The 229822-nt window shown below is 69.8% G+C and carries 213 protein-coding genes and 1 pseudogene (2 of these 214 cut by a window edge); 121 read left to right on the top strand and 93 right to left on the bottom strand.

Annotation, left to right across the window (positions count from 1 at the left end; translation table 11 throughout):
* Positions 1–1228, top strand: the 3' portion of a protein-coding gene (locus ATM97_RS23745) for a sugar porter family MFS transporter (RefSeq protein ID WP_218720288.1). Its footprint begins 251 nt before the window's first position; only the last 1228 of its 1479 coding nucleotides appear in the window; its start codon lies beyond the left edge, outside the window; the stop codon is at positions 1226–1228.
* Positions 1229–1231: 3 nt separating this feature from the next.
* Here ATM97_RS23745 and ATM97_RS23740 read toward each other — a convergent pair whose 3' ends face one another.
* Positions 1232–2176, bottom strand: a complete 945-nt coding sequence (locus ATM97_RS23740; RefSeq protein ID WP_218720286.1) for an AraC family transcriptional regulator — start codon at positions 2174–2176, stop codon at positions 1232–1234.
* Positions 2177–2508: 332 nt separating this feature from the next.
* Between ATM97_RS23740 and ATM97_RS23735 the strand changes: the two genes are divergently transcribed.
* Positions 2509–3735: a hypothetical protein gene (locus ATM97_RS23735; protein WP_255588266.1), complete on the top strand. Its 1227-nt coding sequence runs from the start codon at positions 2509–2511 to the stop codon at positions 3733–3735.
* A gap of 37 nt (positions 3736–3772) precedes the next feature.
* Positions 3773–4864 carry a metallophosphoesterase gene (locus ATM97_RS23730; protein ID WP_218720285.1) on the top strand — a complete coding sequence of 364 codons (1092 nt, stop codon included), beginning with the start codon at positions 3773–3775 and terminating at the stop codon, positions 4862–4864.
* Positions 4865–4874: 10 nt separating this feature from the next.
* Here the strand turns inward: ATM97_RS23730 and ATM97_RS23725 are convergent, their stop codons facing one another.
* A complete protein-coding gene (locus ATM97_RS23725) occupies positions 4875–5879 on the bottom strand; it encodes an AraC family transcriptional regulator (RefSeq protein WP_218720283.1) in 1005 nt (334 codons plus the stop codon).
* A gap of 108 nt (positions 5880–5987) precedes the next feature.
* On the opposite strand from ATM97_RS23725, the gene ATM97_RS23720 reads away from it, so the two are divergent.
* The 11 genes from ATM97_RS23720 to ATM97_RS23670 all read left to right on the top strand — a co-directional run bounded on the left by ATM97_RS23720 (position 5988) and on the right by ATM97_RS23670 (position 15089).
* Positions 5988–6962, top strand: coding sequence for a quinone oxidoreductase (locus tag ATM97_RS23720; RefSeq protein WP_218720282.1), 975 nt, complete (start codon positions 5988–5990; stop codon positions 6960–6962).
* Between the two features lie 25 nt (positions 6963–6987).
* Positions 6988–7854, top strand: coding sequence for a TauD/TfdA family dioxygenase (locus tag ATM97_RS23715; protein WP_218720280.1), 867 nt, complete (start codon positions 6988–6990; stop codon positions 7852–7854).
* Positions 7855–7906: 52 nt separating this feature from the next.
* Entirely contained in the window at positions 7907–8959 is a 1053-nt protein-coding gene (locus ATM97_RS23710) for a 3-keto-5-aminohexanoate cleavage protein (protein ID WP_218720279.1), read from the top strand.
* 83 nt (positions 8960–9042) lie between these two features.
* On the top strand, positions 9043–10335 hold the full coding sequence (locus ATM97_RS23705; protein WP_218720277.1) for an MFS transporter: 1293 nt from the start codon (positions 9043–9045) through the stop codon (positions 10333–10335).
* Between the two features lie 27 nt (positions 10336–10362).
* Positions 10363–10953, top strand: coding sequence for an RBBP9/YdeN family alpha/beta hydrolase (locus ATM97_RS23700; protein WP_374104896.1), 591 nt, complete (start codon positions 10363–10365; stop codon positions 10951–10953).
* Positions 10950–11693 carry a CoA transferase subunit A gene (locus ATM97_RS23695; RefSeq protein WP_218720275.1) on the top strand — a complete coding sequence of 248 codons (744 nt, stop codon included), beginning with the start codon at positions 10950–10952 and terminating at the stop codon, positions 11691–11693. The genes ATM97_RS23700 and ATM97_RS23695 overlap by 4 nt, the downstream gene beginning before the upstream one ends.
* Complete coding sequence (locus ATM97_RS23690; protein WP_308248597.1) at positions 11690–12334, top strand: 3-oxoacid CoA-transferase subunit B; 645 nt, start codon at positions 11690–11692, stop codon at positions 12332–12334. Before ATM97_RS23695 ends, ATM97_RS23690 begins: the two co-directional genes overlap by 4 nt.
* 18 nt (positions 12335–12352) lie before the next feature.
* On the top strand, positions 12353–13036 hold the full coding sequence (locus ATM97_RS23685) for a hypothetical protein (protein WP_374104895.1): 684 nt from the start codon (positions 12353–12355) through the stop codon (positions 13034–13036).
* Positions 13037–13113: 77 nt separating this feature from the next.
* The gene (locus ATM97_RS23680) at positions 13114–13725 is read left to right on the top strand and encodes a class I SAM-dependent methyltransferase (RefSeq protein WP_218720272.1); all 612 of its coding nucleotides are present in this window, start codon (positions 13114–13116) and stop codon (positions 13723–13725) included.
* A 43-nt stretch (positions 13726–13768) separates the two neighbouring features.
* Complete coding sequence (locus tag ATM97_RS23675; RefSeq protein WP_218720271.1) at positions 13769–14521, top strand: hypothetical protein; 753 nt, start codon at positions 13769–13771, stop codon at positions 14519–14521.
* 55 nt (positions 14522–14576) lie between these two features.
* Entirely contained in the window at positions 14577–15089 is a 513-nt protein-coding gene (locus ATM97_RS23670) for an OsmC family protein (RefSeq protein WP_218720269.1), read from the top strand.
* Here the strand turns inward: ATM97_RS23670 and ATM97_RS23665 are convergent.
* Genes ATM97_RS23665 through ATM97_RS23645 form a run of 5 tightly spaced genes read right to left on the bottom strand, consistent with a single transcriptional unit; the run spans position 14993 to position 20146 of the window.
* A complete protein-coding gene (locus ATM97_RS23665; protein ID WP_218720268.1) occupies positions 14993–15925 on the bottom strand; it encodes an STM4011 family radical SAM protein in 933 nt (310 codons plus the stop codon). The two genes, ATM97_RS23670 and ATM97_RS23665, sit on opposite strands and share 97 nt — an antisense overlap.
* A 2-nt stretch (positions 15926–15927) precedes the next feature.
* A complete protein-coding gene (locus ATM97_RS23660; RefSeq protein WP_218720266.1) occupies positions 15928–17265 on the bottom strand; it encodes an STM4012 family radical SAM protein in 1338 nt (445 codons plus the stop codon).
* Positions 17262–18098 (bottom strand): STM4013/SEN3800 family hydrolase, encoded by an 837-nt coding sequence (locus ATM97_RS23655; protein ID WP_255588264.1) that lies wholly within the window; start codon positions 18096–18098, stop codon positions 17262–17264. The genes ATM97_RS23660 and ATM97_RS23655 overlap by 4 nt, the downstream gene beginning before the upstream one ends.
* Entirely contained in the window at positions 18095–19159 is a 1065-nt protein-coding gene (locus ATM97_RS23650; protein ID WP_218720264.1) for an STM4014 family protein, read from the bottom strand. The genes ATM97_RS23655 and ATM97_RS23650 overlap by 4 nt, the downstream gene beginning before the upstream one ends.
* Positions 19160–19165: 6 nt before the next feature.
* Complete coding sequence (locus ATM97_RS23645) at positions 19166–20146, bottom strand: STM4015 family protein (RefSeq protein WP_218720262.1); 981 nt, start codon at positions 20144–20146, stop codon at positions 19166–19168.
* A 155-nt stretch (positions 20147–20301) separates the two neighbouring features.
* Here ATM97_RS23645 and ATM97_RS23640 point away from each other — a divergent pair, with 155 nt between their 5' ends.
* The gene (locus tag ATM97_RS23640) at positions 20302–20628 is read left to right on the top strand and encodes a hypothetical protein (protein ID WP_218720261.1); all 327 of its coding nucleotides are present in this window, start codon (positions 20302–20304) and stop codon (positions 20626–20628) included.
* Complete coding sequence (locus ATM97_RS23635) at positions 20628–21647, top strand: DUF6745 domain-containing protein (protein WP_218720259.1); 1020 nt, start codon at positions 20628–20630, stop codon at positions 21645–21647. Before ATM97_RS23640 ends, ATM97_RS23635 begins: the two co-directional genes overlap by 1 nt.
* Positions 21648–21653: 6 nt before the next feature.
* Here ATM97_RS23635 and ATM97_RS23630 read toward each other — a convergent pair whose 3' ends face one another.
* Entirely contained in the window at positions 21654–22508 is an 855-nt protein-coding gene (locus ATM97_RS23630; protein ID WP_218720257.1) for an alpha/beta fold hydrolase, read from the bottom strand.
* 55 nt (positions 22509–22563) lie between these two features.
* On the opposite strand from ATM97_RS23630, the gene ATM97_RS23625 reads away from it, so the two are divergent.
* Positions 22564–23169 carry a TetR/AcrR family transcriptional regulator gene (locus ATM97_RS23625; RefSeq protein ID WP_218720255.1) on the top strand — a complete coding sequence of 202 codons (606 nt, stop codon included), beginning with the start codon at positions 22564–22566 and terminating at the stop codon, positions 23167–23169.
* 9 nt (positions 23170–23178) lie between these two features.
* Here the strand turns inward: ATM97_RS23625 and ATM97_RS23620 are convergent, their stop codons facing one another.
* Positions 23179–24129: an endonuclease/exonuclease/phosphatase family protein gene (locus ATM97_RS23620; protein WP_218720254.1), complete on the bottom strand. Its 951-nt coding sequence runs from the start codon at positions 24127–24129 to the stop codon at positions 23179–23181.
* A 145-nt stretch (positions 24130–24274) separates the two neighbouring features.
* Here ATM97_RS23620 and ATM97_RS23615 point away from each other — a divergent pair, with 145 nt between their 5' ends.
* Both ATM97_RS23615 and ATM97_RS23610 read left to right on the top strand, forming a co-directional pair.
* A complete protein-coding gene (locus tag ATM97_RS23615) occupies positions 24275–25636 on the top strand; it encodes a M20/M25/M40 family metallo-hydrolase (RefSeq protein WP_218720252.1) in 1362 nt (453 codons plus the stop codon).
* Between the two features lie 27 nt (positions 25637–25663).
* On the top strand, positions 25664–26191 hold the full coding sequence (locus tag ATM97_RS23610; RefSeq protein ID WP_218720251.1) for a YbhB/YbcL family Raf kinase inhibitor-like protein: 528 nt from the start codon (positions 25664–25666) through the stop codon (positions 26189–26191).
* A 57-nt stretch (positions 26192–26248) separates the two neighbouring features.
* On the opposite strand, the gene ATM97_RS23605 is transcribed toward ATM97_RS23610, so the two are convergent.
* The 3 genes from ATM97_RS23605 to ATM97_RS23595 form a co-directional block, all read right to left on the bottom strand.
* On the bottom strand, positions 26249–28075 hold the full coding sequence (locus tag ATM97_RS23605; RefSeq protein ID WP_218720249.1) for a long-chain fatty acid--CoA ligase: 1827 nt from the start codon (positions 28073–28075) through the stop codon (positions 26249–26251).
* 132 nt (positions 28076–28207) lie between these two features.
* Positions 28208–28894 carry a GTP cyclohydrolase II RibA gene (ribA, locus tag ATM97_RS23600; protein WP_218720248.1) on the bottom strand — a complete coding sequence of 229 codons (687 nt, stop codon included), beginning with the start codon at positions 28892–28894 and terminating at the stop codon, positions 28208–28210.
* Positions 28895–28967: 73 nt separating this feature from the next.
* Positions 28968–30461: a PfkB family carbohydrate kinase gene (locus ATM97_RS23595; protein ID WP_218720246.1), complete on the bottom strand. Its 1494-nt coding sequence runs from the start codon at positions 30459–30461 to the stop codon at positions 28968–28970.
* A 225-nt stretch (positions 30462–30686) separates the two neighbouring features.
* Here ATM97_RS23595 and ATM97_RS23590 point away from each other — a divergent pair, with 225 nt between their 5' ends.
* Positions 30687–31082 (top strand): hypothetical protein, encoded by a 396-nt coding sequence (locus tag ATM97_RS23590; protein ID WP_218720244.1) that lies wholly within the window; start codon positions 30687–30689, stop codon positions 31080–31082.
* 4 nt (positions 31083–31086) lie between these two features.
* Here the strand turns inward: ATM97_RS23590 and ATM97_RS23585 are convergent, their stop codons facing one another.
* From ATM97_RS23585 to ATM97_RS23575, 3 genes are read right to left on the bottom strand one after another with little or no spacing between them, the layout of a single operon-like run.
* The gene (locus tag ATM97_RS23585) at positions 31087–32166 is read right to left on the bottom strand and encodes a quinone-dependent dihydroorotate dehydrogenase (RefSeq protein ID WP_218720242.1); all 1080 of its coding nucleotides are present in this window, start codon (positions 32164–32166) and stop codon (positions 31087–31089) included.
* A gap of 8 nt (positions 32167–32174) precedes the next feature.
* Positions 32175–32429, bottom strand: coding sequence for a DUF5703 family protein (locus tag ATM97_RS23580; RefSeq protein ID WP_218720240.1), 255 nt, complete (start codon positions 32427–32429; stop codon positions 32175–32177).
* Complete coding sequence (locus tag ATM97_RS23575; RefSeq protein ID WP_218720238.1) at positions 32429–33439, bottom strand: YncE family protein; 1011 nt, start codon at positions 33437–33439, stop codon at positions 32429–32431. The genes ATM97_RS23580 and ATM97_RS23575 overlap by 1 nt, the downstream gene beginning before the upstream one ends.
* A 162-nt stretch (positions 33440–33601) precedes the next feature.
* On the opposite strand from ATM97_RS23575, the gene ATM97_RS23570 reads away from it, so the two are divergent.
* The 3 genes from ATM97_RS23570 to ATM97_RS23560 are packed head-to-tail and all read left to right on the top strand — an operon-like array spanning position 33602 to position 36597.
* Entirely contained in the window at positions 33602–33958 is a 357-nt protein-coding gene (locus tag ATM97_RS23570; RefSeq protein WP_218720236.1) for a hypothetical protein, read from the top strand.
* Positions 33959–33964: 6 nt separating this feature from the next.
* Complete coding sequence (locus tag ATM97_RS23565; RefSeq protein ID WP_255588263.1) at positions 33965–34498, top strand: hypothetical protein; 534 nt, start codon at positions 33965–33967, stop codon at positions 34496–34498.
* Positions 34499–34500: 2 nt separating this feature from the next.
* Positions 34501–36597 carry an MMPL family transporter gene (locus ATM97_RS23560; RefSeq protein ID WP_218720233.1) on the top strand — a complete coding sequence of 699 codons (2097 nt, stop codon included), beginning with the start codon at positions 34501–34503 and terminating at the stop codon, positions 36595–36597.
* 209 nt (positions 36598–36806) lie between these two features.
* On the opposite strand, the gene ATM97_RS23555 is transcribed toward ATM97_RS23560, so the two are convergent.
* Complete coding sequence (locus ATM97_RS23555; RefSeq protein ID WP_218720232.1) at positions 36807–37385, bottom strand: hypothetical protein; 579 nt, start codon at positions 37383–37385, stop codon at positions 36807–36809.
* 182 nt (positions 37386–37567) lie between these two features.
* Between ATM97_RS23555 and ATM97_RS23550 the strand changes: the two genes are divergently transcribed.
* A complete protein-coding gene (locus ATM97_RS23550) occupies positions 37568–38188 on the top strand; it encodes an alpha/beta hydrolase (RefSeq protein ID WP_218720231.1) in 621 nt (206 codons plus the stop codon).
* 52 nt (positions 38189–38240) lie between these two features.
* Here the strand turns inward: ATM97_RS23550 and ATM97_RS23545 are convergent, their stop codons facing one another.
* The 6 genes from ATM97_RS23545 to ATM97_RS23520 form a co-directional block, all read right to left on the bottom strand.
* On the bottom strand, positions 38241–39029 hold the full coding sequence (locus ATM97_RS23545) for an oxidoreductase (protein ID WP_218720230.1): 789 nt from the start codon (positions 39027–39029) through the stop codon (positions 38241–38243).
* Between the two features lie 71 nt (positions 39030–39100).
* Positions 39101–39676: a TetR/AcrR family transcriptional regulator gene (locus ATM97_RS23540; protein ID WP_218720228.1), complete on the bottom strand. Its 576-nt coding sequence runs from the start codon at positions 39674–39676 to the stop codon at positions 39101–39103.
* Between the two features lie 56 nt (positions 39677–39732).
* Complete coding sequence (locus ATM97_RS23535; RefSeq protein ID WP_218720227.1) at positions 39733–40632, bottom strand: heme ABC transporter ATP-binding protein; 900 nt, start codon at positions 40630–40632, stop codon at positions 39733–39735.
* On the bottom strand, positions 40629–41750 hold the full coding sequence (locus ATM97_RS23530) for an iron ABC transporter permease (protein ID WP_218720225.1): 1122 nt from the start codon (positions 41748–41750) through the stop codon (positions 40629–40631). The genes ATM97_RS23535 and ATM97_RS23530 overlap by 4 nt, the downstream gene beginning before the upstream one ends.
* Positions 41747–42760, bottom strand: a complete 1014-nt coding sequence (locus ATM97_RS23525) for a hemin ABC transporter substrate-binding protein (RefSeq protein ID WP_218720224.1) — start codon at positions 42758–42760, stop codon at positions 41747–41749. Before ATM97_RS23525 ends, ATM97_RS23530 begins: the two co-directional genes overlap by 4 nt.
* Before the next feature lie 17 nt (positions 42761–42777).
* The gene (locus ATM97_RS23520) at positions 42778–43755 is read right to left on the bottom strand and encodes an aldo/keto reductase (RefSeq protein WP_218720222.1); all 978 of its coding nucleotides are present in this window, start codon (positions 43753–43755) and stop codon (positions 42778–42780) included.
* A 229-nt stretch (positions 43756–43984) separates the two neighbouring features.
* Here ATM97_RS23520 and ATM97_RS23515 point away from each other — a divergent pair, with 229 nt between their 5' ends.
* The 6 genes from ATM97_RS23515 to ATM97_RS23490 all read left to right on the top strand — a co-directional run bounded on the left by ATM97_RS23515 (position 43985) and on the right by ATM97_RS23490 (position 48508).
* The gene (locus ATM97_RS23515) at positions 43985–44926 is read left to right on the top strand and encodes an undecaprenyl-diphosphate phosphatase (RefSeq protein WP_218720221.1); all 942 of its coding nucleotides are present in this window, start codon (positions 43985–43987) and stop codon (positions 44924–44926) included.
* A gap of 31 nt (positions 44927–44957) precedes the next feature.
* On the top strand, positions 44958–45668 hold the full coding sequence (locus ATM97_RS23510; RefSeq protein ID WP_218720219.1) for a histidine phosphatase family protein: 711 nt from the start codon (positions 44958–44960) through the stop codon (positions 45666–45668).
* A gap of 50 nt (positions 45669–45718) precedes the next feature.
* Positions 45719–46306: a DUF3090 domain-containing protein gene (locus ATM97_RS23505; protein WP_218720218.1), complete on the top strand. Its 588-nt coding sequence runs from the start codon at positions 45719–45721 to the stop codon at positions 46304–46306.
* Between the two features lie 4 nt (positions 46307–46310).
* The gene (locus ATM97_RS23500) at positions 46311–47108 is read left to right on the top strand and encodes an SCO1664 family protein (protein ID WP_218720216.1); all 798 of its coding nucleotides are present in this window, start codon (positions 46311–46313) and stop codon (positions 47106–47108) included.
* 59 nt (positions 47109–47167) lie between these two features.
* The gene (locus ATM97_RS23495; RefSeq protein ID WP_218720214.1) at positions 47168–48145 is read left to right on the top strand and encodes an aldo/keto reductase; all 978 of its coding nucleotides are present in this window, start codon (positions 47168–47170) and stop codon (positions 48143–48145) included.
* A gap of 93 nt (positions 48146–48238) precedes the next feature.
* Complete coding sequence (locus ATM97_RS23490; protein WP_218720212.1) at positions 48239–48508, top strand: hypothetical protein; 270 nt, start codon at positions 48239–48241, stop codon at positions 48506–48508.
* Here ATM97_RS23490 and ATM97_RS23485 read toward each other — a convergent pair.
* A complete protein-coding gene (locus tag ATM97_RS23485) occupies positions 48493–48750 on the bottom strand; it encodes a hypothetical protein (protein WP_218720211.1) in 258 nt (85 codons plus the stop codon). The genes ATM97_RS23490 and ATM97_RS23485 overlap by 16 nt on opposite strands.
* Positions 48751–49094: 344 nt before the next feature.
* Between ATM97_RS23485 and mshC the strand changes: the two genes are divergently transcribed.
* The 6 genes from mshC to ATM97_RS23455 all read left to right on the top strand — a co-directional run bounded on the left by mshC (position 49095) and on the right by ATM97_RS23455 (position 56823).
* The gene (gene mshC / locus ATM97_RS23480) at positions 49095–50333 is read left to right on the top strand and encodes a cysteine--1-D-myo-inosityl 2-amino-2-deoxy-alpha-D-glucopyranoside ligase (RefSeq protein ID WP_218720210.1); all 1239 of its coding nucleotides are present in this window, start codon (positions 49095–49097) and stop codon (positions 50331–50333) included.
* 117 nt (positions 50334–50450) lie between these two features.
* Positions 50451–52829: a cation-translocating P-type ATPase gene (locus ATM97_RS23475; protein ID WP_218720209.1), complete on the top strand. Its 2379-nt coding sequence runs from the start codon at positions 50451–50453 to the stop codon at positions 52827–52829.
* 47 nt (positions 52830–52876) lie between these two features.
* Positions 52877–53575: a dienelactone hydrolase family protein gene (locus ATM97_RS23470; protein ID WP_218720208.1), complete on the top strand. Its 699-nt coding sequence runs from the start codon at positions 52877–52879 to the stop codon at positions 53573–53575.
* 84 nt (positions 53576–53659) lie between these two features.
* Positions 53660–54445 (top strand): universal stress protein, encoded by a 786-nt coding sequence (locus ATM97_RS23465; protein WP_218720207.1) that lies wholly within the window; start codon positions 53660–53662, stop codon positions 54443–54445.
* A 115-nt stretch (positions 54446–54560) separates the two neighbouring features.
* Positions 54561–55979, top strand: coding sequence for a hypothetical protein (locus ATM97_RS23460; protein ID WP_218720206.1), 1419 nt, complete (start codon positions 54561–54563; stop codon positions 55977–55979).
* 1 nt (position 55980) lies between these two features.
* Positions 55981–56823: an Abi-alpha family protein gene (locus ATM97_RS23455; RefSeq protein WP_218720205.1), complete on the top strand. Its 843-nt coding sequence runs from the start codon at positions 55981–55983 to the stop codon at positions 56821–56823.
* A gap of 6 nt (positions 56824–56829) precedes the next feature.
* Here ATM97_RS23455 and ATM97_RS23450 read toward each other — a convergent pair whose 3' ends face one another.
* Together ATM97_RS23450 and ATM97_RS23445 are read right to left on the bottom strand one after the other, a co-directional pair.
* Positions 56830–57486, bottom strand: a complete 657-nt coding sequence (locus ATM97_RS23450) for an enoyl-CoA hydratase-related protein (protein WP_218720204.1) — start codon at positions 57484–57486, stop codon at positions 56830–56832.
* A gap of 14 nt (positions 57487–57500) precedes the next feature.
* Positions 57501–58109, bottom strand: a complete 609-nt coding sequence (locus tag ATM97_RS23445; protein ID WP_218720203.1) for a TetR family transcriptional regulator — start codon at positions 58107–58109, stop codon at positions 57501–57503.
* Between the two features lie 214 nt (positions 58110–58323).
* Between ATM97_RS23445 and ATM97_RS23440 the strand changes: the two genes are divergently transcribed.
* Positions 58324–58890 carry a TetR/AcrR family transcriptional regulator gene (locus tag ATM97_RS23440; RefSeq protein ID WP_218720202.1) on the top strand — a complete coding sequence of 189 codons (567 nt, stop codon included), beginning with the start codon at positions 58324–58326 and terminating at the stop codon, positions 58888–58890.
* Here the strand turns inward: ATM97_RS23440 and ATM97_RS23435 are convergent.
* Together ATM97_RS23435 and ATM97_RS23430 are read right to left on the bottom strand one after the other, a co-directional pair.
* Positions 58866–60731 carry a Na+/H+ antiporter gene (locus ATM97_RS23435; protein ID WP_218720201.1) on the bottom strand — a complete coding sequence of 622 codons (1866 nt, stop codon included), beginning with the start codon at positions 60729–60731 and terminating at the stop codon, positions 58866–58868. The two genes, ATM97_RS23440 and ATM97_RS23435, sit on opposite strands and share 25 nt — an antisense overlap.
* Positions 60732–60779: 48 nt before the next feature.
* Positions 60780–61508 (bottom strand): histidine phosphatase family protein, encoded by a 729-nt coding sequence (locus ATM97_RS23430; protein WP_218720200.1) that lies wholly within the window; start codon positions 61506–61508, stop codon positions 60780–60782.
* A gap of 173 nt (positions 61509–61681) precedes the next feature.
* On the opposite strand from ATM97_RS23430, the gene ATM97_RS23425 reads away from it, so the two are divergent.
* Positions 61682–62395: a DsbA family oxidoreductase gene (locus ATM97_RS23425; protein ID WP_218720199.1), complete on the top strand. Its 714-nt coding sequence runs from the start codon at positions 61682–61684 to the stop codon at positions 62393–62395.
* A gap of 4 nt (positions 62396–62399) precedes the next feature.
* Here ATM97_RS23425 and ATM97_RS23420 read toward each other — a convergent pair whose 3' ends face one another.
* A complete protein-coding gene (locus ATM97_RS23420; protein WP_218720198.1) occupies positions 62400–63449 on the bottom strand; it encodes a glucose 1-dehydrogenase in 1050 nt (349 codons plus the stop codon).
* Positions 63450–63662: 213 nt separating this feature from the next.
* Here ATM97_RS23420 and ATM97_RS23415 point away from each other — a divergent pair, with 213 nt between their 5' ends.
* From ATM97_RS23415 to ATM97_RS23375, 9 genes are all read left to right on the top strand, one after another.
* Positions 63663–64703, top strand: coding sequence for an NAD(P)-dependent alcohol dehydrogenase (locus ATM97_RS23415; RefSeq protein WP_218720197.1), 1041 nt, complete (start codon positions 63663–63665; stop codon positions 64701–64703).
* A 71-nt stretch (positions 64704–64774) separates the two neighbouring features.
* Entirely contained in the window at positions 64775–65560 is a 786-nt protein-coding gene (locus tag ATM97_RS23410; RefSeq protein ID WP_218720196.1) for an N-acetylmuramoyl-L-alanine amidase-like domain-containing protein, read from the top strand.
* A 28-nt stretch (positions 65561–65588) separates the two neighbouring features.
* Positions 65589–66146, top strand: a complete 558-nt coding sequence (locus ATM97_RS23405) for a cysteine hydrolase family protein (RefSeq protein WP_218720195.1) — start codon at positions 65589–65591, stop codon at positions 66144–66146.
* A gap of 17 nt (positions 66147–66163) precedes the next feature.
* Positions 66164–66706 carry a class I SAM-dependent methyltransferase gene (locus ATM97_RS23400; RefSeq protein ID WP_218720194.1) on the top strand — a complete coding sequence of 181 codons (543 nt, stop codon included), beginning with the start codon at positions 66164–66166 and terminating at the stop codon, positions 66704–66706.
* A gap of 9 nt (positions 66707–66715) precedes the next feature.
* Positions 66716–67156: a MerR family transcriptional regulator gene (locus ATM97_RS23395; protein ID WP_218720193.1), complete on the top strand. Its 441-nt coding sequence runs from the start codon at positions 66716–66718 to the stop codon at positions 67154–67156.
* Positions 67157–67169: 13 nt separating this feature from the next.
* The gene (locus ATM97_RS23390; protein WP_218720192.1) at positions 67170–67610 is read left to right on the top strand and encodes a helix-turn-helix transcriptional regulator; all 441 of its coding nucleotides are present in this window, start codon (positions 67170–67172) and stop codon (positions 67608–67610) included.
* A gap of 10 nt (positions 67611–67620) precedes the next feature.
* Positions 67621–68031, top strand: a complete 411-nt coding sequence (locus ATM97_RS23385) for a VOC family protein (RefSeq protein WP_218720191.1) — start codon at positions 67621–67623, stop codon at positions 68029–68031.
* A 57-nt stretch (positions 68032–68088) separates the two neighbouring features.
* Positions 68089–70473, top strand: coding sequence for an excinuclease ABC subunit UvrA (locus tag ATM97_RS23380; protein ID WP_218720190.1), 2385 nt, complete (start codon positions 68089–68091; stop codon positions 70471–70473).
* A gap of 303 nt (positions 70474–70776) precedes the next feature.
* Positions 70777–71559 (top strand): carbonic anhydrase, encoded by a 783-nt coding sequence (locus tag ATM97_RS23375; RefSeq protein WP_218720189.1) that lies wholly within the window; start codon positions 70777–70779, stop codon positions 71557–71559.
* A gap of 9 nt (positions 71560–71568) precedes the next feature.
* Here the strand turns inward: ATM97_RS23375 and ATM97_RS23370 are convergent, their stop codons facing one another.
* Positions 71569–72159: a TetR/AcrR family transcriptional regulator gene (locus tag ATM97_RS23370; protein ID WP_218720188.1), complete on the bottom strand. Its 591-nt coding sequence runs from the start codon at positions 72157–72159 to the stop codon at positions 71569–71571.
* Positions 72160–72237: 78 nt separating this feature from the next.
* Between ATM97_RS23370 and ATM97_RS23365 the strand changes: the two genes are divergently transcribed.
* Together ATM97_RS23365 and ATM97_RS23360 are read left to right on the top strand one after the other, a co-directional pair.
* Positions 72238–73545 (top strand): ABC transporter permease, encoded by a 1308-nt coding sequence (locus ATM97_RS23365; protein ID WP_255588262.1) that lies wholly within the window; start codon positions 72238–72240, stop codon positions 73543–73545.
* Positions 73546–73585: 40 nt separating this feature from the next.
* Positions 73586–75379 (top strand): long-chain fatty acid--CoA ligase, encoded by a 1794-nt coding sequence (locus ATM97_RS23360; RefSeq protein ID WP_218720187.1) that lies wholly within the window; start codon positions 73586–73588, stop codon positions 75377–75379.
* Positions 75380–75805: 426 nt separating this feature from the next.
* Here the strand turns inward: ATM97_RS23360 and ATM97_RS23355 are convergent, their stop codons facing one another.
* Together ATM97_RS23355 and ATM97_RS23350 are read right to left on the bottom strand one after the other, a co-directional pair.
* Positions 75806–76159 carry a hypothetical protein gene (locus tag ATM97_RS23355; protein ID WP_218720186.1) on the bottom strand — a complete coding sequence of 118 codons (354 nt, stop codon included), beginning with the start codon at positions 76157–76159 and terminating at the stop codon, positions 75806–75808.
* Between the two features lie 170 nt (positions 76160–76329).
* Positions 76330–77568, bottom strand: a complete 1239-nt coding sequence (locus tag ATM97_RS23350; protein WP_218720185.1) for a CdaR family transcriptional regulator — start codon at positions 77566–77568, stop codon at positions 76330–76332.
* A 268-nt stretch (positions 77569–77836) separates the two neighbouring features.
* On the opposite strand from ATM97_RS23350, the gene ATM97_RS23345 reads away from it, so the two are divergent.
* Positions 77837–94036: a non-ribosomal peptide synthetase gene (locus ATM97_RS23345; RefSeq protein ID WP_218720184.1), complete on the top strand. Its 16200-nt coding sequence runs from the start codon at positions 77837–77839 to the stop codon at positions 94034–94036.
* 190 nt (positions 94037–94226) lie between these two features.
* On the opposite strand, the gene ATM97_RS23340 is transcribed toward ATM97_RS23345, so the two are convergent.
* On the bottom strand, positions 94227–95117 hold the full coding sequence (locus ATM97_RS23340) for a ribonuclease Z (RefSeq protein ID WP_218720183.1): 891 nt from the start codon (positions 95115–95117) through the stop codon (positions 94227–94229).
* A gap of 188 nt (positions 95118–95305) precedes the next feature.
* Here ATM97_RS23340 and ATM97_RS23335 point away from each other — a divergent pair, with 188 nt between their 5' ends.
* Positions 95306–97501: a molybdopterin oxidoreductase family protein gene (locus tag ATM97_RS23335; protein WP_218720182.1), complete on the top strand. Its 2196-nt coding sequence runs from the start codon at positions 95306–95308 to the stop codon at positions 97499–97501.
* A 47-nt stretch (positions 97502–97548) separates the two neighbouring features.
* Here the strand turns inward: ATM97_RS23335 and ATM97_RS23330 are convergent, their stop codons facing one another.
* Entirely contained in the window at positions 97549–98589 is a 1041-nt protein-coding gene (locus tag ATM97_RS23330; RefSeq protein ID WP_218720181.1) for a fused (3R)-hydroxyacyl-ACP dehydratase subunits HadA/HadB, read from the bottom strand.
* Positions 98590–98734: 145 nt separating this feature from the next.
* Positions 98735–99208 (bottom strand): helix-turn-helix domain-containing protein, encoded by a 474-nt coding sequence (locus ATM97_RS23325; RefSeq protein WP_218720180.1) that lies wholly within the window; start codon positions 99206–99208, stop codon positions 98735–98737.
* Between the two features lie 53 nt (positions 99209–99261).
* Between ATM97_RS23325 and ATM97_RS23320 the strand changes: the two genes are divergently transcribed.
* From ATM97_RS23320 to ATM97_RS23310, 3 genes are all read left to right on the top strand, one after another.
* Entirely contained in the window at positions 99262–100065 is an 804-nt protein-coding gene (locus ATM97_RS23320; RefSeq protein WP_218720179.1) for an acyl-CoA thioesterase II, read from the top strand.
* A 14-nt stretch (positions 100066–100079) separates the two neighbouring features.
* On the top strand, positions 100080–101504 hold the full coding sequence (locus ATM97_RS23315) for an MFS transporter (RefSeq protein ID WP_218720178.1): 1425 nt from the start codon (positions 100080–100082) through the stop codon (positions 101502–101504).
* 75 nt (positions 101505–101579) lie between these two features.
* Positions 101580–101762, top strand: a complete 183-nt coding sequence (locus ATM97_RS23310; RefSeq protein WP_218720177.1) for a hypothetical protein — start codon at positions 101580–101582, stop codon at positions 101760–101762.
* Between the two features lie 6 nt (positions 101763–101768).
* Here the strand turns inward: ATM97_RS23310 and ATM97_RS23305 are convergent, their stop codons facing one another.
* Genes ATM97_RS23305 through ATM97_RS23280 form a run of 6 tightly spaced genes read right to left on the bottom strand, consistent with a single transcriptional unit; the run spans position 101769 to position 105763 of the window.
* Positions 101769–102257, bottom strand: coding sequence for a hypothetical protein (locus ATM97_RS23305; RefSeq protein ID WP_218720176.1), 489 nt, complete (start codon positions 102255–102257; stop codon positions 101769–101771).
* Positions 102254–102667 carry an NUDIX domain-containing protein gene (locus ATM97_RS23300; protein ID WP_218720175.1) on the bottom strand — a complete coding sequence of 138 codons (414 nt, stop codon included), beginning with the start codon at positions 102665–102667 and terminating at the stop codon, positions 102254–102256. Before ATM97_RS23300 ends, ATM97_RS23305 begins: the two co-directional genes overlap by 4 nt.
* A 24-nt stretch (positions 102668–102691) precedes the next feature.
* Positions 102692–103171: a carboxymuconolactone decarboxylase family protein gene (locus tag ATM97_RS23295; RefSeq protein WP_218720174.1), complete on the bottom strand. Its 480-nt coding sequence runs from the start codon at positions 103169–103171 to the stop codon at positions 102692–102694.
* Complete coding sequence (locus ATM97_RS23290) at positions 103168–104247, bottom strand: dihydrodipicolinate reductase (protein WP_218720173.1); 1080 nt, start codon at positions 104245–104247, stop codon at positions 103168–103170. The genes ATM97_RS23295 and ATM97_RS23290 overlap by 4 nt, the downstream gene beginning before the upstream one ends.
* 59 nt (positions 104248–104306) lie before the next feature.
* Positions 104307–105386, bottom strand: a complete 1080-nt coding sequence (locus ATM97_RS23285; RefSeq protein ID WP_218720172.1) for a winged helix DNA-binding domain-containing protein — start codon at positions 105384–105386, stop codon at positions 104307–104309.
* The gene (locus ATM97_RS23280) at positions 105386–105763 is read right to left on the bottom strand and encodes a BlaI/MecI/CopY family transcriptional regulator (RefSeq protein ID WP_308248596.1); all 378 of its coding nucleotides are present in this window, start codon (positions 105761–105763) and stop codon (positions 105386–105388) included. The genes ATM97_RS23285 and ATM97_RS23280 overlap by 1 nt, the downstream gene beginning before the upstream one ends.
* A 118-nt stretch (positions 105764–105881) precedes the next feature.
* Between ATM97_RS23280 and dinB the strand changes: the two genes are divergently transcribed.
* Positions 105882–107117, top strand: a complete 1236-nt coding sequence (gene dinB / locus ATM97_RS23275; RefSeq protein ID WP_218720171.1) for a DNA polymerase IV — start codon at positions 105882–105884, stop codon at positions 107115–107117.
* A gap of 6 nt (positions 107118–107123) precedes the next feature.
* Here the strand turns inward: dinB and ATM97_RS23270 are convergent, their stop codons facing one another.
* The gene (locus ATM97_RS23270) at positions 107124–107612 is read right to left on the bottom strand and encodes a TetR-like C-terminal domain-containing protein (RefSeq protein ID WP_255588261.1); all 489 of its coding nucleotides are present in this window, start codon (positions 107610–107612) and stop codon (positions 107124–107126) included.
* A 75-nt stretch (positions 107613–107687) separates the two neighbouring features.
* Here ATM97_RS23270 and ATM97_RS23265 point away from each other — a divergent pair, with 75 nt between their 5' ends.
* A complete protein-coding gene (locus ATM97_RS23265) occupies positions 107688–108578 on the top strand; it encodes a hypothetical protein (RefSeq protein WP_218720170.1) in 891 nt (296 codons plus the stop codon).
* Between the two features lie 12 nt (positions 108579–108590).
* On the opposite strand, the gene ATM97_RS23260 is transcribed toward ATM97_RS23265, so the two are convergent.
* Genes ATM97_RS23260 through ATM97_RS23240 form a run of 5 tightly spaced genes read right to left on the bottom strand, consistent with a single transcriptional unit; the run spans position 108591 to position 113434 of the window.
* Complete coding sequence (locus tag ATM97_RS23260) at positions 108591–109469, bottom strand: phosphoribulokinase (RefSeq protein WP_218720169.1); 879 nt, start codon at positions 109467–109469, stop codon at positions 108591–108593.
* A 9-nt stretch (positions 109470–109478) separates the two neighbouring features.
* On the bottom strand, positions 109479–110567 hold the full coding sequence (locus ATM97_RS23255; RefSeq protein WP_218720168.1) for a class 1 fructose-bisphosphatase: 1089 nt from the start codon (positions 110565–110567) through the stop codon (positions 109479–109481).
* A complete protein-coding gene (locus tag ATM97_RS23250) occupies positions 110552–111571 on the bottom strand; it encodes an AAA family ATPase (RefSeq protein ID WP_218720167.1) in 1020 nt (339 codons plus the stop codon). Before ATM97_RS23250 ends, ATM97_RS23255 begins: the two co-directional genes overlap by 16 nt.
* A complete protein-coding gene (locus tag ATM97_RS23245; RefSeq protein ID WP_218720166.1) occupies positions 111561–111983 on the bottom strand; it encodes a ribulose bisphosphate carboxylase small subunit in 423 nt (140 codons plus the stop codon). Before ATM97_RS23245 ends, ATM97_RS23250 begins: the two co-directional genes overlap by 11 nt.
* 8 nt (positions 111984–111991) lie before the next feature.
* Entirely contained in the window at positions 111992–113434 is a 1443-nt protein-coding gene (locus ATM97_RS23240; RefSeq protein ID WP_218720165.1) for a form I ribulose bisphosphate carboxylase large subunit, read from the bottom strand.
* Between the two features lie 124 nt (positions 113435–113558).
* Here ATM97_RS23240 and ATM97_RS23235 point away from each other — a divergent pair, with 124 nt between their 5' ends.
* On the top strand, positions 113559–114440 hold the full coding sequence (locus tag ATM97_RS23235; protein ID WP_255588260.1) for a LysR family transcriptional regulator: 882 nt from the start codon (positions 113559–113561) through the stop codon (positions 114438–114440).
* Positions 114441–114457: 17 nt separating this feature from the next.
* Here the strand turns inward: ATM97_RS23235 and ATM97_RS23230 are convergent, their stop codons facing one another.
* Together ATM97_RS23230 and ATM97_RS23225 are read right to left on the bottom strand one after the other, a co-directional pair.
* Positions 114458–114658, bottom strand: a complete 201-nt coding sequence (locus ATM97_RS23230; RefSeq protein WP_218720164.1) for a hypothetical protein — start codon at positions 114656–114658, stop codon at positions 114458–114460.
* Positions 114655–114906, bottom strand: a complete 252-nt coding sequence (locus tag ATM97_RS23225; RefSeq protein WP_218720163.1) for a TIGR02452 family protein — start codon at positions 114904–114906, stop codon at positions 114655–114657. The genes ATM97_RS23230 and ATM97_RS23225 overlap by 4 nt, the downstream gene beginning before the upstream one ends.
* Positions 114907–114956: 50 nt before the next feature.
* Between ATM97_RS23225 and ATM97_RS23220 the strand changes: the two genes are divergently transcribed.
* The 18 genes and pseudogenes from ATM97_RS23220 to ATM97_RS23135 all read left to right on the top strand — a co-directional run.
* Positions 114957–115154: a hypothetical protein gene (locus ATM97_RS23220; RefSeq protein WP_218720162.1), complete on the top strand. Its 198-nt coding sequence runs from the start codon at positions 114957–114959 to the stop codon at positions 115152–115154.
* A gap of 93 nt (positions 115155–115247) precedes the next feature.
* Complete coding sequence (locus ATM97_RS23215) at positions 115248–116333, top strand: hypothetical protein (RefSeq protein WP_218720161.1); 1086 nt, start codon at positions 115248–115250, stop codon at positions 116331–116333.
* Between the two features lie 88 nt (positions 116334–116421).
* Entirely contained in the window at positions 116422–116823 is a 402-nt protein-coding gene (locus tag ATM97_RS23210) for a hypothetical protein (protein WP_218720160.1), read from the top strand.
* A 370-nt stretch (positions 116824–117193) separates the two neighbouring features.
* Positions 117194–117574 (top strand): NADH-quinone oxidoreductase subunit A, encoded by a 381-nt coding sequence (locus ATM97_RS23205; RefSeq protein ID WP_218720159.1) that lies wholly within the window; start codon positions 117194–117196, stop codon positions 117572–117574.
* Between the two features lie 10 nt (positions 117575–117584).
* Positions 117585–118139, top strand: a complete 555-nt coding sequence (locus tag ATM97_RS23200; protein ID WP_218720158.1) for an NADH-quinone oxidoreductase subunit B family protein — start codon at positions 117585–117587, stop codon at positions 118137–118139.
* Positions 118136–118891 (top strand): NADH-quinone oxidoreductase subunit C, encoded by a 756-nt coding sequence (locus ATM97_RS23195; RefSeq protein ID WP_255588259.1) that lies wholly within the window; start codon positions 118136–118138, stop codon positions 118889–118891. The genes ATM97_RS23200 and ATM97_RS23195 overlap by 4 nt, the downstream gene beginning before the upstream one ends.
* Positions 118891–120204 (top strand): NADH dehydrogenase (quinone) subunit D, encoded by a 1314-nt coding sequence (gene nuoD, locus ATM97_RS23190; RefSeq protein ID WP_218720157.1) that lies wholly within the window; start codon positions 118891–118893, stop codon positions 120202–120204. Before ATM97_RS23195 ends, nuoD begins: the two co-directional genes overlap by 1 nt.
* Positions 120201–120902 (top strand): NADH-quinone oxidoreductase subunit NuoE, encoded by a 702-nt coding sequence (nuoE, locus tag ATM97_RS23185; RefSeq protein ID WP_218720156.1) that lies wholly within the window; start codon positions 120201–120203, stop codon positions 120900–120902. The genes nuoD and nuoE overlap by 4 nt, the downstream gene beginning before the upstream one ends.
* A 1-nt stretch (position 120903) precedes the next feature.
* Entirely contained in the window at positions 120904–122229 is a 1326-nt protein-coding gene (nuoF, locus tag ATM97_RS23180) for an NADH-quinone oxidoreductase subunit NuoF (protein ID WP_218720155.1), read from the top strand.
* Complete coding sequence (locus ATM97_RS23175; RefSeq protein ID WP_218720154.1) at positions 122226–124685, top strand: NADH-quinone oxidoreductase subunit G; 2460 nt, start codon at positions 122226–122228, stop codon at positions 124683–124685. The genes nuoF and ATM97_RS23175 overlap by 4 nt, the downstream gene beginning before the upstream one ends.
* The gene (gene nuoH, locus ATM97_RS23170; protein ID WP_218720153.1) at positions 124678–126462 is read left to right on the top strand and encodes an NADH-quinone oxidoreductase subunit NuoH; all 1785 of its coding nucleotides are present in this window, start codon (positions 124678–124680) and stop codon (positions 126460–126462) included. The genes ATM97_RS23175 and nuoH overlap by 8 nt, the downstream gene beginning before the upstream one ends.
* On the top strand, positions 126459–127277 hold the full coding sequence (locus ATM97_RS23165) for an NADH-quinone oxidoreductase subunit J (protein WP_218720152.1): 819 nt from the start codon (positions 126459–126461) through the stop codon (positions 127275–127277). Before nuoH ends, ATM97_RS23165 begins: the two co-directional genes overlap by 4 nt.
* Positions 127274–127573, top strand: coding sequence for an NADH-quinone oxidoreductase subunit NuoK (gene nuoK, locus ATM97_RS23160; protein WP_218720151.1), 300 nt, complete (start codon positions 127274–127276; stop codon positions 127571–127573). Before ATM97_RS23165 ends, nuoK begins: the two co-directional genes overlap by 4 nt.
* 1 nt (position 127574) lies before the next feature.
* Entirely contained in the window at positions 127575–129461 is a 1887-nt protein-coding gene (nuoL, locus tag ATM97_RS23155; protein ID WP_218720150.1) for an NADH-quinone oxidoreductase subunit L, read from the top strand.
* Positions 129458–131080: an NADH-quinone oxidoreductase subunit M gene (locus ATM97_RS23150; protein WP_218720149.1), complete on the top strand. Its 1623-nt coding sequence runs from the start codon at positions 129458–129460 to the stop codon at positions 131078–131080. The genes nuoL and ATM97_RS23150 overlap by 4 nt, the downstream gene beginning before the upstream one ends.
* Positions 131077–132699, top strand: coding sequence for an NADH-quinone oxidoreductase subunit NuoN (gene nuoN, locus ATM97_RS23145; protein WP_218720148.1), 1623 nt, complete (start codon positions 131077–131079; stop codon positions 132697–132699). Before ATM97_RS23150 ends, nuoN begins: the two co-directional genes overlap by 4 nt.
* A gap of 2 nt (positions 132700–132701) precedes the next feature.
* On the top strand, positions 132702–133340 hold the full coding sequence (locus ATM97_RS23140; protein WP_308248595.1) for a class I SAM-dependent methyltransferase: 639 nt from the start codon (positions 132702–132704) through the stop codon (positions 133338–133340).
* Positions 133341–133479: 139 nt separating this feature from the next.
* Positions 133480–133653: pseudogene (locus ATM97_RS23135) on the top strand (VWA domain-containing protein); the annotation flags it as partial.
* A 100-nt stretch (positions 133654–133753) separates the two neighbouring features.
* On the opposite strand, the gene ATM97_RS23130 reads toward ATM97_RS23135, so the two are convergent.
* Positions 133754–134113, bottom strand: coding sequence for an Rv2640c family ArsR-like transcriptional regulator (locus ATM97_RS23130; RefSeq protein WP_218720147.1), 360 nt, complete (start codon positions 134111–134113; stop codon positions 133754–133756).
* A 98-nt stretch (positions 134114–134211) separates the two neighbouring features.
* Here ATM97_RS23130 and ATM97_RS23125 point away from each other — a divergent pair, with 98 nt between their 5' ends.
* From ATM97_RS23125 to ATM97_RS23100, 6 genes are all read left to right on the top strand, one after another.
* Positions 134212–134730 (top strand): ArsI/CadI family heavy metal resistance metalloenzyme, encoded by a 519-nt coding sequence (locus tag ATM97_RS23125; RefSeq protein WP_218720146.1) that lies wholly within the window; start codon positions 134212–134214, stop codon positions 134728–134730.
* A gap of 78 nt (positions 134731–134808) precedes the next feature.
* Complete coding sequence (locus ATM97_RS23120; RefSeq protein ID WP_218720145.1) at positions 134809–135183, top strand: metalloregulator ArsR/SmtB family transcription factor; 375 nt, start codon at positions 134809–134811, stop codon at positions 135181–135183.
* A complete protein-coding gene (gene arsB, locus ATM97_RS23115; protein WP_308248594.1) occupies positions 135180–136268 on the top strand; it encodes an ACR3 family arsenite efflux transporter in 1089 nt (362 codons plus the stop codon). The genes ATM97_RS23120 and arsB overlap by 4 nt, the downstream gene beginning before the upstream one ends.
* Positions 136265–136699: a low molecular weight phosphatase family protein gene (locus ATM97_RS23110; protein ID WP_218720144.1), complete on the top strand. Its 435-nt coding sequence runs from the start codon at positions 136265–136267 to the stop codon at positions 136697–136699. The genes arsB and ATM97_RS23110 overlap by 4 nt, the downstream gene beginning before the upstream one ends.
* Positions 136696–137364: an arsenate reductase ArsC gene (locus tag ATM97_RS23105; RefSeq protein ID WP_218720143.1), complete on the top strand. Its 669-nt coding sequence runs from the start codon at positions 136696–136698 to the stop codon at positions 137362–137364. Before ATM97_RS23110 ends, ATM97_RS23105 begins: the two co-directional genes overlap by 4 nt.
* Before the next feature lie 15 nt (positions 137365–137379).
* On the top strand, positions 137380–137790 hold the full coding sequence (locus ATM97_RS23100; RefSeq protein ID WP_218720142.1) for an arsenate reductase ArsC: 411 nt from the start codon (positions 137380–137382) through the stop codon (positions 137788–137790).
* Positions 137791–138153: 363 nt separating this feature from the next.
* Here ATM97_RS23100 and ATM97_RS23095 read toward each other — a convergent pair whose 3' ends face one another.
* Positions 138154–138414 (bottom strand): hypothetical protein, encoded by a 261-nt coding sequence (locus tag ATM97_RS23095; protein WP_218720141.1) that lies wholly within the window; start codon positions 138412–138414, stop codon positions 138154–138156.
* 121 nt (positions 138415–138535) lie between these two features.
* Positions 138536–139129 (bottom strand): TetR/AcrR family transcriptional regulator, encoded by a 594-nt coding sequence (locus ATM97_RS23090; protein WP_255588258.1) that lies wholly within the window; start codon positions 139127–139129, stop codon positions 138536–138538.
* Between the two features lie 63 nt (positions 139130–139192).
* Between ATM97_RS23090 and ATM97_RS23085 the strand changes: the two genes are divergently transcribed.
* Complete coding sequence (locus ATM97_RS23085) at positions 139193–140194, top strand: saccharopine dehydrogenase (RefSeq protein ID WP_218720140.1); 1002 nt, start codon at positions 139193–139195, stop codon at positions 140192–140194.
* Between the two features lie 6 nt (positions 140195–140200).
* Here ATM97_RS23085 and ATM97_RS23080 read toward each other — a convergent pair whose 3' ends face one another.
* Both ATM97_RS23080 and ATM97_RS23075 read right to left on the bottom strand, forming a co-directional pair.
* Positions 140201–140401 carry a hypothetical protein gene (locus ATM97_RS23080; protein ID WP_255588257.1) on the bottom strand — a complete coding sequence of 67 codons (201 nt, stop codon included), beginning with the start codon at positions 140399–140401 and terminating at the stop codon, positions 140201–140203.
* A 23-nt stretch (positions 140402–140424) separates the two neighbouring features.
* The gene (locus ATM97_RS23075; RefSeq protein ID WP_218720139.1) at positions 140425–141561 is read right to left on the bottom strand and encodes an epoxide hydrolase family protein; all 1137 of its coding nucleotides are present in this window, start codon (positions 141559–141561) and stop codon (positions 140425–140427) included.
* Positions 141562–141623: 62 nt separating this feature from the next.
* Here ATM97_RS23075 and ATM97_RS23070 point away from each other — a divergent pair, with 62 nt between their 5' ends.
* On the top strand, positions 141624–142589 hold the full coding sequence (locus ATM97_RS23070) for a YafY family protein (protein ID WP_218720138.1): 966 nt from the start codon (positions 141624–141626) through the stop codon (positions 142587–142589).
* Between the two features lie 30 nt (positions 142590–142619).
* Here the strand turns inward: ATM97_RS23070 and ATM97_RS23065 are convergent, their stop codons facing one another.
* The 8 genes from ATM97_RS23065 to ATM97_RS23030 all read right to left on the bottom strand — a co-directional run bounded on the left by ATM97_RS23065 (position 142620) and on the right by ATM97_RS23030 (position 153311).
* Positions 142620–143447: an alpha/beta fold hydrolase gene (locus ATM97_RS23065; RefSeq protein ID WP_218720137.1), complete on the bottom strand. Its 828-nt coding sequence runs from the start codon at positions 143445–143447 to the stop codon at positions 142620–142622.
* A gap of 107 nt (positions 143448–143554) precedes the next feature.
* On the bottom strand, positions 143555–144922 hold the full coding sequence (locus ATM97_RS23060) for an MFS transporter (protein ID WP_218720136.1): 1368 nt from the start codon (positions 144920–144922) through the stop codon (positions 143555–143557).
* Between the two features lie 273 nt (positions 144923–145195).
* A complete protein-coding gene (locus tag ATM97_RS23055) occupies positions 145196–146632 on the bottom strand; it encodes a three-helix bundle dimerization domain-containing protein (RefSeq protein WP_308248593.1) in 1437 nt (478 codons plus the stop codon).
* A gap of 223 nt (positions 146633–146855) precedes the next feature.
* Positions 146856–147464 (bottom strand): DUF308 domain-containing protein, encoded by a 609-nt coding sequence (locus ATM97_RS23050; RefSeq protein ID WP_218720135.1) that lies wholly within the window; start codon positions 147462–147464, stop codon positions 146856–146858.
* A 73-nt stretch (positions 147465–147537) separates the two neighbouring features.
* Entirely contained in the window at positions 147538–149925 is a 2388-nt protein-coding gene (locus ATM97_RS23045) for an excinuclease ABC subunit UvrA (protein ID WP_308248592.1), read from the bottom strand.
* A gap of 43 nt (positions 149926–149968) precedes the next feature.
* Complete coding sequence (locus ATM97_RS23040) at positions 149969–151174, bottom strand: GNAT family N-acetyltransferase (protein WP_218720134.1); 1206 nt, start codon at positions 151172–151174, stop codon at positions 149969–149971.
* A gap of 50 nt (positions 151175–151224) precedes the next feature.
* Positions 151225–151851 (bottom strand): 1,4-alpha-glucan branching protein, encoded by a 627-nt coding sequence (locus ATM97_RS23035; protein ID WP_218720133.1) that lies wholly within the window; start codon positions 151849–151851, stop codon positions 151225–151227.
* Positions 151852–151859: 8 nt separating this feature from the next.
* Entirely contained in the window at positions 151860–153311 is a 1452-nt protein-coding gene (locus ATM97_RS23030) for a S8 family serine peptidase (protein ID WP_255588256.1), read from the bottom strand.
* A gap of 364 nt (positions 153312–153675) precedes the next feature.
* On the opposite strand from ATM97_RS23030, the gene ATM97_RS23025 reads away from it, so the two are divergent.
* Positions 153676–155385 carry a glycoside hydrolase domain-containing protein gene (locus ATM97_RS23025; RefSeq protein WP_218720132.1) on the top strand — a complete coding sequence of 570 codons (1710 nt, stop codon included), beginning with the start codon at positions 153676–153678 and terminating at the stop codon, positions 155383–155385.
* A 2-nt stretch (positions 155386–155387) separates the two neighbouring features.
* Here the strand turns inward: ATM97_RS23025 and ATM97_RS23020 are convergent, their stop codons facing one another.
* Positions 155388–155576, bottom strand: coding sequence for a hypothetical protein (locus tag ATM97_RS23020; protein WP_218720131.1), 189 nt, complete (start codon positions 155574–155576; stop codon positions 155388–155390).
* A 10-nt stretch (positions 155577–155586) separates the two neighbouring features.
* Positions 155587–156552, bottom strand: coding sequence for a hypothetical protein (locus tag ATM97_RS23015; RefSeq protein ID WP_308248591.1), 966 nt, complete (start codon positions 156550–156552; stop codon positions 155587–155589).
* Between the two features lie 835 nt (positions 156553–157387).
* Between ATM97_RS23015 and ATM97_RS23010 the strand changes: the two genes are divergently transcribed.
* From ATM97_RS23010 to ATM97_RS23000, 3 genes are all read left to right on the top strand, one after another.
* Positions 157388–158182, top strand: coding sequence for a type II CAAX prenyl endopeptidase Rce1 family protein (locus tag ATM97_RS23010; protein WP_218720129.1), 795 nt, complete (start codon positions 157388–157390; stop codon positions 158180–158182).
* 555 nt (positions 158183–158737) lie between these two features.
* Entirely contained in the window at positions 158738–159277 is a 540-nt protein-coding gene (locus ATM97_RS23005) for a TerD family protein (protein WP_218720128.1), read from the top strand.
* 194 nt (positions 159278–159471) lie between these two features.
* Positions 159472–160203, top strand: a complete 732-nt coding sequence (locus ATM97_RS23000) for an alpha/beta hydrolase (RefSeq protein WP_218720127.1) — start codon at positions 159472–159474, stop codon at positions 160201–160203.
* A 25-nt stretch (positions 160204–160228) separates the two neighbouring features.
* On the opposite strand, the gene ATM97_RS22995 is transcribed toward ATM97_RS23000, so the two are convergent.
* The 3 genes from ATM97_RS22995 to ATM97_RS22985 all read right to left on the bottom strand — a co-directional run bounded on the left by ATM97_RS22995 (position 160229) and on the right by ATM97_RS22985 (position 163400).
* Complete coding sequence (locus ATM97_RS22995) at positions 160229–160807, bottom strand: hypothetical protein (RefSeq protein WP_218720126.1); 579 nt, start codon at positions 160805–160807, stop codon at positions 160229–160231.
* Positions 160808–160869: 62 nt separating this feature from the next.
* On the bottom strand, positions 160870–162483 hold the full coding sequence (locus ATM97_RS22990; RefSeq protein WP_218720125.1) for an ABC transporter permease: 1614 nt from the start codon (positions 162481–162483) through the stop codon (positions 160870–160872).
* A complete protein-coding gene (locus tag ATM97_RS22985) occupies positions 162480–163400 on the bottom strand; it encodes an ABC transporter ATP-binding protein (protein WP_218720124.1) in 921 nt (306 codons plus the stop codon). The genes ATM97_RS22990 and ATM97_RS22985 overlap by 4 nt, the downstream gene beginning before the upstream one ends.
* A gap of 155 nt (positions 163401–163555) precedes the next feature.
* Between ATM97_RS22985 and ATM97_RS22980 the strand changes: the two genes are divergently transcribed.
* Together ATM97_RS22980 and ATM97_RS22975 are read left to right on the top strand one after the other, a co-directional pair.
* Positions 163556–164113: a flavodoxin domain-containing protein gene (locus ATM97_RS22980; protein ID WP_218720123.1), complete on the top strand. Its 558-nt coding sequence runs from the start codon at positions 163556–163558 to the stop codon at positions 164111–164113.
* A 251-nt stretch (positions 164114–164364) separates the two neighbouring features.
* Positions 164365–164637: a hypothetical protein gene (locus ATM97_RS22975; RefSeq protein ID WP_218720122.1), complete on the top strand. Its 273-nt coding sequence runs from the start codon at positions 164365–164367 to the stop codon at positions 164635–164637.
* Positions 164638–164667: 30 nt separating this feature from the next.
* Here ATM97_RS22975 and ATM97_RS22970 read toward each other — a convergent pair whose 3' ends face one another.
* Both ATM97_RS22970 and ATM97_RS22965 read right to left on the bottom strand, forming a co-directional pair.
* Positions 164668–165636, bottom strand: a complete 969-nt coding sequence (locus tag ATM97_RS22970) for a hypothetical protein (protein ID WP_218720121.1) — start codon at positions 165634–165636, stop codon at positions 164668–164670.
* Positions 165633–166613: an NAD(P)H nitroreductase gene (locus tag ATM97_RS22965; RefSeq protein WP_218720120.1), complete on the bottom strand. Its 981-nt coding sequence runs from the start codon at positions 166611–166613 to the stop codon at positions 165633–165635. Before ATM97_RS22965 ends, ATM97_RS22970 begins: the two co-directional genes overlap by 4 nt.
* A gap of 210 nt (positions 166614–166823) precedes the next feature.
* On the opposite strand from ATM97_RS22965, the gene ATM97_RS22960 reads away from it, so the two are divergent.
* The 7 genes from ATM97_RS22960 to ATM97_RS22930 all read left to right on the top strand — a co-directional run bounded on the left by ATM97_RS22960 (position 166824) and on the right by ATM97_RS22930 (position 179741).
* Positions 166824–170057, top strand: a complete 3234-nt coding sequence (locus ATM97_RS22960; RefSeq protein ID WP_218720539.1) for a beta-phosphoglucomutase family hydrolase — start codon at positions 166824–166826, stop codon at positions 170055–170057.
* A 210-nt stretch (positions 170058–170267) separates the two neighbouring features.
* Positions 170268–172814 carry a cation-transporting P-type ATPase gene (locus ATM97_RS22955; protein ID WP_218720119.1) on the top strand — a complete coding sequence of 849 codons (2547 nt, stop codon included), beginning with the start codon at positions 170268–170270 and terminating at the stop codon, positions 172812–172814.
* A gap of 357 nt (positions 172815–173171) precedes the next feature.
* Positions 173172–175448, top strand: a complete 2277-nt coding sequence (ppsA, locus tag ATM97_RS22950; protein ID WP_218720118.1) for a phosphoenolpyruvate synthase — start codon at positions 173172–173174, stop codon at positions 175446–175448.
* A 41-nt stretch (positions 175449–175489) separates the two neighbouring features.
* Entirely contained in the window at positions 175490–176233 is a 744-nt protein-coding gene (locus ATM97_RS22945; protein ID WP_218720117.1) for an SDR family NAD(P)-dependent oxidoreductase, read from the top strand.
* A gap of 9 nt (positions 176234–176242) precedes the next feature.
* Positions 176243–177733: an AAA family ATPase gene (locus tag ATM97_RS22940; RefSeq protein ID WP_218720116.1), complete on the top strand. Its 1491-nt coding sequence runs from the start codon at positions 176243–176245 to the stop codon at positions 177731–177733.
* A gap of 27 nt (positions 177734–177760) precedes the next feature.
* Positions 177761–178669, top strand: a complete 909-nt coding sequence (locus ATM97_RS22935) for a universal stress protein (RefSeq protein WP_218720115.1) — start codon at positions 177761–177763, stop codon at positions 178667–178669.
* 82 nt (positions 178670–178751) lie between these two features.
* Entirely contained in the window at positions 178752–179741 is a 990-nt protein-coding gene (locus ATM97_RS22930) for a hypothetical protein (protein WP_218720114.1), read from the top strand.
* A gap of 70 nt (positions 179742–179811) precedes the next feature.
* On the opposite strand, the gene ATM97_RS22925 is transcribed toward ATM97_RS22930, so the two are convergent.
* Positions 179812–180717: a universal stress protein gene (locus tag ATM97_RS22925; RefSeq protein WP_218720113.1), complete on the bottom strand. Its 906-nt coding sequence runs from the start codon at positions 180715–180717 to the stop codon at positions 179812–179814.
* A 236-nt stretch (positions 180718–180953) separates the two neighbouring features.
* Between ATM97_RS22925 and ATM97_RS22920 the strand changes: the two genes are divergently transcribed.
* From ATM97_RS22920 to ATM97_RS22910, 3 genes are all read left to right on the top strand, one after another.
* Positions 180954–181373 carry a hypothetical protein gene (locus ATM97_RS22920; protein ID WP_218720112.1) on the top strand — a complete coding sequence of 140 codons (420 nt, stop codon included), beginning with the start codon at positions 180954–180956 and terminating at the stop codon, positions 181371–181373.
* Between the two features lie 97 nt (positions 181374–181470).
* The gene (locus tag ATM97_RS22915) at positions 181471–182115 is read left to right on the top strand and encodes a response regulator transcription factor (RefSeq protein WP_218720111.1); all 645 of its coding nucleotides are present in this window, start codon (positions 181471–181473) and stop codon (positions 182113–182115) included.
* Positions 182116–182155: 40 nt separating this feature from the next.
* Positions 182156–183892, top strand: coding sequence for a GAF domain-containing sensor histidine kinase (locus ATM97_RS22910; RefSeq protein ID WP_218720110.1), 1737 nt, complete (start codon positions 182156–182158; stop codon positions 183890–183892).
* A 4-nt stretch (positions 183893–183896) separates the two neighbouring features.
* Here ATM97_RS22910 and ATM97_RS22905 read toward each other — a convergent pair whose 3' ends face one another.
* The gene (locus ATM97_RS22905; RefSeq protein WP_218720109.1) at positions 183897–184847 is read right to left on the bottom strand and encodes a CHAD domain-containing protein; all 951 of its coding nucleotides are present in this window, start codon (positions 184845–184847) and stop codon (positions 183897–183899) included.
* A gap of 203 nt (positions 184848–185050) precedes the next feature.
* On the opposite strand from ATM97_RS22905, the gene ATM97_RS22900 reads away from it, so the two are divergent.
* Entirely contained in the window at positions 185051–185926 is an 876-nt protein-coding gene (locus ATM97_RS22900; RefSeq protein ID WP_218720108.1) for a universal stress protein, read from the top strand.
* Positions 185927–185951: 25 nt separating this feature from the next.
* On the opposite strand, the gene ATM97_RS22895 is transcribed toward ATM97_RS22900, so the two are convergent.
* On the bottom strand, positions 185952–186950 hold the full coding sequence (locus ATM97_RS22895) for a zinc-binding alcohol dehydrogenase family protein (RefSeq protein WP_218720538.1): 999 nt from the start codon (positions 186948–186950) through the stop codon (positions 185952–185954).
* A 193-nt stretch (positions 186951–187143) separates the two neighbouring features.
* Between ATM97_RS22895 and ATM97_RS22890 the strand changes: the two genes are divergently transcribed.
* On the top strand, positions 187144–187998 hold the full coding sequence (locus ATM97_RS22890; RefSeq protein ID WP_218720107.1) for a universal stress protein: 855 nt from the start codon (positions 187144–187146) through the stop codon (positions 187996–187998).
* A 10-nt stretch (positions 187999–188008) separates the two neighbouring features.
* Here the strand turns inward: ATM97_RS22890 and ATM97_RS22885 are convergent, their stop codons facing one another.
* The 4 genes from ATM97_RS22885 to ATM97_RS22870 form a co-directional block, all read right to left on the bottom strand.
* Positions 188009–188968, bottom strand: a complete 960-nt coding sequence (locus tag ATM97_RS22885) for an acyl-ACP desaturase (RefSeq protein WP_218720106.1) — start codon at positions 188966–188968, stop codon at positions 188009–188011.
* Positions 188965–189420: a pyridoxamine 5'-phosphate oxidase family protein gene (locus ATM97_RS22880; RefSeq protein ID WP_308248590.1), complete on the bottom strand. Its 456-nt coding sequence runs from the start codon at positions 189418–189420 to the stop codon at positions 188965–188967. The genes ATM97_RS22885 and ATM97_RS22880 overlap by 4 nt, the downstream gene beginning before the upstream one ends.
* Positions 189417–190172, bottom strand: coding sequence for a sigma 54 modulation/S30EA ribosomal C-terminal domain-containing protein (locus ATM97_RS22875; RefSeq protein WP_218720105.1), 756 nt, complete (start codon positions 190170–190172; stop codon positions 189417–189419). The genes ATM97_RS22880 and ATM97_RS22875 overlap by 4 nt, the downstream gene beginning before the upstream one ends.
* Before the next feature lie 142 nt (positions 190173–190314).
* Positions 190315–190899 carry a QsdR family transcriptional regulator gene (locus ATM97_RS22870; protein WP_308248589.1) on the bottom strand — a complete coding sequence of 195 codons (585 nt, stop codon included), beginning with the start codon at positions 190897–190899 and terminating at the stop codon, positions 190315–190317.
* Between the two features lie 71 nt (positions 190900–190970).
* Here ATM97_RS22870 and ATM97_RS22865 point away from each other — a divergent pair, with 71 nt between their 5' ends.
* The gene (locus ATM97_RS22865) at positions 190971–192134 is read left to right on the top strand and encodes an acyl-CoA dehydrogenase family protein (RefSeq protein WP_218720103.1); all 1164 of its coding nucleotides are present in this window, start codon (positions 190971–190973) and stop codon (positions 192132–192134) included.
* A gap of 9 nt (positions 192135–192143) precedes the next feature.
* Positions 192144–193271: an acyl-CoA dehydrogenase family protein gene (locus ATM97_RS22860; protein WP_218720102.1), complete on the top strand. Its 1128-nt coding sequence runs from the start codon at positions 192144–192146 to the stop codon at positions 193269–193271.
* Positions 193272–193497: 226 nt separating this feature from the next.
* Here the strand turns inward: ATM97_RS22860 and ATM97_RS22855 are convergent, their stop codons facing one another.
* Positions 193498–194619, bottom strand: a complete 1122-nt coding sequence (locus ATM97_RS22855; protein WP_218720101.1) for an acyl-CoA dehydrogenase family protein — start codon at positions 194617–194619, stop codon at positions 193498–193500.
* A 90-nt stretch (positions 194620–194709) separates the two neighbouring features.
* Here ATM97_RS22855 and ATM97_RS22850 point away from each other — a divergent pair, with 90 nt between their 5' ends.
* Positions 194710–195411 (top strand): winged helix-turn-helix transcriptional regulator, encoded by a 702-nt coding sequence (locus tag ATM97_RS22850; RefSeq protein ID WP_218720100.1) that lies wholly within the window; start codon positions 194710–194712, stop codon positions 195409–195411.
* Positions 195412–195423: 12 nt separating this feature from the next.
* Here the strand turns inward: ATM97_RS22850 and ATM97_RS22845 are convergent, their stop codons facing one another.
* On the bottom strand, positions 195424–196062 hold the full coding sequence (locus ATM97_RS22845) for a pyridoxal 5'-phosphate synthase (RefSeq protein ID WP_218720099.1): 639 nt from the start codon (positions 196060–196062) through the stop codon (positions 195424–195426).
* 162 nt (positions 196063–196224) lie between these two features.
* Here ATM97_RS22845 and ATM97_RS22840 point away from each other — a divergent pair, with 162 nt between their 5' ends.
* The 3 genes from ATM97_RS22840 to ATM97_RS22830 all read left to right on the top strand — a co-directional run bounded on the left by ATM97_RS22840 (position 196225) and on the right by ATM97_RS22830 (position 198903).
* Positions 196225–197322 carry an FAD-dependent monooxygenase gene (locus ATM97_RS22840; RefSeq protein ID WP_218720098.1) on the top strand — a complete coding sequence of 366 codons (1098 nt, stop codon included), beginning with the start codon at positions 196225–196227 and terminating at the stop codon, positions 197320–197322.
* Between the two features lie 107 nt (positions 197323–197429).
* Positions 197430–197621: a hypothetical protein gene (locus ATM97_RS22835; protein WP_218720097.1), complete on the top strand. Its 192-nt coding sequence runs from the start codon at positions 197430–197432 to the stop codon at positions 197619–197621.
* Positions 197622–197694: 73 nt separating this feature from the next.
* Positions 197695–198903, top strand: a complete 1209-nt coding sequence (locus tag ATM97_RS22830) for a site-specific integrase (RefSeq protein WP_218720096.1) — start codon at positions 197695–197697, stop codon at positions 198901–198903.
* A gap of 30 nt (positions 198904–198933) precedes the next feature.
* Here the strand turns inward: ATM97_RS22830 and ATM97_RS22825 are convergent, their stop codons facing one another.
* Positions 198934–199419 (bottom strand): nitroreductase family deazaflavin-dependent oxidoreductase, encoded by a 486-nt coding sequence (locus ATM97_RS22825; RefSeq protein WP_218720095.1) that lies wholly within the window; start codon positions 199417–199419, stop codon positions 198934–198936.
* Between the two features lie 345 nt (positions 199420–199764).
* Between ATM97_RS22825 and ATM97_RS22820 the strand changes: the two genes are divergently transcribed.
* Both ATM97_RS22820 and ATM97_RS22815 read left to right on the top strand, forming a co-directional pair.
* Positions 199765–201087 carry a family 1 glycosylhydrolase gene (locus ATM97_RS22820; protein WP_218720094.1) on the top strand — a complete coding sequence of 441 codons (1323 nt, stop codon included), beginning with the start codon at positions 199765–199767 and terminating at the stop codon, positions 201085–201087.
* A gap of 38 nt (positions 201088–201125) precedes the next feature.
* The gene (locus ATM97_RS22815) at positions 201126–201845 is read left to right on the top strand and encodes a TetR/AcrR family transcriptional regulator (protein ID WP_308248588.1); all 720 of its coding nucleotides are present in this window, start codon (positions 201126–201128) and stop codon (positions 201843–201845) included.
* A gap of 7 nt (positions 201846–201852) precedes the next feature.
* Here the strand turns inward: ATM97_RS22815 and ATM97_RS22810 are convergent, their stop codons facing one another.
* The 4 genes from ATM97_RS22810 to ATM97_RS22795 form a co-directional block, all read right to left on the bottom strand.
* Entirely contained in the window at positions 201853–202851 is a 999-nt protein-coding gene (locus ATM97_RS22810; protein WP_218720093.1) for a diiron oxygenase, read from the bottom strand.
* 129 nt (positions 202852–202980) lie between these two features.
* The gene (locus tag ATM97_RS22805) at positions 202981–203574 is read right to left on the bottom strand and encodes a hypothetical protein (protein WP_218720092.1); all 594 of its coding nucleotides are present in this window, start codon (positions 203572–203574) and stop codon (positions 202981–202983) included.
* A 139-nt stretch (positions 203575–203713) separates the two neighbouring features.
* Entirely contained in the window at positions 203714–204433 is a 720-nt protein-coding gene (locus ATM97_RS22800; protein WP_218720091.1) for a TetR/AcrR family transcriptional regulator, read from the bottom strand.
* 7 nt (positions 204434–204440) lie between these two features.
* Positions 204441–205172 carry a MerR family transcriptional regulator gene (locus ATM97_RS22795; RefSeq protein WP_218720090.1) on the bottom strand — a complete coding sequence of 244 codons (732 nt, stop codon included), beginning with the start codon at positions 205170–205172 and terminating at the stop codon, positions 204441–204443.
* Between the two features lie 99 nt (positions 205173–205271).
* Here ATM97_RS22795 and ATM97_RS22790 point away from each other — a divergent pair, with 99 nt between their 5' ends.
* The 3 genes from ATM97_RS22790 (at position 205272) to ATM97_RS22780 (ending at position 208159) form a co-directional block, all read left to right on the top strand.
* Positions 205272–206999, top strand: a complete 1728-nt coding sequence (locus ATM97_RS22790) for a GMC oxidoreductase (protein WP_218720089.1) — start codon at positions 205272–205274, stop codon at positions 206997–206999.
* 175 nt (positions 207000–207174) lie between these two features.
* Positions 207175–207627, top strand: a complete 453-nt coding sequence (locus ATM97_RS22785) for a MarR family winged helix-turn-helix transcriptional regulator (protein ID WP_218720088.1) — start codon at positions 207175–207177, stop codon at positions 207625–207627.
* Positions 207617–208159, top strand: a complete 543-nt coding sequence (locus ATM97_RS22780; RefSeq protein WP_218720087.1) for a hypothetical protein — start codon at positions 207617–207619, stop codon at positions 208157–208159. Before ATM97_RS22785 ends, ATM97_RS22780 begins: the two co-directional genes overlap by 11 nt.
* Before the next feature lie 105 nt (positions 208160–208264).
* Here ATM97_RS22780 and ATM97_RS22775 read toward each other — a convergent pair whose 3' ends face one another.
* Both ATM97_RS22775 and ATM97_RS22770 read right to left on the bottom strand, forming a co-directional pair.
* Positions 208265–209176: a hypothetical protein gene (locus ATM97_RS22775; protein WP_218720086.1), complete on the bottom strand. Its 912-nt coding sequence runs from the start codon at positions 209174–209176 to the stop codon at positions 208265–208267.
* 13 nt (positions 209177–209189) lie between these two features.
* Positions 209190–210632, bottom strand: a complete 1443-nt coding sequence (locus ATM97_RS22770; RefSeq protein ID WP_255588255.1) for an MFS transporter — start codon at positions 210630–210632, stop codon at positions 209190–209192.
* Between the two features lie 78 nt (positions 210633–210710).
* Here ATM97_RS22770 and ATM97_RS22765 point away from each other — a divergent pair, with 78 nt between their 5' ends.
* Positions 210711–211388: a TetR/AcrR family transcriptional regulator gene (locus ATM97_RS22765; RefSeq protein ID WP_218720084.1), complete on the top strand. Its 678-nt coding sequence runs from the start codon at positions 210711–210713 to the stop codon at positions 211386–211388.
* Positions 211385–212308, top strand: coding sequence for an NAD-dependent epimerase/dehydratase family protein (locus ATM97_RS22760; protein WP_218720083.1), 924 nt, complete (start codon positions 211385–211387; stop codon positions 212306–212308). Before ATM97_RS22765 ends, ATM97_RS22760 begins: the two co-directional genes overlap by 4 nt.
* 90 nt (positions 212309–212398) lie before the next feature.
* Here ATM97_RS22760 and ATM97_RS22755 read toward each other — a convergent pair whose 3' ends face one another.
* Positions 212399–213289 carry a DUF5995 family protein gene (locus tag ATM97_RS22755; protein WP_218720082.1) on the bottom strand — a complete coding sequence of 297 codons (891 nt, stop codon included), beginning with the start codon at positions 213287–213289 and terminating at the stop codon, positions 212399–212401.
* Between the two features lie 96 nt (positions 213290–213385).
* On the opposite strand from ATM97_RS22755, the gene ATM97_RS22750 reads away from it, so the two are divergent.
* Positions 213386–214234, top strand: coding sequence for an NAD(P)H-binding protein (locus tag ATM97_RS22750; protein ID WP_218720081.1), 849 nt, complete (start codon positions 213386–213388; stop codon positions 214232–214234).
* Between the two features lie 16 nt (positions 214235–214250).
* On the opposite strand, the gene ATM97_RS22745 is transcribed toward ATM97_RS22750, so the two are convergent.
* On the bottom strand, positions 214251–216242 hold the full coding sequence (locus tag ATM97_RS22745; protein WP_255588296.1) for an MMPL family transporter: 1992 nt from the start codon (positions 216240–216242) through the stop codon (positions 214251–214253).
* Positions 216243–216440: 198 nt separating this feature from the next.
* Between ATM97_RS22745 and ATM97_RS22740 the strand changes: the two genes are divergently transcribed.
* Entirely contained in the window at positions 216441–216971 is a 531-nt protein-coding gene (locus ATM97_RS22740; RefSeq protein ID WP_308248587.1) for a MarR family winged helix-turn-helix transcriptional regulator, read from the top strand.
* Positions 216972–216978: 7 nt separating this feature from the next.
* On the opposite strand, the gene ATM97_RS22735 is transcribed toward ATM97_RS22740, so the two are convergent.
* The 6 genes from ATM97_RS22735 to ATM97_RS22710 all read right to left on the bottom strand — a co-directional run bounded on the left by ATM97_RS22735 (position 216979) and on the right by ATM97_RS22710 (position 223317).
* Positions 216979–218556: a regulator gene (locus ATM97_RS22735; protein WP_218720079.1), complete on the bottom strand. Its 1578-nt coding sequence runs from the start codon at positions 218554–218556 to the stop codon at positions 216979–216981.
* Positions 218557–218572: 16 nt separating this feature from the next.
* The gene (locus ATM97_RS22730; protein WP_218720078.1) at positions 218573–219262 is read right to left on the bottom strand and encodes a cysteine hydrolase family protein; all 690 of its coding nucleotides are present in this window, start codon (positions 219260–219262) and stop codon (positions 218573–218575) included.
* The gene (locus ATM97_RS22725) at positions 219259–220644 is read right to left on the bottom strand and encodes an allophanate hydrolase (protein WP_218720077.1); all 1386 of its coding nucleotides are present in this window, start codon (positions 220642–220644) and stop codon (positions 219259–219261) included. Before ATM97_RS22725 ends, ATM97_RS22730 begins: the two co-directional genes overlap by 4 nt.
* A 57-nt stretch (positions 220645–220701) precedes the next feature.
* A complete protein-coding gene (locus ATM97_RS22720; protein WP_218720076.1) occupies positions 220702–221373 on the bottom strand; it encodes a GntR family transcriptional regulator in 672 nt (223 codons plus the stop codon).
* 41 nt (positions 221374–221414) lie between these two features.
* Positions 221415–222350 (bottom strand): hypothetical protein, encoded by a 936-nt coding sequence (locus ATM97_RS22715; protein ID WP_218720075.1) that lies wholly within the window; start codon positions 222348–222350, stop codon positions 221415–221417.
* 100 nt (positions 222351–222450) lie between these two features.
* Positions 222451–223317, bottom strand: a complete 867-nt coding sequence (locus tag ATM97_RS22710; protein ID WP_218720074.1) for an IclR family transcriptional regulator — start codon at positions 223315–223317, stop codon at positions 222451–222453.
* A 153-nt stretch (positions 223318–223470) separates the two neighbouring features.
* On the opposite strand from ATM97_RS22710, the gene cysD reads away from it, so the two are divergent.
* The 5 genes from cysD to ATM97_RS22685 are packed head-to-tail and all read left to right on the top strand — an operon-like array spanning position 223471 to position 229376.
* Positions 223471–224376: a sulfate adenylyltransferase subunit CysD gene (cysD, locus tag ATM97_RS22705; RefSeq protein WP_218720073.1), complete on the top strand. Its 906-nt coding sequence runs from the start codon at positions 223471–223473 to the stop codon at positions 224374–224376.
* Positions 224376–226229 (top strand): adenylyl-sulfate kinase, encoded by a 1854-nt coding sequence (gene cysC, locus ATM97_RS22700; protein ID WP_218720072.1) that lies wholly within the window; start codon positions 224376–224378, stop codon positions 226227–226229. Before cysD ends, cysC begins: the two co-directional genes overlap by 1 nt.
* Positions 226226–227443 carry a hypothetical protein gene (locus tag ATM97_RS22695; RefSeq protein ID WP_218720071.1) on the top strand — a complete coding sequence of 406 codons (1218 nt, stop codon included), beginning with the start codon at positions 226226–226228 and terminating at the stop codon, positions 227441–227443. The genes cysC and ATM97_RS22695 overlap by 4 nt, the downstream gene beginning before the upstream one ends.
* Complete coding sequence (locus tag ATM97_RS22690) at positions 227440–228225, top strand: SDR family oxidoreductase (RefSeq protein WP_218720070.1); 786 nt, start codon at positions 227440–227442, stop codon at positions 228223–228225. The genes ATM97_RS22695 and ATM97_RS22690 overlap by 4 nt, the downstream gene beginning before the upstream one ends.
* A 17-nt stretch (positions 228226–228242) precedes the next feature.
* Entirely contained in the window at positions 228243–229376 is a 1134-nt protein-coding gene (locus ATM97_RS22685; RefSeq protein WP_218720069.1) for a sulfotransferase, read from the top strand.
* Between the two features lie 8 nt (positions 229377–229384).
* Here the strand turns inward: ATM97_RS22685 and ATM97_RS22680 are convergent, their stop codons facing one another.
* Positions 229385–229822 carry the 3' end of an exonuclease domain-containing protein gene (locus tag ATM97_RS22680; protein ID WP_218720068.1) on the bottom strand. It continues 1344 nt past the right edge of the window, so 438 of the gene's 1782 nt are visible here — the last part of the coding sequence; its start codon lies off the right edge, out of view; its stop codon occupies positions 229385–229387.

Below are 229822 nucleotides of genomic sequence, written 5' to 3'. Positions count from 1 at the left end.
CGCCGACCGGATCGGCCGGATCAAGGTCATGAAGATCGCGGCCGTGCTGTTCTTCCTCAGCGCGGTCCTCACCGCGCTCGCGCCCAGCGTGTGGCTCCTGGTGATCGGGCGCATCATCGGCGGCCTCGGGGTCGGCGTCGCCTCGGTCATCGCCCCCGCCTACATCGCCGAGACCTCACCGGCCCGCATCCGCGGCAGGCTCGGCTCACTGCAGCAGCTCGCGATCGTGCTCGGCATCTTCCTGGCCCTGCTCGTGGACTATGTGCTCGCCGAGATCGCCGGCGGCGCGAGTGAGACGCTGTGGCTGGGTCTCGAGGCCTGGCGGTGGATGTTCCTGTCGATGATGGTGCCCGCGGTCGTCTACGGCGTGCTGGCCTCGACGATTCCGGAGTCCCCGCGGTATCTGGTGGCCACCCATCGCATCCCCGAGGCGCGCAAGGTGCTGGCGTTGCTGTTCGGCGAGAAGAACCTCGAACTGACCATCGGCCGGATCGAGGACAGCCTCAAGGGCGATGTGAAGCCGTCCTGGAAGGACCTGCGCCGCCCGGCGGGCGGGATCTATCCGATCGTCTGGGTCGGTCTGCTGCTGTCGGTGTTCCAGCAGGCGGTCGGCATCAACGTGATCTTCTACTACTCCAACGTGCTGTGGGAGGCCGTGGGATTCGAAGAGTCCCAGTCGTTCCAGATCAGCGTGTTCACCTCGGTGGTCAACATCGCCACCACCATCGTCGCGATCATGCTCATCGACCGGATCGGGCGCAGGCCGCTGCTGCTGGTCGGTTCGATCGGCATGACGGTCACCCTGGCGACGATGGCGGTGTGCTTCGGCACCGCCGACCAGGTGCCCAACTCCGAGGGCACCCTGGAGCCGCAGCTGACCGGGGCAAGCGGGCCGATCGCGCTGGTCGCGGCGAACCTGTTCGTGGTGTTCTTCGGCATGAGCTGGGGCCCGGTGGTGTGGGTGCTGCTCGGGGAGATGTTCCCGAACCGGATCCGTGGCGCCGCACTGTCGCTGGCGGCGGCGGGGCAGTGGGCCGCGAACTGGGCGATCACCGTGTCCTTCCCGAGCCTGAAGAGTTTCTCGCTCGGCTTCGCCTACGGCATGTACGCGGCGTTCGCGCTGCTGTCGTTGGTGTTCGTGGCGCGGTTCGTGCCCGAGACCAAGGGGATGTCGCTCGAGGACATGGATGCCGCGACCGGTGTCGGACGGCCCGCGTCGGCGGGCTGATCGCTAGGGCCGCACCATCTGCCGGTAGTCGGCCGGTGTCGCGCCGACCGTCTCCCGGAACGCGCGATGGAATCCGGATTCGCTGCCGAATCCGCAGGCGGCGGCGATCGCGCCCATCGACTGGTACCGCTCGCGCTGCAGCAGTTTCTTGGCGCGATCGATGCGGATCAGCTTGATGTGGTGGGCGATCCCGCCGCCACCGACGAGGCGGTAGAGCGTGCGCCGTGAGACCCCGCACGCCGAGGCGACCGTGTCGGCGCTGAGTTCGGGATCGCAGGCGTTGGCGCGCAGGAAGTCGAAGACCTGCTGCCGCAGCACCGCGGTGATCTCCTCGGGCTCGCTCTTGCGGCGGGCCGCGGTCGCCACGGCGGCACCGAACAGTCCGAGCGCGTGCGGGACCAGCGGCGCCGCCTGCGCCGGATCGGCGGCGACGAGGTCGAACAGGGCGGTGAAGCAGGAGATGACAGTCGGGGCGACGGTGCCGGGCCCGTAGCCCCTGGCGGTGAGCGAGCGGGTGTCGGCGACCGAGATCCGCCGCGTCGGCACCTGCACGACCAGTTCCTCGAAGGTGGAGGTCCAGGTCGCGGAATAGGGGCGGGTGCTGTCGAGGAAAACCAGAGTGCCGGGCTCGGCTGCGACGGTGCGGCCGTCCTGTTCGAGCACGGCGCTCCCGTCGAGGGTGATCACGCCCAGCACACACTCCTCGGTGTCGGCGCTCAGGTCGACGTGGCGACGGCGCGCCCGCTGCGCGTCGGCGCGGACACGGGACAGGCCGACGGCGTTCTCCAAAGTGGCGTACTCGATGCGCGCGTGGTAATCGGCGGTGGTCATCGGGTCGACCTGCATACGGAAATACATCGCGCACACGCTGTCGCGCCAGAAGTCGAAAGCCTCCCTGGGGGAGACGCTCTCGGTGCTGAGCACCAGGGGGGACAACCGGTCGGGCATCGACCCAGTATCCATCGGGCAACCCAGGTTGTCCTCGGATGTCGACGACAGCCACGACCGCGAGCGTGCCGGTTCGGCGACCACCTCCGCGACGCTCGCCCATGCGCGGCGGCCACGCGGGCTCGCCCTCACGATGGCCTGCACTCGGGCCGCTACATCGTGGCGAACGCCCTTTTCGGTGAGTGCAGATTAACTGAACGTTCGTCCAAGTTGGCTGATTGTTCATGTAAACAGCACTGTTTCGGAAACTGTGCGGCCTAGGTTCGTGTCGCACCCTCACCCGATGCCCTCGGCGGTGCGCCGAGCGCCCGCCCAGCCGGAGATCACAGCGCATGCCTCTGTCCCTGTCCCGCGTCACCGCGCCCTGCGTCGGTTCCCTCACCGCGCTCACCGTGGCCGCCGGCATTCTGCTCGCGCCCGGCACCGCACGGGCGAGCACCGAGGACACCCTCGCGGCTACCCCGATCGGTGACGCGGCGGCGCTGTGCACCACGGGCGCGCCGACATTCGACGATGTAGTCACCGCGGCCGCGTCGGTCCTGCGCGGCATGGTCGGACCCGCGCAGCTGGCCGCCTACGACCAGCAGGTCGCCGGATTCCGTGCCGAAATCGCCGCTGTGCGAGTGCATCGGGACGGGCTGCCGATGCGGCCGGAGCGGGTGGGCACCCGACTCGCCGAGCTCGACGACCCGATCGTCACCTACCTGGTCAACGGACTCGACGCGGTGCGCACCGGCCGGATCGACCAGACGATGTCGGTCTCGCAGCTGACCGTAGACGACGCGATCGAAGTGTTCATCCTCGCGACCGGCATCGTGAAGATCCCGGCCAAGCTCGCCGCCGGGATGGTCCCCACAGTGGGGATCTTCCTGAAACCGATCGTCGGCGCCGCCTTCACCGGCACCAAGGCCCTGGCCCGGGCGGTACAGAATTCGATCGACGCGGGCTGCGTGGCCCCGAACGTCTACCCGCCGCTGGACCCGGCCTCGGTCGCGATCGAACCCGTCGACGTACCGCGACCGATCGAGGACCTGGCCGCCCTGGTCATGACCGCCGACGGCACCTGTACTCCGATCGCCGACCTGACCATCGCGGCTGTCGTCGAACGCTCGCGAACATTCCTGACCAGCGGCGCCGTACAGGTCGACAAGACCGCGGTCGACCAGGCCGCCGCGGACCTGCAGGTGTTCCTGGCGAGCAATCGGGTGGCCGAGGTGATGCTGATGCGCCGTTCCGACGAGCTCGGGCCGCTGGTGGAAGCCCTCGACCTGGGTCCGCTGACCTTCCTGGCCAACCTCGGCGCCGACGTCGCCGCGGGCACGGCCCTCGACACCGTGCCGCTGGCCCAGGTGCAGGTGGAGAACGCCTTCGACCTGGCCACCCTGACCCTCGACATCACCAGCCTGCTGTTCTCGGCCGGCACCTCCCTCGCCGGGTACGCGGGGGTCGCCGACGCGGTCCTCACGCCCCTGTCGATCGTGCAGAAGCTGGCCTTCGCGCCGACCGACTACGGCGCACCGATCGTGCGCGGCGTCATCCAGTCGATGTGCGCGGTGTAAGTTTCCAGCGATCCCAGACCAGAAGGTGAGCATCCACGTGTCGCACTCCATCCCGGGCTCCACCCCGGCCGGTATCGGCCGACGCGAAGTTCTGGCCGGCGCCGCGGGCGTCGTCGCCGGCATCACCCTCGTCGGGCTCACGCCCGCGGCGGCGGTCCCGGCCGAGGTGCCCAAGTTCGCGCCGGGCGCCGGGCGCACCGCCCGGATCCTGATCACCGGCGACGCGGGCACCGGCAGCCGCACCCAGTGGGCGGTCGCCGACGCAGCCCGCGCCTTTCACGCGCGCGAACCGTTCACGATGGCGGTCGGCCTCGGCGACAACATCTACGAGTCCGGTCCCGACGGACCCGACGACGTCCAATTCGCCACGAAGTTCGAGGATCCCAACGCGGGACTGGACTTTCCGTGGGCCATGGTCCTGGGCAACCACGACACCTCCGCGGTGTTCCCCGGCGACGGCGGCTGGCTGCTGCGCGGCAACCACGAGGTCGAATACCACGCGAGATCGCGTCGCTGGTGGATGCCGAGCCGCTATTACTCGGTGCGAGTGCCCGAGGAGAACCCGGTGGTGGAGTTCTTCGTGCTCGACCTCAACCCGCTCGCGGCCTACATCCCGCCACTGCTCGACCCGTACTGGTCGGTGGACGGTCAGTACATGAACGAGCAGCGCGCCTGGCTGGACCGGGCGCTCGCGGAATCGACCGCGCCGTGGAAGATCGCCTGCACCCACCACCCCTACCTCAGCAACGGACCACACGGCGACGCGGGCAACTACGAGGGTCTGCCGATCGAGCCGATCAACGGCGTGCACGCCAAGCGATTCTTCGAAGACCATGTGCTGGGCAAGGTCTCGTTCCTGCTGTCCGGGCACGACCACACCCTCCAGGTGCTCGAACCGACCGCCGCGTCGAAGGGCACCCGCCAGATCGTCTCGGGCGCGGCGGGCAAGACGGCCGCCGGTCGTCCGGCGACGCCCAAGGATTCCGCGCATCCCGCGCTCTACGAGACCCAGCACGAACTGGGCTTCATGGTGATGGACCTGAGCCCCGAGAAGGTGACGCTGCGCGTGGTCACCGTCGATGCCGCCTCCGGTGTCGGCACCCAGGTGTTCGACCGTCGCCTGGCCTGAGCGCGGCCGGTCAGTGGCGTGGGCGTTGCTCGCGCCACTGCCGGGGGCTGGTGCCGTAGTGGCCGCGGAACCAGCGCGAGAAGTTGCTCACCGAGGAGAAACCGAGCAGATCGGCGACTGCGGTGAGGGAGTGGCGGCGGGTGGTGACCAGGCGTTCGGCCAGCGCGGCGCGGGTCTGGTCGACGATCGCGGTGAACGTGGTGTCGTCCTGGGCGAGCCTGCGGTGCACGGTGCGCCGGTCGACACCCAGACTGCGGGCCACCTGATCGACGGTGCAGCGTCCCGTCGGTAGCAGCAGTTCCACGAGTTCGCGGACCCGGTCGGTGACGGTGGCCTCCCGCGTCGGGGTCAGCGTGCCCACCAGCTGCTGGGTGTAGGTGCGCAGCAGCGGATCGGCCATGGCGTTCGGGGCGTCGAGAACGGTGCTGTAGGTGAGGATTCCGTCGAAATCCTGATCGAACTCCACGTGCGGACCGAACATCTTGACGTAGGTGGCGCGATCGCGCGGCGCGGGGTGGGAGAAGCAGACCTGTATCGGCCGCCACGTGGGCCCGGCGAAGCCGCGCAGCAGTCCGTGCAACACCCCGGTCGTGAGCTCGACGGCTTGGCGCACGGGCACCTGCCTGCCTACATCGACCGAGACCCGCAGCGTGGCTACGCCGTTGGCCTCGATGATCTCGGTGTGCAGCGCCTCGTTGTACATGTGCTCGTGGCGCGAGAGCAGCCGCAGCGCGCTGCGCACATCGGGCTCCTCGCGGATGACCAGGCTCAGCGGGCCGAGGTTGGCGAAGCGCCGCAGCTGCGCCAACCGCAGGCCGAAGTCTTCCCGACCGGATTCGGCGGCCGAGCGTTCCAGCAGTTCGGCCACGGCCTCGGCCGGCACCCAGCGATCCTGCGTGCCGAAACCGGCCGGGTCGAGGCCGCAGTCGCGGATCAGCCGCGCGGGCTCCAGCCCGAGCGATCGCGCCAGTTCGACGTAGTCGTTCAACGACGCGTACCGGGACAACGGCTTCACCGGACCACCTCCTCCAAGTCCCGAGATGAATAGTTTTCTGTCCCGTCAGGATAAGCATTGCGAGCCGGGCGTCCCTACTGTTATGTCCATCACACCGAAGGAGATGCAGTGGCACACGCAATTCGTTTCGCCGAGATCGGCGGCCCCGACGTCATGCGGTGGGAGACCACCGAGGTCGGCGATCCGGGGCCCGGCGAGGTCCGGCTCCGCCACGAGGCCGTGGGACTCAACTTCGCCGACACCTACTTCCGCACCGGGCTGTACCCCGCCGCCCTGCCCGCCGGACTCGGGGTCGAGGCCGCCGGCGTCATCGAGGCGGTCGGCCCCGGAGTCGCCGGGTTCGCGCCGGGGGACCGGGTCACCTACACCGGCAGCCCGCTCGGCGCCTACAGCACCGCCCGGGTCATGCCCGCCGAGCACCTGATCGCGCTGCCCGACGGCATCGCCTTCGACACCGCGGCCGCCACCACCATGCGCGGGCTCACCACCGCCTACCTGCTGCGGCGGATCCATCCGTTGCGGGCGGGCGACACCGTCCTGCTGCACGCCGCGGCGGGCGGAGTCGGCCAGCTGTTCACCCAGTGGGCCACGCTGCTCGGCGTCCAGGTGATCGGCACCGTCTCCAGCGAGGAGAAGGCGGCCGTCGCCCGCGCCAACGGCTGCGCGCACGTGGTGATCTACACCAGGGAAGACGTCGCGACCCGAGTGCGCGAGATCACCGACGGCGCGGGCGTTCCCGTGGTCTACGACAGCATCGGCAAGACCACCTACCAGTCCTCGCTGGACTCGCTGGCCCGGCGTGGCCTGCTGGTGTGCTTCGGCACCGCGTCGGGCCCGGTGCCGCCGATCGAGGCGATGCAGCTCGCCGTGAAGGGCTCGCTGTTCGTCACCCGGCCCGCCCTGGCCGACTACATCGCCGACCCGGCCGAACGCGCCGAACTCGCCGGCGAACTCTTCGACCACCTCACCGCGGGCCGCCTGCGCGTCGAGATCAACCAGCGCTACGAGCTCGCCGACGCCGTGCGGGCCCACCGCGACCTCGAAGCCGGCCGCAGCGTCGGCGCGTCGGTGTTCACGCTCTGACGCGTCCACCGGAAAGGAACCAGCCATGACCGTCCGTACCGCCCTGCACGCGGTGCCGCTGACCGCGACCATCGGTGCCGAACTGCACGGGGTGAACCTCGCCGAGGTCGCCGCCGACGACGCCCTGTTCGCCGAACTGCGCACCCTGCTGCTGCGCCACAAGGTGCTGTTCGTCCGTGACCAGGACATCACCCGGGCCGAACACGTCGCGCTCGCCGAACGTTTCGGCCCGCTCGAGGATCACCCGGTCGCCGCGGGCGACCCCGACCATCCGGGCCTGGTCCGCATCTACAAGGACCTCGACAGCCGACCCGAGCACTACGAGAACGCCTACCACTGCGATGCCACCTGGCGGGTGAATCCGCCGATGGGTGCCGTACTGCGATGCGTGGAGACGCCGCCGGTCGGCGGCGACACCATCTGGGTGAACATGGTCGAGGCCTACCGGCGGCTGCCGCAGTCGGTGCGCTCGCGGATCGCGCATCTGCGGGCCCGGCACAGCATCGAGGCGAGTTTCGGTGCGGCCATGCTCGAGGAGGACCGGCTCGCACTGCACGACCGATTCCCCGACGCCGAACATCCGGTGGTGCGTATTCACCCGGAAACCGGTGAGGAGATCCTGTTCGTCAATTCCTTCACCACTCATCTGGTGAATTTCCATACGCCGGAAAATGTGCGATTCGGCGCCGATTACGCGCCCGGCGCAAGCGAATTGCTGAACTATCTGATGCGCCAGGCGAGCATTCCGGAATATCAGGTCCGCTGGCGCTGGACCGAGAACAGCTTCGCGATCTGGGACAACCGGTCCACCCAGCACTACGCCGTCCAGGACTACTGGCCCGCGGTCCGCAAGATGGAGCGGGCGGGCATCGTCGGCGACCGTCCCTTCTGACGCCTAACTCCCTTTTCCTATTCATCCGCGCAATTCCGATCGGAGTACCCCCATGCATTTTCACGACGACGCATTGTTCCCCGAGAACCAGGAGAAGCTGGTCATCACCGCCGCGCCGTACGGCCCGGAATGGGAACTCGATGATTTCCGCGAAGACCTTCCACTGACGATGGACGAACACGTCCAGCAGGCCGTCGACTGCTACGAGGCCGGCGCCACCGTGCTGCACATCCACGTGCGGGAACTCGACGGCAAGGGCTCCAAGCGCCTGTCGAAGTTCAACGAACTGCTCGGCCGCCTGCGCGAGGCCGTGCCGGACATGATCCTGCAGGTGGGCGGGTCGATCTCGTTCTCGCCCGAAGGTGAGGGCGCCGACGCGCTGTGGCTGCCCGACGACGCCCGGCACATGCTGGCCGAACTCGACCCCAAGCCCGACCAGGTCACCATCGCGATCAACACCAGCCAGATGAACATCGTCGAGCTGATGACCGAGGACGACATCGCGGGCACTTCCTTCGAACGGCCCGAGGTGTACGAGGCCTACCGGGAGATGTACGTGCCCGCGGGCCCGAGCTGGGTCGCCGAACATCTGAAGCGCTTGCAGGCCAACGGCATCCAACCGCACTTCCAGCTGTCGAGCATCCCGCAGCTGGAGACCGTCGAGCGGCTGATCCGGCGCGGCGTCTACACCGGCCCGCTCATGCTGACCTGGGTCGGCATCGGCGGCGGCTTCGACGGCCCCAACCCCTACAACATGATGGAGTTCATCCGCCGCACCCCCGACGGGGCCGTGCTCACCCTGGAGACGCTGATGCGCAGCGTCTTGCCGGTGAACACGATGGCCATCGCGATGGGCCTGCACGCCCGCTGCGGCAACGAGGACACCCTGTGGGGCCGCAAGGGCGAGAAGATGACCTCCGTCCAGCAGATCCGGCAGCTGGTCCGGATCGCCGGTGAACTCGGTCGCGAAGTCGCCACCGGCAAGGAAGCGCGCGAGATCTACAAGCTCGACGAGCGCTACGCCGACGCCGACGAGACGCTGGCCAAGATCGGGTTCGCCCCGAACCGCAAGCCGGGCCAGGTCGGGTTCACCCACCACGCCTGACCCCTTCCCGGGGAATCAGCCTCCCCGGTCTCGACAACCCGGTGGACGTCAGCGACGACGTCCACCGGTTCGCAGGAGCACCCATGGACCACACCACGACCGCCGTCGCGGCGCCGCATCGAACACCGTCCGTCTCCCGAACCTATCCGTGGCTGGTGTTCGCGCTGGCCTTCGGCCTGCTACTGGCCGACTACATGTCGCGCCAGGTGCTGAGCGCGGTCTTCCCGTTCCTGAAAGCCGAATGGGCGCTGTCGGATTCGCAGCTGGCGTCGTTGAGCAGCGTCGTCGCCCTGATGGTCGGACTGCTCACGCTCCCGCTGTCGGTGCTGGCCGACCGGTGGGGCCGGGTCAAGAGCCTGCTGCTGATGGCCCTGGTGTGGAGCGCGGCGACCCTGGTGTGCGCGCTCGCCGACAACTACCCGCAGATGCTGGCCGCCCGCTTCTTCGTCGGCGTCGGCGAGGCCGCCTACGGCAGCGTCGGTATCGCGCTGGTGCTCAGCGTGTTCGCCGCGCGCAGGCATGCGGCGCTGAGCGGGGCGTTCATGGCGGGCGGCTCGTTCGGCTCGGTGTTCGGGGTCGCCGCGGGCGGCGTCATCGCGGTGCACCTGGGCTGGCGGTGGTCGTTCGCCACCATGGCGATCTTCGGGCTGGTGCTGGCGGTGGCGTTCCGGTCGGTGGTCACCGAGGAGCGCACCGCCCGCCACACCACCGATCCCGCACCCGAGATCGCCTACCGCGCCCCCATTTCGACCCTGTTCACCAACCCGGCGGTGCTGTGCGCGTACGTCGGCAGCGGCCTGCAGATGTTCACCGCCGCCGTGCTGCTGTCGTGGATGCCGAGCTTCTTCAACCGCTACTACGGGCTGGCGCCCGATCAGGCGGCGGGACTGGCGGCGGTCATCGTGACCCTTGTCGGCACCGGCATGGTGGTGTGCGGGGTGATCACCGACCGGGTCGGTCGCGCCGATATGAGCCGCAAATGGCTCACCGCGATCGTGTTCTGCCTGATCTCGCTCGTCAGCCTCGGGCTCGGGTTCAGCCTGGACACCGGTGTGCCGCAACTGGTTCTGCTCGGCATCGGCGCGTTCTTCTCCGGCGGCTCGGCGGGCCCGACCGTGGCGATGGTCGCCAATCTCACCCATGCCTCCGTACGCGCCTCGGCGTTCGGCACCCTCACCCTGGCCAACAGTCTGCTCGGCCTGGCCCTCGGACCGTTCGTCGTCGGGGTGCTCGCCGACCACCTCGGCCTGTGGGACGCGCTGCGCGTGACACCGGTGGTGTCGGTACTCGCCGTCGCCGCCCTGCTCCTTGGCAGGCGCGTCTACCCCCTGGGGCTGCGCGCACTCGCCGCAGTGCACGCCGCGGCCCCGCACTGAATCTCGTCGAAAAGGATGACCGCACCGATGAATTCCCTTCCCACCCCGACCGTCGTGATCGTGCCCGGCCTGCGTGATCACGTCGCCGACCACTGGCAGAGCCTGCTGGCCGCGACCCTGGACAAGGTGGCCGTCGTGCCGCCGCTGGAACGCGACGGACTCAGCCTGCCCGCGCGGATCGCCGCCCTGGACGCCGTCCTCGCCGACATCGAGGGGCCCGTCGTGCTGGTCGCGCACAGCGCGGGCGTGATGATCACCGTGCACTGGGCCCAGCAGTCCACCCGGGCCGTGCGCGGCGCGCTGCTGGCGACACCGCCCGACTTCGAAACACCGCTGCCACCCGGGTATCCCAGCGCCGCCGACCTCGCCGCGCACGGCTGGACCCCGGTGCCGCGCCGCCGGCTGCCGTTCCCGACCATCGTCGCCGCGAGCAGCACCGACCCCCTGGCCACCAGCCGCCGGGTCGCCGGGATGGCCGAGGCGTGGGGCAGCAGCCTGGTCGACCTCGGCGACGTCGGGCACCTGAATCCGGCGGCGGGCTACGGTCCGTGGCCGCGCGCGCAGGAACTGCTCGACGACCTGCTCGCCATGACCGAGAGCGCGGAGCTCGCCCGATGACAACGGTGTTCGCCACTGCCGCCGAGGCGGTCGTCGATATCGGCTCCGGCGCCTCGCTGGCCGTCGGCGGATTCGGAGTGTGCGGCATCCCCGACGCACTGATCCACGCGCTGGCGGCGGGCAATGCCGCCGACCTGGAGATCTTCTCCAACAACTGCGGCACCGACGCGCACGGCCTGGGAATCCTGCTGGCGCAGAAGCGTATCCGCCGGGTCACCGCGTCCTATGTGGGCGAGAACGCCGAGTTCGCGCGCCAGTATCTGGCCGGCGAACTCGAAGTCGAACTGACGCCCCAGGGCACGCTGGCGGAGAAACTGCGGGCGGGCGGAACCGGGATTCCGGCCTTCTTCACCGCCGCGGGGGTAGGCACGCCCCTGTCGGAGGGTGGACTGCCGTGGCGGTATCACCCCGACGGCTCGGTGGCGGTCGCCTCGCCGCGCAAGGAGGTCCGGACCTTCGCCGGGCGCCGATTCGTGCTCGAGGAATCGATCACCGCCGACTACGCCCTGGTGCACGCCCTGGTCGGGGACACCGCGGGAAATCTGGTGTTCAACAAGGCGGCCCGCAACTTCAACCCGCTCGCCGCGATGGCGGGGAAGGTATGTATCGCCCAGGTCGAGAACCTCGTCCCCGCCGGCACGCTCGATCCGGCGCAGGTGCACCTGCCCGGGGTCTTCGTCGACCGCATCGTGCACACCGGCCCGCAGACCAAACCGATCGAAAGGCGGACCGTCTCGTGAACCCGACCGTGACCGCCGGGTGGACGCGGACCCAGATGGCCGCCCGCGCCGCCCGCGAACTGCGACCCGGCGAGTACGTCAACCTGGGTATCGGCCTGCCCACGCTGATCCCGAACCAGCTCCCCGCCGGTGTGGCGGTGACATTGCACTCGGAGAACGGCATCCTCGGCACCGGCCCCTACCCGCACGCCGACGATATCGACGCCGACCTGATCAACGCGGGCAAGGAGACGGTCACCGTCACCGACGGCGCCGCCTTCTTCGACTCCGCGCTGAGCTTCGGCATGATCCGCGGCGGCCACATCGACACCGCCGTCCTGGGCGGCATGCAGGTCTCGGCCACCGGCGACCTCGCCAACTGGATGGTGCCTGGACAGATGGTGAAGGGCATGGGTGGCGCGATGGACCTGGTCCACGGTGCCCGCCGGGTGATCGTGCTGATGACCCACACCGACAAGTCGGGCGCGTCGAAGCTCGTGCCGCGCTGCACCCTGCCGCTCACCGGCGTCGGCGTCGTGCACCGGGTGATCACCGAACTCGCTGTCGTCGACATCGAACCCTGCGGGCTGGTGCTGCGCGAATGCGCGCCCGGCGTCAGCGAAGACCACGTCCGCGCCGTCACCGCGGCACCCCTGCACTGAAGAACGAGGAACACCATGATGAGCAAGACCCTGGCCGCCGCCGCACTCACGGTGCTCGCCGCGAGCGGCACCGCGCACGCGGAGCGCGCCGACCCCGCACCGCTCGGATTCACCGCCCACGCCACCGATTCGGCCTCGATCATCGCGATCGATTCCGGCACCCTCACCGTCGAGAACGGCACGTTGACCGCCAGGACCGACACCGGCACCGTCGTCGCCGCGACCCCGCTGCACTTCGCCGTCGACGACTTCGTCTTCCCGATCGCCGCGCACATCGACGGCCGCACCGCGACCCTGACGCCGGAGCTGGCCATGGACAAGGCGGTCTACCGGCCCGTCGCGCTGCCGTTCGAGGACAAGGCACCGTGGAAGTCCGAATACGACCGCGAACAGGCCGCGTGGGCGCGCATGACCACGACCATCTCCACCGGCGCCGCGGTCGGCACCCTGATCGGTGGTCTCGGCGGTGCCGCCGTGGGCTGTGTCCTCGGCGGGGTCGTCGGCGCGACGGTGGCCGCGGCGACCATCATCGGGCTGTTCGGTCCGTTCCTGCCCGCGGCCGCCGTCGGCTGCCTCGGCGGCGTACTCGCGGTCGGTGCGCTCGGCACGGTGGCGGGTCAGTTGCTGGTGACCGCGCCCGTCGCGATCGGGGCCGCGATCCAGTACTTCACCACGATCACCGCGCCGTTTCCCGGCAAGTAGGGACCCCGCACGACCGCCGGGACCCGGCGGTCGTGCGTTCGGCGGCGCGCGGCCGGACAGCGGGGGATGATCGAGGCATGGGCTTCTACAGCGAGCGGATCCTGCCGCACATCGTCGACACGGTGTGCGGGGTGGCCAACAACGATCCTCTGCGCAGGCGCACCTGCGCGGGTCTGCACGGGACCGTGCTCGAAGTCGGGTTCGGGTCGGGGACCAATGTCGGGTTCTATCCGGCGGCGGTGGAGCGCGTCAGCGGGGTGGAACCCGCCGACACCGCGTGGAAGATCGCGGCGAAGCGGGTGGCGGCGAGCCGGGTGCCGATCGAGCGGGCCGGACTGGACGGACAGGCACTGCCGTTCCCGGACGCCACCTTCGATACCGCGCTCTCGACCTTCACGCTGTGCACGATTCCCGACGTCGGCGCCGCGCTGGCCGAGATCCGCCGGGTGCTCAAACCCGGCGGCACACTGCACTTCGTCGAGCACGGGCTCGCCCCCGATGCCTCGGTGCGGACCTGGCAGCACCGGCTCGACCCGATCCAGCAGCGGATCGCCGGCGGCTGCCACCTCGTGCGCGACATCCCCGCCTTGCTCACCGACGCCGGATTCGAGACCGTCGAACTCGATCGCTTCTACCAGCCGGGCGCCCCGAAAGCCTTCGCCGCCTTGTCGCTGGGTATCGCGCGCTGACCCCGCAAGACCTCGGCACGATGCGGCAGAAGGACGATCTCGCGTGAGCACACCGCGACGGTTCTGGATCGAATTCGACCGGCACGAGTCTGCGTACACACGACTCCGGGAGGGCGTCGGCGTGACCGGATTCGACGTCCCGGACTGTCTGTCGATGGTGGCGGAGCAGGTCGCGGACGGTCCGCTGCCCCCGATCCGCCGCATCACGGCCGACATCTCCCTGGCCGAGCCGATGCGGCTGAATCGCTGTCTCGGAGTCCCGGTGTGGCGCGGGGTGTGGTACCCGCCGATGAATCTCGGAATCGGGCCGACCCGCAGCATCGACCGCCGCGGCGCGCCCACCGACTATCCGGCACCCGTCACCGACTCACGCCGGGTGCGAGCGGGTGCGACCCCGCCCACGAAGGGCACCTGGTGGGACGAGATCCCGCACATCGACGGCCTGACGTGGCCGCTGCTGACGCTGCACAGCGCCGAGTACCGCCGCGGCATGCGTGGCAGCGTCCCCACACTGCGCGCCGCCTGCGTCAGGGACCCGACCTACGGCGAACTGCTGCGTCGATCTCTCGATTACATGATCGCCTGGCGCCCGACTCCCGACGAGTGGTTCGATCCGACCGGGACCAGGTTCGCCGATCAGCGCGATCTCGACGAATACCTGTGCGCCTTCCGCGACTACCTGCTCGGTGATCGCCCGGAGCCGATCTATCCGCCCGGTAGTGAGCCACTCGCACCCGAGGAAGCGCAGCGGCGAGCCGTCCAGATCCTGTTCGGCGGTCGCCCCGAGGCCGGTTGAAATCAGCCCGAATACATGGGTGGGCGGACCGCCGTCGCGGAGATAGCGTCCCGGCATGACCAGTCAGCTCACCACGCTCAACGAGATCTCCGACACGACCGCGCAGGCGGTGGCGGCCGATCCGGCCAACGCGCGCTTCGTCTTCCGGGCGGCAGGCACCACCGAGGGCACGGTGGGCAGTGTCGTCACCGCACGCTCGCACCGCGTGGCCGTCGACGAACCACCCGCCCTCGGTGGCGCCGATGCCGCCGCCAATCCGGTCGAGGTGTATCTCGCGGCCCTGATCTCCTGCCAGGTGGTCACCTACCGATTCTGGGCGCAACGGCTCGGCATCACCGTCGACGACCTCGCGATCACCGCCGAGGGCGATCTGGACGTGCGCGGCTTCTTCGGCATCGACGACACCGTCCGCCCCGGCTTCCAGGCGGTGCGGGTGAACGTGCGGATCACCGGACCCGAGTCCGCGCAGCGCTACGCGGAACTGCAGCAGGCCGTCGACGCGCACTGCCCGGTGCTCGACCTGTCGACCGGTGCCACCCCGGTGAGCACCACACTCGACGTCGGCTGAGCGGGAATCCGTTCCAGCACACCACCGGCGAACACGTCGTAGAGCGGCAGCGTCTCCAGGTGGACGTAGCCGATGTGGCAGTCGCACACCGACAGCGGGCACGGGCGCGGGGTCAGCGCCGCACGGTAGGAGCCGTCGTAGAGGTTGCCCAGCGGCGTGCGCACGAAGTGGCAGCGGCGGACCTCGCCGTCACCGTCGACCGAGATCACCGACGCCCCGGTGCGGCACGGTGCTCCGGCCGAGCGGTGCGGGTGCCTGCTGAAGGGGAACAGCGCGTCGATCGCGGTCCAGCCCGCGGCCTCGTCGTCGGTGTAGGTGTGGCCCTCGGCGGCGTTGATCCACAGGTACACGTGGTCGGGCAGGTCGGCGCGCAGCCTGCGGGCGTGGTCGAGATGGTCGGGCAGGCCGACGATGCCGACGCTGAACCGAATGCCTGCCTCGGCCAGCCGTTCAACCTTGTCGAGGAATCGGCGATACGGCGTCTGGCCGGGATGGTAGGTGCACCAGAGGGCGAGGGTGTCGCGGTCCGCGTCGGCGGTCCAGTCGATCCGGCCACTGAGGTTGGTCTGGATGGCGACCCGATCGATGTGCGGGCGGTGCGACAACTCGATCAGTGCCGTCCGGTACCACGACCGCACCAGGCCCTCGCCCCATGGCGTGAACAGCACCGACAGCCGGTCCTCGGTCTGGGCGTGCGCCCAGTCGGTGAAGCGGCGCAGCGCGGCTCGGTCGGTGCGCAACTGGTCGGTGGAGTCGCGGTGCTTGGCGAACGGGCAGTACGGGCAGTCGTAGTCGCAGGAGGCCAGCGGCCCCCGATACAGCAGGGTCAGGTCCATGGTCAGCGCAGCTCGTAGGCGGCCATGGCGGCGCGCACGGCGGGGGAGAAGAACTCGGGGCCGATCGCGTCGGAGTACGCCAGGCCCTGCGGCGACAGACGCAGCAGATCGGTGCCGGTGTCGGCCAGCCAGCCGCGTTCGGCCAAGGTGTGCAGTTCGGCGCCGAAGTCGTCCCAGGGATCGGTGCCGAAGCGGGCGCGGTAGTCGGTGAGGAGAAGTCCGTCGGCCTGCAACAGCGACTGGAGCAGGTGCCTGCGGGCGGCTTCGTCGGCGTCGATCACCCGGCCGTGCAGGGCCGACGTGAAATCTGTGGTCGCGATGTAGGTGTCGATGATGCCGCGTACCTCGCGCAGGTCGACGGCATAGTCGAACGAGTAGTGCAGCGTGCTCGTGTAGGAGCGGGCGCCGCAGCCGAGCCCGATCATGCCGTCGGTCTGGCAGGCGTAGTCGTCGGGGCCCTGGGGTGGGGCGTCGGCGCGGCGGAACATCCGCATCGACACCTGCTCGTAGCCGGCGGCGAGCAGATGGTCGCGCCCGTACGCGTACAGCGCGAGGCGATCGCGGTCCCAGTCCTGTTCGGCGACAGCGGGATCGGCGTGCCTGGCCAGACCGGTCAGCGGCCGCACATACAGCGGGTAGAGGTAGATCTCTTCTGGCCGCCAGGCCAGGGCCGCGTCCAGCGAGACGCGCCAGCTCGCGGCGGTCTGGCCGTCGATGCCGTAGATCAGGTCGATATTGAGCACGGGGATGCCCGCGTCCCGGATCCGGCCCAGGGCCGCTTCGACCTCGGCGCGACGTTGTGGCCGCACCGCCGCCTTGGCCTCCTCGTCGAGAAAGCTCTGCACGCCCAGACTCAATCGGGTCGCCCCGCGCTCGGCCAGCACCGACAGCCGGTCGGCGGTGGCGGTGGACGGCGAGGCCTCCACCGACAGCGGGATCGCGCGCAGGTCGGCGCCCATGATCGCCTCGGCGATATCGCAGAGTCTGGTCAGCTCGTCGGCGGTGAGGAAGGTCGGGGTGCCGCCGCCGAAGGCCGCGTTGGCGAAGCGCGGTCGTTCGGCATCGCCGAGACCGTCCCGGACCGCGCTCGCCTGGCGGGCGAGCGCGTCGAGATAGCGGCCGGTGAGACCCTCCGGTGCGCCGACCCGCGTGAACAGATTGCAGAAACCGCAGCGCACCTCACAGAACGGGATGTGCAGATACAGCGACAGCGCCGACCGGGCTTCACCGGCCCACACCCGCGCCAGCGGTGGCCGGTCCGGCAGCGGCCGATAGGCCGTCTTGTGCGGGTAGGCGTAGACGTAGTTCTGGTAGGGGCGCGGTAGCGCGGTATCGATCATGCGTCGGGCTCCAGGAAGAAGTGGCTGTAGGGGACCGTCCACACCGACTCGTGGCCGAGCCGGTGGCCGGTGTACCCGTCGTCGCCGTAGGCGGTGCCGTGATCGGAGCACACGATCGCGAAACACCGTCGGCGCGACCGCATCGCGTCGAACAGCCTGCCGACATGGGCGTCGATGTATTCCAGTGCCGCCGCGTGGGTGTCGCGGCTGTCTCCCGCCGCGCGGGTCGCGCCCGGCAGGTGGAACCAGTTGGGCTGGTGCAGGGCCGAGGCGTTGAGGAACAGGAACAGCCGCTGGTCGGCGGGCACGGCCGCGACGACACGTTCGGCGCAGGCCACCTGCGCCTCGAACGAGGTCGGCGACGCCACCGAGAACTCCGGCGCCCAATGGCTTTCGGTGAACAACCCGGGCAGCACGCTGCCCAGCGCCCCCTGCTTGTTGAAGAAGCCGACACCACCGATGCACACGGTGTGGTAGCCGCGCGCCGTCAGAGCCGTCACCAGATCGGGCTCCTCGAAAACGAAGGTGCCCTCGGCGGTGGTCTCGCTCCCCGCGAACCGAGCCGCGAACAGGCGCGGATGCGGACCCGGCGCTGCCGGGGTCGGCAGGAAGCCGGCGAACATCGCGTGGTGCGAGGCGTAGGTGAAACTGCCCGGCGCGTGGCGCTTTTCCCAGCGGCCCTGCGGCAGGTGGGCGGCCAGGGTGGGCAGTCTGCCCGCGGCCGCGAGTTCGGTCGCGACGTCGTAGCGCAGCGTGTCGAGCGTGAGCAGCAACAGGTCGTCGCGGCCGACGACCTCGGTCATATCGGGACGCGACCCGGTCGAGAAAGTCATCGAGACGCTCCGATCGCGGCCGCGGCGGTGAGCTGTGCGGTGTAAGTGTCCAATCCCTCGGCCGGTGTTCCCGGCAGGCCGGTCAGCCCGGGGAGCAGGTCACCGAAGGCGTTGACCTCGCCGACGGTGAACCGTCGCCAGTGCGCGCCGGGCAGGAGATCGACACCGACGCACAGGGTCGCCGGGAAGCAGGCGGCGGCGCGTTCACAGATGTCCATCGCCTCGGCCCACCGGTCACCCATCGCTGCACGGACGTGGGCCAGATCCCCGCGCGCACCGCCGAGGTGCAGGTTGGTCAGGGGGCCACGGCTGGTGCGGACGACGACGTGGGTCGCCCGGCCCGCGATCACCACGACCCGCAGGTCCGCGCAGCGGCCACCGGTGGTGGCCTTGGGGATCCAGCGTTCGACATGCAGGCCGTCGGGCGCGAGCCGGTCGACGATCGCGGCGATCTCGCGTTCGTCGCGGTACCGGCGCACCCGCAAGGAGTTGTGCAGGGCGCCTTCGGCGCTGATTTCGACCGAGGTTGTCGCCTGCCAGCGGCCCGACGCGGTGGATTCGATCGCCAGCACCCCCGACGCCGACGAACCGTGCGCGAGCTTCACGAACACCCGCGCCATGCCCGCCGCCCGCATCTGCGCTCGCACGTCGACCCAGCCGTGGAGCGGGCCCATGACCGGTGACGGCGGGACCGGCACCCCGGCCGCGGTGAGGTGGGCATGGCAGCGCCGTTTGTCGAACAACACCGCGAGATCGGCCGGATCGTCGAGCCGGTGCCCGCCGCGCAGCGACCCCACCGCCGCGAGGAAGCCCGCGTACCACCGGGCCGAACCCTCCACGCGGGTCGGATCATTCACCCCACGCAACAGTGCATCGACTGCAAGATTCTCACCGGGGGAATCCAGCCGGACGAGCTCGTCGGCGGCGAAATCATGGCCGCCCTCGGTCAGCACCGACAGCCATTCCACCACCCGCGGTGCCGGAAACCCGGCCGCGCGGGCCGCGTCGGTGCACAGCCGGACCCGCCGGTTCTCGGCGTTGCCGACCACCACCCAGCGCACGTCGGATCACTCGCCGACCGCGACGAACCGCCACACCGAACCGTCGTCGTCCTCGTCGGATTCGGCGTCGTCGGTGTCCAGATTCAGTGCCACGCCCGCCGGGGTGAGGGTGTCGGCGAGGCGGGCGCCGATCTCCTTGCTCACGTAGTTGTAGTGCAGGTCCAGTGAGGTCAGGTGGGTCAGCGGCTGACCGCCGAGCAGCGCGGCGGCGCCGTCGTCGGTGAGCACACCCATCGACAGGTCGAGCACCTCGAGCCGGGCGACCACCGGCGCCGAGGCCACCGCGGCGCACACCGCGTCCTGGATCTCGCTGTTGCGCAAGGCCAGCCGCTTGAGGTTCGGCAGCCGGTCGCCGGACAGGATCGGCGCGAGGTCGCTGACATCGGCGTCGCCGCCGTACTCGGACGTCCCCAGCCACAGTTCCAGGTCGTGCAGTGCGGGCAGGTCGCTGGCGGCGATGCCGCGGACGACGGCCACCGGCAGACCACCGGCCTGCACCTTCAGCTTGCGCAGGTGCTCGTGGCGGACCGCCGGGAATTCCAGCTGCTCGCCACCGCGCACGCCGAACTCCTCGAGCCGCGGGAACGCGTCGAGCAGCCGGGTGACCTCGCCCTGATTGATCCAGGAGATCTCGCACTCCTCGCCGATGATGTCGCCGATGAACAGCGCCCGCAGCATCGGTAGCCGCGCGCGGGCGGCGATGATCGCGTCGATCACATCATCGGGGCGATTGTCGTAGGCGTCGGCCCACGAGCCGACGACGATCGCGCGCACCCGCGCCGTATCGACCGTGTCGAGGAACCGGGCGAAAGCCTCCGGCCAGGTCTCCGCGGCCTCATAGGAATCGACACCGATCCGCCACGCCACGCCGTCCGCGGCGGGCAGCAGCCGCACCGCCGTCTCCCGCGCTTCGTCGTCCTTCTCCGGGTCCGGGAACGGATAGGCAGGCAGACCGCCCCACCCGCGCAGATGTTCTCCGATGGACATAGCTGTTCCCGCCCCTTCTGGCGTAGTGACCCCGTGGTGACTGCTGCGTTTCTACCAAGCGGCACCGACAATCCGCGCGGCGGGCCGAGTTGTCGGCACCTGCCGCTACCGTCCTCGCCACGGCTGCGGTCGCGGGCCGTGACGGGAGGAAATTCATGTATCGACAAGGCGATGTCCTGATCGTGCCGCTGGCCGAGACGGCGGTCCCCGCCGGTGCTCTGGCGGCGCGGGGCGAGCACCGCGACGGGCGGGGCAGGCTCGTGCTGGCGCTCGGGGAGGTGACCGGGCACGCGCATGCGATCGCCGCGCCCGGTCGGTTGATCAGGGAGGCAGGGGCTTTCGGCCCGATGCTGCTGCACCTGCCCGAAGGCGGACGGGTGGTGCACGAGGAGCACGCGCCCATCGGCCTGCCCAAGGGCTGGTACCGGGTGGTGCGCCAGCGTGAGTACCTCCCCGGCTCCGTGCGGGTGGTGGCCGACTGATGAGCGGGGAGCCCACGAGGACGGACGACCACTGGCGGGCGATCGCCGCCGCGACCGGACCCGGCGACCGGGCGGCCGCCGAAGCGGGCGTGCGCCTGGCCTATTCGCGTGCGGGCCTGCCCGAACCCGAGCAGATCCGCTGGGCGCGTTCGCCGCTGGAAGCCGTGCGCCTCCTCACCTCGGGGATCGATCCGGGCGCACCGGTACGGGAGGCCGTGCGCAGCGGACCGTGGGCGGCCGAACGCGCCCGGTTGCACGCCGAACTGGGCGCGCCCGGTTACAGCGCGCACTGGCGGGCCACCGGCGCCGACCTGTGGGAGGTCACCGCCATGGTGATCGACCGGATCCGCGCCGGCGTCGTCGAGGCGGCCGGCGGTGATCGCACGCAGGAGCGGCGGATTCGTGTGCTGCTGCTCGATGCCGTGCTCGGTCAGCACGAGGCGGCCTGGCTCAGCGCCTACGACACCGCGCCCGGGCACCCGCTCGACGGCGTGGCCGAGGTGGCGCGGCACGCGGGCTGGTGGTGGCCCTACGCGAAGATCGCGGTGATCTCCGAACGCCCGATCGCGCTGCATCGCGACGAGGCCGGGCGACTCGACCGCGCTGACGGACCCGCCCTGGCCTACGCCGACGGCTTCGCCTTGCACGCGTGGCGCGGCATGCCGGTGCCCGCCGAGTTCCTGGACAGCCTGAACTCGCTGACGCCGCAGCGCATCCGCGACGAAGAGAACGCCGAACTGCGCCGGGTCATGCTCGAGCACTACGGCTACGACCGGTACCTGACCGAATCCGACGCTCGGCCCGTGCACCGCGACGAGACCGGCGTTCTGTGGCGCATCGATCTCGTCGGCGACGAGGACGTGGTCATGGTCGAGGTGGTGAATTCGACGCCGGAGCCCGACGGCACGCATCGCGTGTACTGGCTGCGCGTCCCGCCGACCACCCGCACTGCCCGCGAAGGCGTCGCGTGGACGTTCGGGCTCGGCGCCGACGCCTACGACCCGGTGCAGCAGACCTGAGCGACCTCAGCGCTCGGTCGGCTGCGCCGAGGTGGTGGCGAGGAACTCCGTGACGGCGGCGGCGACCGCGGTGGGCTGGTCGAGCATCGACAGGACGTAGGCGTCGTCGATCTCGACCAGCCGGGCGCGCGGGATGAGGTCGGCCAGGCGACGGCCGTGCTCGCGCGGCATGACCTTGCCCGCCGACGACCACAAGATCAGGGCCTCGCCCCGGAAGCGGCGCAGCGCCTCGGTTGCGGTGACGAGGTCGGGCTTGCGCAAGCCCGACCGCATGTAGGCGAGCACGTCGGCGCGGATGCCCCGATCGCGCAGACCCGGTTCGGTCCAGCCGTGGACGAGATCGTCGGGCAGGGGGTATTTCGCCATCCAGCCGAACATCAGCGGACTGTCACGCAACCATCGGATGCGGAGCTGGCGCAGTGCCAGGGTGACACCGCCGGGCAGGTAGGCGGCCAGTGTCGCGGTCTTGCCGGGCAGGCCGGGCGGGAAGTTGTCGAACGCCTCGCTCGGAAAGACGATCAGCCGGCCGACGCGCTCGTCGAGATCGTAGGCGGTGAGAAACAGGGCGCCGCCCCAGTCGGAGTGCACGAGGGTCACCTCGCGCAGGTCGAGGGCGGCGAGGAAGTCGGCGACGAGCTGGTTGAGGCCGCGCAGGCTCAGGTCGGTGCCGGGCCGCAACGGTTCCGGATGCGCGCCCAGCGGCAGATCGGGCAGTACATAGCGGAAGCCGGTCGGGAGCAGGTCCAGGACGTGATCCCACACGGTGTGGTTCATCAGCAGACCGTGCAGCAGCACGACCGGTGGGCCCTCGCCGCGTTCGTGGAAGTGGATGCGGCCCGCGGGCAGATCGACGGTCGGCATGAGACCCTCCAGCGTTAGAGTGTTCGCTCTAGTGTGTTTGCTCTAGTCTGGTGTGGTGAGCGAGAAGATGTCAACGGCTACCCGGGATCGGCTGGTCGTCGCGGTCGCCGAGCTGATGCGCACGCACGGCTACAGCGCGATCACCGTCAAACAGATCACCGCCGCCGCACAGGCGCCGATGGGGTCGCTCTACCACCACTTTCCGCACGGCAAGGTGCAGATCGCGGCGGAGGCGCTGCGCAGCTCCGGCGCCGCCTACATCCAGCTGCTGCCCCTGCTGATGGACCCACACCCCGATCTGCGTGTCGCGGTGCCCGCGGCGTTCGACGATGCCGCGCGCACGATGGCCGAGTCGGGGTGGATCAACATGTGCCCGGTCGGCACGGTCGCCGGGGAGATCGCCGACAGCGAACCGGAGCTCCGGGCCGTCGCCGCTGAGGTCGTCGCGGACTGGATCGACCAGGGCACCGCCTATTTCGTGCGCCGTGGTCTGAACACCGCCGACGCCCGCGACCTCGTCCTCGGCCTGCTCAGCTCCCTGGAAGGCGCGTTCGTGCTGGCCAGAACCATGCGCTCGGCCGAACCGCTGCACGCGGCCGGCCGTGCGGTCGGAGCACGGATCGACGCACTCCTCGCGGCCCGCGACCATGCCGCGGGCTGAGCGATCCCGCTAGCGGACGAGCACGACGCGAGCCACCAGCGCTTTGTGATCGGCGCCGGGCAGCGCGACGGTCGCCACCGCGGTGGCGTGCGCCCCGGCGAGCAGCACGTGGTCGATGCCGATCAGTGGCGGCAGACGTTTATCCGTCGGGTAGGTGACCAGGTGCCCGGCACCGGCCTGCGCGGCGGCATCGGCGAACCGGCCCGATGCCAGCGCCCGGAATCGCGCGTGGTCGTAGGTGGCGTTGAAATCCCCGCCCACGATCACCGGGCGATCGGCCGGGGACCGGCGTAGGACCTCGCCGAGCCGGGACAATTCGTCGGCCCACACTCCGGTGTCGTAGACCGGCGGGACCGGATGCACCGCGTAGACCGAGACCGGCCCGACCTGCGGAATCATGGCGGTCGCCGAGATCTGATTGAGGACATACCCGTCGTATTCAACGGTGTCCGACAACGGGAATCGACTCCAGATCCCGGTCCCGCTCGCGGTCTGCCCCGGGGCGAGATAGTGGTACGGCAACACCTCGTCCAGGCCCGCGCGCCCCAGTTCGGTCACGGCGGTACGCGTGAGTTCGTTGACGGTGAGCACCGCGACATCGCGCGAGCGCACCTGTGCCACCAGCGCGCCCGGGTCGGCGCCGTCGAACAGCAGATTCGCCTGCATCACCGTGATCGCCGGCCCCTCGCCCCCGCCGTCGGCGAAGTACAACGGCGCCTGCGTCGCCACACCGAGTCCGGCGACCACGACCGCGGCGCCGGTCGCGACCCACTGCCGGGTCACCGCGAACCCCACCGCGCCCAGAATCGCCCCGCCCATCAGGTAGGGCGCGCCGGACGCGGCGAGCACCAGCGGTTCCGCCGACCAGTCGAGGTAACGCAACACCACACCCAGCGCACCCGCCGCCGTCGCGGCGCCCGCCAGCAGCAGCGTCCCGACCCGAACGACCTGCGATCTCATCGCCACAGCCAAACACGCCGGGCAGCGGACACGCGAATCCGGGGAATTCGGCTCAGCACGAGCAGTAGTCGCCAGCAGCGGCGGAATCCGCGTGAGCCAGGGGAGTCGGCGCGGGGGACACCGCCGGGGTGGTAGGAAAGGGGACGTGTCGGCATCTGGCGAGAGTTCTGGTTCGAACGAACGGTCCCGCGCGGTGGACGAGGTGGTGGAGCTGGTCAGTGCGCTGATCCGGTTCGACACCTCCAACACCGGTGAGCTGGCGACCACCAAAGGCGAACGCGAGTGCGCGGAGTGGGTGGCCGCGCAATTGCAGGAGGTCGGCTACGAGACCGAGTACGTCGAGTCGGGCGCGCCCGGTCGCGGCAACGTCTTCGCGCGATTGAAGGGCGCCGACTCCAGCCGGGGCGCGCTGATGATCCACGGACACCTCGACGTCGTGCCCGCCGAGGCCGCCGACTGGAGCGTGCACCCGTTCTCCGGCGCGGTCCGCGACGGCTACGTGTGGGGCCGCGGCGCGATCGACATGAAGGACATGGTCGGCATGACGCTGGCCCTGGCCCGTCAGTTCAAGGCCGAGGGCACCGTCCCGCCACGCGACCTGGTGTTCGCCTTCCTCGCCGACGAGGAGAACGGCGGCAAATGGGGGTCGCAGTGGCTGGTGGACAACCGGCCCGACCTGTTCGACGGGGTCACCGAGGCGGTCGGCGAGGTCGGCGGCTTCTCGCTGACCGTGCCGCGCCCCGACGGCACCGAACGCAGGCTCTATCTGGTGGAGACCGCCGAGAAGGGTCTGGGCTGGATGCGGTTGCGGGCCAAGGCCCGCGCCGGGCACGGTTCGTTCCTGCACGACGACAATGCCGTCACCATCCTCGCCGAGGCCGTCGCGCGGCTGGGCAGGCACACCTTCCCGGTGGTGCTGTCGGACTCGGTGGCCGAGTTCCTCGCCGCGGTCAGCGAGGAGAGCGGGTTGCAGTTCGACCCGGAGGGCCCCGATATCGAGGGTCAGCTCGCCAAGCTCGGCACCATCTCCCGCATCATCGGCGCCACCCTGCGCGATACCGCCAATCCGACGATGCTGCAGGCGGGCTACAAGGCCAATGTCATCCCGCAGACCGCGGAGGCCGTGGTGGACTGTCGCGTGGTGCCGGGGCGGCAGGCCGCGTTCGAACGCGAGGTCGACGAGCTCATCGGCCCGGACGTCGAACGCGAGTGGATCACCAAGCTCGACTCCTACGAGACCACCTTCGACGGCCACCTCGTCGACGCCATGAACGACGCGGTGCTGGCCCACGACGCCGACGGGCGCACCGTGCCCTACATGCTCTCCGGCGGCACCGACGCGAAAGCGTTCGCGCGGTTGGGTATTCGCTGCTTCGGCTTCGCGCCGCTGCAGCTGCCGCCGGAACTGGACTTCACCGCCCTGTTCCACGGGGTGGACGAGCGGGTCCCGGTGCGGTCACTGGAATTCGGCACCCGGGTCCTGGAACACTTCCTCCTGCACAGCTGAGCACCGACGCCACGAATCGGAGACCCCATGAGCTACAACCCGTATGACGCACTGCCGCAGGTTCCGTCGTTCACCGTCACCTCCGCCGACATCACCGATGGTCAGCCGCTGGCCAACGACCAGGTGTCCGGCGTGTTCGGCGCGGGCGGCAAAGACGTCTCGCCCCAGCTGAGCTGGTCCGGTTTCCCCGAGGGCACACAAAGCTTCGCGGTCACCGTCTACGACCCGGACGCGCCGACCGCCTCGGGCTTCTGGCATTGGGCGGTGGCCAACATCCCCGCCTCGGTCACCGAGCTCGACGCCGGCGCGGGCAGTGAAGGTGGCACCCTGCCCACGGGCGCGGTCACGCTGCGCAACGACGGCGGTTTCCCGGGCTTCGTCGGCGCCGCGCCGCCGCAGGGCCACGGCCCGCACCGGTACTTCGTGGTGGTGCACGCCGTCGACGTGCCCGAGCTGGAAGTCGGGCCGGACGCGACGCCGGCCTACCTCGGGTTCAACCTGTTCTTCCACACGCTCGGCCGGGCCACCCTGATCGGGACCTACGAGCAGAACTGAGCACATACGGCGGTGGCCCCGGGAGTCGGAATTCCCAGGGCCACCGCCGTTCTCGTGCTACTTCACATTGACGACGTGTTCGGCCGGCGTCGCGGCGTACAGCTGCTCGATGTGCTCGGCGTACTTGGCCGCGATCGGGGTGCGCTTGAGCGACATCTTCGGGGTCAGTTCGTCACCGCCCGGCTCCCACAGGGTTTCCACGATCACGAAGCGCTTGATCTGCTCCACCCGGGACAGCTTGCGGTTGCCCGCCGACACCGCGGCCTTGACCTCCTCGACGATCTCGCTGCGCCGGGCGAGCTCGGCGTGGGTCGCGTCGGTGGCACCGAACTCCTTGGCGCGCAATGCCGCGACATCGGGATCGAGCATGATCAGCGCGGTGATGTAGGGGCGGGCCTCGCCGATCGCGACGGCCTGACCGATCATCGAGGACGCGGCCTTCATCGCGTTCTCGATGTTGGAGGGGGCGATGTTCTTGCCCGCCTCGCTGATGATCAGTTCCTTCTTGCGGTCGACGATGCGCAGGTACCCGTCGGCGTCGAGGGTGCCGATGTCGCCGGTGTGCAGCCAGCCGGCGTCGTCGATCGCCTCGGCGGTCTTGTCGGGCATGTTGCGGTAGCCGGGGGTGACGATCGGTCCGCGGATCAGTACCTCACCGTCGGCGTCGAGCCGCAGCTCGACGCCGTCCATGACGCGACCGACCGAGCCGGGACGCGGCTTGTCCAGATCGGTGAAGGTACCGACACCGGTGGTCTCGGACATGCCCCACACCTCGCTGACCGCGAATCCGAGGCCTAGGAAGTACTCCAGGGTCTCCGCGGGCACCGGGGCGGCACCGGAAGCGGCGACCTTCAGCTCACCGAAACCGAGCGCCTCGCGCAGCTTGGACAGCACCAGGGCGTCGGCGGCCTTGTGCTGCACGCCGAGCAGCAGCGAGCCGCCCTCACCGGACAGCTTGGCCTTGGCCTGCGCGACGCCGACCCCGATCGCCCAGTTGGCCAGCGCCTTCTTCACCGGGCTCGGCTCGACCGCGAGCTTGTTCTCGATGCCCGCCTTGATCTTCTGCCACACCCGCGGCACACCGAAGAACACGGTGGGGCGGGCGTCGGGCAGCGCGGCGGCGATCTCGCGCGGGTCGGGCACGGTGGTGATCTGGATGCCGGTGAGCAGGCTCATCGCGTGCGCGGAGATGCGGTCGGCGACGTGCGCGGCGGGCAGGTACGACACCGCGCGGTCGTCGAAACCGACCGGCAGCGGACCGGACACCAGGCCGACGACCTGCGCGATCACATTGCTCTGGGTGAGCTCGACGCCCTTGGACGGGCCGGTCGTGCCGGAGGTGTAGATCAGGGTGGCCAGATCGCCCGGCTGCACGGCCTGCCACGCGGCGTCGAAGTCGAAGTCGGGCTCCGGATCGGATTCCAGCTGGGCCAGGCCGAGGGTGCCTTCGGCGGTGCCGTCGACCAGCACGGTGTGCTCGACCTCGGCGCCGGATTCCCGGATGACGTCGAGGAAGGCCTGCTCGGTGACCACCACCTTGTTGCCCGCGTTGGCGAACACGTGCGCGATCTGCTCGGGGGAGCTGGTGTTGTACACCGAGAACGGCGTCGCGCCCAGGTGCAGGGCCGCGGTGTCGATCAGATTGAACTCGGGGCGGTTGGTGAGCATGATGCCGACCGCGTCACCGTGGCGCACACCGAGTTTCGCCAGGCCGGCGGCCAGCGCCCGCACCCGTGTCGCGTACTCCGCCCAGGTGATCTGCTGGGTGCCGCCGACCGTGCGCAAGGCGATCTGGTCGGGCCGCAACGCGGCGGTCTGCTGGAAGGCGGCGGGCACGGTGTGCACCGTGACGCCCGAGGCGTGCGCGAAACCGATGTCTGTCATATCCCTGTTCCCGAATAGGCCGTTCCGGATGCCGAGCCAATGCGAGTGAATCCCTCTCATCATCTCGAGCGATGGGCATCACAGTGGCACAGCTCACTCATCGTAACCGGACATACGGGATTGTGGCGGCGGTTACCGCCGACGACGTGGCCACCACCGAGACGGGGACGCGGCGTTCGGTGCCGCCTCGGCGAGCGGATCGGCCGGGATGGTGTGGGCGCGATGTCGGCGCTTGGCCTGCAGGTATTGCCTGCCCCGGGCCGTATGCAAGGTGATGGTCAGGGCCACGGGGTCGACGGCGATGCCCGCGCGGTCCAGGGCACGACACTTGTCGGGGTTGTTGGTCAGCAGCCGGACTCGAGTGAGCCCGAGTTCGCGTACCGCGGTCGCGGCGGCGTCGTAGCGCCGGGTGTCGGGGTCGAGACCCAAGCGCTGATAGCTGTCGAAGGTGTCGGCGCCGGTGCGTTCGCTCTCGCGATATCCGCGGGCCTTCCACAGCAGGCCCGCGCCGCGACCCTCCTGCTCGAGATAGGCGAGGACACCGGCGCCCTCGGCCTGGATCCGGTCCATCGAGGTCGCCAGTTCCGCACCGCAATCGCAGTCGTCGGAGCCCAGGCCTTCGCCGTAGAGGCAGCGCGAATGCACCCGCACGAGGCAGCCGTCGCGTGGTTCGCCGAAGACGAGCAGATAGCCGCCGTCGGTGGGATCGGCGATCTCGATGACCCGGACCGGGAGGTCGCTGCCCCGGCGACTCAGTCGGTGCGCGGTGTCGGCACCGGCACGCCCGGTTCTGGCACTGCCGAACGACAGTATGGTCAACGATCCTCCGTGCGGGGACAGGGCGGCGCGACCGCCGTCGTCGGACTGGGCGTGCGAGATGAACGCCGCGACTTTACCCCTGGTCCGGTCCCGGGGCCGCGTACAGCCGGACGATGCGGTCGATCTCGTCGACACTGGGCATCGATACCGCCACCGCGCCCAGTTTCTGCGTCGGGATCATCGCCGCCGTCGTCCACACGTAATCGGCTGCGACCAGCGGGGTTCGGGCGTTGACGAGCCGGTAGGCGAGGGCGGCGGTGAACGCCGCCGCGGCACCCACCGAGGCTTTGAGCACCTGCGGAAAGTGGTCGACGACGGTCTCGACCGTGTCGGAGGAGACGGCGCAGCGGAAGTTCTCGACCGTGCACACGGTGCCGACGCCGAGGCCGCGCAGCAGCCGGGCGATGTCGTCGGCGGACTCGGCGGGAACGTCGGGCAGCATCGCCGCGAGCTGACCCGCGGTGCCGACCAGATAGTCGACCACGCCCAGGTACTGATAGAGGCTCTGCGGCACCGCCATCGACGGCGTCGGGCACACGATGACCGGCGGCTTGGGATGGATCTGCGCCACCACCGACAGCACCTGCTCGATGATCGCCGTCGGCGGCTCGAAGCTCAGGATCACCACGTCGGAGGCTTCCAGTGCGGACCGCAGTTCGGGCCGGTGTACGTCCTCGTCCTGGAGCTGGACCCGGCTGTCGCGGCAGCCGATCATGCGGGACTCGCCGTTGGGTGTCAGCACCACCGCGGTCACCAGCGACGGCGCGAACGGCACCACCTTGATCAGGTCCAGCCGGACCCGTTCGGCCTCGATGAACTCCAGGATCCGGCGCCCGTACTCGTCGCCGCCGACCGCGGCCACCAGATGCACGTCGATACCGAGGCGGGCGGCGGCGACGGCCCGGTTGAGGCCCTTGCCGCCGGGATGCCCGGTGAAACTGCCGTTGGCCGCGCCGTCGGCGGCGGGGAAGGCATCCACCCGGTAGAGGTGGTCGATGACCGCGTCGCCGAGCACGGTGACGACACCACGCGGCGCCGACACCGCCTCCGCGGGCTGACCGGTGACCGGTCCGGCCATCGGATAGCCGGAGTCGGTGGCCAGCAGGCCGGCCAGCGCGGTGAAGGCGCCGTGCTCGGACACCGTGCGCAGGCGTTTGACGGTCGGCGCCTCGGGAACCGGGTCCACGTCGAGCTGGGTGTGCAGGGCGACCCACTGCTCGGTCAAGGCCTCTCGACGTTCGCCGAGGTTGTCCGCATAGAGGCGTTCGACATCGATACCGACGCCGGGACGGTCACGGAACAGGCCGAGCGAGAGCGCGGCGTCCACGATCAGCCGGTCGGTCGGGGGCAGCCACTGCGCGACCTCACGCACCACCGGCAGGATCGACTCCTCGGGACCGGCCCCGGTTCGCCGCGCGTGTCGACGCACCGACAGCAGCTCGAGCAGGGGCGCGGCGTCGATCTCGGTGTGCCGCAGCCGTTCTGCGCTCAGGCCCGAGTACTTGCCCAGCCTGGTCAGGATGCTGCGAATGGCGGCGACGCGAGCATCCTGAGGGACCATCGGCATGCTGCCTCCCATGACCTGACGGCGGCCCCGCGCCCCGGTGAGGCGGCGGACGCCGTACTGCGATCGCCACAATGCCGGGTTTGCCGCGCCCGGTTTGCGGCAATTACCTCTCTACAATGGCAATTGACCGCAACAAAAGGCAAATGCCACACTGGGATACGGGGAGCGCATGCCCCGCCAGACTCTCGGAGGGTGTGACTCCCCGCCGGGGAAGGCAGGTCCGCGATGACTATTCACAGCACCGACGACACGCTGCGCAGCGACCGCACGCCGGAATTCGCACAACGCATCGGACCCGATACCTGGCGGTTGAGCTGGCTGCCCGAGTTCACCGTCACCCGAGAACAGGCGTGGGCGGGGATGGAACTCGACGAACTCGTCAGCGACCTCGCGGCCGCCCACGATCGCCTCGCGCACGCCGAGATCAGCGCCCGCGCGGACGTGCTCGGCATCATCTGGCAGCAGGCGCTGATCAAGCTCGCCAAACGTGTCGACGAGCGATCCCGAGCGGCCGGCGATTCCGTGCACGACCCACCGGCGCCCGCCCACTTCCCGAGCAGGCTGCGGCCGACGCGGCTGCTGGGAAGCGACGACCGGGCACCCCGGGCGTACTACGGATAGACCCTCAGGCCGAGGGGGCGCGGTGCTCGGCGCCGACCGCGTCGGCCAGCGAACGGAAACCACCCGCCCGCAGGTTGGCGGCGATGCCGCGGTGGATCCGGGTGGTCCAGAACGGGCCGCCGTAGATGAAGCCGGTGTAGCCCTGCAGCAGGGTGGCGCCGGCGAGGATACGGGCCCAGGCCTGCTCGGGGGTTTCGATGCCGCCGACCGAGATCAGGACCAGCCGGTCGCCGACACGGGCGTAGAGGCGGCGCAGGACTTCCAGGGAGCGCTCGGCGACCGGCGCACCGGACAGACCGCCCGCGCCCATCGCCTCCACCTCGGCGGCAGGTGTGGCCAGACCGTCGCGGCGGATGGTGGTGTTGGTGGCGACGATGCCGGCCAGACCCAGCTCGACGGCCAGGTCGGCGACCGCGTCGATGTCGTCGTCGGACAGGTCGGGGGCGATCTTCACCAACACCGGGACGCTGACGCTGTCCAGCACGGCCTGCAGGATCGGGCGCAGCGACTCGACCGCCTGCAGGTCACGCAGACCGGGCGTGTTCGGGGACGAGACGTTGACGACCACGAAATCGGCGAGCGGGCCGAGCAACCGGGCGCTGGTGGCGTAATCGCCGGCCGCGGCCTCGGGTTCGGTGACCTTCGTCTTGCCGATGTTCGCGCCGATCGGGACCGTGGGGTGCGCGCCGTGCAGGCGGGCGGCGGCGGCCGCGGCACCGTGGTTGTTGAAACCCATCCGGTTGATCAGACCGTGGTCGGCGGGCAGCCGGAACAGGCGCGGGGCCGGGTTACCCGGCTGCGCGTGCGCGGTGACGGTGCCGATCTCGGCGAAACCGAATCCGAGCGAGCCCCAGGTGTTCGCGCCGTCGGCGTTCTTGTCGAAACCGGCGGCCAGTCCCAGCGGGGCGGGGAAGTCGACACCGAAGGCCGTGGTGGCCAGGATCGGATCGTCGACGACGGTCAACTTGCGCGCGAGCCAGCGGGTCGGCGGGAACCAGGTGGCGAACCGCAGGGCGGAGAACACCAGGTGGTGCACCCGCTCCGGCGGGATCAGGAACATCAGGCGTAGTAGCAGGGCGTACATGGGTCGGCTCACATTCCGGGCTCGGGCACAGGCAGGACGGCATTCTTGCGGCGGCGCAACAACACCCGGCGGCTGCCGTCGGTGTAGGCGCGCACGCGCGACAACTCCCAGCCACCGAACTCGGCCTGAATGGCCAACCGCATCGAGGCGGTGACCCGGGTGACCTCCGGTGGCAGACGCAGGGGGACGTATTCGTAGTCGTCGTTGCTGGTTTCCCAGCTCGGCGGTACCGCCGAGCGCGAACCGTGAGATCTGGCGGCCATCACTGCCCTCTCTTCCGCTCGTCCGCGCCGATCCGCTGCAGACCGTCGCCCGTGGCCGAGGCCACGAACAGGTCGCCGGTGCGGGGGTCGACGGTCACCGCGTCGGGCTGTCGCAGAGTGGGGAACCGCCCCACCTCGACGCCGATCCCGGTCGACAGGTCGTATCCGACCACCTCGTTGCTCTGCGTGCAGGTCACCCACACCGTGCTGGACCGCGGATCGTAGGCGAGCGCGTAAGGCGATGATGCTACCGGGAAACGCTGCCGCAGGACGAGCGGACCGGCCGAGTAGACCAGCAGTTCGCCGCCCGCGGTGTCGGTGACGATGATCCGTCCCTCCGGGTCGGCGATCGCGTTGGCGGCGCCGTCGCCCGCGCGCAGCATCAGGCCGAGGGCGTCGTCGCGAACGCTGACGACGGCGGTCTGCTTGCGGTCGAGGACGGTGATGTGCTCGCCGGTCAGCGCGATCGCGTCGGCCGAGACGAGGCCGGTGACGGTGCGCGCGACGCTGCCGTCGGGGCGTAGTTCGACGATCGTGCCATCGGCCGTGCCGACCACGAGGTTGCCGTCGGTGCGTGTTTGCACGCTGTGCACGTCACCGTCGACGGCGACCTCGGTGACGGTGCCCGCGCTCGCGTCCACCCGCAGCACGCGGTTCGGCGCGGCGACGAGGACTTCGCCCGGCTTGCCCTGGGCGAGGGCGGCGCCCGCGGCGGGCAGGGTGACGGTCCGCGCGGCGGTGGGCGCGGCCGGGTCGATCAGCGACAGTGTGGTGCCCGCGGTGTCGAGCGCGGCAAGACGGCCGGTCTCGCGTTCGGCCAGCAGGGCTTTCGTGGCGGCGGCGGGGACGACCTGCCCCGCCGGGGCGGTAGCGGTGGCGGGGGAGACGGCCGCGGTGGCGGGTTCTCTGGTCGGTACGTCCGGGGCGCCGTCCTCACCGGCGCATCCGGTCAGCAATACCAGTGCCGCCGCGCCGACCAGCGCTGAGGCGACCGAGCCGCGAGGGCGCATGCACCGAACTCCTAATCTCACGAGGTGACCGCTGATCACCATCTGACCATGATGACTCACCGGTAGCTCCGACCGGGTGGCGCACGTCGGGCCTGTCGGTGACGGGGGTTACTGTTGACGTGTCGACAATCCGTTACCGGCGAACGGCAGGAGATCATCGCGATGACCGACCGGACAACCGCGGGGTTCGGCATCGATGACATCACCGTGGGCCCGTTCGCCCACGGCTTCGGCACCACCGACGACGGCCGCCTGTTCGCCTTCCGCACCCGCCGCGCCACCCTCACGCTGCAGATCTACCGCCCCGACCTGGGTGAAGCCGTGCCCGGCGCCGACGATGTGGTCGCCACCGCGCAGGCACCGGTCACCGATATCGACCTCGGGGACGAGCGCAGTGTCACCGCGTTCGTCCGCGATCTGATCCACGACGCGATCCCGGTCCCGAGGGCCGCGCCGCGGGACACCACGACCGTGCGGAGCATCCTGGGCCGGATCAGTGCCGTCATTGATGGTATGTAGATGGTGATGTCTTCCACATTTTTCGCCAGGGCCGCTGCGGCCACCGCCTGCCTCACGGCCCTCGTCGCTCTCACCGCATGCGGTGGAGGCACCGACGAGGCCTCGGTCGACGCCGCACGGTCTTCGGCCAACGCTTCCCTGTCCGCCTCCATCGCGGTGTCGTCGAGCAAGGCCAATGTGCCGCTGCCGTCCGCCGCGGAACTCGACGCGCAGATCAAGCGCGCGCTCGACCCGAACCTGCCCGATGTCGAACGCACCGACCTGATCGAGGACGGTGCCGCGTTCAAGGACGCCATCCCCGATATGTACAAAGCGCTGCGCGACAACCCGCACGCGGTGTACGGCGTCGTCGACCCGGTCTTCGACAATCGTGACGGCACCCTGACCGCCACCATGCGCCTGGACAAGGACGGTTCGGGCACCAATATCCGCACCACTATCGTGCATTTCGTGCTGCTCGACGGGAAGTGGAAGATCTCGCGCACCGATCTGTGCGGCATCCTGCGCTCGGCCGACTACCGCACCGCCGCCTGCGGCTGACGATGCGGGAATCGCGTGCGATGCGGTGGGGCCGATTCGTCCACCGCCACCGCTACCTCGTGCTCGGCGTGTTCGTCCTGACGGTGCTGATCTCGGGCTGGTTCGGCCGCGATATGGCCGGCCGCTACACCCAGGAGGGCTGGTTCGACGAGTCCAGCGAGTCGGTGGCGGCCTCGAAGCTGGCCGACGATATCTTCGGCCGCGACACCGACGGCGACCTGATCGTCATCTACACCGCGCCACCGGGCACCACCGTCGACGATCCCGGGGTGCGTGGCCCCGTCGTCGCCGCGCTGGCGGACCTGCGCGCACGCTACGGCGAGCGCATCCACAAGATCGACAGCTACTGGGACAGTCCCTTCTCGGCGAACGCTTCCGACCCCACCAAGCAGCACGCCTTCGCCAGTATCGGTCTGGCCGGTGGCGGCGGAACGGCGACGGTCAACAACTACCTGGCCCTCAAACCGCATCTGAACGCCGATGTTCCTGGAGCGGGACCGGGCGGCACGACCGTGCAGCTGGCCGGGCTGCAGCCGGTGGTCGAGGGCATCAATATCGGTATGCAGCACGACATCCGACGGGCGGAGATCATCGCGCTGCCGATCGTGGCGATCCTGCTGTACTTCGTGTTCGGCGGCGTCATCGGGGCGTTGCTGCCGGTGATGATCGGCGGGCTCACCGTCCTCGGCACCTCCGGCATCCTGCGGTTCCTCACCGCCCATATCGAGGTCAACGTGTTCGCCAGCGCGGTGATGACGCTGGTCAGCCTCGGCTTGGCGATCGACTACGGGCTCTTCACGGTCACCCGGTTCCGGGAGGAGCTGGCGGCGGGGCGCAGCGTGGAGGAGGCGACCGCGCGCACTGTCGCGACCGCGGGCCGCACGGTGTTGTTCTCCGCCGCGATCATCGCGATCAGTCTGGGCGCGTTGTTCATCTTCCCCAACGGCGTGCTGCGGTCGGTGCCCTACGGCGGCATCTCCGCGGTGATGCTGGCGGCGCTGCTGTCGGTGACCGCACTGCCCGCCGCGTTGAGCATCGCGGGCCGGCGCATCGACTGGCTGGGCTGGAAGCGGTTCTCCCGCAGCAAGACCGAGGCCGAGATCGATGCCGGGTTCTTCTCCCGGCTGGCGCAGTGGGCGATGCGGCGGCCGTGGGCGGTCGTCATCCCGATCGTGCTCGGCCTGCTGGCGTTGAGCATCCCGCTGCGCCATATCGAGTTCGGCGGGATCAGCGAGAAGTACCTGGCCGCGGACAATCCGGCGCGCGTCGCGCAGGAGGACTTCGACCATCTGTTTCCCGGGTTCCGCACCGAACCGCTGAAGCTGGTCGTGGTGAACGCGACGCCGCAGCAGCTCAGCGACATCCGGTACGAGGCCAATCAGGTGCCCGGGCTGACCGGGCGGTTCGAACCCGCGGCGCCGACGAAGGACGGGGTCAACGTGCTCTCGGCCGGGCTGGGCGACAAGCGCGACGCCGACCGGGTGATCGACACCCTGCGGGCCCTGCCCGAACCACCGGGCGTGCAGATCATGGTCGCCGGTATCCCGGCGCTGGAACGCGACAGTATCAACGGCCTCATCGACGGCTTGCCACTGCTGCTGGCGATTCTGATGGCGGCGGCGCTGGCGATGATGGTGATCGCGTTCCGGTCGGTGATCCTGGCCGTGAAGGCCGTCGCGATGAGCGCGCTGAGCCTGGTCTCGACGCTGGGCGTGCTCACCTGGATCTTCGTGGAAGGCCATGGCGCCGGGACCTTCCAGTTCACGCCCGGCCCGCTGATGTTCGCGGTGGTGGCGTTGATCGTCACCGTGATCTTCGGGTTGTCGACCGACTACGAGGTGTTCCTGCTGTCGCGGATCGCGGAGAAACGGGCATCGGGCGCCGACGCCACCGAATCCATCCGCTACGGCGTCGCCCACACCGGCGGCGTGATCACCTCGGCCGCGGCGATCCTCATCGTGGTGACCGGTGCGTTCGGCTTCTCCGATCTGGTCCTGATGAAGTACATCGCCTACGGCATGATCGTGGCCCTCATCATCGACGCGACCATCATCCGCATGGTCCTCACCCCGGCCCTGCTCAAGATCATCTGGCGCTGATCGCAGGCTCGCCGGCATCTTCCTGCCGGCGAGCCCGTGCCGGTTGAATGTCCCCGTGCCGAAACCGTCGCATGCCTACCGATTCCTCGGGCCGGAAAATCTTCGCCGATGCACCGACGGGTTTCGTGCCCACAAATCGCGCGGCTATCGCGACGAATCCCGCCGCTGCGGGTGCCGTTCCAGACAACATCGCGGCGTGCGGGTCGATGTCACCGCGGCACCACCCAGGCTGTCTGGAACGCCAAGGCAATCAGGCCGGCGTTGATGATGAACCCGAGTACGAGGGTGGGCGCGAAGAACAACACGAGCAACACTGTGGAACCGGCGACTCCGGCCGATGTGAGACCGGTCCACCAGGTGTCCGGGACCAGCCATCCGAGCACCGCCAGCGCGGCCGCGGCCAGTGCTACGAACGTGACCACGGCCAGCACCGGACCCACCGAGTACACGAGTCGGCTGTCGATTCCCCGACCGATCAACCACGAGTGATCCGTATCGAACGAGTTGTCCGCATCCGTGTCAGCGGACCCGCGCGGGGGTGCCCGAAACAGAAAGACCAGATGCACCCAGCCGTGTGCGAACAGGATCGCCGCGACCAACCACGCACCCATGGGACTGTCGCGGTCCAGCAACCACCAGACCAGGACGACCACCACCAAGAGAACGACCGCCAGCGGCAGGAGCCCTGTCACCGTCTTGATCGCACCCACCTCCCTCTGCATGACCGCAACGACGCGATGATCATGCGAACCGGCCCTGCCGACGCCGCCGCGAGTGTTTCTCTTCACCGTGGATGCCTCCAACTACACTCCCCGCGTCGCTGGCGAAGGCAGGGCCGTTTGTCACAGACCTCGGTGCCGAAAGAGCCTCCCCTCCACGGGCACACCCCAGCACGGTCCGCACCCGGCGTTGCTCGAGATCATCCGGCGCTGACCAGGGTCTCGCCGGCACCGAGGTGTTGGATGGTTCCGTGCCGAAACTGTCGCATGCCTACCGATTCCTCTCCGGTATCGACACCGCTCGTGCTCCGCTCGTTCTGCTACACGGCTCGGACGGCACCGAATCCGACCTGCTGCCGTGGGCCGAGGACATCGCGCCGGGAGCGGCGCGACTGGGTATCCGTGGAACCGTCGTCACGGATGGCGGGTACGCCTTCTTCCGTCGCTTTCCGGATCGCCGGGTGGACGAAACGGACCTGGACGCCCGGGTGCCGGTGCTGGCCGAGTTCATCGAAACGTCGTGCTCCCGACTCCATCTCACCCGCCTGCCGGTCGTGATCGGGTTCTCCAACGGTGCGATCATGGCCGCGGCGTTGCTGATGGCCCGCCCCGAGTTGCTGGCGGGGGCGATTCTGTTCCGGCCACTGTCGCCGTTCGCCGACGACGATCGCTACCGGTCGGATCGCACGCCGGTGCTGATCGTCGACGGCGCGAACGACGACCGCAGGTCAGCTGGCGACGGTCGGCGATTGGCCGGACGGCTGCGTCGTGCGGGTGCGCCGGTGACCCATCGTGTGCTATCCGTCGGTCACGCCGTGACCTCAGCGGACATCGCCATTGCGCACGAGTGGTGGCGCGCATGCGAGCTGTGAGGCTGAACCCGGGCGGCGGACGCGTGAGTACGGGCCAGCCGCCGGGTGGGGATCAGGTGGTCTTGATGATGCCGCCGTCGATGACGAAGTCGGCGCCGACGATGTTGGCGGCTCTGCCGGAGGCGAGGAACGTGATCAGGGCGGCGACCTCCTCGGGTTCGGTGATGCGGCGGGAGGCGATGTCGAACTGTGCGGGCAGCGCGTCGAGGAACTGCTCCTGCGATACGCCCTGGGCGGAGGCCAGTTTGGCGCCGATGCGATGCTCGTCGCGCCAGATCCGGGTCCCGACCGGGCCGGGGGAGACCGTGTTGACCCGCACCCCTCGCGGACCGAACTCCTCGCTGAGACGCTTGCCGAACGACGCCAGGGCGGCCTTGGCCTCGCTGTAGCCGACCGGACCGGAGCCGGGGACGTGGGCGTTGATCGAGGACACGTTGACGATGACGCCCCGCCGGTCGAGGAGGCTGGGCAGGGCGGCTCGGGTGGCCCAGATCGCGCTGAAGAGGTTGAGGTCGAGGTAGTGGCGCCATTGGTCGTCGGTGCTGTGGAGGAACCCGTCCAGGTCGAGCCATTCCGGGTCGCCGCCGCCGACGTTGTTGACCAGGATGTCGATGCCGCCGAGTTCCTCGAGCGCGGTGCCGATGACCGTGACCGCACCGTCCCGGGTGCTGAGGTCGGCGGAAACCGTAGCGGCCGAGACCTTCTCGAGTTCGGGGGTGATGGTGCGGGCCGCGCCGACGACGCGGACGCCTGCCTCGGCGAAGGCTTCGGCGACGGCCAAGCCGATGCCACGGGAGGCCCCGGTGACGACCGCGGTCTTGCCGGTGAGTGCGAGATCCATGGAACTACCTTTCTTGAACTAAAGGTCAAATATTTGGACAGGCGGAAGCCACTCGATGGCCGAGTGGGAGATCAGAGGACGGTCAGCGCGACATCGACGAGACGGTAGAGCTCGGGGGCGTCGTTGGTCTTGGCCATGATGCGCAAGCCGGCGCTGGTGGTGAACAGGAGGGCGGCGACCGCGCCCGGATCGACGGCGGCGTCGACATCGCCGTCGCGGCGACCTCGGTCGATCCGGGCGGCCAGTGTCGCGACGATGCGGCGCTCGATGCCACGCAGGGTCTCGGTGATCGCCGGGTCCTGGCCACCGAACTCGGCGGCGGTATTGACCGCCAGGCAGCCGCGCCGGACCGGTGTGGTGAAGTCGAGATCCACGGCGGCGCGCAGGTAGGCACGCAGACAGTCGCGGGTGGTGCCAGGGCGCGACATGTAGTCCTCGGCCATGGCGACGCCGTTGTGCCCGTAGCGTTCGAGCGCCTGATCGAACAGCGCGCGCTTGCTGCCGAAGGTGTTGTAGAGACTGCCTTTGCCGATGCCGGTGGCGTCGGCGAGTTGCGCGGGGGAGGTGTTGGCGTAGCCGTAGGACCAGAACTGGTCCATGGCGCGATCGATCACCGTGTCGGCGTCGAAGTTGCGTGGCCTGGCCATGTTGTCACCGTAGAGGTTCTATACCTCTGGGTCAATAACTCGACCCGAATTCGCGATCAGTGCTGACCACGCTCGGGCAGGACGAGTTGGGCGCCGGTGACCGGGTGATCGAAGACGTCGACGGGGTGACGGTAGACCTCGGTGAGGAGTGCGGGGGTCAGGACCGTGCGCGGTGGGCCGTCTGCGGCGACCCGTCCGGCATCCAGCACCGTGACCCGGTCGGCGTAAGCGGCGGCGACCCCGAGATCGTGGACGACGACCACCACGGCCGCGCCCTCGGTCGCGCGGGTCGCGGCCAAGCGCAGCACGGCCTCCTGGTGGCCGAGATCGAGAGCGGCGGTGGGTTCGTCGAGCAAGAGGGTGGCGGTGTCCTGGGCGAGAACTCGCGCCAGCGCGACCCTGGCGCGTTCGCCGCCGGACAGCGACGGGAAGATCCGCTCGGCCAGGTGGGTGACGTCGGTGGCGGCCAGCGCGGCGGCGATGAGCTCGTCGTCGTGGTCGGCGGCGGGGGTGTGCAGCCACGGTGCGCGGCCCATCGCGACGACTTCGCGTGCGGTGAACGGGAATCCGACCGCGTGCGACTGCGGCAGCACCGCGCGGCGGCGAGCCATGTCGGCAGGGGTCCAGTGGGACAGCGCGTGCCCTTCGAGCCGCACGGCGCCGGAATCGGGTTCGAGTTCCCCGGCCAGCGCGGCGAGCAGGCTCGACTTGCCTGCCCCGTTCGGGCCGACCAGGGCGACGATCTCGCCCGCCGCCACCTGGAAGTCGATGTTCTCGAGTACGGTCCGGCTACCCCGCCGAACGGTCAGTCCGGCCGCGCGCAGGGTCACCGTGCCGGGTGCGGGCCGGTGCGGCACATCGGGTGTCCGGGCGAACAGGCTGCGCCAGGACCGGGCGCGGCGCGGGGGCGTCACCGGTGTGGCCACCGCCGGATCGTGGGGTCGGATGTCGGTCATCCCCAGCCTCCCGCGCGGGCCCGGGTGCGGCGCAGCAGCCAGAAGAAGAACGGGCCGCCGATGAGCGAGGTCAACATGCCCAGGGGCAGGTCGGCATTGTCGACCAGGGTGCGCGCGAGGACGTCGGCCCCGAGCAGCACCACCGCGCCGACGATCGCGCTCAGCGGCACCAGCACTCGATGGCCCGGCCCGACCAGCATCCGGACCACGTGCGGCACGATGAGCCCGACGAACAGGATGATGCCGCTGAACGCCACACCCGCGGCGGTCAGCACGGCCACCACCACGATGACCTGCCTGCGCAACCGCTCGACATCGACACCGAGGTGCCGGGCGGCGGAGTCGCCGAGGGCGAGCAGATCCAGGCGTGGCGCGATCAGGACGGCGGCGAGCACCCCTGCCGCGGTGAGTACGGCCACGATCGCCACGGCCTGCCAGGTGGCGCCGTTGAGGCTGCCCAGCTGCCAGAACACGATCTGATCGCGCGCGGCGGGAGTGGCCACGAACAGCAGCAGGGCGATCAGACCGCCCGCGAACGCGTTGATCGCGACACCGGTCAGGATCAGCGTCACCACCTCGGTCCGCCCACCCGACCGGGACAGCAGGTACACGAGCACTGTGGTGAGCAGGCCCGCGACGAACGCCGCGGCGGCCACCGACCAGGCCGCGACGAACGCGCCACCGACCACGATGACCGTGCCCGCGCCGACCGCGGCGCCCGCCGACACACCGATCACGCCGGGTTCGGCGAGCGGGTTGGCGAACACGCCCTGCAGCAACGCTCCCGCCGTCGCCAGCGCGGCGCCGACCAGGATCGCGAGGGCCACCCGGGGGAATCGCACCTCCCACAGCGTCACCTCGCCCGCCGGATGGGCGGGCAGGGGGCCGAGATCGAGCCCGATCCGGTGGGCGACGCTGCCCAGCACCTCGGCCGCGGTGGTCGGCACCTGACCCAGCACCGACGACACCAGCGCCAGCGCGACCAGCGCGAGCAGCGCGACGGCGAAGACGACAGCGACCCGGGCGGTCCGGTGCCGAGGGTGCGGTAACGGGTCCGGCGTCGCGTCGTCGATCCGCGGGGCGTCCGCGGACTTCGTCAGGTCGGGGGCATCGCTCATGCCGGCTTGCCGTAGACGGCGTCGGCCAGGGCGGTGATGACGCGGCCGGTGTTGGGGCCGAAGCTGAGCACCACCGCGTCGGCCATGTCCACGACCCGATGATTGCGACCGGCGGGAGTCTGGGCGATGCCGGGCACCTTCACCAAGCCGTCGACCCCGCCGACGGACTTCAGCCCGTCCGACATCACCAGCAGCACATCGGGCGCCGCGGCGATCATCGCCTCGCTGGTGATCGCGGTGAACGGTTCGCCGACCCCGGACGCGGTGCCCGCGTCGACGGCGCCGATGGCGGTGATCAGCGAGTCCGCGCCCGAGCCGCGGCCCGCGATCATGGTGATCGCGCTGCTGCGCAAGTACAGGAAGGCGATGGTGGGCTGCGGGTCCTGCTTCGGCACGCGGGCTGTGGCGGCGGCGATCTCGTCGCGGGTGCGCTGGCCCAGCCGGGTTCCCGCCTCCGGCACACCGAGTGCGCCGGCGACGGCCTCGATCTGCGGGACGACGCCGTCCATGGTGCGCTGCGGGTCGAAGTAGACGACGGTGACGCCCGCCGCCCGCAGTTGTTCACGCACGGCGGGTGCGGCACTGGTGGTATCGGTGAGGAACACCGACGGGCGCAGCGCGAGCACCGCTTCGACGCTCAGGCTGCCGTTGCCGCCGGCCACGTTCGGCACGTTCGCGACGGCGGGGAAAGAGGCAGAGGTGCTGCGGCCGACGAGGTTCGCGCCGAGCCCGAGGGCGTACACGGTCTGGGCCAGGGTGCCGTAGCGGTCGACGGCGATGATCCGCGAGGTGTCGGTGACGGTCACCTCGGTGCCGTCGAAGGACCGTGCGGTCACGGGCAGCTGCGGAGTGGGCGCGGCACCGATCGGGACCGGGTCGAGGTCGGTCAGCTGTGCGGTCACCGGGCCGCCGGTGGTGGCAGTCGATGCGGGGTTGCTTCCCGTGCAGGCGACGGCGCCGGTCAGCACCGTCGCCGCGAGCATCGCCGTCAGCACACCACGCAGTCTCATGCAGGTAAGGCTAGCCATCATTCGGAACGGGCGCTCACATCGTCCAGGGCCGCCGCGATCGCGCGCGGCAACTCGAGGGTCTCGGCGGCCAGCACGCCGGTGAGCTGACCGATGTCACGGGCACCGACGATCATGCTCGCGATGCCGGGCCGGTCGCGGATCCAGGCCAGCGCGACCGCCAGCGGTGAGGTGCCGAGGCCATCAGCCGCGGTGACCAACGCGTCCACCACCCGCGTCGCCCGCTCGTCGTCGAGCCTGCGCCGGATCTCGGCGGCCGTCGCCTCGTCGGCACCCCGCGAGTCGGCGGGCACGCCGTCGCGGTACTTGCCGGTGAGAATGCCTCCGGCCAGCGGCGCCGAGGCGATGATGCCGACCCCGTGGTGCCGGGCGGCCGGGATCACATCGGACTCGGTGCCCCGCGCGAGCAGCGAATACGGCGTCTGCGCCACGGTGATCGGCGCGATCGCGGCCAGACTGGCCAGCTGCCAGGCCGCGAATCCGCGCACGCCCGCGTAGCGGGTCCGGCCGGTCCTGACCGCGGTCTCCAAGGTCGCGGCGACCTCGTCGAGCGGGGTGTAGGGATCCCAGGCGGCGATGCTCCAGATATCGAGATGGTCGGTGCCGAGCTCACGCAGCGTGCGGTCGAGCTGGGCGAGCAGCGTCCGTCGCGAGGCGTCGACCACCGGGCCCGTCGCCGCGGGGGCCGGCACCGAATCGCCGACACCGGCGCCGGGCGCGTGCAGCACGACACCCGCGCTGCCGCTGAGCACCAGCTCGTCGCGGGCGACCAGATCGCCGAGCAGATCGGCCAGGATCCGCTGCGCCGCGCCGTTGCCGTAGACGGGGGAGAGATCGACGAGAGTGCCACCGGCCTCGGTGAACGCCGCCAACTGCACCGACGCCTCGTCGGCGTCGGTATGGGTCCCCCAGGTATGGGTCGCCAACCCGATTCGCGACACCCGAAGGCCGCTGCGTCCCACCGTTCGCTGTTCCATCACCGCGCCCGCGTTTTCGTCACGTCGACCAGCCTAATGGGCCGCCCTCGGCCGCCTTCGCCGACGACCCGTGGCGTCGCGCACTCTCAGCAGATCCCAAGGTGGGCGGGCGGCACCGGCGCAGCCGGGCGGGTAGGGTCGCTGCGGGATCGCGGCCCCACCCGGCCGCACGTGAAGCAAAAGCCCAGGAGGACGCGGTCTTTCGGGCACGAGATAGCAGGAGGACGCGGTGGGCGAGTCGATGACCTGGATACAGGCATTGGTACTCGGGCTTGTGCAAGGACTTACCGAGTTCCTGCCGGTCTCCTCTTCGGCGCACCTGCGCATCGTCTCGGGCGTGTTCTTCGGCGACGACGCCGGCGCCTCGTTCACCGCCGTCACCCAGCTCGGTACCGAGGCCGCCGTCCTGGTGTACTTCGCCAAGGACATCTGGCGAATCATCGTCGCCTGGTTCACCACCCTCGGTATGCGGCTGCGCGAACGATCCCAGCGCGAAGTCGCGGTCGCCGACCGGGTCACCACCAAACTGCCGGTGATGGATCGCAGCGCTCGCGACGCCTACGAGCGTGACACCCAGCGCGAACTGGACTACCGCATCGGTTGGTACGTGATCATCGCCACCATCCCGATCGGCGTGCTCGGGTTCCTGTTCAAGGACGAGATCCGCACCGGCGCCCGGAACCTGTGGCTGGTGTCGTTCATGCTGGTCGCGTTCGCGCTGGTGATCGCCGCCGGTGAGCACTTCGGCAGCAAGACCCGTCCGATCGAGCAGCTGACCACCCGCGACGGCCTGATCATGGGCCTGGCGCAGTGTCTGGCGCTGGTTCCCGGCGTCTCGCGCTCCGGCGCCACCTCCACCGCGGGTCTGTTCCTCGGCCTGCAGCGCGAAGCGGCCGTCCGCTTCTCGTTCCTGCTCGCGATTCCCGCGGTCACCGCCTCGGGCCTGTTCAGCCTGCCGGACGCCTTCGAACCCGCCGGTGAAGGCCTCAACGCCAGCGGTCCGCAGCTGCTGGTCGCGACGATCATCGCCTTCGTCGTCGGCTACGCCTCGGTCGCCTGGCTGCTCAAGTTCGTCGGCAAGCATTCGTTCTACTGGTTCGTCGGTTACCGGATCATCCTCGGCCTGGTCGTGATGGGCCTGCTCGCCGCGGGCGTCGTCTCGGCGACCTGAGCCGCCGGGCACTGATGGTTAGGCTGGTCCCATGACGGTGATCCTGCTCCGGCACGGAGTGTCCACGTCGAACACCGCGCGGACCCTGGCCGGCCGCACTCCCGGTGTCGAACTCACCGACCGCGGTACCGAGCAGGCCGCCGCGGTCGCCGACCGGCTGGCGACGCTGCCGATCGAACACATCGCCAGCTCACCGTTGTTGCGTTGTCAGCGCACGGTCGCCCCGCTCGCCGAGAAACTCGGCCTCGAACCCGAGCACGACGAACGGCTCATCGAGGTCGACTACGGCGACTGGACCGGCCGCCCGCTGGCCGAACTGCTCACCGAACCGCTGTGGAAGGTCGTGCAGCGGCACGCCTCCGGTGCGGTGTTCCCCGGTGGGGAGGGCCTGGCTCAGGTCCAGCAGCGTGCGGTCGCCGCGGTCCGCGACACCGAACGCCGCTTGTCCGAGCAGGCGGGCCGTGACGTGCTGTGGGTCGCCTGCGCGCACGGCGACATCATCAAATCGATCCTGGCCGACGCACTCGGCCTGCATCTGGACAGTTTCCAGCGGATCGCGGTGGAACCCGCCTCGATCAGCGTCGTCCGGTACAGCCCGGTCGGGCCGTCGGTGTGGAAGTTCAACGACACCGGCGCCGACCTGTCCGCCCTCGCCGTCACCGCGTCGCCGACTCCCGGTGGAGAGGTGACGAATGCCGCGGGCGCGGATAATGGGAATGCGGGACACCGCGATTCTCCTTAGAGGGAGGGTGTTCGTGAGTGTCGAACAGGGTCACGTAGCAGGAGGTGCATGTGTCACGCGCAATCCATGTATTTCGCACCCCCGATCGTTTCGTCGCCGGTACCGTCGGTGAGCCGGGCGATCGTTCGTTCTACCTGCAGGCTGTGCAGGAACCGCGCGTGGTCAGCGTGCTGCTGGAGAAGCAGCAGGTGAAGGTGCTCGCCGACCGGATGGGACTGCTGCTCGACGAGGTGGCCCGTCGCTTCGGCGCCGAGGTGCCGCCGGAGGGCGAGGACGTCCGCGATGTCGCGCCGCTGGTGACCCCGATCGATACCGAGTTCCGGGTGGGCACCATGGGTCTGGGCTGGGACGCCGACGCGGGCGCCGTGGTGGTGGAACTGCTGGCGATCACCGAGACCGAGGTCGACGAATCGGTGGTGCTCGACGACACCGAGGAAGGCCCCGACGCCGTGCGGGTCTTCCTGACCCCTATCCAGGCCCGTGAATTCGCGTTGCGCTCGGCGCGGGTGATCGCGGCGGGTAGGCCGCCGTGTCCGCTGTGCGGTGAACCGCTGTCCGCGCGTGGTCACATGTGCGTGCGCACCAACGGCTACAAGCGCGGCGAGATCTTCGGCGCGGCCGAGATCGACGAGGAGTGATCCGGTGACCGCACTCACCGAAGGCGAGCTGGACATCGTCGGCCGTGTCGGCGTCGCCAGCAACCTGACGCTGGTGTGCGAGATCGCCGCGCCCGAGCCCGACGGCGCACCGCTGCGCGTGGTGTACAAGCCGGTGCGCGGGGAGCGTCCGCTGTGGGACTTCCCGGACGGCACCCTCGCCGGCCGGGAAGTCGCCTCCTACCTGATCTCCGAACAGCTGGGCTGGGGTGTCATCCCGGAGACAGTGTTGCGCGACGGGCCGTTCGGGCCCGGCATGGTGCAGCGGTGGGTGACCTCGGTCGACCACCACACCGAGACGAAGCCGCGCCTGGATCTGGTCGACCTGTGCCGACCGGGCACGGTGCCCGACGGTTTCTGCGAAGTCCTGCGTGCTCTCGACGGTGAGGGCAACGAGGTGTCACTGATTCACGCCGACGATCCACGCCTACAGCGGATGGCGGTGCTCGACCTGCTGCTCAACAACGCCGATCGCAAGGGCGGGCACGCGCTCGAAGGCGTCGACGGGCAGGTCTATGGCGTCGATCACGGCATCTGCCTGCACGCCGAGCCGAAACTGCGCACGGTGCTGTGGGGCTGGGCCGGGCGCCCAGTGCACGAATCACTGATCACCGACATCACCGCGTTCGCCGCGAATCTGCCCGGCGCCGTGGCCGATTCGCTGGCCGAGCACATCACCGACGCCGAGATCACCGCGCTGACCGAACGCACGAAGGCGCTGCTCGAGGATCCGGTGATGCCGCTGCCCAACTCGTCGCGCCCGATTCCCTGGCCCGCGTTCTGATCCCAGGGTGGCCCTGTCACGGTCTGCCTGCGTCGGCGATTCCCCGCCAGACTGACCGTATGCTCCGCTACCGCCTGCTCGGCCATACCGGCCTGCGCGTCTCCGAGTTCGCTCTGGGCACCATGCGTTTCGACGACCCCGTCGAGGCCGCCAGGATCATCGACACCTATGCCGAGGTGGGCGGCAACTTCCTCGACACCGCCTCCGCCTACGGCGAGAGCGAGGCGATCCTCGGCCGGGTGCTGCGCGCGCGGGACCGCTTCGTGCTCGGCACCAAGTACACCCTCAGCCGTGACGCCACCGACCCCAACGCGGCGGGCAACCACCGCAAGAACCTGGTGCTGTCACTGGAACAGAGCCTGCGCAGGCTGCGCACCGACTACGTCGACGTGTACTGGGTGCACGTGTGGGACCGGCACACGCCGATCGAGGAGACGATGCGCGCCCTCGACGACGTGGTGCGGGCTGGAAAAGCGCTGGCCATCGGCATCTCCGACGCACCCGCCTGGGTCATCGCCCGCGCCAACACGCTCGCGCAGTCCCGCGATCGGACCCCGTTCGCCGCCGTCCAGGTGCCCTACAACCTGCTCGAACGTGGCATCGAACGGGAACTGCTGCCGATGGCCGAAGCCTTCGGGCTCACCGTCACCGCGTGGTCACCGCTGGCCGGGGGCGCTCTCTCGCCAGGGGCGGGCCGGGCCACGACGCCCTCGGAACTGGCCGCGGTCGCGGCAGTGACACACGTGGCCTCGGGACTGGGCGTCGCGGCCGAGCAGGTGGCTTTGGCCTGGACACGGCAGCGCAGTCGCGCGGTGCTGCCGATCCTCGGGGTACGCACCGCCGAGCAACTCGCGGGCAATCTGGCGGCGGCGCGACTGCGCCTGCCCGCCGACGCGGTCCGAGTGCTCGACGACGCGGTGCCGTTCGACCGGGGCTTCCCGGCCGATTTCGTCGCCGAATGTGATGCGAGCCCGATGGTTTACGGCGCCGCGGTGGACCGCGTCGATGTCGACGATTCCGGCCCACGGATCCGCTGACGTCGGGTATCTTGAGGCTGCTTTTCCGGGTCGGGGCCGGTGCTAGTGTGCTCCAAGCACTTTCGTCATTCCACGCAAGATCAGAGGAAATCTATGTCGACCCGATCGATCGTCACCACCTCCGCCGCCGCGCTGCTACTCACCGGCGCCGTCGCCGCCGTGGCCGCGCCCGCGCAGGCCTTCCCCAGCGGCTGGTGGGCCGAGAAGACCTACGTGTGCAAGGCTACCGACCGCAACACCGGTGCTCCGCTGCCCGACGTCACCGTGCAGGCCGCCGATCAGGTCGGTGCCTCGTTCTACGCGCTGCCGCAGTTCGGCCCGGACGTCGACGGCGCGAACGTGCAGTGCTACCTGCAGGCGTGATCGAACGATGAGTTCGGTGTCGCCGCTCCCGACGCGCGGCGACACCGGGCCGTCGCCCAGCCCCCGGCCCAGCCGGAGTGCGCGCTGAGGAGTCGCTCGATGGCCGCGGACTGCCCCAGCACCGCGTGACCCACCTCGGGCAGCGCACGCACCTCGCCCCACGCGAAGCAAGCCCGCGCCCGCTCGGCACCGCGCGCCGAATCGACGAGCACGTCGCCGACGCCCAGCGCCGGCACGTCCATCGCGCGCAGGTCCACGTCGGCGGAGAACGGTAACCGGTCGGTGCACGGCGAGAAGCGCCGGAAAGGTCGACTCCACTTCGAGGACGTCCGGGATTCAGCAGCGTCCGACGTGTGAGAATGATCGCGGAGAATCCGCATCGGCAACCATCTGCCCAGGTGGGGTGGGTCCGGGCCGGTAGGTCGCCCGCCACCGCCGTGACCAGCGGATCTGCCTGAGCACAACCCTTGACGCAACCCCCGGAACACGTTTGTGTGCAGGTAGCGGGCCGCTCCGGCGACACCGCGGGCAACCGCGTGACCGGCCCGCGGGCCGGGCGCCACAACGGGGGCTCTACCCTCGAATCATGCAGTCCTGGTCCGATATCGCCCTACCGACCGTCCCCGGAGCAGGGCCGCCGTTGCGGTTGTTCGACACCGCCGACCGCCAGGTCCGCCCGGTCACCCCCGGCGCGACCGCGAAGATGTACGTCTGCGGCATCACTCCCTACGACGCCACCCACCTCGGCCACGCCGCCACCTACCTCACGTTCGACCTGATCAACCGGCTGTGGCGCGACGCGGGCCACGACGTGCACTACGTGCAGAACGTCACCGACGTCGATGATCCGCTGTTCGAGCGCGCCGCCCGCGACGGCGTCGACTGGCGTGACCTCGGCAGCTCGGAGATCGAGCTGTTCCGCGAGGACATGACCGCCCTGCAGGTGCTGCCCCCGAAGCACTACATCGGCGCGATCGAGTCCGTCGAGGAGGTGGTGGAGCTGGTGCAGAAGCTGCTCGCCGCAGGCGCCGCCTACATCGTCGACGACGCCGAGTTCCCGGACATCTACTTCCGTACCGACGCCACCGAGCAGTTCGGCTACGAGTCCGGCTACGACCGGGCCACCATGGAGCAGCTGTTCGCCGAGCGCGGCGGTGACCCCGACCGTCCCGGCAAGCGCGACGTCATCGACGCGCTGCTGTGGCGGGCCGAGCGCCCGGGCGAACCGTCCTGGCAGGCCCCGTTCGGCGCGGGCCGCCCCGGCTGGCACATCGAATGTGCGGCGATCGCGCTCAACCGCATCGGCACCGAGTTCGACGTCCAAGGCGGCGGCTCGGACCTGATCTACCCGCACCACGAATACTCCGCCGCGCACGCCGAGGCGATCACCGGCGCGCGCCGCTTCGCCCGCCACTACGTGCACGCCGGGCTGATCGGCCTCGACGGCGAGAAGATGTCGAAGTCCAAGGGCAACCTGGTGCTGGTGTCGAAGCTGCGCCGCTCCGGCGTCGACCCGGCCGCGATCCGCCTCGGCCTGCTCGCCGGGCACTACCGCGAGGACCGGATGTGGACCGACGACGTCCTCACCGCGGCCCAGGCCCGCCTGGCCCGCTGGCGCGAAGCCGCCGCCCTGGCCACCGGCCCGTCGGCCGCCGACACCGTCGCCCGGCTGCGCCAGCACCTGGCCGACGACCTGGACACCCCGAAGGCGCTCGACGCCGTCGACAACTGGGTCGAGCAGGCACTCACCTACGGTGGGGCCGATCCGGCCGCGCCCGCGCTGGTACGTGACGCCGTGGACGCGCTGCTGGGTATCACGCTCTGACGGTCGCGGGTCACCCGGCGACATTGGTCGTGTCGTGACCCGCACCGGGTACTGTCGCCGGCAAGTGAGGCGCGGCGCGCTGTCGCGTCGTGCGCTCGACCGGCGACAGGAGCGGCGATGCCTGACACGCACCACCCCGTCACCGCCTCGGCGACCACGGTCCTGCACGTCGGCGGCCTGTATCGCGCCGGCTCCCGGCAGACCCTGGCCGCCGCGCTGCGGCATCGGCCCGGAGTTCTCGCGGTCGAGGCCAACCCGCTCGCGCAGACCGCCACCGTCACCTACGACCCGGGTGTGACCTCGGTCACCGATCTGCGCACCTGGATCCGCGACTGCGGCTACCACTGCGCGGGCCGCTCGGTGCCCACCCACCTCTGCGATCCGGCGAGCGAACCCTCCGCCGTGGAGCACACCCCGGCGGCCACCACCCCACCCGACGGCCGTACCGCCGAGCACGACACGGCGATGGCAGGCCACCATCACGGCGGCGACGCGGCCATGTCCATGGACGACATGGCCCGCGACATGCGCAACCGCTTCCTGGTCGCGCTGGTCTTCTCCACCCTGGTCATGCTGTGGTCGCCGATGGCCACCCACATGCTGGGTCTGCACCTGGCGGTCCCGTTCGGCCTGCGCGTCGACGTGTGGATGCTGATCCTGAGCCTGCCGGTGATCTGTTACTCGTCGACGATCTTCTTCACGGGCGCGTGGCAGGCGCTGCGGGCGCACACCCTCGACATGATGGTGCTGGTCTCGGTCGGCATCGGCACCGGCTGGCTGTATTCGCTGTACGTGACGCTCACCGGCGGCGGCGAGGTGTTCTACGAGGCCTCGACCATGCTGGCGACATTCGTGTTGCTCGGGCACTGGTTCGAGATGCGAGCGCGCGGCGGCGCCAACGACGCGGTCTCCACGCTGCTGGACCTGTCGCCGCCGAAAGCGGTGGTGCTGCGCGACGGGAGCGAGGTCGAGATCCCCACCGCCGACGTCGCTGTCGGTGACGTGCTGCTGGTGCGCCCCGGTGCCAAGATCGCCGTCGACGGCACCGTGCTCGACGGATCCAGCGAGGTCGACGAATCCATGGTCACCGGCGAGAGCCTGCCGGTGCACAAGGAACCCGGTTCGCCGGTCATCGGCGCGACCATCAACACCACCGGCAGTCTGCGGGTGCGGGCCACCAAAGTCGGCTCCGACACCGCGCTCGCCCAGATCGTCGACCTCGTCCAGCAGGCGCAGAATTCGAAGGCGCCGGGTCAACGGCTCGCCGACCGGGCGGCGTTCTGGCTGACCCTGGTGGCGTTGATCGGCAGTGTGACCACGCTGGCGGTGTGGCTGTTCGCCGGTGCCTCGCTGAGCCGGGCGCTGTTGTTCGCGATCACCGTGGTCGTCGTGACCTGCCCCGACGCACTGGGCCTGGCGACACCGACGGCGATCCTGGTCGGCACCGGGCTCGGCGCGAAACGCGGTGTGCTGTTCAAGAACGCGACGGCGCTCGAGGACGCTGCCCGCATCGACGTGGTGGTGATGGACAAGACGGGCACCCTCACCAAGGGAACACCGGAGGTCACCGACGTGGTGCCCGCACCCGGCGTCGACACCGATCGGATGCTCGCGGTGGCCGCGGCGGTGGAACGCGAGTCCGAGCATCCGCTGGCCGAGGCGATCGTCGAGTACGCGAAAGACCAGGGCGCCCTGGCGCTGCCGGCGACGGAGTTCCGGAATGTGCCGGGGCGCGGGGCGATCGCCACCGTCGACGGGCACCGCGTCGTCGTCGGCAATCGCGGGCTGCTCGACCGGGAACACATCGCCCTGGGCGAGCTGGCGACCCGGCGCGACGACCTGGCGGCCTCGGGCCACACCGCCGTCCTGGTCGCCGTCGACGGCGCCGCGGTCGCGGTCATCGCCCTCGCCGACGCCCCGCGGCCCACCTCCGTCGCCGCGGTCGCCGCCCTGCACGAGCTCGGCGTGGACGTGGTCATGCTGACCGGCGACAACCAGGCGACCGCCCAGCGCATCGCCACCGACCTCGGCATCGACACCGTGATCGCCGACGTCCTGCCCGGTGACAAGGCCGACCGGATCGCCGAGCTGCAGCGGGCGGGCAAGAAGGTCGCGATGGTCGGCGACGGCGTCAACGACGCGCCCGCCCTCGCGCGGGCCGATCTGGGCATCGCCATCGGCGCGGGCACCGACGTGGCCATTCAGACCGCCGACGTCGTGCTCATGCGCTCGGACCCGTTCACCGTGTCGACCGCGCTGCGCATCGGTCGCGGCACCGTTGGCAAGGAACACCAGAATCTGGCCTGGGCGATCGGCTACAACGGCATCGCGCTGCCCATCGCCGCCGGGGTGTTCGCCCCGTGGGGCCTGACCATGCGCCCCGAGATCGCGGCCATGGCCATGTCGGGATCGAGCTTGATCGTCGCCCTCAACGCGCTGCACCTCAAACGCCTGCCGCTGCCCGACTCGCCGGACGGGCGACGCACCGCCGGGTAACCGGCCGACTGGCCGCGAACCGCGCGCCGAACATCTACATTCGAACGATGGAATCGATCGAGATCGATACTCCCACCGGCCGAATCGACGCGCTGATCGCGCGCCCGCAGGGCGAAGGCCCGTGGCCGGGCGTGGTCGTCCTCCACGACGCCCTCGGCATCAACGCCGACCTGCGCCACCAGCTCGACATCGTCGCCGACGCGGGCTACCTGGCGATCGCGCCGAATCTGTTCGCGCGCGGCCGGGTCCGCTGCATCCAGCAGGCGTTCCGCGCGGTCGCGTTCACCGGGAAGGGGCCCGCGGTGGGGGAGATCCTCGCCGCCCGCGACCGGCTCGCCGAAGACCCCGACTGCACCGGCCGGATCGCCGTGCTCGGCTTCTGCCTGGGCGGTGGTTTCGCACTGCTCACCGCGCCCCAGGGGTTCCACGCCTCGGCACCGTTCTACGGCAGCCTCTACGGCGACTACCGGACCCTGCTCGACGGCGCGTGCCCGGTGGTTGCCAGCTACGGACGACTCGATCCGGCGCTGCCGGGTGCCGCGCACAAGCTCGAGACGGCGCTGACGGCGGGCGGAGTCGACCACGACATCAAGACCTATCCGAACGCCACCCACAGCTTCGCCAATGTCCTGCCGGGAAACGCGGTGCTCGAACGCATCGGCATCGGCTACGACGCGGCCGCCACCGACGACGCCTGGCAGCGCATCTTCGCCTTCTTCGACCGGCACCTGCGCACCGGCGCGTGAGCCGCGCACCACGGTTGCCGGGAGTGTGCGGCGTTTATACTGTGGCCAAGCGCAGCTGACCTGCCGTCGATCGGAGAGCGTCACATGGGGTACCAGCGCATCGTGGTGGGGACCAACGGCTCGGAGTCCGGACAGACGGCGGTCGTCGTCGCGGGGGAACTGGCGGTCAAGCTCGGTGTCGGGGTCACCGTCGTGAGCGTCTGGAAGGAAGCCACGCTGAAGGCGGGGACCGATGCCACCTGGGCCGCGGAGATCACCGCGGCGGCGGCCGCCGTCCTCGTCGAGGCGGGGGTGACCGAGGTGCTTCGCAGGGAACTGCCCGGCACGGCGGGCGCGGTCCTGCTCGAGGTCGCCGCCGCCGAACCCGGCACGCTGCTGGTCGTCGGCGGTGGTGGGCTGGGCAGTTCGAAGGCGCGCCTGCTCGGGTCGACCGCCAATCACGTGTCCCACCACAGCGAATCCGATGTGGTGTTCACCCGCAAGATCCCGAAGCGGTGGACCACGGTCGGGCTCACCACCGACGGGTCGGCGAGCTCGATCACCGCGGTGCGCCGTGGCTACGAGGTCGCCGTCGCGCTCGGCGCGCGCCCGTTCCTGGTGACCGCCGCCAAGACCGACGACGACGGCGCCGTCACCCTGATCGAAGTGGAGGGCCAGGTCCACGTCGAGGATCCGGAGCTGTTCGGTCGCGACGTCCTCACCGGAGTCCCCGCGGCCGAGGCGATCTGCAACGCGGCCTGGAAATACGACCTCGTCGTGATCGGCAATCGCGGAATGAGCGGTCCCGCAAGGCTGTTGGGCTCGGTCGCCAACAAGGTCACCCACGACATCGACACCAACCTGCTGCTGGTCAACACCACCCACGCCTGATTTCGAGTTTGCTCCGGTTTAGCGGGTAACCGCGAAAGCTGCCCGAAACCACCTGGTCGGTCACTTATGATGACCCGAACGCGCGAGGTTCGGAACACGACGGAGTGGACGCCGGATGAATGCTGGGATCGAAGCGGCGGGCTTCTTCGGCCTGCTCGACTGGGAGAAGACGACCGGCCTGAGCAAGTTCTGGGTCGACATGATCAGCATTCCGATCTTCAGCGCGATGGCCGGTCTGATCACCAACTGGACGGGCGTGATCATGCTGTTCGCGCCGGTGCGGTTCACCGGGTTCTATGTGCCGGGACTGAAGACGATCTTCCCACTGCTGCCGCGCAAGGTGCAGATCCTGCCGACCTTCGCCCCCGGCGGCATCCTCGGCTTCCAGGGTTTCATCCCGGCTCGCGCCGAGAAGATGGCGAGCCTGATGGTCGACAACGCCGTCGCCAAGATCGGTACGGCCAAGGACTTCTTCGATCAGATGGATCCGCGCAAGATCTCCGCGCAGGTCGCCCAGGTGGCGCTGCCGAACGTACGGTCGATGGTCGACTCGATCATGGACACCGAGCATCCGCAGCTGTGGGCCGACATGCCGCCGCGCGCACGCGAAGTCGTGTACTCGCGGGTGGAGGCGGAACTACCGGCGATCACCGACCGTGCCTTCGACTTCATCGGTGCCAACATCGATCAGCTGCTCGATGTGAAGCTGATGGTCGTGGGCTATCTGCGGCGGCGCCCGGAACTGCTCAAGGACGTCATCTACGGGCTGGGCGCACCGGAGCTGCGGTTCATGACCCGCAGCGGGGTGATCGGGTTTCCGTTCGGCGTCGTCGTCGCGCTGTGGTTGTCGCTGCTGCACTACAGCACCCCACACGGTGACACCCCGGCGCTGATCTCGCTGCCCGGCTGGCTCTACGACATCCTCCATTTCCTGCCCGCGTGGGCGTGGGTGCTCCTCGGCGGCGCCGTGGTGGGCGTGCTGGTCAACATCATCGCCATCAAGGTGGTCTTCGAGCCGGCCACCCCGCAACCGCGCTACAAATATCCGTGGCGTGTCGCGAAATTCGCCAAACGCCAGCATCAGGCCGCGGCCGACCTGGGGCATGCGATCGGGTATCAGATCGTCACCCTCGACGTCGTCGCCGAACAGCTCCTCGACGGGCCCAGCGGTGACAAGACCCGCGCGGTCATCGCGCACTTCCTCAAAGCCGAGATCGACCGGGTGCTCGGGCCGCTGCGCTCGGTGACCCGGCTGGCGGTGGGGCCGCGGCAGTTCGACGCCATCCAGGCCACCGCGGGCGCGAGCCTGGCGACGGAGATGAAGCCGTGGCTGGTCGACGACGTCGAGTTCTCGCAGACCACCGCCGCCAGCGTGGATCGCCTCGCCACCGAGAAACTGCGCGAACTGCCGCCGGAGGAGTTCGTCGAAATGCTCTACACCGCCATCGAACAGGACGCGTGGCTGCTCTACGCGCACGGCGGCGCGCTCGGTGTGATCGTCGGGGCCCTGCACCTACTGGTCTTCGGAGTGTGAGATGGACGAGCGCGAGAACCTCCCCGAACCGACGCCCGAGCCCGGGATCCCCACCGACCTGGTCGGGTTGGCGCGCATCGCGGGACTGTCGTTGCGCCACATCGTCGGCGCGGTCACCAGGGGAGCGCTGCACACCGCCACCGATCTCGCCGACGACATCCGTGCCGGCGAGCCGATGTCGCAGATCATCGACGAACGGATCGACTCGCTGCGCAAGATCGCGCTGAGCGCGCTCGGTCTCACCAGCACCGCCGCCGGCGTGTACGGGCACGTCGAATCCGGTGTCGGCGCCGAGGATCTCAAGGCCATGGGCGACGCGATGATCACCGAGGGCTGGGATTCGGCGCAGCAGCCCCGCGACCTGCATCCCTCGTTCGTGCCGATCCTGCACGACCTGACCCCCGACGAAGCCCGCATCCTGCGGTTCCTGGCCGTCGCCGGTCCGCAACCGGCGATCGACATCCGCACCAAGGCGCCGTTCGGGATCGGCTCGCAGCGCCTGGCCGACGGCATCAACATGATCGCCTCCATGGCCGGGTGCGCGCTGCCCGAACGCGATCACCACTATCTGGGCAATCTCAGCAGGCTGGGGTTGGTGCGGTTCTCCACCGAGCCGGTCGCCGACTTCCGCCGGTACGCGTTCCTGGAAGCCCAGCCCAGCGCGCAGGCCGCCTACAAGTCGGTGAAGATGCGGGCGATCAGCTCCTACCGCAGCATCTACCTGACGGTGTTCGGCAAGCAGTTCTGCGACGCGTGTTTCGTGCTCGGCGACTACACCGGGGGCGGCTGGGCCAGCGACGATCGCGGTGACGTCTATCTGGGCAAGGGCCCCCGGCTGCCGTGAACCGCGTCAGTCCTTGCCGCGCAACGCGTCCAGCACGCCGGCGAACATCACCGATTTGATCGCGGTCAGCGTCGGCTGGTCCTTGCCGCCGAACGGGGCGACGGTCGCCAGGGCGGTGTCGAGGACCTCGTGCTCACCGACGGCCGCGTCGACCAGGTCGTAGGCCAGCGCGTCGGTGCCGCCGAAGCGGCGCCCGGTGGTCATGGCGGCGATCGCGGTCCTGGGCGGGACCTTGGCCTGGATCAGCGCGGCCATGCCGTTGGTGAACGGGATGCGGATGTCGGCCTCGGGGAAGCAGAAGAAGCCGCGATCGGCGCGCATGACGCGGTAGTCGTGGGCGACGGCGAGCATGGCACCCGCCCCGAAGGCATGGCCGCCGATGGCGGCGGCGGTCGGCATCGGCAGGGTGAGCATCCGGCCGAACAGGGTGTGCACGGCTTCGACGTATTCGGCGGCGCGATCGCCGTTGGCCGACAACCAGTCCAGGTCAAGCCCGTTGGAGTAGATCTTGCCGGTCGCGGTGGTCACCAGCGCCGCGGCGCCCTCGGTGACGACAGTGTCGAGATGGGCGTGGACCTCGGTGATGAAGTCGGGGGAGAAGCGGTTCTCCCCGTCGCCGAGGTCGAGGATCGCGATCGCGTCGTGGTGGCGCAGGGTGGGCATGGAGGGGGTTCCTTTCAGCGGGGGCCGAGTTCGAGCACGGCACGGACAGCGGCGCGCAGGTGTCTGCGGGCCACGGGATCGGTGAGCCGGTCACGCCGCAGCAGCAGCGCGGTCGGCAGGTCGACCAGGCAGGTGGTGACGGTGGCGACGCCGCGCCGGTCGGCGCGGCCCCACAGTGCTCGCGCGACCCGTGACAGCGCGGTCAGCAGCGCCTTCTCGGTGTCGGCGATCTCGCGGGCCAGTTCGGCGGGCAGGTCGCCGTCGAGGAGTTCGGCCCGATCGACGAGCAGCAGCAGCCGGGCCGAGTCGGGGTGGACGTCGGCCAGGCGGGCCGGTGTCTCGGCGGCGTCGACGACCGCGTCGATCCGCGCGCCCGGGTCGGTGGCCGCGACGGCGCGGTCGATGTCGGTGGTCTGCAGCGCCAGGAAGCGGCGAGCGGCGCGTAACCAGGTGCGCGCCAGCACTTCCTGGCGAGAACCGAAGGTGTGGTACAGCGCGCCGTTGGACACACCGGTCGCGGCGGCGACGGCGCGCACGGTCACCGCGGCGGAACCGGCGCGCGCGGCGAGGTTCTCGGCGGCGTCCAGCACGGTCTCCGGGTCGTGAGTTCGCGGTCTCGGCATGAACAATAGTTTACAGAGCGTCTGCTCTGTTATTCCATTCGGGTGCACTTGTCACCTGGTAGTGCACGGATTTTGTTCCAGCGCTTGATATTTCGATCTCATTTTCGATGATTCCGCCACAGCATAGACTTCGTTACGCTCGCGCGAGCCCTCGTTACGATCGGGTACTGTTCGCATTCTTCGGTCCTGTCCGCACGAACAGATCGGCATCGCGATGTCCCGAGTCGTCACCAAGGAGCAGTACTTCGACACCGCCGTGGCGGTGCTCGCCGAGTTCGGCTTCAAAGGTCTCAACATCGGTGTGCTGTGCCGTCGCCTCGGTGTCACCAGCGGCTCGTTCTACCACCACTTCGGATCGTGGCAGGGATTCGTCGACACCCTGCTCGAGCACTGGGAGAACCGGCAGATGATCGAGCTACGCGCGCTCGATGTCGGCCACGGCGATCCCGACGCCGATGTGCGCGCCATGTCGGCGCTGGCCGGCGGCCTCGAACACGGCGCCGAGGCGGCGCTGCGCGCCTGGGCGGCCAACGACGAGTCGGTCCACGTGACGGTCAAGCGCGTCGACGAATCCCGCCGCCGCACCGTGCATCGCGTGATCGACAGTGTCGTCGGCGACCCGGCCACCGCCACGGTGGTCACCGAATTCGGCATGGCGATGCTGATCGGCTACCAGCAACTCGCCGCCACCGGCGAACCCACCGAACTCGACCAGCTGCTCGCCGAGTACGCGCGGCTGATCTACTCGCACCGGCCTCAGCCGAGCAACTCGTCGACGTAGCACCAGCGCCACACCTCGCCGGGCTCGACGCTGCGCATCACCGGATGCGCCGAGGACTGGAAATGCGCGCTCGCGTGGTTGCCCAGCGACGACTCGCAGCAGGCGATGTTGCCGCAGTCGGTGCACATCCGCAGATGCACCCAGCGCAGACCTTCGGCGACGCACTCCCGGCACACCAGGTCACCGACCGGCTCCCGCAGCAGCGGCGCGTGTTCGAGATGGGTACAGCCGTCGGCGGGCGCGGCCCCGGACAGCGGTTCGGTGCCCGGCTCCTCGTCGGCCTCGTCGAAGCGGTCGATCATCGATTCCTCGAGATCCAGGCGCGCGAGAACATGCTGCAGCACTTCGTAATCCACCGAACCGGCGTCGCGGACGGCCAGCACCGCGTCGCGTTCGGCGGCCAGCATCGCCAGCCGTAGCCGCCGGTACTCCGCCGTGGGCGTCACCAGTTCGGCCTCGGGCCTGCCCAGACGTTCCCACGCCGCGTTGGTGCGCCAGATCAGCCGCTGCCGCAGCGATTCGATCACCGGTTCCGGGGTGTTCGGGCCGATCCGCTTGTCCAGCTCGGCCAGCCCCGCACTCGACGCCTGTTGCAGCAGATCGGCTTTGGCGAGCGCGTCCTCGGCGCGGCTGGGCCCCCGCAGCCGCAGCAGGCGCACCAGCCACGGCAGGGATGTGCCCTGCACCAGCAGAGTGCCGCCCACGACCACCAGCGCCAGCAGTTCCAGCACCGGCAGCTGCGGGGTCGATTCGGGCAGCAGCAGCACCGCGGCCAGGGTCACCACCCCGCGCATGCCCGCCCAGGACACCACCGCGGCGTGGCTCAGCGGCTCGGTCGCGCGCCCGAACAACCGCGCCACCAGCACCGGCGTGAACACCCAGAGCGGACGAGCCAGCATCACCGCGGCCAGCACCGCCACCGCCGCGATCAGCAGCGTGCGACGGTCGAGACCGCTGTGCCAGGCAGCCTCGACGATCCAGCGCACCTGCAGGCCGATGATCAGGAAGACCGCGCTCTCCAGGATGAACTGGATGGTCCGCCAATTCGTCGACTCGGCGACGCGCGAGGCCGCGCCCTGCCAGCGTTGCGCGCCGTGGCCGAGGATCATCCCGCACGTCACCACCGCGATCACGCCCGAGGCGTGGAAGTGTTCGGCGGGCAGATACGCCACGAACGGCGCGAGCAGCGACACCGAGGTGTCGAGTACGGGGTCCGTGATCCGCTTGCGCAGCAGCACCAGTGCCGCCGCGACGATCCCGCCGACCACACCGCCACCGACGGCGGCGAGCAGGAAGTCCCCGCCGATCTGCCACACCGTCACCGCGCCCGCCATCGCGGCGATCGCGCTGCGCAGCGACACCAGCGCCGTCGCGTCGTTGAACAGCGATTCGTCCTCGAGGACGGTCACGATGCTGCGCGGCATGCCGGTGCGGCGGGCGATCGCCGTGGCGGCCACGGCGTCCGGGGGCGCGACCACCGCGCCGAGCGCGACCGCGGCCGCGAACGGGATCGGCAGCAGCCACCAGGCCACCAGCGCCACCGCGAACGTACTGAACAGCACCAACCCGACCGACAGCGATGCGATGGTGCGCAAATTGTCCTTGAAGTCGACCAGCGAAGTCCGCAGCGCCGCGGTGTAGAGCAGCGGCGGCAGCAGCCCCAGCAGCACCACCTCGGGCTCGAGATGCACCTGCGGCACCATCGGCAGATAGGACGCGGCGACGCCGGCGACCGTCAGCACGAGGGGTTCGGACACCCCGAACCGCCGCGCCAGCGCCGCGAGCGCGGTCGCCGAGCCGACGAGTACTACCAGACCGATCGCCACATGCACGACCAGCATTCTTCCATCGCGGCCACACCGGCGACGGCCGCGGCGCCACGGCCGGACTCAGCCGACCTGCTCGGCACCCCCGAGATGGGCGACCTCGCCCCACACCCGCAGGCTCAGCCGAGTGCCCTCCCGGCGCCACTGCGACACCGACGCGTTCGGGACCGGCTCGAGGGTGTCCGGCACCGGGGTACCCATGCCCTCGAGGATGTAGCGCATCGACATCACCACCGCGTCGTGGGTGACCACCAGCACCTGCTCACCCGCCGCGACCACGTCCAGCTCGTCGAGAAAACTGCGCACCCGCAGGGCGACATCGGCCAGCGACTCGCCACCGGGCGGCCGGTAGACCCAGTTGCCGACGCGGGCGCGCCGGGCCGCTTCCTCGGGGGAGCGGCGCCGGATCGCCTTGTGCGGATGCAGTTCGAACACCCCCATCTCGCGATCGCGCAGCCGCTCGTCGACCAGGGTGCGGATGGGGCGCAGATGCCGATTGCGGGTGACGGCGGCCTCGGCCATCACCGCCCAGGTGAGCCGGGTCCGCAGATAGGGGGAGCAGACCACCAGGTCGGGCCGCTGCACACCGGCCAGACCGGCCAGCCACTCGCCCAGGCACTGCGCCTGCCAGTGCCCCAGCTCGGTCAGCTCGACTTCGGCGTCGGTGCCGCGCATCGGACGCAATTCGGTCGCCGGGTCGGCGTACCAGGCGTTGGCCACGCTCTGGGCGTGCCGCACGGCCCACAGTCCTGCCAGCGCGCGCGGCATCGTCAATCCTTCGGGCACCTGCACCCACCCCCTCCGCTGTTCGAACCCCATCGATGTCCTTCGTGCTCGTCCTGTCGTGCCCGGACGCGCCAGGGAATAGCGGCTTCGTCGCCGACGTTGCACCCCGAGAATTTGAACGCCTGTCCAGATATTTTCGGCGGATCGCCGCCGGATTTCGTGTGCCGGAGGAGGCCCGCTTGACCACCAGAGTAGAGATCTGGACCGACATCAACTGCCCGTTCTGCTACCTCGGGAAGGCGCGCTTCGAGCAGGCGCTGGCCGAGTTCGACCATCGCGACGACGTCGAGGTCGTGCACCGGTCCTTCGAACTCGATCCTGCCCTGCCCGCCGACGAGACCGGACCGGTGATCCCGCGCATCGCCGCCAAGTACGGCATCAGCGTCGACCAGGCCGCCGCCAACGAGCGCAACATCGGCGCCCAGGCCGCCCAGCTCGGCCTGCCCTACCAGACCTCCGGTCGCGACTACGGCAACAGCTTCGACATGCACCGGCTGCTGCACTTCGCCCTCGACCAGGGCAAGCAGGACGCGCTGCTCGACGCCCTGTACGCCGCCAACTTCGCCGAAGCCGAGCCGGTCTTCGCCGACACCGAGCGCCTCGTCACCCTTGCGGTCCGCGCCGGCCTCGCCGAGACGGCCGTGCGCGAGGTCCTGGCCGACCCGCGGGCCTACGCCGACGCCGTCCGCCAAGACGAACGCGAAGCCGCCCAGCTCGGCGCCACCGGCGTGCCGTTCTTCGTCTTCGACAACAAGTACGCCGTCTCCGGCGCCCAGCCCACCGAGGTCTTCACCCAGGCCCTGACCACCGCTTGGAACGACCGTCCGGCACCGCTGGTGCCGGCCACCGACGCCGACGGCGACACCTGCGGCCCGGACGGCTGCGCGATCTGACGGACTACAGGTCGATGACGACCTTGATATCGGTGTGATCACCCGGATCGAACGCCTCGAGCGCGCGCTCCAACGGCAGCCGCCGGGTGATCAACCGGGCCAGCCACGCCGGATCGGCCTTCGCCAGCGACTCCGCGGCCAGCTGGTAGTGGTGCCGGTTGGCGTTGACCGAACCGAACACGACGGCGTTGTCGAGCACGATATTGCGGTTGAGCGCACCCACGTCGACCGGGGAATCCTTGCCCGCCGCCGTCACCCCGGTCAGGCAGACGATCGAGCCCGGAGTGTTGAGCTGCATCAACTGCAAAGTGACCGCCGCCGCGCCCGTCGCCTCGATCACCACGTCCGGATTGATCTTCTCGGCGACCTCCCCGGCGGGCCCGGTATGGAACGTGCCCCCGAGATCGGCCACCAGACCGGGTTTCGGCCCGTCGGTCGATCGGTCGAGCACATGCACATCCAGCCCCCGCTGCGCGCCGAGCATCGCCGCCAACAGGCCGATCGGCCCCGCGCCGGTGACCATCACCGTCTTCGGTTCGAACCAGGCCCGGTTGTTGATCCGCTCGATCTGATCCCACGCCTTGGCCACCACCGTCGTCGGCTCCATCAGCACCCCGACCTCGGCCAGCGACGGATCCAGCTTCACCGTGTAGTCGGCGTCGACGACCCACGCGGTGGAGCCGTACCCGTCGATCTGCTTGATCCCGCGTTCCACGTACTGGCCGTTGCGGCACATGTCGAATTCCCCACGCGCACACGCCCCGCACGGTTGCGGGTCCGGCCTGCGCACGATCCCGACGACGAGATCGCCCGGCGCGAAATCACTTCCGGCCGGCGCGGTCCGTACCTTGCCCAGCGACTCGTGTCCGAGGATCAGCCGTTCCCGACCCGGCGGCGCCCATCCGTACACTCCCGACGCGATTTCGCGATCGGTGCCGCAGATGCCCAGCGAAACCCCGTCCACCAGCAACTCGTTCGGCCCGGCCACCGGATCCGGCACATCCTGCACGCTCAGCGAACCGGGCTGATCTGGAACAACGGTCAAAGCACGCATGTCGCTTTCCCTTCCGCCGCACCGGGCGATGCTGTCGACAAACTTGCACGAGCAACTCGTTCGCGAACCCGCGGAGAATACGCACTACCTGCGCCAACGGTACGGGAAGCGGTTCATCTCCCGCAGTAGCGCGATGATCGTGAATCGCTTGCAATCTCCCCGGACCTGCTGCGACGATCGACGAGAGCAGCCCCGTCGACGTGGGAGGTCACCGTGCGAGCCGTGCAGTACCGAACCCCGGGCGCAGCCCCCGAAGTCGTCACCGTGCCCGACCCCGAACCCGGGCCAGGCCAGATCCTGCTGAAAGTCGCCGCCGCCGGGGTGTGCCACTCCGACATCGCCGTCATGAGCCTGCCCGCCGACCACCTCGGCTTCCCGCTGCCACTGACCCTCGGCCACGAAGGCGCGGGCACCGTCGCCGCGGTCGGCGCCGGCGTGGAAGGTGTCGAGATCGGCGCCATGATGGCGGTGTACGGGCCGTGGGGATGCGGACGGTGCCGCATGTGCACCCGCGGCGCCGAGAACTACTGCCTGCGCGCCGCGGAACTCGGCATCTTCCCGCCCGGCCTCGGGGCCCCCGGCGCGATGGCCGAGTACCTGATCATCGACGACGCCCGCCACCTCGTGCCGATGGGCGAGCTCGATCCCGTCCAGAACGTCTCGCTCACCGACGCCGGACTCACCCCCTACCACGCGATCACGTTGTCGCTGCCCAAGCTCGTGCCCGGCAGCACCACCGTCGTCATCGGCGCCGGCGGCCTCGGCCACGTCGCCATCCAGCTACTGCGGGCCATGACCGCCACCCGCGTCATCGCCCTCGATGTCTCCGAGGACCGGCTCGACCTCGCCCGCCGGGTCGGCGCCCACGACACCGTCCTGTCCGACGCCTCGGCCGCCGAGAAGATCCGCGCCCTCACCGACGGCGAAGGCGCCCAGGTCGTCCTCGACTTCGTCGGGGCGCCGGCCACGACCGCCACCGCCGCCGCCGCGGCGGGCATCGCCGCCGACATCGCCGTCGTCGGGCTCGGGGGCGGTACGGTCGCCGTCGGCTTCGGCTCCCCGCCCTACGAGACGACCGTGCGCTCACCGTATTGGGGCACCCGCACCGAACTCATCGAAGTCCTCGAGATCGCCCGCCGTGGCGAGGTGTCGGTCCACGTGGAGACCTTCACCCTCGATGAAGCCCCGCTGGCCTATGAGCGCCTGCACGCGGGACATATCACCGGACGCGCGGTCATCGTTCCCGACGCCTGAGACGACGACACCGGGTCGGCTACGGTGGAGACCGCTCGCACCGATCGACCGTTTGGCTGCTGGGAGGCGTCTTGCGCATCATCGTCCGGATCCTGCTCGTGCTCGCCGCCCTGGTCTGCGCCGCCGCGCCCGCCCTGGCCACCCCGGCCATCGACGACACCACCGGCCGCAAGATCGACGAACTGCTCGCCGTGCGCGCCGAAGCGGGCGCGATCAGCCGAGCCGAGCTGCTCGCCCGGCTCTCCGGCCACCTGCTCGGCACCCCCTACGGCCCGAACATGCTCATCGGATCGGCCACCGAGCCCGAACAACTCGTCATCGACCTGCGCCGCGTCGACTGCTTCACCTACCTCGACTATCTCGACGCCGCGTCCCGCTCGGCCGATCGCGACCAGTTCGTCGCCAACCTCGTCGCCACCCGCTACGTCGACAGCCGCGTCGAGTTCACCCAGCGCAAGCACTTCTTCACCGACTGGGCGAGCACCGGGCGCATCGCCGCCACCGATATCACCGCCGGTCTGAGTCCCGCCGCGGTCACCGTCACCAAGCACCTCAATGCCACCGCCGACGGCGGCACCTACCTGCCGGGCCTGCCCGTCGTCGACCGCGCGATCACCCACATTCCCGCGGCCGCCGTCGACGGGGCAGTGATGGCCGCACTGCGCACGGGTGACTTCGTCGGCGCCTACACCCCCGACGCCGGCCTCGACGTCACCCACGTCGGCATCATCGTCCAGACCGCCGACGGCCCGATGTTCCGCAACGCCTCCTCGCTGGCCGCCTACCAGGTCGTCGACACCCCGCTGGCCGACTACGTCCGGACCACGCCGGGCATCGTCGTCCTGCGTCCGCTCTGAACACCCCACCGTCACCGAGGAATCCGCCGTGACCACGCTGCCCGACCGCCCCGGCACCGCCCTGCTCGTCGTCGACGTCCAGAACGGCGTCGTCGAAGCGGCGATCCGCCGCGACGAGGTGGTCGCCAACATCGCCGCACTCGTCGACCGGGCTCGCACCGCCTCGGTGCCGGTGATCTGGATCCAGCACTCCGCCGAAGATCTGGTCACCGGGACCGAGGCCTGGCAGTACGTCCCCGAACTGACCCGCCGCGACGACGAACCCGTCGTCCCCAAGCGCTACGGCGACTCCTTCGAGGACACGCCCCTCGAAGAGCTGCTCGCCGCGGCCGGTGCCGGGCACCTCGTCGTCACCGGCGCCGAGTCCGACGCGTGCGTCCGCTCCACCATCCACGGCGCGTTCGTGCGCGGCTACGACGTCACCCTCGTCGCCGACGCCCACACCACCTTCGACAAGACCCCCTGGGGCGCACCGCAACCCGCCGAGGTCATCGCCCACACCAACCTCTACTGGCAGTACCAGCGGGCGCCCGGGCGCACCGCCGCCGTCCGCCCGACCGCGGAGCTTGACTTCAGGTCGACCTGAACCGGCACGGTGGTCCCATGACCACCTTCGACCACGCCCGCAGCCTCGGCTACGACCGCCGCGCCACCCGCCTGCTCGGCAGCCTCTACCGGCGCATCGCCACCGACATCGACGCCGCCACCACACCCGGCGCCACCGTCGCCGACATCGGCACCGGCCCGGGAAAGCTGCTGTCCTGCTTGGCGACCCGACGCCCCGACCTGCGCCTGCACGGCATCGACCTGTCCCCACACATGATCGAGATCGCCCGCCGGCACCTGTCCGCTCCCGTCGAGCTGGCCGTCGCCGACGTCACCGATCTCCCGTATCCCGACACGAGCATCGACCTCGCCGTGTCCAGCCTGAGCATGCACGAATGGCCCGACCTCGACCCGGCCGCCCACGAACTGCACCGCATCCTGCGCCCCGGCGCCACCCTCGCCGTCTACGACTTCCGATTCGCCCGCACCGCGGCCGTCCAGGACTCGCTGCGCGCACGATTCGGCACCGTCGAGTCCACCGCGATCCGCCTGCCCTGGCATCCCGTCGCCGTCGTCACCCGCTACCTCGCCACCGCCTAGGCTCGACGGATGACGGGCGAGCACACCACGATCGGCACGGCCGCGGCCCGGTTCGGACTCGCCACCCACGTCCTCCGGCACTGGGAGGACCGCGGGTTGCTCACCCCGGGCCGCGACTCGGCGGGCCGACGCCGCTACCGCGACACCGACCTCGACACCATCGCCATGATCGTCCTGGGCAAGAAGGCCGGACTGTCCCTGGACGACCTGGCCCTCCTGTTCACCCAGGCACCCGACCGGGTTACCCGCAGGCAGGTACTGCACGCCCACCGGGCCCGCCTCGCCGACCAGCTGGCTCGCACCCGCGCCGCCCTCGACGCCGTCACCCACGTCCTCGACTGCGACGCCGAGGACTTCCGCACCTGCCCGCACTTCCGCGACCAGGTCGCCGCCGTCCGATCGCCGAGGGCGGCGCACCCGGCCCTGCTGGGCAACCCTGCCCCGACATGAGACGATCGCGCATGTGACCAGCACGCCGGAGCGGCCCCAGCACCTGCGGGACCTGGCCCTGCTGCGCCGGGTCCGCGACCGCATCGACCGCGAATACGCGCAACCGCTCGACGTCGAGGCGCTCGCGCGCGGCGTGCACATGTCCGCCGGGCACCTCAGCCGCCAGTTCCGCCTCGCCTACGGCGAATCGCCCTACTCGTACCTGATGACCCGCCGCATCGAACGCGCCATGGCCTTGCTGCGCCGCGGCGACCTGAGCGTCACCGAGGTCTGCTTCGCCGTCGGATCGTCGTCACTGGGCACCTTCAGCACCCGCTTCACCGAACTCGTCGGCGTCCCGCCGAGCGTCTACCGGCAGGAGGCGCTGGCGACCCAGGGCATGCCGTCGTGCGTGGTCAAGAAGGTGACCAGACCGATCAGGAATCGAGAAGCGCCGGTCTCCCGCGACAATTAGCGTGGTCGCCATGAACATCACCATTCACCAGAGCTACCTGCCCCAGGACGACCCCGATGCCGCCCTCGCCTTCTACCGCGACGCGCTCGGCTTCGAAGTCCGCAACGACGTCGGCTACAACGGCATGCGCTGGATCACCGTCGGCCCGGCGGACCAGCCCAGCACCTCCATCGTGCTGCACCCGCCCGCCGCCGACCCCGGCATCACCGACGAGGAACGCCGCGTCATCACCGAGATGATGGCCAAAGGCACCTACGCCGGCATCAACCTCGCCACCGACGACCTCGACGGCCTGTTCGAGAAGCTCCAAGCGGGCGACGTCGAAGTCGTACAGGAGCCCACCGATCAGCCCTACGGCATCCGCGACTGCGCCTTCCGCGATCCCGCGGGCAACATGGTCCGCATCCAGCAGACCAAGTAAGCACCCCCGCCGGTAGATTCGAGAAACCGGCGACGCCGACCGACCTGAGGGAGATCCATGAGCACGGCCAAGAAGTCCAGCACCGCGACCGTGGAGCCGGCCGACGCCCACGACCTGATCCGGGTGCACGGCGCCCGCGTGAACAACCTGCGCGACATCAGCGTCGAGATCCCCAAGCGCAGGCTCACGGTCTTCACCGGCGTCTCCGGCTCCGGCAAGAGCTCGCTCGTCTTCGGCACCATCGCCGCCGAATCCCAGCGCCTCATCAACGAGACCTACAGCGCCTTCGTGCAGGGCTTCATGCCCAGCCAGTCGCGCCCCGACGTCGACGTCCTCGAGGGCCTCACCACCGCCATCCTGGTCGACCAGTCCCGCCTCGGCGCCGACCCGCGCTCCACCGTCGGCACCGTCACCGACGCCAACGCCATGCTGCGCATCCTGTTCAGCCGCCTCGGCGACCCGCACATCGGCTCCTCGCAGGCCTTCTCCTTCAATGTCGCCTCCATCAGCGGCTCCGGCGCGGTCGCCGTGGAGAAGCACGGCGTCACCGTCAAGGAACGCCGCAGCTTCACCATCACCGGCGGCATGTGTCCCACCTGCGAGGGCAAGGGCACCGTCAACGACATCGACCTGACCCAGCTCTACGACGAGAACAAATCCCTCGACGAGGGCGCCCTCACCATCCCCGGCTACAGCATGGATGGCTGGATGGGCCGGATCTTCAAGGGCAGCGGCTTCTTCGACCCCGCCAAGCCGATCAAGAAGTACACCAAGAAGCAACTCGCCGACCTGCTCTACAAGGAACCGACCAAGATCAAGGTCGACGGCATCAACCTCACCTACGAGGGCCTGATCCCCAAGATCCGCAAGTCCATGCTGTCCAAGGACGTCGAAGCACTGCAACCGCACGTGCGCGCCTTCGTCGAACGCGCCGTCACCTTCGGCACCTGCCCCGACTGCGACGGCACCCGCCTGTCCGCCGAAGCCCGCTCGTCCAAGATCGACGGCGTCAGCATCGCCGACGCCTGCGCGATGCAGATCACCGATCTCGCCGAATGGGTCAAGAGCATCGAAGACCCCTCGGTCGCCCCGCTGCTGGAATCGCTGCGCCAGACCCTCGACTCGTTCGTCGAGATCGGCCTCGGCTACCTGTCGCTGTCGCGGCCCTCGGGCACCCTCTCCGGCGGTGAAGCCCAGCGCGTCAAGATGATCCGGCACCTCGGCTCCTCGCTCACCGACGTCACCTACGTCTTCGACGAGCCCACCGCCGGCCTGCACCCGCACGACATCCAGCGCATGAACGACCTGCTGCTGCGCCTGCGCGACAAGGGCAACACCGTCCTGGTCGTCGAGCACAAGCCCGAGACCATCGCCATCGCCGACCACATCGTCGACCTCGGTCCCGCCGCGGGCTCCAAGGGCGGCACCATCTGCTTCGAAGGCAGCGTCGACGGCCTGCGCGCCAGCAAGACCGTCACCGGCCGCCATTTCGACGACCGGGCCGCCGTCAAGGACACAGTCCGCACCGCCACCGGCGCGTTGCAGATCCGCGGCGCGACGGCCAACAACCTGCGCGAGGTCGATGTCGACATCCCGCTCGGCGTACTGGTCGCGATCACCGGGGTCGCGGGTTCGGGCAAGAGCTCGCTCGTGCACGGCTCCATCCCGATCGACGAGGGCGTCATCTCCATCGACCAGGCACCCATCAAGGGCTCCCGGCGCAGCAACCCCGCCACCTACACCGGCCTGCTCGACCACATCCGCAAGGCCTTCGCCAAGGCCACCGGCGCCAAGCCTGCCCTGTTCAGCGCCAACTCCGAAGGCGCGTGCCCGAACTGCAACGGCGCCGGCGTCGTCTACACCGACCTGGCCATGATGGCCGGGGTGTCCACCGTGTGTGAGGTGTGCGAGGGCAAGCGGTTCATGGCCGAGGTGCTCGAGTACACCTTCGCGGGCAAGAACATCAGCGAGGTGCTGTCGATGCCCGTCGACGAGGCTCGCGAGTTCTTCGGCGAGGGGGAGGCCAAGACCCTCGCCGCCCACAAGATCCTCACCCACCTCACCGAGGTCGGCCTCGGCTACCTCACCATCGGCCAGCCGCTCACCACCCTGTCCGGCGGTGAACGACAGCGCCTGAAGCTCGCCACCCACATGTCCGACAAGGGCGGCGTCTACATCCTCGACGAGCCGACCACCGGCCTGCACCTGGCCGATGTCGAACAGCTGCTCGGCCTGCTGGACCGGCTCGTCGACGCGGGCAAGTCGGTCATCGTCGTCGAGCACCACCAGGCCGTGATGGCCCACTCCGACTGGATCATCGACCTGGGCCCCGGCGCCGGTCACGACGGTGGCCGGATCGTCTTCGAAGGCACGCCCGCCGATCTCGTCGCCGCCCGATCCACCCTCACCGGCGAGCACCTCGCCGACTACGTCGGCGCCTGATTCGCCCGAATCCTCCCTCAGGGCAACGGTCCTGGGGGAGGACCACCTCTTCGGCACCCCGTCCGATGTGACGTATCTCGCCGCCGCGCGCTCTGGTCCGCACCGTACCCACCGGCCTAGCCTGAGAGTCCGTTGCACGCGCGAAATCACCTGCACCAGAGGGATATTCGGTACCAATCGGACATTCCGGCGGCCTTCGATGATGCGCCGATCTCCGCGTGCGCTCTGATCGTTGCGCCGCTGCGGACGCGCCGACTTCCCGGCACCGGACCGGCGGCCGAATCGTGGCAAGGAGTCGCGCCGGTGACACATCGAGTCGTCCTGAACCGCCGCAAGGCGTTCGCCGCCCTGGCATTGCTCGCGACCGCCGGGTGCGGCGCCGCCGACACCACCGCCACCGCGCCACACTGGGACTACGACGCCGAAGGTCCCGACCACTGGGCCGACCTCGACAAGCACTTCGCCACCTGCCGCAACGGCCACGCCCAGTCACCGATCGATCTCCCCGACGCCGCCGAGACGCACCCCGCCGACCACATCGAGATCGTCTACGGGCCCACCCCCACGGCCACCATCACCAACACCGGCCACACCATCCAGACCGCCGTGCCCGCCGACTCGGGCAACCGCATCATCGTCGACGGCACCCCGTTCTCGCTGACCCAGTACCACTTCCATCTACCCAGCGAACACACCGTCGTCGGCGCCGAGACCGCCATGGAACTGCACCTCGTGCACACCGACCGGGCCGGGCGGCTGGCCGTGCTCGCGATCATGTTGCGCGCCCAGCAGGCACCGGCGGCAGTGAGTCGGGTCCTCACCGTCGCACCCGATCGCGTCGGCGCCACCCGCACGCTCAGCAACGTCGACCCCCGCACGTTCCTGCCCGCGGAGCTCGCCCAGTTCCGCTACGAAGGCTCACTCACCACGCCGCCGTGCACCGAGGGCGTGGCGTGGATCGTGCTGCGCACGCCGAGTCCTGTCGCGGTGGCCGACGTCGACCGGTATCGCGCCCTGTTCCCGCACAGCAACCGGCCCACGCAGCCGCGCAACGGCCGCCCTGTCATCCTCGCGGGCACCGAATAGAAGGTCTCGTCACGACCGGGGGAGTAGCCCCAGGGTCATGTGCCGGACCAGATCGTCGAGGAGCTGCTCGGAGTCGTAGTCGGCGGTATAGCCCGACCCGACGAAGGTCGCCAGGCCCTGCACGGCCGCGAGCGCGGTGACACCGAGACGTTTCGGGTCACCGGGCACGATCTCCCCGGCGGCCTGGCCTTCGGCGATGAGCGCGATCGGGATGGCGAAGGCACGCTCCGCGGCCGCCTGGATCTCGGTGTCGGTGGAGCTGTGCCTGCGCGCGAACATCAGCGGCAGCAACTCCGGATTGTCCAGCGCGAACCGCAGATAGGCCCGGGCGAAGGTCTGGAGCCGCGTGGTGATCGGCCCGGCGGTCACGGCCTGTTCGAAGCAGTCGCCGAGCCGTTCCAGGCCGCTGACGGCCAGTGCGTCGAGCAGTGCCTGCTTGTCGCGGAAATGCCGGCTCGGGGCCGCGTGGCTGACACCGGTGTCGCGGGCCAGCTGACGCAGCGACAAGCCGTCCGCGCCGACCATGCGCAGCGCCGCCTCGGCGTGCTGCAGCAGTGCGGCCCGGAGGTCTCCGTGGTGGTAGCGCGAATGCAAGGACATGGTGGTAGCAGGATATCCGACATGCGCCGAATGTTTGCATTGACTACTTTGTAGTCGCTGACTACATTGACGGGTGCCATGACTGACAACACCGCGCCGACGCGCCCGCCGAGCAGCATGCCGATCCGCGAGTGGTTGGCACCGATCACGCTGGTCACCGTGCTGGCCGCGCTCCTGGGCACCATGTACCTCGGCTACACCGCCGACCCCCAGAAGCACCTGCACGACTTCCCGATCGCCGTCGTCAACCAGGACGTCGGCGACACCCTCGCCGGCCAGCCCACCAACCTCGGCGCCCAGATCAGCACGGCACTGGGGGAGAACATCCCCGCCGACAAGATCGACCTGCGCGCCGTCGGCCTCAACGAAGCGCAACGACAGCTGCGCAACGGCGAGGTGTACGGCGCCATCGTCATCCCCGGCGACTTCACCAAACGCGTCGCCATCCTCGGCACGGCATCGATCGTCCCCGGCACCGTCGAACAGCCGATCATCTCGGTCCTGACCAACCCCCGCGCGGGCACCCTCGCCGCCCAGATCATGGAAACGATCGCCGACCAGGCCATGACCCAGGTCAACACCACCGTCGGCACCCAGCTCACCGACCAGGTCCGCGGCGCCATCGGCACCGCACCGCTCAGCGGCGCCGCCCAGCTGCAGCTCACCCAGCCCATCGACGTCGTCGTCACCCCGTACCACCCCCTGCCCGAAGGCACCGGCCAAGGACTCGCGGCGTTCTTCTACACCCTCGTTCTGCTGATCGTCGGCTTCAGCGGCGCGATGATGATCAACTCCCTCGTCGACGGCTCCCTCGGCTTCGTCCCCGCCGAATACGGCCCCTGGCACAAGCGAACCGCCCGGGCCCAGATCAGCCGCTGGCGCACCCTGCTCATCAAATGGGGGATCGCCGCCATCAGCGCACCCCTGGCCTCCGGCGTGTTCCTCGGCGTCGGCGCCCTGCTCGACATGACCATCGAACGACCGCTGATGCTGTTCCTCTACGGCACCCTGGCCATCACCGCCATCGCCGTCACCGGACTGTCGGTCATGGCCGCCTTCGGCACCGCCGGCCTGATGATCAACCTCATCGTCTTCGTCGTCCTGGGCATCCCGTCGTCCTCGGGCACCATCCCGCTCGAGGCCACCCCGCGCTGGATCGCCGACCTGGCCGCCTTCGAACCCATGCATCAGATCTACCTCGCCGTGCGCGCCATCCTGTTCTTCGACGGCCACCTCGAAGCAGGCATGAGCCAGGGCCTGTGGATGACCCTCGTCGGCCTCGCGATCGGACTGATCCTCGGCGCCGTCGCCACCCACACCTACGACCTGCGCGGCCTGCATCGCCTCGGCCTCGACCAGCGCCAGGAACCGGCCACCGCGCAGTAGCGCACACCTCGAATCGATACCCCCACGCGGAAGGCACCCGATGCGCGAGTTCGAAGCCCCGGCTTCCTACACCGTTCCAGAACACGCGAACAACTCCGACAGCGTGTTCCGGCACGCCGAGCACTCGCCGGACACGGTGCTTTTCAACGTCGACACCGGCGACGGCGGACTCACCGACGTCACCGCCGCGGCATTCGCCCGCACCGTCACCGATGTCGCCAAGGGCCTCATCGCCTCCGGCGTCGGACTCGGCGACCGGGTCGCCATCATGGCACCCACCCGCTACGAGTGGGTGGTCCTCGACCACGCCATCTGGGCCGCGGGCGGCTGCACCGTCGCCATCTACGACAGCTCCGCCGCCGAGCAGGCCAAGTGGATCCTGCAGGACTCCGCGACCCAGCTGCTGGTGGTCGACAGCGACAAGCACCGTCGGGTCATCGACCAGATCGACCGCGCCGCTCTCCCCGAGCTGACCGAAATCCTGCAGATCGACCAGGGCGCCGTCGCGGAGCTGACAGCGCGCGGCGCCGACCTCGACGACGAGGCGGTCCACACCCGTCGCGCCCAGGTCTACGCCAGCTCCCCGGCCACCCTGATCTACACCTCGGGCACCACGGGACGCCCCAAGGGCGTGTTGCTGTCCCACGCGAACCTCTACGCGGAGTCGAAGTCCGACCGGATCGCCTTGGCGGAGTTCGTCACCGAAGGCAACCGGTCGCTGATGTTCCTGCCGCTCGCGCACGTGTTCGCCCGCGCGGTCACCCTGGCCGCCCTCGACGCCAAAGTGATCGTGGCGTTCAGCTCCGATTGGTCCACGCTCGTCGACCAATTCGGCAGTTTCCGGCCGGACTTCATCCTGGCGGTGCCGCGCGTATTCGAGAAGGTCTTCAACGGTGCCCAGCAGAAGGCACACGCCGGCGGCAGGGGCCGGATCTTCGACCGCGCCACCGAGACCGCCATCGCCTGGAGCGAATCGCTGGACAGCGGCGGACCGGGACTCCTGCGCAAGCTCGAGCACGCCCTGTTCGACAAGCTGGTATACCGGCAGCTGCGTGGCGCGCTCGGCGGCCGCTGCGGTGCGGCGGTGTCCGGTGGCGGACCGCTCGGCGCCCGCCTCGGCCACTTCTTCCGCGGTGTGGGCATTCCCATCTACGAGGGCTACGGGCTCACCGAGACCACTGCCGCGATCACCGTGAACACCCCACGAAACACCCGGGTCGGCACCGTGGGCCGCCCGACCGACGGCCACGGAATCAAGATCGCCGACGACGGTGAGCTCCTGCTGCGTGGCCCGGTGGTGTTCCGCGAGTACTGGGGCAACCCCGACGCGACCGCCGAGGCATTCACCGACGGCTGGTTCCGCACGGGTGACCTGGGTGCCATCGACCGTGACGGCTACCTGACCATCACCGGCCGCAAGAAGGAAATCATCGTCACGGCCGGCGGTAAGAACGTCTCGCCGGGCCTGCTGGAAGATTCTCTTCGTTCGCATTCGTTGATCGGTCAAGCGATGGTCGTCGGTGACGGCCGACCTTTTGTCGGCGCCCTGATCACCCTCGACCCGGACGTTCTTCCGGATTGGCGACTCCGCCACAATCTTCCCGCCGACACTTCGGTAGAAACGCTCATCGACGATCCCGACCTCGTCTCCGAGATCGATGCGGCGGTCGCCGCCACCAATACTCACGTGTCGCACGCCGAGGGCATCAAGAAGGTTCGCATTCTGCCGTGCGAGTGGACCGAAGCGACCGGTGAGCTCACTCCGAAGATGTCCCTGAGGCGTGCGGAGGTCATGAAGAAGTACGCCGCCGACGTCGATGCGATGTATTCCTGAGTTTCCCCAGTGCCCTTATTTCGTCACTGTGACGGAATAAGGGCACTGGGGAAGTGGAGGGGGAGTGCGAACCTGTTCACCCCGAGGCCCACGAATTCTTCATTTCGCCACACATGGGGCCGCATGCTGCAGATGCAGGCATTCATCGCGAGTGGTCATTAATGGGCCGCCAGGTGGAAAATGCCGAATTCCGCGTCACATCGCAAAACGTCGACATGGACATCGCGAGTTGTTGCGCGCGATATGACGGCGCGGTGTCAGTCGCCGCGACGGTGGAACGCCGACGAATCGGCACGCAACGCAACACGGCACGTAGTGCATCAATAATGCAAAACACCCGCCCGACCGGCGCCGTTCAAACGCCGATAATGCACATTATGTCAACTAGACCCGACAGCGGTATCGGGATCTTCTCCCCGGTCACCCTTATCGGGGCGTCAGGGTGATGCTGCCGATCTCCACCCCACCGAAATACGCCGGACCCGTGTACCCGCCGCGTCCGTCACTGATCAGTACGACGCGGTGGCCGGGAAAGATGTCGACGTAACCACCGTCGGGTGTCGGCTGAATCGGGTAACGCCCGATCAAGACCAGCTCCCCGCCTTCGACGCGCGCGTCACGTTGCAGGAGCACGATGCCCGCCGACAATGTCGTCGACGTGTAGTTGCCGGGTTCGACGTCGGCCGACGCTGGACCGGCCGTGGCGACGAGTGACGCGGCGCCCACGGCCACCGCGATCACAGCGGTCCGGATCATTGATGGTGTGGCGTGTGTGGACATCGTCAACTCCTGTCACCCGGGTAACCAACTCTACCCCCGCCGACTCCGGTCGAAGGTGCGCGAACACGGCGTCGATACCGAGCCGGCACTCCCCCGGGTTCGGGAGTTCACGGCGTCGCCGCACCTGTCTCGCTCTTCGGGACTGTGCGTCGGGCACAAACCACTGGGAGTCAGATTGTCCGAAAAAGCACGTGACGATACCAGCGGCACACACCGAGGGCGAACCGTAGACGGAAGTTGTCCGCGTCCAAAGTGATTCCGTAGCGGCCGGTGATCTGCTGGATGCGGTACTGCACGGTGTTGCGGTGGACGTCGAGGAGGCGGGCGGTGCTCGAGTAGCTACCGCCCTCGGCGAGGAAGACATCCAGGGTGTGGCGGAGCATGGCCATCTTGGTGCCGTCGGCGGCGAGGGGGCCGAGAACGCGACGGACCAGTCCGGCGAGCTCGTCGGGTTCGTCGGACAGGAGCGCGAACGGGGCGACGGTGTCGAAGTCCACCACCGGCGGCGCGTCCGGCCCGGCGGTGACGGCGAGGTTCTTGGCGCGGGCCGCGCTGCGGGCGGAGGTCCGGAATCCCGGCAGTCCCGCGCCGACGGTGCCGAGAGCGACCTTGACGGGCAGGCCGGACGCCGCGATTCGGTCGCCGATGTCGTCGGGCGCTGTGCGGTGGTCCTCGGTGACCGGGAACCAGATGCGCAGCGCGCGTTCCCCGGTGGCCGCCGCCAGTTCGGCTCCCCTGGCGCCCATCGCCGTGGACAGGAGTTGGCGGGTCTGGTCGAGCGCGCGTGCCGCGTCCGCGCCCGGGGTGTCCGGTGGGGTCCAGGCCTCCGCGGCGAGGTGGCGGCGGTCGAGACGGTAGTCGAGTGCTTCTTCGGCAGCCGGGACGTCGACGTCGTCGCTGTCGAGGAGGCGGGCGATCCACTGCTGCCGGGCGGCTTGGCGGCTGCTGAGCCAGCGGTCGCGTTCGGCTTCGTAGATGCGGCCCATGGACGAGTTGAGGCGGTCCAGGTAGGTGCCGGCGAAGCGGAGCAACTCGGCGATTCTGGCGGCCTGGTCGGGGCCGGGAACGGCGAGGATCAGCCCGATGGCCGCGTCGAGGAGGCGATACTGGCCCAGGCCGTACGCACGCAGCAGGACGGTCAGCGGCACGCCGCGCCGGGCCAGCCGCTGGGCGTAGGCGGCGGCGCCCGCGGGCGGGCTGACGGTGGCCGGGTCGATGTTGTTGGCCAGGACGTACTGCACGACGGCGATGTTCTCCGCGATGCTGGCGGCGCGCAGGTCCGCCAGATCGAAGGCGATGTCGGTCACCGGGATCATCTGCTCGGTGACGCGAATCAGATCCTCGGTGATCGCGTCGGTGAGTGGGCCCAGTGCCTGACCGACCCAGACGAGGGATCCGTACTCTGCCACCGCCCGCTCCGTCCGTTGTACAAAAACCGCCGCCGATATTGTGCCATGCGCACAAATTCTGGCTGGGCAAGGTGCTGGACGTGGTTGTCCGGGCCGTTTGTGTGGTCGTGACAGCGTGACGTGTGGTGTCATGGTCGCCGAACGCCCCGATATCGACTCCTTCTTGCTTGTTCGACACTGGTCCGCCGCCCGGTAGGCCCAGAATCCGACAGGGTTCGTGGGTCATCGCAGAGCTGTGGGCCGGACGGATGAAGGATGTTGTACAAGGATGGGTGAGGTTCGTCGCGCGGCGCGAGGTCGAGGCAATCGCAAGGCGAGCACTCCCCTCTTCGCGCAGCTGCTGACGGCGGCGGTCGACACGGCGGGCGAGGCGATCGCCCTGTCCTTCTCCCCCGCCGACGGCGACCGGATCGAACTCACCTACACCCAGCTCGACGAGTCGTCGTCGCGGCTGGCCAGGGAGCTGCTGGATCGCGGGATCGGGCCCGGTGATGTGGTCGCGCTCGGATTCACGCGTTCGATCGAGTCGGTGCTGGCCGTGTGGGCGGTCGCCAAGACCGGCGCGGCCTATGTTCCGGTCGATCCCGGCCTGCCGGCGGAACGGATCGCGTACCTGGTGGCGGACTCGGGTGCGGTGCTCGGGCTCACCGCGGCGGCGTACCGGAGCGCCCTGGGCGAGGCGCTCGCGTGGATCGAGGTCGACGCGCCCCGGCACCGGGACCGGATCGCGGCGTGGCCGTCGCATCCGATCTCCTATCTCGATCGGGTGCGTCCGCTCACCGATCAGCATCCGGCCTATGTCATCTACACCTCGGGGTCGACCGGGCGGCCCAAGGGCGTCGTGGTCACGCACACCGGTCTGGGCGCGCTGGTCACGGCCGCGCGGGACCGGTATGGGGTGCACGCGGGCGACCGGGTGCTGCACGTGTGCTCGCCGAACTTCGACGTCTCGGTGCTCGAGCTGCTGGTGGCCTTCCACGCGGGTGCGACATTGGTGGTGTCGCCGCCGACGGTGTTCGGTGGCCCCGAGCTGGCGGCGCTGGTGCGCCGGGAGCGGGTGACCCATCTGTTGATCACGCCTGCCGCGCTCGAGTCGGTCGACGCCGAGGGGCTCGACGAGCTGCGGGTGGTCGTGGTGGCCGGTGACGCGTTCGGCCCGGCGCTGGTCGATCGTTGGGCGGTCGGCGAGCGTGCGTTCTTCAACGGGTACGGCCCGACCGAGGCCACGATTCTCGCCACGGGCAGCGCCGGTCTGCGGCCGGGCGCGCCGATCACGATCGGTTCGGCGTTTCCTGGTGTCGGGGCGGTGGTGTTGGACGCACGGTTGCGGCCGGTTCCGGCGGGTGTGGCCGGTGAGCTGTATCTGTCGGGTCCCGCGCTTGCTCAGAGTTATCTGGGCAGGCCCGGGCTCACCTCGGAGCGGTTCGTCGCCGCGCCGTTCGCGGGGGCCGCGGGTGCGCGGATGTACCGGACCGGTGATCTGGTCCGCCGTACGGCCGAGGGTGACTTCGAGTATCTCGGCCGCTCGGACTTCCAGGTGAAGATCCGGGGTTTCCGCGTCGAGCTCGGAGAGATCGACGCCGCGCTGACGGCTCATCCGGACCTCGAGTACGCGGTGACGATGGGGGTGAAGGCCGACTCGGGGGCGACGGTGCTGGTCTCCTATGTCCTGCCCCGCCGAGGTGTTCCGGTCGACACCGAGCAGGTGAGGCGTTTCGTCGGTACGTCGTTGCCGGGGCACATGGTCCCGTCGGTGCTCATCGTGCTGGACGAGATCCCGCTGACGCCCAACGGCAAATTGGACCGCCGGGCGCTGCCCGCGCCGGTCTTCGGCGCGGCCGGTTCGCGCGCGCCGGAGGGTCCGGTGGAGGTCGCGATCGCCGAGCTGTTCACCCAGGTTCTGGGGGTGCGCGAGATCGGTGCGGAGGATTCGTTCTTCGCCTCGGGTGGAGACAGCATTCTGTCCATCCAGTTGGTCTCGCGGGCGCGGACGGCGGGCATCTCGTTCACTCCGCAGCAGGTGTTCGAGCAGCGGACCGTGGCGGGGCTGGCCCGGGTCGCGGTGGTCGGTGGGGAGTCGGTGCCGACGTTGGCCGAACTTCCCGGTGGTGGTGTGGGGACGATGCCGCTGACGCCGGTGCTGGCGGCCTCGCTGTCGGGCGGCCGGGTGTTCGGCCGTTTCAGCCAGCAGATGGTGTTGGCGCTGCCCGCCGGTATCGATCGGATCGGGTTGGTGGACACCCTGTCCGCGATACTGAATCACCACGACATGCTGCGTGCCTGCGTGCGGGAGGTGGACGGTCGCTGGGAGCTGAACGCGCTGCCGCCGGGCTCGGTGGCGGCGCACCAACTGCTCACCCGGGTCGATGTCGCGGCGGGCCGGACCGAGCGGGAACGCGCCGAGATCGCGAGTGCGGCGCTGGATTCCGCGCTGGCGTCGCTGGACCCAGCGGCATCGCGGATGGTCGCGTTCGTGTGGTTGTGCCGTGAGGACGGTCCGGACGGTCTGATCGTGGCGGCCAACCACGCGGTGATCGACGGGGTGTCCTGGCGCATCCTGTTGTCGGACTTGGTGACCGCCTGGGGACAGTACGCGGCCGGGCAGCGGGTGAGCTTGCCCCCGGTCGGGACGTCGTTTCGCCGGTGGGCGCACGGCCTGACCGAGGCGGCGGCCGGCCGCCGGGACGAACTCGATCATTGGCGGCGGGTGCTGGCGGTGCCGGACCCGTTGCTGGGTACGCGTGCGCTCGACCGCTCGGTCGATACCGCGTCGACCGTGCGGACTTTCACTGTCACGGTGCCCGCCGACGTCACTCGGGCGGTGCTGACCGACCTGCCGACGAGGTATCGTGCGGGCGCCGAGGACGGTCTGCTCGCCGCGCTGGCGCTGGCGGTGCGGACGTGGCGGGCTCGCCGTGGCGTGGATGCCTCGGCGACGCGGATCCGTCTGGAGGGCCACGGTCGTACGGAATCGGCCCTCGCGGGCGCCGATCTGACCCGGACGGTCGGCTGGTTCACCAGCATGTATCCCGTGGCGCTCGAGCTGGGCGGGATCGACACCGAGGCCGCGTGGCGGGGTGGTGCGGCGACGGCGTCGCTGGTGAAGGCGGTCAAGGAGCAGCTGCTCGCGGTGCCGCACAAGGGCATCGGTTTCGGCATGCTCCGGCATCTGGACCTCGAGTCGGGTCCGCTGCTCACGGGTGCGTTGGGCCAGGTGGGATTCAACTATCTGGGTCGGGTGTCCGCCGGCGACGTGCCGGATTCGCTGGCCGATCACGGTTGGCTGCCCACCGATGCGTGGGGTGAGCCTGTCGCCGACCAGGATCCGGCGTTGCCGGCGGCCGCGGTGGTCGATGTCAACGCGCTGGCGGCCGGTTCGGCGGATGGTGTGGTGCTGCGGGCGTCGTTCTCCTATGCCTCGGGGGTCATCGACGAGGCGTCGGTGCGTGCGCTCGCCGAGTGCTGGACCGACGCGTTGGCGCTGCTCGCCGATCATCTTCGTGACCCGGCGGCCGGTGGTCTCTCCCCCGCCGATGTGGCGCTGGTGCGGGTTTCCCAGGACGAATTGGATGCCTGGCATCGCGAGCTGCCCGGGCTCAGCGATGTGGTGCCGTTGGCGCCGTTGCAGCTCGGCTTGCTGTATCTGGCGCAGGTCTCCCCCGACGCGGATCCGTATCTGGTCCAGTTGGCCGTCGAGTTGGCGGGTGCGGTGGATCTCGAGCGACTGCGGCGGGCCGCGCAGGTGGTGCTCGATCGGCACGCCATTCTGCGTACCTCGTTCGGGTCGGCGGCGTCGGGTACGCCGGTCGGTTTCGTGGTCGAGGGTGTGGCGGTGCCGTGGCGGATCGTCGACACCGCGAGCAGCGATCCGCGGGAGTTCCTGGCGGCCGAGGCGCGGGTCGGTTTCGATCTGTCGACGGCGCCGCTGCTGCGGTTCACGGTGTACCGCCGCGGTTCCGGTGATCTGCATCTGGTGCTGACCGCGCATCATCTGCTGGTGGACGGCTGGTCGATGCCGTTGCTGATGCGGGAACTGCTGGTTTCCTACGGCACCGACGGCGGCCCGTCGATGTTGCCGCGGGTGCGGGGTTATCGGGACTATCTCGCGTGGTTGGCCGGCCGGGATCGTTCGGCGGCGCTGGACGATTGGCGCGCGGCGCTGTCCGGGCACGAGCCGACCCTGCTCACGGCGGCTGTCGCACCGCCCGCGGATGCGGTGGCAGGTTACGGGATGTGCGCGCTCGACTTGTCGGCGACCGAGGCGGAGGCTTTGTCGGCGGCCGCCGCGGCGCACGAGGTCACCCTGAACACGCTGTTCCAGGCGGCGTGGGGGGTGGTGCTGGCCGGTGTCGTCGGCCGGGCCGATGTCGTGTTCGGTGCGGTGGTGTCGGGGCGGCCGCCGCAGCTGGACGGGGTCGACGCCATGGTGGGTCTTTTCGCGAACACCATTCCGGTGCGGGTGCGGCTCGACGCTGCCGCGTCGCTGCGCGCGGTGTTGTCGCGGGTGCAGTCCGAGCAGGTCGCGCTGCTCGACGGGCATTACCTGGGGCTGGCCGATATCCAGCGGGCCGTCGGCGCGGGCGAGTTGTTCGACACGCTGATGGCCTACGAGTCGTATCCGGTGGATACCGAGGGGATGCGGCGCGCGCATGGTTCCCTCGACGGTCTCGAGATCGTCGATGTCGAGGCGGCCAATGCGACGCACTATCCGGTGGCGGTCGGGGTCGAGGTGGGCGACGGTATCCGGGTCGGCCTGCAGTACCGGCTCGAGGTGGTCGGCGCCGATATCGCCGAAGCGCTGACGCACCGGCTGCGTGTGGTTCTCGACGCGCTCCGCGATACGCCGGATCGCCCGGTGGGTGCGGTGCTCGCGGAGCTCTCCCGGCACGATGATCCGGTGGCCCGATTCGCCTATTGGCGTGCGGTACTCGCCGATCTGCCCGCGGAGCTGAACCTTCCGGCGGATCGTCTCCGGTCCGCCGGGCCGGTGGCTATCGACGATCACGTGCGGTTCGAGATCCCGGCTGATTTGTTCGGGCGGATGCGGGAAGTCGCGCAGGCGCGGCGGACTTCGGTGCGCACGGTTGTCCATGTCGCGTACGCGGTGTTGCTGGCGCGGCTGTCCGGCAGTGCGGACATCGCGATGGACGTGTTCGCCCCGCGGGATCCGGCGGTGCTGCTGCGACTATCGGTGCCTGGCGGCCGGACCGTCGACGCGCTGCTGTCCGATGCGGCCGCGCTGGCGCGGCAGGCCTGCGTGTTTCCGGAATTGTCGGCGGCGGAGTCGGCGGCCCTGGGTGTCGCCGAACGTTCGGCTGCGCGGATCGCGCTGCTGACGGGCCCGCGAGCGGACGTCACCGGGTTCGACCTGGCGCTGACCGTCCCCACCGAATCGGCGGAGCCGGTCCGCGCCGAATTCGGTTTCACCAGTGCCCTGTTCGACCGGGAGACCGTCTCGGTGTTCGCCGAACGACTCGTCCGGTTGCTGACCGCGATCGTCGAACATCCGCAGTCCGCGATCGGTGACCTGCCCCTTCTCGACGCGGCTGAGCAGCTCACGGAGCGTCCGGCCGAGCTCGACGCTCCCCCGGTGCTGTTGCCGGATCTCGTCTCCCGTGGTGTCGTGCTCGGTCCCGATCGAGTGGCGATCCGGTACCGGGGTCGCTCGGTCACCTATGGCGAACTGGACGCGCGGATTTCCCGGGTGGCGCGTGCCCTGATCGCGCGGGGCGTGGGACCCGAAGTGGCTGTCGCGGTGGCCTTCCCACGGTCGGTGGAGATGGTCGTCGCCGCCTTGTCGGTCGCGAAGGCGGGCGGGCTGTTCGTGCCGCTGGACCCGGACCAGCCCGCGCCGCGTCTCGCTCACGTGGTCGCCGATGCGGGGGCCGCCCTGGGTCTCACCGCACCGGAGTATCTCGATCGGGTGCCGGTGGGTGTGGATTGGCTGACTCTCGACGAGGCGGCGGGGTCGGCTGCCGCGACGCCGGTCACGGATGCGGATCGGCGTGCGCCGGTGCGGGCGGAGCATCCCGCGTATGTCATCTACACCTCCGGGTCGACCGGCGTCCCCAAGGGCGTCACCGTGACCCATGCGGGCCTGAGTCTGCTGGTCGAGGAGGCGGTCCGCCGCTACGGCCTCACCGGGGACCACCGGTTCCTGCACATCTGCGCGCCGTGGTTCGATCCGTCGGTCCTGGAATGGCTGTGTGCCTTCACGACGGGGGCGACGCTGGTCGTCGCGCCGTCGGAGATCCTCGGCGGTGTCGAGCTGAGCGATCTGCTGGCCGCCGAAGCCGTCACCCACGCCATCATCACTCCTGCTGTGCTCGGCACTCTCGATCCCGAGGGTCTGGACGCGCTGGAGCTGTTGTCGGTCGGCGGTGATGTGACGACACCGGAGCTGCTGGCGAAATGGCAGCCGGGCCGCCGCTATCTCAACGGGTACGGTCCCACCGAGACCACGATCATCTCGGCCTACGCCGAACTCACCGCGGGCCGCCCGGTCACGATCGGTGCGCCGGTGCCCGGCACGTACGCGATGGTCCTGGACGCGCGGTTGCATCCGGTGCCGGCGGGGGTCACCGGTGAGCTCTATCTGGCCGGTCGCGCGGTGGCGCGCGGCTACCGTAATCAGCCGGGTACGACCTCGACCCGGTTCGTCCCCGATCCTTGGGGTGCCCCGGGTGCGCGGATGTATCGCACCGGTGACCTCGTGCGCGTGCGCGATGCGCAACTGCACTATGTGGGTCGTGCGGACACCCAGCTGAAGGTGCGCGGGTTCCGGATCGAGCCGGGCGAGGTCGACGCGGTGCTCACCGGTCGCGCCGAGGTCGAGGTGGCGGTGACCGTGGGCCGGTCGGCGGCATCGGGGTCGACTGTCCTGGTCAGCTATGTCGTTGCCGCGCAGGGCCGGATCGCCGATCCGGCGGCGCTCTCCGAGTACGCCGCGCAACGCTTGCCGTCGTATCTGGTGCCCTCGGCGATCGTCGTGCTCGACGCGCTGCCGCTGACCTCCAACGGCAAACTCGATCGTGCCGCGCTCCCGGAGCCGGTGGCCGCGTCGGCGGTCGTCCGGGCGCCGTCGACGCCGAGGGAGACCGTGCTGGCTGGGTTGTTCGCCCGGGTGCTCGGGGTCGAGTCGGTGGGGGTCGACGATTCGTTCTTCGCCGTCGGTGGCGACAGCATTCTGTCGATCCAGCTGGTCTCGCTGGCCCGCGCGGCGGGCATCGTGTTCACGACCAGGCAGGTGTTCGAACACCGGACCGTGGCGAAGCTGGCCGCGGTCGCCGCTGTCGACAGTCCTGCCGTGACTCTGGCCGAACTGCCCGGTGGCGGGGTCGGCGAGGTCGCGCTGACGCCGGTGCTGGCCGAGTTCCTGGCCACCGGCTCGAGTGATCGCTTCGCGCAGACGATGGTTCTGGCGCTGCCGGACGGTATCGATCGCGCCGGTCTGGTCGCGACTGTGTCCGCGGTGCTGCGCCGTCACGACATGCTGCGTTCGCGGTTGCGTCACGATGGCCTGCGGTGGCGGTTCGAGGTTTTGGCTCCCGAGTCGGTGTCGGCGGACGCGCTGGTCTGCGAGGTCGACGCGGCGGCTGCCGACGGCGAGGAGCTGACCCGGATCGGTAGTGCCGCCATGGATTCGGCGCTGTCGGCGCTCGACCCGGGTTACGGCCGGATGATCGCGTTCACCTGGGTGCGCCGGAGCGAGGCCAGGGACCTGCTCGTGGTGGCGGCTCACCACTACGCGATCGACGGTGTGTCGTGGCGGATCCTGCTGCCGGATCTGGTCGTCGCGTGGGCGCAGTACGACGCCGGGCAGGAGATCGTTCTGCCGCCGGTCGGTACCTCGTTCCGGCGGTGGGCCCACGGGCTGGTCGCGGCCGACCGCACCGGCGAGCTCGACTACTGGCGGCAGCTGCTGTCCACCCCGGATCCGCTGCTGGGGACGCGGGCCATCGACAGTGCGGTCGACACCGAGGCGACGATGCGGTCGATCACGGTGCAGGTTCCGGCCGTGGTCACCGAGCCGCTGCTCACCACGCTGCCCGCGCAGTACCGGGCCGGCGCCGACCACGCTCTGCTCGCGGCGCTCGCGCTGGCTGTGCGCGCATGGCGGGCGCGTCGTGGCATGGACGCCGACACCCTGCGGATCAGGCTGGAGGGACACGGGCGTGCTGAAGACGTCGTCCCCGGCGCGGATCTGACCCGGACCGTCGGCTGGTTCACCAGCGTCCACCCGGTCGTGCTCGACCTGTCCGCGGTTCCGGGGCGCGTCGACGACGCCGCGCTCGCGACGGCGGTGCGGTCGGTGAAGGAACAGCTACTGGCGGTGCCGGACAACGGCATCGGGTTCGGGGTGCTGCGCCTGGACCCGGCGCATCAGCTCACCGGCGGCCTTGGCCAGGTCGGCTTCAACTATCTGGGCCGTGCGACGACCGGTAACGACCCCGCCGCGGACGCGGCCTGGCTGCCCGCCGCCGATCTCGGCGACATCGAAGTCGACTACGACCCCGCGCTGCCGGCGCACACCGTCGTGGACATCAACGTGATCGCCGTGCCCACCGACGCCGGTCTCCAGCTGCGCGCCGATTTCCGTTACGCCACCGGCATTCTCGATGCCGACGAGGTGCTGGAGCTGGCCGACGAGTGGCGCGGGCAGCTGGCCGCGCTCGCCGAGCACACCCGGCATCCGGACGCGGGCGGTCTGACTCCGTCCGATGTCGCGTTGGTGCGGGTGTCGCAGGCGGATCTGGACCTGTGGCGCCGCACCCACCCCGGGCTGACGGAGGTGTTGCCGCTGTCCCCGCTGCAGCAGTCGCTGCTGGCACTGGGTGAACTCCTGGACGACTCGGTGCACGCCTATGTCATCCAGCTCGTCGCCGAACTTTCCGGCGATCTCGACACCGAGCGGCTGCGCCGGGCGGCCGCCACCGTGCTGGACCGGCACGCGAACCTGCGCTCGGCGTTCCTCACCGCCGCGGACGGCACGCCGGTGCAGGTGGTGGCCGACGCGATCGAGGCGCCGTTGCGGGTCGTCGGCGATGTCGACGACGCCGACCTGTCCGCGCTGCTGGCCGCCGATCAGGAGGCCGGTTTCGATCCGGCGGTCGCGCCGCTGCTGCGATTCACCGTCTACACCAGCGGTTCCGGACGCAGCCATCTCGTGCTGACGGGTCATCACATCTTGCTCGACGGCTGGTCGATGCCGCTGTTGATGAAGGAACTGCTGGTCCTGTACGCCACGCACGGTGACGCGGCGCCCCTGCCGCCGGTGCGCCCCTACCGTGACTATCTGCGCTGGCTGAGCCGGCAGGATCGCGGGGTCGCCGAGCACGCGTGGTCGACGGTGCTGGCCGGGGTGGAGCCGAGCATGCTGGCACCGGAGCTGACGTGGCCGCCGGCCACCGGCACCGGATTCGGCCTGTGCGAGTTCGACATCGATGCCGACCGCACCGCCGAGCTGGCAGCGTTCGCCGCCCGCACCGAGGTCACCGCGAACACCGTCTTCCAGGCGGCGTGGGGTCTGGTCGTCGCGGGGACCAGCGGGCGCGACGACATCGTCTTCGGCGCCACGGTCTCCGGCCGTCCGCCGCAACTGGACGGTGTCGGCGACATGATCGGTTTGTTCGTCGACGCGGTGCCGGTGCGGGTCCGGCTCGACCCGACCGGCACCGTCACCGATCTCGTGCGTGCGGTGCAGGCCGAGCAGGCCTCGGTGCTCGATCACCATCATCTCGGTCTCGGTGCGATCCAGCGGGTGGCTGGGCGCGGTGAATTGTTCGACACGATGCTGGCCTTCGAGTCCTACCCGGTCGACGCCGAAGGGCTCCAGCAGGCGGGCGGTGCGCTCGACAACCTGCGAATCGATGGTCTGCGCGGGGCCGACTACACGCACTATCCGCTCACCATCCTGGTGTTCCTGGGGGCGCGCACCCAGGTGCAGATCAAGTACCGGCGTGATCTCGTCGCCGAGGCCACCGCGCAGGCGGTGACCGACCGGCTGCGCACCGCCCTGACCGTCGTGATCACCGCCGGCCCGGACACCACGGCGGGCGCGATCGCGCAGCGGCTCGCGACCGCACCCGGCGATCCGATCGCGCGTGCCCGCTTCTGGCGGGAGACCCTGGCCGATCCGCCCGGTCGGCTCACGCTGCCCACGGCGACTCGCGAGAGCGGGGGCGGGCGGGGACAGACCCGGCTGCCGATTCCGGCCGCGGTGCATCAGGAACTGCGTGCGCTCGCCGGTGCGGCCGGAGTCGGCTGGTCGGCGCTGATCCGCAGCGCTGTCGCCGTGCTGCTGGCTCGGCTGACCGGGACCGACGACATCGTCCTCGCCGCGCCCGAGCAGACCATGGTGGTCCGCACCCGGGTCGACCTCGGCCAGCCCTTCCTCGCGCTGCTGGCCCGGGCCCAGCGCAGTGAGGCTCAGGCGCTCGCGCACGCGGGAGTTCCGTCGGCGGACCTGGCCGCCTTGGTCGGTGCCGATCACCTGGACCAGGTGTCGCTGGGGTTCGACGGTCCCGGCGCCGGTGAACTGGCCCTGGCCGTGGTCGAGCACGACGCGGGTTCGATCATCGAAATGTCTTTCGCACGAACAGTGTTCGACGACGACGAAGCGCTTGCGTTCGGCCGGCGCCTGGTGCGGATCCTGACCGCGCTCGCCCAGCGACCGGGCACACCGGTCGGCGACCTGCCCCTGTCGGATCGCGACGAGGATGCCTTCCTGACCCGGATCGGCGAGGGCGGCACACCCTCGACCGCCGCGACCCTGCCGCACCTGCTGGTGCGCGGCACCGACTACGGCCAGCACCGGATCGCGGTGCGCGACAACGGCCGCGGCCACACCTACGGTGACCTGGACGCCGACTCCTCACGTCTGGCCCGGCTGTTGATCGCCGACGGCGTCGGACCGGAAACCGTGGTCGCCTCGGCGATCCCGCGGGGTTACCAGTCGATCCTGGCGTTCTGGGCGATCGCGAAGGCCGGTGGCGTGTATCTGCCGGTCGACCCGAACTACCCCGCGGACCGGGTCCGGCACATGCTCGACGATTCCGGCGCCACGAGGGGCGTCACCGTCGCCGGTCACGCCGCGGCACTCGGCGAGTCGGCGCGCTGGCTGGTGCTCGACGATCCCGCCGTGCGCGCCCGCATCGCCACCCACCCCGCCACCGCGGTGCGGGACCGGGACCGGACGGCTCCGCTGCGGCGCGACCACGCCGCCTACGTGATCTACACCTCCGGCTCCACCGGGCGGCCCAAGGGTGTCACCGTCACCCACGCGGGCCTCGGCGCGCTGATCACACACTCGGCCACCATCATGGGCCTGCGGCATGACCACCGGATGCTGCACGTCTGCTCGCCCAGCTTCGACCAGTCGATCGAGGAGATCGGCACCGCTTTCCATCGCGGCGCCACCCTGGTGATCGCGCCCCCGGGCACCGTCGGCGGTGTCGAACTCGACGAGCTGCTGCGCCGGGAACGCGTGACCCACACGATCATCACCCCCGCCCTGCTGGGCACCCTCGACCCGGCCGGGCTGCCCGAGCTGAGCTGTGTCTCGGCGGGCGGTGAGGCGACCACCGCCGAGCTGCTGACCGCCTGGCAGCGCGGGCGCCGCTTCCTCAACGGCTACGGACCGACCGAGGCCACGATCGGCGCGACCTACGCGCGGTTGCGCGTCGGTGACCGGGTCACGATCGGCCGTCCGGTGCCGGGGTTGCGCGCGATGGTGCTCGACCAGCGGTTGCATCCGGTGCCCGTCGGTGTCACCGGTGAGCTGTATCTGGCCGGTCCGGCCTTGGCCCGCGGCTATCACCGGCGTGGTGCCGTGACCGCCGACCGGTTCGTCGCCTGCCCGTGGGGTGCGCCGGGCGAACGCATGTACCGCACCGGCGATCTCGTGCGCTGGGTGCGTGGCGCGGAGGCCGCCGACGAGCTGGAGTACCTGGGCCGCACCGATTTCCAGGTCAAGATCCGGGGCTTCCGGATCGAGCTGGGCGAGATCGACGCCGTGCTGGCCCGGCATCCGCAGGTCACCTTCGCGGTCACCGTCGGCGCGCAGAATCCGGCGGGCGAGACGACGGTGGTGTCGTATGTGACCGGCCGTGACATCGATCCCGGTGCGGTGGCGCGGTGGTCGTCGTCGATGCTGCCCGCGCACATGGTTCCGGCGGCCGTGATGGTGCTGGACGAGATCCCGTTGACCTCCGCCGGCAAACTCGACCGGCAGGCGTTGCCCGCGCCCGTCTTCACGGCCCGCCCCTACCGGCGGCCGGCGAACGGCCTCGAACGTACCGTCGCCGGGGTGTTCGCGGAGGTGCTGGGCATCGAACAGGTCGGCGCCGACGACAACTTCTTCGAGCGTGGCGGCAACTCGCTGCTGGCGACCCGGCTGTCCGCCCGGTTGAGCGCGGCCGTGGCGGTCCGGGTCCCGGTGCGGGTGCTGTTCGCGGCACCGACGGTCGCCGAGTGCGCCGCGGAGGTCTCCCGGCTGACCCGGGCGGGCCGCCGTCCCGCGCTGCGCGCCCAGGCTCGGCCCGAGCGGCTCCCGCTCTCGCCCGCCCAGCAGCGCATGTGGTTCCTCAACCGTTTCGATACCCGGACCTCCGCTTACACGATTCCGGTGGTGTTGCGCTTGGGCGGTGCGCTCGATGTCGCGGCCTTGCGGGCGGCGTTCGGTGATGTGGTGGCCCGGCACGAGATCCTGCGCACCGTGTATCCGGTCGTGGATCACGCGCCGGTGCAGGTTGTCCTGCCCGTCGGCCATCCGGATCTGCCCCGGTTGGCTGTGCGCTCCACCGCCGAGGTGGAACCCGCTGTGCTGCAACTGGTGTCGACGGTCTTCGACGTCACCGCGGAGGTGCCGCTGCGGGCGACGCTGTTCGAGGCCGGACCCGAGGACTTCGTGCTGGCCATGGCGATCCACCACATCGCCGGTGACGGCTTCTCCGGTGGCCCGCTCACCCGCGACCTGGTGACCGCCTACGGCGCCCGCGTCGACGGGCGTGCCCCGACGTGGACTCCGCTGGCCGTGCAGTACGCCGACTACGCGGTGTGGCAGCAGACGCTGTTGGGCGAGGACACCGATCCGACCTCGGTGGGCGCCGAACAGATCGCCTATTGGCGCCGGGCGCTGGCCGATTTGCCCGACCAGCTCGACCTGCCCCGCGACCATCCCCGCCCGGCGGTGCAGTCCTATGCCGGTGGCCGGGTGCCGTTCACCGTGGACGCCGCCACCCATGCCGCGCTCACCGAATTGGCCCGCACGCAAGGCGCGACGCTGTTCATGGCCGTGCACACCGCGCTGGCCGTCCTGCTCGCGGGACTGTCGGGCACCACCGACATCGCCATCGGCACCCCGGTCGCCGGACGTGGCGAGGCCGAGCTGGACGATCTGATCGGCATGTTCGTCAACACGTTGGTGTTCCGCACCGAGGTCGACGGCGACGAGAGTTTCGCCGAACTGCTCGCCCGCCAGCGCGAGATCGACCTGCAGGCGTTCGCGCACAGCGACGTCCCGTTCGAGCGGCTCGTGGAAGTGCTCAATCCGGTCCGCTCCACGGCTCGGCATCCGCTGTTCCAGGTGGGCCTGTCGTTCCAGAACCTCGCCGAAGTACGGATGGACCTGCCCGGCATCAGCGTGTCCTCGGTGGAGACCGACCGCGAGCTCTCGCAGTTCGACCTGCATTTCATTCTGGCCGATCGCTACACCGGCGACGGCGCGGCCGCCGGGATAGGCGGTTACTGCACTTTCGCCACCGATCTGTTCGACGCCGTGACAGTGCGCGGATTCCTGGAGCGCTTCACCCGGATCATCGCCGCGGTGGTCGCCGCGCCCGGCGCACCGCTGCACACGATCGATCTGCTCGCTCCGGCGGAGCGGACCCGCATTGTCGAACGGTGGAATCGCACCGCGCGTCAGACCGATCCGGCCGCGACCCTGGTGTCGCTGCTGGACGAGACCGTCGCCGCGGACCCGCATGCGGTGGCGCTCGTGGCCGAGGACCGACGGTGGACCTTCGCCGAGCTCGACGCCCGGGTGAACCGGCTGGCCCGGTATCTCGTCGCCGCGGGGGTCGGCCCGGAGACCCGGGTGGCGCTGGCCATGCGGCGCTCGGTCGAGCTGGTGATCGCGATGTACGCGGTCGCCACCGCGGGTGGCGCCTATGTGCCGATCGATCCCGATCAGCCGCTCGCGCGTACCGAGTACATCCTGGACACGGCGTTGCCGATGCTGGTGCTCACCGACACCGACACCGGGTTCGCGGCAGCCGGGACCCGGGTCGTGCGGGTCGACCAGCTCGAGCTGTCGGCGCTGAGTGCCGCCCCGCTCACCGATCGCGACCGGCGCGCTCCGCTGCGGGCGGCCAATACCGCCTATGTGATCTTCACGTCGGGCTCGACGGGGCGTCCGAAGGGTGTGGTGGTCTCGCACGCGGCCGTGGTCAACCAGTTGCGGTGGAAGGCCGAGAGATTCGGCCTCACCGCCGAGGACGTCGTGCTGTTGAAGACGGCGGCGACCTTCGACCTGTCGGTGTGGGAGTTCTGGTCGACGGCGGTCTCGGGCGGTCGCCTGGTCATCGCCGCACCCGACGGTCACCGCGATCCGGCCTACCTCGCCGAGCTGATGCGCCGCGAGGCTGTCACCACCTTGCACGCGGTGCCATCGATGCTCGACGCGCTGCCCGCCGATGGGCTGCCCGCCTCGCTGCGCCGGGTCCTGGCGATCGGCGAGACGCTGCCCGTGGCGTTGGCCCGTCGAGTCGAATCCGCGGCACCGCAGGCCGCGCTGTTCAACGTGTACGGACCGACCGAGGCGGCGGTCTCGATCACCAGCCACCAGGTCCGCGCCGCGGACACCGCGACGGTCCCGATCGGCAAGCCGGTGTGGAACAGTCAGGTCTACGTGCTCGATGCCCGTCTGCGGCCGGTGCCGGTCGGTGTGCCGGGTGAGCTGTATCTGGCCGGCGCCCAGCTGGCAGGCGGCTACCTCGGCAGGCCCGACCTGACCGCCGAACGCTTCGTGGCGAATCCCTTCCACGCCGGCACCCGGTTGTATCGCACCGGTGACCTGGCGGCGTGGAATGCCGACGGGGCCTTGGAGTATCGCGGGCGCACCGATTTCCAGCTGAAGATCCGCGGCTTCCGCATCGAGCTGGAGGAGATCGACGCGGTGCTCGCCGCGCACGCCGATGTCGGCTACGCGGTCACGATGGGCCGGGAGAACCAGACCGGCGCGACGGTGCTGGTGTCGTATGTGGTCGCCGCGCCGGATCGGATGGTCGTCGTCGAGGATCTGCGCGAGTGGGCGTCGCGGTCGCTGCCCTCGCACATGGTGCCCGCCACGATCATGGTCATCGACGAGGTGCCGCTCACCTCGGTCGGCAAACTCGACCGCGCCGCGCTGCCCGCACCCGAAGTCGCGACCCGCGCCTACCGTGCCCCCGGCACCGCGATCGAGCAGACGGTGTGCGAGATCTTCGCCGATGTCCTGCGGTTGGACCGGGTCGGCATGGACGACCACTTCTTCGAACTGGGTGGCACCTCCCTCAGTGCTACCCGTCTGGCGACCCAACTCGGTGCCGCGGTGGCCGCGACCATCCCGGTGACGTGGCTGTTCACCACCCCGACGCCCGCGGGGATCCTCGCCGCGCTGCGTGCCGACGGAGCCGACAGCACCGGCGCCGACGCGGCGTTCGATGTCTTGTTGCCGTTGCGGACCGTCGGCACCCGCGAGCCGCTGTTCTGCGTGCACCCGATCAGCGGTGTCGCCTGGTCGTTCGGTGGGCTCGCCGCGCACCTGCATCCCGACCGGCCGATCTACGGTCTGCAGTCGCCGGCGCTGAGCTCGGCCGAGCCGCTGCCGGATTCGATCGAGGAATGGGCGCTGCTCTATCTCAAGCAGATTCGCCAGATCCAAGCCGAAGGGCCCTACCACCTGCTCGGCTGGTCACTGGGCGGAGTGCTCGCGCACGCCATGGCGGTGCAACTGCAGGAAGACGGTGAGGAGGTCGCGCTGTTGGGCATGCTGGACAGCACGCTCAGCGCCGCGTCGCAGGCTACGGCGAGCCCGGTCACGGCGGCCGATCTGCTCGGCGGGTTCGCCGGTGACCTCGCTGCCGACGGCACCTTCGACGAGGTGGCCGACGCGCAGGGTCTGGCCGAGGTCCTCGGCCGGCTGGCCGCACCGCTGGCATCGCTGGACTCCGCCCGGATCGAGCGCGTCGTCGACGCGGCGATCGCTTCGGCGGCACTCGACGCGGCCTACCGGCCACGCCGATTCGACGGTGCCATCACCTATTTCACCGCCGCCCAGGACGATCCGACCGGCTCCACCGGCGCCGCGTCCTGGACCGAGGCCGCCAGCCGCCCGGTGCGCAACCATCTCGTGGACGCGACGCACTGGCGGATGACCGAGAGCCGCGCGCTCGAGTCGATCGCCAAGGTGTTGCGGGAGTGGCTGTGACGATCACGAACCCATCAGTGGCGCTGATGGGGTGATAGGCACGGGCCTACTACCCGCCGAGCCGACGCCCGATTCTTCACCGAACCGCTGTCCGGGCGGGACGCACCGCTGGGGGAGCCCGGTGGTGCGACCGCGCTCGGGCCGTTGGGCGTGGACACGCCGTTCGTGCGGGACTACCAGCGGTAACGGTTCAGCGAGCCGGCCGCCGGGCCGGCAACGGGATCCGGTCCAGATCGTGCGCGAGTACGGCCTCGGGGAAATCGGCCTGCGCGAGGAACAGCGGGTCGTCGCCTTCGCCGTAGCGTTCCGAGAAGTGGGTCAGGACCAGGGTTCGCACCCCACACGACCGGGCCACCTCACCCGCCTGCCGCGCGGTGAGGTGGCCGCGTTCCCGGGCCTGGTCGGTCTCGGAGTCCAGGAACGTGGACTCGATGATGAGCATGTCCACGCCCTCGGCCAGCGCGTAGACGTTGTCGCACAGGCGGGTATCCATCACGAACGCCACCTTCTGGCCCGGCCTGGGCACCGTGCACTCCTCGAGCAGCGGCCCGGACAGTTCCCGGACCGCCGCACCGGAAATCCCGTGCGCGCGTAGACGTTCGGGCAGAAACGTCCGACTGTCGGGCTCGGCGAGCCGATAGCCGTAGGTGGTGATGCTGTGGTCGAGTGGCAGCGCGGTGAGGGTGAAACCGTCGCCCTGCAGCGTTGCACCGGGCCCGCTGAGCGGATGTTCCACCAGATGCGGCTCGTCGTAGTAGCTCGTCGCGTACTTCAGCCGCTCCCAGTAGTCGGCGCCGTCGGCGGGAAACACCGCGTGCACGTCATGCGGGACGCCGTCCCGCCCCAACCGCTGCACGATGCCGGGCACCCCGAGGCAGTGATCGCCGTGGAAGTGGGTAACGCACAGCCAGCGCAGTTCCGTCGCCGACGCACCCGCCTGCGACATCTGCCGCTGCGTACCCTCACCGGGATCGAACAGCACGCCCCGGCCGTCCCAGCGCAGGAGATACCCGTTGTGGTTACGACGTCGCGTCGGCACAGCCCCCGCCGTCCCGAGCACGACCAGTTCGCGTGTCGACATCGACCTATCCTCGCGGGCGCGGCCAACCGTGTCGAGCAGGCGGATCGAGCACCGTGATTCGAGTCGAACGCACGAGGCCGACGCCCGCCCACCTGTGACCACTCGGAAATTTCCGCCCGTAGACGGATCTGCGGGGGCTGCGGCCGGGTTAGCGTGGATCGAGCGGTTCGGCGAAAGGCGGGGAAGCTGTGAACAGCAAGACCATCGCGAGGCAGTGCACACTGTGCGAGGCACACTGCGGAATTCTGGTGACGGTGCGAGACGAGCAGGTCACGCGGATCGAGGGCAATCCCGACGACGTGCTGTCGAAGGGCTACATCTGTCCCAAGGCGACCGCCATGGGCGGCCTGCACCACGATCCCGACCGATTGCGCACCCCCGTCCGGCGCGTCGGCGGCACCTTCGAACCGATCGGCTGGGACGAGGCGTTCCGCGAGATCGGACAGCGCTTGCGGGCGGTGCGCGCGGCCCACGGTCCCAGCGCGATCGGGATGTACATGGGTAACCCCGCCGCCCACAGCTCCTCGGTGATCTACGGCATCGCGTTGCGGGCCGCGCTGGCGACCCGCAACTTCTTCTCCGCGTCCTCCATCGACCAGTTCCCGCAGGAATTCGTCGCCTGGCGGATGTTCGGCGCCAATGTGCTGATGCCGATCGCCGATATCGACCGCACCGACCGGCTGGTGGTGCTCGGTGCCAACCCGGCGGTGTCCAACGGGTCGATCACCACCATGCCCGGCGCGAAGCTGCGCATCCGGGATGTGCGCAAACGCGGCGGCACCGTCGTGGTCATCGATCCGCGGCGCACCGAGACCGCCCGGCTGGCCGACGAGCACGTCGCGGTGCGGCCCGGCGGCGACCTCTACCTGCTGCTGGGGATGCTGCACGTGCTGGTCACCGAGGGGCTGTGTGACGAGCGGGTGGTCCGCGCGCAGTGCGCGGGCTGGGACCAGCTCACCGACCTGGTCGCGGACACGACCCCGGACCGGATGGCACCGCACGCGGGCGTCGACGCCGACACCATCCGGCGCCTGGCCCGCGACCACGCCGCGGCACCCTCGGCGGTGCTGTACGCGCGCATCGGTGTCTGCCTGCAGACCACCGGCGCGCTGACCCATTGGCTGGTGAACACGATCAACGCCGTCACCGGCAATCTCGATCGCGCGGGCGGGCAGATGTTCGCGACCCCGCCGGTCGACGTCGCCCGCTACGGCAAATACCTGCCGATGGGCTACGGCGCGTGGACCGACCGCTCCGGCACCCGGAAATCCTTCCGCGGCGAGCTGCCGGTGTCGGTGCTGGCCGAGGACATCCTCACCGACGGCCCGGACCGGATCCGGGCGATGATCACCTACGCGGGCAACCCGGTGCTGTCCACACCCCAGGGCGGCCGCCTCGACGAGGCCCTGGACTCACTGGACTTCTATGTCGCCGTCGACATGTACATCACCGAGACCACCCGCCACGCCGACATCATCCTGCCGCCGGTCTCGCCGCTGGAACGCGAGGATCTCAACCTGCTGTTCCCGGTGTTCAGTGTCCGCAACAACGCGCGCTTCGACGCCCACGTGTTCGAGCCGCCCGCCGACGGACTCGAGGACTGGCAGATCCTGGCCCGCCTGCTCGCCGAGGTGGTGCCGCTGCCCGCACGGCGGGTCACCGGCCGCGCGCTCACCGCCGTGCTCGAACAGCTCAGCCCACTGCGATTGAGCGCCGCCGCCATCGCCACCGGACCGCACGGCATCCTGCGCAAGGGCCGGAAGGGGTTGACGGTCAACAGGATTCGTGCCGCCGCAGGCGGTGTCGATCTGGGGCCGTTGGTGCCGCGCTTGCGCGAGCTGATCGGAACCGAGGACCGCAAAGTGCACCTGACGCCGCCGGATTTCCTCGCCGCGCTCCGCACCGTCCTCGACGAGACCGTCACCGCGGCGACCGACGGCTACGACCTGCAACTGATCGGCCGACGCCACCTGCGCAGCAACAACTCCTGGCTGCACAACATCCCGTCCATGATGAAGGGCCGCGACCGGTGCACCGTGTTGGTCCACCCCGACGACGCCACCGCCCGTGGTCTGCGCGACGGTGATCCGGCGCGCGTCGAGTCGCCGGTCGGGACGATCGTCGTGCCCGTGGAGGTCAGTGACGACATCCGCCCCGGCGTGGTCGCCATCCCGCACGGCTGGGGCCATCAGGAACCCGGCGTCGGCTGGCAGGTGGCCGCCGCGCAGCCGGGCGTCAACGTCAATCTGCTGCACGATCCGTCCCGCGCCGACCCGCTGACCGGGACCGCGGCGGTCAACAACACCTGGGTGCGGGTCGGCCCGGTCGTGGTCGAGCAGGACGTGGCCGACCCCGCGGACGCCCGGATCGGCGTGTCCGGCTGATGCGCCCGTCGTGGTGAACCCGGCCGTCCGGGTTCACCACGATCGGATCAGCGGAAGCGCAGGGTGGTGGTGGCCAGGCCGAAGATCTTGCGGCCACCGGACTTGGCGACGATCGCGATCACCGCGGTCTTGGTGTCGGCGTCGAGCGACTTCACCCGGCCGGTGAACTCCACCCCGCCGCCGCTCTGGAAGTCGACGATGGTGTAGTTCGACAGCCGCACGCCGTAGCGGGTCACCGCGCCCGGATCGCCGGACCAGGTCGAGACGAAACCGGCGCCCAGACCCATGGTGAGCATGCCGTGTGCGATCACGTTGGGCAGGCCGGCGAGGCGGGCGATGCTCTCGTCCCAGTGGATCGGGTTGTTGTCGCCGGAGACGCCCGCGTAGTTGACGAGGTCACCGCGCGAGAGGTGCGCGTCGCGCAGCGGCAGCTCGGCACCGACGGTGAGTTCCTCGAACGCCAGTGTCGTGCTGGGGACGCGGGCCGCGCCGGCGACCGAGAGCCGGAGCTCGCCTTCCGGGCGCAGGGTGGTCTCGACCGGCTCCTGGGCCGAGGCGTCGCTGTTGCCGAACACCTTGACGCCGTGGACCATCACGTTCTCCACCGCGCTGGTGATCTCGGGATCGACGCCCTCGCCGGTGATGCCGACGACCGTGGTGTGCATGATGTGCACCGTCTCGCCGGATTCGTCGGCGAAGGTGTTGGTGACGGTGATCAGGTCCTTGCCCGCGATCCGGCGCACCGACGACAGTTCGACGTCGACGACCAGCCGGTCACCGGCGACGATCGGCTTGTGCTGTTCGAAGACCTGCTCGGTCTGCACGAACATGTCGTAGCCGACGACGACCGACTCGAACAGCGGCCGGTTGGCGGCCATGGCCGGGATGGAGACGAAGGTCAGCGGCGCGACCAGGCCCGGATAGCCCAGGGCGAGCGCCGCGTCCTCGTCCCAGTGCGCGGGGTGGAAATCCTGTACCGCGCGGGCATATTCGCGGATCTTCTCGCGGCCGACCTCGTAGACGTCGTCGACCCGGTAGTAATGCCCAACCTTCGACGCGATATCAGGGGCATCGACCACGGAAGTCACTTTTCGATCACCTTCGTTCGGGGAACGGACACCCGGCAGGCTAGCGGACTCCTCGCCACACCGCGCACACCTTGGCACACTTCACAGTGGCGTCGCCCGGTACGCACGCGCTCCGCGGGCCGCGGCCGAACCCGCCCCGGCGTGGTCAGCGCGTCGGCAGCAGCGACACCGGACCGGCTCCGGGCCCGTCGATCGGCGTCAGATCCCGGCCGATCACCCGCTCGCCGCAGTGCGAGCACACCGGTTCGACGGTGGCGACGTGACCGCAGGCGCGATGCACGGCCACGACCGGCGCGCCGTCGGGCGCGGCCCATTCGTCGCCCCACTGCCGCATCGCGGTGACGACCTGCCACAGCGAGCGCCCCTTGGGGGTGAGCAGGTAGTCGTAGCGGACCGGGTTGTCCTGATAGGGCTCCTTGGTCATGATCCCGTGTTCGACCAGGCCGTCGAGGCGTTGGGTGAGCACGTTGCGGGCGATACCGAGCCGGTCGCGGAACTCGTCGAAACGGGTCACCCCGAACAGGGCGTCACGCACGATCAGCAGCGTCCACCACTCCCCGACCACCTCCAGGCATTGGGCCAGGGAGCAGTTCATGTCCTCGAAACTGGTGCGGCGCATACCCCGAGTCTAGTGGGTTGCGTCAAAGAACTCACCCATCTACCGTAAGTTGCATGATGAAACTCACTGGGCGGTTGGGTGCGGAATTCGCCCTCACCGCCGCCGAATCGGGGCGTTGGCACGCCGTCGTCGACGATTCCTGGCGGGGCTGGACCGGCCCGCACGGTGGCGCGCTCGCCGGACTGCTGATCGAGACCGCCCAGCGCGCGAGCACCCGCGACCAGCCCGTGCGCGCCGCCGAGATCCGCTTCCTCGGCAGGCCCGCGACCGGCGCGTTCACCCTGCGCACGACCGAGCACGTCGTCGGGCGCAGCACGACGATCCTCGACGTGGTCGCCGAGCAGAACGGCGTGGCCGTCGCCGCGGCCTCGATCACCCTCGGCGCGGCGAGCACGACCGCGATCGCCGCCCACTCCGCCCGGCCCGCACCCACCGTCGCGGCCCCGCAGGAGTGCGCGCTGTTCCAGTTGCCGCCGCAGATCGTCCCGGTCGGTGCGCATTTCGTCATCCGGCCCGCCGCGGGCCCGCTACCGCTCAGCGGCGCCGACGAGGCGATGATGTGCGCCTGGATCGCGCTCGATCCCGCCCTGCCGCTGGACGCGCCGAGCCTGGCCGTGCTCGCCGACGCGCTCCCGCCCGGACTGTTCCCACTGCTCACCGCCCCGGTGGCGGTGCCCACCGTCACCCTGTCGCTGCAACTGCACACCGACACCGCCCGCCGCGCCGAGGCTCCCGTACTGGTGCGTGCCGCCGCGGTCAGCGCCGGCGACGGCTGGACGGTCGACGACACCGACATCTGGGACCGCGACGGAGTCCTGCTCGCCACCGCCCGCCAAACCCGCCGCGTCCTCGGCTGATCGAGAGCTTCCGCATGAATTCCGTTGCCACCGCGCGCCCCACCGATCCCCGGGTGGTGCTCGCCGTCGTCTCCACCGGCGTCCTGCTGTCGAGCCTGGACCTGTTCATCGTCAATGTCGCCCTGCCCGCCATGGCCACCGATTTCGGCGCCGGGCTCACCGGGCTGTCCTGGGTGCTCAACCTCTACGCGATCGTCTTCGCCGCGCTGCTCGTGCCCGCAGGCCGCCTCGGCGACCGCAACGGCAATCGCGCGACCTTCCTGATCGGCCTCGCGGTCTTCGTCGCGGGTTCGGCGCTGTGCGCGGTGGCCTGGGATGTGGGCTCGCTCGTCGGGTTCCGCGTCGTCCAGGCCGTCGGGTGCGCGCTGCTGACACCGTCTTCGCTGGCCCTGGTGCTGGCCGCGACACCACCCGAGCGGCGCGCGGGCGCGGTGCGGTTGTGGGTCGCGTTCGGTGGTCTCGGTGCCGCGCTGGGGCCGGTGATCGGTGGGTTGCTCGTCGAACTCGATTGGCGCTGGGTGTTTCTGGTGAACGTGCCGATCGGGCTGGCCGCCCTGGCGGTCGGTGCGCGCACGCTGCCGCGCCCGGCCGCCGAGCGCGGCCCGCTGCCCGATCTGCTGGGCGCGGTGACGCTGATCGGCGCCGTCGGGTCGTTCATCCTGGCCGTGGTGCAGGGCCCGGAGTGGGGGTGGACGTCGACGGGAGTGCTCGCCGCGTTCGCGGTGGCGATCGTCCTCGGTGGGGTATTCGCCGTGTCCTCGGCGCGGCACCACAGTCCGGTGGTGGACCCGGCACTGCTGCACGCTCCGAATTTCACGCTGGCGAGCGCCAATTCACTCGTGTTCCAGATCGCGTTCGCGGGCATGTTGCTGTCGGTGACACTGTGGGCGCAGAACGTGTGGGGCTGGTCGGCACTGCGGACCGGGCTCGCGATCGCGCCGGGGCCGCTGCTCGTCCCGTTCGTCGCGATCGCGGCGGGCCGGATCATCGGCCGCGTCGGTGCGGGCCCGGTGATCGCCGCCGGCGGGCTGGCCTTCGGCGGCGGACTGCTGTGGTGGGCGCGGGCAGCCGAGCTGACACCGGACTACCCGTCCGGACTGCTCGGCGGAATGCTGCTGACCGGCCTGGGCGTCGGCCTCACCCTGCCCACCGCCTTCGCCGCGGGCGCGGGAACCCTCGCCCCACATCGCTTCGCGACGGGGTCGGCCGTCCTGAGCATGTCCCGCCAGCTCGGCCTCGCGATCGGCGTCGCCCTCCTGGTCGCCTTGCTCGGCACCCCCGAGACACCCGCCGCCACACTCGACGCCTTCCACCGCGCCTGGTACGTGACCGCGGCAGTCGCGGTCCTGGCCGGCCTGATCGGCCTCGGCATCCGCCCCACCACGAACCCGACCGAGACCAAGCAGGACACCGAGCTGGAACCGGCACCGCACGGATAGGCGGACCGGCTCCCGGTCGAGGTCGAACCGAGAACGGGGTCGCGGCTCCGCGCAGCGGCGCGATACCCGATCCTGGTGCCCGCACCGAGACGCGGCAACCCCGCGATCGGCGGCGCCCGGCGCCCGGCGACCGCCGACGAACTGGGCGAGGCGCGCCGGCGGGTGCGGCCGATGCGGCTCACGGTCACCGGGTTTCGGCTGGTGCGCTATCCGGTGATGATGCCCGAGGACGCACCACGAGACCGCGAATTCGCCTGAGCGCGATCAGATCTGGTGGGTCCAGGCGACGAAGAACACCGCGCCCGCGGCGGTGAGGGCGAGGCTGATCGGGATGGTCCACCAGGTTCCGTCGCGGCCGAGGACGGTGCGGGTCAGCCGTAATTCGAGGCGGCCGAGCAGAGCCACGACACCGAGGAAGGCCGGAGCCAGCAGCAGGCCGAGTGCGGCGTGCACGGCCCAGGCTCCGGCGAGTGTGGGCCCGCCCCACGAGGTTTCGTAGGCGTTCGCGGCGACCAGCGGGTAGGCGAGGCCGCGGACCAGGACCAGACCGGCGAGCAGGGTGAGAAACCAGGCGACCACGCCGGCCCCTGCGGACAGGACGGAGTGGACCACACAGCGCAGCGCCGAGACCCGCCGGGCGGAAACGGGTTCGTGCAGGAGCAGGCGCGGCACCCGGAGCCGGGTCCGCACCGGTGACACGGCCAGGGGCAGCGCGAGCAGCGCGTAGATGATCGTCCGCCCGAGCGCGCTCACCGTAGCGAACCCGCTGCCGCCAAGTCGTCGAAGAGCAATTGGTCGACCGGCGGCACCAGGTCACGATCGCGATAGCCGAACCACGCCAGTGCCTCGATCTCGCTGCTGGCGGTGAGAACACCGCGATAGTCGGCGGTGTAACAAGCCATCCGCACGACGGTGGGATGACCATCGGAGATCGCGGCCTCGTAGGTGCCGACATGGGCCGCGCTCTCCGGCGCCAGATCCACGCTCAGCTCCTCGGCGACCTCACGCACCAGCGTCTCCACATCGGTTTCGGCGCCCTCGCGTTTCCCACCGGGGATGAAGAAGACGTCCTTGCCCCGGGGGCGCGCGCACAGGATGCGCCCGTCCTCGATCAGTACCCAGGCCACGGTGTCGATCAGCTGCTGTACCGGAGAGTCCACCACGGCCCGCAGCCTACTGCGCCTCGGTCAGTGGCCGGGCAGCACGCAGACGGTGTCCAGGCCGAGAACCCGGTTGAGTCGACCGAAGGCCAGCCACGAGCCGATGCTCATGCTGAGCTCGACCACCTCGGTCTGGGTGTAGTGCTCGAACATCCTGGCCCAGAACTCGTCGTCGAGACTGTGGTGGTCGGTGGCGTAGCGCTCGGCGTATTCGGCGGCGAGCCGAGCGCGCTCGTCGAACAGTTCGGTGGTGCGCCAGTTCGTGACGGCGTCGGCGAACTCGGCCTCGACCTTCTGCCCGTCGCGTTCGGTGCGCCAGTCCTGACAGAACAGGCACCCGTTGATCTGCGCGATCCGCAGCCTGGCCGCCTCGAACTCGCGCAGCCCCAGGGTCGAGTGCTCGTAGACCGACAGCGAGAACGCGGCGGCGGCGACACCGATCCCGGGAACCATCTCGCCCCAGACGTAGCCGATCGGGTCCTTGCCTTCGGGAATGTCGATGATCATGGTGTTTTCCTTCCGAGTTTGCCGACCGCTGCCCGCAGCGGCACATCGAGTGCGTCGTAGAGGCCGGGTTCGGCCTCGACCAGCCAGTCGATGGCGTTCACCAAGCGGCCCACCGCCGTGGCGTTACCGCCCGCCGATCGGTTGCCACCCTCGTCGGCGGCTTCGACGCTGACCTCGATGCGGGGCGTGCCCTCGATGATCACGCGGTGCGCGCCGACGCCGTCGGGCGGTGTGGGCCAGTCCGGTGCGCAGCTGGGATGGATCCGGGTGACGTGCTCGATGACGATGCGTGGCTCCCCGTCGACGATGCCCTGCACTTCGAAGCGCACCGCGCCCTGGGTGCCCGCATCGAAGTCACCCATCTGCACGGTCTGCACCGTCGCATCGAGTGCACGCCGGTCCAGCGTCTCGCGGATCTCGTCGAGTTCCACGCCCAGCGCCCTGGCCATGAGCCGGACCTGCCCGCCCCAGACCATGGTGGGCACCGAGGGCAGCAGCATCGGCGGCTGGTAGTCCATCGGCTGTCCCATGCCGACCAGATAGCGCACCGAGTCGGGCTGGTCGTAGGTGGAGTAGTCGAAGATCTCCTGGCAGCGCACCACCTCGACGGTGCTCGAGAGCCCGCTGATCAACAGCGGCAGCACATCGTTGCCCCAGCCGGGATCGACGCCGGAGACGAACAGCGAACCGCCACCCTCGGCGATCGCGGCCAGCACCGGGTCACGCAGCTCCGCGGGTGCGTTGCGCGGGTCGTAGAGGGCATAGAGGGCCGGCGTGACGACGACGGCACCGGCGCGGATCGCGCGCACGATGTCGGCGAGGGCCTCGTCGGGACGGATATCGCCGGAGGCGGCGTAGACGACCGCGCGCGGCCCGGTGGCCAGCAGCGCGTCGATGTCGTCGGTGGCCGCCACCCCCAGCCCGTAGTCGAGTCCGGCGAGCGTACCGGCGTCACGCCCGACCTTGTCGGGGTTGTGCACCAGCACCCCCGTGAGTTCCAGCGCCGGGTGGGCAGCCACGGCACGCAGGGCCGCTCGGCCTACGTTGCCGGTGCCCCAGACGATCGTGGGGATCATCGCGCGAGCGTAGCAAGCGCTTGGTTCGGTGTCCGGATTATCCGAAATCCGGCCTCTGATCAGCCCTCTCGCACCGCCGCCACCGCCGACGACAGCGCCCGCGCGGGCAGCTGTCCACCGTCGAACATCGACACCACGACCTCGCCGTCGACGCGATCCCAGGTCCCCGCGATCCGCCCGTCGACCACGACCAGCGGCGAGATCCAACCGGCCGTGCGACTGACCTTCGCCCGATGCTCGGCCGGTAGCAGCGCGGTATCGGCGGTGCCGGGACCCAGGACGTACTGATCGAAAGGCCCGAGCAGGTGAACGGCGCCGTCGAGGCGCGCATCGGCCAGTTCGTCGGCGAGTTCGGTCGGGATCCAGCCGCGGCGGCCCTCGACGTCGACCTCTGTCAGCGCGTCGCCCAGCGCGGCGAACCAACCGCGGACCACGGTCTTGCGCAGGCTGTTGCGGCTGAGCCAGGCGTCGAAGACCTCCGGCGTCGCCGGACCGTACGCGCCGAGGTAGGCACTGATCAGGGTCGGCGCGGCGAGTTCGGGGTCGGGAACGCCGGTCCAACCGGGGACCAGATGCCCGGGACTGGTGAAGGTGATCTTCGTACCGCGCGCGGGACCATGGCACAGCGCACCCTGCCAGGCCAGCGGCTTGAGCACCGCGCCCCAGCCGGAGCGCAGCTGCTCGCCGAGGTGGGCGAAGCCGGGCTCGGCGAGCACGGCGTCGACGAGTTCCTCGCGGGTGAGGACCCGGTCGGCCAGGACCGCGGAGACCACCTCCACCAGCGCCGCCACCTGCTCGGGGGTGGCGCCGAAGGTCTTCTGCCACGAGGGCTTCTCCCACGTGCGCGCCGCGCCGATCAGCGACAGCGCTGCCGCGGCCTGGTCGGGGACCATCGCGTGCAGGGTGCCGCGCATCGCCCAGGTCTTGACGAGCGTGCCCGCGCCGAGCGCGTCGGCCACCGCGGTCGGCGCCGCGTCACCGCTGCGGATCGCGACGGCCGTCTCCGCCGCCGAGGCGACCTGCGCCTGCACCCCGGCCAGCCGGGCAGCGATCGTCTCGACCCCGCTTGTGCTGGGCTCGGCGACGAACTGCCTGCGCAACCGCCAGGCGAAAACCTGGTCCCACCCGACTTCGAGCATTAGTTCTCCTCCGCGCGCCGGGTGGCGACCCGGCGTAACGCGGCCCGCAATCCGGCGAATTCGTCGTCACTGATCCGGTCGACGAAATGACTCAGCACGAGATCGGACCGGCCGCCGATCCCGAGCGCCTCGTGCATGAGCTGGGCGCTGTGTTCCTCGCGGGTCATCGTCGGCCAATACCGGTAGGCGCGACCGTCGCGTTCCCTGGCCAGCCATCCCTTGCGATGCAGGTTGTCCATGGTCGACATGACCGTGGTGTAGGCGATATCGCGTTCGGCGGCGAGTTCGTCGAACAGTTCGCGCACGGTGGTCGAGTCCACATCGCGATCCCAGAGGCGGTCCATCAGCACCGCCTCGAGATCACCGAAACCACGCACCGCCTACCGTCTCCCTCATCATCGCCGACTCGCCGAAACCGGCTTCACATTACCGGGTGAGGCTCGGTGAGACCGCTATCGCGCGGCAACCCCACCTGTCGGACCCCGATGCGAACATATGTTCGTGTCCGACTCCGCTACGCCCCGCCGCCAGCGCATCCAGACCCGCGCCGAGGCGTCGATCCTGCACGCCGATCTGGATTCGTTCTACGCCTCGGTCGAGCAACGCGATCAGCCGTGGTTGCGGGGCAAGCCCGTCATCGTGGGCGGCGGGGTGGTGCTCGCCGCGAGCTACGAGGCCAAGGCGTTCGGCATCCGGACACCGATGAACGCCGGACAGGCACTGCGCCTGTGTCCGCACGCGGTGGTGGTGCCGCCGCGGATGTCGGCCTATGCCGCGGCGAGTAAGGCGGTGTTCGCGGTCTTCCACGACACCACCCCGATCGTGGAGGGCATCTCGATCGACGAAGCCTTCCTCGACGTGGGCGGGTTGCGGCGGATCAGCGGCGAGCCGATCGAGATCGCCCGTGCTCTGCGCGCCCGGATCAGCAGCGAGGTCGGGCTGCCGATCTCCGTCGGCATCGCCCGCAACAAGTTCCTCGCCAAAGTCGCCTCCGCGGTGGCCAAACCCGACGGGCTGCGGCTGGTGGAGCCGGGCCGCGAGCTCGACTTCCTGCACCCGCTGCCGGTGGAACGACTCTGGGGCGTCGGCGCGGTGACCGCCGCGACCCTGCACGAGAACAACATCACCCGGGTCGGGCAGCTCGCCGAACTCGGTGAACCGCATCTGCGCGCCATCCTCGGGCCGGGCGCGGCACGGCATCTGTTCGCGCTGTCGTGGGGCCGCGATCCGCGACGGGTGGAGACCGGCAAGCGCAGGCGCTCGATCGGTGCGCAGCGCGCGCTGGGCCGCCGCCACCGCACCCCGGAGGAGATCGCGGCCTACCTCGACGGTCTCACCGACCGGCTGGGCCGACGGCTGCGCGCCGCGGATCGCGTGTGCCGCACCGTCATCCTGCGACTGCGCTTCGACGACTTCACCCGCGCGACCCGCTCACACACCCTGGTCGAGGCCACCGACGCCACCGTGTCGCTGCGCCACGCCGCCCGCCTGCTGCTCGACACCGCGCAGCCGCTGATCGCCGAACGCGGAATCACACTCATCGGATTGTCGCTGACCAATCTCGACGACGCCGACACCATGCAGTTGACCCTCCCGCTGGAACCCCGCGCCGAGAACACGCTCGACGCGACCCTCGACGATCTGCGCCGCCGGTTCGGCTCGGCCGCCGTCACCCGCGCCACACTGCTCACCACCGGGGAAGGCCTGTCGGTTCCGATGCTCCCCGACTGACCGCGCTCACCCGCGACCGCGCCGGCGGACCAGCGGCAGATACACCTCGTCGATGATCTCGACGAGGACGTCGTCGGGCGCGGTCGGCACGCCTCGCAGCACGAACTCGTTGCGCAGCAGCACGATCGCCACGGTGGCGACTCGCGGATGCAGACATTCCGGGGCCGCCTCACCGCGCGCCACCGCGAAGCCCAGCACGGTCAGCCAGGTGGCCGCCGTCGCGTCGACCGACTGTTCGGGCAGCTGGGCGAGCAGTTCGGCGGCGCCGCCCGCCGCCGCGAGTAGTTCGCGCATGATCGCACCGAGTGCCGAACTCCAGTGCCGATTGGCTCGGCGCAGCAGTTCCAGCGCGTCGGCGCGCAGGTCGCCGGTGTCGGGGATGTCGACGGTGGTCGTCAGGAGCCGGTAGGCCGCAATGCCGAGGGCGAGCCGATTCGGCCAGCGGCGGTAGAGGGCGTTCTTGTTGGTCCCCGCGCGCTGGGCGACCTTGTCCATGGTCAGCCGGGCGTAGCCGCCCTCGCTCAGCTCCGCCGCCGCGGCACGCAGGATCGCGTCCTCGCGGTCCGGCTCGTGGGCGGCGACGCCGACCGCCTCGAGATCGCTGCGGGCTTGGCCGCCGACCTCGGTCTGGAGGTGTGGTTCTCGCCCTATCCGCTGGAACAGACCGCCGAGGAGATGGTGGCGCTCCTGCTCGACTGCGCCGACCGCGCGGAGCGACTCCGGCGTCGCGGAGCCGAGGTCGTCTTCGTCACCGGCGCCGAGATCAGCATCATGAACATCGGCTTCCTCGCCGGCGCCACCGTGCGCGAGCGAGTCGCCGGCCTCACCGCGTCCGACGCGCTCCCGAAGGTGGTACTGCAGGTCGGCACCCGGCTCAACGACTTCTTCCACACCGCGGTGCCGCTGATCCGCCAGCGGTTCGGCGGCACGCTGACCTATGCCGCGATCCCGCTCGAGCGCGTCGATTGGGACCTGTTCGATATGGTCTCCCTGGACCTCTATCGCTCCGCCGAGGTGGCCGACCGCTTCGCCGACGGCATCCGCGACATCGTCGCCCAGGGAAAGCCGGTGGCCGTCACCGAATTCGGCGCCGCTACCTTCCGCGGCGCCGGCGATGTCGGCGCCAACGGCCTCGACATCGTCGAGTGCAACCCCGGCCCGATCCGCCTCACCGCCGATGTCGACCGCGACGAAGCAGGCCAGGCCGCCTATCTCGCCGAGCTGCTGGAGTTGTTCGACGACAGCGGCATCGACACAACGTTCGTGTTCCTCTTCGCTCTCTACGACATGCCGCACCGCGCGGACGGCGACCCCCGCGACGACCTCGACCTCGCCAGCTATGGCATCGTCGCCGTCCTCGACCACCCGGGCCGGACCTACCCGAACATGCACTGGGAGCCCAAAGCCGCCTTCACCGCTGTCGCCGAGTACCACCGCCACAGCCCGGTAGCCATCCGGTGACGGCGGCCGCCCTCACACGAGCCGTTTGGGCCGTTTGTCCATCAGCCGCAGGATCAGCGGGGTGAAGATCAGCTGCATGGCCAGTTCCATCTTGCCGCCGGGCACCACGATGCAATTCGGCCGCGACATGAACGAATCGTGCAGCATCGACAGCAGATACGGGAAGTCGATCACCTTCGGATCGGCGAACCGGATCACCACGAAACTCTCGTCGGCAGTCGGAATACTGCGCGCGATGAACGGATTCGACGTGTCGACGGTCGGCACCCGCTGGAAGTTCACATAGGTCCGCGAGAACTGCGGACAGATGTATTTCACGTAATCGGGCATCCGCCGCAAGATCGTGTCGATCACCGCCTCACTGGAATACCCGCGATGGGTCTTGTCCCGGTACACCTTCTGAATCCACTCGAGATTGATGATCGGCACCACCCCCACCAGCAGATCGGTGTATTGGGCGACGTCGACGGCGTCGGTGACCGCCGCTCCGTGCAATCCCTCGTAGAACAGCAGGTCACTGCCGGGCGCCAGATCCTCCCACGGGGTGAAGGTACCCGCGGGCTGCCCGTACGGTTTCGCCTCCTCGTCGTCGTGCAGATATTTGCGGACCTGCCCGACGCCGGATTCGCCGTATTCCCGGAACAGCGCTTCCAATTCGGGCAGCAGATTGGCATCCTCGCCGAAATGGGAGAACGTCGTATTGCGTTGCTGCTCGGCCTCGGCCATCGCGATCTTCATTTCCGCGCGGTCGAACCGGTGGAACGAATCACCTTCCACCACCACCGCGCTGATCCCCTCGCGGCGGAAGATCTCCTCGAACGTACGGGTGACACTCGTCGTTCCCGCGCCGGAGGACCCGGTGATCGCGACAACGGGATGCTTGACCGACATGGGCGACTCCTAAGTGCGCTGATCGTGCTTGGCCGGACGGAACAGTGACCGCGTGCCGAACAGCGAACTGTCGAAGCTTGGGCCCGCGTCCGGCTCGGAGTGATAGCGCTCGATGCGCAGAACCTCGGTGCGGGAGCCGAAGATGAACGGCACCCGCTGATGCACCTCCGCCGGCGGCACGAGCATCACCCGGTCGTGCCCGGTGGTCGCCGCCCCGCCCGCCTGCTCGACGATGAAGGCGATCGGATTCGCTCCGTACAGCAGCGACACCCGCCCCGGTCGCGCCGGGTTGCGGGTGTCTCGCGGATAGAGGTACACCCCGCCCCTGGTCAGGATGTGGAAGGTGTCGGCCACCAGCGACGCGACCCAGCGCATATTGAAATCACGCCCCCGCGGCCCGTCCAGCCCCTGCAGGCACTCCTGCACGTAGCGGCGCACCGGCCGCTCCCAGAACCGCTCGTTGGCGGCGTTGATCGCGAAACCCGAAGTGTCCTCGGGAATCCGCATGCGCGGATGGGTCAGCACGAACGCGCCGATCTCGCGGTCCAGGGTGAACCCGTCCACGCCGCTGCCGGTGGTGAGCACCAGCATCGTCGCGGGCCCGTACAGGGTGAACCCCGCACAGACCTGCCGCACCCCCGGCTGCAGGAAATCGGCGTCGACCGGTTCGGCCGTCCCGTCGAGCACCGCCTGCGGCGCGCGCAGAATGCTGAAGATCGAACCGACAGGCAGATTCACGTCGATATTGCTCGACCCGTCCAGCGCGTCGTAGGCCAGCAGATACTTCCCGCGCCGCTGTGTCGCCGGCACCGGCAGCGCGGTGGCGCGCTGCTCGGACAGCAACCCCGACAGATGCCCCGTCCACTGGGTCTGCGCCACCATGATCTCATCGGTCAGCACGTCGAGGCGGGCACTGACCGACAACGGTTCCGCGTCGCTGGTCGAGCTGATGATCGCGCCGCGCGTCACCTGATTGGCGATGATCTTCGTCGCCGTGGCCACCACGTTGACCAGCGCCGAGAACTCCCCCGACGAACCGGGATGACGGTGTTCCTCCTCGATCGTGTAGCGGGTGAGGGTCTTCAATCCGTTGGGCATGGCGTCGTGGCCACCTCCTGCACCGTCTCGTCGAACACGCTGCTGCCGTAGACGTCCCGGTCGCACAGTGTGATCAGGTCGGTCCTCGACAGCGGTCGCGCCGCCTCGACCAGCCGCTTGGCCTGCCGCAGCCGGCACCGGTCGATCGCGTTGCGCACGCTGCGCGCGTTGGAGAATCGCGGTTTGGTCATCCGCACGGTCAGGTACTCCGCGAACGCGACGTGGGCCGCCGCGTCGAACCGGAAGTTCTCCCCCGCCACCATCAGTTCGGCGATGCCCATCAGTTCACCGTGGGTGTAGTCGGCGAACTCCAGGTGGTGGGCCACCCGCGAAGACAGGCCCGGGTTGGCGGAGAAGAACCGGTCCATCCGGTCCGGGTAGCCGGCGAAGATGACGACCAGGTTCGCCCGCTCGCTCTCCATTTCCTGCAGCAGGATCTCGATGACCTCCTGCCCGTAGTCGCGCTCGTTCTCCGGCCGGAACAGGTAGTAGGCCTCGTCGATGAACAGCACCCCACCCGCGGCCTTGGCGATCGCCTCCTTGGTCTTGGGCGCGGTGTGGCCGATGAACTGGCCGACCAGGTCGTCGCGGGTCACCGTGTGCACCTTGGGTTTGCGGATGTAGCCCAGCGCGTGCAGCATCTGGGCCATCCGCAACGCCACCGTCGTCTTGCCGGTGCCGGGCCCGCCGGTGAAGCTCATGTGCATGGTCGGGCGCGAGGATTCGAGCCCGAAGCGCCGCCGCGCCCGGTCGATCATCAGCAGTGCGGCGATCTCGCGCACCCGCTCCTTCACATTCGCCAGGCCGATCAGCTCGGCGTCGAGCGCGGCCAGTGTTTCGGCCACGTCGTGCCCGGCCAGGTCGAGGGAAAGATCCAACAGCGCGTCCTCGCTCAGCAGTTCCTCGGTCGCGGTGGCGCCCTCGGCGGGCGGGCGCGACGGCCGGGCGTCACCGACGCCCGGCCGCGGCAACCGGAATCCCGAAGCGGACCCGTCAGCCGCCATACCGCTGTCCCTGCGGACGACCGGTGGCGTAGGACCGCACGCTGTAGATCTGGCGCCGATCCGGCCCCTCGGTGCGCGCCAGCTCGAAACCGGGCTCCTCCGCGGGGCGCTGCACCAGAAAGCTCAGCGCCGTCGTCTGTTTCGTGTAGGTCGCGTCGTAGGCGGTGACCCGCACGTAGTGCCGGGGGAACGTGGCCCGGCAGGCGTTGATCTCGGCCATGACCCCATCGGGTTCGTCGAGGTCGAACAGTGGCAGCCCCCACATCTCCCAATAGGTGTTGCGTGGGTGCGGGTCGTCGGTGTACTCGATCGAGACCGGCCAGTTGTTGAGCAGCGCGTAGCGCACCTGGGCCGCGATCTCGGCGTCGGTGAGCTCGGGCAGATACGAGAACGTCCCGTGTCGCAGATACATGGTGCTCCCTACAGGCTCGGTGTCGGCACCGCGTCGGGTGCGTCGGTGGACGTGTAATCGAAGGTGACATCACCCCAGGTCGACAGCGCGACCTCCAGCGGACGACAGGTCGAGGCCGCCGTGCGCAGCACGTCGGGGCCTTCCTTGAGCAGATCGCGACCCTCGTTGCGGGCCTTGACGACCGCTTCCAACGCGACCCGGTTGGCCTCGGCGCCCGCCGCGATGCCGAGCGGATGGCCGATGGTGCCGCCACCGAACTGCAGGATGACGTCGTCACCGAACAGATCGAGCAGCTGATGCATCTGGCCGGCGTGGATACCACCCGAGGCCACCGGCATCACACCGGGCAGGCTCGCCCAGTCCTGATCGAAGAAGATGCCGTTGCCGAGGTCGGTCGGAATGTGGTTCTCCCGCAACGTGTCGTAGAAACCGCGGGTGGTCGCCGGATCGCCTTCCAATTTGCCCACCACGGTGCCGGCGTGCACATGGTCCACACCGATCAGCCGGCACCACTTCGCCAGCACGCGGAAGCTCACGCCGTGCGTCTTCTGCCGGGTGAACGTCGAGTGTCCCGCCCGGTGCAGGTGCAGCAGCACCCCGTTGCGCCGCGCCCACTTCGACATCGACTGCATGGCGGTGTAGCCGACGGTGAGGTCCATCATGATGACCACCGACCCGAGTTCCTTGGCGAACTCGGCCCGCTCGTACATGTCCTCCATGGAGGCAGCGGTGACATTGAGGTAGTGGCCCTTGATCTCGCCGGTCTCGGCCATCGCCCGGTTCACGCCCTCCATCGCGAACAGGTACCGGTCGCGCCAGCGCATGAACGGCTGGGAGTTGATGTTCTCGTCGTCCTTGGTGAAGTCGAGACCCCCCTTGCAGGCCTCGTAGATCACCCGGCCGTAATTCCGGGCGGACAAACCGAGTTTCGGTTTCACCGTCGCGCCCAGCAGCGGCCTGCCGTATTTGTTGAGATATTCGCGCTCCATCACCGTGCCGTGCGGCGGGCCCTGGAAGGTCTTGACATAGGCCACCGGAATACGCATGTCCTCGAGCCGCAGCGCGAGCAGCGGTTTGAATCCGAACACATTACCGATGATCGAGGAGGTGAGGTTGGTGATCGACCCTTCCTCGAAAAGATCCAGATCGTAGGCGATGTAGGCGAAGTACTCGCCGGGCCTGCCCGGCACCTCGTCGATCCGGTAACACTTCGCCTGATACTTCGAGTGGGCGGTGAGCCGGTCGGTCCACACGACAGTCCAAGTCGCAGTGGAGGATTCACCGGCGACAGCGGCCGCTGCCTCGATCGGATCGACGCCCCGCTGCGGAGTCACCCGGAACACCGCGAGCACATCGGTATCGGCGGGCACGTAGTCCGGCGCGTAATATCCCATCGACGCGTAGGACTGTACGCCCGGATCCCAACGATCCCGTTCGGTTTCTTCCGCCATCGTTCCTCCTGTGGAATCCGGTGTACGCCTTGCGAATTCCAGGATGAGGCCCGGTCGGGCGGCAAACAATGTGAATGTTTCAGGGAACGCTCAACCGAAACGTTGAGTTTGCTACCGTCGGGTAATGGGCAGGGTGAGCGCGGGGCGGATGGAAACCTTCCTCGCGGTCGCCCGGCTGGGCAGCATCCGCCGCGCGGCCGCCCAGTTGCACGTCACCGAAGCGGCCGTCTCCGCCGCGGTCGCCCATGTCGAGAAGCAGCTCGGCGCCAAACTCATCACCCGCGCGGGGCGCGGGATCGCGCTCACCGAGGCGGGGCGGGTCTACGCCGAGTACTGCCGCGGGATCCTGGGCTTAATGAAGGAAGCCCACGCTGCGGTCCGCCAGGCCGAAGCGGGCCGGCTACGGATCGGCGTCGTCGCCACGGCGGGCGAATCGGTGGTGCTGCGTCCGCTGGCGTCGTTTCGGCACCGCTACCCCGATGTGGAACTGAGCCTGTCGATCCAGCCCCGTGACGTGCTGTTTCTCGAATTGCAGCACCACGAGACCGATCTCGTCATCGCCGGTCGGCCCCCGCACGAGGCCAACCTGGTCATCCAGGCGCGGCGGCCGAGCACCCTCGTCGTCGTCGGCGCGAACGACGCCCACGACCCGCGCCACGACACCTGGCTATTGCGCGGCAACGGTTCCGGCACCCGCGAAGCGACTCTCGCGCTGATCGACCGTCTCCAGATCGACCCGCCCACCCTGACGCTGGGGTCGCACGGCGCGGTCATCGCCGCCGCCCGCGAAGGCCTCGGCATCACCCTCATCCATTCCGATGCCGTCGGCGAGCATCTGGAATCCGGTGCGCTGCACACGATCGACGTGCCGGGCACCCCGCTGGATCGGGCCTGGCACGCGGTCACGACACCGACGCCCACCCCCGCGACCCGCTTGTTCCTGGCGCACCTGATCGACCCGCTCGAGACCGGAACCGACGCCTTTCACGCCGCGATCGGGCCGTAGCTGGCCATTCTCGGTCGCTAGCGCGTGACCCCGAAGCGCGCTTCGAAGGCCGCGCGATCGGCCCGCTCGGCCGGCAGCACCGGCAGGTCGACGGTATCGGCCCGGCGCGCCAGTTCGCCGGCATTGGGCGCGGGCGAGGTCAGGAAGGTGACCGGAAAGGGCTCGGCCAGCTCGCCCCGATCGTCGCGGATCACCGGCACCTCCGGCGAGACGATCACCGGTGACTGTGGGCCGGATCCGTCGACGCACGGTGCGCCGCATAGTAATCCGGGGCTTCGATCAGGCAGGTGTACAGCAACGCGCTGCGGCACAGGTCTTCCTCCTGGGCGCGTGCGCCACGCAGGTACCCGCCACCGGAATTGCGCGCCGAGGCGACATCGAGGACCCCGATCCGCCCGTCGACGCCGTCGCCGCGTAGTCGCCGGGCCGTCGCCACGCTGCCTTCGCCGGTCACCTCGGCGGCCACGGTTCCCGCGCCGAGCGAGCTTACGAGTACGCCGGACTCCCCGACCGTCCGTGGGCCCGGCCCGCGCTCGCCGCCCTGCGCTCCGGTGCCCGCACTTCGCCGTCAACACCCTGTTCCACGCGCGCCTGGCCGATCCGCTCCAGGGCGCGCTCGCGGCGCTGAACGAAGCCGCCATCACCTTCGGCGACCGGGTCCAGATCCTGTTCGCGGGCATCCGCGCCGAGTTCGGGTTACCGCCCCGGCGCTGAGGACGACATCGTGGACGGTCCCGGTCACCGCGGGTACGGTCGTCGACAGGGGCGGGTCCATCGGGTACGCACCCACGAACGAAGGGGTGGGACATGGCAACGGAAGTGACGCTGTCGGGAGACGCGCTCGAACTGCCGGGCGGGGTGCGGGTGACGTTCGTGCGCACCTTGCGGCTGCCGGAGACCGGCACCTATCCGTTGCCACCGGGCCTCGGCAGCTTTCCACTGCGCCGAGTCGCCGACTACCCCGATACCGTGCCCGAGGAGTGGCGCCGACGCGGCGGGGTGATGCTGCCGGTGTACCAGCGTGAGGCGATGTGGTTGCGGTTCTCCGCGACCGTGCCCGCGGCGCTGAAGGTCGGCGTCGGCAAGGTCTGCGCGGTCTCCGGGAAGCCGTGGAGCGACGCCCTCGGCCAGGACCCGCAGAACTATCTCGCGCTGCCCGAACAGCCGTGGATGGACGGCATCAACTCCGGCGACGGCACCGTCCGGCAGTTCGTCGCCGTACCGCTCGGGCTCGGCGCGACCGTCGAAGGTCAGGTGACCGGCGTCGAGCAGTGGGGTGGCGTCCAGCTCGCCGTCCACGGGCTCACCGACACCGCGCACGCCGCCTGGCTCGCCGCCGCGGAGGCGCGACAGCGTGCGCTGCGCGCGATGCCCACCCCGCCCTGGCAGTCCGGGGAGCCGGTCTACGGCGCGCCGATGCCGGTCAGTGCGCCGCCGCCCGGCGCGATGTACTCCGGACCGGCACCGGGCTCGGCCCCGCCCGCGGCCCCCACCAGCGCCGCCCGGATGCGTGGCGCGGCGCGGAAGATGGGACTCGGCGCGGGTGGCACCATGCGGCAGGAGATCTTCGCCGACCGCAGGCCGATCGCGGACTATCGCACCGAGGCCGACGGTCGCGTCTTCGTCCACCTCGCCTCCGCCGCCGAATGGCAGCAGATCACCGGGGAACCGGCGCCGCCGACGCCGATCACCGCCCAGGCCTACGCCCAGCACAATCTGCCGTGGTTCGACTACTACGGCGCCGACGCCGACGACCTGGCACCGTCCTCCGAACTGGCGGAGGTGAAACCCACCGGCCACTGGCTGGCCGACGAGCAGCCCAATCCGCCTATCGAACAACCACTTCCGGTGATCCCGCTGGGCGGCAAGAAGGTCCAAGACGGGGACTGGTAGCCGCGCCGGACTCGCTTGCCCCGCAGGCCAACCGGCCGATCCGGCGAACCTGCCACGCCGCGCGCCCGCGCGGACGTACGATCCGAGCGTGGCCGAATCGAATGGTTCCACCCCGCTGCGTGTGCTGGTCTACAGCAACGACGCCGACACCAGGCAACAGGTGATCCTGGCGCTGGGCCGTAGGCCGCGCCCCGATCTGCCCGAGCTCGATTTCTTCGAGGTCGCCACGGCGCCCGTGGTCATCGAGCAGATGGATGCCGGCGGGATCGATCTGGCGATCCTGGACGGGGAGTCCGCGCCAGCGGGTGGGCTCGGCATCGCCAAGCAGCTCAAGGACGAGATCGACGAGTGCCCGCCGGTGGTCGTGCTGACCGGCAGGCCCGACGACGCCTGGCTGGCGAACTGGTCGCGCGCCGAGGCCGCGGTCTCGCACCCGATCGATCCCATGCAGCTCACGCACGCGGTGACCAGCATCCTGCTCGCCCGCTGATCGGCGACGCCCGGACATCGTCCCGCCACTTCGGATAGTCCCGTGCCCCACAGCTCTGCCTATCACCACTGGTAACACCAGTGGTTCCGTGGCGTGCGCCGATCCGGGATTACCCCCGGATCGCTCATGAATCCGTGTATCGAAATCGATCAAACCCCGTCCCGGAAACGCGCGGCGCACCCTTGGAACGGCGGTACTCTGTGCTCTAGCTCACACGAGCGCGGGCTCCTGTATAACGCTCCGCCATCGCTGCACAGCCTTGCGCGAGCCCCGTATCGGCGGACAACGTTGTCGGCCCCGTCTCGCCAAAGCTGCCGTCCGCGGCCGGGCCACACGGCTCGACCTGCTCCAGCGAGGAGGGGAAGCAGTCGTGAATATCGAGGTGCCCGCGCTCGTTCTCGGCGCCATCGCCGCCGCGTTCGCGGTGTTCTCCGTCGTGATGGCGGCGCTGATCGGCCCGAAGCGATACAACAGGGCCAAGCTGGAACCCTACGAATGCGGCATCGAGCCGACCCCGCATGCCATCGCGGGCGGCCCCGGAAACGTCACGGGACAGCGCTTTCCGGTGAAGTACTACCTCACCGCGATGTTGTTCATCATCTTCGACATCGAGATCGTGTTCCTCTACCCGTGGGCCGTGCACTTCGATGCGCTGGGTCTGTTCGGGCTCGCCGCGATGGCGCTGTTCATCGTCAATGTGTCGGTCGCCTACGCCTACGAGTGGCGGCGCGGCGGCCTCAGCTGGGAATGAGTGGGAAATAATGGGTCTCGAAGAGAAACTGCCCAGCGGGTTTCTGCTGAGCACCGTCGAAGATTTCGCCGGCTACCTGCGTAAGGGCTCGGTCTGGCCCGCGACGTTCGGCCTGGCCTGCTGCGCGATCGAGATGATGGCCACCGGCGCGGGGCGATTCGACATCGCCCGCTTCGGTATGGAGGCGTTCCGCGCCTCTCCGCGCCAGGCCGATCTGATGATCGTGGCGGGCCGGGTGAGCCAGAAGATGGCCCCGGTCCTGCGTCAGGTCTACGACCAGATGACCGAGCCGAAATGGGTGCTCGCCATGGGCGTGTGCGCCTCCTCGGGCGGCATGTTCAACAACTACGCGATCGTGCAGGGCGTCGACCACATCGTGCCGGTCGACATCTACCTGCCGGGCTGTCCGCCGCGCCCGGAGATGCTGCTCAACGCGATCCTCGCGCTGCACGCGAAGATCGCCGAGACACCGATGGGTGTCAACCGCGAGGAAGCGATCCGCGCTGCCGAACAGGCCGCGCTGGCCAGCACGCCGACCATCCGAATGGAGGGCCTGCTGCGATGACCTTCGACGCTCCCGACAACGCCGACAGCACAGCGGGACAGGATATTCCGGACGAGACCCCGGCCGCCCCGCGCCCGCCCGCGGCACCCGAGGACGAGGTGATCGGCACCCGTCGCGGCATGTTCGGTGTCACGGGCACCGGCGACACCTCCGGCTACGGCGGCCTGGTCACCCCCGTCGCCCTGCCCGCGGGCACTCCACCGCCCTACGGTGGCTGGTTCGACGCGTTCGTCGGCACCCTGCGCGCCGCGCTGACCCACCGGGTGATCGCGTTCGATACCGCGATCGAGAAGATCGTCGTCTTCCGCGACGAGATCACTCTGCACGTGCGGCGCGAACACCTGGTCGCCGTCGCGAGCGCGCTGCGCGACGACACCTCGCTGCGCTTCGAACTGTGCCTGGGCGTCAACGGCGTGCACTACCCCGACGACGAGGGTCGGGAACTACACGCGGTCTATCACCTGATGTCGATCACACACAACCGGCGGATCAGGCTGGAAGTCTCTGTCCCCGACGCCGATCCGCACGTCCCCTCGCTGTTCGCGGTCTACCCGACCACCGACTGGCACGAACGCGAGACCTACGACTTCTTCGGCATCCTCTTCGACGGGCACCCTTCCCTCACCCGCATCACCATGCCCGACGACTGGCGCGGCCATCCGCAGCGCAAGGACTACCCGCTCGGCGGGATCCCGGTGGAGTACAAGGGCGCGCGGATACCGCCGCCCGACGAGCGGAGGACCTACAGCTGATGACCGACACCGATTTCCGCCGCGACGAGCCGCAGGTCGTCACCGTCGCAGGCCAGGACTGGGACCAGGTCAGCGAAGTGATCGAGGGCGGCGGCGAGGAACGCATCGTCGTCAACATGGGGCCGCAGCACCCGTCCACACACGGGGTGCTGCGCCTGATCCTCGAGATCGAAGGCGAGACCGTCACCGAAGCCCGCTGCGGCATCGGCTACCTGCACACCGGCATCGAGAAGAACCTGGAGTTCCGCACCTGGACCCAGGGCGTCACCTTCGTCACCCGGATGGACTACCTGTCCCCGTTCTTCAACGAGACCGCCTACTGCCTCGGTGTGGAGAAGCTGCTCGACATCACCGAGCAGATCCCCGAACGCGCCACCGTCGTGCGTGTCCTGCTGATGGAGCTCAACCGGATCTCCTCGCATCTGGTCGCTCTGGCGACCGGCGGCATGGAACTGGGCGCGCTCACCCCGATGCTGTTCGGCTTCCGCGAACGCGAACTGATCCTGGACGTGTTCGAGACCATCACCGGCCTGCGGATGAACCACGCGTTCATCCGGCCCGGCGGCCTGGCCCAGGACCTGCCCGACGACGGCGTCACCAAGGTGCGCGAACTCCTGGAGATCATGCCGGGACGTTTGCGCGACATGGAGCATCTGCTCAGCGCCAACCCGATCTGGAAGAAGCGCACCCAGGACATCGGCTACCTGGACCTGACCGGCTGCATGGCCCTAGGCATCACCGGCCCGGTCCTGCGCGCCACCGGTCTGCCCCACGACCTGCGCAAATCGGCACCGTACTGTGGCTACGAGAACTACGAATTCGACATCCCGACGACCACCGGCTGCGACTGCTACGGCCGCTACCTGATCCGCGTCGCCGAGATGCGCGAGTCGCTCAAGATCGTCGAACAGTGTCTGGACCGGCTGCGGCCCGGCCCGGTCATGGTCGACGACAAGAAGATCGCCTGGCCCGCCGATCTGCAACTGGGTCCCGACGGACTGGGCAACTCGCCCCAGCACATCGGCAAGATCATGGGCACCTCGATGGAGTCGCTGATCCACCACTTCAAGCTCGTCACCGAGGGCATGCGGGTGCCCGCGGGCCAGGTGTACGCGGCGGTGGAGTCGCCGCGCGGCGAGCTCGGAGTGCACATGGTCAGCGACGGCAGCACCCGTCCGTACCGGGTGCACTACCGCGATCCCTCGTTCACCAATCTGCAAGCGGTGGCCGCGATGTGCGAGGGCGGCATGGTCGCCGACGTCATCGCCTCGGTCGCCAGCATCGACCCTGTCATGGGCGGAGTGGACCGATGAAGATCGAACTGAACCTCACCACCAGGCCGGAACCGTATCCGCCGCATGTGCGGCAGCGACTCGAAGTAGACGCCAAGGAGATCATCGCCCGGTACCCGCATCCCCGCTCGGCGCTGCTGCCGCTGCTGCACCTGGTGCAGGCCGAGGAGGGTTACGTGACCGGCACCGGGATCGACTTCTGCGCCGACCATCTCGGTCTCACCGGCGCCGAAGTGACGGCGGTGGCCACCTTCTACTCCATGTACCGGCGTACCCCGACCGGGGACTACCACGTCGGCGTGTGCACCAACACGCTGTGCGCGGTCCTCGGTGGCGACGCCATCTACGAAGCGCTGCAACAGCATCTGGGTGTCGGCCACGGCGAGACCACCGCCGACGGCGCCATCACCCTCGAGCACGTCGAGTGCAACGCCGCCTGCGACTACGCCCCGGTGATGATGGTGAACTGGGAGTTCTTCGACAACCAGACCCCCGAATCGGCGCGCGCGATCACCGACGCGCTGCGCGCGGGGCACCAGGTGCGTCCCACCCGGGGCGCGCCGCTGTGCACCTTCCGGGAGACCGCCCGCATCCTGGCCGGATTCCCCGACGAACGTCCCGGCGCGCTCGACGGCGCTCCGGGCGCCGCCACACTGGCCGGCTTGCGGGCCGCGGAAACCGGTGCCGCAGAGGTTGATGCCGTCGGACAAGGGGAATGAGATGACGACTCTCACCCCGGTTCTCAGCGAACACTGGGACCGTCCGCGGTCCTGGACCCTCGACAGCTATCAGGCCACCGGCGGTTACGAGGGACTGCGTGCCGCCCTGCGGATGGCACCCGACGACGTGATCCTGACGGTCAAGGACGCCGGCCTGCGCGGACGCGGCGGCGCGGGCTTCCCGACCGGCATGAAATGGTCGTTCATCCCGCAGGGCCCCGGTCCCGACGGCACGACCAAGCCGCACTATCTCGTCGTCAACGCCGACGAGTCCGAACCCGGCACCTGCAAAGACATCCCGCTGATGCTGGCCACCCCGCACACTCTGATCGAAGGGGTCGTGATCGCCGCCTACGCGATCCGCGCGGCCACCGCCTTCATCTACGTGCGCGGCGAAGTGGTGCCGGTCCTGCGCAGACTCCAGGCCGCCGTCGCGGAGGCCTACGCCGCGGGCTATCTCGGCCGCGACATCCTGGGCTCCGGCTTCGACCTGGAACTGATCGTGCACGCCGGTGCGGGCGCCTACATCTGCGGCGAGGAAACCGCGCTACTCGATTCGCTCGAAGGCCGGCGGGGTCAGCCGCGATTGCGGCCGCCGTTCCCGGCCGTGGCCGGGCTCTACGCGTGCCCGACAGTCGTCAACAACGTCGAATCCATCGCCAGCGTGCCGTCGATCCTGCGCAAGGGCACCGAATGGTTCCGGTCGATGGGCAGCGAGAAGTCGCCCGGGTTCACCCTGTACTCGCTGTCGGGACATGTCGCCAGGCCCGGCCAGTACGAGGCGCCACTGGGCATCACGCTGCGGGAGCTGCTCGGCTACGCCGGCGGCGTGCGCGCAGGCCACACGCTGAAATTCTGGACTCCGGGCGGGTCCTCGACGCCGCTGTTCACCGCCGAGCACCTCGACGTCCCCCTGGACTACGAGGGTGTCGCCGCCGCCGGGTCCATGTTGGGCACCAAGGCCTTGCAGATCTTCGACGACACGACCTGCGTCGTACGGGCGGTCCTGCGCTGGACCGAGTTCTACGCCCACGAGTCCTGCGGCAAGTGCACACCGTGCCGCGAGGGCACCTACTGGCTCGTGCAGTTGTTGCGCAGACTCGAAGCGGGCCAGGGCACCGAAGCCGACCTGGACAAACTCGCCGACATCGCCGACAACATCAACGGCAAATCGTTCTGCGCGCTCGGTGACGGCGCGGCCAGCCCGATCTTCTCCTCGCTGAAGTACTTCCGCGACGAGTACCTCGAGCATCAGCGCCGCGGCGGCTGCCCGTTCGATCCGGCCCGCGCCACGGTGTGGGCCTCGGCAGGGAATGAGGACCGATGACAGCCATCGCGCCAGGCAACAGCAGTGGCCTGGTCCCCGCGGATCTGGTGAGCGTCACCATCGACGACACCACCGTCCAGGTACCCGCGGGCACACTGCTGATCCGCGCCGCCGAACTCATCGGCGTGCAGATCCCCCGCTTCTGCGATCACCCGCTCCTCGACCCGGTCGGCGCGTGCCGGCAGTGCCTGGTCGAGGTGGAGGGGCAGCGTAAGCCCGTGGCTTCCTGCACGATTCCGGTCACCGACGGCATGATCGTGCGCACCCAGCTCAGCTCGCCGGTCGCCGAGAAGGCACAGCGCGGGGTGATGGAGCTGCTGCTGATCAACCATCCCCTGGACTGCCCGGTCTGCGACAAGGGCGGCGAGTGCCCGCTACAGAACCAGGCGATGTCCACCGGCAGCGCCGAATCCCGCTTCGACGGCGACAAGCGCACCTATCCCAAGCCGATCCCGCTGTCCGCGGCGGTGCTGCTGGACCGCGAACGCTGCGTACTGTGCGCGCGGTGCACGCGATTCTCCCATCAGGTCGCCGGTGACCCGTTCATCGAACTGATGGATCGCGGTGCCCTGCAACAGGTCGGCATCGCCCAGGCCGAACCGCTGGACTCCTATTTCTCCGGCAACACGGTGCAGATCTGCCCGGTGGGCGCGCTCACCGGCACCTCCTACCGCTTCCGGGCCCGCCCGTTCGACTTGGTGTCCACCCCGAGCGTGTGCGAGCACTGTGCCTCCGGGTGTGCCCAGCGCACCGACCACCGGCGCGGAAAGGTGCTGCGCCGCTTGGCCGGTGACGATCCGCAGGTCAACGAGGAATGGAACTGCGACAAGGGCCGCTGGGCCTTCACCTACGCGACCGAACGCGACCGCCTCACCACGCCGCTGGTTCGTGGCTGGGACGGTGTGCTGGCCCCGGCCTCCTGGTCCGAGGCGCTGGCCGCCGCGGCCACGGGGCTGCGAGCGGCGATCGGCAACGCGGGCGTGCTCGTCGGCGGCCGGATCACCGAGGAGGACGCCTACGCCTACAGCAAGTTCGCGCGGATGGTGCTCGCCACCAACGACATCGACTTCCGTAGCCGCGTGCATTCCGAGGAGGAGGAGCGCTTCCTCGCCGCCCGCGTCGCCGGGCACGGCGTGACCGTCGACTACGCGGCGCTGGCCGCCGCACCGGTCGTGCTGCTGGTGGGATTCGAACCCGAAGAGGAATCCCCGATCGTCTACCTGCGGCTGCGCAAGGCCGCCAGGACCCGTGGGCTGCGCGTGGTGTCGCTGGCACCGTTCGCCTCGCGCGGGCTCGAACGGATGTCAGGCGCACTGATCCAGACCCCGCCGTGCGGTGAAGCCGATGTCCTCGACGCGATCGCCGCCGAGACGTCGGCGGACGCGGCCGAGCTGATGGCGCTGCTGCGCAGCCCGGGCGCGGTCGTGCTGGCGGGTGAACGGCTGGCGGGCAGCCCCGGCGCGCTCTCGGCCGTGGTCCGCCTCGTCGATGCCACCGGCGCCGGACTCGCCTGGGTGCCGCGCCGGGCCGGGGAACGCGGTGCGCTCGAAGCGGGCGCCCTGCCCAGCTTGCTGCCGGGCGGCAGACCGGTGGTCGATCCCGCCGCGCGGCAACAGGTTCGGCACCGCTGGCAGGCCGAGGAATTGCCCGTCACGCTCGGCCGCGACACCGCTGGCATCCTGGCGAGCGCGTCGCAGCTCGGTGCGCTGGTCGTCGGTGGTGTGGACCCCGACGACCTGCCCGACCCGGCGGCCGCGCTGGCCGCCATCGATGCCGCGCGGTTCGTCGTCAGCCTGGAGTTGCGGCACAGCGCCGTCACCGAGCGCGCCGACGTGGTCTTCCCGATCGCGCCCGTCATGGAAAAGTCCGGCACCTTCCGCACTTGGGAGGGCAGGCCGCGCCCGTTCGCCGCCGCGCCGCTGGACACCACCCGTCGCGTCGCCGCACCGCTGTCGGACCTGCGGGTGCTGCACTCGCTCGCCGCCGAGATGGGCACGCCGATCAACCTGCCCGACATCGCTTCCGCGCGTCGCGAACTCGACGTCCTGGGCACCTGGAACGGAACACCGATCTCCGCGCCGGAGCTGACCAGCCAGACCCGCCCGGCGCCCGGCGTCGGCACCGCGGTCCTGGCCGGCTGGCGGATGCTGCTCGACGCGGGCCGGATGCAGGACGGGGAAGCGAACCTCGCCGGCGTCGCCCGCCCGCCGGTCGCGCGGCTCTCGGCGGCGACGGCCGCCGAGATCGAAGCGGCCGAGGCCGATCACGTCATCGTCTACACCGATCGCGGTGAGATCACCGTGCCGCTGATGATCACCGACCTGCCCGACCGGGTGGTGTGGCTGCCGCTGCACTCCCCCGGCTCGACGGTCGCCGCCACGCTCGGCGTGACACCCGGCGCCGTGGTGCGCCTGCGCCGCGCCGACGACAGGATGAAGGAACACCGTCATGAGTGATCCCGTGCTGCACCTGGCAGCAGACGCCGCACCTGTCTTCGGCACCGACCCGCTCTGGCTGGTGCTCGTCAAGGCACTGGGTGTGTTCGTCTACCTGATGCTGGTGCCGCTCATCGCGGTCTACGCCGAACGCAAAGTCGTCGCGTGGATGCAGATGCGCGTCGGCCCCAACCGGATCGGTCCCGGCGGCATGTTCCAGTCCATCGCCGACGGCGTGAAGATGGCGCTCAAGGAAGACATCATCCCGGCCATCGTGGACAAGCCGATCTTCGTGCTCGCCCCGATCATCTCGGTCATCCCGGCGTTCATGGCGTTCGCGGTGATCCCGTTCGGCCCCGAGGTGTCGATCTTCGGCCAGCGCACCGCCCTGCAGCTGACCGACATGCCCGTCGGTGTCCTCTACATCCTGGCCATCACCTCCATCGGCGTGTACGGCATCGTGCTCGCCGGCTGGTCGTCGGGCTCGACGTATCCGCTGCTCGGCGGCCTGCGCTCGACCGCGCAGGTGATCTCCTACGAGATCGCGATGGCGCTGACCTTCGCGACGGTGTTCCTGCTCTCGGGCACCATGGCCACCTCCGGGATCGTCACCGCGCAGGAGGGCACCTGGTACGTCTTCCTGCTGCTGCCCTCGTTCCTCATCTACTGCGTGTCCATGGTCGGCGAGACCAACCGCGCGCCGTTCGACCTGCCCGAAGCCGAAGGCGAGCTCGTCGGTGGCTTCCACACCGAGTACTCCTCGCTCAAGTTCGCCATGTTCATGCTCGCCGAGTACGTCAACATGGCCACGGTGTCGGCGCTGGCGACCACGCTGTTCCTCGGTGGCTGGCGGGCTCCGTTCCCGATCAGCCTCTGGGAGGGCGCGAACTCCGGCTGGTGGCCGCTGCTGTGGTTCACCCTCAAGGTGTGGACGTTCCTGTTCGTCTTCGTCTGGCTGCGAGGCACCCTGCCGCGTCTGCGCTACGACCAGTTCATGAACCTCGGCTGGAAGCTGCTCATCCCGACCTCGCTGGTGTGGGTGATGATCGTGGCGACCGCCCGGGTCCTCGACCTCGAGGGCGTCACCGATCAGACCCCGATCCTGGTGACCGTCGGCCTCGTCATCACCGCCGCGATGATCGCGATGTTCCTGCGGGCCGGCCGCGCCGAAGGCCTGCCGCCGCTGCCCGAGGAGCCCGCGAAATCGCCGGTGTTCCTCGGCTTCCCGGTTCCGCCGATGCCACCGCGCCCCGCCGGTGATCAGCCCGAGATCGGCCTGTTCGAGCCGCTCGCCGGGTTCGCGGTCACCGCGGCGACGATGTTCAAGAAGCCCAATACCGAGTCCTATCCCGAGCAGAAGGTGCCGACCGCGCCGCGCTACCACGGCCGCCACCAGCTCAACCGGTACGACGACGGCTTGGAGAAGTGCATCGGCTGCGAACTGTGCGCCTGGGCCTGCCCCGCCGACGCCATCTACGTCGAAGGCGCCGACAACACCGAGGACGAACGCTTCTCCCCCGGGGAACGCTACGGCCGCGTCTACCAGATCAACTACCTGCGCTGCATCGGCTGCGGACTGTGCATCGAGGCGTGTCCGACCCGCGCCTTGACGATGACCAACGAGTACGAACTCACCGACGACAATCGCGCCGACCTCATCTACGAGAAGGACCGCCTGCTGGCGCCGCTGCAGGACGGCATGGTCGCCCCGCCGCACGCCATGGCGCCCGGCACCGACGAGGCCGACTACTACCTGGGCCGGGTCCGTCCCACCACGTCGGAAGAGGTACTGCGATGACCACCGCACTCCTGGCCGCCGAAGTCGCGTCCACCTCCACCGGGGAGGCGGTGCTGTTCTGGGTGCTCGCCCCGATCGCGGTGCTCGGCGCGCTCGGCATGGTGACCGCGGCCAAGGCCGTGCACTCGGCACTGTGCCTGGCCGCCACCATGATCGCGCTGGCGGTGTTCTACATCGCCCAGGGCGCGCTGTTCCTCGGCGTCGTGCAGATCGTGGTCTACACCGGCGCGGTGATGATGCTGTTCCTGTTCGTGCTCATGCTCGTCGGCGTCGACTCGGCCGAGTCCCTGCGGGAGACCTTGCGCGGCCAGCGGATCGCGGCCGCCGTCGTCGGCGTCGGGTTCGGGTTCCTGCTGATCGGCGGGATCGGCGCGGCGCTGCGCGGCAGCGGAATCACCTTCCCCGGCCGCGGTTTCGGTGGTCGCGACGTGATCGCCGAACTGGCCGAGCTGATCTTCCTGCGCTACGTGTGGGCGTTCGAGCTGACCGGCGCGCTGCTGATCACGGCGACCATCGGCGCGATGGTGCTCGCGCATCGCGAACACTTCACGCCACGGCGGGGGCAGCGTGAGATGTCGCGCGACCGCTTCCGCACCGCGGGCGAACGCGCCACTCCGCTCCCGACTCCGGGCGTCTACGCCAGGCACAACGCCGTGGACAGCCCGGCCCAACTCCCCGACGGCAGCTTCGCCGAACTCTCGGTGAGCACGATCCTGCGTCACCGCCGCACCCGCGCGCACACCGAGGCCGCCGCGCTCTCGGTCGGCGCCGGCAGCGACGTCACCCCGACGGCCGACGAGGAAGGCAACCGGTGAACCCCCAGAACTACCTGTTCCTGTCCGCCCTGCTGTTCACCATCGGCGCCGCGGGAGTGCTGTTGCGCCGCAATGCCATCGTGGTGTTCATGTGCATCGAACTGATGCTCAACGCGGTGAACCTGGCCTTCGTCACCTTCGCCCGCCTGCACGGCAATCTCGACGGCCAGGTGATCGCGTTCTTCACCATGGTCGTGGCCGCCGCCGAGGTCGTCGTCGGTCTGGCCATCATCATGACGATCTTCCGTGCCCGCCGGTCGACCTCGGTCGACGCCGCCAACCTGCTGAAGTTCTGACATGGGCACCGCAACGTTGTGGCTGCTGCCCGCCTTCCCGCTCGCCGGCGCGATCCTGCTGCTCCTGCTCGGCCGGTTCGCCGACCGGTGGGGTATCTACCTGGGCACCGGCGCCGCGGTGGCCTCGTTCGTCGTCGCCGTGGTGGCCTTCTTCGGCATGCTCGGCCGCTCCGACGCCGACCGCGCCATCCACGAGCAGCTGTTCGAGTGGGTGGCGGTGGGTGACCTGCGGGTCGGGTTCGGGCTGCAACTCGATCAGCTCTCGGTGTGCTTCGCGCTGCTCATCACCGGCGTCGGCTCGCTGATCCACGTCTACTCGATCGGCTACATGAGCCACGATCCGGGCAAACGCCGATTCTTCGGCTACCTCAACCTGTTTCTGGCCGCCATGCTGGTGCTGGTCCTGGCCGACAACTACCTGGTGCTCTACCTCGGTTGGGAAGGCGTCGGCCTGGCGTCCTACCTGCTGATCGGGTTCTGGTACGAGAAGCCCTCGGCCGCAACGGCGGCCAAGAAGGCATTCCTCGTCAACCGGGTCGGTGACATGGGCCTGGCCATCGCCATGATGACGATGTTCGCCGCCTTCGGCTCCTTCGATTTCCGCACGGTGTTCGCGGCGACGCCGGGTGCGAGCGAGGGCACGCTCACCGCGATCGGCCTGCTGTTGTTGCTGGCCGCGTGCGGCAAGTCGGCCCAGGTACCGCTGCAGTCCTGGCTCGGTGACGCGATGGAGGGCCCCACCCCGGTCTCGGCACTGATCCACGCGGCCACCATGGTCACCGCGGGCGTCTACCTGATCGCCCGCTCCAACCCCATCTACGATCTCGCCCCCGACGCGCGAACCGCGGTGATCGCCGTCGGCGCGGTGACACTGCTGTTCGGCGCGATCGTCGGCTGTGCCAAGGACGACATCAAGAAGGCGCTCGCCGCCTCGACGATGAGCCAGATCGGCTACATGATCCTGGCCGTCGGGCTCGGGCCGGCCGGCTACGCGATCGCAATCATGCACCTGCTCACCCACGGGTTCTTCAAGGCCGGGCTGTTCCTCGGCGCCGGTTCGGTGATGCACGCGATGGACGACGAGACCGACATGCGCCGCTACGGCGGTCTGCGCACCCTGCTGCCGATCACCTTCGCCACCTTCGGTCTCGGCTATCTCGCCATCATCGGGGTGCCACCGTTCTCGGGGTTCTTCTCCAAGGACAAGATCATCGAGGCGGCGTTCGACCACGGGGGGACGACGGGAATCCTGCTCGGGGTGGTCACTCTGGTCGGTGCCGGACTCACCGCGTTCTACATGACTCGCGTCATGCTGATGACGTTCTTCGGTGAACGCCGCTGGAAGCCCGACACCCACCCGCACGAAGCTCCCGCGGTGATGACCGGGCCGATGATCCTGCTCGCGTTCGGCTCGGTGTTCGCGGGCGGCCTGTTCGTGTGGGGTTCGGCGCTGCAGAACTGGCTCGCCCCGGTCGTCGGCTCCCATCACGGCGAACCCGTCGTGCCCGCGGGCGTGGTCACCGGACTGGCCCTGACCTCGGTCGCCATCGGTGTCGCGATCGCCTACCGCAAGTACGCCGAGAGTCCGGTCCCCGAGACCGCGCCCGAGCCGGTCACGGTGTTCACGACAGCCGCGCGCAAGGACCTCTACGGCGACGCGATCAACGAGGCCGCCTTCGAGCGGCCAGGTCGTCACCTCACCCGCGCGCTGGTGTTCCTCGACGCGCGTGGTGTCGACGGGATCGTCAACGGCACGGCGGCCGGGATCGGCGGTCTCTCGGCGCGGGTCCGGCGGATCCAGACCGGCTTCGTGCGCTCCTACGCCCTGTCCATGTTCACCGGCGCGGCCCTGGTGGCCGCTGCCCTGCTGGCGGTGAGGTACTGGTGAACTCGTTTCCCTGGCTTACGACGCTCTGGCTCGCCCCCGCGGTCGGCGCGGCGGTGGTGCTCGCCGTGCCCGCCGCGCGCCGGAATGTGGCGCGCGCACTGGCGTTCGCGGTGTCGATCGGTGTGCTCGCGCTGGCGGTGAGCCTGGCGCTGCGGTTCCGTCCCAGCGGGGACCAGTACCAGTTCGTCGAAGCGCACGAGTGGATTCCGGCGTTCGGCGTCGGCTACACCCTCGGCCTCGACGGCATCGCCACCGTGCTCGTGCTGTTGACCGCGGTGCTGATGCCGCTGCTGATCCTGGCCGGCTGGCACGACGACTCCGCGGCCGGTGACGGCCGCAAGACCGCGCACATCTACATGGCGTTGATGCTGTTGGTCGAGTCGATGGTGCTGATCTCCTTCCTCGCCCTCGACATCCTGCTGTTCTACGTGTTCTTCGAGGCCATGCTCATTCCGATGTACTTCCTCATCGGCGGCTTCGGACCACGCACCAGCGACGCCGCCCTACGCGCCCAGCGCTCGCGGGCGGCGGTGAAGTTCCTGCTGTACAACCTGTTCGGCGGCCTGATCATGCTGGCGGCGGTCATCGGGCTGTACGTGCTCACCGCGCAGGCGGGGCTGGGCGAGGGCACCGCGGGCACCTTCGATCTGCGGACCGTCGTCGCTGCGGCCAACAACGGGCAGCTCGGCGGCAGCACCGCGGTCGTCAACGCGCTGTTCCTCGGGTTCATGTTCGCCTTCGCGGTGAAGGCGCCACTGTGGCCGCTGCACACCTGGCTGCCCGACGCCGCGGTCTCGGCCACCCCCTCGAGCGCGGTGCTGATGATGGCGGTGGTCGACAAGGTCGGCACGTTCGGCATGCTCCGATACTGCCTGCTGCTGTTCCCGCTGGCTTCCGACACGTTCGCGCCGTTGGTGATCACCCTCGCGGTGATCGGCATCCTCTACGGTGCACTACTCGCCATCGGTCAAACCGATGTGATGCGGCTGATCGCCTACACCTCGATCTCGCACTTCGGGTTCATCATCCTCGGCATCTTCGCGATGACCACCCAGGCGCAATCCGGGGCGACGCTCTACATGGTCAATCACGGACTGTCCACGGCCGCGCTGTTCCTCATCGCCGGATTCCTCGTCTCGCGGCGCGGCACCAGGATGATCGCGGAGTTCGGCGGCGTGCAGAAGGTCGCGCCGATCCTGGCCGGTACCTTCTTCATCGCCGGTCTGGCCACGCTGTCGCTGCCCGGCCTCGCGCCATTCGTCAGCGAATTCCTCGTCCTCGTCGGCACTTTCGGCAAGTACAAGGTGGCGGCGGTCGTCGCGACCGGTGCGCTGGTGCTGGCCGCGCTCTATGTGCTGTGGCTGTACCAGCGGATGATGACCGGTCCGGTGAAGCAGGGCAACGAGCACCTGCGCGACCTGGTGCCGCGTGAGCTCGCGGTGGTGGTCCCGCTGCTGGCCGCGCTGCTGGTGCTCGGCTTCTATCCGAAACCGATCCTCGATCTGGTGGATCCCGCCGTCGGGCACACCCTCTCGACGATCGGTAAGCACGACCCCGCTCCGACGGTTCCCGCTCCCGAAGCAGGTTCGGCCACCCCGCCCGCCGGCGGACACAAATGAGGACGGACTCCGTGACCATCAACGAGCTCGCGGCCACCCTGCCCGCACCGAGCATCGAATACCACCTGCTCGCACCGATGCTGATCGTGTTCGCGGTCGGCGTCGTCGGGGTGCTGGTCGAGGCGTTCGTGCCACGGCCGTATCGGTACCTCACGCAGCTGATTCTCGGGATCGGCGGCGTGGTCGGCGCGCTGGTCGCGGTCGTCGGGCTCGCGGGCACGACGGGCACGGCCGTGGTCGGCGCGGTGGCCGTCGACGGGGTGACGCTGTTCCTGCAGGGCACGATTCTGTCGGTCGCGCTGCTGGGTCTGCTGCTGATCGCCGAACGGGGCGCGGTGCCCCGGGCACGCAGCGGACCGGGCACCTGGAGCCGGGCGGCCGCGGTGCTCGATCGCGGCGTCGACGCGTTCACCCCGCAGGCCTCCGCGGTGCCGGGCAGTGCGCACGAGCTCGCCGCCGTGCGGTCGGGGGTGTCGACCACCGAGGTGTTCCCGCTGACCATGCTCGCGCTCGGTGGTCTGCTGCTGTTCCCCGCGTCCAACGATCTGCTGACGATGTTCGTCGCGCTGGAAGTGCTGTCGCTGCCGCTGTATCTGCTGTGCGGGCTGGCGCGGCGCAGGCGCCTGCTCTCGCAGGAGGCGGCGCTCAAGTACTTCCTGCTCGGCGCGTTCTCCTCCGCGTTCTTCCTCTACGGCGTCGCCCTGCTGTACGGGCAGACCGGGACCGTGTCGCTGCCAGGAATCGGTGCGGCGCTGGACAAGCAGCCCGAGAACGCGACGCTGGCCCTGCTCGGTATCGGGATGCTGGCCGTCGGCCTGCTGTTCAAGGTCGGCGCGGTGCCGTTCCAGGCCTGGGTGCCCGATGTCTATCAGGGCGCCCCGACGCCGATCACCGCGTTCATGGCCGCGGCCACCAAGATCGCCGCGGTCGGCGCGACCATGCGGGTGCTGATGGTGGCCGTCGGTGCGCTGCGCGACGATTGGCGTCCGGTCCTGGCCGCGATCGCGGTCGCGACGATGGTCGTCGGCGCGGTCATGGCGATCACCCAGACCGATGTGAAGCGAATGCTGGCGTACTCCTCGATCGCGCACGCCGGTTTCCTGCTGGTCGGGCTCGTCGCCGCCGATGATGCCGGTGTGGCCGCGGTCCTGTTCTATCTGCTGGCCTACGGGCTCGGGACGGTCGGCGCGTTCGCGGTCGTCAGCCTGGTGCGGGATTCCTCCGGTGACGAGGCGACCGCGCTGCCGCAGTGGGCGGGGTTGGGCCGCCGATCCCCGTGGCTGGCCTCGGTTTTCGCGCTGCTGCTGCTCTCGTTCGCCGGCCTGCCGCTGACCAGTGGTTTCGTCAGCAAGTTCGCGGTGTTCGCCGCAGCCTCGGGCGCGGGTTACACGTTCCTGGTCATCGTCGGCGTGATCTGCAGCGCGATCGCGGCGTTCTTCTACATCCGGGTGATCGTGCTGATGTTCTTCACCGACCCGCCCGCCGACGCCCCGACCGTCACCGCCCCGTTCGCGACGACCCTGGTGGTGGCGTTCAGCGCGGGCGCCACCCTCATCCTCGGTGTCTTCCCGCAGCCGCTCCTCGACCTGGCCGAGCGCGCGGCCACGTTCATCCGCTGACCGTGCCGCCCGCCGACGAGCCGCTCCGCGATCGGCCACCCACCAGCCACGAGCAGCGGTCCGGCCAGCCGTGGGACGCATCCTACCGCGACGGCCCCGCCCCGTGGGACATCGGCCAGCCGCAACCGGCCGTGGTGCGGCTGGCCGAGGCGGGCGGTTTCGTCGGCGACGTCCTCGACGCGGGGTGCGGCACCGGCGACAACGCGCTGTATCTGGCCTCGCTCGGGTTCCCGGTGCACGGTGTGGACGTGGCCGAGACAGCCGTGGCCACAGCGCGCGAGCGTGCCGAGAACCGTGGTCTGACAGCCACCTTCGGGGTCGCCGACGCCCTGCACCTCGAACGGCTGGAGCGCCGGTTCCGGACGGTGCTCGACAGCGGCCTGTTCCACACCTTCGACCGCGCCGAACAGGCCGTCTACGCGGTGAGTTTGGGCGCGGTCGTCGCCCAGGGTGGAACCCTGTACATCCTGTGCTTCGGTGACTTCGGCGACGATCCCGGTCCGCACCCGGTCAGCCGAGCGGCACTGACCGCGGCCTTCGATCCGGTCGAGTGGGACATCGCCGCCATCGACCAGGAGAGTCTGCGCACCCGCTTCAGCGAGTCGATTCCCGCTTGGCTGGCCACCGTCCACCGCAGGTAGCGTGACGGCGCGCCGCGACGCCCCACGATTCGAATCGCCTTGGCCGCCTTGCTGATCGGCGTCGGTGTCCTCGCCGCGACCTGCGGGCGCTCCGTTCCAGGGAAACCCACAGCCGGTGGCCGGTGAGATCTGTCCCGCGATGGCGGTGTGGGTCCTGGATGTCTCGCTGTCGATGGAAGCCGTCGATGTCGCGCCGAGCCGATGGACCGTCGCGCGCCGGGCGGCCACCGATTTCGCCCACCGGCAGTCGGCCACGACGACGCTGGGGTTGGTCACTTTCGCGGGCACCGCCTCCGTACAGGTGCTGCCGACGACCGACCGTGCTACGAGACCCGGACGCGGTCGACGACGAATGAGCGGGGATGCCAGGCGCGGCCGAGGGTACCTGCTCGGACGCGGACGGGCTTTCGGTTTCAGGTGCAGCAGTTGGGGTCCAGGACCGTGCACAGAGCCGAGAGCGCGTCACGGCGGGCGCTGTGGAAGGTGTTCATCCCGCGCCGCTGCGACTCGACCAGACCGGCGTTGCGCAGCTGACCGAGGTGATGGGAGACCGTGGACTCGCTGAGGCCGACCGCGGCGGCGAGTTCACCGCCGTTCTGTTCGCCGAGCGGGGTGGTCAGCAGCAGCGACATCAGTTTCACCCGGACCGGGTCGGCGATGGCCTTGAGTCGCAAGGCCACCTCGAGTGCGGCGTCGTCGTCGACCGGACCTGCCGCGACGGGCGCGCAGCAGACGGGGGCGGACATGTCGATCACGGGTAGCGCCTTGGGCATATCACCGACTCTACGCGCGGTATTGACATATGTCGAAAAGGTGAGCAGACTCGGCGACAGCACATCTTCGATATATGTCTCACAAGTGGAGGTTCATCATGTCCCGCGTCCAGCTTGCCCTCAATGTCGACGACCTCGACACCGCCGTGGCGTTCTACTCAACCCTGTTCAACGCCGAGCCGGCCAAGCGCAAGCCCGGCTACGCCAACTTTGCGATCACCCAGCCGCCGCTGAAGCTGGTGCTGATCGAGAACGCCGGCCAGGGCGGCTCGATCAACCACCTCGGTGTCGAGGTCGAGTCCTCCGACCAGGTCCACGGCGAAATCGCGCGCCTGTCGGAGGCGGGTCTGTTCACCGAGGAACAGATCGCGACCACGTGTTGCTTCGCCACCCAGGACAAGGTGTGGGTGACCGGTCCCGGCGGCGAGCGGTGGGAGGTTTACACCGTGCTGGCCGACAGTGAGACCTTCGGTACCGCACCGGACCTCGGGCTCGCGAACGCCGAGGGCACCAGCGTGTGCTGCGGCACGGCCGCCGAAGCTGAGGCCGAGGGTGCGTGCTGTGGCGCCGAGGCCAAGGAGAAGGCCGTCGCCTCCGGGGCGAGCTGCTGCGGCTGAACCGGCCCGACCCGGTTGCGGACGAGTTCACCCGTTGTTCGCTTGCCTTCTTGATTAGACATCGGTCAATATCGACATATGTCGAATCAAGAGTTGCCGTTGAGCGTGGCCGCACCCTCGTGTGAGGCCACGCCGCGCACGCGCCCGCCGATGAACGCCGAGAGCGCGGCGGAGTTGGCCGTGCTGTTCAAGGCCTTGGCCGATCCGGTCCGGTTGCGGCTGCTCTCGACGATCGCCTCACGCGCCGACGGCGAGGCGTGCGTGTGCGACCTGTCGACCGGTATCGAGGTCACTCAGCCGACCATCTCCCACCATCTCAAGGTGCTGCGTGAGGCCGGGTTGCTGACCAGCGAACGCCGGGCGTCCTGGGTGTACTACCGAGTCGTGCCGCAGGCGCTGGCGCGCCTGTCGGATGTTCTCGCGATCGAGGCCGGAGCGGTGGTGACCGCGTGAGCGCCACGACCGAAGCCCCGGCGGTGGTGGGCAAGCTTTCGACGCTGGACCGGTTCCTGCCGGTCTGGATCGGCGTGGCGATGGCCGCGGGACTGCTACTCGGGCGCATGATCCCCGGCCTCGGCGACGCATTGTCGGCCGTGGAGATCGACGGCATCTCGCTGCCGATCGCGATCGGGCTGCTGATCATGATGTACCCGGTGCTGGCCAAGGTCCGCTACGACCGACTCGACACCGTGACCGGCGACCGCAAACTCCTTCTCAGCTCCCTGGTCCTGAACTGGGTCCTGGGGCCCGCGTTGATGTTCGCGCTGGCGTGGCTGCTACTGCCGGACCTGCCCGAGTACCGGACCGGGCTGATCATCGTGGGCCTGGCCCGCTGCATCGCGATGGTCATCATCTGGAACGACCTCGCCTGCGGCGACCGCGAAGCCGCCGCCGTGCTGGTCGCCCTGAACTCGGTGTTCCAGGTGATCATGTTCGCCGTCCTGGGCTGGTTCTACCTCTCGGTCCTGCCCGGCTGGCTCGGCCTGGAACAGACCACCATCGATACCTCGCCGTGGCAGATCGCCAAGTCGGTACTGATCTTCCTCGGCATTCCCCTCTTCGCGGGGTTCCTCACCCGCCGCTTCGGTGAACGTGCCAAAGGCCGCGACTGGTACGAGACGACGTTCCTGCCCCGGATCGGGCCGTGGGCGCTCTACGGGCTGCTGTTCACCATCGTGATCCTGTTCGCTCTGCAAGGCGAGCAGATCACTTCTCACCCGCTCGACGTGGTCCGGATCGCGATCCCGCTGCTGGCCTACTTCGCGATCATGTGGGGTGGCGGTTACGCCCTCGGTGCGCTGCTCGGCCTGGGCTATGAGCGTACGACCACGCTGGCGTTCACCGCGGCGGGCAACAACTTCGAACTCGCCATCGCCGTGGCCATCGCCACCTATGGCGCCACCTCCGGCCAGGCACTGGCCGGTGTCGTCGGCCCGCTGATCGAGGTCCCCGTCCTGGTCGCGCTGGTGTACGTATCGCTGGCCCTGCGCAAGCGGTTCAGCGCGGCCACGGCCTCCGAAGGGGTGGCAGCGCGGTGAGCACGACGCCATCGGTGCTGTTCGTATGCGTGAGGAACGGCGGCAAATCCCAGCTGGCGGCCGGTCTGATGCGCGCCGCCGCCGGCGACCGCGTGCAGGTCCACTCCGCAGGCACCCGGCCGGGTACCGCGATCAACGCCCTGTCTGCCGAATCGCTGCGCGAACTCGGCATCGACATCAGCGCCGAGACCCCGAAGCCGATCGACCCCGCCCTGCTCAGTGACGTCGGCCTGGTCGTCACCCTCGGCCGTGAAGCCTACATCGAGCCCGTCGCCGGGATGCGAATCATCAACTGGGACACCGACGAACCTTCCGAGCGCGGCATCGACGGCATCGAGCGCATGCGCCTGGTCCGCGACGACATCGCCGCCCGTGTGAACGACCTGTTCACCGAGCTCACCACACCCGCCGAGCAACGGAAACCCTCATGAGCGACAGCCCCCTCGCGCCCACTTACACCCGCCACGACCTGACCATCGACCAGCAACTCGCGCTCGCGGCCGCGGCGACGCATTTGCAGCGCGAGTTCGACGGCACCTTCGGAGTCGAGACGATCGAACGGTTCCTGCACTCCTCCTACGACCGGTTCGCCGGCCGCGCGACAGTGATCAACTTCCTGCCGCTGCTGGCCGAACGCTTCGCCCGCCAACGGCTGCACGCGCTGGCCCGCGTCGAGGGCAAGGCCCACACCGGCACTCCGACCGTGCTGTTCCTGTGCACCCACAACGCAGGTCGCTCCCAGATGGCGCTCAGGTTCTTCACCCACCTCGCCGGTGACCGCGCGGTGGCGTGGTCCGGTGGCAGCGAACCCGGCGACGCGATCAACCCCGCCACGATCGCGGCGATGGCCGAGGTCGGTATCGACATCACCGCCGAGTTCCCCAAGCCTTGGACCGAGGAGATCATCCAGGCCGCCGACGTGGTCATCACCATGGGCTGCGGCGACGCCTGCCCGCTCTATCCGGGGCGCCGCTACGAAGAATGGGACCTCGACGACCCCGCTCACCTCGACGTGGCCGCGATCCGACCGATCCGCGACGAGATCGAAACCCGCGTTCGCCACCTGCTCGCCGAACTCGACCTGCCCGCCCACTGAAAGGCACTACGCCCCATGACTTCCAAGCCCAGCGTGCTGTTCGTCTGCGTCCACAACGCCGGACGTTCCCAGATGGCCGCCGGATTCCTCACCCATTTCGCCGGCGACGCGATCGAGGTCCGCTCCGCGGGCAGCGCTCCGGCCGATCAGATCAACCCCGCCGCGGTCGCGGCGATGGCCGAGCTCGGCATCGACATCTCCGATCAGACCCCGAAGATCCTCACCTACGACGCCGTGGAAACCTCCGACGTGGTCATCACGATGGGCTGTGGCGACACCTGCCCGTCGTTCCCCGGTGTCAGCTACCGCGACTGGGTGCTGGAAGACCCGGCGGGCAAGGGCGTCGAGTCCGTCCGTCCGATCCGCGACGAGATCAAGGTCCGCGTGCAAGCCCTGCTCGCCGAACTCCTGCCGACCCACGCCTGAGACGTGCCCGCCCCGGGGGCCGCGCACGTCGGCCGGTCGCCGAGGCGGAAGTCCATTCCACTACCGGCGGTGTAGGGAACGAGCACCGGTCCGGACTTGCGGCCGGCCAGTACCCTGGACGGCAACCGGGCCGTGCCGGTCTGCCATGCGATGAGCTCGCGGGCACCGCCCCTGCGGGTCACCCCACCGCGCACCGGTCGGTGGTGACGAGGTCGGGAACGTCGAGCAGCAGCACTTCCTCGGCGCGAGTGGAGGATTCGTCGAGCAGATGCCACGGCACTCGTTCCGCACACCGGTGACCGGCCGCGGCAGCATCCCGACCCGTCTCGCCTGCCGAACCCGCCGATGTTCCCCGACCCCCGATCAGGGGCGTTCGGTGGGTATCTCGCCGTAGAGCTGGCGGGCACGGGTGGTCAGCAGGGGCAGCAGGATGGTGCGCCAGGTCGGCAGGTGCACCGCCTCGGCACGGCCCTCGACGACGAAGGACGGCTGGGCGGTCGCGTCAGCATCGTCGATGTCGACGCCGGTCACGAGGGCGAACTCGCGCCGCAGCAACGCCGCGAAGTCCGTCGCGGTGGCCGGCACCGTGGCCGCACATACCTTGTCCCGCACTGCGTCCCACACGATCGGATCCGCGGGTGAACCCCACTGGCGCGGTCGCCGGTCGAAGAGGCGAGCTATGTCGGAAGTATCTGGCACGCGCCGCATCCTACCGAGCGGCGCGGCGCCAACGGCCGCCCCACGGTCACCGCCGACGCTCGGCACCGATGCTGCCGACGATGAGATCGGCGAGTGCCTCGACCGCCTCCCCCGCGTCGATGGTTCCTCGATTCAGTTCGGCACCCAGGGTTTCCGCGGCGCCGAGGACGGCGACGCAGCGCAGCCGCAGCGCGGCAGCTCCGAGATCGGAGAACGGTAGCAGGGTGGCGGCCATCCAGTCGCGATAGCTGTCGAGCATCCGCTGCTGGATCGCCAGGACCTCGGGATTGCCCTTCAGCGCGGCCGAGATCGCGTCGAATTCGGGCATGTCGGTGGCGCAGGCGAAGTAGGCGGCACTCATCACGTGCGCGATCTCCGTCGCGGTCGGCACGGCCGCACGGACGGCCTGCTCGGCGGCGAGCCGATGCCGTTCGTCGAGGCGCCGGTACAGGGCCAGCAGCAGATCGGGGCGCGTGCCGAAATGGTCGTAGACGATCGGCCTGCTCACGCCCGCGGCCTCGGCGAGAGTGACGAGCGTGAGCCCGTCGGTGCCGTGGTCACGCACCATCGCCAGCGCGGTGTCGAGCAGCTGCTCGCGCCGGGCCGCCTTGGGCATGCGGGCCGTCCTGCCTTGCGTCATGTCACCAGTTTAGCTACAAAGAGTAGGTTACAAACTGTAGCTTAGCTGGCGAGAGGAACGACCATGGCCCACGCACCATCCGTCCTGATCCTGGGCGGTTCCGGCCAGGCAGGCTCCGACACGGCGGCCCTGCTGCGCCGCTGGTATCCGACCCTGCCGCTGACGATCGCGGGCCGCGACCTCGACCGAGCGCAGCGAGTCGCCGACAGCCTCGGCACGGCCACCGCGATCACGATCGACCTGCGCCGCCGCGATCTCGGCCTGCCCGACGGCGTCGTCTTCTCGGCGGTGGTCGCCACCCTCTGGGACGACCGGCTCCACGGACTCCACTACGCCCAGGATCACGCGGTGCCGTATCTGAGCATCTCGAGCGGGCTGCTCGATATCGGGCCCGAGGTCGTCGCGGGCGCCCGGCGGGCCAGCGCCGCACCGATTCTGGTGGCGAGTCATTTCCTGGCCGGACTCGCCACGCTCGCGGCGCTGGCGACCGCGCGCGAGTTCGCCTGGGTCGACAGCGTCCGGCTCGGGGCGATCCTGGACGAGACGGACACCGGTGGCCCCGCCGGGATCGCCGATCTGGAACGGTGGTCGGCGGTGACCTCGGCGGGTCTGGTGCGACGCGACGGCGTCTTCACCTGGGTGGCCGCCGAGAACGCGCAGGCCGAGGTGCGCGCTGTCGACGGCACCCGGCTGCCTGGGCAGAGCATTCCCATCCTCGACGTGGCGAGCCTGGCGCTGGCGACCGGAGCACCGGATGTGCGGGTGGATCTCGCGGTCGGCGAGTCGCCTGGCCGGCGCCGGGGTGTGGCGGCCTCGATCGAGATCGGCATCGACCTCGACGGTGTCGACGTTGCGGGCGCGACGCTGCGCCGCAGCCGCCACCTGGTCCATCCCGCGGGTCAGCGACCGCTCACCGCCCTCGGAATCGTCCTCGGCGTCGAGCGGCTGCTGGGTCTGCGCGGCGAGCCGGTCGGCCCGGGCACCTACACCCCGGAGGCCTTGATCGACCCCGGCTACGCCGCACAGCGGATGACCGAGGTCGGCGCCGTGTTCGTCGACGCGTAGACCGGCCTACAGCACGGCCTGCGTCCGGGTGGTGTTGCCGACGAGTTCGCCCGCGTCGTCGTGGATCTCGGTCTCCACATCGAGGAAGGCGCAGACCGCGCCGGTGGCGTCGGCCAGCGACATCAGCACGCCGCAGTGCAGCGCGCCACCGATCGTGCAGAGGGACTCGTCCCGGGCCGGCCTGCTGCGCACCACGTCGGGCGACACACGGTCCGCGATCCGGGCCGCCGTCAGCGCAGCGGCCGGAAGAACTCCCGGAGATCGTCGACGAGCAGGTCGGGTGTCTCCATCGCCGCGAAGTGCCCGCCCCGGTCGAATTCGGTCCAGCGCACGAGGTTGTTCTGCTTCTCGGCGATGCCGCGAATCGTGGTGTCGCCGGGGAAGACCGCGATACCGGTCGGGACCCCGGAGCTGGGCAACTCGGCGCCCCACTGCTGGGACTCCTTGTACAGGCGCATCGAGGAGCCCGCGGTGCGGGTGAACCAGAGGACGGCGATCTCGGCGAGCAGCGCGTCGCGGTCGAGGGAGTCCTCGGGCAGCGCGGCGGCGGGATCCTTGTAGGTGTTGACGACGTCGACGACCCAGCCGAGCAGACCCGCGGGTGAGTCGGTGAGCGCGTGGGCCAAGCTCTGGGGGCGAGTGCTGTGCACACTCGCGTACGAGGAGGTCTGGTTGCTGTTCCAGTCCTGCAGAGCGGCCAGCTTCTCCTGGTCCCGCGCGGAGTAGCCCGCGCCGTCGTCGTCCCAGGCGGGAATGGTGATGGCGGCGTTGAGGTGGACGCCGGCGACCCGCTCGGTGTCGATCCGGCCCAGGTGCGGGGCGATGAACGAGCCCGCGTCACCCCCTTGGGCGCCGTAGCGCTGGTAGCCGAGGCGGCGCATCAGTTCGGCGATCAGGACGGCGGACTGTTCGGTCGCGGCCTGGCCGGCCTCCCGGGTGGGACCGGAGAAGCCGAAGCCGGGCAGGCTCGGGACGACCACGTCGAATGCGTCGCGCGGGTCGCCGCCGTGGGCGGCGGGATCCGTCAGGGGTCCGAGGGTGGCACCGAAGTCGGTGAACGGCCACCCGTGGACCAGCACCAGCGGCAGCGCGCCGGGTTCCGGCGAACGCACGTGGGTGAAATGCAGGCGTTGACCGTCGAGTTCGGTGACGAACTGCGGTCGTGCGTTGCGTGCGGCTTCGGCGGCGCGCCAGTCGAAGCCGGTGCGCCAATAGTCGGCCAGACCGTGCAGGTAGGCGGTGGGCAGGCCATAGGTCCAGCCGGTGCCTGGTAGATCGTCGGTCCAGCGGGTGCGGGCGAGACGCTCGTGCAGATCGTCGAGGTCGGACTGCGGAATGTCGATCCGGAAGGGGTGGATGTCGTTCATGTCCACCACGCTACGAAGCGCTTAGGTCGAAATCGGTCCTAAGTCGCGGGCATTCTGGAGGCATGTCCGAGACCTCTGCCCGCTTGCTCCGGCTGCTGTCGCTGTTGCAGACCCATCGCTCGTGGTCCGGTGCCGAACTCGCCGCCGAGCTCGACGTCACCGCGCGCACGGTACGGCGCGACATCGAGCGACTGCGCGGCCTGGGCTATCCGGTGCAGGCGCTGCAGGGGGCGGCGGGATACCGGCTGGGTGCGGGCGCATCGATGCCGCCCCTGCTGCTCGACGACGAGGAGGCGGTCGCTGTGGCGGTCGGTCTGCGGACCACCTCGGGTGGCACGGTCACCGGGATCGAGGACGCGTCGCTGCGCGCGCTGGCCAAGCTGGACCAGGTGCTGCCCTCCCGGCTGCGGCACCGGCTGACCACCTTGCAACAGGCGATGGTGCGGGTCGCCGCCGAGGCGCCCCGGGTGAGTCCCGCGACGCTGCTGGCGATCGCGGAGGCGTGCCGCCGGCACGAGCGTCTGCGCTTCGACTACACCGATCACGCGGGTCGTGTCTCGCGCCGTGCTGCCGAACCCGATTCGCTGGTCAATGTCAGCAGGCATTGGTATCTGGTGGCCTGGGATGTCGATCGCGCGGATTGGCGCTCGTTCCGGGTCGACCGGCTGGTTCCGCGCGTCCCGACCGGTCCGCGCTTCACTCCGCGCCCGCCGCCCGACGGTGACGCGGCCGCATACCTCTCGCGCAGGCTGTCGGTGGCCTCATGGCCATGGCGCACGGTGGTCACCCTGCACTGTTCGGCCACCGTGGTCGCCGAGCGGCTCTGGCCGGGCACCGGGGTTCTCGAAGCGGTCGACGACGTCAGCTGTCTGCTACACCTGGGCGCCGACTCCCCCGCTTCACTGGCGTGGATGATCACCGGCCTCGACACCGATTTCACCGTCACCGGCCCACCCGAGCTCCTCGCTGCGTTGGAGCGTGTGAGCGCGCGCTGCCGCGACGCCCTCCCCGCCGCACCTGATGCGTAGTTGCATCGACTGCCGAATCGATGGCTCGGGTCACGGCTCGTCGATGACTTCCTGCAGCCGGAGCGCGAAAGCCGCGGGATCGCCGACGAATCCGGTGTGATCGCCGGGGAACAGCACCGGCTCCGTCCGCAGCTCGGCGGCCAGGACGCGCGCGGTCCGGTCGCAGAACTGCCCTGCCGAGTCGGCGCCGATGCCGACCATCACCCGGGTGGGCACGGCGCGCAGCAAGGGCGGGTCGGGAACCCACCCGGTGGTGGCGCGCAGTTCGTGGTCGAACCAGTGGCGTTCACTGGCGACCTGCTGGGGGTCGCGCTCGCCGCCGAACAGGTGCTCGACCATCTCGTCCGGGATCGGCAGAGCGGCCTGGGCGAAGAACTTCCGCCACGCGCCGACCACGTCACCGCGATCGTAGGTGGCGATGATCTCCTCGGTGACGGCCCGCTGCTCGGCGGCGTCGGGCAGCAGTTCCCGCAGGGGCGGTTCGTGGGCGACGACAGTGGTGACCCGATCGGGATTGGTCTGAGCGAGGGCCAACGCACTGACCGCGCCGCCGCTGGAGCCGAAGACCACGGCGGGACCGGCGTCGAGGTGGGCGATCAGCCGGGCGAGGTCGTCGGCGCGGGCCGAGACGGTCGAGTCCTGGTGCGGATCGTCGAGGGGGCTGGCGAAATGGCCGCGTGGGTCGGTGGTGAGCACGGTATTGGTGGCGGCGAGCTGTTCGGCCGCGGGCGCGAACGAGGCGGCGTTCATCGGCGCGCCGACGAGCACGAGCAGTGGCCCCGACCCGCGGACCTCGTAGTACAGGCGGGCGTCGGGCACCACAAGGGTGCCGGTGGTGACGGCGGAACTGGCGGTCATACGACCCTCCCGGATCTCGGCTACAGGTAGCACTCGTTGAGACGGGGCCGAGCCGGCGAACTCATCGCTGCGCCCGAAATCTTTTTCGCGCCAGATCCTCCCGCAGGTCAGGATGGTTTCGTCGGCGCGAACCGGGCCGAGGCCAACACCAGCAGGCCGCAGCCGCACACCACCGACCACCCGATCCGCGCCGGATGGTCACCGGCGATCAGCCCACCGGCGACGGCGATCCCGACCGCCGCGCCCACCTGCCGGGCGGTGGAGGCGATACCGCCCGCGACACCGGCGCGGTCGGCGGGCAGCCCGCTCACCGCGGTATTCGTGATCGGCGCGTTGGCGAAACCGAACCCGATGCCGATCGACGCGAACGCGATCAGCAGCACCGTGGTCTCCGCCTCGGCCCCGGCGACCACGAGGGCCAGGCCGCCGACGGCGAGGAAGCCACCGGCCAACAGCAGCGGCGCCCTGGCCCCGATCCGCCCGACCAGCACTCCCGACAGCGGCGCGCACAGTGTCGCGCCGACAGCCAGTAACAGTGTGAACGCACCGGCGGCGACCGCGCTCATCCCCCGTTCGTGTTGCAGATGCCAGGTACTGAGCAGCAGCGTCGTCGTCAAGGCGACGAACACCACGACAGCCCCGGAGACGGCGGCGGTGAACGGCGGCCGCCGGAACAGTCGCAGGTCCATCAGCGGCGCGGCCACCCGGCCCTCGACCCGGACGAATCCGACGACGGCGAGCGTGATTCCGAGGTAAGCCGAGACCGCGAGGGGCGAGGTCCACCCGATCCGCTGGCCCTCGATCAACACCGCGATCACCCCACCGACCACGACGACCAGCAGCACCTGACCCACGAGGTCGATCCGACGCGGCCGCCCCTGCGACTCCGGCACGAACAGCCCTGTCAACCCCAGCGCCACGACCACCACCGGCACCGCGATCCAGAACACCGACCGCCACCCGAACCAATCCACCAGCGCGCCACCGAGCGTCGGCCCGACCGCCATGCTCAGCCCGAACACCGCCGCCCACACTCCGATCGCCCTGGCCCGCTGCCGGGCATCGGTGATCGCGGCGACCACGATCGCCAGCGCCACCGGACTGAGCATCGACCCGCCGATCCCCTGCGCGACCCGCGCGAGAATCAGCACCTCGACCGTGGGCGCGACCGCGCACACCGCCGACGCGACTCCGAAAACGACGAGCCCGAGCCGGAACACCCGCCGCCTGCCGAACCGGTCGGCGAGCGCGCCGGAGGTGATGAGGAAGCTCGCCAACGCCAGCGTGTAGGCGTCGACGATCCACTCCAGCCCCTGCGTGCCGACCTGTACACCGGCCCCGATCGACGGCAGTGCCACGGTGACGATAGTGGTATCGAGCCCGACGACGAACAGGCTCAGCGAACACACGGCCAGTACGGTCCATGGGCGGACGACACCGGCCGTGACGTGGGTGCGGATGGGATTGTCCAGCATGAATCAGCCTCCTCGGTGCAGCGCCCGAGTATCACCACCACGGCGAGAGGATGACGAGATTACTTGCTGGAACGGCAAATCCGACCGTCGGACGATGCTGCGACCTCGACCACGCGCCTTCGCCCACCGCCATTCGATCGCGGCGAACCGGCGACGCATTCAGGCAGGTGTTCGGGGCGGAACGCGGTGCTCGGCTCGACGCGTTCGGCCCGATCACAGCGCGCGAGTGCCGCGCAGCGGCCCGGCTGCACGGCACTCGCGGTGATGACGAGGTCAGTTGTAGGACTTCGCGACACCGTCGAGCAGGTGCTCGAGGGTGTCGTAGGCGGGGGCGTCGACGACATCGATCAGGTCGGCGGGCACCGGCACATCGCGCTCGGCGGCGACGGCGGTGAACTGGGCGTTGTCGCCGGTGCGGAACCCGTGCAGGGCCGCGAGGCGACGCAGTTCCGGGTTCTCGGTGAGCAGCTTGCCGACCTTGTCGCCGGTGCCGGTCAGCGGGACCAGGGTGTGGCTGGACAGGACGGTCGGGGTCGGGTAGGTCAGCACCATGTCCGGCTTGATCTTGCCCTTGCCCGCCGCCTCGACGAACTGCGCCTCGTAGATGCACACCAGCGGGGTCGGGCCCATGCCGTTGGTCAGGTACTGCGTGAACGGGCCTTCGCTGCTGTTGTCGGTGTAGCCCTGGGCGAGGAACAGTTTCGACAGCGCGGGCAGCACGTGCTGTTCGGCGGTGGCGCCGCGCACGATGGTGTGGTCGTTGGCGACGTAGCTCGCGATCGACAGGTACATGGCCGCGGAGTTGGAGCTGCGCGGATCGGTGGTCGAGACCAAGATGTTCTTCTCGACGGGGTAGGTGGTGTTGTCGGGTAGGTCGTCCCATTGGACGCCGGTACCGGCCAGCTCCAGGTACCGGTTCATGTCGAAGGTCGCGACCGGGCCCGGCTTGATCACGCCCGCCGTGGTGAGCAGATCCGCGATCGGCCGATAGGTGGCGATGGCGATCGGCGAGGCGAACGGTGTGTATTTCGCGGTGACATTGCGCTGGCGCTGGATCCGTTCGGCGGCGGGACTGCTGGACGGGAACGCGAAGTCGTAGCGGTCCAGGTCGACGGTGGTCGCGATCTGCCGTGACCCGGCCGGCTCGACCTCCACCCGGATTCCGTTGTCGGCGAGCACCCGCACGACCTGCTCGTCCTGGAAGAACGACACCTTCTCGGACCCGACGACACCACGCACGACGGTCGCCGGCGCCCCGGTCGGTGCCGCGGCCGGGGTCTCGCCGCCGCCGGGGAGCAGGATCACCGCGGCCGCGACGGCGGCGACGACGGTGACCGCACCGATCGACAGGGGCAATACGCCGCGCCTGCTCACCAGGTGCCGGGCCCGTTCGGCGGTCGAACTCTCGTCCTCGGCGGCGCGAACCGGTTCGGGGGCGACGGCACGGCCGGCGGCCGCCGGAGCGGGCACCCGCACGGTCGGGTCGGGGTCGGCCAGCTCGGTGCGCACGATCCGCTCGACCAGAATGGGCACGAACTCCCGGATCGGCTTGCCCGCGAAACGATGGTGCGCGGCGCCCACCGCCGAGGTCACCTGGTCTGCGGGGACGTTCTCGGACAGGTCTTCGACCAGACTCTCGGTCATGCGCCGCATGGCCAGCTCTTCACGCTGGACGGTATCGGCGGCTTCGCCGGGGGTTACGCGCGACACCACATTTCTCCTGGGCTCACATCGGGCTGCGGACGACGGCGCGCGTCGACCGGGCCCTCCCGTGCGCACGCCGCGGGCCACGCTACCGGCGCGCAGCACAGTTACCCCAGCGGTGAGCGGCCGGGCACGCAGTGTTCAGCACTCGCTCCGCTGCCCGCAATGTCGCGTTGTCCGGGTGTTCGCGTAAACATCGAAACACGCTCTGCGAGTGTGGGATTCACTACTATTGCCCGGCGGCGGCCGATCTGCGGACGGTGGTGGGGTCCGGCTGCGAGCGCCGCGCACCGCGCAGTACCGTACGCAGCATCCCACCCGCGAGCTGTTCCAGCACGCCGATCACCACCAGCGCACTGCCGGCGACCGTCGCCAGCCCCGTGACGGTCTCGAATTTCATCGCGATGACGGTGATCCCCATCGCGGTGGTGCACAGACCGCAGATCTCGTGCAGCCAGCCGTCGACGACGCCGTCGTCCCAGGCCGCGACCAGCGCCTGCACGATGCCGCGCACCGACCACCCGATCCCGATCCACAGGGCCAGCAGCTCGATATTGCCGCCGCTGAAAGCCAGCGCCGCCAGGATGACGGTCAGCACCGCGCTCACCAGCACCAGCACCCGCAGCGGAAACGCCATGTGCGCCGCCACCGCGAGATAGGCCTGGATTCCGGCACTCAGCAGCAGCGCGACGCCGAACAGCAGAGCCAGCGTGGCGTCGCTGCGGCCGGGCCACACCAGTGTCGCGACGCCGAGAGCGAACGAGCACCCGCCGGCGATCAGCATCGCCTGCCGGGTTCGGTCCTGCGCCGGATTCCCCTCCCCGTCAGTCACGGGCATTGCCCCACGATAGGCCCTCGCCGACCGATAGCCGTAGATTTGCCCGGGCGCGCCGCGATCGTCGTCACCGCGGTCATGCCAACCGCTCCCGCAGGTAGGGCGCGGTCCGGCTGACCGGGTCTGCCGCGACCTGCTCCGGTGTCCCCTGCGCCACGATCCGTCCCCCTTGTGCCCCGCCGCCCGGCCCCATGTCGATGACGTGATCGGCCTGCGCGACCACGGTCATGTCGTGCTCGACCACGATCACCCCGGCGCCGGAGTCGACGAGTGAATTCAGCTGGGTCAGCAGGATGTCGGTGTCGGCGGGGTGCAGCCCGGTCGTGGGCTCGTCGAGCAGGTAGACGGTGCCCGCGCGCCGGGCCCGTTGCAGTTCGGTGGCCAGCTTCACCCGTTGTGCCTCGCCGCCGGACAGTTCGGTGGCGGGCTGACCCAACCGCAGGTAACCGAGCCCCACCTCGGTCAGGGCCCGCAGCGCCCGCGCGACCACCGGGACGTCGGCGAGGAATCGTGCGGCCCGATCCACCGACATCTCCAGCACCTCGGCGATGGTGGCGTCGCGGTAGCGGATCTCGAGGGTGCGCGGGTTGTAGCGGGCACCATGGCAATCCGGGCACGGGGTGTAGGTGCTGGGCAAGAACAGCAGCTCCACCGTGATGTACCCCTCGCCCTGGCAGGCGGGACACCGGCCTTCGGCGACATTGAACGAGAAGCGGCCGACGCCGTAGCCGCGGGCCCGCGCGTCGTCGGTGTCGGCGAACAGCTTGCGGACGGTGTCGAACAGGCCGGTGTAGGTGGCCAGATTGGAGCGCGGCGTCCGCCCGATCGGCGCCTGATCGACCTCGACCACCCGCACGATCTTCGGGTCGGCGGTGGCGGTGGTCGAGATCGCGTGCAGCAGGCTCGATTTCCCCGAACCGGAGACGCCGGTGATCGCGGTGAACACCCCGAGCGGGATGTCGGCGTCGAGCTCGCGCAGGTTGTGGCTGGTGATCGCGCGCAGTTCGAGGGTGCCGTTGGGGGTGCGGTCGGCGCGTGGCGCGCGAGTGACCTCGTCGAACAGGTAGGGGCGGGTGACCGACTCGGTGACGGTTCGCAGCCCGTCGACCTCACCGCAGTAGAGGACGCGCCCGCCGTGTACTCCGGCGCCGGGGCCGATATCGATCAACCAGTCGGCGTGGCGCACGACGTCGAGGTCGTGCTCGACGAGGAACACACTGTTGCCGGATCGCTTGAGCCGGCCCAGCACCGTTGTCAGTGCGGCGGTGTCGGCCGGGTGCAACCCCGCCGAGGGCTCGTCGAGAATGTAGACGACGCCGAACAGTCCCGAGCGCAACTGACCCGCCAGCCGCAGCCGCTGCAACTCGCCGCCGGACAGGGTCGGGCTCTCCCGGTCGACGCTGAGGTAGCCGAGACCGAGCTCGATGAGGACCTCGATGCGGGAGATCAGGTCCTGGGTGAGCACGGCGGCCGCACCCGTGCCCTCGGTGTGCGGGCGCAGCACCGCGACCAGGTCGCTGAGCGGCATGTCGGCCAGTTCGGTGATGTTGTGGCCCGCGAACGTCACCGCCAGCGCTTCGGGTTTGAGCCTGCGCCCGTCGCACAGCGGGCAGGTCGCCGTGTGCAGGTACTCCGCCGCACGCTTGCGGGTGGCCTCGCTCTTGGACTCGGCGTGCGCGCGCAGCAGCAGCCGTTCGGCGCTGGTGTAGGTGCCCTGATACGGGCGATGGATCCGGTGGGCTTCGCGCTCGGGTTCCACGGTGACCACCGGCTTCTCGTCGGTGAACAGGATCCATTCGCGCGCCTGCGGCGACAGTTGCCGCCACGGCCGATCGATGTCGTAGCCGAGCGCGGCCAGCACGTCGCGCAGGTTCTTGCCCTGCCACGCGCCGGGCCAGGACGCGATCGCGCCGTCGCGAATGCTCAGCGACGGGTCGGGCACCATCGATGCCTCGGTCGCCTCGTGGACGACGCCCTGACCGTGGCAGCGGGGGCACGCGCCCTCGACGGTGTTGGGCGAGAACGCGTCCGAGTACAGCCGATTCGTGCCCGCCGGATAGTGACCGGGTCCCGTGCGGGCCGGGCCCGTCGGATAGTCGCCTTCGCGCGACATGAGCAGCCGCAGCGAGTTCGAGATGGCGGTGACCGTCCCGACCGTCGACCGCGACGAGGGCGAGGATCGTCGTTGCGCCAGCGCCACCGTCGGCGGTAGACCGGTCACCTCGTCGACGTCGGGCGCCTCCACCTGATGCAGCAATCGTCTGGCATACGGTGCCACCGACTCCAGGTAGCGGCGTTGCGACTCCGCGTACAACGTGCCGAAGGCCAGCGACGACTTGCCCGAACCCGAGACCCCGGTAAACGCGACCAGGGCGTTTCGTGGCATGTCCGCGTCGACGTCACGCAGATTGTGGACCCGAGCGCCGCGCACCCGAACCGAAGGATCGACCTCGTGCGAATCCACAGCTACCCAGACTACGCGACCGGTCCGGGAATCCGGGTATGCGCTAGAAGAACCAGCCCAGCTCCGGCGCGCGCTCAGCGGTGAAGGCCGCGTCGAGATCGCGCAGCGCGGCCGCGTCGTCGACCCGGATCCGGTGCGCGGCGGCCAGGCCCCGGGCGCGGTGCGCACCGAAATACAACGCGCCCAGCACATTGATATCCAGACCGAGCGCGGCGGTTCGGGTGGTGGGTGCGCATTCGGCGACGCCGTCGCGCACGCGCAGCGCGAAGGTGCCACCGGCGGAACGGAACGGGTCGTGCACAGCCAGGACCGTGTCGAGGTCGTGCCGGTAGCCGCGGGCGGTGAGCGCGGTGGGCACATCCATCAGCCGCGCCCACAGCGAGTCACCGCGATCGAGCACGCGGGCCGCCCGGGAATCGGTGAGCAGGTACGGCAGCGGATCGTCGTCGGCGATCTCGACGTCGATCGTCTCGACCAGATCCAGCCCGAGCAGCACCCGCCACAGCGCGGCGTGCGCGTCCGGGGTGAGCGCCCGGTACTCCCATACCGACGCGGTGGAATGTCCGTCGCGCCAACGCCGCCGATACAGGGCGTAACCGTCGGGGTGGACCAGGGCGAACAGCGTCGTGGCGCCGTCGCGGTGGCGTTCCACGTCGGCGAAGAACAGATCCCATTTGGCGTCGGGCCGCACCTGCGCGCCCGGCACCGTCGGCTGCCAGCGCTCGTAGATCGCCCGGATGTGCGGCGCCGCCTCGGCCAGGGTGGCCAGCTCCACGCCGCCGGGATCGGGCGTGGTCGAGCGGAACTCGGCTCGACGGCGGTCGATGGAGATCGTGGTCGACAGGATCGCCGGGTCGTAGCCGAACCGGCCGTAGATCGTGGCCTCGCTGGCGGTGAAGATCGTCAGCGGCAGCCCGTCGGCTTCGGTGCGCTCGTGCTGAGCGGTGTACAGCTCACGCAGGATGCCACGCCGCCGATGCGTCGGCGCGACCGCGACGCCCGAGACACCACAGGCCTGGACCTGCCGTGCCCCCGGCACGGTCACCGTCATCGTCCGGTCGACGGTGTGCCCGACGACCCGGTCACCGTCGACCGCGACCAGTGACCGCTCGACCGGAAACAGTTCCCACCGGTACGGGAGTTCGTCGGACCCGTACCGCATCCCGAATCCGGTCTCCTGCAATCCGGTGATCGCGTCCGCGTCCGCGCTGGTAGCCGACCGCACGGTGATGCTCTTCGCCGATGCCATCTCCGTACCCTCCCACGGCGGCACGGCACCGCACATCTCATTTTCCAGGGCTACCGCGAAAGCAAGCTCACCAGTTCGACCGGATGGCGAGTTGGCCCGTCCAGCTCGTAGGGCGCGGCGAGGGTTCCCGGCGCACCGGAGGGTCGCCCCGCGGGTGAACGGTGAAATCGCAGGATGCCCGCGGTCCCGATCGGTACCTCGGTCGCCGTGTCGCCGTCGACAGCGGTACCGATGTGGGCTTGCGCCGTGATGGTCCCGGTCGGCACGACCGACACCGACGGGTCGGGTGTGTCGCTGCGATTCTGTGCCTGCGCCGCCACTCGCCCGCTCAGCAGTTCCAGTATCGCGGCGACGGCGATCGGATCGGCGGCGCCGTCGTAGATCCACCGTCGACCGAGCACCCCGTGCTCGGCGGTTCCCAAGAGCGCGCTCTCGGCATCGGCCAGTGCGGCGCCGCGATAAGTCAGTGGCACGTTGTACACCACCGGACGGGCGGCGGAATCGTCGACGACCAGCACGAATTCGATGCCGACCGCCCCCGCGGGATCGTCGATCCGAAACCCACCGACCTTGCGCAGGCGCGGCACCCGGCCCCGGTACCACGGTCGCCGGGGCAACATCGTCTCGATCAACGCGAGCTTGCTGGGAACCAGCGTGGTGTGGTGGATGACAGCCATGCCGCAGGCTACCCGTGTGCCGTCATCGCTCGCAGGTCCGGCAGGGCGCCGATGCGCTGGGTCACCGGCCGGCCCGGCGCCGCTGTTTGAGGTGAGCCGGTGGCACGCAGCAGTGCCCGGACCTGATCCGGGGTCGCCCGGCCCGGACCGATGGCGCGCATGCCCTGGTACGCGGCGACGGCGCCGACGACGATCGGGGACGCGCTCGAAGTGCCGCTGAATTCGTCGGTATACCAGAAGTCTTCGTCGGCGCCGCCCTGGAGGTCGCCGTAGCCGGTGGTGGTGACCTCGCGGCCCCAGCCCTGGGCATCGAGGCGGACGCCGTAGTTGGAGAACGGGAGCCGGGAACGCGCGGGGCCGTGGTCGCGGCCGTGCAGCCCGGGCGGCGGCGCGCCCGCGCCGACCAGAACGGCGCCGGAATCGGCGTCGCCACCGCGGAACGGGTTGTGCCAGCCGGTGGGGAAGTCGCCGGGGCGCGCGTCGTAGACGGGGTCGTCGAGGTTCTCGTTGCCGTTGCCCGCGGCCTCCACCACGACGATGCCGCGCCCGACGGCGTAGCGGATGGCGGCGAAGTCGTCGGGCCACCATTCGACGGCGATGTAGCCGCGCTGGTCGGGCTGGCCGCGATAGTCGAATCGAGGTCCGGGACGATGCAATTCGATGAGCAGGACGTCACCGGGGTCGAGCGCGTCGGCCGCGGACCGGATCGCGGCGGCCGAGCCGACCCCGAAGATCGAGATCGCCCGGATGTGCGCCTCGGGCGCGATGCCGGTGACACCGTAGGCATTGAGATCGCCGCTGATCTCCCCGGCGACGGCGGTGCCGTGATTGCGCCACCCGAGTTCGGCCGAGGACGTGCCGCCGATGACTCCGCCCTGGTTCTGCCGCAGGTCCTCGTGGGTGAATCGCCAGGCGCCCTCCACATCGATCACCCGCACGCCGGTCCCGAGCCCACCCGGCCGGGTGTGCGCCCAGGCCGCGTCGATCCCGGCCGGCGCGGCGTCGAGATAGCCCTGTCTGGTCCGGAAGTCGGGAGTGACCGCGGGCGCGTCCGGCGCGACGGTGTTGTGCGCCAGCGGTGCGAGTGGCGGCTCGGCGGCCGGTTTCACGTAGGCCGCGGCGACGGTGTCGTCTCGCCGCAGTCGATCCGCGAGCGCGGCCAGGTCGCCGACCTGCCCGCGCACCGTGTAGTAGCGCAGGTACTCCCCCGCCACCGATGCTTGCGAGGTATCGGCCAAACGCGCGGCCAGCCGATTATCCGGTCCGAAGATCGGCACCAGGTGGGTGTCGGCGGGCAGCAGTTCGTCGACCCGGGCCCGCACGGACCGGCTCTCCCGCAGCGCGATCGGCGTGATCTCGGTACCGGTGGCCGTGGTGAGAACGACCAGTTCGGCAGGGGCCACCGCGGGGCCGGGCACCCCTGGTCGGCGCTGCCTGCTGGGTCGAGCGGTGGAAGCCATGGCTACCAGTGAACAGGCCGCGCCGCCGGGCCGCTACCATTGCGCCGCAACCCGATTCGCGACACGCCGCGCCGGTGCGCCGCAACGCGCCGAGCCCGCGCGAGTCGCATCGAAAACCGCTGTTCCGCACCGCCCCCGCGTACGGCCCGATTCCGCCCGCGTTTGCCGGTCGGCGCGGTCGGGTACTGTCCCGATCGTCAGCGAATCCCGGTGCGGTGCTGAGTGTTTCGCTTAGAATGGGTGCAGGGTGAGATCCTCGGCACCCCGGTACCGATTCTCGGGTACCAGCGTAACCCTGCAGCCGACGCGCGGGGTACGAGCGTGAGCCATGCCATCGGATATGTAGTCATGCAGGGGGTCAACCATGTCCACAGCTGTCGATTTCGCCGCCCGTCTCATCGATCCGGCCGCCATCGCCGCGGCCGGGCACTCGGCGGTTCTCGCCTATGTCTCTCCCAGCAGGCCCGGCGCGAACTTCGGTGCCAAACCGATCACCGTCGACTATGCCCGCGCGTTGGAGTCCGCCGGCCTGGACATCGTGTCGATCTGGCAGTTCGGCAAACCCGGCGATCCCACCCCATCGGATTGGACCACCGGGTTCGACGGCGGCAGGCGCATGGCCGAACAGGCACTGGCCACCCATCTGAGTCTCGGCGCACCGCGCCGGGCACCGATCTTCTTCGCCGTCGACGAGGACATCTCCCTGTCCCAGTGGAACAGCACCGCAGTCGAGTTCTTCCGCGGCGTGAACGCCGTCCTCGGCACCGAATGGACCGGCATCTACGGGCATTCCCGGGTGTGCGCCTGGGCGATCGAGGATGGTGTGGTCGGTGGTCGCGGCGGATTCAGCTGGGTCTGGCAGACCCGCGCCTGGTCGGGCACCGAGCGCGAACCACGCGCCGTGCTCTACCAGCGGGTGATCGACACACCGAGCAACCCGGGGCCCGTCATCGACGGCACGCACGTCGATGTGAACGACATCCTGGCCCCCGACTTCGGTCAGTGGAGCATCGACCGCTCCGTGGTGATTCCCGCGTTCACCGAACTCGACCGGCTCGGTCCCTCGCACTCCTCCCGCGACGGCGCCCGGGTCACCAACTTCATCCTGCACACCCAGGAGGGCAACGGCACCGCGGAATCGTTGGCGGCCTACCTGAACAATCCGGCCAACGGCGTCTCCTACCACTACACGCTGCGCGACGCGGTGCTGGTGCGGGTCGTGCCCGAAGAACTCGCCTCCTGGTCGGTGCTGTCGGCCAACCCGTTCACCGTCAATCTGTGCTTCGCGGGCAGCCGGGTCGCCTGGTCACGCCAGGACTGGCTGTCCATCGACGAGGATCTGCGCATCGCCGCCTATGTCGCGGTCCGCAGCGCACATCGACACGGGTACCCGACCGAGGTCATCGCCCCCGACTATCACGTCGCCGACGGCATCACCGACCACAACTACGTGACCAGGGCGCTCGGCATCGGCAGTCACACCGATGTCGGCCCGAACTTTCCGTGGGACGTCTTCGCCGCGCACGTCGCCGAATTCGCCGGCACCGCGCCGAACGCCATCGACGACCGCGCCGCGGCGTCGCCGTGGCTGGGCGCGCGCCGCACCATCGGCGAGATCGCCACCCCGGATGGAGTGGGCCGCTTCGCCGAGTTCGAGCACGGCGATGTCTACTGGCACCCGGCCACCGACGCCCACGCCATCCCCACCGCGATCATGACCAAGTACGCCGAGCTCGGCTGGGAGGCGGGTCCCCTGGGCTACCCGATCGCCGAGCACGCCGAGTTGCCCGACCCGCGCGGCACGGGCCCCGGCCTCGCCCAGGCCTTCCAGGGCGGCACCGTCTATCGGCGGGCCGGTCAGCCCGCCTATCGCGTGCACGGCGCGATCGGCGCGCGCTGGTCGGCGTCCGGATTCGAGAACGGTCAGCTGGGCTGGCCGGCCTCCGACGAAATCACCCACGACGACGGCAGGTACCAGGAGTTCGAGTTCGGCCGCATCTACTGGGTTCCCGACCAGATCGTCGCGCTGCGCAACTCCGGCGACCCCGACACGCCGCTCGCCCGCCCGGCCTAGGGTCAGGACAGCAGGATCGCGAGGGTGGTGGCGCCCGCACCGAGGACCAGCGCCGCCACCACCAGGATCGCGATCAGCCGGACCTTCGGTGAGGGACCCGTGTAGGTGTCCTCGTCCTCGTGCAGCATCGCGGTGAGGTCGACGGCGGCGAACTCGCGTGTGGACTCCAGTGGTCCGGGCTGGTCGGTCATGGCGCTGACGCTAGTCCAGTGCGCCGCGCGCCGCGCCGGTTAGCGCGTTCGCCTCGGCAGGTGATCGGGTCGCGGCCAGCAGTTCGTCGAGTTGGCGTTCGGCGCGTTCGGCACGGGCGAGGGTCTGGGTGCGGGCATCGTCGAGCGCGGCGAGCCGTTCGGAGGTCTCCGCCCTGACCCGTTCCAGCGCGGCGGCCGATTCGGTGCGCCAGGTTTCGGCGTCGGTGATGGCGGTGCGGCGCAGGTCGGCGAGTTCGGCGCGCGTGCGATCGAGTTCGGTCCGGGTCGCCTCCAGTTCGCTTCGGGCCCTGCGCCATTCCTCGCGCGCTTCGCTGGCGGCTTCCACTCGTTCGGCGGCCGCGGCCTCGGCCCGTTCGGTCGCCCGGTCGGCGTCGGCGGCCCGCTGCACCGCCAGGTCACGTTCGGCCTGTGCCGCGTTGACCCTGGCTTCGGCCTCGCGACGGACCTGGGCGATCTCGGTGTCGGCGCGCTGTTCGGCGCGCGCGGTCTGGTCGGCGGCGTCCTGCCGGATCCGTTCGATCTCCTCGGCAGCGTCTCGTTGCGCGGCACGGACTTCGGCCTCGGCCGCGCTGCGCGCCGCGAACACCTCGTCGGCGGCCTGTTTCGTCAGGCGCTCGACCTCGGCCAAGGCCTCGTCGCGCGCCGCGTGCGCGGCAGCGATCAGCTGCTCGGCGTCCTCGGCAGCGCCTGCGGCGTCCTCGGCCGCCGATTCGGCGTTGGCCCGGGCTTCCTCCGCCTCCCGGCGGGCTTGTTCGGCGGCGACCGCCTTCATGTCGGCTTCCGCGATCCGTCGGGCGGCATCGGCCTGCACGGCCTGGACCTGGGCCTCGGCCACCGAGGGGTCGCCCAGCGTCGACAATTCCGCGACGGCGGCGTTCAGCGTCGTGCCCAATTGCTCGGCCAGTCCCCGGAACTGGCCGAGCAGCTCATCCGCACGCAGCCTCGCCACGGTCACCGGACCTTGAGTCGTCACAGTGACGTTTTCGACCCCACCCTCCGACTCCTGCTGTAGGCGTTGCCTTTCCCGCCATGCCCGCCATCGGGTGTGGTCCGGGTGGTCGCAGTATTCGGAGGGACGACCCGGACCGCCGCCGCGGGTGATGGGACGGGCACAGCCGGGATAGTTGCAGACGCTCGACACGGGAGAATCGTAACGTTGGTTTCGTCAATTCTTTACGAATTAGACGAAACGAAAACCGTGTCGCCCCTTCGGGGCTCAAATCCGCTTACCACACATCTGACCGCCGATAAGTGAACATTATCGGGGGTCAGTGCCGCTCCTCTCGGCTGAACACCTCGGAGTATTTCCGTTTCCGTTTGGTCGCAGCCAACGTAACGTAACTGCGACAGAACCTCTCGAAAACTAGGGGCAGTGGTACACCCGTACCGTTCGTGCTGCCTGGCCGGAATTGTTGGCCGTAGCCGTGCCCGTGCTGATGGCGCTCGTCGCCGGAGCCGGTGGTCCGCTCCCCTAGGGAGTCGCTTACCCGGGCCGGGATGCGGTTGGGTATCGGCCGGAAGCGCCAGATGTTGCCCACCCCGGAAAGGCACTGGCTCGATCAGTTCGTCGCGAAGCCTCACGGACATGATGCGAATCGGCACGTGCTGGCGAACAATGCTGTCGAGCGGGAACTTTCATCACCGCACCGGTCGCCGACATCGGACTCGGCCCGCCGAAGGCGCCCGCTGTCCCCCGATTAGCTGGCTGATCGCCACGGCGATCGACACCGGCGTGCCGGGAATCCTTCCAGCGGCACCATGCCCGGACCCGAACCGATATCTTGACCGACATGAGCACGCCAGAATCCGCGTTGCCGGTCACGCGGCCCGGCCGCCGCCTGACCTATCCGATGTTCGCGCTGATCGTGATCGTCTACCTGGCGATCATCCAGCTCGGCGGTCTGCTGATGGCGGCCCTCACCGACTCCGACGACTTCCTGTCCACGCGCGCGGTGTTCTTCGGCATGATCATCCCGCTGGGTGTGGCCTTGGCCTTCACCTACGGCGTGATCACCTACCTGGGCTGGTTGCGGCCGGTCCTGCACGACGACCGGCCCACCCGGTCCTGGGTCCGGATCGTGCCGATCGTTTTCGTCGTCGCGATCGTCTTCGGTATCAACTACAGCGCGTTGGCCGACAAGGGCCTGCTCTATGTGCTGGTGCTGTTGATCGCCACCCAGTTCGTGGGCTGGGGTGAGGAGGGCATGTTCCGCGGCATCGGTGTGCTGGTGTTGCGGGATCATGGGCTGACCGAGGGCCGGGTCGCGTTGTGGTCGAGCATCGTGTTCGGCGCTGTGCACTTGACCAACGGAATAACGCACGGCGTCAGCGCGCTGCCGCAGGCCGTCGTCGTCAGCCTGGCCGGCTACTTCTTCTACCTGACCCGCCGGGTCAGCCGCGGCAACACGGTCAACTCCGTCCTGCATGGGCTGTTCGACTTCACCCTGCTCACCGGCACCGTCATCCTGGCCGATCAGGCCATCTACCCGGGCACCCTGCTGCCGATCCTGGTCTACCCGGTGCTGGCGATCGTGCTGCTCGTCAAGCGGCACAGCATCGAGCCCGCGACCGCTCCCGCTGCCTGACCCTCTCGCCGCAGACCGAGCGACCGCTGTGTCCCTGTGGACCGCCGGTGGCTCGGCATGGACACGCGCACCATCGTGCCCGCGCCGAGCGTCTTCGCCCTGGCCTTTGTGCAAGGGGTACTGCTGCCGCAGGTCAATGCGGCGATCCCGGAGAAGGACGTCACCGTCACGGGTGATGTGATCGCGTTGCACCGCGGCGTGGGGCATTCCGCAAGACCGGCACCGGCCGGGCCGGACGCGCCCGCAACCACCGTGTCCTCGAAGCGATTTTCGACCTGGCCGACGCGCTGGCCGCGGAGCGCGGCGCCGAGACGCCGCGGGTCGAGTTCGCCCGCTCGGAGGTCACCCGTCTGCGCGCCGGTCGCCCGGCCACCGAGGCGCAGTTCCCGGTCGAGGCGTGACCGGGCGGGACGAATCGCTCTGTCGCGCACCGCCTCCCGGCCCCCGCATCCGCGCCTGGATTGCGGGGGCCGGATCCGTGGGGCATGTTTGCGGGGAATCGCGCCGGGGGATCCGAACGGCAACCGGCCGAAGCCAATCGACCAGGAGCGTCTTATGCCCGGAGCAGTCCCCCGCACCACCCTCACTCACGTCACCCTGGGACTGGGCTGGGATCCTGCGCGCTCGGGCAATTTCCGGCGGCGCGCCAAGGACATCGACCTGAACGCGGCCGCGTTGGCGTTCAGCGGAACCGACTTCGTCGACATCGCCTATCACGAACAGCTGACCTCGCGCGACGGCGCCATCCGGCACCTCGGCGACAGTGTCGACGGCGTCGGTGACGGTGACGACGAACTCATCGTCACCGACCTGACCCGGCTGAACCCCGCCGTCACCACCGTCGTCTTCCTCATCACCTGCTATACCGGTCAGCCCTTCGACCGGATCGAGAACGGCTTCTGCCGACTCCTCGACAGCGTCACCGGCACCGAGATCGCCCGCATCGACCTGGCCTCCGCGCACTCCCACACCGGCCTCGTCCTGGGCGTCCTCCGCCGGACCGACCACGAATGGACCTTCACCTACATCGCCGAACCGCTCACCGCCCAGCACGTCGCCGACGCGGTCCCCCACCTCACGGCCTACCTGCGCTGAACCGCGCGGCAGCCCTCGCGAGAAAACCTGTTGGCGGACCATGGCGGCCGCTGCTACCTTTCCGGAGACCGTGTGAGACAACGAGGAGGTGGTACCTGTGAACGCAGTATCGGTACGGGTGCTCCCCTTCGGGGTCACGGTCGGGCGATAGGTCGTCCGGGAGCGCCGCACGAGCACTCCCGAAAGGCACGACCATGCACGTCACCTCCGCACGCCGCCTCGACGACGGCGTCCTCGAACGACACTTCACCCTCGACGAGATCCCCGGCATCCTGTGGACACCCGCATCCGTATCCGCACCGGCACCGTTGATCCTGGTCGGCCACCCGGGCGGACTGCCCGCGATGTACCCCCGATTGGCGGCCCGCGCCCAGCACGCCGCGGCGGCGGGCTTCGCCTCGGCCACCATCGAACTCCCCGGCGGCGGTGAACGTCCCCGCTGCGCTGTCACCGAGCAGGCAGTCGTCGACCTGCGCAGGGCACTGGATGCCGGTGAGCCGGTCGATGACGACATCGTCGACCGGCTCGTCCTCCCGCTGGTCGACAAGGCGGTCCCGGAATGGCGGACAGCCCTGGACGCTCTCCTTGCGCTGCCCGAACTCGGCGGCCCGGTCGGCTATTCGGGCGGGGTGATCTCCCTCGGCATCCGGCTGGCGCTCGTCGAGCCCCGCATCGCCGCCGCGCTGCTGTTCGCCGGTAGTTTCGTGCCCCGCACCATGTTCGAGGAAGCCCGACAGCTCACCATTCCGCTGCAGGTCCTGCTGCAATGGGACGACGAGGGCAACGACCGGCAGCAGGCCCTCGACCTGTTCGACGCGTTCGGGTCCGAACAGAAGACGCTGCACGCGAACATGGGTGGGCACACCGGAGTACCGCGATTCGAGGCAGACGCCGGGAATCATTTCTTCGCCCGTCACCTGACGTGAGCTGGTCGTAGTCCGACTGGGCTCGTCAGCCGTTCAGGGCCGAGAGGTGGTGATCCCACGCCGCGGAACGACGGCGGGCGACGACGAACGCGGTGCCGTAGGTCATGGCCCAGGCGACGAGCCCGGCGGTCACCAGGATCACCACCGCGGCACCGATACCGTTCACCACGGCCGCGTCGGTGGTCCTGGGTTCGCGGACCGGGACACCGGCGTCGTTCAGCCATACCGGAATCACCTGGCCCTCGGTGGTTTTGCGGGAGACGGTCACCGTCGCGACGACCGGCCCGGAGGTGCCGGGCCAGCTCACCCGTGCCTGATAGAGGTGGCCCGAGGTCCGTTCTGGACGGTCCAGTACCAGCCCCTGCACGACGTCGACGCCGGCACGTTCGGCCTGGATGTCGGCGACGTCATCGGAATAGGTGATGGTCCCGACCGCGCCGGCTACCGGCACAGCCGCCAGCAGCAGCGCGACCGCGCACACTCGGGCCACCGCCAGCAGCCGGTCGGGCCAGCGCATGAGCGGGTTGGTGTTCCACGGCCGGCATCGCCACAGCCGCGCCGTGCGCGTCGCCACGGCGTCGATATGAAACGTGGTCGCGGTCATGGTGATCACTCTCCTCGGTGCACCGGCTGGGGGCGTTTCGTCAGGCGGGGCGGAACGCATGGTCAGCCCCCGATGTCGCGGCGGCGGAATCCGGCGACGCCGATCGTCGCGATCACCGCGGCGGCGGCCAGGGTGGCGGCCAGGGCACGCGGATCGACCGCGTCGAGCGGCACCAACGGGCTGTGGCGCAACGGCGACGCCGCACCGAACCAGTCGGGCAGGTCGAACGCGTCGGCGAAGATCGTCGCCACCACGACGTAGCCGAAGTAGACCCAGGCCACCGTCGTGGCCACCCCCGGCCACCAACCGACGGCGGCGGCCCCGACCGCCACCATCACCCAGACGGCGGGCACGTACGCGGCGGCGGCGAGCGCCATCCGCGGCGCTTGGGCCAGATCGTGCACGGTCACCCCGTAAGCCAGGCCTTCGCCGAACCCTCCGGCGATCAGCACCAGCGCGCTGCCGGTCATCGCCACCACCAGATAGCCGAGCAGCCATCGCGCCCGGCCGACGGGTTGGGCCAGGATCACCGAAGTCCGGCCCGCCGATTCCTCGGCCCTGGCCCGCAGTACCGCGGCGGTCCCGTAGGCCGCGGTCGGCAGCGCCAGGATCGACAGAGTCAGTGCCAGATAGGAATTCACCGCGTCCTGCGCGTTCCCGGCCAGGTACGCCGCGATCTCGGGATTGTCGCGAAGGTATTGCTCGATGCTGTCGGCGAAGGAGCCATAGGCGACGCCGAGCACGAAAACCCCGACGCACCAAGCCAGCACGGAGGCTCGTTGCAGCCGCCAGATGAGTCCGAGGGGTGAGGCGAGCAGCCGCGACGCCGTGGCCCGTCCGGCGCGGTACCGCAGCAGGCCTGCCCCGAAGTCTCGGTGTTCGGCGAGCACGAACGCCACCGCGATCAGCGACGCCGCCGCTGCCACGTACAGCACGATCGGCCACCACCGATCGTCGACATAGGGAAAGGTCCGCTGCCCCCACCCGATGGGCGACAGCCACGACACGTACTCGGGTCCGACATCGCCGACAGCGCGCAGGATGTAAGCCAGCGCGACGAGCGCGGTGACCGAACCGTAGACCGTGCGCGGATTCTCGAACACCTGCGCGGCGACCGCCGTCACGGCGGCGAAGGTGAACCCGACGCCGCCGATCGCGACGCCGAGCAGGATCGACCCCCCGACCGGAAGGCCGGTGACCGCCGCCGCGCCGCCGGCGACGACCGCGACGACGACATCGGCGATCAGCGCGGTGCCCAGCGCGGCGGCCAGCGGCGCGCGCCGTCCGACGCGGGCGGACCTGATCAGCTCCGCGCGCCCGGATTCCTCGTCGGACCGGGTATTGCGGCCGATCAGGAACATGTTCATCAGCGCGGCGACGATCGCGAGATAGGCGAAGATCTCGAAGACGATCTCGCCGCCGATCGTATCGAGCAGCCTGGTGGGTCCGCCCATCGCGACCGCCGCGGCATTGGCACTCATGGTGGCACGCAGCTGGGCCAGCTTCGCGGGCGAGTCGTAGAAACCCTGGCTGCTGACCGACTGCACCGCCATCAGGGTGCCGATGCCGAGCAGCCACCACGGCACGGTCCAGCGTTCGCGGCGGATCGCGAAGCGCACCAGCGTCGCGGCACCCGCTACGCCGGTGTCGGTCGGAGTGTCGGTCCCGGTGGTCATGATCCCACCGCCACCGACACCGGCCCGCTCGCATAGTGACGCAGGAAGATGTCTTCCAAGGTCGGTCTGGTACTGGTCATCTCGACCACACCCAGGCCCGACATCGCACGCAGTACCTCGTCGAAGCGGTCGGTCTCGATGTCGAACCTGGCCCGACGACCTTCGATGGTCAGATTGTGTACGCCGGGTACCGCGGCGAGCCCGTCGGCCGGGCGCGCGGTTTCGACACTGATCGTGGTTGCGCGCAACTGTCGCAGTTCGGCGAGCGTGCCGCTGTCCACCGCGCGGCCGTGCCGGATGATGCTCACCCGGTCACACAGGGCCTCCACTTCGGCGAGGATATGGCTCGACAACAGCACGGTGCGGCCGTCGTCGACGAGCTCACGCACACACCGCTGGAATTCGACCTCCTTGAGCGGATCGAGGCCGACGGTCGGCTCGTCGAACAGGAACAGTTCGGCGTCGGAGGCCAGCGCGGCGACCAGCGCCACCTTTTGCCGGTTGCCCTTGGAGTAGGCGCGACCCTTCACCGTCGGGTCGAGATCGAACCGCTCCAGCAGCTCGGCGCGGCGACGCCGGTCGATGCCGCCGCGCAGCGTGCCGAGCAGATCGATCGTCTCGCCCCCGGTCAGGCCAGGCCAGAGGGTGACCTCGCCCGGAACATAGGCCAGCCTGGCGTGCACCGCGACCGCATCCGACCACGGGTCCGCGCCCAGCAGGCGCACCGTGCCCGCGTCGGCGCGCAACAGCCCGAGCAGGACGCGGATCGCCGTGGTCTTGCCCGCGCCGTTGGGGCCGAGGAAGCCATGGACTTCGCCCGTCCGCACGGTCAGGTCCAGCTGGTCCAGCGCGATGGTGCGGCCGAAACGTTTCGTCAGGCCCGCGACGACGATGGCGGAGACGTTATCACTGGTCATAGCTCAATCGTCGATCGTGGCGGATGTGGAATGCAGAGCCGAAAGTCCCGGCGCGACCAGCGATGGTCACCTGCGCGGCTGCGGTGTCTTTGGTCCCCGAGGTGCGGGTATCTCGGCTCTGCTCCACCCGCCACGGCTCGAGCGACGCTGAGACCATGACTTCGAACCCTTCCCACCGCATCGCCGTTCTGTACGCCACCGCGCAGGGCTCGACCCGCGACATCGCCGAGTTCATCGCCGACGACCTGCTCGCCCGTGGCGCCCACACCGAACTCCACGACATCGCACACGCACCCGAGCTGACCGGTTTCGACACCGTCGTCCTCGGCAGCGCGATCCACGACATGGATCTGCTGCCCGAAGCCTCGGCGTATATCCGCCACAACCTGAACACACTGACGGACAAGGATGTCTGGCTGTTCAGTGTGGGCTTGGGCCCCGCGCTGCGCGGGCCGATCGGTCGCAGGATCGGGCGCCGGATCCCCCGCAAGATCGCCGACATCGTCCACGCCGTGCGCCCCCGCAACTACACCGCCTTCGCCGGGAAGTACGAACGTGCCGGCGTCTCGTGGCAGGCCCGCGCCATGTACCGGCTCCTCGGGGGCGCCCGCTATGGCGATCTGCGCGACTGGCAGGCCGTGCGCGCCTGGTCGAGCAGGATCGCGCGCGTGCTCGACCTGCCACGGGCGCCCGCCAGCACCATCCATCCCTGACCGACGGGTTCCCACGCCGGAAGGACATCATGAACTGGCCGCTCACCCTGGTGCTCGGCGCGGAGATCGTCGTGCTGGCCGCTGTCGTCGCGGCCTATGTCGCGGCGCGCAGGAACGATCGGTAGCTGCTGCGCTCCCCGCGCCGCGGACGATTTCCGTCGCCACCACCTTCACCATCGACGTGCGCCTCGAGGTCGCGCGCCTGCGGCCGAAAGGCAAGTCCCGAGCGCGAATTCGCTCTGGGCGCCGACGTGACGAGCCGGCTGCCGTTCGACAGTCCGCTGTTGGCAGGTTGCCTGCTCGCTCTCGTCGTCGGTCTGCCGATGGCGGCCACGGCGGCCGCGACCCTGCGGACGGACCGGTATGCCGCCGACCTCGCGTTCGCCGCCGGTGTGCTCTTGGTCGGCTGGGTCACGATCCAGCCGTTGATCATCGGACGGTTCCACTGGCTACAGCCGATTTTCGGCGTCCTCGGGATCTCTGTCTGCGTGCTGGCACTCCGTTTCCGGCACCGTCCGGTCTGAGAATTCCCCGAATAGGGAAAGCAAAGGAATTCAGATCTCCAGGAAGCTGTCGACCGGACGCCGGGGCGTCCGTGGCGGTGGTTCGCACCTGGCGGCACCGATCCGAATCAGGACCTGGGGGTGCCGGTGGGCCACGAGGTCGGCGACGGCGGCGCGGGCCGCCGGGATCTCGACGACGTGGGAGACGGTGCAGGTGGACAGGCCGTGGACCGTACACTCGAGCAGCACCGCCGAGAGCGCGCTACCGCCATCGAGCAGGTCGGCCGCCGCATCACCATCGGTGGACAGCACCGCGACCATCGCTTCGTCGTCTGCCTCGCCCGCGCCTTCGGCACTGCCCGAAGGGAACTCACGACCGACCGGAACTCGAGGGCGATCGGAGATCGACGGCAGCGTGGTCGCGGGCACACCGGTACCGTCCGTGTCCGGACCCGCGGTCCACCAGGTGAGTTCGGCCTGGTACTTCGGATCGTAGTGGCGCAGTCGTGCGGCTACCGCCGAGATATGTTGCAGTGCAACGGATTCAGTCGGATCAAGGAAGCTCACCGTGGTGCCGGTGCGAGCGCAGAGGAACTCCAGGATCTCGCGCGTCACCGGCCAGTCCGGGGGCGGATCCATCGGCATCCGGTCGCTGTAGCGCACGTCGATCGCCTCGCCGAGCAACCGTTGCGACTCGGTGGGCTCGCTCTGCCGCCTCGGCCGCAGCGAGGCGACATGCGCGCGCACGGACGGCTCGGGGAACCGGTCCACGGCGGTCTCCCAGCCCGCGGCGGACCAGGCGGTCTCGGCGTGGTGCAGCATCACCCCGCAGCCGAGCACTCCTTCCCGGTTGAACATGTCGGTGGCGGGCAGGAGCCGCTGCGGGTCCATCGACAGTGCCGCGGTGGCGCCGTCCCAGCGCCACCGCCACGGCTGCGCGTTGTGCAGCGAGGGTGCCCGCGAAGCACGCCCGAGAACCGCACGGACGGTGCCGAGATCGGGACCGACCGCCCCGCTCATGGAAGTCCCTCGTTCTCGGTGATCAGCAGTTCCTCGAGGGTCCGACGCGGCGTCGGCGGCGGGGCGTCGGCGCTCGTCGGCGCCCAGCCGACCCGCACGATCGCCTGCGGATAGGCGGAATCGTGCAGCAGCCGCTCCCGCAGCCGTGCGCGTTCGTGCGCGATCTCGAGTGGTTCGGTGAGCAGGCAGGTCGCGAGGCCGATCCCGGTCGCGGTCAGCAGCACGCTGCTGATCGCCTCGCCGGCGCGGAGTCGCGAGGCGCGATCGTCGGCCGAGGTGCCGACCACCAGGAGTTCCGCATGGTCGGGGCGACTCGCCGGGTCGAGGAATTCCGGCGCCGCGAACTCCCGGGGCGGGAAGTCGTCGTCCGGTCGCGGCGCAGGCGTGTTGCGTGCGGGTACGCCGTCGGCGCTGCCATGCCTGCCCGACCACATCGCGAGCTCGAACCGGTAGGTTTCGTCGTCGGCGTGTACCCGGCTCGCGGTCCGGGCCGCGGCCTTGACCCGTTCCCGGTCGTCGATCCGGCGCACCACCGCGCCGAGCACGGCGGCGCGCTCGGTGAGCAGGCCGAGATAGCCCGGTGGTACCGGCCAGGAGGTGTAGTGGCGACGGTCGGTACGTCGCTGGGTGATGGCAGCGCTGAGCGAGACATCGAGCGCGGTTGGCCGATGCGGTACCAGGGTCAGCGCGGCCAGGTGGTCCGGTTCGGCCGGGTCGGGGATGCGGTGGATCACCGGCGCCCAGCCCATCGCCGTCAACGCCACCGTGAGGTGATGCAGGGCCGCTCCACAGCTGAGGACGATGTCGCGATCATCGGGGTCGGTGGCGGGTAGCGCGCGTCGCGTGTCGAGGTAGAGGTGGATGCTGCGGTCGGCGATGCGCCAGCGCCACGGCTGCACGTTGTGCACGGACGGCGCGCGGCCGGCGAGGGTGAGTGCCGCCTTGACGGTGGTGTCGTCGGGCAGTCCGTGTCTCATGATGTCCGTCCTTCGTCGCAGTGGGTTGTGTTCACCGTCCCAGCAGCCCGGCGGCCGGGATAAGGGCCCGACGTCCCCATTCGGAAGGACTTCGGGTATCCGTCGGCGTACCCCCGCGCCCTTCCCCCGCCGGTCCGCGCTCGGCAGGATGAAGTTCGTGGACAGTGAACGGCTTCTCCCGGCTCCGCCCGTGTGGAGGGCATGGTGGTGATGCGCCTGGCGAACCTCCCGGTCGCGGCGGGCCGCACCGCGAACGGCTTCGGCGCGGTGCTGTTCGACATGGACGGCGTCGTCACCGACACCGCGGCCGTCCATGCCATCGCGTGGAAACAGCTCTTCGACGAGGTCCTGCCCCGGCTGGCAGACCCCACCGTGACCCCGTTCGACAGCGACGAGGACTACCGGCGTTTCGTCGACGGCCGTGACCGCGCCGATGGCGTCCGGACCTTCCTGGCCGCCCGGGGCATCACCCTCGACGAGGGTTGTCCCGACGACACACCGGATCGGCTGACTGTGGCGGGGATCAGCGCTCGCAAACAACAGCTGTTCACCGCCGAACTCGCCGCATCCGGAGTGCGCGTATTCCCCGACGCCGCCGCGCTACTGCGCCGACTGCGCGCCGCCCGGGTGCCGACCGCACTGGTGACCGCCAGCGCCAACAGCGCCGCGGTGCTGACCGCGGCCGGGCTGACCGAAGCGTTCACGGCCCGTGTCGACGGAAACGACGCCCGCCGCTACGGATTGCCGGGCAAACCCGATCCGGCGATGTTCCTCGAGGCAGCCCGCAGGCTGCGAATCGAGCCGATCGATGCCGTCGTCCTCGAAGACGCCACGTCGGGGGTGCAGGCGGCCGTCGAGGGCAGGTTCGGACTCGTCGTCGGTGTCGATCGCACCGGTTCCGGCGCCCGCCTCGCGGCCGTGGGCGCCGACAACATCGTCACCGACCTGTCGGACCTGGCGCTGACATCCGCCGAGGAGGACCCGATCCCCGCGGCGGCTCGGTGGTGCGGTGGCGCTGTCACCGCGAGTTCGGGTGGCTGGAATCTGATCTACGACGATGTCGATCCGGCCCAGGAGGGCACGCGGGAAGCACTGTGCGCCACCGGCAACGGGTACTGGGCCAGCCGCGCCGCCGCCCCGGGCACCGTGCCCGACGGCATCCACTACCCCGGCACCTACCTGGCCGGCATCTACGACCGGTGCGTCTCGTCCGTCGGCGAGCGCGTCGTCGAGACCGAACACCTGGTGAACGCCCCCGACTGGACGTCGGTCGTGGTCCGGCACACCGACGGGACGGTCCTCCGGCCCGGCGCCCCCGAGATGGTCGGCCATCACCAGGATCTGAATCTACGCGCGGGCGTGCTCACCTGCCTCGACCGATACGAGGACGCCGCGGGCAGGCAGACGACGGTGACGACCCGGCGGTTCCATTCGATGGCCGATCCTCATGTCGCCGTTCTGGAAATGTCCGTGCTCGCCCACAACTGGGACGGCGAGATCATCGTCGAGTCCGTGATCGAGGGCCGGGTGCGCAACCGCAATGTCGCCGCGGACCGGGCACTGACCGCCGAGCACCTCGATCCGGGCACCCACCACCGGGTCGACGACGACACCGTGCTGTACGAGACCACCACCCGCCAGTCCGGGCTCACGATCGCCACCGCGGTGCGTACGCGCGTCGACGGCGCGCTCGCCGACCGCGCGTTCCTCGACGAACGCTCGCGGCCGGGTGTGGTCGCCACGATCCGGATCGGTCGTCGAACCCCGGTCCACATCGAGAAGGTCGCCGTGGTCAGCACCTCGCGCGACCGCGGCATCTCCACCGCCGCGCTCGCCGCCGCCGATCGCATCGGGATACTCGCCGACGCCGCCGGCCTGCGCGACGCCCATGTCGCGGCGTGGGCGCGGTTGTGGGATCGGTTCGCGATCCGGCTGGGCGATCGCCACGAGCACAACCTGGCGCTGAACCTGCACGTATTCCATGTCCTGCAGGCGGTGCACGTGACCGGCACCGACCTCGACATCGGTGTACCAGCGCGTGGCCTGCACGGTGAGGGCTACCGCGGGCACGTCTTCTGGGACGAGTTGTTCGTCTACCCGATGCTCACGCTGCGACAGCCCGAGCTGACCAGGGCGCTGCTGCACTACCGCTACGAGCGCCTGCCCCGGGCCAGGGCCGCTGCCCGCGCGGCCGGGCTCGACGGCGCGCTGTTCCCCTGGCAGAGCGGCAGCGACGGCCGGGAGGAGGCTCCGGCGGAGCTGTTCAATGTGCGAAACGGTCAGTGGATGCCGGACCATTCGTCTCGGCAGCGCCACGTGGGCCTGGCCGTGGCCTACAGCATCTGGCAGTACTACCAGGCCACCGGCGACGAACGGTTCCTCGTCGACGTGGGCGCCGAGATCGTGGTCGAGGTGGCTCGCTCCTTCGCCGCGATGGCCGCCTACGACGCGGCCGACGACCGATACGACATCGAGGGCGTGATGGGACCCGACGAATACCACGACGGCGGCCCGGAGTCACCCGGATGCGGTTTGCGCAACAACGCCTACACCAACGTGCTCGCCGCCTGGACGCTGGCGCGCGCCCGCGATGTGGTCCGGCTGCTCGACGGCCGCGACTGCGCGCCGCTGTGGGAACGGCTGCGGCTGCGCGCCGACGAACCGATCCGCTGGGACCGGGTCAGCAGGCGGTTGCGCGTGCCGTTCCATCGTGACGGCATCATCAGCCAGTTCGAGGGGTACGAGGATCTGGCCGAATTCGATTGGGAGGCCTACCGTGCGCGCTACGGGAACATCGAGCGGCTCGATCTGATCCTGCACGCCGAGGGCGACACGACCAATCGCTACAAGCTGTCCAAACAGGCCGATGTGTTGATGCTGTTCTATCTCTTCTCCGCCGAGGAACTGCGTCACATCCTCGAACGGCTCGGCTATTCGCTACCGCCACAGATCATCCCCCGCACCGTCGAGTACTACCTGGCCCGCACCAGTCACGGGTCGACGCTGAGCCGCCTCGCCCATGCCTGGGTGCTGGCCCGCACCGATCGCAAGGCGTCGTGGTCGCTGTTCACCCGGGCCCTCGATGCCGATCTGGCCGACACCCAGGGCGGGACGACCAGAGAGGGCGTTCATATCGGAGCCATGGCGGGCACGGCCGACATGGTGCTGCGCTGCTATTGCGGTATCGAGACCCGCCACGATCTGCTCCGGCTGCACCCGGTTCTGCCCGCCGAGTTGCGGGAGGCCGAGTTCACCATCTCCTATCGCGGGCAGCCGGTCATCGTGAACGTGACCCACGCCCGGGTGCGACTCGATCTGCCACCGAGCACCGCCGATCCGATCCGGGTCAGTGTCGAGGGCATCGAACGCGTCCTCGACGCGGGCGGGTGCTGGGAGGTCCCGCTCACGTCGAGCACCGGTACCGTCGCGATCAGCGCGCGCTGAAGTCGTCGCCGGCGGCACGCGGCAGTCATCCATCTCCTGGCCCGGTTCGGCCTTCATGGTCGCGCATGTCGATATCGGCGAGGATGCCGAATCCCTGGGCGGGATGGTGCCATTCCGTCCCCTCCGTGAGGCACTTCGGCCGTATCCGGGGCCTGCGCTGACTCGAAAGACTGGATCAGGTAGCCATCGGAGCAGCGGAAAGGGGCCGCCATGGAGACGACGGTCGAGCACCGGGGACTCACCGACGCCGAAGCCGTCCTGCGCCACCGCCGCGACGGGGCCAACACCTTGCCCGAACCGCCCCCACCGAATCGGATCGCGCAGTTCGCCGCGCAGTTGTCCCACTTCTTCGCCGCGATGTTGTGGATCGCCGCCGCGCTGGCACTCGTCGCCGGAATGCCCGCGCTCGCCCTGGCCATCGCCTGCGTCGTGATCCTCAACGGCGTGTTCGCGTTCGTGCAGGAGTTCCGCGCCGACCGGGCGGCGCAGCGCCTGCGCGACCTGCTGCCGGTCCGCGCCCGGGTCCGGCGCGACGGACGTGTCGTCACCGTCGAGTCGAGCATGCTCGTGGTCGGCGACCTGCTCGTACTCGAAGCCGGCGATCGGGTCTGCGCCGACGCGACGATGCGCGACGCGCGACACCTCGCCGTCGACGAGTCGATGCTCACCGGCGAGGCGGAACCGGTGCCGCGTGGTGCGAACGAGCCGGTCCTGGCAGGCACCTACGTCGTCGCCGGACAGGGCGAGGCCGAGGTGAGCGCGATCGCAGCGGACACCCGCCTGGCCACCTTGGCCGCCGTCACCGCCGGTGCGACCAGGCCGCCCAGCCCGCTGACCCGCCAGCTGCACCGCGTCGTGCGACTGGTCGCGCTGATCGCGCTGCTGGTCGGCGTGACGTCCTTCGGCGCCTTCGCCGTGCTCGGGCGCGACCTCACCGAGAGCCTGCTGTTCTCGATCGGCGTCACCGTCGCCCTCGTCCCCGAAGGACTGCTGCCCACCGTCACCCTGTCGCTCGCTCGCGCCGGACAGCGAATGGCCGCCGAGAACGCCCTGGTCCGCAGGCTCGAAGCGGTCGAGACGCTCGGCGCGACCACCTTCATCTGCACGGACAAGACCGGCACCCTGACCCGCAACGAGATGCAGGTCGTCGAGGTGTGGACCCCGGACGGACAAGTCGACGTCGACGGCACCGGCTACGGTCCCGCCGCGACTCTGCGCGGCGGCGAGGGCGCGCTCGCGGCCACGCGCGCGGTCGCCGACTCCGCCGCTCGCTGTTCACCGGACGCGCGCGCCCAGCTGGTGCACGACAAGTGGGTGCCGATCGGTGACCCGATGGAAGTGGCCGTGCACGTCCTCGCCGCGCGCACCGGCGCCGCGGCCCCACCGGAACCCCGGCACCGCACCCCGTTCGACACCCACACCCGTCTCGCGTCGGTGGTCGACGCCGACGGCGAACACATCACCGGCGCACCGGAAGCCGTTGTCGCGCTCTGCGATTCCGCACCGGCGGACGCGGCCGAGCGGGTCGTCGACATGACCGCGCGTGGACTTCGCGTCATCGCCGTGGCCAGGGCCCGCGAGCCGGGCACCGCCCCGCGTCTGCTCGGCGTCATCGGACTCGAGGATCCGCCCCGACCCGATGTCGCCGCGGCGATCGCGGCCTGTCGCGGCGCGGGCATCGAGGTCGCCATGGTGACCGGTGACCATCCCGGAACAGCCACGGCCATCGCCGACCAGGTCGGCCTGTTCGGTCCGGACCGCGTCGTCGTCTCGGGCGCCGACCTCCCCGCCGACGACGCGAAACTGGCGACCCTGCTCGAACGCGGCGGGGTCGTGATCGCGCGGGTCGCGCCCGAACAGAAGCTGCGGATCGCGGCCGCGCTGCAACAGCGCGGGCATGTCGTCGCGATGACCGGCGACGGCGTGAACGACGGCCCGGCTCTGCGCACGGCCGATATCGGCATCGCCATGGGGGCCTCCGGCACCGATGTCGCGCGGGAGGCCGCCGATCTGGTCCTGCTCGACGACCACTTCGGCACCATCGTCGCCGCGATCCGGCTCGGCCGCGCGACCTTCGCCAACATCCGCAGGTTCCTGACCTACCACCTCACCGACAATGTCGCCGAGCTCGCGCCGTTCGCGCTCTGGGCAGCCAGCGGCGGAACCATCCCGCTGGGCTTCACGGTCTTGCAGGTGCTCGCGCTCGACATCGGCACCGACATGCTGCCCGCCCTCGCACTCGGCGCCGAACCACCGAATCCCCGGACCATGGCGGGACGGCCCGCGGTCGGCACCCTCATCGATCGAACGCTGCTGCGCCGGGTCTTCGGCGTGCTCGGCGCCACCGAGGCGACCGTCGGCATGATCACGTTCCTGACCGTGCTCGCCGTCGCAGGCTGGCGGCCCGGCGAGCAGGTGGATGCAAGGGTGCTGGCCTCGGCGTCGGGGGCGCTGTTCGTCGCGATCGTGTTCGGACAACTGTCGAACGCGTTCGCCTGCCGCAGCGAGTCACGGTGGGTGGGAGCGGTGGGCTGGCGCGGGAATCCGTTGCTGCTGGCCACGGTCGGGGTCGAGATCGGTTTGCTCGTCGTGTTCCTGTGGGTGCCGCCGCTGCCCCGCCTGCTCGGGGGCGCGCCGCCGAGCGCCTTGGGCTGGGGGCTGGCGGCCTGCGCGATACCCGCGTTGCTGGCGTCCGACACCGCGCACAAGGCGTGGCGCGGTCGTCGGCACCGGCGCCGGGTCGGTCGGCACCCCTGACCGTCCGGGGTGGAGCTACCGCACGAGCCGCATCGTCACCTCGTTGTGTCGGTGCGAGCTACGTGTCCGACGTCGTTGTCGACCACGTGGGGGTCGTGCTGTTCATGTCTCCATCATCGGCCCGGCTCCCACTCGTCGGCAGATCCGAACGACACGGTCGACGTGGCCATGGTGCCTCGTTCGGGAGGACTCCGTGGCCCGCGACAACGACATTCGCGCCGACACCGAGGCGCCACCGGCGGGGACCATCGGGGACCAATGCCAGCGCTCGGCCGGGACCTTCGGCCGTATCGACCGGCCCCGGCCACCGGCGACGCTGGAGACACACCGACGACCACCCGAAACGAGGGAATCGACATGGGCGAATTCGTCACCGAGTTCAACGACCTGCGGCTGACCGACGCCGATCGTGCCGGCGGCAAGGGCGCCAACCTCGGCGAACTCGTCGCGGCCGGGTCGCCTGTCCCGTCCGGCTTCGTCATCCTGGCCGCGTCCTACGAACACGTCCTCACCGAGGGGGCCGCGGGCGCCGAACTCGATCGACTGCACAGCCGGGCCATGGCCGCGAGCACCGATCCCGCCGCGGTCGGCGCCCTCTGCGACCGGATGGCGGCGCTGGTCCGGTCCGCGGAGCTCGACGACGTGGTGCGCGCGCCGGTGCTGGCGGCCTACCGCGCCCTCGGCGACGACGTGGCCGTGGCGGTGCGCTCCTCGGCGATCGGAGAGGACAGCGCGAGCGCCTCCTTCGCCGGGATGAACGTCACGCGCACCAACATCCGTGGCGACACAGCGCTGCTACACGCCGTCGTCGACTGCTGGGCCTCGCTGTTCACCCCTCGGGTGGTGACCTACCGGGCGCGGCGCGGCATGCGCGGGCGACCGGTGATGGCTGTCGTGGTGCAGACGATGGTGGCCGCCGAATGCTCCGGTGTCGCGTTCACCGCCGACCCGACGACCGGGCGCCGTGACCGGGTGGTCGTCGAAGCGGCCCGCGGCCAAGGCGAAGTCGTGGTGTCCGGCGAGGCCGAGCCCGACACCTACCTGTTCGACGCCGCGGGCCCCACCCTGCTGCACACCCGGGTCGGCCGGCAGCGATGGGCCGTCGTGGCCGGACCCGACGGCGACCGGCGGGTCGCGGTCACCGACGACGAGGCCGCCACCCCGGTGCTCACCGAGGACCGGGCACGCGCGGTCGCCGAACTGGCCCTGGCGGTCCAGGCCCATCACCACGGCATCCCACAGGACATCGAGTGGGCATTCGACCACGCCGGCCTGTGGATCGTGCAGGCCCGGCCCATCACCACACCGACCGGATCCGATGCCGCCGGGCCGGGCCACAACGTACTCATCCGCGGGGTCGGCGCCGCGCCCGGCACCGCCACCGGCCGCACCCGGGTACTGGCCGGTCCCGACGAAGGCGCCCAGCTGCGCGACGGTGAGGTGCTGGTCGCGCCGATGACCAACCCGGATTGGCTGCCGACGCTGAGCCGCGCCGCCGCGGTGGTCACCGACAGCGGCGGCATGACCTGTCATGCCGCGATCGTGGCCCGTGAACTGGGCATTCCGTGCATCGTTGGCGCACGCACCGCCACGACCGCCCTCGCCGACGCCACCCTGGTCACCGTCGACGGATCGACCGGCGAGGTCACCGCAGGCCGCAGCGTCGCCGATCGGATCACCGTCGCGGCCGCACCGCCGCCGTCGGCGGCCGCACCCACCGCCACCAAGATCTATGTCAACCTCGCGACCCCGGAGCGCGCTGCCCAGGTCGCCGCGGGCGACGTCGACGGTGTCGGGCTGCTCCGCGCCGAGACCCTGCTGACCGCCGCCCTGGACGGCCGCCACCCCCGCGAGGTCATCGCCGCCGGTGAGCAGCGGCTCTTCCTCGATCGCATGAGTGAATCGCTGCACCGCATCGCCGAACCATTCGGGACGCGACCGGTCGTCTACCGCACCACCGACTTCCGGACCAACGAGTTCCGCGCACTGCGCGGCGGCGAGCAGTACGAGCCCGTCGAGCACAATCCGATGATCGGCTACCGCGGCTGCTACCGCTATATCCGCGAACCCGACCTGTTCGCCGCCGAGCTGGCCGCCCTGGCCGCGGCCCGCGAACGTCACCCCAATCTGCACGTGATGGTCCCGTTCGTGCGCACCCGCTGGGAGCTCGAGGCCTGCCTCGAACTGATCGACGCGAGCCCGCTGGGCCGCCAACGCGGGCTGCACCGGTGGGTGATGGCCGAAGTGCCGTCGGTGGCCTACTGGCTGCCCGAATACGTGGGTCTGGGAGTCGACGGCGTCTCGATCGGCAGCAACGACCTCACCCAGCTCATGCTCGGTGTCGACCGCGACTCCGAGCAGTGCGCGGAACTGTTCGACGAATCCGATCCCGCCGTACTGGACGCGATCTCCCGGATCATCGGTACCGCGCGCCGGCTCGGCATCACCTCCTCGCTGTGCGGACAGGCGCCGTCGAATCGTCCCGCCTTCGCCGAACACCTCGTCCGGATGGGCATCACGTCGGTCTCGGTGACGCCGGACGCCGTCACCGCCACCCGCAACGCCGTCGCCGCCGCCGAACGGCGAGTGCTGCTCGATCACGCGCTCACCGCAGCCAGCACGGAAACACAGTGACCTCCAACAACTTCCGCCCATCCGCAACGAAAGGTTCGATCATGTCCGATCTTCATGGCCGCAGCGTCGTCGTCACCGGCGCCGCCCGCGGCATCGGCGCGGCCGTCGTGCGCACCCTCGCCAAGTCCGGCGCCGGGATCGTCGTCGCCGACCTGCTCGAGCACGACGGCAAAGCCGTCGCCGAATCCCTGGGCTCCCAGGCGATCTTCCGGCATCTCGACGTCACCGACGAGGACGAGTGGCGGCGGGTGCTCGACGACGCCGAAGCGACGTTCGGGCCGCTCGCGGTCCTGGTGAACAACGCGGGCATCGTCGACTTCGGCGGCGTCGAAGCCGAATCGCCCACCCAGTTCCGCCATGTGCTCGACGTCGATCTCGTCGGCTCCTGGCTGGGTATGCATCTGGCCGCGCCCCGGCTGCGGGCCGCGGGCGACGGCGTCATCGTCAACGTCTCCTCGACCGCTGGCTTGATCGGCTACTCGGGCATCTCCGGCTACGTCGCCGCCAAGTGGGGCCTGCGCGGCCTGACCAAAGCGGCCGCGATCGAGCTCGGCGGTGCCGGAATCCGCGTCTGTTCGGTGCATCCGGGACCGATCCACACCGCGATGACCGCCGGCATGGATCCGGGTATCGCCGCGGCGCAGCCGCTGCCACGCTTCGGCGAACCGGAAGAGGTCGCCGCCATGGTCGGCTTCATCGTCACCGACGCGACTTTCTCCACCGGTTCGGAGTTCGTGCTCGACGGCGGCGCCACCGCGGGCGCGGCGCTGCTCACCCCCTCCTGAGGAGACCCGATGCTCACCTCGGCTTCGGCACCGGCACAGGTGCACGAAACGCACACCGGAGTCGTCCTGCTCTACGGCGACCGCGCGTACAAGGTCAAGAAGTCGCTGCGCACCGACTTCCTCGACTTCAGCACCCCGGCCCTGCGCGAACGCGCGTGCGCGCGCGAACTCGAACTCAACCGCAGGCTGGCGCCGGACGTCTACGTCGGGGTCGCACACCTCAGCGACCCGGCGGGCGGTCCGGCCGAGCCGGTGCTGATCATGCGCCGGATGCCCGAGTCGCGCCGGTTGTCCGAACTGCTCACCGACAGTCAGGGCCTGACCCCGGCGGCCTCGGCTGCCCTGGTCCGTTTGCTGGTGCGATTCCACGACGCGGCCGCACGCGGCCCCGAGATCGACCACGAAGGCACCGTCACCGCCGTGCGCGCCCGGTGGCGGTCCCTGCTCGACCCGCTGCGCGCCGCGCCCGCCGACCTCGTCGACCCCGACCTGTGCGCCCGCGTCGACCGAGCCGCGATGCGCTTCCTCGCCGGCCGGGCCGCCCTGTTCGACAGCCGGATCGCCGACGGCTACCTCGTCGACGGTCACGGCGATCTACTGGCCGAGGACATCTTCGAACTCCCGGACGGGTTCCGGGTCCTCGACTGCCTCGATTTCGACGACCGCCTGCGCTATGTCGACCGGCTCGACGACATCGCGTTCCTGGCGATGGACTTCGAGTTCCTCGGTCACGGCGCGCTCGGTGACCGGCTCGTCGCGGACTACCAGCGGATGAGCGGGGACACCGCGCCCACGTCACTGCGCGACCACTACATCGCCTACCGGGCGACCGTGCGCGCGAAAGTGGATGCCCTGCGCGCCGACCAGGGCGACCCGGCCGCGGGCGAGCGACTGCGCGCCCACCTGCGCATCGCCGCGGACCGTCTGACCCGCGGCGCGGTGCGGCTCACCCTGGTCGGCGGTCTTCCGGGAACCGGGAAGTCCACTGTGGCCGCCGAACTCGCCGCCGAGACCGGCGCGGTCGTGCTCGCCAGCGACCACATCCGCAAAGAACTGGCCCGAGTCGACGCAGTGCCGGGGCACCTCGGGCAGTTCGGCGCGGGCCGCTACTCCGACGCCAACCGGGCCCGCGTCTACGACGAACTCCTGTGGCGGGCCAGAGTGCTGCTCGCCGGCGGCGTCTCGGTGATCCTCGACGCCAGCTGGACCTCCGCCGAGGATCGACAGCGCGCCACGGCCACCGCCGCCGAAGCCTGCACCGATCTCGTTCTCCTGCACTGTGTCTGCCCGACCGACCTCGCGCATCGCCGCATCGAGGGCCGCCACGGCCACGAATCCGACGCGACGACCGCGATCGCCGACGCGATGGCCGTGACCGCGGCGCCATGGCCCGACGCGGTCACCGTCGACACCAGCACAGCGCTCGCCGACTCCGTCGCCACCGCCCTGCACGCCTGGCGCACCCGCACCCCGCCCGTTCCCGTCACGACCTCGTCCTGAACCGGAGTCCCTCGGAAAGGCCCGACGATGACCGACCACCCCGACAATCCCCACCGATCCGTCGGCGCCGAGGTCGTCGTCGGCGCCGACGGATCGACCGGCTCGGCAATCGCGGTGCGCTGGGCGGCCCGCGTCGCCGTCGCCCGCGGCCGCAGGCTGCGGATCGTGCACAGCATCGACCCCGTCACCACGGCCACACCTCGGGGCCTCTACGACGCGTTCGTCGCCTTCACGATGCAGGACATCCGGCTCCGCGCCGAACGGGTCCTCGCCGGTGCACTCGACGACGCTCTGGTCGTCGCACCAGAGCTGGCGGTCAGCACCGAACTCACCGACGGCAACGCCGCGCGGGCCCTCGTGGAACGGTCCGCACAGGCACATCTGGTGGTGCTCGGCGCGACCGCCTCGACGGGCTCGATGGCCCATCTCGGCTCCACTCTGCTCGCGGTGACCTCCCATGCCCGCGGCTGCGTCGTGGTGGTGCGCGGGTCCGACCCGGACACCCGGACCGGACCGGTCGTCGTCGGTGTCGACGGCAGCGCCGTCGGCGAGCCCGCCATCGCCGCCGCGTTCGCCGAAGCCGCCGAACGTGGCAGCGACCTGGTCGCCGTCCATGCCTGGAGCGATCTGTCCCGCGGCGGATTCGCGGGCTCGAGCTATCTCGAGCTGCCGATCCCCGACTTCGACACCGCCGAAGAGGCGCTGTTGGCCGAACGGCTGGCCGGCTGGACCGAGCAATACCCCGAGGTCGTCGTCCGCCGTGAGATCGAGCTCTACGATCCGCGCGAACGGCTGGCGCGGTGGTCGCGGACCGCGAGCCTGATCGTCGTCGGCAGTCGCGGCCGCGGTGGGTTCCGCGGCCTGCTCCTCGGCTCGACCAGCAACTGGCTGGTGCAGCACGCCGACTGCCCCGTGCTGGTCGTGCACCCCGACTGAGCCGGCGACGAAGGCATTTGGTCCCCGCTGAACAGGCGCAATGGCCGTCTCGGCGAACCCCCTTACCGACCAGACTCGAGGTATGAGCGAACAACCAGTTCCCCGAGTCCCTGACCCTCCGACCCTCCGAGCCGCTGTCGGTCTCGGATGCCGGGCGCCGTCGGTCCACAACACCCAGCCGTGGCGGTGGGTCTTCGACGGCACCCGACTGCACCTGTTCCGCGACGCCGACCGGCAACTCACCGCGGCCGACCCGCACGGTCGCCAAGCCGTGATGAGCTGCGGCGCGGCGCTGCACCACGTCCGCACCGCCTTCGCCTCCTTCTGCTGGGGTACCGATGTCGCCCGCCTGCCCGACCTCGGTCGGCCCGACCTGCTGGCCACCCTCGAGTTCCGGCCGTGGCCCGATCCGCCCACCGCGGTGTTCCGGCGGGCCGAGGCGATCGAATACCGCTACACCGACCGACTGCCGATGGCGGAGCCCAGCGGCTGGGCGTCGGTCAGGGCGGAGCTCGAGGACCTGGTCAGCGCACACGAACTCACCCTCGACGTGCTCGACGAAGACGCGCGCGCCCGACTGTCGGTGGCTTCGGAACAATCCGGCGCGCTGCGCCGCTACGACATGGAGTACCAATCCGAAATCCATTGGTGGGCAGGTCATCCCGATATGCCCGAGGGAGTGCCGCCCGCGTCGCTGGTCTCGGAGTCCGAAGCCGCCCGCGTCGGCGTCGCCCGCACGTTCCCGTCGCCGGGACCCGGCGCCCGCCGCGGTGAGCTGCGCGACCACGCGCGCCTGGCCGTCCTCACCGCCACGAGCGAGACTCCGCTGTCCTGGCTGCATACCGGCGAGGCGCTGTCGGCGGCCCTGCTCGAATGCACCGCGTCCGGCTTGTCGACCTGCGCGCTGACCCACATCACCGAACTGGCCGCGGGGCGGCGACTGTTGAGCAGCCTCATCGGCCACCCCGGCGTCCCTCAGGTCGTGCTGCGGATCGGTGTCGCGCCCGACGATCGGCGACCGCCGCCCACCCCGCGCAGGCCGCTGAGCGATGTCCTCACCACGACGACATGAGCGCGCCAGGCACCACAGCGAGGCGGCCACCGGAATCCGGTGGCCGCCTCGCTCTGTTCGAGCAGCGTCACTACTTTCTGCTGCGGACGACGATCGTCGGGATCTCCACCGAATGCAGCAGCGCGTTGCTGGTCGAGCCGAGCAGCATGCTCGAGAAGCCACCGCGGCCGTGGCTGCCCACCACGACCAGCTGCGCCGAGGCCGCTTCGTCGACCAGCGAGCGCACGGGCCGGTCGGCGACCACGATCCGGCGCACCGGCACATCCGGATAGCGCTCGGCGTAGCCGGCGAGGGTTTCGGCGAGGTCGGCCTCGGCCGACTGCCTGCCCATCTCCCACCCGAACGCGGGCAGATCCAGTGCGCTGGAGTCGCTGAACGCGTGCAGCGCGACCAGTTCGACCTTGCGCCGCGATGCCTCGTCGAACGCGAGCTCGACCGCGGGCACACTGTTGGCGGTGCCGTCGACACCGACCAGCACCGGCAGGGCCGCCGAGACCGGGTCGATCGCCGCGATGCCGTGGATCACGGCCACCGGGCAGTGCGCGTGCTGAGCCGCCGCACGGCTGACCGACCCGAGCAGGCCACGCTGGAAGGCGCCGAGGCCACGGCTGCCCACGACGAGGATCTCCGCCGTCGTCGAGCGCTCGATCAGCAGCGGCGCCGCCATTTCGAACGCGACCTCGGTCGTGATCGTGAGGTCCTCGTCCGGTACCGCGGCGCGGGCGACCCGTTCGGCCTCGCCCACCACCCGCTCGGCATCGACGCGCAGCCATTCCAGGTCCGCCTCCCCCAGGGACATGCCGGGACCGAACCCGGTCTGCAACGCCCCCGAGGTCAGGATGTGCAGGGGCAGGTGGTGCAGCGCCGCCTCGGCCGCGGCCCAGGCGGCGGCCTGGTAGGAGTTCGCCGACCCGTCGACCGCGGCCAGCACCGGCCGGGGACGATGTTCGGTGGGCCGTGCCTTCTTGTCGGTCATCGGGGTACCTTTCCTCGTCGGGTCAACCAGACCAACGCCGGTTCACCTTCGAGCATCGTCGCGGCCGATGGACCCTCGGCAGGGGACAAAGTCATCGCGGGGGCGGGCCGATCGACCTCGAATTCGCCGTGGTCCGTGCCCGGTGGCCGCGCTTGCGGCAGGTCAGGCCACCGGTCCCCGGCTTCCGGGACCTTCGGCCCTGCCTGTCCACACCTCCGGCGCGCGAGGCTGTGCAGATGATCACCACGTACTTCCGGCGGCTCGATCCCCGAAGGGCCACGCTGTGCGTGTTCTCCGGGCTGCTGGCGATCTGGGCCTTCGCCGGATCCCTCGGCCTCATCACCGGCGCACTGTCCCTCGGTCCCGTCGCCGAGGCCCGCCTGCCGTGGCACAGCCCCATCCTCGCCGGCGTGCTGCTCGCGCTGGTCGTCGGCCTGCCGATGACCGTCGTCGCCCTCACCGTCACCCACGACGATGATCCGGCGACCGCTCAGACGACCCTGGCCGCGGCGTACCTGCTGATCGGCTGGGTCCTGGCACAATTGCTGATCCTGCGTGAGTTCAGCTGGTCGCAGCCGGTCTGCGTGATCCTGGCGGTGACCGTGGCCGCCCTCGGCGCACCCCCACTCGGGCACCAGCCCACTCTCCGGCGCTGAACGTGATCATCGCCGAGTACCGAGAGCATCACCTCCCTGTGCCGCCGAGTTGGCGGACAATGAAGGGCGACGTTCCCCACGCGAGAGAGAGCCTTCCATGACCACGGTATTTCTGGTCGACGACCACGAGATCGTCCGGCGCGGGGTGGGCGATCTGATCGCCCTGGAACCGGACCTCGAGGTCATCGGTGAGGCGGGCACTGTCGCCCAGGCGCTGGCCCGGATTCCCGCTTTGCGTCCCGATGTCGTCGTGCTCGACGTCCGCCTGCCCGATGGCAACGGCATCGAGCTGTGCCGCGAGCTGCTCTCGGCCGACCTGGGCCTACGCTGTCTGATCCTGACCTCGTTCACCGACGAGCAGGCCATGCTCGACGCGATCCTGGCCGGTGCCAGCGGATATGTCGTCAAGGACATCCGCAGCCTGGAGCTCATCCATGCCGTCCGTGAGGTCGGCGAGGGCAAGTCGCTGCTGGACAACCGGGCCGCGGCCGCCCTGATGGCCAAGCTGCGCTCGGAGGCGCAGGAGGACACCGGCCCGCTGGCGACACTGACCGAGCAGGAGCGCACGCTGCTGTCGCTGCTGGGAGAAGGCCTGACCAACCGTCAGATCGCGGCGCGCATGTTCCTGGCCGAGAAGACCGTCAAGAACTACGTGTCCCGGTTGCTGACCAAACTGGGTGTCGAACGGCGCACGCAGGCCGCGGTGATGGCCGCCGATCTGGACCGGCCGCAGCGACGATGATGTCCCGGCCTCCCCGTCGTGGCGTGGAAGAATGCAGGTCATGGACGACGAGTCGGTAGGTGGCGCGCGGCCGCCGGTGACCGAGACCCTGTCTCAGTTGCGGTTGCGTGAGCTGCTGGCCGAGGTGCAGGACCGGATCGCCCAGATCGTCGATGTCCGCGACCGGATGGATCGGTTGATGGAGGCCATGCTCGTTGTGACGGCGGGCCTGGATCTGGACAACACGTTGCGCACGATCGTGCATACCGCGATCGAACTGGTCGATGCCCGTTACGGCGCGTTGGGGGTGCGCGAGACCGACAAGACCAGCAATCAGCTCGCCGAGTTCGTCTACGAGGGCATCGACGACCGCGCGCGGGTGCTGATCGGTGATCTGCCGCGCGGGCACGGGGTTCTCGGGTTGTTGATCGCCGAGCCGAAACCGATTCGGCTGACCAACCTTTCCGATCATCCGTCGTCGGTCGGGTTTCCGGACAATCATCCGCCGATGCGGACGTTCCTGGGTGTTCCGGTGCAGGTGCGCGGCGAGGTGTTCGGCAACCTCTATCTCACCGAGAAGGCCGGTGGCTTCGAGTTCACCGAGGACGACGAGGTGGTGGTACTGGCGCTGGCCGCCGCCGCGGGCATCGCGATCGAGAACGCCCGGTTGTACGAGCAGTCGCGGGTGCGCCAGCAGTGGCTAGAGGCGATGCGGGACGTGGCCACCGAGCTGCTGGCGGGCAGTCCGTCCGAGGAGGTACTCGGGCTGGTCGCCGAACGTGGCCTGCTGCTGACGAATGCGGCGTGTACGTTCCTGGCGCTGCCCGAGGACCCCGACATCCCACACGACGAGGTCACCGAGCTGGTGGTGGTCGCGGCGGCCGGCGCCGACGCCGGTGTGCTGGTCGGCAAGCACATCCCGGTCACCGATTCGCATTCGGCCGAGGCGTTCCGCACCGGACACAAGGTCACCGCCGACTCCCCGGCGCACAACCCGATCTTCGATTCCGTCGACAAGTTCGGGCCGGTCCTCACCTTGCCGCTGCGCGCGAACGGCACCGTCACCGGCGTACTCACCACCGTGTTTCCCGCCGGCTCGCAGCAACTCGGCGCCACGGATCAAACGCTGATGGCCGCGTACGCCGATCAAGCGGCGGTGGCCTTGCAGCTGGCCGCGACCCAGCGCCGGATGCGTGAGCTCGATGTGTACGCCGACCGCGACCGGATCGCCCGCGGCCTGCACGACCACGTCATCCAGCGGCTGTTCGCGGTCGGCTTGTCGCTGCAGAGCACGATGCAGCGGACCAAAACCGCCGAAGTGCGCACCCGGCTCGACGAGACCATCGACGATGTCCAGGCGATCGTGCAGGACATCCGGCATTCGATCTTCGACCTGCAGTCCAATACCGCCACCGATTCCTCGTCCTATCGCAAGCGTCTGCACAACATCATCACCGAGATGACCACCGATACCGGGCTGCGCACCACGGTGCGCCTCGCCGGACCTGTCACGGTGCTAGAACCTCCGCTGTCCGACCACGTCGAAGCCGTGTTGCGAGAAGCGCTCAGCAACGCCGTACGACACGCGAAAGCCACGACCATCTCGATCGAACTGGTGGTGCGCGACGAGGTGACCATCGAGGTCGCCGACGACGGCACCGGCCTCGACCCCGACATCACCCGGCGCAGCGGCCTGGCGAATCTGGCCGCCCGCGCCGAAGAGTCAGGCGGCACTTTCACCGTCCGCCCCCGTGACGGCGGCGGCACCGTCCTGCGCTGGTCGGCCCCGCTGCCTTAGCCCGTCAGCCGGTGGTCGAGGGGTGGACGTCGGCCATCACGCGCACCGTGCGCAACGACCGCCAGTACATCGCGGGCAGTGCCGCCGCGCATTCGGCGGTGCGATCGATCTCGCGCTGCAGCAACAGCCCGTAGGTGAACGTCGACTCCCCCGCGTTCTCCGCTTCTCTGGTCAGCTGGATCAGGTGATGCTTGGCCACCACCGCGTCCTGGTGATCACCGAGCAGGTCCTGCAGGGCGATCAGACCCTCGGCGGCCTGATCGCTGCGCGCGGGATCCAGGTCGTGCACCGACTCCAGGTAGTAGCGGGTGCGCCGGATCGCCTTGCGCAGCGCGTGCATCGCCGCGTCGGTGGCATCCTCGTCCCTGGCCGACTCGATCGCGCGCATCCGCCGCCGCACCCGCGCCAGCAACGCATCGAGCACCACGGCGTTGTCCGGCTCATCGATCCCGGGCACCACACCGCTGCGCAACAACCGTTCCTCGGCCATCAGATCCTCGATCATGGCCGGAAACCGCGGCGAGGCCAGCAGATCGCGCGCGGCGGTCCAGGCCGGTCGCACCCGCGCGTCGAAGTACTTCGACGTCCGGGCCCGCACCGGACCCCGTAGGTAGCGCGGGCGCAGCACATCCATCGCGGCGTGCAGGCGCGCGGACTGCGTACGCAGTTCCTGGGCCGCGCCCAGACTGATACCGAACCAGCGCAGTTCCTCGATCAGCCGTCGGATCTCGGTCTGCCTGCCGATCGCGGGCCGGTGCGCAGACAGCGCGCTGCGAGCACGGCGCGCGGCGATCACCATCTCGACGACCGCATCCGGGTCATCGTGGCCGGCCGCGATCTGACCGTCCATGATCGTTTCTCGTTGGGTGTGCAGATAACGAGCCAGCAGGACACTCACCCGCTGCGGCTCCGACGCGGTCGACGCGTCGCCGGTCGTCTGGATCTGGATGCTCATCGCCGAACCTGCCTCGGTAGGGGGTGTGTCTGTCCCTTCACCCTGCTCCGTCCCGCTCCGGCTCCCCAGTGCCGTTGGCCCCGCCGAGTCCTCGATCGCGGCCACCGACGCCCACGACGAAGGGCCCACCGGTGCGGGCCCTGAGACCCTGCCGCTCGTCCCGGGAACCGGCGCACAGTGACAGAAACGGAAAGGAAGACATCATGACCACACCCGGAAACCCGAAGCAGCCGGTCGTCGTCGGTGTCGACGGATCGGACCAGTCGCGCCGAGCGCTGCGCTGGGCCGCGGACTTCGCCGCGCACCACCGGGTACCGCTGCAGCTCGTCTACGCCGCCGACGTCCCGGTCGACTACGGGCCGGGCCTGGCTGGTCCCCTCTACGACCTCGAAGCGCTGCGCAAACACGGCGAGTCCGTGGTCGCCGCCGCCGCCGTGGTGGCAACCGAGCTCACCACGCCGATCGCCGATATCACCGTCTCGACCGACGCCGTCCTCGGCTCCGCGGTCGCGGTACTGCGTCAACGCAGCGAATCGGCGCGCCTGCTGGTCGTCGGCAGCCGGGGACTCGGGGCTTTCCGCCGCACCCTGCTCGGCTCGGTCAGCACCGCGATCGCCCGACATGCCGCGTGCCCGGTCGCTGTGATCCCGGAGTCGGAGGCACCGGCCGACGGCCCGGTGGTGGTCGGGGTCGACGGTTCACCGTGCAGCGTCGAGGCGGTCGCCATCGCCTTCGACGAAGCCGCCCGCCGCGATACCCGCCTGATCGCGATCCACGCCTGGTCGGAGTTCTACCGCTACGAGGCCCGCTCGACGATGCAGACCGAAGCCGAGGCGGTGCTCGCGGAAAGCCTCGCCGGCTACGCCGAGAAGTATCCCGAGGTCACCGTCGAACGGGTCGTCGTCGAAGACCGCCCGGCCAGAGCGGTCCTCGCGGCCGCGTCCGATGCCCAGCTGATCGTCGTCGGCAGTCACGGGCGCGGCGGGTTCGCCGGCATGACCTTGGGTTCGGTCGCTCAGACCGTCCTGCACGGCGCCGAGGCTCCGCTGATCATCGCCCGGCCGACCACGAGCCGCTGATCGCCACGATCGACGGTGCGGCCGGTCACGGCACCAGGACCGCCGCACCGTCGAAGCGGCCGAGGGACAGATCGCTCAACGCGCGATCCGCGTGATCGAGCGGGTAGCGGTGGGTCGAGACCGTGAGCCGACGCTGCTGCGCGAGCTCGAGGAACTCCTTGGCCTGCGCCCGCGTGTTCGAGGTGACGCTGCGGATCTGGCGCTCCCGGAACAGATGTCGTTGATAGTTCAGTGGCGGCACGTCGGTGAGGTGGATACCGGCCACCGCCAGCGTCCCCCCGGCGTCCAGCGCCGCCATCGCCGGCAGGACCAGGGCGCCGACGGGAGCGAACAGGATCGCCGAATCCAGCGGTTCCGGCGGTGCGTCGGCGGCGCCCTGCACCGAATCCGCGCCCAAGGCCAGGGCCAGCTCCCTGGCCGCCGCGTCCCTGGTCATCACGTGCACGCGCGCGCCCCGGGCGAGAGCGACCTGCGCGGTGAGATGAGCACTGCCGCCGAAGCCGTAGATGCCGAGCACCCCACCGTCGGGCACCTCGGCCCGCACGAGCGCGTGATAGCCGATGATGCCGGCGCACAGCAGCGGTGCCAGCTCGTCGTCGCGGTAGCCGCTCGGCAATGCCACCGCGAAATCGACCGGCACAGTGGCGAACTCGGCATACCCGCCGTCGGCGTCCCAGCCCGTGTAGCGCGAGCGCGGACACAGGTTCTCCGCCCCGCGCAGACAGTACCGGCACTGTCCACACGTGTACCGCAGCCACGGGATGCCGACTCGATCACCGACCGCCACGTTCACGCAGCCGTCCGGAACCGACACCACCTCGGCGACCACCTCGTGGCCCGGAGTCACGTGCTTGCGGTGCACCGGCAGATCGCCTTCGACGACGTGCAGATCGGTCCGGCACACACCGCATGCCAGCACCCGCACCAGGAGCTCACCGGGGCCGGGTTCCGGGACCGGTTCGTGTCCGAGCCGCAGCGGCGCCGAGCCGACCGGACCGGGATGTTCCACTCGCCACGTACGCATCATGTCGTCGCTCCTTCTGTTCGCCCCGCTGTGCCGATGCCACCCTGACACGCCCACCCGGTGTAGGGCCGGAGGCCGAGGGCCAGTCCACCGAAGTCCTCGACAGCAGAGCACTTCGGCCCTCTTCCACCGCCGCCGCGTCGGGCGAGAATCGGCTGCGCACGTTCCCTGTCCGAGCAGTGAGGCAGTACCGATGTCAACACCGACCACCCGCCCCGTCGTCGTCGGCGTCGACGGCTCCGATTCCGCCCTCACCGCCGTTCGCTGGGCCGCCAGGGCCGCGGTCCTGCGCGACACATCGCTGCACGCGGTACACGCGATGAGCTCGGGCTGGGATCTGGGCCGCGTCGGCACGGTGTCGATACACAATCAGCACTTCCACGACGACGGCCGGGCCGCGCTGGCGAGCGCGACCACGGTCGCCCTGGCCGAGACCGCACCCGATCACCTCGAGATGCGAACATCGGTGGTGAGCCCGGCCCCGGTGTCGGCGCTGCGCCGTAGCGCCCGCCATGCCCAGCTCCTCGCGGTCGGCACCCGCGGCCTCGGTGCCTTCGAACGGGCGCTGCTCGGTTCCGTCAGCAGCGCGCTGGCGCGCCGCCCCGTGTGTCCGCTCGCGATCGTCCCCGCCTCGTTCGATCCCGCGCCCGACCGTCGACCCGTACTGGTCGGTCTCGACGGTTCCCCGGGCAGCGACCGCGCCCTCGACTTCGCGATCGAGGAGGCGTCGCTGCGCGGTGTCGGCCTCGTCGCGCTGCGCGCGTGGACGACACCGGCCCCCGGCGTACACGACTCCCGGATGACCGAGCACACCCATCGCCTGCTGGCCGACAGCCTGGTCGGCTACGGCGAGAAGTATCCCGATGTGCCGATCACCCGGATCGTCACCGACGACGATCCGGCGCGCCGATTGCTGCGCGAGTCGGCCGGTGCCCAACTGCTCGTGCTCGGCAGTCATCGGCGCGGCGCCCACGACGGTTTCGGGTCGGTGAGCCGAACCGTCGCGTACGCCACCGAGATCCCGCTCGTGCTGGCCGGGCACCGTTGACACCGGCGCCCTACGCCCTGGCGCGTTCCCTGGCCAGGGCGCGGTCGCGTTGTTCTTCGAAACGCGGAATCCGCACCTGGGCCAGGTCGTCGAGGAATCCGGCCAGCCGCTCGCGCACCTGCTCGCCGCGCGCACCGAAATCGTTGCGGCCGAAGATGTTCCACTGCCGCAGCACCGGCTGCAGGACCTCCTCGAGGTGCTGTCGCAGGTCGTAGACACCGTGCTTGGCCATCAGCACGCCGTGACGACGGAAGTTCGGCATTCCCGCGCCGGGCATGCGGAAGTTCTCCACGATGTCGGCGATCGCCTCGATCGCCTGATCCGGCACCAGATCCAGCGCCGCCGCGCACACGGTGCGATAGAAGATCATGTGCAGGTTCTCGTCGGCGGCGATGCGTTGCAGCATCCGGTCGGCGATCTCGTCGTCACACACCCGCCCGGTATTGCGGTGGGTGACGCGGGTCGCCAGTTCCTGAAAGCTGACATAGGCCACCGAGTGCAGGAACGCCGAGCCACTGTCGATGTCGGCTGCCGTGGCCCCGGAGGCGAAGCCATTGGTCATGTGGACCATCCTGGCGTTCTCGAGCGCCACCGGATCGACCCCGCGGGTCACCACCAGATAGTCGCGCAGCACGATGCTGTGCCGCATCTCCTCCGCGGTCCATCGGCCCACCCACGTGCCCCACGCACCGTCGCGGGAGAAGTTCTCGGCGATCTCACGGTGATAGGAGGGCAGGTTGTCCTCGGTGAGCAGGTTGGTGATCATCGCCGCCCTGGCGACCTCGCCGAGCTTGGATTGATCACTCTCCCAGTCGGTTCCACCCAACGCCGCGAAGTTTCGCCCTTCGTCCCACGGGACGTAGTCGTGCGGATGCCAGTCCTTGGCCAGCGCCAGGTGGCGGTGCACGCAGTCCTCGGCCGTCGGTTCGAGTTCGGTGAGGATCTCGCGCTGCGTCAGATCGCGGGTCAACGGGGGTGCCTGCCCTTCTGTTCGAGGAGTCGGATGCCGGTGACGATCTCGGGTTCGATGGCCACGACGGTGTCCATCACCCGGCCGACCCACGGCCGCAACAACTGTTCGTAACGCGCCACCCGCGCCGGATCGGTGACGGTGCGCGCCAATCCGGTGACCATGACCGACCACCCGGTGCGCCGCACCGCGTCGATGTCGTCGACCTGGTAGGCCACCACCACGGGCGCGTTGGCTTGCACCGCACCGGTCAACCGCGAGGTGAGCCGGGTGCGGACGACGATCACGTCGTCCTCGTCGACGAGGTGGTTGACCGGGCGGATCGCCGGCAGCGCGTCGCGGGTGAACAGCACCCGGCCGAACGGCGCCGCTGCCACCAGCCGCATCGCCTCGGCCCGTTCGAGTTCGACGACATCGCACGGTTCCCGGCCGTCACCGGCCAGTTCGATCACGACCGCGCCTCGTGGTCCGCCGCACACACCAGCGCCAAGTCGCCGTCGTAGCGGCGGTACACGAGTCGGCCACGTCCACTGCCCGGATCGGTGAAGAACACGTGCGGCAGCCCGAATCGGCACAGCCGGCTCGCGGCTTCGGACTCGGTGAGCTGTGGCGCCGGATGCGGGTTCACTGTCAGCGCCATCGTTGTCCCGACGCCGGGCGGGCGGGTGTGGTGTTGTCGTGCCAGTCGCGCGCCCAGCGGTCCCGCCCAGTAGACGAGCGCGTCCTCGCCGGTCTCGCCGTCGATGAACAGGTGCGCGTCGTAGTCCAGCCCGTCCATCACCCGGGTGGCCGAAGCCGGGTCGGTGCGCAGCAGCGCGCAACGCTTACGGCGCACGATCGGCCGGACCTCGCTCACCGAGGCCAGCGGCGGCCGCGCCGGGTCGGGCCAGATTCTCGGCGGCCCCGCCGGTGCCGACCGCGAGATCTCCCGGTCGAGCCGCTCGGAGACGATCCGCGCGACGAATCCGGCGGGACCCGCTACCTGCACCCGCAGCATGGCGGGCCCCTGCCCCGCGTTCACCTGCGCCAGCACCGATCCGGCAGGCACGGCGGACAACCGGATCCGGACCGGTCCGTCGACCCGGCGGCTGCGCAGCACCGCCTCGACCGCACGCGCCGTTCGCGCGACATCGACCGCGTCGACCGCACCGGCGGTCACCACCGCGATCTCTGAACCGGTCCACCGTAGTCGGGGAGAACTCACGTAATCCGACCTGCTTTCCGCTGCTTGATCCCGTCCCGCAAGAGGCTCCGGGCAATAGCACCACCCGCGCGGTCCGGCGTTTAGGGGCCAAGGTCCCGCCGCCGGGTGACCATCGGCCCGAAAGGCGAGTGACCCGTTCGGATCAGGCGCGCAGGAGGGCGGCCTGGACTTGGCGCAGGCGCTCGACGTCGCCGCGGAAACCGGCGACGGCGTCGTTGTAGAGGAAGGCTTCCCAGAGCCGCACCAGCGCGTAGGCCAGGGTGGCGCGCTCGATCGGGGGGCGGTAGCCCTCGTCTTCGGCGCGGGCGATGAGTCCTTCGACGACGGCGACCGCGGCCTGGTGGACGGGCCCGTCGCTGCGCGTGATCAGGCGCAGGGCGGCGGTGGACTCGTTGTCGAAGTAGGTGCGCAGCGAATCGTCCTGGACCAGCCAGTGGATGCAGCGATCGAGGATCTCGTTGAGGCGTTCGGCGCCGCTCGCCTCGCTGGTGCGGTCGGCGTAGGCGACCATCCGCTCGAGCTGGCCGGCGATGGCGGCGCCGAGCAGGCCGTCGCGGGAGCCGAACCAGCGGTAGATGCTGGTCCGGCCGAGGCCGAGGTGGGCGGCGATGGCGTTGACGTCGATGCGGTTGCCGGACAGGAACACCTCGATCGCGGTGCGCAGTACGTCCTCACGGCTGGCCGCGGCGGGGCGTCCCGGTGCTCGTGTCCCGTCGGCTCGCGTCACATCGCACAGCATAAGGGCTCCCCCGTGACCACCATTTGAAACATACGGCATGCTGTGTAACATACTCGACCATGCAATTGGCACTGACCGAGGACGAGCTCGCCTTCCGCGACGAGCTCCGGGCCTTCTTCCGGCGCGAAATCCCCGCCGACATCCGCAATCGGGCCAGGCACATGGCCGAACTGAGCAAGGACGACATCGTCACGACCCAGCGCATCCTGCACGCGCACGGACTCGCGGTGCCGCACTGGCCGGTCGAGTGGGGCGGGCGCGACTGGACCCCCATCCAGCGCCATCTCTGGCACGACGAGATGCAGCTCGCCTCGGTGCCCGAGCCACTGACCTTCAACACCAACATGATCGGTCCGGTGATCGCCCACTTCGGGTCACCGGAGATGAAGCAGCGCTTCCTGCCCGCCACGGCCAACCTCGACATCTGGTGGTGCCAGGGCTTCTCCGAACCCGATGCCGGTTCGGACCTGGCCTCGCTGCGCACCGTGGCCGTCCGCGACGGCGACCACTACGTGATCAACGGCCAGAAGACCTGGACCACCGCCGCCCAGAGCGCGGACTGGATGTTCTGCCTGGCCCGCACCGACCCGGACGCGCCCAAGAAGCAGGCAGGCATCTCGATGCTGCTGTTCCCCCTCGACACCCCTGGCGTGACGGTCCGCCCGATCGAGCTCATCGACGGCGGATTCGAGGTCAACGAGGTATTCCTGGAGAACGTGCGCGTCCCCGCCGACCAGCTCGTCGGCGCGGAGAACCACGGCTGGACCTACGCGAAGTTCCTGCTCGGCAACGAACGCACCGGCATCGCCGCCGTCGGCCAGACCAAGGTGCGGCTGTGGCTCGCCAAGGAATACGCCAAGCAGACCTCACTCGACACCGGCACCCTGCTCGACGACCCGGTCTTCGCCGCCCGCATCGCCGAGCTCGAAAACGAGCTGCTCGCACTGGAACTCGTACAGATGCGGGTCGTGGCCGGCTCGGCCGACGGCGACCCGAACCCGGTGTCGTCGATTCTCAAGCTGCGCGGTACCGAACTCCAGCAGGCGGTCACCGAACTGCTCGTCGACATCGCCGGACCCGACTCCCTGGCCCGCGAAGGCGATACCGGCGACTGGGCTCGCCGCAGCACCGCCACCTACCTCAACTACCGCAAGACATCGATCTACGGAGGATCCAACGAGGTGCAGCGCAGCATCATCGCTTCGACGATCCTCGGATTGTGAGACACCGTCATGGATTTCGAACTCACCACCGAACAGACCATGCTGCGTGACACTGTGCGCAGCGTGCTGGCCCGCCACTACACCCACGAACATCGCGCCCAGGTCATCGGCACCGATCCGGGCTGGGACCCGCAGGTCTGGTCGACCTTCGCCGAGATCGGCTTGCTCGGGCTCACCATCTCCGCCGAGGACGGCGGGATGGGCGCCGGCCCCATCGAAACGATGCTCGTGCTCGAGGAACTCGGCCGCGTCCTGGCACCCGAACCGGTGCTGGATTGCGCGCTGCTGCCGGGCGCGCTCATCTCCAGGGCCGGGTCACAGCTCCAGCGCAAGCAGATCCTGCCCGAGGTCGCCTCGGGCGAACGCCGCATCGTGTTCGCGCACGGTGAGCCCGGTCTGCGCCCGGTGACGGCCCAGGTCACGACCCAGGCGACGCTGGTGGGCGACGGCTGGCAGGTCAGCGGACGCAAACATCCCGTGGCCTGGGGTGATTGCGCCGACCAGCTCATCGTCAGCGCGGCGCTGCCCGACGGCGGCACCGGACTGTTCCTGATCGAGCCCACCGATTCCGGGGTGACCGTCGCCGGCTACCGCACCCACGACGGCAGACGCGGCGCCGACCTCACCTTCGACCGCGCCACCGCGGTTCCCCTGGGCGCCGCGGTCGACGCCGGCGACGCCATCGCCGACATCATCGTCACCGCCCAGGCCGCGCTCGGCGCCGAGGCGATCGGCGCGATGTCGCAAGCGTTGCGACTCACCACCGAATACCTCTCGACCCGCAAGCAATTCGGTGTCCCGCTGCGCAGCTTCCAGACGCTCACCCAGCGCGCCGCCGACATGTACGTATCACTGGAACTGGCCCGGAGCATGAGCCTGTACGCGTCGATGTCACTGGCCGACGGCGTCGCCGACCCCGTCGTCGCGGCCCGCGCCAAACTGCGCATCGGACGCTCCGGCAGGCACATCGGACAGGAAGCGATCCAGATGCACGGCGGCATCGGGATGACCGCCGAATACCCGGTCGGCCACTACACCGCGCGCCTGACCGCCATCGAGCACACCCTCGGTGACTCCGGCGACCACCTGCGCTACCTGGCCGGCCACGTCGCCGACCACCAACTCGCCGAAATCTGAACACCCTGCTCGACATCGCCGCAGGTCAACACATGCGGCGATGTCGAGCAACGACCGGTGACCGACGACCCCGCGCGACCTACCTCGCCGACAGCTGTCACCACGCAGACCGTGACGCCACCACGCCGCAGCGGTCGGGACCGAATGCCGCGGCGCCGACTACAACGTCCGGCACCGCTCGAGCTGTCGCGCGACCATCTGAGCGGGCCATGCGAGAACGGGGCGGTCAGTCGATCGGGCTGTGGCCCAACAGGACCCGGCCGCTGAAGCGGGTCTGCTTGGCGCGGGGCAGGGGATGGAACTGGCAGCCGTGGATGTCGCGGTAGAGGCGTTCGAGGTCGCAGGCGCGGGAATAGCCCGCGCCGCCGGTGGTTTCGATGGCCAGGCGGACCGTGGTGATGAGCGCGTCGGCGGCGACGGTCTTGCGGCTCAGGGCGCGGGCCGCGTAGGCGTCGGTGTTGGCGAAGGTCAGGTCCTCGGAGTCGGCGAACATGGCGGTGATCAGATCCGCCGCGGTCGTGTAGGCGTTGAGCATCTCCCCCGCCGACTGCACCGTGTGGAACTCGGCGCGACCCTCGAGCATACGGGCGGTCAGCTCGACGGCGGTATCGGCGACACCGAGGTAGGCCGCCAACACCAATGGCAGCGCCGCGCCGATCACCACATTCAGCACCGGCGGCCAGGCACCGGCCGGACGGATCAGCGAGACCGCGGCGTCGGGCACGAACACCTCGTCGAGAACGACCGTGTGCGATCCACTGGCGCGCAGCCCGAACGCGTCCCAGGTCTTGTCGATGCTCACGCCGGGCGCGGTCATCGGCACCGCGCAGTGCACGACCTGATCCTCGAAACGGACGCTGGTCACCAGCACGTCCCCGACCTCGCACCCACTCGCGGGCGACTTCCTGGCACTGACCAGATAGCCGCCGTCGACGCGCACGGCCGTGCCGTTGGAGTCGACCCAGTCCGACGCCCCCGTGCTGACCAGGATCGCGCCCGCCGCGACCTTCGCGAAGACCGCGGAGGCGTCGACACCGTGCTTGTGCCGCCACACCTGCGCGGCCACCAGATGCGAATGCATGGCGAACGCGACCGCGGTCGACGGATCATGGCGACCGAGTTCACGCAGGACCTCCCCCATCTCCTGATGGGTGGCACCGCCACCGCCGAACTCGACGGGAACGAGCGCGGCCGAGAGGCCGTCGGCACGGAGCCGGTCGAAGGCGGCGACGGAGATCTCGCCGGTGCGGTCCCGCTCGGGGACCTCCGAACGCAGGGATTCACCGAGCAGGCGAGCCAGAGCGACGCGGTCGGTGCGGGACGTGGTGTCGGGAAATGTGGAAGTCATGTTTCGAAGGTAGGAACCACCGCGATAACCGGATAGTCCAGAAAGTGGACTCCCCCGGTCCAGAAACTGGACCCCGTCGGCGAGGTGACCATGACTGATACGACCGCAGGCTACGGCCAGTACTGCCCGATCTCCCGTGCGCTCGACGTGCTCGGCGAGCGCTGGTCGCTGCTCATCCTGCGCGACCTCTACCTGGGCACGACCCGCTTCAACGACCTGGCCCGCGGCCTGCCCGGACTGTCGCGCAGCCTGCTCGCCAAACGGCTGCGCCAGTTCGAACGCGCCGGGCTGCTCGACAAGATCGGCGCCGACCACCTGCTCACCGAAGCGGGCACCCAGCTCGAACCGATCCTGTTCGGCCTGGGTGAATGGGGCGCCCGATGGACCTTCGGTGCCCCCCAGCACGAGGAACTCGACGCCGCACTGTTGGTGTGGTGGATGCACACCCGCGTCGACACGTCCGGATTCCCGGGCAGACGCCATGTCCTGCAGGTCCGGTTCACCGACGACGTCCGCCGATTCTGGATCGTCGTCGAGGGTTCCACGCCCTCGGTCTGCGAGACCGACCCCGGCTACCCCGTCGACGTCGCCATCATCGCCGATGTGGCCGCCCTCTACGAGGTCTGGCTCGGCCGGATGCCGTTGACCCATGCCCAGCGCACCGGCCGCGTCAGTTTCGCCGGTCCCGCCGCTCTGACCCGCCGCATGCCCACCGTGCTCCAGCTGAGCCCGGTCGCGGGCTATGTCAGCGAAGCGACCCTCACCGAGAACGCCACTGCCCGCGCGTCCTGACCTCGGCCGACCTCACGGCCACAGACGTTCCCGCACCCAGGCCTCGCCTGTGTCGCGGTAGCGCAAGCGCAGGTGTCGACGGTCGTGACTCGCCTGCCAGAACTCGACCTCGACCGGCGCGACCAGGTACCGCGTCCAGGTTTCCGGCGCCACGTCGGGATTCTCGGCGACCCAGCGCTCGGCGTCGCGGGCGGCCCGCGACAGCTGCGCCGGATCGTCGAGCACCTGCGACTGTCGTCCGATGAACGCCTCGACCCGCGAGGCCGGCGGTCGGGCGAGGAAGTCCTCGGCGGAGACGTCCGGCGCCGCGGGTGTGACCGGGCCGCGCAGCCGGACCTGACGGCCGCGACCGGGCCAGAAGAACGTCAGCGCCGCCTGCGGAGTCTTGCTCAGCTGCAGGCCCTTCGGGCTTTCCGAGCTGGTAGCGATCGCCCATCCCGCGCGGCCGACGTCCTTCAGGATCACCACGCGCGCGTCCGGAGCGCCCTCGGCGTCCACGGTCGACAGCGTCACCGCGTGTGGGGCCAGCACGTGTTCGCCGGCCTCGTGCAGCCAGTCGAGGAACAGCTCCTGCGGTGTCGACGGTGCCGAGTCCGGGTCGAAGTCCGGCAGGTCGTCGGGAAAGGACGCCCAGCCACGCAAGGAAACCATGCCCCGACCGTACGGCCATCGACCGTTCGACCGATACCGCCGCCGCGGGGATTCGCGTGGACGAGCTCCGATTTCAGCTCTGGACAACACAATCGACCCGTTGTTACTTTCGAGTAACTTAGGTGCGGGGTGGTCGCACCGAAACGCCGACGGGGGTTGAGCATGCCGAATTCCACAGCACAGGGACGCAGTGCCGGAATCGTGGGAGGTGGCATCGGCGGCCTCGCCGCCGCGATCGCACTGCGCAAGGCGGGCTGGCAGGTGACCGTCTACGAGCGGGCGCCCGGGTTCACCGAAGCGGGCGCGGGAATCTCACTGTTCCCCAACGCGCTCACCGCACTCGACGCACTCGGCATCGGCGCCGAGATCCGCGCCGCGGGAGTCGGCGCCGTTCCCGGCGCGATCCGCAATTCCGCAGGCCGCGCCCTGTTCACCCGCTGGGCGAAACCACTGCCGGGCGGTTTCGCCGTGCCGCACCGCGCGGAACTCATCGCACTGCTCCTGCGCGCACTGCCGGACGAATGCCTGCGGCCGGGGAGCACGATCGACGACGTCGACCCGGACGGAACACTGCGCGTCGACGGAGAGACCGCGCGCCACGACCTGATCGTGGCGGCCGACGGAGTGCACAGCGCGATCCGGCAGCGCCTGTGGCCCGGCGACACCGCCGTCCGGCACACCGGAATCACCGCGTGGCGAGGAGTCCTCGACACTCCGGCTCCCGACTTCGTCGGCGGCATGGTCGGCGTGCGCGCGGAGTTCGGCGTACTGCCGATGCCGGGAGCCCGTACCTACTTCTTCGCCGCCGCCCAGCCCGGCATCGACAGCCTCGACCACTTCGCCGACTGGGCCGCGCCTGTGCCCGACATCCTCGCCGCGGCCGACCCGGCGCGCATCCTGCGCGACGAGTTCCTGGAGGTGCCGGTGCCGCGCACCCTCACCCTCGGCAAGGTCGCGTTGGTGGGCGACTCGGCGCACGCGATGCGCCCGGAACTCGGGCAGGGCGCGGCCATGGCACTCGAAGACGCGGTGACCCTCGCCGCCCACGCACCCGACCTGCGCGCGTATTCGAAGGCGCGACGGCGGCGGGTACGGACGGTGTCGTGGCTGTCGCGCCAGGCCACCGGCAACAACATGCCCGATTCCCCGCGAAGCGCGGCCATCCGCGACGCCACCGCCCGGGTCGTGCCCGATGTCGTGGCCCTCTCCGCGACGTCGCGGCTGTTCCGCTGGCGGGCGCCGATCATCCACGTACTCTGAAAACGTGGCGGTTATCACTACCGGCCCCACCGTGTTGGCAACGGTCGTAATCAAAACGTTAGGGTTCAGGCATGGTACGTCACGGAGCAGCACACACCGACTCGGACGTGCCGAATGTTCCTCTCCCCCAGCAACATCCGGCACGCCTCGAACTCGTCGACACCCCCGAAACCCCGTCGGACCCCGCTGACGACCATTTCCCACGACTCGGCGACACCAGTTTCCTCACCACCGCGGCCCGGCACCGCCTCGCCGCCTTCATCCACACCAAGCTCGCCGAGCTCGCCGAAATGCCGTGAACGCCCGCCGATGACCTAGGCTCGAACGCCAGGAGTCATCGGCGGCGGACTGATTCACGCGAGGAGTGGCGAGGTGAGCGGCAGCGACGCAGCGGTCGTCCTTCCCGAACAGGTCCGGACCGAACTGCGGCGCGGCGTGCGCAGCGTCCTGGTCGACACGGCCGCGCTGCGCCTGGTCCGCGAACGATTCGACGACGGCCAAGCCGCCGCCCTGCGCCGCTACCTCGAAGCCTCCCAGTCCGCGAACACCCTGCGCGCCTACCGCACCGACTGGATCGCCTGGGCGGGTTGGTGCGCGGCCGAGCACCGGCAGGCGCTGCCCGCCGACCCCCTCGACGTCGCGGTATACCTGGCCGCGGCCGCCGACGCCCGGCGCGACAACGGCTCCTGGGCCTTCAGCCCCGCGACGCTGGACCGCAAGTCGGCCGCCATCGCCGCCGTGCACGCCGCCAACGGATTACCCTCGCCGACCCGCTCCGACGTCGTCCGGCTGACCCTGCGCGGCATCCGGCGCACCCGCCGCACCCCACCGACTCGCAAACGACCCGTCCTGCTGCACACCCTCGACCAGCTGCTCGCCGAACTCCCCGACGCCGGCTGGCCCACCGAACCCGCCCGCCGCCGCGACGCCCTCGCCCTGCTGGTCGGTTTCGCCGGCGCTCTGCGCCGCAGCGAACTCGCGGGCCTGCGCGTCAGCGACGTCCATGTGCGCACCGACCACTCCACCGGCGAACCACTGCTCGTCGTCCATCTGCCGACCACGAAGACCGACCCGACCGGCGTCGCCGAACAGCGCATCGCCCTGCCGCGCGGCAAGCATCCCCGCACCTGCCCGATCTGCGCCTTCGCCGACTGGGTGCGCCTCCTGGAAGTGCACGCGGCAGCGGGCGACCTCGGCGCCCGTTCCTGGACCGCCGATCACCCCGTCCCCGATACCACGATTCACCGCTGCCACGGCTTCACCGGCACGCCCCTGGCGACCGACACCGAGCGACCACTGTTTCCGACCATCAACCGCCACGGCTCCATCGGCGCGTCCCCCTTGTCCGGCCGAGCCGTCGCTGAACTCGTCAAACGCTACGCCGCCCGCGCCGGCCTCGACCCGGACCTGTTCTCCGGTCACTCCCTCCGCGCCGGATTCGCCACCCAGGCCGCCCTCGGCGGCGCCAGTGACCGCGAGATCATGCGCCAGGGCCGCTGGTCCAACCCCCGTACCGTCCACGGCTACATCCGCACCGCGAACCCCCTCGAGGACAACGCCGTCACCAAACTCGGCCTCTGACACCCCGCCGGCACGGTGGGTAGCGTCGTGTCAGTCAGCGATGCGGTCCAGGCGGAAGATGCGGAACTCGCGACCACCGGAGCGTTCGAACTCCATCTCGTAGCCGGGCCAGAACTCGACGGCCTGGTCCCATACACGCTTGCGCTCGACGCCGGTGATCTCGGCGACCGTCACCGGGAACGCGGAGCTGCTGTTGTAACGGACCGAGGCCGTGCGCGCCGCACGCAGGTTCGCCGACCACGCCGGGTGCTCGGGCTTACCCCAGTTGGACCCGACCAGATAGAAGCCGTCGCCGTCGGGGACGCACAGTAGCGAGGTCGTGCGCGGCTGCCCGGACTTGCGCCCGACCACGGTGACCTCGATCGACGGCAGGCCGGCCAGATCCAGAACTCCCCACCGGCCGCCACTGAGCTTGCGGAGGAGTCGTTCGGTCGGCAGCACGATGCCCGCGCCGCGCATCACCCAGGGCTGTGCCGCGAATTCACGTGCGAGGGCAGGTAAGGGATTCCACGCCATCCTCGAATCCTGTCTCGAGCGGAACGGATACCTCGACTCGGGACCGGCCGCTGAGAGGCAACTCACTCACCTTCCCGGAGTGCCGGGGGCGACATGCGGAGCGCCGCCGCCCGCCCCCTCGTCCATGCGAGTGAGCGGTGATGACATGAGGACATGTCGAGAACGTGAGTGGGTTGAACGGGGTAGGTGAGCATCAATAAATAGATGCGCATATCTACGTAACATCATGTTTCAAATGCCAGTTCGCTGCTCTTCGGGCGCCGCACCGACGCGATTCCCGGAATCCGTGGTCCCGATGACGCACACTGGACCACTCCCCCACCCTTCCTCTCAGGAGCGAGTGCCATGCCCTCCCCCAGCGGTCGCCGATTCCTCGCCGCCGTCGCCATGGCCGCCACGGCACTCCTGGCGGCCAGCCCCTCCCCTGCCATCGCCCGTCCACCGGCGCCGACTCACCTCGCCTCACTCGGCCCCGAATTCCTTTGGGGCGTAGCCGCTTCCGGATTCCAGGCCGAAGGCGATGCGCCGGACAGCAATTGGCGCCGTTACGCGGCCTCGGGTGCCACCCAGGACCCCTATCTGAACTCGGTGGACTTCCGCACCCGGTACCGCTCCGACATCGCCCTCGCCGCGGATCTCGGTGTGCGCGTGTACCGCATCGGCATCGAGTGGGCGCGGGTGCAACCACAACCCGGCGTCTGGGACGAGAGCGCACTCGCCTTCTACGACGACGTCGTGCGCGCGATCACCGACGCGGGGATGCGCCCGATGCTCACCCTCGACCACTGGGTGTACCCGGGTTGGACCGCCGACCGTGGTGGCTGGCGCGATCCCGAGATCGTGTCGAACTGGCTCGCCAACGCGCGGGCGGTGGTCGACCGTTTCGCCGGCGTCGACCCCCTGTGGGTGACCTTCAACGAGCCGACGTTCTATCTGGTCAACGAAGTGCGCAAGGGCGGGATCGGCGTGGCCGACGCCCCGGCCATGACCGACCGAATCGCCCAGGCGCACAACAACATCTACGACTACATCCACTCCGTGCAGCCCGGAGCGCGGGTCACCAGCAATATCGCCTTCATTCCCGGCGTCGACGACGCGGTCAGCGGGCCACTGCTCGACCGCATCGCGGCCCGTCTCGACTACATCGGCATCGACTACTACTACGGTGTCTCCCCCACCCAGCTCACCGTCCCCGACTTCGACCGACTCTGGACACTGCCCCTGCAATCCGAAGGCATCTACTACGCCCTCGACCACTACACCCGCCGATTCCCCGGCAAGCCGCTCTACATCGTCGAGAACGGCATCCCCACGGAGAACGGTCTCCCACGCGCGGACGGCTACACCCGCGCCGACTCCCTGCGCGACACCGTCTACTGGCTGCAGCGCGCCGTCGCCGACGGGATCCCGCTGATCGGCTACAACTACTGGAGCCTGACCGACAACTACGAATGGGGTTCCTACACACCACGTTTCGGGCTGTACACGGTCGATGTGCTGACCGACCCGACGCTGACCCGTACCCCGACCGACGCTGTCGCGGCCTACCGCGCGATCACCGCGGGCGGCGGCGTCCCCGCCGACTACCGCCCGACCCGCGCACCGGTCCCGTGCTCGCTGGTCGACGCGGCGACGAGCTGCACCGATCCCGTGTCGGTCCCTCGGTAGCGGTTTCCGCGCGTGCCGGGTGCTCTACACTCGGGCGGGTGTCGAGCGCAACGTCACGCCCCTCCAGCGCCGTGAGCGGCAGACAAGCCCGATGGCAACCGCACAACGACAGCCGCCGGGAGCGGATCGTGCTGTCGGCGGTCGAATTGCTCGAGCAGGCGCCCGCCGGGGTCGAGGTGCCGATCGTCCAGATCGCCGAGCACGCCGGCCTCGCGAAATCGGTGGTGTACCGGCAGTTCGCGGGCCGCGACGAACTCGACCGGCGGATCAGGAGCGAGATCGCCGACCGCTTCGTCGCCGACATCGAAGACGCGCTCGACATCGCGGACGGATCCATCAACAGCATTCTCGTGCGCACGGTCGGTGCCGTGGTCACCTGGATCGAGGACCACCCCCGGCTGCACGAGTTCCTGCGGACGGGTCCGTCGGACGACGACTCCGAGATCGACGCGATGAGCGCGCTGATCGGCACCATCGCGGCGTCGACCCGGGCGCTGGTCACCGGCCTCGCCGGTGTCGTCGGCGTGAGCGACGACGGCTCGGCCGACACGATGACCTTCGCCATCGTGTCGATGACCGAGGCCACCGTCACCCGCTGGGCCAACGACCCGCAGCCGGTGCTGACCAGGGACCAGTTGATCGAGGAGGTCGCCTCCTACGCCTGGCACGTGGTCGACGGTGTCGCCCGCCGCCACGGCCTGACCCTTGATCCCGATCAGCAGCTGGTCGAGATCATCACCCGACTCGCCACGAGCTGATCCGCCGTCAGGCGACCCGGCGATGTCCGCGCTCGGGCTCGCTGCGGTAGCGCGAGGCCGGGCCGTCGACACCGAGCGTGCGCCACAACCGCCGGGCGATCGGATTCATCAGGCCGAGGTCGTCGGCGAGCTTGCGCATGTCACCGAAGTAGCCCGACAGGATCTTGCGCGAGTGCTCCGACTTCCAGAACGCCTGCTCGATCACCTCGTGGGGAATGCCGAATTCGCGCTCGAACGACCGCGGTGGCGCCATGATCTCTCCGGCCAGCCAGCGCATGGCGATCGGGAACGCCACCGAACACGCGCCCCGGTTGAATTTGCCCATCCGGCTGATGTGCGCGGCCAGGAACTCACCGGCGAAGGAGATGTGCCGCGCTTCCTCCGCGATGTGGATCTCCATGGTGCGCAACACCATCGGCGGCATGGACGCACCCTCGCGGATGACCGCCTTCTGATAGTGATCGATCGGTTCCTCGCCGCCGAGGATGCCGATGAACAGGATCGTGTGGGCGTAGCCGCCCGCGACACCGATCAGCGGCGAAAGCGCCTTGAACATCGGGCGCATACCGGGCACGTCCACCCCGATGCGATTCACCAGCTCCTGGAACATCTGGATGTGGTTGCACTCTTCGGTCATCTCGTGCAAGCAGTACCGGAACTCGGGCGAGCCGTTCGGCAGCTTCATGATGTACTGCATCATTCCGCGGATCAGGATGCTCTCGAATGCCGCGCCCACCTTGATCGTGTTCGCGATTCGCCATTTCCCGATCGCGATCTGCCGATCCAGCGGCTGGTCGCGATACCACTGCGTGGCACCCAGCGGGTCGACGTCGGGCGAGAGAACCCAGCGCACGTCGTCCGGGTCAAGGGCGAGCTCCGGCGAATCCCAGTCGATATCGAGGTAGGGATCGAAATGCCGGTCGACCGACCCCTGCGAGAGGGTCGCCAGCGCATCTCGGTACTCCTCGGTGATGAGTCCGCCACGGCTCGATTCGGTCAGCGTCATCGGTGCCTCCTCGGTTCGCGTCCGGCGTCGGCGCTGTAAGCGTCGTCACACCGGTTGATCCGAGAATAACTGAGACCCGCAGTCCCACACAACCCGCCACACCGACTTGTGACCGCCGACCGCGAACCGCTATTCGACGAGAAGCACGACCAGCCGGCGCGCGAGATCGGCATCGCCGGGACCGCCCAGCCAGACCAGGGGGCGGCGGGGGTCGAGGCGGTCGAGGGCGTCGGGCAGGGAGCCGAAGACACGCTCGGCGCGCAGGACACAGACCTGAGGAACCACTTCGGAGACGTCGGGACCGCCGTCGACGTCGAGAGCGAGAGAGCCGGTCGAGGCGTCGCCCGCCACCGCGTCGCGGACGACGGCGTCGCCGGAGTCCGCCGCACCCGAGCCGCGGTGCACGACCTCGTGCCCGGGCGCGCTCGCCCAGTGATCGAGCCAGGCCGGGCCCGGTTCGACCGCGGCCTGGACCGAGCGCACGCTCATGCCGTACAGGACGTCGGCGACCGCGGCCGGGAGGCCGGCGAGGTCGACGGTACGAACGAGGGAGCCGTGGTCGCGCAACCGTTCGGCGAACTCGGCCAGGACCGCGGCACGCTCGGCGGGATCGACATCGTCGCCGTGCAGTGAGGTCCGGCGCAGAGGGACTCGGCGCTCGTCGTCGGGTAGGTCCAGCAGCCCGTCACGGACGCGACGCAACATCTCCTCGCGAGAATTCACTCGGGCACTCCCGTTCGTTGGCGACGCCGGTGGACATCGCCGTACACACATCTCTCTTTCCACATACCGTGGGAATCACCTCGTTCGCTACGGTACCGACCGGTCCACAGTAGGCGGTCCGCCACACCGGACCGAATGGCTAGTTCACGGCTACTCGGCCGAATCCGAGCATTCGCAGCATCTGGTCGATCTGGAGGTCGAACACCTCGGCCCGATCGGCGAAGGTGTCGCGGCCGTACATGTCGAAGACATCGAAGTTCACGGCGCCGAACAGGGTCGTCCAGGCGGTGAGGCCGCCCACGATCAACCAGTCCGGGGCGGTCATGCCGAATTGCTCCCGGATTGCGGTGAAGTCGGCCGACGTGGCGGTCGACACGACCGGCTCGACGGCGGGAGCGCCGAGCTGTCCGGCGCGGAAGGCGCTGTCGATGATGCCGAGCAGCGTCGCGATCACCCGGATTCCGGGGGTCTCGGTGTCCTCGGCGGGGGCGGCGTAGCCCGGCACGGGCGTGCCGAACAGCAATCCGTACCAGGCGGGCTCGGCCAGCGCCCAGGTCCGCACCGTCCGGGCGACCACCCGGAACCGCGTCGCCGGGTCGTCGGGCGCGTCGGCCAGTGCCGCGTCGACCGCGTCGCCGAGCGCGTTGTAGCCGTCGACGACGAGCATCGTCAGCAACTCGTCGCGGCTGCGCACGTACCGGTACACCGCCGACGACACGACCCCCAGATCACGGGCGACGGCGCGCAGCGACAGCGCGGCCGCGCCCTGCGACGCCAGGTGCTCGCGGCCGATCCGCTTGATGTCGGCGAGGGTCTGGGCGCGCGCCAGTGCCCGCGGCCCCGGTCGATCGGTACTCATCCCCCGATCATCGCGCACCCGCGGCCCGGTCCAGTCGCCGCCGCTGGGCTGTGTCGTCGGCCGGCTCGACGACCCCGGCCGCGCGTTCGATCTCCGCGGCGAAGGTCGCGCCGCCGACCTCCCAGGCCATGGCCAGGAACTGCTCGCGGAACCGGCTCAGGTCGACACCGATGTCCTCGCCGCCGTAGCCGGTGCCCGCGGCGGCGCGCACCGTGCGCACCACGTCGTCGGCCAGATCGGCGATCCGCTCCCGGATCAGCGTGCGCAGGACGCCGCTGAGCGTGATGTCGGTGCCGACGTCGTAGAGCACGAGCGCGCCCTTGAGCATCGGACGGTCGGGCACGAACCAGGCGTCGTCGCGACGTTCGAGGTAGCCCGCTCCGATGAGCTCGGCGAGGACGTCGGTGCCGCGGTCACCGAGCAGCTCGATCAGCTCGGCGTCGTCGACGATCACCGCCCGTTCCCCCGCCTGCACGGCGCGCGGATCGAACAGCGTGCGCCAATCGCCCGCACCGGGCGACGGCTCGGCGTCGAACACCTCGCGGATGGCGTCCAGGCGCAGCCCGCGGGCCTGCATCGCGACGATGTCGCGTAACCGGTCCAGGTGCGCGTCGGAGTAGACGACCTCCTTGCCCGCGCGGCCGGGTTTCGGCAGCACGCCGAGCGAGTGGTAGTAGCGGATGGTGCGCGCCGCGACGCCGCTGACGTCGGCGAGTTCCGCTCGGGTATATCGGGGCACCCGACCAGCATAGGGCCGCCCGCGCCGGACTTTGACAGCTCTGGCTGTCGACGTTAGCGTTACCGAGGTCACTGTCGACACCGATCGAGGAGCCCTCGTATGTCCGATCGCACCACCGACTTCGACGTCTTGATCGTCGGCTCCGGCTTCGGTGGCAGTGTCACCGCGCTGCGCCTGGTCGAGAAGGGCTACAAGGTCGGCATTCTCGAGGCGGGTCGCCGGTTCGCCGATGACGAACTGCCCAAGACCAGCTGGGACCTGCGCAAATTCCTGTGGGCACCCAAGCTCGGCTGCTTCGGCATCCAGCGCATCCACCCCCTGCGCGACGTCCTGATCCTCGGTGGCGCCGGAGTCGGCGGTGGTTCGCTGAACTACGCCAACACCCTCTACGTGCCGCCGGAGCCGTTCTTCCAGGACGCCCAGTGGCGCGACATCACCGACTGGCGCGCCGAGCTCACCCCGTACTACGAGCGGGCCCAGAAGATGCTCGGTGTGGTGCGCAACCCGCACATGACCCCCGCCGACGAGATCTTCAAGGCCGTCGCCGAGGACATGGGCGTCGGCGACACCTTCGTGCAGACCCCCGTCGGCGTCTTCTTCGGTGATCCGGGCAAGACCGTGGCCGACCCGTACTTCGGTGGCGCGGGCCCCGAGCGCACCGGGTGCGTGGAATGCGGCGACTGCATGGTCGGCTGCAAGTTCGGGGCCAAGAACACCCTCGTCAAGAACTACCTGTACCTCGCGGAAAAGGCCGGGGCGCAGATCATTCCGATGACGACCGTGACTGCCCTGCGTCCGCTGCCCGACGGCACCTGGGACGTCGCGACCGAGCGCACCGGCGCCTGGGTCCGCAAGGACCCCAAGACCTTCACCGCCGAGCACGTCGTGCTGGCCGCGGGCACGCTCGGCACGCAGAAGCTGCTGCACTCGATGCGCGATCAGGGCGTGCTGCCGAACCTGTCGGACAAGCTCGGCCTGCTGACCCGCACCAACTCCGAGTCCATCGTCGGCGCGGCGACCAAGACGCTCGCCCCCGGTCAGGACTTCACCAAGGGCGTCGCGATCACGTCCTCGATCCACCCGACGCCCGACACTCACGTGGAGCCGGTGCGCTACGGCAAGGGCTCCAACTCGATGGGCCTGCTACAGACCCTGATGGTCGACGGCGGCGGCAAGGTCCCGCGCTGGCTGCGCTTCCTCGGTGTCGCACTCCTGCATCCGTTACTGCTGCTGCGCTTCCTGAGCGTGAAGAACTGGAGCGAGCGCACCATCATCTCGCTGGTGATGCAGCACCTGGACAACTCGATCACCACCTACACCAAGCGCGGGCTGTTCGGTGGACGCAAGCTGACCTCCAAGCAGGGCCACGGCGAACCGAATCCGACCTGGATCCCGGCGGGCAACGATGTCACCCGTCGCGTCGCGGAGAAGATCGGCGGCGTCGCGGGTGGCACCTGGGGTGAAGTCTTCAACGTCCCGCTCACCGCGCACTTCCTCGGCGGTGCCGCGATCGGCGCCGATCGCGACCACGGCGTGATCGACGCCTACCACCGCGTCTTCGGCTACCCCACCCTCAGCGTCGTCGACGGCGCCGCCGTCTCGGCCAACCTGGGCGTGAACCCGTCGCTGACCATCACCGCCCAGGCCGAGCGCGCGGCCGCCTACTGGCCGAACAAGGGTGAGGTCGACACCCGCCCCGACCAGAGCGCCGGCTACACCCGCATCGACCCGGTCGCCCCGCACCAGCCCGCCGTCCCGGCAGGCGCCCCCGCCGCCCTGGTCCTGCCGATCATCGAGATCCGCAGCAAGGAGCAGACCGCGGGCTGACCCCCGTCGCGAAAATCGGCCCCGGACAACGGTTCACCCGTTGCCCGGGGCTGTTTTGTTTCTGGTCACGGCAGCTCGGCCCGGGACTGCGACCCGGGCGGGTGACGCCAGCGCAGACGAGTCTCCTGCCGACATGTAGTTGTGCGATCGAACTAATTGGTTGTACCGTCGAACTATGTCGAACGAACCTGCCGCGAACCCGGACGTCGATCGTCTGCAAAGCGGCGTTGTCGCCTTCGTGCGAGCGTTCGGGTTGCACCAACCCGACACGACGCCGTGCGGGCAGACGATCCCGATATCCCAAGCGCATGCACTGACCGAACTCGCCGCACGGCAACCGATCAACCAGTCCGAACTCGGCCTGATCCTGCGACTGACCAAAAGCACGGTCAGCCGGATGGTCGGGCTGATGGAAGGGCGCGGCTGGATCGAGCGAGTCCGCGGCGGCGCGGCCGATGGACGCATGGTCCTACTGCGGCTCACCGACAGCGGTGAGCGGGTGGCCGCGGACATCTCGGCCGCCCGGCGCACGCGAATGGAGACCTTCCTCGGCCGCATCCCGACAGCGCAGCGAGACGCTGTGCTGCAAGCACTTTCGACCCTGACAGAGGCAGCAGATGAACATTGACAACATGTCCGGCCGTACCCGTGCCGTGGTATCGGTCTTCCTCGCGCTCATCGTCGCCGCCGGCGGACTGTGGTGGGCGTCGACACGGGAAGTCTCCCCGTCAGGCCTGGTGGAACGGCGGGCCGAGGTCGCCGACCGAGGCGCCGTCGTCATGCCGTTCGATCTGACCGAGACCACCCACTCCTTCGTGCCCACCCCCGACGGCGGACAGCAAACCGTCACCGCCAACGACCTCGCCGGGACGGAGCAGACCCGGCTGATCCGCGAACACCTCACCGCAGAGGCAGCGAAGTTCGCCGCGGGCGATTTCACCGATCCCGCAAGAATTCACGGCGACCAGATGCCCGGACTGGCCGAACTCCGGGCAGGCGCGGGTCGCATCACCGTTCGCTACGAGGAACTGACCGCCGGTGCGGCCCTGCACTACTCCTCGGCCGACCCCACACTGGTCGACGCACTGCACCGATGGTTCGAAGCCCAATCCAGCGATCACGGTACCGATCACCACGGCACCGATGTCGGTCTCCGTTGAGCCGGCCTGTTCGTTTCCCTCCGGCCGACCAGCAAACGGGCGGACGCTCAACCAGAGGTTCGACATCGGTGGCACCCGCGTATCGCGCCGGAAACCGACACCGCCTCAGCGTTCGCTCTGTGTGGTTCCCGACGCCGGGATGGATGGTGTGACCAGTGCCGAGTACTTGTGCTCGGCGATGATGTCGCTGAGCCGGAACACCGCACGCGGATCCGGCAGCAGGTGGCGTTTCGCGAACACGGCGAATCGGGCCAGGCGGCGTACCGCGTAACTGAACGCGGCGGGCGGGCGCGGGATTCGGAGGGTGTCGAGGACGTGTTCTTCGGAGAACGCCAACACCAGCCAGCGCCCGAACCAGCGCAGTGGCCGCGGGAACCAACGGGTCGCGAACTGGTCGACGAGCGCTTCCGCCAGTCGTCGGCCGGCCGGCGAATACGCGAACTCTGCACCGTATTCGTAGGATTCGAGGAACTGTTCCATGTCCCGCCAGGTACCCGGGATATCGGTCACACCGAGGTGTTCGGACACGCCGCGCCAGTGGATCAGCTGGGCGCGGCGCTCGTTCTCGCTCAGTCCGGGAGCTCCGACGACCTGTCGCAGCAGGCGGTCGTAGATGAGGGTGAAGACGGCGGCGCTGTGCTGGAAGGTATGCATGGGCATCGGCCAGTTGCGGGCAACGCCGGAGTGCCAGTTCCGTACGTAGCCGAGGCTTTCGACGCTGGTGGGGCTGGATACGCCGTCGTCGACCCAGGAGAAGAGGTGGAACATGGTTTCGTCGGCGCGCCGGATTCCGTGGCCGTAGAGCATCCCGGTGCCGTTGCGGTCCACCGATTCCGCCGAGACCGGCGGACCGGCGAAACGGACGAATCCGACGGTATAGAACAGGTGCACCGCGAGCAGGCTCTTCGGGAGGAGCTGGCAGCTGGTCAATCTCACGATCTGTTCGCTGTCCACCTCCGGATCGAGTCGTTCGATCTCGGTGCGAATCCAGTGGAAGCCACGCTTGTCGTTTGCCATCGGGGTACTCCTGTCAATCGTTCACTACGGCGGGGGTTTCGGACTTCGGCTCCGCGTCCGTGGCCGGACTCGTGCGCAGCAAGGCGATGGTCAGCACGGCGCCGATCGCGGCCAGCGCGGCGGCGCCCGCGAAGGCGACGTTCAGGCCCGTCCGGTAGGCGTCGACTGCCGGGGACTGCCGAGCCACCACATCGGCGAGCAGCAGAACAGCCGTGACTCCGACCCCCGATCCGACACGCTGTGCGGTGTTGACGATGCCCGCCGCGATCCCGGCGTCGCTTGGGGAAACGGAGGTGACCGCGGGGACGGTGACGCCGACGAACGCGGCGGGCAGGCCGACGCCGAGCAGCACCGCACCGGGCAGCACGTCGATCAGGTAGTTGCCATGCTCGGGCAGACGAGCGAACCAGGCCATGGCCAGCGCCTGTAGCCCGAGGCCCGCAGCCAGCACCCGCCAGGCACCCAGCCGATCCAGCGCGTACGGGATCAGCGTCCGGGAGACCACCACGTTCACCACGGCCACCGGTAGCACCGCGAGGCCGGAGCCGGTCGGACTGTAGTGCTGAGTGTTCTGCAGGTACAGCGCCAGCAGGGCGAAGGTGGGCACGTGCGCCGCACCGACCAGCGCGTTGACTACGGCCGACCCGCTCACCTGGCGAACGGCGAACAGCCGCAACGGCATCAGCGGATGCGCGCTCCGCGCCTCGAGGAGTACGAAGCCCGCGAGCAGCGCGAGCCCGGTCACCAGCAGACCTGACGCCGCGGTGCGCGTCGACTCGTCGCCGAGGGCGCCGATGGCATATCCGGTGATCAACAGCCCCACCGTGCCGGTGATCGCACCCGGCACGTCGAGCCGACGCAGCGCCCGGACGGATGGCGCCGGATCCGGCGGGAGCACTCGGACGTAGGCCAGCGCCAGCACACCCACGGGCAGGTTGATCAGGAAGATCGACGGCCAGCCGAACAGATCGGTGAGTGGTCCGCCGACCGCGGTGCCGATGGCCGCGCCCGCCGCCCCCATCGCACTCCACACGCCGAAGGCGCGGTTGCGTGCCGTGGGTTCGGTGAACGTCAGGGTGAGCAGTGCCAGTTGCGCGGGGATGACCACGGCCGCGCCGAGGCCCTGCAATGCCCGGGCCGCGATGAGGACCGCCGGGGTCGGCGCGAATCCGGCCAGCGCGGACGCCACCGTGAAGACTGCGAGCCCGCCCGCGAACACCCGGCGTGGTCCGAGCAGATCGGCGGCGCGCCCGCCGAGCAGCATGAATCCGCCGAAGGCGAGGAGGTAGGCGTTGGTCACCCAGCCCAATCCCGCTTCGTCGAGCCCGAGGTCCGCGCCGATGCTGGGCAGCGCCACATTCAACACGGTCGTGTCCAGGAAGACCACCAGCTCGACCATCGTGATCAACAGCAGGACCAGCCGGTCCTTCGGCGCGAGTACAACCTTGCTCGGCATGAGCACAACCCTTTCGCTAGAGCGTAACTCTAGTCAGATTTCACTAGAGTTACGCTCTAGTCAAGTAGTATGCGAGGCATGACAGGCAAGAACACCGGTGTGCGAGCAGCCAGGACAACGGCCAACCGAGAAAAGATGCTGGCAGCGGCACGGGAACTGTTCACCACCCGCGGCTACACACCGACCACGATGAAGGCCATCGCCGATCAGGCCGGCATGGCGGTGCAGACGCTGTACTTCACCTTCGCCACCAAGCGCGCGATCCTGTCCGAACTACTCGACGTCGAGATCGCCGGCGACACCGAACCGGTCGCCACCATGGACCGTCCCTGGTTCACCGAGGCCCTCGCAGCGGCGCCCGCCGAGCAGATCCGGCTTCAAGTCGCCGCGGCGGCAACGATTTTCGCTCGGGTCAGCCCGTTGCTCGAGGTGATTCGGTCGGCCGCGGCGACCGACCCGGAACTCGCCGAGATCTGGGAAACCAACGTCGCCCAACGTCACCTGGTCCAACTTCGTCTGGCCGAGGCCCTCGCCGGCAAGACGACGCTGCGTGGTGGCATCACCGCTGCCCGCGCCGCCGACATCGCTCTTGCCACACTGGCCCCCGAGACCTACCGCCTACTCGTCCACCAACGCGGCTGGACGGATGCCGAGTGGGCGTCGTGGGCCACCGACGCGCTCACACGGCAACTGCTCCCCTCAGCACGATTCCGCGGCGACTCCGTCGAAGCGCTCGCGCCCGAGGAGACCCGGTGAGTGTGCTGGTCCTGGGCGGATACGGAGCCGTCGGAGGCCATCTGGTACGGCTACTGCGCGCACGAGGTGTACCGGTGCTCGCGGCCGGACGCGATGCGGCACGCGCGGACCGCGTGCTCGACGTCGCCCTGGTGGACAGTGTCGTCTCCGCTCTCGACGGAGTCTCGATCGTGGTGAATTGCGCAGGCGTCGAGGACGTTGGGCTCGCGGAGGCGTGCGCCTGCCGCGGGATCGCCTTCCTCGAGATTTCCGCGACCTCCGGCTACGTGCAGGCATTGGAGCGCGTCGAGGGGCCTGTCGTGCTGGGGGTCGGATTGGCGCCCGGCCTGACGACCCTGCTCGCCGTCGACGTGCTCTCACGCGACCCCGGCCCCGTCGACATCATGGTCGGTCTCGGTTCCGGGGAACACCACGGCGCCGCCGCCACCGCCTGGACCTACCGGCTGATGGGACAACACTTCCCCGACCCCGACGGCACCAGCGTCCGCAACTTCACCGAACCCGCGCAATTCACCATTCCCGAATACGCGGGATACCGGCCGTTTCCCGCGCTGCGCGCCGACTTCGTCGACCAGCACCGACTCACCCGCGAATTCGCAGTACCAGTCCGCAGCTACCTGAGACTGGACTCCCGCCTCGCCACCGCCGGGCTGGCAGCACTCACCTGGGCACCCGCACTACGGGCGGTGGTTCCTCATCGAATGCCCGGCGGCGACAGATGGGTTGTGCTCGTGCGAGCCTTCGATGGGTCCTCACGCTGGGCCAGCGGCCGTGGACAATCGCTGGCCACTGCCGTGGTCGCCGCCACCGCAGTCCGGGAGATGGCGCACCACCGCATAACCGCGCCGACATGGATTCACGAACTTCTCGAGATCGAGATGCTTCGGCATGATCTATCAGCGATCGGTGTCAGGTTCTGACAATCGCTTCGCCTTGTCCTCCCCGCGGCGCGGATCAGCTCGCCCGCCGACTCGGAGACTGTCCTCGCCGGTAGCTTCGTCCTCCCGATCTCAGAGGGCGTTGATCCGGGCCAGCGCCTCGAACGCCAGGTCCGCGGCCTGCCACAGGGCGGTGATCTCGGTTCGGACGGTGGGAGCGAGGGCGGGGTCCTGGAGGGCTAGGCCGTTGGTGAAGATGACGACGTTGGCGCCGAGATCAGCGGCGATGAGCAGCTGTTCGGTCGCTACTCCCGCGCCGAAGAGCTGGTCGAGTCCTTCGCCGACGAAGTAGAACCGCCACAGCGGGCCGAGGTCGGCCCCGTAGACGGCCTTGGTGCGCTCGACGATCAGATCGCCGGCGGCGGCGATACCGGCGACGATCTCGAAATAGTCCGGCGCGTTCTCCGGCCGGCTGCCCACGGCCGCAACCGAATACGTCAGGTCCACGGTCAGGTGGGCGTTGTAGCCCGCCATCGCGGTGCGGGCGCGCGAGGCGCCGCAGTCCTGCGCGAGCGCGAAGTAGTGGGCCCACTGCGGCTCGGCGACGCTGCCGGTGAACTCGGCGTACAGGTTGTCGAGGAAGCGTCGCAGCAGTTCGGTACTGATCGCGTGCGCGTACTCGCGGTCGACGAAGGCGCTGGGGTCGCGCTGCAACGGCATGACGGCGGCGTATTCGACGCCGTCGAGCCCGATTGCGAACAAGCCGCGCAGATCTCGGTGCTCGACGAGGATCTCGGTGATCCGATGATGCCGGGCGACGGCGTCCTCGAGGCGGGCAAGACCGTCGGCGCCGGTGATCGTCGAGGTGTCGGAAAGCCGCACGATCTCGGCGATGTCGGCGGCGGACAGTGTCGACCCGCAGGCGGTGTCACGCACCGCCGCGCTCGCCGGTGCCGCGACGAGCGCGGGCAAGGTCATGATCACGGCCGCCGCGAAGGCGGCGATCCCGCTCGAAACACGCATCCGCAGATTCCATCATTCGCGCGGCCGAACCGCAGCGCGCGACACGGCGACCGGCGCGTCCGCTGCCACGCACCTCGCGTGCAATAGCCTGGGCGGATGCCGGAAACCATTGCGATTTCAGGGGCCAGTGGACAGATCGGCGGGCGGGTCGCCCGGCTGCTCGCGGACTCGAGCGCACCGCTGCGGTTGCTCGGCCGGCGCCTCGATCGCCTGCCGGCCATCGCGGGCGCGAGCCGGGCGGTCCTCGATTTCGCCGATCCGGCGACGGTGGCACCCGCGCTGGAAGGTGTGCAGACCTTCTTCTTCGTCTCGGCCACGGAGAGCGCCGACCGCGCCGCGCAGCAGGCCACAGTGGTGCACGCCGCTCGGAGCGCGGGTGTCCGGCGCATCGTGTATCTGTCGTTCGTCGGCGCGGCACCGGACTGCACCTTCACCTTCGGCCGCGACCACTGGTACACCGAGCAGGCCATCCGCCAGTCCGGTCTGGACTTCACGTTCCTGCGCGACAACCAGTATCAGGACATCATCCCGCACTTCGCCGATGCCGACGGCGTCATCGCGGGCCCGGCCGGTGACGGCAAGGTGGCCGCGGTGACCCGCGCCGACGTCGCCGACTGCGCCGCCGCCGTACTGGCCTCGACCACCTACACCGGCGAGACCTTCGACCTCACCGGCCCGCGCGCCTTCACGTTGCCGACCGCCGCGGCCGACATGACCGAAATCCTCGGCCGCCCCTACCGTTTCGTCGATCAGACCGTCGAGGAGGCCTACGCCACGCGCGCCGGCTACCACGCGCCGCAGTGGGAGGTCGACGGCTGGGTGAGCACCTACACCGCCATCGCCCAGGGCGATCTCGCCCAGGTCTCCGACGCGGTGCCCGCCCTCACCGGACACCAGGCCACCGACTTCCGGGACTACCTGGCGTCCCTACCGCACGACGCCTGATCGCCGGTCCCCGTCCTCACGACGCGTGGACCGGCTCGGCGCCCGCGTCCTCGGTGCTCGCGGGCGACGACGGCCACCAGATCCGGTCGCCCAGCAACGCGAACAGCGCCGGGACGACCAGGGTCCGCACCACGAAGGTGTCGAGCAGGATGCCGATACCGACGACGATGCCCAGCTGGGTCAGTGTGATCAACGGCAGAACGCCCAGCACACAGAACACCGCGGCGAGAACGACACCCGCGCTGGTGATCACCGCCCCCGTCGAGGCGACGGCACGCACCATTCCCTGCGTGGTGCCGTACGTTCCGGCTTCCTCGCGGGCCCTGGTCACCAGGAAGATCGTGTAGTCCACGCCCAGGGCCACCAGGAACAGGAAGCCGAACAGCGGAACATTGGTGTCCAGGGCCGGGAACCCGAACACCGTGCCGCTGATCCAGCTGCCCGCGCCGAGCGCCGCGAGCGCGCTGAGCACGGTCACTCCGACGAGCAGCACCGCCGCCGGAACGGCCCGCAACAGCGCCAGCAGGACCAGCAGCACGACGGCCAGGATCAGCGGGATGACCAGCGCCTGATCCCGGCGGGCGGCATCGCGGATGTCGAGCGCCTCGGCATCGGATCCGCCGACGAGCGCCTCGGCGCCCGGGACCGCGCCGACGGCCGAGCGGACCGCTTCGATGGTGGTGAATGCCTCCGCCGAGCCGGGTGCCGCGTCCAGCACGACCGACCAGCGGGTGGTGCCGACCTCGGAGACACCGGACACCGCGGCCCGCGAAACACCCCGCACGCCTTCGAGTGCAGGGCGCACGGCGGAATCGGCGCTCGTCCGGGCGATCACCACGGCGGGGTCCGAGGAGCCGGACGGGAAGTGCTCGGCCATGGTCTCGAGCCCGTCGACCGATTCGGCGTCGACCCGGAACTGTTCGGTGCGCGAGAGTCCGATGTCGGTGGTGGCCAGCCCGGTGGCGAGCACCACCAGGACCGCCGACGCGACACCGGCCACCATCGCGGGCCGTCGCACCACGCGCGTGGCCACGGCCGACCAGACGCCGTGCGCGGCGGTATCGCGACCGTCCGCGGGTGGCACGAACGGCCAGAACACCCTTCGTCCGCACAGCGCCAGTGCGGGCGGCAGGGCCGCGAGGACGAAGATCAGGGCGACGACGAGGCCCGCCGCGGCGAACGCGCCCAGGCTGCGGGTGTTGGGCAGCAGGGCCAGCAACAGCGTCAGCAGCGCCAGCACCACCGTGACGTTGCTGGCGACGATGGCGGGTGCGGCATGCCGCACCGCCGCGCGCAGGGCCATCCGATGATCGTCGTGCCGGTGCAGTTCGTCGCGGTAGCGCGACACCAGCAGCAGGGCGTAGTTGGTTCCGGCGCCGAAGACCAGCACGCTGGTGATCCCGGAGGTCGACCCGTCGAAGGTCAGCCCGGTGACCTGGGCCAGCGCGGTGCCCACGCTCGTGGCGACGCGGTCGGCCAGGCCGACGACGGTCAACGGGACCAGCCACAGCACCGGCGAGCGATAGGTGACGATCAGCAGCACCATCACCACGAGCGCGGTGACCAGCAAGAGCAGGGTGTTCGCGCCGGAGAACGAGTCGGCGATATCCGCGCCGAAGGCGGGACCGCCGGTCACCTGCACGCGCAACGAATCCGGCAGTTCGGCGGTGAGCCCGACGCGCAACTCGGCGATCCGATCGGTGAGCGCGAAACCGTTCAGCTCCGCCGACACCGGGATCTGCGCGAGGACGGCGCGGCCGTCGGGCGCGGGAACGACCCGCGGTCCCTCGGGCGCGGGCACCCCGGCCCGGGTGAGCGCGGCGTCCACCGCCGCGAGGTCCGGCGGGGTCAGCACGCCGTCGTCGACGCGCGTCGCCACCATGATCGCGGTGGCGGTCCCCGCGTCGGGAAACTGCTCGACGGCCTCGGCCGCCCGTGCCGATTCCGCCGACCCGGGCAGCGACACCGGCGCCTGACCCGCACTGTCGTTGCCGCCGGCCAGCGCCATCACGGCGACCGCGGCAGCGAGCACTACCAGCAGCACCGCCCACGATCGCCTTCCGGTGACCAGTCGGGCGAACCGGTCCCAGCCATTTCCGTCGCTGTCTCCCGTCACGAGGGAGACTATTTCAGAAACTTAACTAATAGGCAATGTCGCAGGATCCGGACGCTAAGCTCGCAGCCGGACAGTGAGAGGAGACAGTGCGTGGGCGAGGACATCGCGGAGCCCGATCCGGCCGTCGACCGGACGGAGCTGCAGACCGAGATCGCCCGGGATCTGCGCGCGCTGACCGCGATCTCGGAACAGATCGGCCACGTCTTCGCACGGTCGAACAATCTGCGCCCGAACGACTTCCGCGCCCTGATGCACGTGGCGACCGCCGACGCCGAGGGCGCGCCGGTCACCGCAGGCCAGCTGAGCAAACTCATGGGCGTGTCCGCGCCCGCGGTGACCTATCTGGTCGAGCGGATGATCGAATCCGGCCATCTCGCGCGAGTACCCGATGCCACCGATCGGCGGCGCGTCCATCTCGGCTATACCGAGGACGGCATGGCCGTGGCGGCCGGATTCTTCGGCCCGCTCAGCGCGCGCGTCCGGGCGGCGCTGGCGGATCTGCCCGACAGCGATCTGGCGGCGGCCCACCGGGTGCTGGTCGGAGTGACGGCGGCGCTGCGCGAGTTCTACACCGAACTCCCGGAGCCCGGACAGTCCGCGGACCAGCACGGCACCGGCTGAGCGGCGATCAGGTCTCGTCGACCGCCGCCGGTTCGGTCGCGGCCGAGGGCACCAGTGAGTAGGCCAGGCAGACGATCGCGAAGAACGCGTACCCGAGGGCCACTTGCGGCGCGGCCGCCCACTCGACCGCGTGGGCGTGGATGAGACCGATCCAGCTCAGTACCGCGCCGATGAGCGCGGCCAGTCCCGCGGCGCGGAAACGCTTGTCGAGAACGAAGGTGACGATCGCGCCGAGCACGAGACCGGCCAGCACCGCCCCGGAGCCGAACGTCTTCAGCCCGTCGTACACCACACCGGCCTGGCCCAGCGCCGCCGACCCGACCTTGTCGGCCGAGGTGCCCGCCGCCGACAACGCGTTGTCGATCTGGGTTACCGCCCACTCCGCGAGATTGGGCAGCAGGGCGGCGACGACGGCCACCGCGTGCAGTCGTGGCACCGCCTGGAAGGCTTGGGCGCCGATCAGCAGGCCGATGTAGAGCAGGATCGGCACGATCGCCGGAATCGGCAGCAGCGTCGCCAGCACTCCGAACAGGCCGAGCAGGCACATGACGCCGAGGGTCAGGCCGCTGGCCAGCGAGTATCCGGTGCGCCCGCCGGCGTCCTTCCAGCCCGGGTGGCCGATGTAGACCGCGGGCGGGAACGGGGAGCCGAAGCCTGCCCCGATGATCGCGCCGAAGCCGTCGGCCAGCAGGACGCTGCGCAGGTTGTAGTTGTCCCCGGCCGCCGCGGCGCTCTCGACATTGCTCATCGCCTCGGTGAAGTTGTAGATGCCGAGCGGAATGGCGGTGGCCAGCAGCGGCGCGAGGTTGCTCAATCCGTCGAACAGCAGATCCAGGCGCAGATCCGGCAGGCCCAGCGCGATATCGCTCGCCGCCTGCGCCACATCGGGTGCGGACATGTAGCCGCCGATCCAGCCGATCGCCGTGCCCACCAGCAGCGCCACCAGCCCGACCGGGATATTGCCCGGCAGCTTCACATCGGTGAAGAAGCCGATCAGGATGATGGCCAGCACGGGCAGACCGATCCAAGCCACCTCCCACATCTGTGCGGCGGGCCGCATCGCGATGAAGGTGATCGAGATGCCGGCGAGGGTGCCCAGCATCGCGGCGCGCGGGGTGACCCGGCGGATGGCGGGCCCGACGAAGGCGCCGATCATCACGATCACCCCGATCATGAACGCCCAGGCCAGCCCGGCCGCCCACGCCCGCAACGGATCTCCGGTCGTCAGGTAGATCGGCAGCATCACCACGAACACGACGATGAACATGTGCGGCACACTCGGTCCGTACGGCAGTGCGGTGACGTCGCCGCGATTCTCCCGCCGGGCCAGCCGCCGCGCGAGGATTATGTAGTAGAGATTGCCGAGCACCAGCGCGACCGCGAGCGCGGGCAGCACGGTGCCCAGGACATCACCGCTGGGGATCCGCACCACGGCGATGGTGAGCGTGGTGAGGGTCAAGACGTTGACCAGGATATTGAACGCCAGACCGAAGAAGGCATTGGTGTCACCGCGTGTCCACCACGGAAGCACCAGGGGCGCAGGAGGTTCGGGGGCTTTGCTGGTGGTGGTCGTGTCGACGGACATGGGCTGTTCCTGTTCGCTAGGCCGTGACTGGTGAAGCGGTGGTGGCCGTCAGCGCGGTGACGACAGCGGTCGAGTCGGCGACCCACCCGAAGATCCCGCCCTGGGCGGCGATCATCGCCAGCCCGACGCGCTGGAACTCGGGGAAGTAGGAGCCGACGCAGTCGGCGACGACCAGGCACTCGTAGCCGCGATCGTTGGCCTCGCGGACGGTCGTGTGCACGCATACCTCGGTGGTGACGCCGGTGACGAGCAGCGAGGTGATCGCGAGCCGGTGCAGTACCTCGCCGAGCTCGGTCGCGTAGAACGCGCCTTTGCCCGGTTTGTCGATCACCACCTCGCCCTCGATGGGCGCGAGTTCGTCGATGATGTCGTGTCCGTACTCGCCGCGGATCAGGATCCGGCCGAACGCGCCCGGGTCGCCGATCCGCTGGGACGGGGTGCCGCGCCGCAATTTCGCGGGCGGGCAGTCCGAGAGATCGGGCAGGTGCCCCTCCCTGGTGTGGATCACCGGTATGCCGGTGGCGCGCGCGGCGGCGAGCAGCCCGGCCAGCGGGTCGATGACCGTCCGCAGCAGCGCGACATCGTTGCCGAGACTCTCGCCGAAGCCGCCGGGGAGCAGGAAGTCGCGCTGCATGTCGATCACGAGCAGCGCGGTCGTGGCCGGGTCGAAGGGGAACGGTGCCGGGGTGGCGGGGATCTCGGTCATCGGTGGTCCTCGAGGACGGTGGCGGGTGACGGGGTGACAGCGCGGGGTTCGTCGAGCAGGCGGGCGGCGGCCGCGAGCACGACATCGTCGGCCAGGGCGGGCCCGAACACCATGAGCGAGACCGGCCTGCCGTCGCGGGTGGTGCCCGCGGGCACGGCGACCGCGGTGAGGTCGAGCAGGTTGCCGAAGTGGGTGTAGTGCCCGAGGACGGTGTTGGTCGCGATCGGGTCGGCCAGGACCTGCTCGACGGTGAAGGTGGTGCCGATCGTCGGGACGATCACCACGTCGAAGTCCGCCCACAGCCGGCCGACCCCGGCCCGCAGCTCCTGCAACCGCTGCTGCGCGCGGAACACCTCGACCGCGGTGAATCGCTGCCCGCCGGTGAGGATCTCGCGGATCACCGGCAGCATCGAGTCGGGCCGCTCGGCGAGGAAGGTCTCGAACTCGACGAGTCGCTCGGCGACCCACGGGCCCTGGTAGAGCAGGGCGCCGGCGTCCAGGAACGGCGTCAACGTAGTCTCCACGCAGTCGAAGCCGGAGCGCGGCAGGCGATCCCGGGCCGCCAGGTGGGCGACGCGCATCGCCTCGTCGCCGAAGAACTCGAGCTCGGTCGCGGCGGGCAGGCCGACCCGGATCGGTGCGCCGCGATAGCGCGGCCCGCGCGCCCGCGTCCACGGATCGTCGTGGTCGATCCCGGCGATGATGTCGAAGACCAGGTCGAGGTCCTCGACCGTGGTGGCCATCAAGGTCAGGCAGTCCAGCGATCGACAGGCGGGCACCAGCCCGACGGTGCTGATCAACCCGCGCGACGGCTTCCAGCCGACGATCCCGTTGAGCGCGGCGGGCACTCGGCCCGAGCCCGCGGTGTCGGTGGCGACGCAGAACGGCACCTGCCCGAGCGCGACCGCCAGCGCCGACCCGGAGCTCGAGCCACCGGAGATGAGATCGCCACCGAACACGCTGCGCGGCACCGGATACGGCGTCCTGGTGCCGTTGAGCCCGGTCGCGAATTGATCGAGGTTGGTCTTGCCGACGAACAACGCGCCCGCGTCGAGCAGCCGCTGAACCGCGGGCGCGGTGCGGGTCGCGGTGTAGCCGTAGTCCGGGCAGGCCAGCGTGGTCGGGTAGCCGGCGACATCGATACTGTCCTTCACCCCGAACGGGACGCCGTACAACGGCAGCGCCCGCGCCCCCGGCCTACGCTCGATCTCCGCCGCGGCGGCGAGCAACGCGGCGCGCGGCACCGGGGTGATCCAGGTGCCGTCGTCGCCGCGCGCCGCGACGGCGTCGGCGACCCGCGCGGCCGTTCTGGTCGGCGAACCGTTGCCGTCCTGGTGCTGGGCGAGGATTTCCGTGACCGTGGGGCCTGCCGAACCGATCATGTTGTCGATTGTCGACAAAATGTGTGACGACCGAAGGCGCCGTCTGTATCGGATGTGTTAGCAGATACCGAGTTTCAGGTATGTTTGCTCGCCGTGCTGTCTCAGCGCGGCCTCCGCGGTCGCCGGGTCGTTCGAGGCCACCGCGGCCAGCAACTCCTGGTGGCGGCGCACACCCTCGCGGCGCGCGGCCACCTCGGTCTCCTGTCGCAGATTGCGGGCCATCGCCAATTGCAGCTTCACCAGGATCTGGCCGTACACCTGGTCGAGCTGCCGATTACCTGCCAGCGCCACGATCTCGGCGTGGAAACGGCGGTGCGCGTCGTCACGGGCGACCCAGTCGCCGCGCCGGTCGGCCTCGGTCAGCTCGTCGAGTGCCGCGCGCACTCCCCCGAGCCCACGATCCAGGTCGGCGTGGGGCAGCGCGGTGGTCAAGGCATGGCGCTCCAACGCCCGGCGTACTTCGAACAATTCGACGATGTCGGACGCCGACCACACCACCACCCGGTAGCCCCGTCGCGGCAGGTGCTCGATCAAGCCCTGTTCGGCGAGGCGACGCAGCGCCTCGCGGACCGGCGCCCGGCTGATCCCCAACCGCGCGCACAGCGCCTCCTCCCCCACTCGCGCGCCCGGGGCCAGTGCGCCGCTGAGCACCTCGGCCCGCACGTGCCGCGCCGTCATCTCCACCAGACTCGCCGGTAGCACAGTCGAATCGGATGCCGCTGCCGTCATAGGTCGAGTCTACGAACACCGCGGCCGCGCGGCTTCCGCCGCTAGACCAGGCGCAGACTGGTGACGAGCTTCTCGGCCTCCTCGGCGCTCAATTCCCCGCTCGTGTTGCGGTCGACGAGGATGGTCAGCACGAGCAGGGTGCCTGCGGCATTGCGGAAGGCGAAGGTGTAGACCGAGTAGGCATCGGCCGTGCAGCCGGAGAGCTGGGGCTTCCACGGTCCCGTGCTCTCCACGAACTGTCCGGCGACGCCGCTCCGGGTGGTCAACGACCTCGGCGTGGTGAGCTTGCCGCCACTGGGATCCGAATATCCGCCCTCGGCAGCGATTTTCGCGACCGTCTTCGCCGCGGCGGCCGGATCGGACTCCGTGCTCGTGGTGACCGCGGCCATCGCCCGATAGGCGGAGCCGGGGCAGTACTTCTCGCCCTCGGTCGACTGGCCGCGGCCGTCGATGGAACCGCTCGCGGTGGTGAAGCTCATCGTGTCGTAGGAGGGGGCGACCGACCAGGTCGACGGCACGTCGTAGGCGACCCGATAGGTGGGAATGAGCACGCCCTTCGCACCGGGGGTCACCGGGGCCGTGGTGGTGCCCGACAGCGACCCGGTCGGCACCGCCGCGGAGGTGACCGATGTCGGGGACGCGGTGGTGTCGTCGGACGAGCGCGTTCCGAGCACGACGGCCACGATGCCCACGACGACGACCAGCACCGCCACGACCACCACGGCGATGATCACGCCCGCACCGCCACCACCACGGCGCGGCGGACCCGGAGAGGGCTGTGGCACATAACCGTACGGTGGCTGCCCGTAGCCCTGCGGCGGCGCACCGTACTGGGGTGGCGGATATTGACCCTGGTGCGGCTGGGGGTATCCGTAGGGCTGCTGGGGCGCGGGCTGCGCGTACGGTTCCGGACCGGTCTGCGGCTGCTGCCCCGCCAGGCCCGGCGCCTCCCACCAGCGATCGCTGTCGTCCGCCACGTCGAGTCCTCTCCTGCCACCTGCCGCGACCATCCGGCGGTCAGGCTCTCCCCGTCAGCGTAACGGCGAACGGCCGGGCTCGGGTGGTCCGGCCGGTGGGTCAGGCCGGATGGATCGCGTGCGCGCCGATCCGTTCCGCGGCAGCGACAGTCGCCGCGCCGAGCTCGTTCAGCGCGGCGGCCGACAGGCGGGTGTCGGGGCAACTGACCACCGCCGCCACCACCGCGCCGCTCGCGTCGCGCACGGGCGCGGCGAGGGTCACGACCGCGTTCTCCTGACCCAGTTCATCGGGCAGGTAGTCGATGGTGATCAGCTCGGTGATGACCGAGCCGAGTTGGGCGCGCAGCGCGGCGGTGATCGGCGTATCGCGCAGTCCGGCGAGTACCTCGAGCATGGGCGTGGAGTCGTCGACGAGCCGTTCGACGGAGTAGCCGCGCTCCCGGATCTCGGCGAGTACGCGGGTCAGGCGATCGCGGTGGGCCGGGTCGGCGGCTGCCAGCCACGCGGCCCGGACAGATTCGGGCGCCCAGGCGACGAACTCCCGGCAGACCGGCGGCGCGATCGGGAGCCTGCGTCCCGCGCGGATCCAGTCCGCGGACGGGTCGCCGACCACCTCGGTGACCACGATGCTGTCGCCGTCGCGTTCGGCGAGGAACACCGGATCGCCGGTGCGTTCGCACAGTGCGCGCAGGTGGGGCGCCGCGGTGCGGCGCAGCGGAAACGCCGCTTCGGCGCGCCGTGCGACGGTGAGCAGGCGCAGGCCGATGCCGTAGCACCCGTCGTCGTCGCGGACGGTCCAGCCGTCGGCGGTGAGCTGGGTGAGCACCGCGTGCGCGGTCGCCCTGGACAGCCCAGCCTCCCGCACGATGCGCGCCAGCGACAGCCGGTCCCGCGGATGCCGCGACAGCAGCTCGAGCACCTTCACGACCCGCTGGGTCGGCGGCGACGCCACCTCGGCCGCGCTCATCGCAGGCACCGGGTCAGGGGTCACCTCTTGACCGGCGCGCTCGGCCCGGCTTATCGTCGGTGTCACAATATCGAACAATAGCGTCGAATATTCGACAACGCAACTCGGCGGATCGGATCCGCCGGCGGCGCACACAGCGAAGTGGGTGAACGAGTGCAGACGGGGTACGAGCTGTCGCACCTGGCGGCCTTGGAGGCCGAGTCGGTGCATATCTTCCGGGAGGTGGCGGCCACCTTCGAGCGACCGGGACTGCTGTTCTCGGGTGGCAAGGACTCGGCGGTGCTGTTGCATCTGGCACGGCGGGCGTTCTGGCCGGCGCCCCTGCCGTTCCCGCTGTTGCATGTGGACACGGGGCACAATTTCGACGAGGTCATCGAGTTCCGTGATCGGACCGCCGACCGCACCGGCGCGCGCCTGCTGGTCGCCTCGGTGCAGGACGACATCGACGCCGGCCGCGCGGTGGAACGCCCCGGCGGCACCCGCAACCCGCTCCAGACCACCACCTTGCTGCGGGCGATCGGCGAACATCGCTTCGACGCCGTGTTCGGCGGGGCACGCCGCGACGAGGAGAAAGCGCGGGCCAAGGAGCGGGTGTTCAGCTTCCGCAACAGGTTCGGCGAATGGGATCCGCGCGCACAGCGTCCCGAGGTATGGAACCTCTACAACGGACGGCACCAGCAGGGCGAGCACATCCGGGTGTTCCCGCTGTCGAACTGGACCGAGCTCGATATCTGGGAGTACATCGATCGCGAAGCGGTCGAGCTCCCGACGCTGTACTACGCCCACCGGCGCCGCGTCGTCGAACGCGACGGCATGCTGTTGTCGGCGGGCCGATTCATCACCCCGCAACCGGGCGAGCGCACCTTCGACGCCACCGTCCGTTTCCGGACCGTCGGCGACGCCACCTGCACCGGCTGTGTCGAGAGCGAGGCCGACACCGCGGCGAAGGTGATCGCCGAGACCGCCGCCACCCGGCTCACCGAGCGCGGCGCCACCCGCGCCGACGACCGGATCTCCGAGACCGGCATGGAAGACCGCAAGCGAGAGGGCTACTTCTGATGAGCCGCAACCTGTTACGTCTGGCGACCGCCGGCAGCGTCGACGACGGCAAGTCGACCCTCATCGGCAGACTGCTCTACGACTCCAAGTCGCTGTTCGACGACCAGCTGGCCGCGATCGAACGGGTCAGCACCGAACGCGGCGGCGACGCGGCCGACCTCGCGCTGGTGACCGACGGGCTGCGCGCCGAGCGCGAGCAGGGCATCACCATCGATGTCGCCTACCGGTATGTGACGACACCGCGCCGCAAGTTCGTCATCGCCGACACGCCGGGTCACGTGCAGTACACCCGCAACATGGTCACCGGCGCGTCCACCGCCGATCTGGCGCTGATCCTGGTCGACGCCCGCGCCGGGGTGTCCGAGCAGACCCGCAGGCACGCCTTCCTGGCCACCCTGCTGGGCGTACCGCACCTGGTGGTGTGCGTGAACAAGATGGACCTGGTCGACTGGTCGCAGGAGCGATTCGAGGAGATCAGGGCCGAATTCGCCGCGTTCGCCGCGAAGTTGACCGTCGGCGACCTCAGCTTCGTGCCGGTCTCGGCGCTGCTCGGCGACAATGTCGTCGAGGGTTCCGAGCACATGGACTGGTATCCGGGACCGCCGCTGCTGCGCCACCTCGAGGACGTGCACATCGCCTCGGACCGCAACCTCATCGACGCGCGGTTGCCGATCCAGTACGTCATCCGGGCTCAGCAGGGCCTCGATCACCGCAGCTACGCCGGTACCGTCGCGGGCGGCATCTTCAAGCCCGGCGACGAAGTGGTGGTGCTGCCCGCCGGGCACACCTCCCGGGTGCGCGAGATCTGGGGGCCCGGCGGCGGCAAGGTCGACGAGGCGTTCACCGGCATGGCGATCTCGCTGACCCTCGACGACGAGATCGACATCGGCCGTGGCGATCTGCTGGCCCGGCCGGGCAATCGCCCCCAGCAGGGCGCCGATCTGGACGCGATGGTGTGCTGGTTCTCCGAGACCGCCCAGTTGCGCGCGGGCGGACGGTATCTGGTGCGCACCGCGGCGCAGACCTCGCCCGCCGAGGTGACCGCCATCGACTACCAGCTCGACGTCAACACCCTGCACCGGCTCGAGGACGTGGAAGCGTTGTCGCTCAACGACATCGCCCGGGTGCGCCTGCGCAGCCGCCAGCCGCTGCTGTTCGACCCGTACCGGGAGAACCGCCGCACCGGCAGTTTCATCCTGATCGACCCGGTCACCGACCAGACCGTCGCCGCGGGCATGGTCACCGGACGCGACACCGGCGCGCACGCCGCACCGGCGACGGTGGTCTGGCATCGCTCGGCGGTCGGACGCGACGATCGCGCCCATGCCGGGGCCACGATCTGGCTGACCGGCCTGTCCGGCTCCGGGAAGTCGACCATCGCCGTGGAGGTGGAGCGTCAGCTGGTCACGGCGGGCCGGGCCGCCTACCTGCTCGACGGTGACAACCTGCGGCACGGACTCAACGCGGGCCTGGGCTTCTCCGCGGCCGACCGGGACGAGAACGTGCGCCGGGTCGCCGAGGTCGCCGCGCTGTTCGCCGATTCCGGCGCGATCGCGATCGTGTCGGTGATCAGCCCGTTCGCCGCGCAGCGGGCCAAGGCGCGCACCACCCACGCCGAGCGCGAGCTGCCGTTCCACGAGGTGTTCGTCGATACGCCGCTGCCCGAATGCGAACGCCGCGACCCCAAGGGCCTCTACGCCAAGGCCCGCGCGGGCGAGCTGCCTGGCTTCACCGGTGTCGGTTCGCCCTACGAGCGACCCACCGACGCCGATCTCGTCATCACCCCCGATCTCGGCTCCCCCGCCGAGATCGCCGCCCATATCCTCCGAGAGCTAGGAATCGCAGACCGTTGACCCACTCCAGCACCGCCACCGAAGCCGGGAGCACCGCGCCACCGGAGCCGCTGACCGCGCCGTTCACCGCCGCGGTCGCCCAGGCCGAAAAGCTCATCGCCGGCGCCGAATTCGTGCGCAGTGACGCCGACCTGGCCGAGGGCTACGACTACCTCGCCGCGAGCGTCGCCGCCTGCCTGCGCCTGTCCGGTGCGCACGGCACCAGTCATCCGTACTTCGTGTCCTCGACCGGGCCCTACGCAAAGATGGGCCTGGACAATCCGGACACCCTCTACTACCACGCGAACATCGAACCCGACGCCGAGTACGTGGTGAGCGGTGTGCGCGGCAGCACCGTCGACCTCAGTTTCCAAGTACTCAAAGGCGATTACACCGCGACCGACGTCCCCGGCGGTGCGGACGCCTTCGACGACCGGCGGATCCCCATCGCCGCCGACGGCAGCTTCTCGATCCGGTTCGGCCCCGCCAAGCCGGACGCCGGTCCGGGCTACTTCGCCCTCGGTGAGGGCGCGTCGATGCTGGCGGTGCGCGAGGTCTACAGCGACTGGACCGAGCGCAAGGGCTCGATCCGGATCGAGCGCGTCGACACGATCGGTACCGCCCCGGTGGAGCCGGATCTCGCCCGGATGCGCAAGCGCTACGGCGCGGCGGCGAAGATGCTGCTGACCAGGGTGCACACCTGGTTCAACTTCCCGAAATGGTTCTACCTCGACCTGCCGGTGAACACGCTCACCGCGCCCCGGCTCACCCCGGGTGGCCTGAGTACCCAGTACTCCTCGGTGGGCCACTTCGACCTGGCCGACGATCAGGCGCTGGTGATCACCGTGCCGAAATCCGACGCACCGTATCAGGGTTTCCAGCTCGGCAGCCTCTGGTACATCTCGCTCGACTACGTCAACCACCAGACCAGCCTCAATCACGCCCAGGCCCAAGTGGATCCGGACGGCCTGATTCGAATGGTGGTGAGCAAGCAGGATCCCGGCATCGCGAACTGGATCGAGACCACCGGCCGCACCCGGGGCATTCTGCAGTTCCGCTGGCAGCGCACCGACCGGCCGATGACCGAAGCCGACGGCCCGACGGTCACGGTGGTCCCGGTCGCCGAGGTCGCCCAGCACCTTCCCCATTACACAGACAACCGGATCGACGCCGCCGGCTGGCGCGACCGGATCGCCGCCCGGCAGCGGGCTTTCGCAGAGAGGATGCTCGGATGAGCGGGGCACTGTTGGATGGCAAGGTCGTCGTCGTGTCCGGGGTCGGTCCCGGACTCGGACGATCGATCTGCCTGGAGGCGGCCGCCGCGGGTGCCACAGTGGTGCTGGCGGCACGGACCGAATCGCGGCTGCTCGAGGTAGCCGCCGAGATCGAGGCCGCCGGCGGCGCGACCCTGAGCGTGCCCACCGACATCACCGACGACGCCGCGGTGCGGAACCTGGTGTCGCGGACCGTCGAGACGTTCGGCCGGGTCGACGCGCTGGTCAACAACGCGTTCTCGGTGCCGTCGATGAAGCCGCTGGACCGCACCGATTTCGACCACATCCGCTCCAGCCTGGACATGACGGTGCTGGGCGGCCTGCGCATGACGCAGGCGTTCACGCCCGCCCTCGCCGAGGCCAAGGGCGCCGTGGTGATGATCAACTCGATGGTCGTGCGGCATTCCGAACCGCGCTACGGCAGCTACAAACTGACCAAGGCGGCACTGCTGGCCATGTCGCAGACGCTGGCCACCGAACTCGGCGGCAAGGGTGTGCGGGTCAACAGCGTGCTGCCCGGCTACATCTGGACCGACCAGCTGAAGTGGTATTTCGGGCAGGTCGCCGAGAAGTACGGCATCACCGTCGAGCAGGTGTACGAGCAGACCGCCGCGAAGTCCGACCTGAAGCGGCTGCCCGAACCCGACGAGATCGCCCGCGCCGTGGTGTTTCTCGCGTCCGACTGGTCCTCGGCGATCACCGGCCAGACCCTCGACGTCAACTGCGGCGAATACCACAACTGAGCAAGGAGCTCCCTTCGATGACCGTGCGCACCGATGTCGGCACCGTGGCCGACCTGCACGCCTCCGCCACCAAACTCACCGGTCTCACCGATTTCGGGGCCGACGACTACACCGAGGCGCTGCAGGTGCTGCTCGACTCCTACCGTGACGAGGCCGGGCTCACCGAGCTCGGCAGCAAGATGTCGCGGTTCTTCCTGCGCGGCACGCTCGTGGCCCGCGCGCTCAGCGAGGCCGCGTGGGCGGCCAACCCCGGCTATGTCGACACCCCGGTCACCCGGCCGATCTTCGTCACGGGTCTGCCCCGCACCGGCACCACCGCGCTGCACCGGCTGCTGGCGGCCGATCCGGCCAACCAGGGGCTGGAGATGTGGCTGACCGATTTCCCGCAGCCGCGTCCGCCGCGCGAGACCTGGTCGGAGAATCCGGCCTACCAGCAGATCGACGCCGGTCTGCGTCAGCACCAGGTGCAGAATCCGGAGTTCATGGGTCTGCACTACATGAGCGCCTCCGATGTGGAGGAATGCTGGCAGCTGCTGCGGCAGTCGGGCACCTCGCATTCCTACGAATGCCTGGCCTATGTGCCGAGCTACTCGCGGTGGCTGGCCGCCCAGGACTGGACGCCCGCCTACACGCGGCATCGTCGCAATCTGCAGCTGATCGGCATGAACGACAGCAGGCGCTGGGTGCTCAAGAACCCCAGTCACCTGTTCTGTCTGGATGCGCTGCTGGCGGTCTACCCGGACGCGATCGTCATCCAGACCCACCGCGATCCGGCCACCATCATCCCGTCGGTGTGCAGCCTCAACGAACACGCCACGCGCGGCTGGTCGACCACCTTCACCGGCGAGACCATCGGCCGCACCCAGCTCGACCTGTGGGCCCGCGGTCTCGCCGCATTCACCGCCGCGCGCGCCCGTCACACCGACGCCACCTTCATCGACGTCGACTTCGACGACCTGCGCGCCGATCCGTTCGGCGTGGTCGAACGGATCTACACCCGCATCGGCACCGACTTCACCGAGGAGGCCCGCACCGCCATCACCGCCCTCGACAACGAGAGCCGCACCGGCGACCGCAAACCCACCCACCACTACTCCCTCGCCGACTACGGCCTGACCGAGGAGATGGTCGCCGAACGCTTCGGCGGCTGAGGGACGCGCTATTCGACCTCGACCCCGTACCCACGGGCCAACGCGGCGAGGTCGGACTCGTAGCCCTGTCCGACGGCGCGGAACCGCCAGGTCTCGCCCCGCAGATACAGTTCGGCGAGCAGTAGGGTCCGTTCGACCGTGGCCGCGTCCATCGTCGAGCGGATCACCGCGCTCGATTCTGGGCCGGTCGCGACATCGACCTCGACGGCGCCGACGTCGCCGAAGGTCACGCCGGGCGCATCGAGGGCCGCCGCGAAGACCACGCGGGAGCAATGCTCGGGAAGCTCGTCGAGGAGGACCGCGATCGACTGCTCGGTCGGCCCTTCCTCGGCGAGCCTGGCTCCCGCGGCGATCGGCTGGTTGTAGAACACGAAATCGGCCGGACCGGCGACCTTTTCCTCGGTATCGACGAGGAAGGCGACCAGGTCGACGGCGGCGGCGCCGAG

Source organism: Nocardia sp. MH4 (assembly GCF_019266065.1).
Taxonomy (GTDB): domain Bacteria; phylum Actinomycetota; class Actinomycetes; order Mycobacteriales; family Mycobacteriaceae; genus Nocardia; species Nocardia canadensis.
This window is presented reverse-complemented; position numbering and strand designations above follow the sequence as displayed.

Excerpts from the sequence above, each read along its gene's own strand:
- ATM97_RS23665 (WP_218720268.1), bottom strand. The coding sequence starts at position 15,925 with ATGGACCTGACCCTGCTGTATCGGGGGCCGCTGGCCTCCTGCGACTAC.
- ATM97_RS22685 (WP_218720069.1), top strand. The coding sequence starts at position 228,243 with ATGACCGTGCGCACCGATGTCGGCACCGTGGCCGACCTGCACGCCTCC.
- ATM97_RS23705 (WP_218720277.1), top strand. The coding sequence starts at position 9,043 with ATGGACCACACCACGACCGCCGTCGCGGCGCCGCATCGAACACCGTCC.
- ATM97_RS23735 (WP_255588266.1), top strand. The coding sequence starts at position 2,509 with ATGCCTCTGTCCCTGTCCCGCGTCACCGCGCCCTGCGTCGGTTCCCTC.
- ATM97_RS22915 (WP_218720111.1), top strand. The coding sequence starts at position 181,471 with ATGACCACGGTATTTCTGGTCGACGACCACGAGATCGTCCGGCGCGGG.
- nuoD (WP_218720157.1), top strand. The coding sequence starts at position 118,891 with ATGACCGACACCGATTTCCGCCGCGACGAGCCGCAGGTCGTCACCGTC.
- nuoH (WP_218720153.1), top strand. The coding sequence starts at position 124,678 with ATGAGTGATCCCGTGCTGCACCTGGCAGCAGACGCCGCACCTGTCTTC.
- ATM97_RS23360 (WP_218720187.1), top strand. The coding sequence starts at position 73,586 with ATGCGCGAGTTCGAAGCCCCGGCTTCCTACACCGTTCCAGAACACGCG.
- ATM97_RS23175 (WP_218720154.1), top strand. The coding sequence starts at position 122,226 with ATGACAGCCATCGCGCCAGGCAACAGCAGTGGCCTGGTCCCCGCGGAT.
- ATM97_RS23670 (WP_218720269.1), top strand. The coding sequence starts at position 14,577 with ATGACCAGTCAGCTCACCACGCTCAACGAGATCTCCGACACGACCGCG.
- ATM97_RS23525 (WP_218720224.1), bottom strand. The coding sequence starts at position 42,760 with ATGAGACTGCGTGGTGTGCTGACGGCGATGCTCGCGGCGACGGTGCTG.
- ATM97_RS22840 (WP_218720098.1), top strand. The coding sequence starts at position 196,225 with ATGCCGAATTCCACAGCACAGGGACGCAGTGCCGGAATCGTGGGAGGT.
- ATM97_RS23605 (WP_218720249.1), bottom strand. The coding sequence starts at position 28,075 with ATGACAGACATCGGTTTCGCGCACGCCTCGGGCGTCACGGTGCACACC.
- ATM97_RS22720 (WP_218720076.1), bottom strand. The coding sequence starts at position 221,373 with ATGACGGCAGCGGCATCCGATTCGACTGTGCTACCGGCGAGTCTGGTG.
- ATM97_RS23640 (WP_218720261.1), top strand. The coding sequence starts at position 20,302 with ATGTATCGACAAGGCGATGTCCTGATCGTGCCGCTGGCCGAGACGGCG.
- ATM97_RS23025 (WP_218720132.1), top strand. The coding sequence starts at position 153,676 with ATGTCCACAGCTGTCGATTTCGCCGCCCGTCTCATCGATCCGGCCGCC.
- ATM97_RS23630 (WP_218720257.1), bottom strand. The coding sequence starts at position 22,508 with ATGCCGACCGTCGATCTGCCCGCGGGCCGCATCCACTTCCACGAACGC.
- ATM97_RS23530 (WP_218720225.1), bottom strand. The coding sequence starts at position 41,750 with ATGAGCGATGCCCCCGACCTGACGAAGTCCGCGGACGCCCCGCGGATC.
- ATM97_RS23580 (WP_218720240.1), bottom strand. The coding sequence starts at position 32,429 with ATGGCCGCCAGATCTCACGGTTCGCGCTCGGCGGTACCGCCGAGCTGG.
- ATM97_RS22985 (WP_218720124.1), bottom strand. The coding sequence starts at position 163,400 with ATGACCAGTGATAACGTCTCCGCCATCGTCGTCGCGGGCCTGACGAAA.
- ATM97_RS23325 (WP_218720180.1), bottom strand. The coding sequence starts at position 99,208 with ATGCGCCGCACCAGTTTCGAGGACATGAACTGCTCCCTGGCCCAATGC.
- ATM97_RS22790 (WP_218720089.1), top strand. The coding sequence starts at position 205,272 with ATGTCCGATCGCACCACCGACTTCGACGTCTTGATCGTCGGCTCCGGC.
- ATM97_RS23240 (WP_218720165.1), bottom strand. The coding sequence starts at position 113,434 with ATGGCGGAAGAAACCGAACGGGATCGTTGGGATCCGGGCGTACAGTCC.
- ppsA (WP_218720118.1), top strand. The coding sequence starts at position 173,172 with ATGGGCGAATTCGTCACCGAGTTCAACGACCTGCGGCTGACCGACGCC.
- ATM97_RS23295 (WP_218720174.1), bottom strand. The coding sequence starts at position 103,171 with ATGATCATCGACATTCCCGAAGGCAAGGACCCGATCGGCTACGTCTGG.
- ATM97_RS23575 (WP_218720238.1), bottom strand. The coding sequence starts at position 33,439 with ATGCGCCCTCGCGGCTCGGTCGCCTCAGCGCTGGTCGGCGCGGCGGCA.
- ATM97_RS23070 (WP_218720138.1), top strand. The coding sequence starts at position 141,624 with ATGTCCGAGACCTCTGCCCGCTTGCTCCGGCTGCTGTCGCTGTTGCAG.
- ATM97_RS23560 (WP_218720233.1), top strand. The coding sequence starts at position 34,501 with ATGCGGGAATCGCGTGCGATGCGGTGGGGCCGATTCGTCCACCGCCAC.
- ATM97_RS22745 (WP_255588296.1), bottom strand. The coding sequence starts at position 216,242 with ATGGCGCTGGCCGGCGGCAACGACAGTGCGGGTCAGGCGCCGGTGTCG.
- ATM97_RS23050 (WP_218720135.1), bottom strand. The coding sequence starts at position 147,464 with ATGCCCGTGACTGACGGGGAGGGGAATCCGGCGCAGGACCGAACCCGG.
- ATM97_RS23235 (WP_255588260.1), top strand. The coding sequence starts at position 113,559 with ATGGGCAGGGTGAGCGCGGGGCGGATGGAAACCTTCCTCGCGGTCGCC.
- ATM97_RS23470 (WP_218720208.1), top strand. The coding sequence starts at position 52,877 with ATGGAATCGATCGAGATCGATACTCCCACCGGCCGAATCGACGCGCTG.
- ATM97_RS23570 (WP_218720236.1), top strand. The coding sequence starts at position 33,602 with ATGACCGACCGGACAACCGCGGGGTTCGGCATCGATGACATCACCGTG.
- ATM97_RS22855 (WP_218720101.1), bottom strand. The coding sequence starts at position 194,619 with ATGACTTCCACATTTCCCGACACCACGTCCCGCACCGACCGCGTCGCT.
- ATM97_RS23495 (WP_218720214.1), top strand. The coding sequence starts at position 47,168 with ATGCTCCGCTACCGCCTGCTCGGCCATACCGGCCTGCGCGTCTCCGAG.
- ATM97_RS23315 (WP_218720178.1), top strand. The coding sequence starts at position 100,080 with ATGAATTCCGTTGCCACCGCGCGCCCCACCGATCCCCGGGTGGTGCTC.
- ATM97_RS22905 (WP_218720109.1), bottom strand. The coding sequence starts at position 184,847 with ATGAGCATCCAGATCCAGACGACCGGCGACGCGTCGACCGCGTCGGAG.
- ATM97_RS22690 (WP_218720070.1), top strand. The coding sequence starts at position 227,440 with ATGAGCGGGGCACTGTTGGATGGCAAGGTCGTCGTCGTGTCCGGGGTC.
- ATM97_RS23475 (WP_218720209.1), top strand. The coding sequence starts at position 50,451 with ATGCCTGACACGCACCACCCCGTCACCGCCTCGGCGACCACGGTCCTG.
- ATM97_RS23320 (WP_218720179.1), top strand. The coding sequence starts at position 99,262 with ATGATGAAACTCACTGGGCGGTTGGGTGCGGAATTCGCCCTCACCGCC.
- ATM97_RS23610 (WP_218720251.1), top strand. The coding sequence starts at position 25,664 with ATGAGCTACAACCCGTATGACGCACTGCCGCAGGTTCCGTCGTTCACC.
- ATM97_RS23370 (WP_218720188.1), bottom strand. The coding sequence starts at position 72,159 with ATGTCCTTGCATTCGCGCTACCACCACGGAGACCTCCGGGCCGCACTG.
- ATM97_RS23510 (WP_218720219.1), top strand. The coding sequence starts at position 44,958 with ATGACGGTGATCCTGCTCCGGCACGGAGTGTCCACGTCGAACACCGCG.
- ATM97_RS23380 (WP_218720190.1), top strand. The coding sequence starts at position 68,089 with ATGAGCACGGCCAAGAAGTCCAGCACCGCGACCGTGGAGCCGGCCGAC.
- nuoE (WP_218720156.1), top strand. The coding sequence starts at position 120,201 with ATGAAGATCGAACTGAACCTCACCACCAGGCCGGAACCGTATCCGCCG.
- ATM97_RS22770 (WP_255588255.1), bottom strand. The coding sequence starts at position 210,632 with ATGCCGAGCAAGGTTGTACTCGCGCCGAAGGACCGGCTGGTCCTGCTG.
- ATM97_RS23005 (WP_218720128.1), top strand. The coding sequence starts at position 158,738 with ATGCCCGGAGCAGTCCCCCGCACCACCCTCACTCACGTCACCCTGGGA.
- ATM97_RS22755 (WP_218720082.1), bottom strand. The coding sequence starts at position 213,289 with ATGCGTGTTTCGAGCGGGATCGCCGCCTTCGCGGCGGCCGTGATCATG.
- ATM97_RS22775 (WP_218720086.1), bottom strand. The coding sequence starts at position 209,176 with ATGGCAAACGACAAGCGTGGCTTCCACTGGATTCGCACCGAGATCGAA.
- ATM97_RS22910 (WP_218720110.1), top strand. The coding sequence starts at position 182,156 with ATGGACGACGAGTCGGTAGGTGGCGCGCGGCCGCCGGTGACCGAGACC.
- ATM97_RS23125 (WP_218720146.1), top strand. The coding sequence starts at position 134,212 with ATGTCCCGCGTCCAGCTTGCCCTCAATGTCGACGACCTCGACACCGCC.
- ATM97_RS23290 (WP_218720173.1), bottom strand. The coding sequence starts at position 104,247 with ATGATCCCCACGATCGTCTGGGGCACCGGCAACGTAGGCCGAGCGGCC.
- ATM97_RS23645 (WP_218720262.1), bottom strand. The coding sequence starts at position 20,146 with ATGTCCATCGGAGAACATCTGCGCGGGTGGGGCGGTCTGCCTGCCTAT.
- ATM97_RS22825 (WP_218720095.1), bottom strand. The coding sequence starts at position 199,419 with ATGGCGTGGAATCCCTTACCTGCCCTCGCACGTGAATTCGCGGCACAG.
- ATM97_RS23450 (WP_218720204.1), bottom strand. The coding sequence starts at position 57,486 with ATGCCCACCCTGCGCCACCACGACGCGATCGCGATCCTCGACCTCGGC.
- ATM97_RS22845 (WP_218720099.1), bottom strand. The coding sequence starts at position 196,062 with ATGGTTTCCTTGCGTGGCTGGGCGTCCTTTCCCGACGACCTGCCGGAC.
- ATM97_RS23200 (WP_218720158.1), top strand. The coding sequence starts at position 117,585 with ATGGGTCTCGAAGAGAAACTGCCCAGCGGGTTTCTGCTGAGCACCGTC.
- ATM97_RS23445 (WP_218720203.1), bottom strand. The coding sequence starts at position 58,109 with ATGCCGAGACCGCGAACTCACGACCCGGAGACCGTGCTGGACGCCGCC.
- ATM97_RS23100 (WP_218720142.1), top strand. The coding sequence starts at position 137,380 with ATGACTTCCAAGCCCAGCGTGCTGTTCGTCTGCGTCCACAACGCCGGA.
- ATM97_RS23660 (WP_218720266.1), bottom strand. The coding sequence starts at position 17,265 with ATGATCGATACCGCGCTACCGCGCCCCTACCAGAACTACGTCTACGCC.
- ATM97_RS23635 (WP_218720259.1), top strand. The coding sequence starts at position 20,628 with ATGAGCGGGGAGCCCACGAGGACGGACGACCACTGGCGGGCGATCGCC.
- ATM97_RS23020 (WP_218720131.1), bottom strand. The coding sequence starts at position 155,576 with ATGACCGACCAGCCCGGACCACTGGAGTCCACACGCGAGTTCGCCGCC.
- ATM97_RS23520 (WP_218720222.1), bottom strand. The coding sequence starts at position 43,755 with ATGGAACAGCGAACGGTGGGACGCAGCGGCCTTCGGGTGTCGCGAATC.
- ATM97_RS23250 (WP_218720167.1), bottom strand. The coding sequence starts at position 111,571 with ATGGCGGCTGACGGGTCCGCTTCGGGATTCCGGTTGCCGCGGCCGGGC.
- ATM97_RS23545 (WP_218720230.1), bottom strand. The coding sequence starts at position 39,029 with ATGGATCTCGCACTCACCGGCAAGACCGCGGTCGTCACCGGGGCCTCC.
- ATM97_RS23540 (WP_218720228.1), bottom strand. The coding sequence starts at position 39,676 with ATGGCCAGGCCACGCAACTTCGACGCCGACACGGTGATCGATCGCGCC.
- ATM97_RS23075 (WP_218720139.1), bottom strand. The coding sequence starts at position 141,561 with ATGAACGACATCCACCCCTTCCGGATCGACATTCCGCAGTCCGACCTC.
- ATM97_RS23060 (WP_218720136.1), bottom strand. The coding sequence starts at position 144,922 with ATGCTGGACAATCCCATCCGCACCCACGTCACGGCCGGTGTCGTCCGC.
- ATM97_RS23455 (WP_218720205.1), top strand. The coding sequence starts at position 55,981 with ATGGACGAGCGCGAGAACCTCCCCGAACCGACGCCCGAGCCCGGGATC.
- ATM97_RS23695 (WP_218720275.1), top strand. The coding sequence starts at position 10,950 with ATGACAACGGTGTTCGCCACTGCCGCCGAGGCGGTCGTCGATATCGGC.
- ATM97_RS22980 (WP_218720123.1), top strand. The coding sequence starts at position 163,556 with ATGACTTCGAACCCTTCCCACCGCATCGCCGTTCTGTACGCCACCGCG.
- ATM97_RS22780 (WP_218720087.1), top strand. The coding sequence starts at position 207,617 with ATGAACATTGACAACATGTCCGGCCGTACCCGTGCCGTGGTATCGGTC.
- ATM97_RS23120 (WP_218720145.1), top strand. The coding sequence starts at position 134,809 with ATGTCGAATCAAGAGTTGCCGTTGAGCGTGGCCGCACCCTCGTGTGAG.
- ATM97_RS22810 (WP_218720093.1), bottom strand. The coding sequence starts at position 202,851 with ATGACGCTGACCGAATCGAGCCGTGGCGGACTCATCACCGAGGAGTAC.
- ATM97_RS22925 (WP_218720113.1), bottom strand. The coding sequence starts at position 180,717 with ATGACCGACAAGAAGGCACGGCCCACCGAACATCGTCCCCGGCCGGTG.
- ATM97_RS23395 (WP_218720193.1), top strand. The coding sequence starts at position 66,716 with ATGACGGGCGAGCACACCACGATCGGCACGGCCGCGGCCCGGTTCGGA.
- ATM97_RS23485 (WP_218720211.1), bottom strand. The coding sequence starts at position 48,750 with ATGGACGTGCCGGCGCTGGGCGTCGGCGACGTGCTCGTCGATTCGGCG.
- ATM97_RS22800 (WP_218720091.1), bottom strand. The coding sequence starts at position 204,433 with ATGAGTACCGATCGACCGGGGCCGCGGGCACTGGCGCGCGCCCAGACC.
- cysC (WP_218720072.1), top strand. The coding sequence starts at position 224,376 with ATGAGCCGCAACCTGTTACGTCTGGCGACCGCCGGCAGCGTCGACGAC.
- ATM97_RS22820 (WP_218720094.1), top strand. The coding sequence starts at position 199,765 with ATGCCCTCCCCCAGCGGTCGCCGATTCCTCGCCGCCGTCGCCATGGCC.
- ATM97_RS22970 (WP_218720121.1), bottom strand. The coding sequence starts at position 165,636 with ATGAGCGGGGCGGTCGGTCCCGATCTCGGCACCGTCCGTGCGGTTCTC.
- ATM97_RS23700 (WP_374104896.1), top strand. The coding sequence starts at position 10,363 with ATGAATTCCCTTCCCACCCCGACCGTCGTGATCGTGCCCGGCCTGCGT.
- ATM97_RS23000 (WP_218720127.1), top strand. The coding sequence starts at position 159,472 with ATGCACGTCACCTCCGCACGCCGCCTCGACGACGGCGTCCTCGAACGA.
- ATM97_RS23345 (WP_218720184.1), top strand. The coding sequence starts at position 77,837 with ATGGGTGAGGTTCGTCGCGCGGCGCGAGGTCGAGGCAATCGCAAGGCG.
- ATM97_RS22850 (WP_218720100.1), top strand. The coding sequence starts at position 194,710 with ATGACTGATACGACCGCAGGCTACGGCCAGTACTGCCCGATCTCCCGT.
- ATM97_RS23165 (WP_218720152.1), top strand. The coding sequence starts at position 126,459 with ATGACCACCGCACTCCTGGCCGCCGAAGTCGCGTCCACCTCCACCGGG.
- mshC (WP_218720210.1), top strand. The coding sequence starts at position 49,095 with ATGCAGTCCTGGTCCGATATCGCCCTACCGACCGTCCCCGGAGCAGGG.
- ATM97_RS22960 (WP_218720539.1), top strand. The coding sequence starts at position 166,824 with ATGCGCCTGGCGAACCTCCCGGTCGCGGCGGGCCGCACCGCGAACGGC.
- dinB (WP_218720171.1), top strand. The coding sequence starts at position 105,882 with ATGTTCGTGTCCGACTCCGCTACGCCCCGCCGCCAGCGCATCCAGACC.
- ATM97_RS22860 (WP_218720102.1), top strand. The coding sequence starts at position 192,144 with ATGGATTTCGAACTCACCACCGAACAGACCATGCTGCGTGACACTGTG.
- ATM97_RS23215 (WP_218720161.1), top strand. The coding sequence starts at position 115,248 with ATGGCAACGGAAGTGACGCTGTCGGGAGACGCGCTCGAACTGCCGGGC.
- ATM97_RS22895 (WP_218720538.1), bottom strand. The coding sequence starts at position 186,950 with ATGCGTACGTGGCGAGTGGAACATCCCGGTCCGGTCGGCTCGGCGCCG.
- ATM97_RS23420 (WP_218720198.1), bottom strand. The coding sequence starts at position 63,449 with ATGCGTGCTTTGACCGTTGTTCCAGATCAGCCCGGTTCGCTGAGCGTG.
- ATM97_RS22730 (WP_218720078.1), bottom strand. The coding sequence starts at position 219,262 with ATGACCGAGATCCCCGCCACCCCGGCACCGTTCCCCTTCGACCCGGCC.
- ATM97_RS23590 (WP_218720244.1), top strand. The coding sequence starts at position 30,687 with ATGACTATTCACAGCACCGACGACACGCTGCGCAGCGACCGCACGCCG.
- ATM97_RS22735 (WP_218720079.1), bottom strand. The coding sequence starts at position 218,556 with ATGTCCGTCGACACGACCACCACCAGCAAAGCCCCCGAACCTCCTGCG.
- nuoN (WP_218720148.1), top strand. The coding sequence starts at position 131,077 with ATGAGGACGGACTCCGTGACCATCAACGAGCTCGCGGCCACCCTGCCC.
- ATM97_RS23710 (WP_218720279.1), top strand. The coding sequence starts at position 7,907 with ATGCATTTTCACGACGACGCATTGTTCCCCGAGAACCAGGAGAAGCTG.
- ATM97_RS23245 (WP_218720166.1), bottom strand. The coding sequence starts at position 111,983 with ATGTATCTGCGACACGGGACGTTCTCGTATCTGCCCGAGCTCACCGAC.
- ATM97_RS23365 (WP_255588262.1), top strand. The coding sequence starts at position 72,238 with ATGACTGACAACACCGCGCCGACGCGCCCGCCGAGCAGCATGCCGATC.
- ATM97_RS23105 (WP_218720143.1), top strand. The coding sequence starts at position 136,696 with ATGAGCGACAGCCCCCTCGCGCCCACTTACACCCGCCACGACCTGACC.
- ATM97_RS23090 (WP_255588258.1), bottom strand. The coding sequence starts at position 139,129 with ATGACGCAAGGCAGGACGGCCCGCATGCCCAAGGCGGCCCGGCGCGAG.
- ATM97_RS23620 (WP_218720254.1), bottom strand. The coding sequence starts at position 24,129 with ATGAGATCGCAGGTCGTTCGGGTCGGGACGCTGCTGCTGGCGGGCGCC.
- ATM97_RS22765 (WP_218720084.1), top strand. The coding sequence starts at position 210,711 with ATGACAGGCAAGAACACCGGTGTGCGAGCAGCCAGGACAACGGCCAAC.
- ATM97_RS23065 (WP_218720137.1), bottom strand. The coding sequence starts at position 143,447 with ATGACCGCCAGTTCCGCCGTCACCACCGGCACCCTTGTGGTGCCCGAC.
- ATM97_RS23440 (WP_218720202.1), top strand. The coding sequence starts at position 58,324 with ATGTCCCGAGTCGTCACCAAGGAGCAGTACTTCGACACCGCCGTGGCG.
- ATM97_RS23085 (WP_218720140.1), top strand. The coding sequence starts at position 139,193 with ATGGCCCACGCACCATCCGTCCTGATCCTGGGCGGTTCCGGCCAGGCA.
- ATM97_RS23535 (WP_218720227.1), bottom strand. The coding sequence starts at position 40,632 with ATGACCGACATCCGACCCCACGATCCGGCGGTGGCCACACCGGTGACG.
- ATM97_RS22940 (WP_218720116.1), top strand. The coding sequence starts at position 176,243 with ATGCTCACCTCGGCTTCGGCACCGGCACAGGTGCACGAAACGCACACC.
- ATM97_RS22965 (WP_218720120.1), bottom strand. The coding sequence starts at position 166,613 with ATGAGACACGGACTGCCCGACGACACCACCGTCAAGGCGGCACTCACC.
- ATM97_RS22725 (WP_218720077.1), bottom strand. The coding sequence starts at position 220,644 with ATGATCGGTTCGGCAGGCCCCACGGTCACGGAAATCCTCGCCCAGCAC.
- ATM97_RS23195 (WP_255588259.1), top strand. The coding sequence starts at position 118,136 with ATGACCTTCGACGCTCCCGACAACGCCGACAGCACAGCGGGACAGGAT.
- ATM97_RS23435 (WP_218720201.1), bottom strand. The coding sequence starts at position 60,731 with ATGCTGGTCGTGCATGTGGCGATCGGTCTGGTAGTACTCGTCGGCTCG.
- ATM97_RS23460 (WP_218720206.1), top strand. The coding sequence starts at position 54,561 with ATGAATGCTGGGATCGAAGCGGCGGGCTTCTTCGGCCTGCTCGACTGG.
- ATM97_RS22710 (WP_218720074.1), bottom strand. The coding sequence starts at position 223,317 with ATGAGCGCGGCCGAGGTGGCGTCGCCGCCGACCCAGCGGGTCGTGAAG.
- ATM97_RS22900 (WP_218720108.1), top strand. The coding sequence starts at position 185,051 with ATGACCACACCCGGAAACCCGAAGCAGCCGGTCGTCGTCGGTGTCGAC.
- ATM97_RS22920 (WP_218720112.1), top strand. The coding sequence starts at position 180,954 with ATGATCACCACGTACTTCCGGCGGCTCGATCCCCGAAGGGCCACGCTG.
- ATM97_RS23715 (WP_218720280.1), top strand. The coding sequence starts at position 6,988 with ATGACCGTCCGTACCGCCCTGCACGCGGTGCCGCTGACCGCGACCATC.
- ATM97_RS23740 (WP_218720286.1), bottom strand. The coding sequence starts at position 2,176 with ATGCCCGACCGGTTGTCCCCCCTGGTGCTCAGCACCGAGAGCGTCTCC.
- ATM97_RS22995 (WP_218720126.1), bottom strand. The coding sequence starts at position 160,807 with ATGACCGCGACCACGTTTCATATCGACGCCGTGGCGACGCGCACGGCG.
- ATM97_RS22945 (WP_218720117.1), top strand. The coding sequence starts at position 175,490 with ATGTCCGATCTTCATGGCCGCAGCGTCGTCGTCACCGGCGCCGCCCGC.
- ATM97_RS22990 (WP_218720125.1), bottom strand. The coding sequence starts at position 162,483 with ATGACCACCGGGACCGACACTCCGACCGACACCGGCGTAGCGGGTGCC.
- ATM97_RS23465 (WP_218720207.1), top strand. The coding sequence starts at position 53,660 with ATGGGGTACCAGCGCATCGTGGTGGGGACCAACGGCTCGGAGTCCGGA.
- ATM97_RS23685 (WP_374104895.1), top strand. The coding sequence starts at position 12,353 with ATGAGCAAGACCCTGGCCGCCGCCGCACTCACGGTGCTCGCCGCGAGC.
- ATM97_RS22955 (WP_218720119.1), top strand. The coding sequence starts at position 170,268 with ATGGAGACGACGGTCGAGCACCGGGGACTCACCGACGCCGAAGCCGTC.
- ATM97_RS22890 (WP_218720107.1), top strand. The coding sequence starts at position 187,144 with ATGTCAACACCGACCACCCGCCCCGTCGTCGTCGGCGTCGACGGCTCC.
- ATM97_RS22750 (WP_218720081.1), top strand. The coding sequence starts at position 213,386 with ATGCCGGAAACCATTGCGATTTCAGGGGCCAGTGGACAGATCGGCGGG.
- ATM97_RS23030 (WP_255588256.1), bottom strand. The coding sequence starts at position 153,311 with ATGGCTTCCACCGCTCGACCCAGCAGGCAGCGCCGACCAGGGGTGCCC.
- ATM97_RS23355 (WP_218720186.1), bottom strand. The coding sequence starts at position 76,159 with ATGTCCACACACGCCACACCATCAATGATCCGGACCGCTGTGATCGCG.
- nuoF (WP_218720155.1), top strand. The coding sequence starts at position 120,904 with ATGACGACTCTCACCCCGGTTCTCAGCGAACACTGGGACCGTCCGCGG.
- ATM97_RS23255 (WP_218720168.1), bottom strand. The coding sequence starts at position 110,567 with ATGCCCAACGGATTGAAGACCCTCACCCGCTACACGATCGAGGAGGAA.
- ATM97_RS23270 (WP_255588261.1), bottom strand. The coding sequence starts at position 107,612 with ATGGACAAGGTCGCCCAGCGCGCGGGGACCAACAAGAACGCCCTCTAC.
- ATM97_RS23565 (WP_255588263.1), top strand. The coding sequence starts at position 33,965 with ATGTCTTCCACATTTTTCGCCAGGGCCGCTGCGGCCACCGCCTGCCTC.
- ATM97_RS23655 (WP_255588264.1), bottom strand. The coding sequence starts at position 18,098 with ATGACTTTCTCGACCGGGTCGCGTCCCGATATGACCGAGGTCGTCGGC.
- ATM97_RS22935 (WP_218720115.1), top strand. The coding sequence starts at position 177,761 with ATGACCGACCACCCCGACAATCCCCACCGATCCGTCGGCGCCGAGGTC.
- ATM97_RS23585 (WP_218720242.1), bottom strand. The coding sequence starts at position 32,166 with ATGTACGCCCTGCTACTACGCCTGATGTTCCTGATCCCGCCGGAGCGG.
- ATM97_RS23130 (WP_218720147.1), bottom strand. The coding sequence starts at position 134,113 with ATGCCCAAGGCGCTACCCGTGATCGACATGTCCGCCCCCGTCTGCTGC.
- ATM97_RS23385 (WP_218720191.1), top strand. The coding sequence starts at position 67,621 with ATGAACATCACCATTCACCAGAGCTACCTGCCCCAGGACGACCCCGAT.
- ATM97_RS23595 (WP_218720246.1), bottom strand. The coding sequence starts at position 30,461 with ATGCCGATGGTCCCTCAGGATGCTCGCGTCGCCGCCATTCGCAGCATC.
- nuoL (WP_218720150.1), top strand. The coding sequence starts at position 127,575 with ATGGGCACCGCAACGTTGTGGCTGCTGCCCGCCTTCCCGCTCGCCGGC.
- ATM97_RS23285 (WP_218720172.1), bottom strand. The coding sequence starts at position 105,386 with ATGCTCGAAGTCGGGTGGGACCAGGTTTTCGCCTGGCGGTTGCGCAGG.
- ATM97_RS23035 (WP_218720133.1), bottom strand. The coding sequence starts at position 151,851 with ATGGCTGTCATCCACCACACCACGCTGGTTCCCAGCAAGCTCGCGTTG.
- ATM97_RS23400 (WP_218720194.1), top strand. The coding sequence starts at position 66,164 with ATGACCACCTTCGACCACGCCCGCAGCCTCGGCTACGACCGCCGCGCC.
- ATM97_RS23340 (WP_218720183.1), bottom strand. The coding sequence starts at position 95,117 with ATGTCGACACGCGAACTGGTCGTGCTCGGGACGGCGGGGGCTGTGCCG.
- ATM97_RS22785 (WP_218720088.1), top strand. The coding sequence starts at position 207,175 with ATGTCGAACGAACCTGCCGCGAACCCGGACGTCGATCGTCTGCAAAGC.
- ATM97_RS22865 (WP_218720103.1), top strand. The coding sequence starts at position 190,971 with ATGCAATTGGCACTGACCGAGGACGAGCTCGCCTTCCGCGACGAGCTC.
- ATM97_RS23680 (WP_218720272.1), top strand. The coding sequence starts at position 13,114 with ATGGGCTTCTACAGCGAGCGGATCCTGCCGCACATCGTCGACACGGTG.
- ATM97_RS22930 (WP_218720114.1), top strand. The coding sequence starts at position 178,752 with ATGAGCGAACAACCAGTTCCCCGAGTCCCTGACCCTCCGACCCTCCGA.
- ATM97_RS23490 (WP_218720212.1), top strand. The coding sequence starts at position 48,239 with ATGTCGACCCGATCGATCGTCACCACCTCCGCCGCCGCGCTGCTACTC.
- ATM97_RS23040 (WP_218720134.1), bottom strand. The coding sequence starts at position 151,174 with ATGGCATCGGCGAAGAGCATCACCGTGCGGTCGGCTACCAGCGCGGAC.
- ATM97_RS23260 (WP_218720169.1), bottom strand. The coding sequence starts at position 109,469 with ATGTCGGTCAAGCATCCCGTTGTCGCGATCACCGGGTCCTCCGGCGCG.
- ATM97_RS23010 (WP_218720129.1), top strand. The coding sequence starts at position 157,388 with ATGAGCACGCCAGAATCCGCGTTGCCGGTCACGCGGCCCGGCCGCCGC.